The 230,686-nt window shown below is 70.9% G+C and carries 160 protein-coding genes and 10 pseudogenes (2 of these 170 cut by a window edge); 93 read left to right on the plus strand and 77 right to left on the minus strand.

Going from position 1 to position 230,686, the window contains the following annotated elements:
* The 3 genes in view from ACH4KB_RS22580 to ACH4KB_RS22590 are tightly spaced (each overlapping or abutting the next) and all read left to right on the plus strand, a layout consistent with a single transcriptional unit that may run on beyond the window.
* Positions 1-1,296: the 3' portion of a phytoene desaturase gene (locus ACH4KB_RS22580; protein ID WP_398067674.1), read on the plus strand. The gene continues 228 nt to the left of window position 1, outside the view; only the last 1,296 of its 1,524 coding nucleotides appear in the window; its start codon lies beyond the left edge, outside the window; its stop codon occupies positions 1,294-1,296.
* Positions 1,293-2,321, plus strand: a complete 1,029-nt coding sequence (locus ACH4KB_RS22585) for a phytoene/squalene synthase family protein (protein WP_398067675.1) — start codon at positions 1,293-1,295, stop codon at positions 2,319-2,321. Before ACH4KB_RS22580 ends, ACH4KB_RS22585 begins: the two co-directional genes overlap by 4 nt.
* On the plus strand, positions 2,318-3,334 hold the full coding sequence (locus ACH4KB_RS22590; RefSeq protein WP_398067676.1) for a DUF5914 domain-containing protein: 1,017 nt from the start codon (positions 2,318-2,320) through the stop codon (positions 3,332-3,334). The genes ACH4KB_RS22585 and ACH4KB_RS22590 overlap by 4 nt, the downstream gene beginning before the upstream one ends.
* Positions 3,335-3,374: 40 nt before the next feature.
* On the opposite strand, the gene ACH4KB_RS22595 is transcribed toward ACH4KB_RS22590, so the two are convergent.
* The 5 genes from ACH4KB_RS22595 to ACH4KB_RS22615 all read right to left on the minus strand — a co-directional run bounded on the left by ACH4KB_RS22595 (position 3,375) and on the right by ACH4KB_RS22615 (position 11,709).
* Complete coding sequence (locus ACH4KB_RS22595) at positions 3,375-4,868, minus strand: FAD-dependent oxidoreductase (RefSeq protein WP_398067677.1); 1,494 nt, start codon at positions 4,866-4,868, stop codon at positions 3,375-3,377.
* Positions 4,869-4,927: 59 nt separating this feature from the next.
* Positions 4,928-5,656 (minus strand): class I SAM-dependent methyltransferase, encoded by a 729-nt coding sequence (locus ACH4KB_RS22600; RefSeq protein WP_398067678.1) that lies wholly within the window; start codon positions 5,654-5,656, stop codon positions 4,928-4,930.
* The gene (locus ACH4KB_RS22605) at positions 5,653-6,894 is read right to left on the minus strand and encodes a lycopene cyclase family protein (protein ID WP_398067679.1); all 1,242 of its coding nucleotides are present in this window, start codon (positions 6,892-6,894) and stop codon (positions 5,653-5,655) included. The genes ACH4KB_RS22600 and ACH4KB_RS22605 overlap by 4 nt, the downstream gene beginning before the upstream one ends.
* A 264-nt stretch (positions 6,895-7,158) precedes the next feature.
* A complete protein-coding gene (locus ACH4KB_RS22610) occupies positions 7,159-9,309 on the minus strand; it encodes a discoidin domain-containing protein (protein ID WP_398067680.1) in 2,151 nt (716 codons plus the stop codon).
* Between the two features lie 183 nt (positions 9,310-9,492).
* Positions 9,493-11,709, minus strand: coding sequence for a discoidin domain-containing protein (locus ACH4KB_RS22615; protein ID WP_398067681.1), 2,217 nt, complete (start codon positions 11,707-11,709; stop codon positions 9,493-9,495).
* Between the two features lie 244 nt (positions 11,710-11,953).
* Here ACH4KB_RS22615 and ACH4KB_RS22620 point away from each other — a divergent pair, with 244 nt between their 5' ends.
* A complete protein-coding gene (locus tag ACH4KB_RS22620) occupies positions 11,954-12,448 on the plus strand; it encodes an ATP-binding protein (protein WP_398067682.1) in 495 nt (164 codons plus the stop codon).
* Between the two features lie 266 nt (positions 12,449-12,714).
* On the opposite strand, the gene ACH4KB_RS22625 is transcribed toward ACH4KB_RS22620, so the two are convergent.
* Positions 12,715-14,238 carry an alpha/beta fold hydrolase gene (locus ACH4KB_RS22625; protein ID WP_398067683.1) on the minus strand — a complete coding sequence of 508 codons (1,524 nt, stop codon included), beginning with the start codon at positions 14,236-14,238 and terminating at the stop codon, positions 12,715-12,717.
* A gap of 199 nt (positions 14,239-14,437) precedes the next feature.
* Here ACH4KB_RS22625 and paaK point away from each other — a divergent pair, with 199 nt between their 5' ends.
* Positions 14,438-15,733 (plus strand): phenylacetate--CoA ligase PaaK, encoded by a 1,296-nt coding sequence (gene paaK, locus ACH4KB_RS22630; protein ID WP_398067684.1) that lies wholly within the window; start codon positions 14,438-14,440, stop codon positions 15,731-15,733.
* Between the two features lie 111 nt (positions 15,734-15,844).
* Positions 15,845-16,050 (plus strand): annotated as a pseudogene (locus ACH4KB_RS22635) (amino acid ABC transporter substrate-binding protein); the annotation flags it as partial.
* 141 nt (positions 16,051-16,191) lie between these two features.
* On the opposite strand, the pseudogene ACH4KB_RS22640 reads toward ACH4KB_RS22635, so the two are convergent.
* Positions 16,192-16,369: pseudogene (locus tag ACH4KB_RS22640) on the minus strand (DNA-binding response regulator); the annotation flags it as partial.
* 66 nt (positions 16,370-16,435) lie between these two features.
* A pseudogene (locus ACH4KB_RS22645) lies at positions 16,436-16,588 on the minus strand (sensor histidine kinase); the annotation flags it as partial.
* Here ACH4KB_RS22645 and ACH4KB_RS22650 point away from each other — a divergent pair.
* Positions 16,530-16,733 carry a hypothetical protein gene (locus ACH4KB_RS22650; RefSeq protein WP_398067685.1) on the plus strand — a complete coding sequence of 68 codons (204 nt, stop codon included), beginning with the start codon at positions 16,530-16,532 and terminating at the stop codon, positions 16,731-16,733. The pseudogene ACH4KB_RS22645 and the gene ACH4KB_RS22650 overlap by 59 nt on opposite strands.
* On the opposite strand, the gene ACH4KB_RS22655 is transcribed toward ACH4KB_RS22650, so the two are convergent.
* Complete coding sequence (locus ACH4KB_RS22655) at positions 16,702-18,201, minus strand: acyl-CoA synthetase (protein ID WP_398067686.1); 1,500 nt, start codon at positions 18,199-18,201, stop codon at positions 16,702-16,704. The two genes, ACH4KB_RS22650 and ACH4KB_RS22655, sit on opposite strands and share 32 nt — an antisense overlap.
* A gap of 157 nt (positions 18,202-18,358) precedes the next feature.
* Between ACH4KB_RS22655 and ACH4KB_RS22660 the strand changes: the two genes are divergently transcribed.
* Positions 18,359-20,773, plus strand: a complete 2,415-nt coding sequence (locus ACH4KB_RS22660) for an acylase (protein WP_398067687.1) — start codon at positions 18,359-18,361, stop codon at positions 20,771-20,773.
* A gap of 187 nt (positions 20,774-20,960) precedes the next feature.
* On the opposite strand, the gene ACH4KB_RS22665 is transcribed toward ACH4KB_RS22660, so the two are convergent.
* Complete coding sequence (locus ACH4KB_RS22665; RefSeq protein WP_398067688.1) at positions 20,961-22,511, minus strand: acyl-CoA synthetase; 1,551 nt, start codon at positions 22,509-22,511, stop codon at positions 20,961-20,963.
* Positions 22,508-23,617 (minus strand): NAD(P)H-dependent flavin oxidoreductase, encoded by a 1,110-nt coding sequence (locus ACH4KB_RS22670; protein ID WP_398067689.1) that lies wholly within the window; start codon positions 23,615-23,617, stop codon positions 22,508-22,510. The genes ACH4KB_RS22665 and ACH4KB_RS22670 overlap by 4 nt, the downstream gene beginning before the upstream one ends.
* A gap of 2,635 nt (positions 23,618-26,252) precedes the next feature.
* Between ACH4KB_RS22670 and ACH4KB_RS22675 the strand changes: the two genes are divergently transcribed.
* The 15 genes from ACH4KB_RS22675 to ACH4KB_RS22745 all read left to right on the plus strand — a co-directional run bounded on the left by ACH4KB_RS22675 (position 26,253) and on the right by ACH4KB_RS22745 (position 64,439).
* Positions 26,253-27,098 carry a 3-hydroxyacyl-CoA dehydrogenase family protein gene (locus ACH4KB_RS22675; RefSeq protein ID WP_398067690.1) on the plus strand — a complete coding sequence of 282 codons (846 nt, stop codon included), beginning with the start codon at positions 26,253-26,255 and terminating at the stop codon, positions 27,096-27,098.
* Positions 27,099-27,167: 69 nt separating this feature from the next.
* Positions 27,168-28,232: an HAD-IIIC family phosphatase gene (locus ACH4KB_RS22680; RefSeq protein WP_398067691.1), complete on the plus strand. Its 1,065-nt coding sequence runs from the start codon at positions 27,168-27,170 to the stop codon at positions 28,230-28,232.
* Positions 28,233-28,245: 13 nt separating this feature from the next.
* Complete coding sequence (locus tag ACH4KB_RS22685; protein ID WP_398067692.1) at positions 28,246-28,518, plus strand: acyl carrier protein; 273 nt, start codon at positions 28,246-28,248, stop codon at positions 28,516-28,518.
* The gene (locus tag ACH4KB_RS22690) at positions 28,511-29,662 is read left to right on the plus strand and encodes an acyl-CoA dehydrogenase family protein (protein WP_398067693.1); all 1,152 of its coding nucleotides are present in this window, start codon (positions 28,511-28,513) and stop codon (positions 29,660-29,662) included. The genes ACH4KB_RS22685 and ACH4KB_RS22690 overlap by 8 nt, the downstream gene beginning before the upstream one ends.
* The gene (locus ACH4KB_RS22695; protein WP_398067694.1) at positions 29,659-39,783 is read left to right on the plus strand and encodes an amino acid adenylation domain-containing protein; all 10,125 of its coding nucleotides are present in this window, start codon (positions 29,659-29,661) and stop codon (positions 39,781-39,783) included. Before ACH4KB_RS22690 ends, ACH4KB_RS22695 begins: the two co-directional genes overlap by 4 nt.
* The gene (locus tag ACH4KB_RS22700; protein ID WP_398067695.1) at positions 39,780-41,024 is read left to right on the plus strand and encodes an ACP S-malonyltransferase; all 1,245 of its coding nucleotides are present in this window, start codon (positions 39,780-39,782) and stop codon (positions 41,022-41,024) included. The genes ACH4KB_RS22695 and ACH4KB_RS22700 overlap by 4 nt, the downstream gene beginning before the upstream one ends.
* Positions 41,021-45,598 carry a beta-ketoacyl synthase N-terminal-like domain-containing protein gene (locus ACH4KB_RS22705; protein WP_398067696.1) on the plus strand — a complete coding sequence of 1,526 codons (4,578 nt, stop codon included), beginning with the start codon at positions 41,021-41,023 and terminating at the stop codon, positions 45,596-45,598. The genes ACH4KB_RS22700 and ACH4KB_RS22705 overlap by 4 nt, the downstream gene beginning before the upstream one ends.
* Before the next feature lie 14 nt (positions 45,599-45,612).
* The gene (locus ACH4KB_RS22710) at positions 45,613-50,298 is read left to right on the plus strand and encodes an SDR family NAD(P)-dependent oxidoreductase (protein ID WP_398067697.1); all 4,686 of its coding nucleotides are present in this window, start codon (positions 45,613-45,615) and stop codon (positions 50,296-50,298) included.
* Positions 50,295-57,119 carry an amino acid adenylation domain-containing protein gene (locus tag ACH4KB_RS22715; protein WP_398067698.1) on the plus strand — a complete coding sequence of 2,275 codons (6,825 nt, stop codon included), beginning with the start codon at positions 50,295-50,297 and terminating at the stop codon, positions 57,117-57,119. The genes ACH4KB_RS22710 and ACH4KB_RS22715 overlap by 4 nt, the downstream gene beginning before the upstream one ends.
* A gap of 44 nt (positions 57,120-57,163) precedes the next feature.
* Positions 57,164-60,370: an amino acid adenylation domain-containing protein gene (locus ACH4KB_RS22720; protein ID WP_398067699.1), complete on the plus strand. Its 3,207-nt coding sequence runs from the start codon at positions 57,164-57,166 to the stop codon at positions 60,368-60,370.
* A gap of 1 nt (position 60,371) precedes the next feature.
* Complete coding sequence (locus ACH4KB_RS22725; protein WP_398067700.1) at positions 60,372-61,124, plus strand: thioesterase II family protein; 753 nt, start codon at positions 60,372-60,374, stop codon at positions 61,122-61,124.
* 3 nt (positions 61,125-61,127) lie between these two features.
* Positions 61,128-61,802, plus strand: a complete 675-nt coding sequence (locus tag ACH4KB_RS22730) for a 4'-phosphopantetheinyl transferase family protein (protein WP_398067701.1) — start codon at positions 61,128-61,130, stop codon at positions 61,800-61,802.
* A 63-nt stretch (positions 61,803-61,865) separates the two neighbouring features.
* Complete coding sequence (locus ACH4KB_RS22735) at positions 61,866-62,858, plus strand: ABC transporter ATP-binding protein (RefSeq protein ID WP_398067702.1); 993 nt, start codon at positions 61,866-61,868, stop codon at positions 62,856-62,858.
* Positions 62,851-63,648, plus strand: a complete 798-nt coding sequence (locus ACH4KB_RS22740; RefSeq protein ID WP_398067703.1) for an ABC transporter permease — start codon at positions 62,851-62,853, stop codon at positions 63,646-63,648. The genes ACH4KB_RS22735 and ACH4KB_RS22740 overlap by 8 nt, the downstream gene beginning before the upstream one ends.
* Positions 63,649-63,698: 50 nt before the next feature.
* Positions 63,699-64,439, plus strand: a complete 741-nt coding sequence (locus ACH4KB_RS22745; protein ID WP_398067704.1) for a methyltransferase — start codon at positions 63,699-63,701, stop codon at positions 64,437-64,439.
* 342 nt (positions 64,440-64,781) lie between these two features.
* Here the strand turns inward: ACH4KB_RS22745 and ACH4KB_RS22750 are convergent, their stop codons facing one another.
* Both ACH4KB_RS22750 and ACH4KB_RS22755 read right to left on the minus strand, forming a co-directional pair.
* Complete coding sequence (locus ACH4KB_RS22750) at positions 64,782-65,438, minus strand: response regulator (protein ID WP_398067705.1); 657 nt, start codon at positions 65,436-65,438, stop codon at positions 64,782-64,784.
* Positions 65,435-66,625 carry a sensor histidine kinase gene (locus ACH4KB_RS22755; RefSeq protein WP_398067706.1) on the minus strand — a complete coding sequence of 397 codons (1,191 nt, stop codon included), beginning with the start codon at positions 66,623-66,625 and terminating at the stop codon, positions 65,435-65,437. The genes ACH4KB_RS22750 and ACH4KB_RS22755 overlap by 4 nt, the downstream gene beginning before the upstream one ends.
* Positions 66,626-66,687: 62 nt before the next feature.
* Between ACH4KB_RS22755 and ACH4KB_RS22760 the strand changes: the two genes are divergently transcribed.
* The 5 genes and pseudogenes from ACH4KB_RS22760 (at position 66,688) to ACH4KB_RS22780 (ending at position 71,783) form a co-directional block, all read left to right on the plus strand.
* Positions 66,688-67,485 (plus strand): ABC transporter ATP-binding protein, encoded by a 798-nt coding sequence (locus tag ACH4KB_RS22760; protein ID WP_398067707.1) that lies wholly within the window; start codon positions 66,688-66,690, stop codon positions 67,483-67,485.
* Positions 67,486-67,553: 68 nt separating this feature from the next.
* Positions 67,554-68,276, plus strand: a complete 723-nt coding sequence (locus ACH4KB_RS22765) for an ABC transporter permease (RefSeq protein WP_398067708.1) — start codon at positions 67,554-67,556, stop codon at positions 68,274-68,276.
* 98 nt (positions 68,277-68,374) lie between these two features.
* Positions 68,375-68,719, plus strand: a pseudogene (locus ACH4KB_RS22770) (transposase); the annotation flags it as partial.
* 604 nt (positions 68,720-69,323) lie between these two features.
* Positions 69,324-71,225, plus strand: coding sequence for a serine hydrolase (locus tag ACH4KB_RS22775; protein WP_398067709.1), 1,902 nt, complete (start codon positions 69,324-69,326; stop codon positions 71,223-71,225).
* A gap of 213 nt (positions 71,226-71,438) precedes the next feature.
* Positions 71,439-71,783: an acetylxylan esterase gene (locus ACH4KB_RS22780; protein ID WP_398067710.1), complete on the plus strand. Its 345-nt coding sequence runs from the start codon at positions 71,439-71,441 to the stop codon at positions 71,781-71,783.
* 16 nt (positions 71,784-71,799) lie between these two features.
* Here the strand turns inward: ACH4KB_RS22780 and ACH4KB_RS22785 are convergent, their stop codons facing one another.
* Positions 71,800-74,040, minus strand: a complete 2,241-nt coding sequence (locus ACH4KB_RS22785; RefSeq protein WP_398067711.1) for a tetratricopeptide repeat protein — start codon at positions 74,038-74,040, stop codon at positions 71,800-71,802.
* A 31-nt stretch (positions 74,041-74,071) separates the two neighbouring features.
* A complete protein-coding gene (locus ACH4KB_RS22790; protein WP_398067712.1) occupies positions 74,072-74,974 on the minus strand; it encodes an oxygenase MpaB family protein in 903 nt (300 codons plus the stop codon).
* A 271-nt stretch (positions 74,975-75,245) separates the two neighbouring features.
* Between ACH4KB_RS22790 and ACH4KB_RS22795 the strand changes: the two genes are divergently transcribed.
* The 4 genes from ACH4KB_RS22795 (at position 75,246) to ACH4KB_RS22810 (ending at position 79,678) form a co-directional block, all read left to right on the plus strand.
* Positions 75,246-76,070: a hypothetical protein gene (locus ACH4KB_RS22795; protein WP_398067713.1), complete on the plus strand. Its 825-nt coding sequence runs from the start codon at positions 75,246-75,248 to the stop codon at positions 76,068-76,070.
* A 117-nt stretch (positions 76,071-76,187) separates the two neighbouring features.
* A complete protein-coding gene (locus ACH4KB_RS22800) occupies positions 76,188-76,718 on the plus strand; it encodes a carboxymuconolactone decarboxylase family protein (protein WP_398067714.1) in 531 nt (176 codons plus the stop codon).
* An 81-nt stretch (positions 76,719-76,799) separates the two neighbouring features.
* Entirely contained in the window at positions 76,800-78,074 is a 1,275-nt protein-coding gene (locus tag ACH4KB_RS22805) for an MFS transporter (RefSeq protein WP_398067715.1), read from the plus strand.
* Positions 78,075-78,244: 170 nt separating this feature from the next.
* A complete protein-coding gene (locus ACH4KB_RS22810) occupies positions 78,245-79,678 on the plus strand; it encodes an MFS transporter (RefSeq protein ID WP_398067716.1) in 1,434 nt (477 codons plus the stop codon).
* Positions 79,679-79,745: 67 nt separating this feature from the next.
* Here the strand turns inward: ACH4KB_RS22810 and ACH4KB_RS22815 are convergent, their stop codons facing one another.
* From ACH4KB_RS22815 to ACH4KB_RS22830, 4 genes are all read right to left on the minus strand, one after another.
* Entirely contained in the window at positions 79,746-80,030 is a 285-nt protein-coding gene (locus ACH4KB_RS22815; RefSeq protein ID WP_398067717.1) for an alpha/beta fold hydrolase, read from the minus strand.
* A 204-nt stretch (positions 80,031-80,234) separates the two neighbouring features.
* Complete coding sequence (locus ACH4KB_RS22820; protein ID WP_398067718.1) at positions 80,235-81,413, minus strand: acyl-CoA dehydrogenase family protein; 1,179 nt, start codon at positions 81,411-81,413, stop codon at positions 80,235-80,237.
* 114 nt (positions 81,414-81,527) lie between these two features.
* Positions 81,528-82,682 (minus strand): methyltransferase, encoded by a 1,155-nt coding sequence (locus ACH4KB_RS22825; protein ID WP_398067719.1) that lies wholly within the window; start codon positions 82,680-82,682, stop codon positions 81,528-81,530.
* 127 nt (positions 82,683-82,809) lie between these two features.
* The gene (locus ACH4KB_RS22830) at positions 82,810-83,022 is read right to left on the minus strand and encodes a hypothetical protein (RefSeq protein WP_398067720.1); all 213 of its coding nucleotides are present in this window, start codon (positions 83,020-83,022) and stop codon (positions 82,810-82,812) included.
* A gap of 158 nt (positions 83,023-83,180) precedes the next feature.
* Between ACH4KB_RS22830 and ACH4KB_RS22835 the strand changes: the two genes are divergently transcribed.
* Entirely contained in the window at positions 83,181-83,735 is a 555-nt protein-coding gene (locus ACH4KB_RS22835) for a GH25 family lysozyme (protein WP_398067721.1), read from the plus strand.
* 252 nt (positions 83,736-83,987) lie between these two features.
* Positions 83,988-84,812: an endonuclease I family protein gene (locus ACH4KB_RS22840; RefSeq protein ID WP_398067722.1), complete on the plus strand. Its 825-nt coding sequence runs from the start codon at positions 83,988-83,990 to the stop codon at positions 84,810-84,812.
* Between the two features lie 23 nt (positions 84,813-84,835).
* On the opposite strand, the gene glsA is transcribed toward ACH4KB_RS22840, so the two are convergent.
* Genes glsA through ACH4KB_RS22855 form a run of 3 tightly spaced genes read right to left on the minus strand, consistent with a single transcriptional unit; the run spans position 84,836 to position 87,300 of the window.
* On the minus strand, positions 84,836-86,185 hold the full coding sequence (gene glsA, locus ACH4KB_RS22845) for a glutaminase A (protein ID WP_398067723.1): 1,350 nt from the start codon (positions 86,183-86,185) through the stop codon (positions 84,836-84,838).
* 13 nt (positions 86,186-86,198) lie between these two features.
* On the minus strand, positions 86,199-86,747 hold the full coding sequence (locus ACH4KB_RS22850) for a hypothetical protein (protein WP_398067724.1): 549 nt from the start codon (positions 86,745-86,747) through the stop codon (positions 86,199-86,201).
* A 58-nt stretch (positions 86,748-86,805) separates the two neighbouring features.
* Positions 86,806-87,300, minus strand: coding sequence for a DUF1269 domain-containing protein (locus tag ACH4KB_RS22855; RefSeq protein WP_398067725.1), 495 nt, complete (start codon positions 87,298-87,300; stop codon positions 86,806-86,808).
* 119 nt (positions 87,301-87,419) lie between these two features.
* Here ACH4KB_RS22855 and ACH4KB_RS22860 point away from each other — a divergent pair, with 119 nt between their 5' ends.
* On the plus strand, positions 87,420-88,535 hold the full coding sequence (locus tag ACH4KB_RS22860) for a chemotaxis protein (protein WP_398067726.1): 1,116 nt from the start codon (positions 87,420-87,422) through the stop codon (positions 88,533-88,535).
* A gap of 28 nt (positions 88,536-88,563) precedes the next feature.
* Here the strand turns inward: ACH4KB_RS22860 and ACH4KB_RS22865 are convergent.
* From ACH4KB_RS22865 to ACH4KB_RS22905, 9 genes and pseudogenes are all read right to left on the minus strand, one after another.
* Positions 88,564-89,388, minus strand: a pseudogene (locus ACH4KB_RS22865) (D-2-hydroxyacid dehydrogenase family protein); the annotation flags it as partial.
* 165 nt (positions 89,389-89,553) lie between these two features.
* Positions 89,554-89,688: pseudogene (locus tag ACH4KB_RS22870) on the minus strand (D-2-hydroxyacid dehydrogenase family protein); the annotation flags it as partial.
* 102 nt (positions 89,689-89,790) lie between these two features.
* A complete protein-coding gene (locus ACH4KB_RS22875; RefSeq protein ID WP_398067727.1) occupies positions 89,791-92,178 on the minus strand; it encodes a phosphoketolase in 2,388 nt (795 codons plus the stop codon).
* 42 nt (positions 92,179-92,220) lie between these two features.
* The gene (locus ACH4KB_RS22880; protein WP_398067728.1) at positions 92,221-93,633 is read right to left on the minus strand and encodes an NADP-dependent succinic semialdehyde dehydrogenase; all 1,413 of its coding nucleotides are present in this window, start codon (positions 93,631-93,633) and stop codon (positions 92,221-92,223) included.
* A 162-nt stretch (positions 93,634-93,795) separates the two neighbouring features.
* Positions 93,796-94,254: an ATP-binding protein gene (locus ACH4KB_RS22885; protein ID WP_398067729.1), complete on the minus strand. Its 459-nt coding sequence runs from the start codon at positions 94,252-94,254 to the stop codon at positions 93,796-93,798.
* A gap of 211 nt (positions 94,255-94,465) precedes the next feature.
* Positions 94,466-96,565, minus strand: coding sequence for a xanthine dehydrogenase family protein molybdopterin-binding subunit (locus tag ACH4KB_RS22890; protein ID WP_398067730.1), 2,100 nt, complete (start codon positions 96,563-96,565; stop codon positions 94,466-94,468).
* Positions 96,566-96,637: 72 nt separating this feature from the next.
* Positions 96,638-97,639 (minus strand): FAD binding domain-containing protein, encoded by a 1,002-nt coding sequence (locus ACH4KB_RS22895; protein ID WP_398067731.1) that lies wholly within the window; start codon positions 97,637-97,639, stop codon positions 96,638-96,640.
* Positions 97,636-98,205, minus strand: a complete 570-nt coding sequence (locus ACH4KB_RS22900) for a 2Fe-2S iron-sulfur cluster-binding protein (protein WP_398067732.1) — start codon at positions 98,203-98,205, stop codon at positions 97,636-97,638. The genes ACH4KB_RS22895 and ACH4KB_RS22900 overlap by 4 nt, the downstream gene beginning before the upstream one ends.
* Positions 98,206-98,266: 61 nt before the next feature.
* Complete coding sequence (locus ACH4KB_RS22905; RefSeq protein WP_398067733.1) at positions 98,267-98,656, minus strand: hypothetical protein; 390 nt, start codon at positions 98,654-98,656, stop codon at positions 98,267-98,269.
* A 231-nt stretch (positions 98,657-98,887) separates the two neighbouring features.
* Here ACH4KB_RS22905 and ACH4KB_RS22910 point away from each other — a divergent pair, with 231 nt between their 5' ends.
* Entirely contained in the window at positions 98,888-99,229 is a 342-nt protein-coding gene (locus ACH4KB_RS22910; RefSeq protein WP_398067734.1) for a DUF6479 family protein, read from the plus strand.
* 275 nt (positions 99,230-99,504) lie between these two features.
* On the plus strand, positions 99,505-100,314 hold the full coding sequence (locus ACH4KB_RS22915) for a VOC family protein (RefSeq protein WP_398067735.1): 810 nt from the start codon (positions 99,505-99,507) through the stop codon (positions 100,312-100,314).
* A gap of 6 nt (positions 100,315-100,320) precedes the next feature.
* On the opposite strand, the gene ACH4KB_RS22920 is transcribed toward ACH4KB_RS22915, so the two are convergent.
* On the minus strand, positions 100,321-100,869 hold the full coding sequence (locus ACH4KB_RS22920) for a DUF6328 family protein (protein ID WP_398067736.1): 549 nt from the start codon (positions 100,867-100,869) through the stop codon (positions 100,321-100,323).
* 203 nt (positions 100,870-101,072) lie between these two features.
* On the opposite strand from ACH4KB_RS22920, the gene ACH4KB_RS22925 reads away from it, so the two are divergent.
* Entirely contained in the window at positions 101,073-101,453 is a 381-nt protein-coding gene (locus ACH4KB_RS22925) for a VOC family protein (protein ID WP_398067737.1), read from the plus strand.
* A 79-nt stretch (positions 101,454-101,532) separates the two neighbouring features.
* Here ACH4KB_RS22925 and ACH4KB_RS22930 read toward each other — a convergent pair whose 3' ends face one another.
* Together ACH4KB_RS22930 and ACH4KB_RS22935 are read right to left on the minus strand one after the other, a co-directional pair.
* Positions 101,533-102,036 carry a GNAT family N-acetyltransferase gene (locus ACH4KB_RS22930; RefSeq protein WP_398067738.1) on the minus strand — a complete coding sequence of 168 codons (504 nt, stop codon included), beginning with the start codon at positions 102,034-102,036 and terminating at the stop codon, positions 101,533-101,535.
* Between the two features lie 31 nt (positions 102,037-102,067).
* On the minus strand, positions 102,068-102,472 hold the full coding sequence (locus tag ACH4KB_RS22935; RefSeq protein ID WP_398067739.1) for a DUF1992 domain-containing protein: 405 nt from the start codon (positions 102,470-102,472) through the stop codon (positions 102,068-102,070).
* Between the two features lie 221 nt (positions 102,473-102,693).
* Here ACH4KB_RS22935 and ACH4KB_RS22940 point away from each other — a divergent pair, with 221 nt between their 5' ends.
* Both ACH4KB_RS22940 and ACH4KB_RS22945 read left to right on the plus strand, forming a co-directional pair.
* Positions 102,694-103,272, plus strand: a complete 579-nt coding sequence (locus ACH4KB_RS22940; protein WP_398067740.1) for a hypothetical protein — start codon at positions 102,694-102,696, stop codon at positions 103,270-103,272.
* Positions 103,269-103,799, plus strand: a complete 531-nt coding sequence (locus ACH4KB_RS22945) for a hypothetical protein (RefSeq protein ID WP_398067741.1) — start codon at positions 103,269-103,271, stop codon at positions 103,797-103,799. The genes ACH4KB_RS22940 and ACH4KB_RS22945 overlap by 4 nt, the downstream gene beginning before the upstream one ends.
* Positions 103,800-103,929: 130 nt before the next feature.
* Here the strand turns inward: ACH4KB_RS22945 and ACH4KB_RS22950 are convergent, their stop codons facing one another.
* On the minus strand, positions 103,930-104,727 hold the full coding sequence (locus tag ACH4KB_RS22950) for a tyrosine-protein phosphatase (RefSeq protein WP_398067742.1): 798 nt from the start codon (positions 104,725-104,727) through the stop codon (positions 103,930-103,932).
* A gap of 121 nt (positions 104,728-104,848) precedes the next feature.
* A complete protein-coding gene (locus tag ACH4KB_RS22955) occupies positions 104,849-105,376 on the minus strand; it encodes a DUF6325 family protein (protein WP_398067743.1) in 528 nt (175 codons plus the stop codon).
* A gap of 260 nt (positions 105,377-105,636) precedes the next feature.
* On the opposite strand from ACH4KB_RS22955, the gene ACH4KB_RS22960 reads away from it, so the two are divergent.
* From ACH4KB_RS22960 to ACH4KB_RS22980, 5 genes are all read left to right on the plus strand, one after another.
* A complete protein-coding gene (locus ACH4KB_RS22960) occupies positions 105,637-107,511 on the plus strand; it encodes a methylmalonyl-CoA mutase family protein (RefSeq protein WP_398067744.1) in 1,875 nt (624 codons plus the stop codon).
* A complete protein-coding gene (scpA, locus tag ACH4KB_RS22965; RefSeq protein ID WP_398067745.1) occupies positions 107,511-109,736 on the plus strand; it encodes a methylmalonyl-CoA mutase in 2,226 nt (741 codons plus the stop codon). Before ACH4KB_RS22960 ends, scpA begins: the two co-directional genes overlap by 1 nt.
* A gap of 12 nt (positions 109,737-109,748) precedes the next feature.
* Positions 109,749-110,786, plus strand: coding sequence for a methylmalonyl Co-A mutase-associated GTPase MeaB (gene meaB, locus ACH4KB_RS22970; protein ID WP_398067746.1), 1,038 nt, complete (start codon positions 109,749-109,751; stop codon positions 110,784-110,786).
* Positions 110,787-110,788: 2 nt separating this feature from the next.
* Positions 110,789-111,142 carry a MarR family winged helix-turn-helix transcriptional regulator gene (locus ACH4KB_RS22975; protein WP_398067747.1) on the plus strand — a complete coding sequence of 118 codons (354 nt, stop codon included), beginning with the start codon at positions 110,789-110,791 and terminating at the stop codon, positions 111,140-111,142.
* A gap of 85 nt (positions 111,143-111,227) precedes the next feature.
* The gene (locus tag ACH4KB_RS22980; RefSeq protein ID WP_398067748.1) at positions 111,228-112,262 is read left to right on the plus strand and encodes an MFS transporter; all 1,035 of its coding nucleotides are present in this window, start codon (positions 111,228-111,230) and stop codon (positions 112,260-112,262) included.
* Positions 112,263-112,268: 6 nt separating this feature from the next.
* On the opposite strand, the gene ACH4KB_RS22985 is transcribed toward ACH4KB_RS22980, so the two are convergent.
* Positions 112,269-113,060 carry an ABC transporter ATP-binding protein gene (locus ACH4KB_RS22985; protein ID WP_398067749.1) on the minus strand — a complete coding sequence of 264 codons (792 nt, stop codon included), beginning with the start codon at positions 113,058-113,060 and terminating at the stop codon, positions 112,269-112,271.
* Positions 113,061-113,209: 149 nt separating this feature from the next.
* Between ACH4KB_RS22985 and ACH4KB_RS22990 the strand changes: the two genes are divergently transcribed.
* On the plus strand, positions 113,210-114,217 hold the full coding sequence (locus ACH4KB_RS22990; RefSeq protein ID WP_398067750.1) for an ABC transporter substrate-binding protein: 1,008 nt from the start codon (positions 113,210-113,212) through the stop codon (positions 114,215-114,217).
* Between the two features lie 85 nt (positions 114,218-114,302).
* On the opposite strand, the gene ACH4KB_RS22995 is transcribed toward ACH4KB_RS22990, so the two are convergent.
* Positions 114,303-115,526 (minus strand): amidohydrolase, encoded by a 1,224-nt coding sequence (locus tag ACH4KB_RS22995; protein ID WP_398067751.1) that lies wholly within the window; start codon positions 115,524-115,526, stop codon positions 114,303-114,305.
* Positions 115,527-115,661: 135 nt separating this feature from the next.
* Between ACH4KB_RS22995 and ACH4KB_RS23000 the strand changes: the two genes are divergently transcribed.
* The 3 genes from ACH4KB_RS23000 to ACH4KB_RS23010 are packed head-to-tail and all read left to right on the plus strand — an operon-like array spanning position 115,662 to position 124,743.
* Positions 115,662-123,074, plus strand: coding sequence for an amino acid adenylation domain-containing protein (locus tag ACH4KB_RS23000; RefSeq protein WP_398067752.1), 7,413 nt, complete (start codon positions 115,662-115,664; stop codon positions 123,072-123,074).
* Between the two features lie 5 nt (positions 123,075-123,079).
* Positions 123,080-123,283 (plus strand): MbtH family protein, encoded by a 204-nt coding sequence (locus ACH4KB_RS23005; protein ID WP_398067753.1) that lies wholly within the window; start codon positions 123,080-123,082, stop codon positions 123,281-123,283.
* The gene (locus tag ACH4KB_RS23010; RefSeq protein WP_398067754.1) at positions 123,280-124,743 is read left to right on the plus strand and encodes a DHA2 family efflux MFS transporter permease subunit; all 1,464 of its coding nucleotides are present in this window, start codon (positions 123,280-123,282) and stop codon (positions 124,741-124,743) included. Before ACH4KB_RS23005 ends, ACH4KB_RS23010 begins: the two co-directional genes overlap by 4 nt.
* A gap of 31 nt (positions 124,744-124,774) precedes the next feature.
* Here ACH4KB_RS23010 and ACH4KB_RS23015 read toward each other — a convergent pair whose 3' ends face one another.
* Entirely contained in the window at positions 124,775-125,551 is a 777-nt protein-coding gene (locus tag ACH4KB_RS23015) for a MerR family transcriptional regulator (protein WP_398067755.1), read from the minus strand.
* Between the two features lie 286 nt (positions 125,552-125,837).
* On the opposite strand from ACH4KB_RS23015, the gene ACH4KB_RS23020 reads away from it, so the two are divergent.
* On the plus strand, positions 125,838-127,064 hold the full coding sequence (locus ACH4KB_RS23020) for a serine hydrolase domain-containing protein (RefSeq protein ID WP_398067756.1): 1,227 nt from the start codon (positions 125,838-125,840) through the stop codon (positions 127,062-127,064).
* 69 nt (positions 127,065-127,133) lie between these two features.
* On the opposite strand, the gene fes is transcribed toward ACH4KB_RS23020, so the two are convergent.
* Positions 127,134-128,462: an enterochelin esterase gene (gene fes / locus ACH4KB_RS23025; protein WP_398067757.1), complete on the minus strand. Its 1,329-nt coding sequence runs from the start codon at positions 128,460-128,462 to the stop codon at positions 127,134-127,136.
* 14 nt (positions 128,463-128,476) lie between these two features.
* A complete protein-coding gene (fhuB, locus tag ACH4KB_RS23030) occupies positions 128,477-130,837 on the minus strand; it encodes a Fe(3+)-hydroxamate ABC transporter permease FhuB (protein WP_398067758.1) in 2,361 nt (786 codons plus the stop codon).
* 99 nt (positions 130,838-130,936) lie between these two features.
* On the opposite strand from fhuB, the gene ACH4KB_RS23035 reads away from it, so the two are divergent.
* From ACH4KB_RS23035 to ACH4KB_RS23055, 5 genes are all read left to right on the plus strand, one after another.
* Complete coding sequence (locus tag ACH4KB_RS23035) at positions 130,937-131,767, plus strand: 2,3-dihydro-2,3-dihydroxybenzoate dehydrogenase (protein ID WP_398067759.1); 831 nt, start codon at positions 130,937-130,939, stop codon at positions 131,765-131,767.
* Positions 131,768-131,852: 85 nt separating this feature from the next.
* Positions 131,853-133,058: an isochorismate synthase DhbC gene (gene dhbC, locus ACH4KB_RS23040; RefSeq protein ID WP_398067760.1), complete on the plus strand. Its 1,206-nt coding sequence runs from the start codon at positions 131,853-131,855 to the stop codon at positions 133,056-133,058.
* The gene (locus tag ACH4KB_RS23045) at positions 133,055-134,692 is read left to right on the plus strand and encodes a (2,3-dihydroxybenzoyl)adenylate synthase (RefSeq protein ID WP_398067761.1); all 1,638 of its coding nucleotides are present in this window, start codon (positions 133,055-133,057) and stop codon (positions 134,690-134,692) included. The genes dhbC and ACH4KB_RS23045 overlap by 4 nt, the downstream gene beginning before the upstream one ends.
* A gap of 48 nt (positions 134,693-134,740) precedes the next feature.
* The gene (locus tag ACH4KB_RS23050; protein ID WP_398067762.1) at positions 134,741-135,373 is read left to right on the plus strand and encodes an isochorismatase family protein; all 633 of its coding nucleotides are present in this window, start codon (positions 134,741-134,743) and stop codon (positions 135,371-135,373) included.
* A gap of 5 nt (positions 135,374-135,378) precedes the next feature.
* Complete coding sequence (locus ACH4KB_RS23055) at positions 135,379-135,609, plus strand: phosphopantetheine-binding protein (RefSeq protein ID WP_398067763.1); 231 nt, start codon at positions 135,379-135,381, stop codon at positions 135,607-135,609.
* A 289-nt stretch (positions 135,610-135,898) separates the two neighbouring features.
* Here ACH4KB_RS23055 and pgm read toward each other — a convergent pair whose 3' ends face one another.
* The 3 genes from pgm to ACH4KB_RS23070 form a co-directional block, all read right to left on the minus strand.
* A complete protein-coding gene (pgm, locus tag ACH4KB_RS23060) occupies positions 135,899-137,542 on the minus strand; it encodes a phosphoglucomutase (alpha-D-glucose-1,6-bisphosphate-dependent) (protein ID WP_398067764.1) in 1,644 nt (547 codons plus the stop codon).
* A gap of 215 nt (positions 137,543-137,757) precedes the next feature.
* Positions 137,758-138,825 (minus strand): chitinase, encoded by a 1,068-nt coding sequence (locus tag ACH4KB_RS23065; RefSeq protein WP_398067765.1) that lies wholly within the window; start codon positions 138,823-138,825, stop codon positions 137,758-137,760.
* A gap of 158 nt (positions 138,826-138,983) precedes the next feature.
* Positions 138,984-139,427, minus strand: coding sequence for a hypothetical protein (locus ACH4KB_RS23070; protein WP_398067766.1), 444 nt, complete (start codon positions 139,425-139,427; stop codon positions 138,984-138,986).
* A gap of 339 nt (positions 139,428-139,766) precedes the next feature.
* Here ACH4KB_RS23070 and ACH4KB_RS23075 point away from each other — a divergent pair, with 339 nt between their 5' ends.
* Positions 139,767-140,723 (plus strand): DUF3048 domain-containing protein, encoded by a 957-nt coding sequence (locus ACH4KB_RS23075; RefSeq protein WP_398067767.1) that lies wholly within the window; start codon positions 139,767-139,769, stop codon positions 140,721-140,723.
* Between the two features lie 78 nt (positions 140,724-140,801).
* On the opposite strand, the gene eno is transcribed toward ACH4KB_RS23075, so the two are convergent.
* Positions 140,802-142,106, minus strand: coding sequence for a phosphopyruvate hydratase (gene eno / locus ACH4KB_RS23080; RefSeq protein ID WP_398067768.1), 1,305 nt, complete (start codon positions 142,104-142,106; stop codon positions 140,802-140,804).
* Between the two features lie 212 nt (positions 142,107-142,318).
* Between eno and ACH4KB_RS23085 the strand changes: the two genes are divergently transcribed.
* The 3 genes from ACH4KB_RS23085 (at position 142,319) to ACH4KB_RS23095 (ending at position 144,582) form a co-directional block, all read left to right on the plus strand.
* Entirely contained in the window at positions 142,319-142,741 is a 423-nt protein-coding gene (locus ACH4KB_RS23085; protein ID WP_398067769.1) for a MarR family winged helix-turn-helix transcriptional regulator, read from the plus strand.
* Positions 142,742-142,831: 90 nt separating this feature from the next.
* Complete coding sequence (locus ACH4KB_RS23090; protein ID WP_398067770.1) at positions 142,832-143,359, plus strand: DinB family protein; 528 nt, start codon at positions 142,832-142,834, stop codon at positions 143,357-143,359.
* A gap of 113 nt (positions 143,360-143,472) precedes the next feature.
* Positions 143,473-144,582 (plus strand): alpha/beta hydrolase-fold protein, encoded by a 1,110-nt coding sequence (locus tag ACH4KB_RS23095; RefSeq protein WP_398067771.1) that lies wholly within the window; start codon positions 143,473-143,475, stop codon positions 144,580-144,582.
* A 48-nt stretch (positions 144,583-144,630) separates the two neighbouring features.
* Here the strand turns inward: ACH4KB_RS23095 and ACH4KB_RS23100 are convergent, their stop codons facing one another.
* From ACH4KB_RS23100 to ACH4KB_RS23135, 8 genes are all read right to left on the minus strand, one after another.
* The gene (locus ACH4KB_RS23100) at positions 144,631-146,331 is read right to left on the minus strand and encodes an ABC transporter transmembrane domain-containing protein (protein ID WP_398067772.1); all 1,701 of its coding nucleotides are present in this window, start codon (positions 146,329-146,331) and stop codon (positions 144,631-144,633) included.
* Positions 146,332-146,335: 4 nt separating this feature from the next.
* Positions 146,336-157,240 (minus strand): amino acid adenylation domain-containing protein, encoded by a 10,905-nt coding sequence (locus ACH4KB_RS23105; RefSeq protein ID WP_398067773.1) that lies wholly within the window; start codon positions 157,238-157,240, stop codon positions 146,336-146,338.
* A 59-nt stretch (positions 157,241-157,299) separates the two neighbouring features.
* Entirely contained in the window at positions 157,300-159,087 is a 1,788-nt protein-coding gene (locus tag ACH4KB_RS23110; RefSeq protein WP_398067774.1) for an ABC transporter ATP-binding protein, read from the minus strand.
* Between the two features lie 55 nt (positions 159,088-159,142).
* Entirely contained in the window at positions 159,143-160,195 is a 1,053-nt protein-coding gene (locus tag ACH4KB_RS23115) for an iron-siderophore ABC transporter substrate-binding protein (protein ID WP_398067775.1), read from the minus strand.
* A gap of 135 nt (positions 160,196-160,330) precedes the next feature.
* Positions 160,331-161,200, minus strand: a complete 870-nt coding sequence (locus ACH4KB_RS23120; protein ID WP_398067776.1) for an ABC transporter ATP-binding protein — start codon at positions 161,198-161,200, stop codon at positions 160,331-160,333.
* A gap of 37 nt (positions 161,201-161,237) precedes the next feature.
* Positions 161,238-162,320 carry a FecCD family ABC transporter permease gene (locus tag ACH4KB_RS23125; RefSeq protein WP_398067867.1) on the minus strand — a complete coding sequence of 361 codons (1,083 nt, stop codon included), beginning with the start codon at positions 162,318-162,320 and terminating at the stop codon, positions 161,238-161,240.
* 17 nt (positions 162,321-162,337) lie between these two features.
* Entirely contained in the window at positions 162,338-163,396 is a 1,059-nt protein-coding gene (locus ACH4KB_RS23130; RefSeq protein ID WP_398067777.1) for a FecCD family ABC transporter permease, read from the minus strand.
* 311 nt (positions 163,397-163,707) lie between these two features.
* Positions 163,708-165,066 carry a lysine N(6)-hydroxylase/L-ornithine N(5)-oxygenase family protein gene (locus tag ACH4KB_RS23135; RefSeq protein WP_398067778.1) on the minus strand — a complete coding sequence of 453 codons (1,359 nt, stop codon included), beginning with the start codon at positions 165,064-165,066 and terminating at the stop codon, positions 163,708-163,710.
* Positions 165,067-165,314: 248 nt separating this feature from the next.
* Between ACH4KB_RS23135 and ACH4KB_RS23140 the strand changes: the two genes are divergently transcribed.
* Positions 165,315-166,262: a methionyl-tRNA formyltransferase gene (locus tag ACH4KB_RS23140; protein WP_398067779.1), complete on the plus strand. Its 948-nt coding sequence runs from the start codon at positions 165,315-165,317 to the stop codon at positions 166,260-166,262.
* Here ACH4KB_RS23140 and ACH4KB_RS23145 read toward each other — a convergent pair.
* On the minus strand, positions 166,246-166,896 hold the full coding sequence (locus ACH4KB_RS23145; protein WP_398067780.1) for a hypothetical protein: 651 nt from the start codon (positions 166,894-166,896) through the stop codon (positions 166,246-166,248). The genes ACH4KB_RS23140 and ACH4KB_RS23145 overlap by 17 nt on opposite strands.
* A 128-nt stretch (positions 166,897-167,024) precedes the next feature.
* Complete coding sequence (locus tag ACH4KB_RS23150; protein WP_398067781.1) at positions 167,025-167,555, minus strand: MarR family winged helix-turn-helix transcriptional regulator; 531 nt, start codon at positions 167,553-167,555, stop codon at positions 167,025-167,027.
* A gap of 154 nt (positions 167,556-167,709) precedes the next feature.
* Here ACH4KB_RS23150 and ACH4KB_RS23155 point away from each other — a divergent pair, with 154 nt between their 5' ends.
* Complete coding sequence (locus ACH4KB_RS23155; protein WP_398067782.1) at positions 167,710-168,222, plus strand: nitroreductase family deazaflavin-dependent oxidoreductase; 513 nt, start codon at positions 167,710-167,712, stop codon at positions 168,220-168,222.
* Between the two features lie 87 nt (positions 168,223-168,309).
* Positions 168,310-169,407 carry an NAD-dependent epimerase/dehydratase family protein gene (locus ACH4KB_RS23160; protein WP_398067783.1) on the plus strand — a complete coding sequence of 366 codons (1,098 nt, stop codon included), beginning with the start codon at positions 168,310-168,312 and terminating at the stop codon, positions 169,405-169,407.
* 109 nt (positions 169,408-169,516) lie between these two features.
* Here ACH4KB_RS23160 and ACH4KB_RS23165 read toward each other — a convergent pair.
* Together ACH4KB_RS23165 and ACH4KB_RS23170 are read right to left on the minus strand one after the other, a co-directional pair.
* Positions 169,517-169,884 (minus strand): annotated as a pseudogene (locus ACH4KB_RS23165) (two-component sensor histidine kinase); the annotation flags it as partial.
* A gap of 19 nt (positions 169,885-169,903) precedes the next feature.
* Positions 169,904-170,677: a response regulator transcription factor gene (locus ACH4KB_RS23170; RefSeq protein WP_398067784.1), complete on the minus strand. Its 774-nt coding sequence runs from the start codon at positions 170,675-170,677 to the stop codon at positions 169,904-169,906.
* A gap of 119 nt (positions 170,678-170,796) precedes the next feature.
* Here ACH4KB_RS23170 and ACH4KB_RS23175 point away from each other — a divergent pair, with 119 nt between their 5' ends.
* Genes ACH4KB_RS23175 through ACH4KB_RS23185 form a run of 3 tightly spaced genes read left to right on the plus strand, consistent with a single transcriptional unit; the run spans position 170,797 to position 173,074 of the window.
* Positions 170,797-171,564, plus strand: coding sequence for a glycosyltransferase family 2 protein (locus ACH4KB_RS23175; protein ID WP_398067785.1), 768 nt, complete (start codon positions 170,797-170,799; stop codon positions 171,562-171,564).
* Complete coding sequence (locus ACH4KB_RS23180) at positions 171,561-172,208, plus strand: DUF2064 domain-containing protein (protein WP_398067786.1); 648 nt, start codon at positions 171,561-171,563, stop codon at positions 172,206-172,208. The genes ACH4KB_RS23175 and ACH4KB_RS23180 overlap by 4 nt, the downstream gene beginning before the upstream one ends.
* Entirely contained in the window at positions 172,205-173,074 is an 870-nt protein-coding gene (locus ACH4KB_RS23185) for a class I SAM-dependent methyltransferase (RefSeq protein WP_398067787.1), read from the plus strand. The genes ACH4KB_RS23180 and ACH4KB_RS23185 overlap by 4 nt, the downstream gene beginning before the upstream one ends.
* 394 nt (positions 173,075-173,468) lie before the next feature.
* Here ACH4KB_RS23185 and ACH4KB_RS23190 read toward each other — a convergent pair whose 3' ends face one another.
* Positions 173,469-174,740 carry a molybdopterin-dependent oxidoreductase gene (locus tag ACH4KB_RS23190; protein WP_398067788.1) on the minus strand — a complete coding sequence of 424 codons (1,272 nt, stop codon included), beginning with the start codon at positions 174,738-174,740 and terminating at the stop codon, positions 173,469-173,471.
* Positions 174,741-174,934: 194 nt separating this feature from the next.
* On the opposite strand from ACH4KB_RS23190, the gene ACH4KB_RS23195 reads away from it, so the two are divergent.
* Entirely contained in the window at positions 174,935-176,374 is a 1,440-nt protein-coding gene (locus ACH4KB_RS23195) for a hypothetical protein (RefSeq protein ID WP_398067789.1), read from the plus strand.
* Positions 176,375-176,402: 28 nt separating this feature from the next.
* Here the strand turns inward: ACH4KB_RS23195 and ACH4KB_RS23200 are convergent, their stop codons facing one another.
* Entirely contained in the window at positions 176,403-178,064 is a 1,662-nt protein-coding gene (locus ACH4KB_RS23200) for an ABC transporter permease (protein WP_398067790.1), read from the minus strand.
* Positions 178,061-179,056, minus strand: a complete 996-nt coding sequence (locus ACH4KB_RS23205; protein WP_398067791.1) for an ATP-binding cassette domain-containing protein — start codon at positions 179,054-179,056, stop codon at positions 178,061-178,063. Before ACH4KB_RS23205 ends, ACH4KB_RS23200 begins: the two co-directional genes overlap by 4 nt.
* A gap of 123 nt (positions 179,057-179,179) precedes the next feature.
* On the opposite strand from ACH4KB_RS23205, the gene ACH4KB_RS23210 reads away from it, so the two are divergent.
* Positions 179,180-179,689 carry a GbsR/MarR family transcriptional regulator gene (locus ACH4KB_RS23210; protein ID WP_398067792.1) on the plus strand — a complete coding sequence of 170 codons (510 nt, stop codon included), beginning with the start codon at positions 179,180-179,182 and terminating at the stop codon, positions 179,687-179,689.
* Positions 179,690-179,894: 205 nt separating this feature from the next.
* Here ACH4KB_RS23210 and ACH4KB_RS23215 read toward each other — a convergent pair whose 3' ends face one another.
* The 6 genes from ACH4KB_RS23215 to ACH4KB_RS23240 form a co-directional block, all read right to left on the minus strand.
* Positions 179,895-181,103 (minus strand): esterase/lipase family protein, encoded by a 1,209-nt coding sequence (locus ACH4KB_RS23215; protein ID WP_398067793.1) that lies wholly within the window; start codon positions 181,101-181,103, stop codon positions 179,895-179,897.
* A gap of 167 nt (positions 181,104-181,270) precedes the next feature.
* Positions 181,271-182,278, minus strand: coding sequence for a hypothetical protein (locus ACH4KB_RS23220; protein WP_398067794.1), 1,008 nt, complete (start codon positions 182,276-182,278; stop codon positions 181,271-181,273).
* On the minus strand, positions 182,275-185,742 hold the full coding sequence (locus ACH4KB_RS23225; protein WP_398067795.1) for a DNA polymerase III subunit alpha: 3,468 nt from the start codon (positions 185,740-185,742) through the stop codon (positions 182,275-182,277). The genes ACH4KB_RS23220 and ACH4KB_RS23225 overlap by 4 nt, the downstream gene beginning before the upstream one ends.
* A 513-nt stretch (positions 185,743-186,255) precedes the next feature.
* Complete coding sequence (locus ACH4KB_RS23230) at positions 186,256-186,966, minus strand: B3/4 domain-containing protein (protein WP_398067796.1); 711 nt, start codon at positions 186,964-186,966, stop codon at positions 186,256-186,258.
* Positions 186,967-187,009: 43 nt separating this feature from the next.
* The gene (locus tag ACH4KB_RS23235) at positions 187,010-187,657 is read right to left on the minus strand and encodes an FMN-binding negative transcriptional regulator (RefSeq protein WP_398067797.1); all 648 of its coding nucleotides are present in this window, start codon (positions 187,655-187,657) and stop codon (positions 187,010-187,012) included.
* Between the two features lie 30 nt (positions 187,658-187,687).
* Positions 187,688-188,524 carry an EamA family transporter gene (locus tag ACH4KB_RS23240; protein WP_398067798.1) on the minus strand — a complete coding sequence of 279 codons (837 nt, stop codon included), beginning with the start codon at positions 188,522-188,524 and terminating at the stop codon, positions 187,688-187,690.
* Between the two features lie 122 nt (positions 188,525-188,646).
* Here ACH4KB_RS23240 and ACH4KB_RS23245 point away from each other — a divergent pair, with 122 nt between their 5' ends.
* The 14 genes and pseudogenes from ACH4KB_RS23245 (at position 188,647) to ACH4KB_RS23310 (ending at position 208,119) form a co-directional block, all read left to right on the plus strand.
* Complete coding sequence (locus tag ACH4KB_RS23245) at positions 188,647-189,237, plus strand: helix-turn-helix domain-containing protein (protein WP_398067799.1); 591 nt, start codon at positions 188,647-188,649, stop codon at positions 189,235-189,237.
* A 142-nt stretch (positions 189,238-189,379) separates the two neighbouring features.
* Positions 189,380-190,096: a TnsA-like heteromeric transposase endonuclease subunit gene (locus ACH4KB_RS23250; protein WP_398067868.1), complete on the plus strand. Its 717-nt coding sequence runs from the start codon at positions 189,380-189,382 to the stop codon at positions 190,094-190,096.
* Positions 190,096-192,153, plus strand: a complete 2,058-nt coding sequence (locus ACH4KB_RS23255) for a Mu transposase C-terminal domain-containing protein (RefSeq protein ID WP_398067800.1) — start codon at positions 190,096-190,098, stop codon at positions 192,151-192,153. Before ACH4KB_RS23250 ends, ACH4KB_RS23255 begins: the two co-directional genes overlap by 1 nt.
* Positions 192,141-193,195, plus strand: a pseudogene (locus tag ACH4KB_RS23260) (TniB family NTP-binding protein). The gene ACH4KB_RS23255 and the pseudogene ACH4KB_RS23260 overlap by 13 nt, the downstream one beginning before the upstream one ends.
* 126 nt (positions 193,196-193,321) lie before the next feature.
* Positions 193,322-195,799 (plus strand): AMP-binding protein, encoded by a 2,478-nt coding sequence (locus tag ACH4KB_RS23265; protein ID WP_398067801.1) that lies wholly within the window; start codon positions 193,322-193,324, stop codon positions 195,797-195,799.
* Positions 195,762-197,393 carry an SDR family oxidoreductase gene (locus ACH4KB_RS23270; RefSeq protein WP_398067802.1) on the plus strand — a complete coding sequence of 544 codons (1,632 nt, stop codon included), beginning with the start codon at positions 195,762-195,764 and terminating at the stop codon, positions 197,391-197,393. Before ACH4KB_RS23265 ends, ACH4KB_RS23270 begins: the two co-directional genes overlap by 38 nt.
* Before the next feature lie 64 nt (positions 197,394-197,457).
* Positions 197,458-198,726 (plus strand): aspartate aminotransferase family protein, encoded by a 1,269-nt coding sequence (locus ACH4KB_RS23275; protein ID WP_398067803.1) that lies wholly within the window; start codon positions 197,458-197,460, stop codon positions 198,724-198,726.
* Between the two features lie 84 nt (positions 198,727-198,810).
* On the plus strand, positions 198,811-199,695 hold the full coding sequence (locus ACH4KB_RS23280) for a TauD/TfdA family dioxygenase (RefSeq protein WP_398067804.1): 885 nt from the start codon (positions 198,811-198,813) through the stop codon (positions 199,693-199,695).
* Positions 199,692-200,450, plus strand: coding sequence for an SDR family oxidoreductase (locus ACH4KB_RS23285; RefSeq protein ID WP_398067805.1), 759 nt, complete (start codon positions 199,692-199,694; stop codon positions 200,448-200,450). Before ACH4KB_RS23280 ends, ACH4KB_RS23285 begins: the two co-directional genes overlap by 4 nt.
* Before the next feature lie 105 nt (positions 200,451-200,555).
* Entirely contained in the window at positions 200,556-201,326 is a 771-nt protein-coding gene (locus tag ACH4KB_RS23290) for a class I SAM-dependent methyltransferase (protein ID WP_398067806.1), read from the plus strand.
* A 1,121-nt stretch (positions 201,327-202,447) separates the two neighbouring features.
* Complete coding sequence (locus tag ACH4KB_RS23295; RefSeq protein ID WP_398067807.1) at positions 202,448-203,602, plus strand: ParA family protein; 1,155 nt, start codon at positions 202,448-202,450, stop codon at positions 203,600-203,602.
* Positions 203,599-204,624 carry a ParB/RepB/Spo0J family partition protein gene (locus tag ACH4KB_RS23300; protein ID WP_398067808.1) on the plus strand — a complete coding sequence of 342 codons (1,026 nt, stop codon included), beginning with the start codon at positions 203,599-203,601 and terminating at the stop codon, positions 204,622-204,624. Before ACH4KB_RS23295 ends, ACH4KB_RS23300 begins: the two co-directional genes overlap by 4 nt.
* 112 nt (positions 204,625-204,736) lie before the next feature.
* On the plus strand, positions 204,737-206,413 hold the full coding sequence (locus ACH4KB_RS23305) for a DUF2637 domain-containing protein (protein WP_398067809.1): 1,677 nt from the start codon (positions 204,737-204,739) through the stop codon (positions 206,411-206,413).
* 590 nt (positions 206,414-207,003) lie between these two features.
* Positions 207,004-208,119: an RNA polymerase sigma factor gene (locus ACH4KB_RS23310; RefSeq protein WP_398067810.1), complete on the plus strand. Its 1,116-nt coding sequence runs from the start codon at positions 207,004-207,006 to the stop codon at positions 208,117-208,119.
* Between the two features lie 68 nt (positions 208,120-208,187).
* Here ACH4KB_RS23310 and ACH4KB_RS23315 read toward each other — a convergent pair.
* The 4 genes and pseudogenes from ACH4KB_RS23315 to ACH4KB_RS23330 all read right to left on the minus strand — a co-directional run.
* A pseudogene (locus ACH4KB_RS23315) lies at positions 208,188-208,568 on the minus strand (transposase); the annotation flags it as partial.
* Between the two features lie 1,683 nt (positions 208,569-210,251).
* Positions 210,252-210,428 (minus strand): hypothetical protein, encoded by a 177-nt coding sequence (locus ACH4KB_RS23320; RefSeq protein ID WP_398067811.1) that lies wholly within the window; start codon positions 210,426-210,428, stop codon positions 210,252-210,254.
* Between the two features lie 80 nt (positions 210,429-210,508).
* Positions 210,509-211,219 (minus strand): hypothetical protein, encoded by a 711-nt coding sequence (locus ACH4KB_RS23325; RefSeq protein ID WP_398067812.1) that lies wholly within the window; start codon positions 211,217-211,219, stop codon positions 210,509-210,511.
* Complete coding sequence (locus ACH4KB_RS23330) at positions 211,216-211,740, minus strand: RNA polymerase sigma factor (RefSeq protein ID WP_398067813.1); 525 nt, start codon at positions 211,738-211,740, stop codon at positions 211,216-211,218. The genes ACH4KB_RS23325 and ACH4KB_RS23330 overlap by 4 nt, the downstream gene beginning before the upstream one ends.
* A gap of 484 nt (positions 211,741-212,224) precedes the next feature.
* Between ACH4KB_RS23330 and ACH4KB_RS23335 the strand changes: the two genes are divergently transcribed.
* The 3 genes from ACH4KB_RS23335 to ACH4KB_RS23345 all read left to right on the plus strand — a co-directional run bounded on the left by ACH4KB_RS23335 (position 212,225) and on the right by ACH4KB_RS23345 (position 214,703).
* Entirely contained in the window at positions 212,225-213,355 is a 1,131-nt protein-coding gene (locus ACH4KB_RS23335) for a hypothetical protein (protein WP_398067814.1), read from the plus strand.
* Positions 213,356-213,543: 188 nt separating this feature from the next.
* Positions 213,544-214,290 carry a hypothetical protein gene (locus ACH4KB_RS23340; RefSeq protein WP_398067815.1) on the plus strand — a complete coding sequence of 249 codons (747 nt, stop codon included), beginning with the start codon at positions 213,544-213,546 and terminating at the stop codon, positions 214,288-214,290.
* A 98-nt stretch (positions 214,291-214,388) separates the two neighbouring features.
* Positions 214,389-214,703 carry a hypothetical protein gene (locus tag ACH4KB_RS23345; protein ID WP_398067816.1) on the plus strand — a complete coding sequence of 105 codons (315 nt, stop codon included), beginning with the start codon at positions 214,389-214,391 and terminating at the stop codon, positions 214,701-214,703.
* A 684-nt stretch (positions 214,704-215,387) separates the two neighbouring features.
* On the opposite strand, the gene ACH4KB_RS23350 is transcribed toward ACH4KB_RS23345, so the two are convergent.
* A complete protein-coding gene (locus tag ACH4KB_RS23350; protein ID WP_398067817.1) occupies positions 215,388-215,753 on the minus strand; it encodes a DUF6233 domain-containing protein in 366 nt (121 codons plus the stop codon).
* Positions 215,754-216,154: 401 nt separating this feature from the next.
* On the opposite strand from ACH4KB_RS23350, the gene ACH4KB_RS23355 reads away from it, so the two are divergent.
* From ACH4KB_RS23355 to ACH4KB_RS23365, 3 genes are all read left to right on the plus strand, one after another.
* Entirely contained in the window at positions 216,155-216,898 is a 744-nt protein-coding gene (locus ACH4KB_RS23355) for a TIGR02391 family protein (protein ID WP_398067818.1), read from the plus strand.
* Between the two features lie 147 nt (positions 216,899-217,045).
* A complete protein-coding gene (locus ACH4KB_RS23360) occupies positions 217,046-217,489 on the plus strand; it encodes a hypothetical protein (protein WP_398067819.1) in 444 nt (147 codons plus the stop codon).
* Positions 217,490-217,661: 172 nt separating this feature from the next.
* Positions 217,662-218,975, plus strand: coding sequence for a HEAT repeat domain-containing protein (locus ACH4KB_RS23365; protein WP_398067820.1), 1,314 nt, complete (start codon positions 217,662-217,664; stop codon positions 218,973-218,975).
* A 54-nt stretch (positions 218,976-219,029) separates the two neighbouring features.
* Here ACH4KB_RS23365 and ACH4KB_RS23370 read toward each other — a convergent pair whose 3' ends face one another.
* The 4 genes from ACH4KB_RS23370 to ACH4KB_RS23385 form a co-directional block, all read right to left on the minus strand.
* Complete coding sequence (locus tag ACH4KB_RS23370) at positions 219,030-219,266, minus strand: hypothetical protein (RefSeq protein ID WP_398067821.1); 237 nt, start codon at positions 219,264-219,266, stop codon at positions 219,030-219,032.
* 42 nt (positions 219,267-219,308) lie between these two features.
* Positions 219,309-219,551 (minus strand): hypothetical protein, encoded by a 243-nt coding sequence (locus tag ACH4KB_RS23375; protein WP_398067822.1) that lies wholly within the window; start codon positions 219,549-219,551, stop codon positions 219,309-219,311.
* On the minus strand, positions 219,548-221,809 hold the full coding sequence (locus tag ACH4KB_RS23380) for a hypothetical protein (RefSeq protein WP_398067823.1): 2,262 nt from the start codon (positions 221,807-221,809) through the stop codon (positions 219,548-219,550). The genes ACH4KB_RS23375 and ACH4KB_RS23380 overlap by 4 nt, the downstream gene beginning before the upstream one ends.
* Positions 221,810-222,042: 233 nt before the next feature.
* Positions 222,043-223,227, minus strand: a complete 1,185-nt coding sequence (locus tag ACH4KB_RS23385) for a tyrosine-type recombinase/integrase (RefSeq protein WP_398067824.1) — start codon at positions 223,225-223,227, stop codon at positions 222,043-222,045.
* Between the two features lie 346 nt (positions 223,228-223,573).
* Between ACH4KB_RS23385 and ACH4KB_RS23390 the strand changes: the two genes are divergently transcribed.
* Together ACH4KB_RS23390 and ACH4KB_RS23395 are read left to right on the plus strand one after the other, a co-directional pair.
* Positions 223,574-223,837 (plus strand): hypothetical protein, encoded by a 264-nt coding sequence (locus ACH4KB_RS23390; RefSeq protein WP_398067825.1) that lies wholly within the window; start codon positions 223,574-223,576, stop codon positions 223,835-223,837.
* Between the two features lie 374 nt (positions 223,838-224,211).
* On the plus strand, positions 224,212-225,981 hold the full coding sequence (locus ACH4KB_RS23395; RefSeq protein WP_398067826.1) for a hypothetical protein: 1,770 nt from the start codon (positions 224,212-224,214) through the stop codon (positions 225,979-225,981).
* A gap of 326 nt (positions 225,982-226,307) precedes the next feature.
* Here the strand turns inward: ACH4KB_RS23395 and ACH4KB_RS23400 are convergent, their stop codons facing one another.
* On the minus strand, positions 226,308-226,832 hold the full coding sequence (locus ACH4KB_RS23400; RefSeq protein ID WP_398067827.1) for a hypothetical protein: 525 nt from the start codon (positions 226,830-226,832) through the stop codon (positions 226,308-226,310).
* Between the two features lie 144 nt (positions 226,833-226,976).
* On the opposite strand from ACH4KB_RS23400, the gene ACH4KB_RS23405 reads away from it, so the two are divergent.
* From ACH4KB_RS23405 to ACH4KB_RS23420, 4 genes are all read left to right on the plus strand, one after another.
* Positions 226,977-227,252, plus strand: a complete 276-nt coding sequence (locus ACH4KB_RS23405) for a hypothetical protein (RefSeq protein ID WP_398067828.1) — start codon at positions 226,977-226,979, stop codon at positions 227,250-227,252.
* Positions 227,249-228,001, plus strand: coding sequence for a hypothetical protein (locus tag ACH4KB_RS23410; RefSeq protein ID WP_398067829.1), 753 nt, complete (start codon positions 227,249-227,251; stop codon positions 227,999-228,001). Before ACH4KB_RS23405 ends, ACH4KB_RS23410 begins: the two co-directional genes overlap by 4 nt.
* 263 nt (positions 228,002-228,264) lie before the next feature.
* Entirely contained in the window at positions 228,265-229,641 is a 1,377-nt protein-coding gene (locus ACH4KB_RS23415; protein ID WP_398067830.1) for an IS1380 family transposase, read from the plus strand.
* Between the two features lie 262 nt (positions 229,642-229,903).
* Positions 229,904-230,488: a DinB family protein gene (locus ACH4KB_RS23420; RefSeq protein ID WP_398067831.1), complete on the plus strand. Its 585-nt coding sequence runs from the start codon at positions 229,904-229,906 to the stop codon at positions 230,486-230,488.
* A 54-nt stretch (positions 230,489-230,542) separates the two neighbouring features.
* Here the strand turns inward: ACH4KB_RS23420 and ACH4KB_RS23425 are convergent.
* A pseudogene (locus ACH4KB_RS23425) lies at positions 230,543-230,686 on the minus strand (transposase) (its annotated part continues 477 nt past the right edge of the window); the annotation flags it as partial.

Here is a 230,686-nt window from a genome sequence, read left to right on the forward strand (position 1 = left end):
GTCGGGGAGCGGATGGCCGACCGGCTGGAGCTGATCAGGCTGGTCCCCGCCTACCGGGCGCGGTTCGCCGACGGGTCCCAGCTCGACGTGCACACCGACGGCGCCGCGATGGAGGCCGCCGTCGAGGAGTTCGCGGGGGCCCGGCAGGCGGTCGGCTACCGGCGGCTGCGGATCTGGCTGGAGCGCCTCTACCGGGTGCAGATGCGCCGTTTCATCGACACCAACTTCGACTCACCGCTCCAGCTCGCCCATCCTGACCTGGCCCGCCTCGCGGCGCTCGGCGGTTTCGGCCGGCTCGACGCGCGGATCGGGCACTTCGTGTCGGACGAACGGCTGCGCAGGGTCTTCTCCTTCCAGGCGCTGTACGCGGGCGTGCCGCCGGCACGGGCGCTGGCCGCGTACGCGGTGATCGCCTACATGGACACGGTGGCCGGTGTGTACTTCCCCCGGGGCGGCATGCACGCGTTGCCCCGGGCGATGGCGGACACGGCCGCCGAGGCCGGAGCCTCCCTCCGCTACGGTCAGAGGGTGACCCGGCTGGAGCGCTCGGGCGACCGGGTCACCGCTGTCGTCACCGACCAGGAGCGCATTCCGTGCGACGCGGTCGTCCTGACCCCTGATCTCCCGATCAGCTACCGACTGCTCGGCCGCAGCCCGCACCGCCCCCTGCCCCTGCGGCACTCGCCGTCCGCGGTGATCCTGCACGCGGGCACGGACCGCACCTGGCCGGACCTGGCGCACCACACCATCTCCTTCGGCGCGGCCTGGAAGAACACCTTCCACGAACTCACCCGCACCGGGAAGCTGATGTCGGACCCCTCGCTCCTCATCACCCGGCCCACCGCGACCGACCCCTCTCTCGCACCGCCGGGCAAGCACCTCCACTACGTGCTGGCTCCCTGCCCGAACACCGAGGTCGGGCCCGGCGTACGGGAATGGCAGGAGCTGGGACCCCGCTACCGGGACGAGCTGGTGGCCGAGCTGGAGCGCCGTGAGATGCCCGGTCTGGGCGCGGCGATCGAGGAGGAGGGGCTGGTCACGCCGGTGGACTGGACCGCGCAGGGGCATGCTGCGGGCACCCCCTTCTCGGTGGCCCACACCTTCCCCCAGACCGGCCCCTTCCGGCCGCGCAACCTGGTGCGGGGCACGGTCAACGCCGTCCTCGCCGGCTGCGGCACCACGCCCGGCGTCGGCGTGCCGACCGTCCTGATCTCCGGGAAGCTGGCGGCGGAGAGGATTACCGGCCCCCGTATCGCCCGGACCCCGCGCCCTGTCCCGAGAGGTGCCAGCGCATGACCGACCACGAACTCGACGCGGCAGGCATCCATGACCCCGCGCTCCGGGCCGCGTACACCCGCTGCCGCGGCCTCAACGCACGTCACGGCAAGACCTACTTCCTCGCGACGCGGCTCCTTCCCGTCGGCCGGAGGCCGGCCGTCCACGCCCTGTACGGCTTCGCCCGCCGGGCCGACGACATCGTCGATGATCTCGACACCACAGCCACGCCCGGGGAGCGCGCCCGTGCCCTGCTCGCCCTGGAAGCCCAGCTGGAGGCAGGGTTGCGAGGGTCCGGGGACGGCGAGCCGGTGATCCGTGCCCTCGCCGACACAGCGGGCCGGTACGGCATCGACCATCGGCACTTCACCGACTTCCTGTCGTCCATGCGCAGCGACCTGACGGTCGGCGGGTACGCCTCGTACGAGGAACTCGGCCGGTACATGCACGGTTCGGCCGCGGTGATCGGCCTTCAGATGCTGCCGGTGCTCGGGACGGTGGTGGCGCGCGAGGAAGCGGCACCGCACGCGGCCGCGCTCGGCGTCGCCTTCCAGCTGACCAACTTCCTGCGGGACGTGGGCGAGGACCTGGACCGGGGACGGCTCTATCTGCCGGCCGAGCTGCTGGCCGCGCACGGGGTGGACCGGGACCGCTTCGAGTGGAGCCGGATCACCGGGCTGCCCGACAGCCGGATCACCGACGTACTGCGAGCTGCCGCAGCCCACAACCGGGCCGTCTACCGGGCCGCCCTGCCCGGCCTCGCGATGCTCGCCCCGGTGTCGCGGCCCTGCATCCGTACGGCGTTCGTGCTGTACAGCGGCATCCTCGACGCGATCGAGGCGGAGGGCTACGCGGTTCTGCACCGCCGGGCGGTCGTCCCGCGCCGACGACGGGCCGCCGTGGCGCTGGACGGCCTGGTGCGGGCGGTCGCCGTACGCACGGTGCGCCGGCGCCGAGCGGACGTGGTCGCGGCGGTCAGGTCCGACGGGCTGTCCCGGCCGCCGGCGGCCGGCGCCCCGGCCCCGGTGCGGGAGGACGCGGTATGAGCCCGGCGGCAGGACGCCCACGGTCCGGGCGCATTCCTTTGCGGGTGCGGCGTGCGCCCGTCCCGTGGGAGCGTCAGGCGCCCACGTGGCGCGAGGCGAAACCCGGAATCATCGCGGAGGCCCTGAAGCGCGCGCGGAGCAGGCCTTCCGGCAATTGGTACGTCATCGGCGCCTCGCGCGCCCTTCCTCCCGGGAAGGCCCTCGGGGTCACGGTCGGCTCCACCGAAGTGGTGGCATGGCGCGACGGCGGGGGAAAGCTGCGCACCGGTCCGGGTGCGTGCCCGCATCTGGGGGCTCCGCTGCGCGACAGCCCCGTCCGCTGCGGCACGCTGGTCTGCCACTGGCACGGACTCGTACTGGACGGCCGGCCGTTCGCCGGATGGGAGCCCTATCCCGCCTTCGACGACGGGGTCCTCCTCTGGGTGCGGCTCGACCGCGTGGGGGGCGAGCCCCCTTCGGAACGTCCGTACCTGCCCGCCCGGCCAGGGGCGCGGGACGCCGTGGAGGCGGTCTACTCCGGCGTAGGTCGCTGCGAGCCGGAAGACGTGGTGGCCAACCGCCTCGATCCGTGGCACGGCGCGTGGTTCCACCCGTACTCCTTCGTGGACCTGACGGTGACGGGAACCCCCGCCGACAGCCCGGCGGACGACGACGGGTTCACCGTCGACGTGTCCTTCAAGGTGGCCGGGCGACTGGTGGTGCCGGTCCGGGCCCGGTTCACGGCGCCCGAGCCCCGTACGGTCGTCATGCACATCGTCGAGGGCGAGGGCGCGGGGTCCGTCGTGGAGACCCACGCCACTCCCCTCGCTCGGGACGAGCGGGGCAAGCCCCGCACCGCCGTGACGGAGGCGTTGGTCGCGGCGTCGGACCGTCGTGGCTTCGCCGTGGCCCGGGCGGCCGCTCCGCTGCTGCGCCCCCTGATGCGCGCCTCGGCCGGCCGGTTGTGGCGGGACGACCTGGCGTACGCGGAGAGGCGCTGGGAACTCCGCGACAGCGGGACGTTCCCGGGCTGACGAGCGGCCCGCTTCCGTGAAGCTCCGCGCGCCTCCCGCGTCAGCCGGCCAGCGCGGCGAGCCGGCGCAGAACGGCCGACCGTCCCGCGCGCGGGACGGTCCAGAGCTTCTGCCCCCGTACGCCCCAGCGTTCCAGCAGGGCGTTCGCGGCGAGGAACCCGCTGGTGGCCGCGCGTTCCATCAGGGCCACGGGCAGCTCGGTGCGGACCATGTCCCCGGCCACGGTGACCGTGGGGTCGGGGCTGCGCACGCCGGGCCGGTCCCGGTAGCCGCCCACGGGGAACATGGGGCAGTCCGCCCGCCATTCGTGGCGCGCGTCCAGAAGGCGGGCGCTCCGGGTCTCCGGGTAGACGCGGTGCAGTTGTCCCAGCGCCTCGTCCTGTACGGCGCAACGGTCGGCGTCCGGCGCTACGGCGTACGCGTGCAGCTCGACGACCGAGCCCCTCGTGCGCCGGGCCCATCGGGCGGCCTCGCCCTCCCAGCGGTCGAGGACGCTCACGTTGTCCAGCGGACCGTAGCCGCTGGTTCCCAGGAACCCGGGCCGGTCGTGCGCCACGGGCCGGTCGAGCCAGAGCCGTGAGACCAGGAACGGCGGGGCGGTGCGCAACCGTGCGATCCGTGCGCGCCAGTCGTTGTCGCCCAGCTCGGGGGAGGCGGCGACGAGGCGGCGCAGGCCACCGCTGTCCAGGGCGAGGACGAGGGCGTCGTACCGGGTGGTGCGGTCGTCCGTCGTGAGGTCCAGCCCGCCGCCGCGCAGGGGGCGGACCCGCCGGAGCGGTGTCTGTGTCCGTACGTCGACGCCGTGGAGCTCCAGGTAGCGGTGCAGCGGTTCCCACAGGGCTGTGGGGAACGGTTCGCCCGGCACGTCGAAGAGCAGGCCCTCGCTGGAGCCGAGGAAGTAGATGTGGAACATCAGAGCCAGTTCGGCGGCCGACAGTTCACGCGGGTCGGCGAAGAAGCTGCGGGAGAAGATCTCGAACGCCAGGTGGTGGGCGGCTTCCGGGAAGCGGATGCGGTCGAGGAAGTCGGTGGCGCTGATCCCGTCGAGCCGTTCGTAGACCTCGGGCACCCGCACGTCCAGCAGCCCGACCGCCGCCCTCGGGTTCATCCGGATCAGGTCCCGCGGACCGAAGGTGGGGCTGAGAGCGACGAACCCCATCGCACTGAACGGAGGGGTGCGCGGCACCTGGGCGAAGCTGTCCCGCAGGCCGGAGCTGTGCCACAGCGGATAGTCGGGCAGCCGGGTCAGGGACCCGAGCTCCGGGTCGACCCGACGCAGAAGTCCGCGCAGGTTGTAGTACTGCCGGAAGAACGCGTGGAAACCCCGGCTCATCGTCACCGTGGTGCCGTCGGCGAGCTCGGTGGGCCACCCCGACAACCTGCCGCCCAGGCCCGGTTCGCGCTCGTAGAGGGTGACGCGTACGCCGCGTTCCGCCAGGAGGGTGGCCGCCGCGATCCCAGCGATGCCGCCGCCGGCGACCGCGACCGCGGGAGCGTGCCCCGTGAACCGGGCGCGGCCGGCCGGTGCCGGCACGACCGCCGCCTGCCGGTCCCGGCCGTGCCGGTGCCCCCTGCCGCTGTCCCGCGGGAACCTCACGCCCCTGCCCCCGGGACGACCGCGGTGCGAGCGACGAAGGTGTGGGTGATGCCGGTCTGCCAGCCGGGCAGCGGGAGGACGCGTACGTCGGCGAAGCCGGCCCGGCGCAACCGGTGGGCGAACGCGGGAGCCGTGTCGAATTGGGTGACACTGTCCCGGAGGTGCCGGTAGAGGCCCGCGTCCCCGGCGAGCCGGCCGGCGGGCTGGATGATCAGTGAGCAGACCACGCTCCACACCGCACGGTGGACGGGGGATCCGCCGAGCGTGTATTCGTGGACGGCGAGGCGGCCGCCCGGTACGAGCAGACCGCGCACCATGTCGAGGGCCTCGTCGGGGCTCGTGAGGTTGCGGAAGAGGTAGCCGGCGAACACCGCGTCGAAGGAACCGGCTTCCAGCCGTCCGGCCAGCTCCTCGACCGGGAGATGCGCGAAGTCGACGCCCCGCGGCCAGCTCTTGGCCGCCGCGCGGTCCAGCATGCCCGCGGACGCGTCGACTCCGGTGATCCGGGCGCGCGGGGCGGCAGCGAGGAGCGCGGCCGTGGAAGCGCCCGTTCCGCACCCCAGGTCGAGCACGCGCAGCCCGCTTCCCCCCTCCGGCAGGCCCAGACGGCGTGCGGAGCGGCGCAGGTGCGCGTGGTAGCCGGGGCTGGCCGAGACGAGGCGGTCGTAGGCGGTGGAACCGTGGTCGAAGGCCTCGGACAGCGCGTCACCGCGCAACAGGGTCATGGGGTGCTCCGTTCGTGGGCGGTCGGTGCGGGAGGTGACGGAGCCGCTGGGCGTTCACGCCGAGGTCTGAAGGGGAGTTCGAAGACGGTCCGCAGCATGGGGGCCATCGGTGTCCGCAGGCCGATGAGCAGGTCCTCGTGCAGCTGCGAACGGCCGTCCATGAAGGTGAGCAGCCGCTCGCCGGGAACGTGGCGGAAGAGGCGGCTGAAGAAGTCCGCGCCGTCCACCCTGCCGCTGTCCAGGGCCCTCAGCAGCACGGCGTCCATCAGCCGCGCCCGCCGCCCGTACGGGGCGGGCATCCGCAGCGGGCGTCCGGAGCGCAACTGATCGGCGACGGCCCGGCTCTGTCGCTGCACGGCCGCGAAGGTGTAGCCGGTCGACGGGCGGGTCGCGCCTCCGGCGGTGCCGATGCGATACACCGAACGCCCCGGCTTGCGCGGGAAGCGGCCGTCCGTCATGGGGATGACACCGTGCTCCTCCGCCGTGACCTGGAGCGGCCCGAGCCTCAGCACGTCGTGGGTGTAGTGGCGCAGGGCCCGCCGGTAGCCGTCGGTGTCCAGCGGGGCAGGTGAGAACTCGGTGTACTCGACCAGCGCGGTGTGCGGGTCCAGCGGCAGGACATAGCCGAACGAGAGCCCGCGCGCGGGCTGCGGCGTACGGAAGTCCATCAGCTCCGCGGTCCCCGGATCGAACGCGGGACGCTCGGTGCGGACGAACCAGCCGGTGAAGTGCTGGAGCAGCGTCGTGCGGGCGGGGGGCCGGCGGTGGGACGGCCGGGAGTCGAAGACGAGACGGCCACGCACGAGGACCCGTTCACCGCACGCGGCCCGGGTCAGAACCTCGCCGCCGACGCCGGACGGGGCGTCGCGTACGGCACTCGCGGTCGCCTCCATCCGGCACAGGTCCGGTGCGCGGGACAACCGTTGCTCGACCAGTGCCTCGAAGGCGTCCGAGCACAGCATCTTGTAGCGCAGCCGCGGGAGCTGGGCCACGGTGGAGGTCCCGTCGGCCGCCCGGACCCGCAGCCGGGCCCAGGAAGCGGCCAGGGCCGGGTCGTAGGGCCCGCCCGGCGGCTCCCAGAAGCACCAGGTCCGCGGGGGCGCGCGCAGAGGCCCCGGCGGGGCGTCGACGAGGGCGACCGACAGAGGTACGTCACCGCCCGGTGCGCAGAGGTGGTACGCCAGGCTCATCCCGGCCGCACCCGCGCCCACGATCACGACGTCGAAGTCAGCGGGCACGGCATTCCTCTCGGTCGGACAGGTACGCCTCCTGGTGGGGCGAGCGCAGCCGACGTCCTTCACCTCGAAACGCCGGGCGGGCCGGGTGCCAGGCGACCGTATCCCGCTGTGCCCTCCCCTACCCGGCATGCCAGGCCGCTCCCACCTGAGTGGCGGAAAGGCATGGCCGGGCGGACGGCAGGCTTCGTTCACCCGCCTCGGCCTTCCACGGGCGACGGGAGTGGGGGCCGCTCCACGCCGGAACGGCCCCCTGAACGGCCCCGATCAGCTGTAGACGCCGAACTCGTGCAGTGAGTAGCCCCAGCCCGTGCCGCGGGCGGTGAGCTGGAGCCGCACGTGGCGGGCCGTTTCGGTCAGGGCGATGGTGTCGATGTCGCCGTTGCCGGTCGTCGTGGTGTGGACCGTGCGCCAGGCATTGCCGTCGTCCGAGACCTGGACCTCGTAGGACTTGGCGTAGGCCGGGTCCCACACCAGTTGCAGGTTACGGACCGGCATCCGCGCACCGAGGTCGACCGCTATCCACTGCGGGTCGCTCCAGTCGCTGGCCCAGCGGGTGTCGGTCTTGCCGTCCGTGGCGCGCTCCGGCGGGCAGGGGCAGTCGCCGTACGAGGCCTGGGAGCTGGAGGCCGTGGTGGGCTTGCCGAGAGCGACATTGGTGCCGGTCATCGGCGGCGCGACGACCTTGACCGACTTGGTCTCGATGCCCGCGTTGCCCTTCCCGTCCTCGGACTGGATGTAGACCTTCCACACGCCGAGCTTCTCGGGCGCGGTGACCGCGAACGTGCCGTCGCCCGTGGACCGGAACTGCGCCGGTACGAGCCGCTTGTCGCCGTTGGCGTAGTTGCCGCTGAGGAAGATCTTGTTGGTGAGCTGGTCGCCCTCGGGGTCGCGGATGTCCGCGTGGACGGTGAACTCCTTGCCCGCCGGGGCGGAACCGGCCGGCGTCACCGCCATGCCGGTAATGACCGGCGGCAGGTTGTCACCGGCGTTGGAGCCCGTGTACGCCTTCTTCACCGAGTAGTACGACAGCCGCTTCAGGCCGTCGGGGATCAGGTTGAACCACACCCCGCCGAAGTCGTGCTCCAGGCCGTAGTGGAAGAGGGTCGCACCCAGGGCCACGCCCCGGTGGCCGGTGACGCAGTCCCAGGACTTGGTGTAGCCGTCGCGCTTCTGCACGTCGGTCGGCTCGTCGGGGACGCCGTTGGCGTCGTCGGGCACCTCCCACTCGCCTGCGGGGCCGCTCTCGGTGATGATGTAGGGCTTGGTGTAGCCGCCCTCCTCCCAGTCCTGCTGGACCCCGCAGGTGTCGCCGTAGGCGTTCATCGAGTACAGGTCGAGGTCGGGGGCGTTGCGCTTGTAGTACGGCCAGGCGCCGGTCCACGCGTCGGTGGAGGTCACCGGGTGGTCGGCGTCGATGGAGTGGATCTTCTTGGCCACGTCGTTGACGAACGTCGTGTAGGCGTTGCGCTGGGCTTCGAGCTCCGCGCCGCTGTAGCAGTTCTGGAGGCCGAGGACGGACTCGTTGCCGACGTTCCACATGAGGGTCGCGGGGTGGTTCCTGTAGGTCTCGACCCACTTGGCGATCTCGGTGAGCATGGTCGACTTGTACGCGGTGTCGGTGACGTAGTTCGCGCAGCCGCCGCTGCCGGGGCCGCCGCCGGGCTGGAGCCAGAAGCCGTTCATGACCCGCAGGCCGTTCGCGGCGGCCGCGTCGAGAAGCGGCTTGGTGCCGGCGTCCGTGCCCCAGGTGCGGACGGTGTTGACGCCCATCGACTTCAGGTCGGGCATGTACTTCGGAGCGTCCGCCATGGACGGGCCCCAGGTGAGGCCCTTGACGGTGTACGGCTGTCCGCCGACGGTGAGCTGCCACGCGCCCTGGGAGCCGGTGACCTTGACGGCGCCGCCGGGCGGGGGGTCGGTGGTGCCCTGGGAGCCGTAGACCTGGAACTCCCAGAGGGAGTAGCCGTATCCACCGGGGCGCGCGGTGCCGAGCATCCGGACGTAGCGGCCGGAGCCGGCGAGGGCGAGGTCGTCGGTGCCGCCGTCGCCGTCGGTGACCTTCTTCAGGGTGGTCCAGTCGGTGCCGTTGTCGCTGGCCTGGATCTCGTACGCCTTGCCGTAGGCGCCCTCCCAGGTCAGTACGGCCCGGCTCAGGTCGGACCTCTTGCCGAGGTCGATCCGGATCCACTGGGGGTCGGACCACTGGCTGGACCAGCGGGTGCCGGTGAGGTCGCCGTCGACGGCCTGTGCGGCGGAGAGGCCGGCGCCCTCGTTCGAGGAGGCGGTGGCGGTCTTGCCCTGGGAGATCAGGGGGTCGGCGGCGCGCGCCTCGGTCGGCGCGGCGATGAGCGTGAGGGAGGAGGCGAACAGCGCGCCGAGGGTCAGGGTGAGAGCGGGTCTGCGCAGGGACAGCATGGCGGCTCCTGAGGAGGATGGGGGGAACACACGGACGGCCGCCGTCGGGGAGGACGGCGGCCGTCCGTGGGAGAGAGGGTCGGCGGGTGAGCCCTCACCGCGGGGAGGTCCCCCCGGGCCGACTGTCAGGATCGGCCCGGGGGGGGGTCGTCCACCGCGGGGGGTTTCACCGCGGGGGACGGATCAGGGGAAGGAGACCAGGGTGGACGGCACGGTCGTGGTGCCGGCCGGGACCGTGGAGGCTCCGGTGTTGTTGATGACGTGGTTGTAGTGGCCCATTCCGCCGAGCGACACCACCAGCAGGCTGTGGAACTTCACGCCCGGCTTCACCGGTGCCTTGAAGCCGTGGTCCTGGCGGATGGTCGAATCGACGTTGTAGTTGCAGTAGCTGCCCATCCCCCAGCCCTCGTGCACGTCGACGGAGTCGTCGACCCGGTAGGCGGCGTAGCCCTTCGTGTCGCCGTTCTGGATGGCTGCCTGGTTGGGTGCGTCGTACGCCTTCTCGTTCTGGTAGAAGATCGTCCGGCCGCGCTCGCCGTACCACTCGACGTCGTACTTGTTGAAGTGTTCGACGAACAGGCCGGTGGCGAGCACGTCGTCGCCGTACACCCGGACCCCGTAGTCGGCGCGGTTGGTCTCCCAGCCGACGCCCTCGCCGTGGTCGGCGCGCCACACCCAGGTGTGGTCGATGATCACGTCGTCGCTGTGGACGGCGATGGAGGTGGTGGCCTTGCCGGCGCCCGCGCCGCCGATGCGGACGTAGACGTCCTGGACGGAGGTGGGGTTGGCGGCGTGGTCGGCGGAGGAGTTCTGTGTGCCGACCTCCAGCAGGGTCGGGGAGTTGACCGTGCCGGCGTCGATCAGGAAGCCGGCGAGCTTCACGCCGTCGACGTCGGCGACCTTCATCGCGGTGACGCCGCCGTCGGGGATGATCGTCGCGAGACCGAGGCCGAGGACGACCGTGTCCGCGCGGTTGACGTTGATGGGCTGGTCGACGTGGTAGATGCCGGGGGTGAAGAGGAGGTTGAGGCCCTGGGACAGCGCCTGGTTGATGGTGGCCGCGGTCGCGCCTTCCTTGACCACGTAGAACTTGTCCAGGCCGATCGAGGTGCCCTGCGGGGTGCCGTTCCAGGAGACGCCGCGGGCGTTGGTGCGCTTCTCGGGGACGAAGACCTTGTACGTGTTGCCGTCCAGGTACAGGAACGGCTTCTCGCGCGAGATCGGAGTGGTCTGGAGCGTGGTGTAGCGGGGCTCGGGGAACGAGTTGGCGGGTGCGCCCTCGACGCCCGAGAAGGTCTGGTTCCAGACGGAGTTGGACCAGCCACCGATCGAGCTGTCGCGGGTGTACCACTGCTGCTGCGAGTAGTTGCCGACCTGGCCGTCCACCTTGGAGTCGGCGATGTAGCCGCCGCTGGCCCAGCCGTAACCGTTCGGGGCCAGGTTGAGCCCGCCCTTGACGTGCATGCGGCGGAAGGAGGCGGCCTGCGAGACGGCCCAGCGGTTGGTGCCGCTGACCGGGTTGATGGCCAGGTTCTCGGCCGAACGCCAGAAGTTCTGCGTCGCGTTGCCGTTGAACCAGCCCGCGTCGACGGTCACGTCACCGTTGATGGTGGTGTCGTCGGGCTTGAGGCCGAGGCCGGAGATCGAGGTGTAGAAGCCGATCTCGGCGTTCAGGTTGTTGTAGGTGCCGGGCTTGAAGAGGAACTGGTGCCGGCCGTTGCCGAAGTGCGCCGCCTCCTGCTCGTCGAAGACCTGGTCCAGTTTGGCCTGGATGTTGGGCGTGGAGGGGTCGAAGACGTGCACGTTCGGGCCGAGGTCGCCGCCGCCGGGCAGCTGCGGGCCGTCGGTGCCGCCGGACTCGCCGTAGACCTTGAACTCCCAGAGGGAGAAACCGTACTGGGTGCCGCGTTCGGTACCGTTCACTCGGACGTAGCGGGCTTCACCACTGATGGTCAGGGTGTCGGTGCCGCCGTCGCCGTCGGTGGTCTGGTACGCGGTCGACCAGTCGGAGCCGTTGGCCGACAGCTCGACGCGGTAGCCCTTGCCGTAGGCCGCCTCCCAGTCCAGGACGACCTGGCTCAGCTTCGTGGTCGCGCCGAGGTCGACGCGGATCCACTGCGGGTCGGAGGCGGCGCTGGACCAACGGGTGGTGGCGTTGCCGTCGACGGCCGCGGTGGCCGGGGTGCCGTAGTTCTCCTCACTGGAGGCGGTGACCGGCTTGCCCTGGGACAGCAGGACGGGTGCGGCCTCGGCCCTCGCGGCGGGGACGAAGGCAAGAAGAGTGGCGGCCAGGACGGTGACCATCGCGGCGACGACGCCGCGGGAGGCCGGCCTTGGGGTACTGCGGCGGCCGGGGCCGTATGGCACCGGGGCCGCTGGGGATATGTCAACTACGGGCATGCGGGGGCTCCTAGAGATCAACCGAAGGCGAGAGAGCGCTCTCCGGGAGAATGCCCGTCGCGTAGGTCGCGGTCAAGAATCCTGACGGGACTTTCCTTTCGACTTGTATTAAGTCGTCGCCGGGGAAGCCGTGAGGTCCGATCAGGCCGCGCACCGGGTCGTGTCTGAAATGAGCGGCGGCGGGTAGGCGGAAAGGAGTCCCACTCGCGGTGAACGCGGGTGGATGTGGACGGGGGCCCGCTTCATGGACCAGTTGATGATGTACGGCAGGAACGAGCAGGAGCGTCGAGAGGCGGCCGGCACGAGCACCGTGCAAGACAGCGCCGCATACGAGATGGCCTCGGGTGAGGTCGCTCGCACCCGTGGCTTCGTGCGGGACTTCCTCTGCCGCGCTCAAGACCTGCACGGGAAGTCCGTGTCCGCGCGGGCGGTGGACGTGGCGCAGCTGGTGGTGAGCGAGCTTGCCACGAACGTGTGCAAGTACGCGCCGGGTCCGTGCCTGCTGGACCTCGAGACCGACGGCAGCATGCTGGGCATCACCATGTGGGACTCCGGCTCCGTACTTCCCGTGGCTTCACCCGCCGATCCGACCCGGGTGGGCCGGCACGGGCTGGAGCTGGTGCTCATGGTCTGCCAGAGCTTCGAGATCCGCCGGGAGCCGGTCGGCAAACGCGTCCGCGTCCAGCTCTCGCTCCACGACAGCCCCAGCGGAAACCCGGCCGGCCAGACCACTTGGTGAAGCCCCCTCGCAGGGCCGCCGGAGCCCGATGCGGTCGCGCCGCAAAGCGCCTGGGCACCCCGATGCGCGGCATGGCGACGGGCCGTGCCGGGCCCGGTCCAGGGCTGGGTGACCGTAGGGCTGTCGGGGCTCGGAAGCGGCAACGGCAGCGGCAGCGGTGACCGAGGGATGCCCACGCCACCGCCAGATCGGCTCGTCGTCGCCACTGACGCCGCTGTGTCCGAACGGGTCGAGGAACGAGAGGTCGTGCGCTTCGGCCGACCCGGTCAGGCGAGGCCGAACGACCGGATCGCCGCGAGGAACTCCTCGGGCCGTTCCGTGTGGATCAGGTGCCCGGCGTCGATGGTGACCAGCTCGGCATCCGGTACATCCCGGACCAACTGTGCGAGATGCCCCTGGTCGATGTGGCTGGTGGGGCCGCCCCCGATGACGAGGGTGGGCGCGGTGATCTCCGGGAACCGCCTCCGGACGGCCGGGTCGGGGTCGTTCAGCTGGGCGTCGGTGTCGGGGACGACGGGCCAGTCGAAGTCGAGCGCGCCCTCCGGGCGGACGGAGGGCGGCCGGGGCGGGTCGAGCGGGTGGAGGGGCGGCGCGTCCTCGATGACCAGCCGTCCGATCAGGCCCGGTTCCCGCTGGGCCAGGAGGTAGGCGGCCACCCCGCCCATGGAGTGGCCGACGACGGTCGCGCCGGCCAGGTTGCGGGCCTCCAGGAAGGCGTGCAGGTCGTCGCGGAACATCTCGAAGGTGTAGCGGCCGGGCCAGTCGCTCAGCCCGTGGCCCCGGAAGTCGGGGGCGTACACGCGGTGGTCGGCGGCCAGGTCCTCCGCGATCCGGGTCCAGGTCACGCTGGAGCCCGCCCGGCCGTGCAGGAGGACGACGGGCGGGGACGGTTCCGCGCCCCACACCCGGTACGCCAGCCGGACCCCGCCCGCCCGCACCGTGCGGATGTCGGGGTCGAGGAAGGCCTCCACCGTACGGGCGAAGGCTCCCGGGTCGTCCAGCCACGGGAAGTGCCCGGCGCCCCGCTGGACGACGAACTCGGCGCCCGGGAAGAGCGCGGCGAGCTCCGTGGCCCGGTCCGGGCTCGGGTGGCCGTCGTACTCCCCGGCGAGGACGAGGACCGGCACGGCCAGTTCGCGCAGGGCGGCGGCGGTGGAGGCGGGGTCGTGAACCTCTTCTCCGCTGTAGTGGCCGCGCGCCTCCGCGTTGGTCTGTCCGGCGGAGGCTTCGGCGTGGGCGCGGGCAGCCGCGTCCCAGCGGCCGTAGGTGAGGGGCTGGACGGCGGGCCACAGCTCGGCGAACGGTCCGCCGGCGAACAGCGCCTCCTGGGCGGCCCTGGCCACGGCGTACCAGGGCTCGTCGCGCCGCAGCTCGGAGGCCTCGCGCAGGTCCTGGTCGCTGATCCTGATGCCCACGGCCCGGGTGCTGGGCGTGACGAGGGCCAGTCGGCGCAGCCGGTCCGGGTGGCGGGCCGCGTACAGCAGGGCCAGGTCGGCCCCGGCGGAATGCGCCAGTACGTCGATCCGGTCGAGGCCCAGGTGTTCGCGCAGCGCCTCCACGTCGTCGACGAGGCGGTCGCAGCGGTACGTCGAGGGGTCCTCGGGCACACCGGAGTCGCCGGTGCCGCGGAGGTCCAGCAACACGAGCTGCCGCCGGGCGGCGAGCCCGCCGAGGTCACCGAGATACGCGCTCGCCCGCATCGGCCCGCCGGGCAGGCAGATCAGCGGTTCCCCCTCCCCCACCAGGTGATAGGCGAGCGGGGTCGTGTCGTGCGCGGAGAAGATCGGCATGCTCCCATCCGAACAGGAAGCCCGGAGCGGGCGCGCCGGACTTCGCCGCGGGCTGATCCGCCGCGAACCCCGCGTACCTCTTGCCAGCACCCCCGGCCGCCTGAATTACTGCTCCCAGGAAGATCGACCGAATGATCGGTCGCCCCCTTGCGGCCTGTTTGTCACGTACTGGCCGCCCGTTTCGGAGGGAAGGGCCCTGATGACGGCCATGCTGGACGCGGCGGAACGGCTCGGTCGCGGCGAACTCGAGGCCCTGCAACTGGAGCGGCTCCGGTCCACGCTGCGCCACGCGTACGACAACGTCCCCTTCTACCGGAACGCCTTCGACAGCGCGGGACTTCGGCCCGACGACTGCCGGGCGCTCGCCGATCTGGCCCGGTTCCCGTTCACCGTGAAGGCGGATCTGCGGGACAACTACCCGTTCGGGATGTTCGCGGTGCCGGAGCACGAGGTGCGCAGGATCCACGCCTCCAGCGGCACGACCGGGCGTCCGACGGTCGTCGGGTACACCGAACGGGACCTGGACATCTGGGCGGACGTGGTGGCCCGTTCGATCCGGGCGGCGGGCGGGCGGCCCGGCCACAAGGTTCATGTGGCGTACGGATACGGGCTGTTCACCGGCGGGCTCGGGGCGCACTACGGGGCGGAGCGGCTCGGCTGCACGGTGATCCCTGCGTCCGGGGGCATGACCGCGCGCCAGGTCCGGTTGATCCAGGACTTCCGGCCCGAGATCATCATGATCACGCCGTCGTACATGCTGACGCTGCTGGACGAGTTCGAGCGGCAGGGCGTCGATCCGCGTTCGACGTCCCTGCGGGTCGGGATCTTCGGCGCGGAGCCGTGGACCGAGGGGATGCGCCGGGAGATCGAGGAGCGGTTCGCCATCGACGCGGTCGACATATACGGGCTCTCCGAGGTGATGGGCCCGGGGGTCGCGCAGGAGTGTGTGGAGACGAAGGACGGGCTGCACATCTGGGAGGACCACTTCTATCCGGAGGTCGTGGACCCGTTCACCGGTGAGCTGTTGCCGGACGGCGAGGAGGGGGAGCTGGTCTTCACCTCGCTGACCAAGGAGGCGATGCCGGTGATCCGCTATCGCACCCGGGATCTGACGCGGCTGCTGCCGGGGACGGCGCGGGCGTGCCGCCGGATGGAGAAGGTCACCGGCCGCAGCGACGACATGGTGATCCTGCGCGGGGTGAACCTCTTCCCCACCCAGATCGAGGAGATCGTGCTGCGTACGCCGGCCGTCGCCCCGCACTTCCAGCTGCGGCTGACCCGGCACGGGCGGCTGGACGCGCTGACGGTCCTCGCGGAGGCGCGGGCGGACGCGACGGCCGGCGAACGGGAGAAGGCGGCGCGGGCCATCGCGGCGGCGGTGAAGGACGGTGTCGGGGTGTCGGTCAGCGTCGAGATCGTGGATCCGGAGTCGCTGGAACGCTCGGTGGGCAAGATCCGGCGGATCGTGGATCTGCGGGATTCCGGCACGGGCTGAGACAGCGCCGGTGACCGGCGTGTTCGCACCACCGCAGCACCCGTTCCCACCATGCGGACAGCTGCCGGGAAGTCTTGGGCAGGGAGGGCCGGGCACGGCGCGTCTCCCGCTGTGCATCTCGCCCACCGGTCCCTGGTCACCGCCCCTCTGCTCCGCCGTCGCACTCTCCGCCACCTCTCACGGGCTGTGCCCCGCAAGCGGACGAGAAGGCCCCGGACCGGGCCGCCGGTGCGACGGCGTCCTGCGCTCCGGGCAAGCTCGCCACCCAGGTGTCCGGCAAGCTGACCGTGGGCACCGACAAGCCCGTGTACGCCCCCTAATTCTCCGACGACGAACCGTCCAACGGAGAGGGCTTCGAGTCGCCGGATCGCCCGCGAGCGGGACCGGCGGGCCCGAGCCCGGCGGGCCACCGCGCTCGCCGCGCAGGCGGCGTGGCGGCTGCAGGGGCGGGGCGGCGGCACCAGGCAGCGGGTGATGGCGGGTGCGAGGAGGGCGTCGCCGGTGCGGACCGTGCGGACGGCGGCGGTCAGGCTGCTCGGGCGTGACGTCCTTGAGGAGGAAGCCGCTGACCCCGGCGGACAGCGCCGCGTAGACGTACCGGTCGAGGTCGAAGGTGGTCAGGACGATGACTCGGGGGCATTCGGGGTGAGGGCTCCCTCCTGCTCCGGCGGCGTCGGGGGCCCCGGGCGGGGCGAGGATACGGCCGGCCTTCAGGGTTCCGTCGTAGACGGCGAGTCGCTCCCGGAGCCCGATGAGGCCCCGGCCGTTCCCGGTGGCCGCACCGGATCGTCCACCGGTGTCGGTGACCTCCACCCGGAGCCGGTCCGGGCCGTACTCGACGGTCACGGCGGCGGTCCCTCTGGCGCTGGGCGGCCTGCTCATCGCCGTCGCCGGTGCGCTGCTGCCCGCCGGCCGGGGCGCCCGGGCCCGGACCGCCACGGCGCTGCGCACCGAGGAGGAGACCGGGCTCAGGCCAGCTCGTCCCGCAGTTGCCTCTTGAGGATCTTTCCGCTGGCGTTGCGCGGGAGCGACTCCACGAACACGACCCGCTTGGGCGCCTTGAAGGCGGTGAGCTTCTCGCGGGCGTGGGCGATGAGTTCGCTCTCGCCCGCCTCGCCGCGCAGGACGACGACGGCGGTGACGGCCTCGATCCAGCGGTCGTCGGGGAGGCCGATGACCGCGGTCTCGGCGACGGCGGGGTGGGTGTAGAGGGCGTCCTCGACCTGGCGGGAGGCGACCAGGACGCCGCCGGAGTTGATGACGTCCTTGACCCGGTCGACGACGGTGAGGAAGCCCTCGGCGTCGCGGACGGCGAGGTCACCGGAGTGGAACCAGCCGTCGCGGAAGGCGTCCGCCGTCTCCTCGGGCTTGTCCCAGTAGCCGGAGCACAGTTGGGGCGAGCGGTAGACGACCTCGCCGGCGGTGCCGTCGGGGACGTCCTCGCCCTTCTCGTCGACGACCCGGGCCTCCACGAAGAGGACCGGCCGGCCGCAGGACTCCATCCGGCCCTCGTGCTCGTCGGGGCCCAGCACGGTGGCCAGGGGGCCGATCTCGCTCTGGCCGAAGCAGTTGAAGAAGGCCAGGTGCGGGAGGCGTCTGCGCAGTCGCTCGAGGACGGGCACGGGCATGATCGAGGCCCCGTAGAACGCCTTGCGCAGACCGGCGAGGTCGCGGGCGGCGAACTCCGGGTGGTTGGCGAGCCCGATCCAGACCGTGGGCGGGGCGAACAGGCTGTCGGCCTCCCCCGCTTCCACGAGGTCGAAGATCGTGGCGGCGTCCGGCGCGTCCAGGATGGTGTTCTCCGCGCCGACCGCCAGATACGGCAGCAGGAACACGTGCATCTGGGCCGAGTGGTAGAGCGGCAGGGAGTGCACGGGCCGGTCCGCGGCGTCGAGGCCGAGCGCGGTGATCGCGCTGACGTACTCGTGGACCAGGGCTCCGTGTGTCATCATCGCGCCTTTGGGCAGGGCGGTGGTCCCGGAGGTGTACAGCAGCTGCACCAGGTCGTCAGAGGCGGGCGGGCGCTGCGGGGTGAAGATTCGTTCCGTCTCCAGGGCGTCGAGCAGCGAGCCGGGGGCGTCGCGCAGCGCGCGGACCGGGAGTCCGGCGGGGAGCCGCGCTGCGAGGTCCGGGTCGGTCAGGACGAGGGAGGAGCCGGACTGGCCGAGGAGGTAGGTCAGGTCGTCGCCGGTGAGGTTCTGGTTGACCGGTACGTGGACGAGACCGGCCCGTGCGCAGGCGAGGAAGCCGATCAGATAGGCGTCGGAGTTGTGCGCGTAGGCGGCCACCCGGTCGCCGGGGGCGAGAGCGTGCTCCTCGGTGAGGACGGCGGCGGCCGTGGAGACGGCGGCGTCCAGGGAGCGGTAGGTCCAGGCCCGGCCGGCGTACCGCACGGCGGTCCGGTCGGGGGTGCGCCGGGCGCTGCGGGTGAGGACGCCGTCGACTGTGCTGCTGCGTACACCTGTCATGGCGTGATCCTGTGTGTCCGGGCCCCCGGGGGTCAAGAGGCCGGATACCGACCAGACGGTTGACAGCCTCCGGGGCTCACTGGCTGAGTGACGCTTGGCCGTCCGGGCGTTCCGGACCGGCCGCGCCGTGCCACCCGCACCGCTGGGAGGAATCACCTTGACGTTACGCAACCGTCTGAGACTGCTCGGGGTCGCCGGTCTCGCCCTGTTCACCGTGTCGGCGTCGCTGCCGCCGGCCGCCGCGTCCGGGACCCACGAGACGCGGCACCCGTCCGGGGGAGGTCTCTCCGCCGTCATCCGGTACACGGAGTACGGCATTCCGCACATCGTGGCGAAGGACTACGCGCGGCTGGGGTTCGGCACCGGCTGGGCGCAGGCCGCCGACCAGGTGTGCACGCTGGCGGACGGCTTCCTCACGGTGCGCGGGGAGCGGTCGAGGTTCTTCGGCCCGGACGCCGCCACGGACTACTCCCTCTCCTCGGCGGCGACGAACCTCTCCAGCGACCTGTACTTCCGGGGCGTCCGGGACAGCGGCACGGTGGAGAAGCTGCTCGATGAGCCCGCTCCCGCCGGTCCGAGCCGGGACGTCAAGGAGACGATGCGCGGGTTCGCCGCCGGGTACAACGCGTGGATCGCGCAGAACCGGATCACCGACCCGGCCTGCCGGGGCGCTTCCTGGGTACGCCCGGTGACGGCGCTGGACGTGGCGGCGCGCGGCTACGCGCTGGCGGTGCTCGGCGGCCAGGGGCGCGGCATCGACGGCATCACGGCCGCGCGGCCGCCGACCGCCGCTCCCCCGGCGGCGGGGGTCACGCCCGAGGAGGCGGCGACGGCGGCGGAGCGGCTGCTCTCGACGCAGAACGCGGACATGGGGTCCAACGCGGTGGCCTTCGACGGCTCCACCACGGTGAACGGGCGCGGGCTGCTGCTCGGCAACCCGCACTACCCGTGGCAGGGCGGACGCCGCTTCTGGCAGGTGCAGCAGACGATCCCCGGCGAGCTGAACGTGTCGGGCGCGTCCCTGCTGGGCTCGACGACGATCTCGATCGGGCACAACGCCGATGTGGCGTGGAGCCATACGGTCGCCACGGGCGTCACGCTGAACCTGCATCAGCTCAGCCTCGATCCGGCCGACCCGACCGCCTATCTGGTGGACGGCAAGCGGGAGCGGATGACGAAGCGGACGGTGAGCGTCCCGGTGAAGGGCGGGGCCGACGTGACCCGCACTCAGTGGTGGACCCGCTACGGGCCGGTGGTCACCTCGATGGGCGCGGCGCTGCCGCTGCCGTGGACGGCGAGCACGGCGTACGCGCTGAACGACCCGAACGCGACGAATCTGCGGATGGCGGACACCGGTCTGGGCTTCGGCAAGGCTCGTTCCACAGGTGACGTCGAGCGGGCGCTGCACCGGTCGCAGGGCATGCCGTGGGTGAACACGATCGCGGCGGACCGGGCGGGTCACTCGTTCTTCGCGCAGTCGCAGGTGCTGCCGAGAATCACCGACGAGTTGGCGGAGCGCTGCTCGACCCCGCTGGGCCGGGCCACCTACCCCGCTTCCGGCCTGGCGGTGCTGGACGGTTCGAGGGCGGACTGCGCGCTGGGCAGCGACCCGGACGCGGTGCGGCCGGGGATCTTCGGCCCGGGCCGGATGCCGGTGCTGAAGAACCAGCCGTACGTGGAGAACTCCAACGACAGCGCGTGGCTGACCAACGCGGACCGGCCGCTGACCGGGTACGAGCGGGTCTTCGGCACGATCGCGACGCCCCGATCGATGCGGACGCGCGGCGCGGTCGAGGACGTCGCGTCGATGGCGGACCGGGGCCGGCTCCGGGTCGGGGACCTCCAGCGGCAGCAGTTCGCCAACCGTGCGCCTGCCGGGGATCTGGCCGCCTCCGAAACGGCCGAGTGGTGTGCGGCGCTGCCGGGCGGCACGGCCGTGGGCACGGACGGGACGCCGGTCGACGTGTCGGCGGCCTGCCGGGTGCTGCGCCGCTGGGACCGGACCGTGGACAGCGACAGCCGGGGCGCGCTGCTCTTCGACCGGTTCTGGCGGAAGGCGTCGTCCGTGCGCGCCGCCGAGTTGTGGAGGACGCCGTTCGATCCGGCCGATCCGGTGCGCACCCCGCGCGGTCTGAACACAGCCGTGCCCGGCGTGGGCAGGGCCCTGGCGGACGCCGTGGCGGAGCTGCGGGCGGCGGGCATCGCGCTGGACGCGCCGCTGGGCGAGCACCAGTTCGTCGTGCGGAACGGCGAGCGGCTCCCGATCGGCGGCGGGACGGAGTCGCTGGGCATCTGGAACAAGACCGAGCCTCGGTGGAACGCGGCGGGAGGCGGCTATACGGAGGTGTCGTCGGGCTCCAGCTACATCCAGGCGGTCGGCTGGGACGACAGCCGTTGCCCGGTGGCCCGGACGCTGCTGACGTACTCCCAGTCGGAGAACCCGAAGTCACCGCAGTACAGCGACCAGACCCGCCTGTACGCGGGGGAGCGCTGGGTGACGTCCCGGTTCTGCGAGAAGGACATCGCCCGCTCGCCGGCCCTGCGGGTGGTGCGGGTGCACGAGCGGCGGTAGCGCGGTGGGCGGCTGGGTGCGCCCATCCGCCGTGCGAAGGGCGTCCGCCTCGGCCGCGGGCGCCCTTCTCGCCGACGTGGCGTGAACGTCCGCGCGGACCGGCACGCTCCGCCGAGCCGTCTGCGGCGAAGGCGGCGGGCGGCCGTCACGTCATGCCGAAGAACCGTGTCCGCTCGGCCCCATTGCTCTACAGGGGACGCAGGCGCCCCTCCCAGTACGGTTCGCGCAGCCGCCGTTTGTAGAGCTTGCCGTTGGGGTCGCGGGGCATCGCGGTGACGAAGTCGAGGCTCCGGGGCCGTTTGTACCCGGCGAGCCGCTCCTCGCAGTGGGCGAGGATCGCGGCGGCGAGCGCCGGTGACGGCTCGTGGCCCTCGGCCGGTTCGACGACGGCCTTGACCTCCTCGCCCCGGTCGGCGTGCGGGATGCCGAAGGCGGCGGCGTCCGCGACGGCGGGGTGGGTGAGCAGGACCGACTCGATCTCGGCGGGGTAGATGTTGACCCCGCCGGCGATGATCATGTCGATCTTGCGGTCGCGGAGGAAGAGGTAGCCGTCCGCGTCGAGCACGCCGAGGTCACCGACCGTGAAGAAGTCGCCGATACGGTTCGTGCGGGTCTTCGACTCGTCCTTGTGGTAGCTGAAGCCGCCGGTGCTCATCTTCATGTAGACGGTGCCGAGTTCGCCCGCCGGGAGCCGGTTGCCGTCGTCGTCGAAGACGGCCAGCTCGCTGATCGGCCAGGCCTTGCCGACGGTGCCCGGCTTCTTCAGCCAGTCCTCGGCGGTGGCGAACGCTCCCCCGCCCTCGCTCGCCGCGTAGTACTCCTCGACGCAGCTCCCCCACCAGTCGATCATGGCGCGTTTGACGTGGTCGGGGCAGGGGGCCGCCCCGTGGATGGCGTGCCGCATGGAGGAGACGTCGTAGCGGGCCTTCACCTCGTCGGGCAGCGCGAGCAGCCGGTGGAACTGGGTGGGGACCATGTGGGTGTGGGTGCAGCGGTGGGCGTCGACGAGGCGCAGCATCTCCTCGGGCGACCAGCCGTCCATCAGGACCAGCGGGTGGCCGATGTGGAGTGCCGCGCCCGCGAACTGGAGCACGGCGGTGTGGTAGAGCGGTGAGCAGACCAGGTGGACGTTGTCGTCGAACGGGCGGATGCCGAAGATGCCGAGAAACCCGCCGAGATAGGTCTCCTCGGGGCGTTTGCCGGGCAGGGGGCGTCTGATGCCGCGCGGGCGGCCCGTGGTGCCCGAGGTGTAGTTCATGACCCAGCCGAGGGTGCGGTTCCCGGGCGGGGTGGCGGGGTGGCCTTCGAGGAGTTCGGCCCAGGGGCGGCAGCCGGGGACCGTGCCGACGCCGTAGCGGTGGGTCGCGGGCAGTTCCGCCTCGTCGGCGGCGGCCGTCGCGGTGGCCGCGAAGCGTTCGTGGGCGATCAGGACACGGGCCCCCGAGTCGGCGACGATCCAGGCGATCTCGGGGCCGACGAGGTGGTGGTTGACCGGGACGAGGTAGAAGCCGGCCTGCGAGGCGGCGAGGTGGGCGGTGAGGAGTTCGACGCCGTTGGGCAGGACGACGGCGAAGGCATCGCCCTCGCGCAGTCCGGCCGCGCGCAGTCCATGAACCATGCGGTTGACGTCGGCGTGGAGCCGGCCCGCGCTCCACTCCTCGCCGTCGGGGGCGATCAGGACCGTGCGGTCGGGGTCGGTGGCGGCCTGGGCCCAGAAGCCGTTGGGCGGCTGGTTCACGTGGTACTCCTTCCGGCGATGCGGTTCATGCGGGTGACGGCCCGTTCGAAGCCGCGGGTCAGGTCGTCGACGACGGCCCGGACGCTGCGTTCGCTGGTCATCCGGCCGACGATCTGCCCGACGGGTGTGCCCAGCAACGCGCCGACCTCGTACTTCTGGATCCGGGAGACGGCCTCGGCGACCAGCAGCCCCTGGAGCGGCATGGGCAGGGTGCCGGGTCCTGCCGCGTCGTCCCAGGCGTCGGTCCACGCGGTACGGAGCTGGCGCGCGGGTTTCCCCGTGAGGGCGCGGGAGCGGATGGTGTCGCCGGAGCCGGCGGCCAGGAGCTTGGCGGTCAGGGCCGGGGAGTGCAGGTCGGCCTCCTCGGTGGTGAGCCAGAGGGAGCCGAGCCAGACGCCCTGCGCGCCGAGGGCGATCCCGGCGGCGGCCTGTTCGCCGCTGCCGATGCCTCCGGCGGCGAGCACGGGCAGGGGGGCGACGGCCTCGACGACTTCGGGGACCAGCACCATGGAGCCGATCTCGCCGGTGTGGCCGCCCGCTTCGTACCCCTGGGCGACGACGACGTCGATGCCCGCCTCCGCGTGCCGCCGGGCGTGCCGGGCACTGCCGGCCAGGGCGGCGACGAGGACCCCGTGGTCGTGGGCCCGTTCGATGACGTCGGCGGGCGGTGAGCCGAGGGCGTTGGCGAGGAGTTTGACCGGGTAGTCGAAGGCCACGTCGAGCTGGTTCCGGGCGACCTCCTCCATCCAGCCGGTGATGCGCCAGCGGGACGCCTCCCCCTCGGCCAGTTCGGGCACGTCGTGGCGGGCCAGGAGCTCGCGCACGAATCCGCGGTGCTCGGCCGGGATCATCGCCTCGACGTCCGCCTCGGTGACGCCCTCGACCTTCTTGGCGGGCATGACGACGTCGAGGCCGTAGGGCTTGCCGTCGGCGAGGTCGTGCAGGCGGTCCAGGTCGCGCGCGAGATCCTGGGGAGCTGTGTAGCGCACCGCTCCGAGCACGCCGAAGCCCCCGGCTCTGGTGATGGCCGCGGCGACCTCGGGGAACGGCGTGAAGCCGAAGATGGCGTGCTCGATTCCCAGTTGCTTGCTCAGCTCCGTCTCCATGGGCGGCAGGATGCCGCAGCGGGGCGGCCGAGGGAAGACCTTTTCTGATGCAGCGTCAGGTTCTTTGGGGCCGGGACGCACCCGGGAGGGCCTGGGTGACAGCAATCTCTGCGGCGGCAGGAACTTTCGGATGTGGCCGCCGGGCCGCCTCGGGTCACCCTCCAGATCGAGCGGGGGCTGGGTCCTCGATGCAGGGCTCGCCCCTCTCGTCGAGGGCCAGGCAGTCGATGACCGGCTCATCCGGGTGTGCGTCCAGTTCGGCCAGGGTCGCCCTCCACAGGGCTGCCCGCGCGGACTCGTCGTCGTACCGGTCCCGGGAGGGTGCGCCGAGTCCGGAGCCCGCTCGGGCAACGTGCTGACCTGCGGGTGTCCGGGGTGCGGGCGTCTGGGCGCGGGCATGCGCCTTCGTAACACGCCGCCGTCCGCCCCGGCCCGAGGCGGCAGGACGGACGTGCCGGGGGCGGGCACCCGGCCGTGGGAGGAACACCTTGACGCTTACGCAACCATCTGAGACTGCTGGGGGGGGTACGGGGCCCGCTCCCCCAGCCCTTCGGCCGCTTACGGGGCACGTGGAACGGTGGCCACACAGCGGAAGCCGGCGTCGTCGTCCTTCATGGTGGCGTTGCGGTATCGCGGAGGAGAGGAAGGGAGCGGCGCGGTGGAAGGGGGAAGTGCAGACCGACCCTTTGGGTTCGAAGCGCCCGGATCAGCGACTACCTGCGGGGTGCCTACACCTACGAACCGGGCACCGGGCACCGGGCACCGGGCACCGGGCACCGGGGAAATCTTGGTGGAGGGCCGTGCCGTCGAGCCGCCACCGTCGCGCCCACGGAGCCGCTGTCCAACGCCACCGCCTACTCCGAGGGCACCACCCGTTCCCCGGCTGCCCTGCGCCCGAGCACGAGGTGCGCTGCACGAAGGAGACGAAGCAACTGCCCCAGTCGGTGAAGGACCGGGCGTGGCAACGGATCGGGCCCGTGGTGTCCGTACACGACGCCTCACACGACCGGCACCGCTCCCGGGTGCAGGCTGACCGGCCAGGGCGGGGTCCGCTGAAGGTCTCACCGTCGGCGCAGTTGTTCACCCGCGAGACCAGTGCCTACGCCGTGTGGCGGGCCGTACACGCGTAGGCCGGCCTGCTATGTGCCCTGCTCCACGAAGCCGGCGAACCCGATCGCGGCGACCAAGGGGAAGCCGAAGAAGCCCGTAGAGCCGCGGCCGACAGCATGGAATGCACCTGGGCCGCCCCGGCGGCCGGCTCACCAGAGGTGAGCAGCAGCCGGTCCGCGACTCCGCGGCCGGCCGCGCCGCACCGGACCGGTACCCCCTGGCTGCATGCACGGCCTGAATCAGTCGAGAAGCTGACTGGGGTCGGGAGACCACCGGTGCCGAGCGGCACGCGCTGCGCTGTCTGACCGCGCTGGACGCGATCAGTCGGAACCCCTTGATCCCGACCGCCGGGCTCAACGGACCACCCGTGACCGTTCGTGCTGGATGGAAGCGTCAGAACTCCCATCGTCGCACGTCAGCGGGTATCTCTGCCGCCTCCCGGCCCACAGGACGGCCGCCGCACGGTGGATCCGGGCCGAACAGCTCCAGCTGGTCTCATTTGGTGAGTCGGTGGCGGCAGAAGAAGGCGGCGGCGAGACCGATGAAGGCGAGGAAGCGTTCGGGCTTGCGTTCGTCGCGTCGGTGCAGGTGGCGGGATTCGGTCGGCCTGGTGACGCGGTCACAGTCAGGTCTGCGTGGGACCGGACCAGCCGCCAGAGGTGTCGCCCGCGCCGCGAGCGGATCGGCGGAATGCCCTGCCTCTGCGGCTTGAGTGTCGGGGCGTCGTGGGAGGTTGGCGCCGGTGATGCCCAGCGACACGGGTGGACCGGTGCGTTCGGCGGCGGGTGGGTCGCCGAGTCGATCGCGCACCGCGACGCGACCGGTCCGGCTCGCCGGGGGCGCCGAGATCGTCCCGGACAGGTCGTTGCAGCTTGGCCCAGACCCCCCTGAACCACTCGCAGAAATCGGTGGTCGGCGGTCGGTCCGGACGCCCCGAACACCGACGTCACCGCCCGCTGGAAACGCTCCCGTAACTCGTCCGGCACCACCCGCTCCATCACTTCCATGCCGCATCGCGAAGCGACGAGGACGCCAAATGAGATCTGCCCGGACTAAACGGAATCCAGTCCTACCCTTGCCCCAACCTTTACGTTGTGATTCTGTTCGTCTTGGCTGTCGCGGACAATGAGAGTGAGAGGGGCCTCGTTGTCGTGCGGTTGCGGCAACTACGCGACCGGACGCGGCTCAGCAGCTAAGGGGGAACTATGGGGATATATGACACGACGCCAAGTGCGCCGAATGCAGGCGCACGCGTCCTTCATAACCGCGAAGTCGGCGAGGAACCATTACTGGTGCCGTCGGCAACGGCGTTGCTGTGCCACGCGAACTCGATGGCCACATTAAATAGCCCGGTGCAGCGCTGGTAGTCGCAGTCTCCAGCCGGCCGGAGAAACGGGTGAAGTGCCCCGATGTCGGGCCCACACCTCCGTTCCCTTGTGCGGAACAACAAACTCCTCTTGAGATATCCAGTGCGGCGCCTTAGAGACATGCGCGCCGCCGAGTGGCCCGTGGAGTGATGAGGAAAATGTCGACAGTTGCAGTGATCGGCGCAGGTGTGATGGGCAAGGATGTAGCCATTACCTGCGCTGCCCACGGATACGATGTCGTCTTGGTGGATCGGGACGACGGTGTTGTTGCCGCGGCGCCTCAGCAGATGCGGAAGTCGTTGCGCCGGTATCGGATGATGTCGCCGGCGGTGGCCGGCTGGGACTCGTCGGAGATCCTCGGCCGCATCCGCGTGACTACCGACGACGCCGCTCTCGACGAGGTGGACTGGGTCGTCGAGAACATCGTGGAGAACGTCGCCGCCAAGGAGCAGGTGTACAGCCGTCTCCGTGAGGTGTGCCGGGAGGACGTGCAGGTCGCAGTCAACACCAGCTGCATCTCGATCACCAGGATCGCTGCGCTCATGCCGCGGCCGGACCTCGTCGTCGGCATGCACTTCATGAACCCGGTGCCGCTGATCGGGGGCGTCGAGGTGATTCGCGGTGTGCACACCTCCGACCAGACGATAAAGGCGGCTGAATCATTCGCCGCCACGATGGGCAAGCAGGCGATTGTCGTCAACGACTCACCTGGATTCGTGTCCAATCGCTTGTCCCACCTGTTCATGAATGAGGCAGCCTTTCTCGTCCAGGACTCGGTGGCTGGGCCCGAACAGATCGATGCTGTTTTCACCCTCGGCTATGGGCATGCGATGGGCCCGCTGGCCACTGCCGATCTCATCGGACTGGACACCGTCGTCGACTCACTGGCCGTGCTCTACGACGAATTCCAGGACTCGAAGTTCAGGTGCTGCCCGCTGCTCAAGAAGATGGTCGCCGCAGGGCAGCTCGGACGTAAGAGCGGACAGGGATTCTATACCTACTGATCCTTTTGCCGTATCGATGAACCGAACATTGCAGGTGGTTATGTGAATACGACAAGTCCGGGGTGTGCAATGACACAGTCAATCGCCGACCAGTCGGTCAAGGCGGTGACGGCAGCCAAGTGCATCGTATGGGATCTCGACGATACGCTTTGGCATGGGACATTGGCTGACGGCGACGACGTGGTACTGAAAGACGGGATGGCCGAACTCGTCCGGACCCTCGATGCGCGCGGGATCCTGCAATCGATCGCGAGCAAGAACAACCATGACGATGCGGTGCGAAAGCTGAACGAGTTCGGCATCGCCGAGTATTTCCTGCGCCCGCAGATCAACTGGAACAGCAAATCCAGTTCGATCGCCGCGATCCGGGAGCAATTGAACATCGGTATCGACACCATCATGTTCGTCGACGACCAGGCCTTCGAGCGTGACGAGGTGGCGTTCGTCCATCCCCAGGTGGAGACCGTCGACGCGGCGGAGTACCGCAGCCTGGCATCGGCCCCCAGGCTGACGCCGGCCGTGGTGACCGACGACGCGCGGCGACGGCGGCTGATGTACCTGGAGGACGAGGCGCGTGCCGATTCGGAGGTGGCGTACCAGGGGCCGCGGGAGGATTTCCTGCGCAGCCTCGACATGGTGTTCTCGATTTCCCGGGCTACCGAGGAGGACCTCGCGCGGCTGGAGGAACTGACCCGGCGGACCAACCAGCTGAACTCGACCGGCGTCCACTATTCGTACGACGACCTCGAGCGACTGCTCGACGATCCCGGACACGACCTGTGGGTGTGCGAGCTGGTCGACCGCTACGGTTCCTACGGCAAGATCGGCATGGCGCTGGTCGCGAAGGACGACCACCGCTGGACGATCAAGATGTTGCTGATGTCCTGCCGGACCGTGTCCAAGGGCGTCGGGACCGTACTGCTGTCCGCGCTCATCCAGCGCGCCTCCAAGCAGGGCGTCCGCCTGTTCGCCGACTTCCGTCGCACCGACCGGAACCGCCAGATGCTGCTGACCTACCAGCTGGCGAACTTCCAGGTCGTGTCCTCCGACGGCGCGAACTACCTGTACGAGAACGACCTCAGTGTCCACCAGGAATACCCCGACTACATCGTGGTCAACATCGATGCCGAGTGAGGCGGTCAACGATATGACGAGCGAAACGGAGACGGACGCGGCAGCCGCGATCCGGGCCTACGTGCGACAGCACATGTCCACACTGAGCGAGGCCGACCTGCACGACGACGACAACATCTTCGAGAAGGGTTTCGTCACCTCGGTCTTCGCCATGCAGTTGCTGGACCATCTCGAGACCACCTTCGGAGTGGAGATTCCCGATGACTGCATCACCCTGCAGAACTTCAGTTCGGTGAACCGGATGGCCGCGATGGTCGGCACGCTGGCAGATGGCATCGATGGCTGAGGCCACCGGGACCGACGCGCTCGCCCGCGCGGCGTCGTTCTCCGCCGCGCTGGCGCCGCGTGCCCAGGAGTTCGATCGCACCGAACGCCTCGCACCCGACGTGATCGAGGAGATGGCCGCGGCCGGTTTCCTCGGCGCCGCCATTCCCGTCCGGTGGGGTGGGCTCGGCCTGGACCCGTTGGCGTACGGGGAATTGACCGAGACGATCGGCAAGGCCTGCTGCTCGACGCGGGCACTCCTGACCGTCCACACCTCCCTGATCGGGGAGACGCTCGCCGAGCGCGGCTCGGCCCGGCTCAAGGAGAAGTACCTCCCGGACCTGGCCGCCGGGCGGCGCATCGGCTGCTTCGCGCTGTCCGAGCCCGGCGCCGGCTCCGACGCGGCCTCGGTGTCGACCACGTACGTGGGCAAGGGCGATGTCTTCGTCATCAACGGCGAGAAGAAGTGGATCTCCTTCGCCGGCCTGGCCGACGTGTTCCTCGTCTTCGCCACCGACAGCGGCGTCGTCAGTGCCTTCATGGTCGACCGGGACGCCGACGGGGTCGAGGTCCACCCGATGTCGGGTCTGCTCGGCAACCGGGCGACCCACATGGCGCGGGTCTCGTTCACCGACGTGGCGGTGCCGAAGGAGAATCTCGTCGCCGGCATCGGCGCGGGGTTCGGGTTCGTCGCCAACACCGCGTTGTTCTTCGGCCGGTACAGCATCGCTTGGGCCGGGGTGGCGATCGCGCAGGCGGCGTTGGAGCAGATGTGCGCGTACGCGACGAGCCGGGTGCAGTTCGGCGTGAAGATCGGCGCCCATCAGCTGGTGCAGAAGATGGTGGCCGATGCTGTGTCCAACGTCGCCGCCGCCCGTGAGCTGTGCCGCCGGGCCGGCCGGTCACGGATCGAACGCAGCCACGATGCCGTCATGGACACCAACGTGGCCAAGTACTTCTCGTCGACGATCGCCCAGCAGGTCACCTCGGACGCGGTGCAGGTGCTCGGCGGCAACGGGTGCTGGTCGGAGTATCCGGCGGAGCGCCTTTTCCGGGAGGCGAAGATCCTCGAAATCATCGAGGGAAGCTCGCAGTTGCAGCAGATTCTGATCGCCGATCACGGCTACAAGTCGTTCGCGGGGAGATACGGGGGCAACCTGTCATGACGCACACCGACGGCGTGGGGGGCGGACGCCCGCAGGGCGACATGTCCGCACTCCCCTGGATCCTCGGCGCCGAAACCGACGACGCGCTGCGATCCTCGGCGCGGCGGCTGCGCCGGTACGTCGAGCAGGCCGGCCCCGACCCGTGGGCCGTGGGCCGCGCGCTCGCTGCGACGAACCCGCCGCACGGGCATCGGGCGGTCGTGTGGGCTCACGGAGGTGACGTCGCAGCCGCACTGACGGCGGTGGAGCACGGCCGGCCACACGCGCATGTCCTCCGGGACACGGCCGCGGAGGAGACCGGCCCGGTGTTCGTGTTCCCCGGTCAGGGTGCGGTGTTCCCCGGTATGGGCGCCGCCCTGCTCGAATCCTCGCCGGTCTTCGCCCGTCGGCTCGGCGAGTGCGCCGAGGCGCTGGAACAGCACGTCGACTGGTCGCTGCTCGACGTACTGCGCGGGGAGGGTGCCACCGGGCAGGAACCCGGCCCCGACGTGGTCGAGCCCGCCTTGTTCGCCGTCATGGTCTCGCTGGCCGAGCTCTGGCAGTCCCACGGCGTCCGTCCGCGCGCCGTGGTCGGATTCAGCCTCGGCGAGATCGCGGCCGCCTGCGTCTCCGGTGCCCTGTCGCTGGAGGAGGCCACACGGGTCGCGGTGCTCTGGAGCCGGGCGCACGTTCCCCTGGTGGGTCAGGGGTCGATGGCCATCGTAGGGCTCACCGCCGACGAGGTCACCGAGCGGTTCGGCCCCTCCGGGGCAGGCCTGGACATCGCGGGACGGCTCGCACCGCGCTCCGTGGTCGTGGCCGGCACCACGCCGGCCATCGAGGAGACCATCGAGGTCCTGCGCGAAGAAGGCTCCTACGCCCAGAAACTCTCGGTCGACTTCCCGGCGCACTCGCCGCGGGTGGAGGGGCAACGCGAGCACCTGCTCGCCTCTCTCGGGGTGGTGGCCCCGCGCACCACCGAGCTCCCGTTCTACTCCGGCGTGACCGGCGGGCGGATCGATACCGCCGGCCTGGACGCGGAGTACTGGTACCGCAATCTGCGACAGCCCGTACTGTTCGAACAGGCGGCCCGGGCGGCCCTGGCCGACGGGCACCCGGCGCTGGTGGAACTCAGCGCGCACCCGGTGCTGCTCACCGCGATGAACGAGATCGTGGGAGGCGGCGCGACGCCGGTGATCGGCACGCTGCGCCGGGACCAGCAGGGGATGGACCGCTTCCGGGCGTCGCTGGCCGAGGCGTACGTACGTGGCGTCACCGTCGACTGGCGCCCGGTATTCGAGGGACGCGGGGCAGAGATCGACCTCCCCGACCTGGTTGCTCCAGCCATCGACGAAGCCCTCGTGGTCGAGGCCGGACCCGAACCCGGCCCGGCGGGAGCGAGTGACCCGGTGGACGCGGTGTTCGCGCACATCCTCGGTGAACTGGGCTTCGGCGCCGCCACGGAGCTGCCATCGCCGGCACCGGGTGCCGCCGCTGTGGCGACCGACGCCGACGAACCGAGCCTGTTCGACCTGGGATTCGACTCGATCCAGCTGGTCCGGCTGCAGACACAGCTCCAGCGCCACCTCGACGTGACACTGGAGAGCACCTGCATCATCGACCATCCCAGGATCGGGGCCCTGGTCGGGGAGATCCGGCGGAGGCTGGACGGCCCGAGCACGGGCCGGGCCCGTACCAACGCGTCGACGCCGGCCGCCGCACCGGCGCCGACGAAGGCCCGGGCGTCGAGGGCGCCGTCGACCGAGCCCGTAGCCGTGGTCGGGATGTCCTTCCGGCTGCCCGGCGGGATCCGGACCCGGGAACGGCTCTGGGACGTGCTGAGCCGCCAGGAGGACGTGGTCACCGACGTCCCGGCCGACCGGTGGCCGCAGAGTCCTCTGGATCTGGGCGAGGTGACCACTACCCAGGGCGGGTACCTGCCCGACGTCGACCAGTTCGACCCGCTGTTCTTCAACATCTCGCCGCATGAGGCCGAACAGATGGACCCGCAGCAGCGGCTGCTCCTCGAGCTGACGTGGGAGGCCTTCGAGGACGCCGGGATCGATCCGTACGCGGCGGGCGAGAACGGCCGGGTCGGCACGTTCGTAGGCGTCTACAACAACGACTACCGGCAGGTCGGCAAGGATCTGGGCTACTCCCACGAGGCGTACGCCTACACCGGCAACATGGCGAACGCCGCCGCCGGGCGGCTCTCCTACGTGTACGGCTTCCGCGGTCCGAGCATGGCGATCGACACCGCCTGCTCCTCGTCGCTGTACGCCCTGCATCTGGGTGCCCGGGAGCTGAAACAGGGCGGCTGCGACCTGGTCGTGGCGGCCGGGGTGAACCTGATCCTGAGCCCGGAGGGCCACCTGTCGTGGTCCCGGCTGCGAGCCCTGTCGCCGTCCGGGCGGTGCCGGAGCTTCGACGCCGGTGCCGACGGCTACATCCGCAGCGAGGGCGGCGCGGTCGTCGTGCTCAAGCGGCTCTCCGATGCCGAACGGGACGGCGACGACATCCTGGCCGTGCTCAGTGGTTCGGCGGTGAACCACAACGGCCACAACGGCGGGTTCACCGTGCCGAACGGGACGGCCCAGGCGGGGGTGATCGAGGAGGCCCTCGCCGAGGCGGAACTCGGAATCGACGACGTCTCCTATGTCGAGGCACACGGCTCGGGGACGCCGATCGGCGACCCGCAGGAGATCAACGCCCTGGCGCGGGTCTTCGCCGGTCGCTCGGCTCCGCTGCGGGTCGGCAGCGTCAAGTCCAACCTCGGTCACCTGGAGTCCGCCGCCGGGATGGCGGCGCTGTGCAAGATCGTGGTCTCGCTCGAGCACGGCCGCCTGCCGGGAACGCTGCACTTCCGTACCGGAAACCCGATGGTGGACTGGGCGTCGATCCCGATCGAGGTCGTCGGCAAGGAGACGGCGTGGGAGCCCAGCGGTGGACGCCGGCGTGCCGGCATCAGCTCCTTCGGCATCAGCGGAACCAACGCCCACCTGATCGTCGAGGAGTACGACCGGCCCCAACCGGCCGTCGCCCCGCTCGACGCGCCGTCGCCCGACGTGCCGCGGTTGCTGCCGGTGTCCGCGGGCTCCGACCAGGCGCTGCGGACCGCCCTGGAGAACCTCGCCGAGTGGAGTTCCCGGACACCGGCCGAGGCGGCTGACATCGCCCGGACCCTGGGCGCCCGGCGAAGTCTCCGGCACCGCGCCGCACTGGTGTGCGCGGACGTCTCCGACATCCCGGCCGCCGTCGGGGCCGCAAAGGAATCCCGGTCTCCGGCGCCTTCCGGACGCGGCGGTGCGGAGGAGGTGTTCGTCTTCTCCGGCCAGGGCACGCAGTACCCGGGGATGGCCCGGGAGCTGTACGACCACGCCGAGGCTTTCCGGCACGAACTGGACGTGCTCGACGACGAGTTCCGCCGGGCGGGCGGCATCGGGCTGCTGGACGTCATGTTCGGCGACGACGCGGACGCGTTCCGGTCACCGCTGTACTCCCAGCCGATGATCTTCGCGGTGGAACTGGCACTGGCCCGGTACTGGACGACGCTGGGGGTGACCCCGGTCGCCGTCATCGGGCACAGCATCGGCGAGTACGCGGCCGCCTGCTTCGCCGGCGTCATGGGGCGTGAGGACGCGGTCGACCTGGTGATGCACCGGGCCCGCGTCATGGAGGACACGCCGCGCAACGGCTCGATGGCGACCCTGCTGTGCTCGTTGGACCGCGCCGAGGAACTGCTCCGGCCGTTCCCCGACGTGAGCGTGGCCGCCGTGAACGCACGGGAGAACGTCACCGTGTCCGGGCTGACCGACAGCGTCAACGCCGCCCTGAAGGCCGCACGCAAGCAGCGGATCTTCTCCGAGCGTCTGGAGGTGTCGCATCCCTTCCACTCCGCCCAGATGGCCCAAGGTGCCGAGCACCTGCACAAGCTGATCCGCGATCACCAGTTCGACGCTCCCACGATCCCGTGGTTCTCCGCCCAGACCGGGGCGCCGGTGGGACGCGACAGCACGATCGACGCCGCGTACTGGAGTCGCCACCTGGTCGAGCCCGTCATGTTCCGGGCGGCCGTCGGGTCGGCGTACGACGCCGGCCTGCGCACCTTCGTCGAGATCGGTGCCATGGCGACCCTCGGGGGCCTGATCGCCCAGGAGTTCCCCGACGAGGTGCTGGTCCTGCCGAGCCTGCGCAAGGGACGTTCGGACGTCCGCCAGGTGCTCGAAAGCGCCGGCCGGCTGTGGGAGCACGGCCGCGATCTCGCCTTCGACCGGCTGCCGGGAACGCCCGGGCGACGGGTGCGGGATCTGCCGCACACTCCGTGGGACCGGCAACGCATCTGGTATCCCGACCGCACTGGAAAGGGCGGTGACGTCGTGGAAGCCGGCGCTCACGAGGCAGCGACCACCGCACCGGACCCCGCGGCCGGTCGGGCCCCGGTCCTCGAGTTCGTCAAGCAGGCGCTGAACCAGGTCACCGGAGTCGCCGTCGAGGACATGGAGGAGTCCCTGGAGCTGTTCTCGCTCGGGGTCGACTCCCTCATGCTCGTCCAGTTGGGCAAACGCGTCGAAAAGGAATACGACGTCGACATCCCGATCAGGAAGTTCTTCGAGTCGCTGCACACCCTCGGCGCGGTGACGGACTTCGTCCTCCAGCACCGGCCCGCCGAGGTGGCGGCGAGCGCGGCTCCTGAGCCGATCGCCGCGCCGGCGGCCGCCAGTGCGGCTCCCGCCTCGGCGAGCGGTGCGGTGGCCGCCGCGGCGGCCACCCTGAACGGCGGCGGTGCAGGCGGTGGAGCAGGCACCTCCGCACCGGGCGTGGAGGGGGTCATCCGTTCCCAGCTGGCCCTGATGGAGCAGCAGTTGCAGGTGCTGGCGGGGACCGTCGGCGCCCCGGCACTCGCCGCCCCGGCATCCGGTGCTCCGCCGGTACCGGTGCGGGCGAAGCGGCAGCCGGCCAAGAAGGTGGGAACGTACTCGAACAACATCGAGCTCGTCGCCGACCGGCTCACCGACGAGCAAAGCCGGTTCGTCCGTGACTTCGTCGTGAAATACACCGCCAAAACCCGCCGGTCCAAGGTCTTCGCGAACGAGCACCGGGAGACCCTGGCCGACTGGATCTCGTCGCTCAACTTCAATCCGAGCCTGAAGGAAACCGTCTACCCGGTGGTCTCGGCCCGGTCCCAGGGCGCCTTCTTCTGGGACCTGGACGGCAACGAGTACCTGGACACCGCCATGGGCTACGGGGTGCACTTCTTCGGACACCAGCCCGATTTCATCGTCGACGCGGTGCGTGACCAGCTGGAGCGCGGATACGAGTTGGGGCCGCAGAACCGGCTGGCCGGCGAGGTGGCCGAGCTCATCCACGAGATGGCGGGCGCCGAGCGGGTGGCGTTCTGCAACACCGGGACCGAGGCCGTCATGGTGTCGGTACGACTGGCGCGCGCCGTCAGCGGCCGCGACCGGATCGCCCGGTTCACCACTTCGTTCCACGGCGCGTACGACGCGGTGCTCGCCGAGGCCGACGGTTCGGACAGCATGCCGATGTCGATCGGCATCCCGCAGTCGATGGTCGACGACACGATGGTGCTCACCTACGGGAGTCCGGAGGCCCTGGAGCGGATCCGGGAGCACGGTCATGACCTGGCCGCCGTCCTGGTTGAACCGGTGCAGTCGCGCAACCCCGGTCTGCAGCCGCGGGAGTTCCTGCGGGAACTGCGGGAGATATGCACGGAGCACGGGATCGCCCTGATCTTCGACGAGATGATCGTCGGGTTCCGGGTCGAGCTGGGCGGCGCCCAGTCCTACTTCGGCGTCGAGTCCGACATGTCGCTCTACGGCAAGCTCGTCGGCGGCGGCATGCCGATCGGCATCATCGCCGGGAAGAGCCGGTACCTGGACGCCGTCGACGGCGGTGCCTGGTCCGATGTCGACGACTCCAAGCCGGCCGTCCCGACGACCTTCTTCGCGGGCACGTTCTGCAAGCACCCGTTGACGATGGCCGCGTGCAAGGCGGTCCTGACCCGCTTGCGGGAATCCGGCGCCGAGGGACTGCCCCGGCTGAACCGGTTCACCGAGGAGTTCGCCCAGCGCGCGAATGACTACTTCGAGGCGGCCGACGTGCCCCTGAGAGTGGGCCACTTCTCCTCGCTGTACCGCTACGAGCCCATGGCCGCCGCGGACATGGCCGGTCTGGCCATGACGCTGAACCTGTTCTTCAAGCTGATGGCCTACCACGGCGTCTATGTATGGGAACGACGCACGGCGTTCTTCTCGTTCGCGCACACCCGGGAACACCAGGACCGGATCCTCGAGGCGATCGGCGCGAGCGTGGAGGCGCTGCGCGCCGGTGGCTTCGACTTCCGCCGGACGGCGTCGTCGTCGGCCGGGACGACTCCGGCCGGGACGACTCCCGCCGAGGCGACTCCCGCCGAGGCGACTCCCGCCGAGGCGACGTCGTTGCAGGAGACGGGGGTCTACGTACTGTCCCGCATGCGCGGCGGCAACGAGGCCTACCAGATCCTCGCGGGACTGCGCTTCGACGGCCCGCTCGATCCCGCCGCTGTGGACCGGGCGTTCGCGGCCATCGCCGACAAACACCCGAAGCTGCGGAGCCGGTACGAGATCGACGCGACCGAGATCCGCGCCCGTGTCGAGCCGCACGTCACGGTCGAGTCCCACCTGTTCGACCAGCTCCGGACCCCGGACCTGAGCACCGAGGACATCAGGGCGGCGATGAACGCTCCGTTCGACCTCGACACGGCACCGCTGTGGCGGTACGGCATCGTGATCGACACCGAGGGTGTGTACCACCTGGTGCTCTCGTTCCACCACATCATTGCCGACGGTGCCTCGCTGGAGATCATCCTGGATGACCTTGCCGCCCACCTCACGCACGGCAGACCGGTCGAGGAGGCGCCCACCGCCGGGTACGAAGCGCTCGTACAACTTCAGTCCGAGGTTGCCGACCGGCCCGAGTACGAGCGGCACCGGCAGTGGTGGCTGCGACAGTTCGAGACACCGCCGGAACTGCTGGACGTCCCATCCGACGCGCCGTATCCCGTGGTGAGCGACTTCGCCGGCCATCATCACTACTTCATGATCGACGGCGATCTGCATGAGGCGGCCACGGCCGTGATCCGGCGGCACAAGACGACACCGTTCGTCTTCTACCTGTCGTTGTGGTCGGTGCTGCTGTCCAGGGTCGGCAAGAGCGCGGACCTGTGCATCGGCGTGCCGATGGACCAGCGGATTCTCGGCTCGTTCGAGCGGACGGTCGGCATGTTCGCCCAGTCGCTGCCGCTACGGATCAGCCCGACGCCGGACACGCGGGTCAGCGAGCTGCTCGTACAGGTCCAGGACACCAGCCTCGCCGCCATCGACCACTCGCTGTACGCGTACGAGACGCTGGTCCAGGAACTGGATCTCACGCGTGACTTCGGCCGCAATCCCCTGTTCGACGTGAACTTCACGTTCACCAACGCCCGGACGCGCGCACACCGGTTCGGCGAGGTCACCGGCACGACCGAGGACTTCGGCGGTGACCGCTCCATGGTGGCACTGAACCTCGAACTCACCGAGCGCGATGGCGGGCTGTACGGCGACTTGGGCTTCGGCGCCTTCTACGGCCGGGAGCGTGCCGCCGAGCTGATGGAGCAGTACCAGACCCTCATAGCGCAGGTGGTCGCCGATCCGGACCGGACCATCGGGGAACTGCCACTGCTTGACGACACCGCGCGGGACACCCTGCTGACCTGGGGGGCCGGACCGGTTCGCAGCGAAGTGCCGGGGCTGGCCGAGCTGTTCGAAGAGGCGTTCAAGAAGTACGCCGAGGAACCGGCGATCCGTTTCCGCGGCGAGGATCTGACCTACGAACACCTGGCGCAGCGGGTCGACCGCTACGCAGGGCTCCTGCAGGAGCAGGGTGTGGCTACCGGGGACGTCGTCGGGCTGCTGTTGCCGCCCTCACCGGACCTGGTCGTCGCGATGCTCGCGATCAACCGGGTCGGGGGTGCCTGGCTCCCGATGGACGTGACGAACCCGCCGGCCCGGCTCAGGTCGATGATCGACATCGCCGCACCGGTGAAGGTCGTGTGCTCGACGGAGCTTGCCGTCGCTCTGGAGCTGGGAGAGCGGGCCTTCACGGTCACCAAGGAGTACCTGGCGGCGGCGCAGCCACCGACGGTGGCCCCGGCCAAGGCCGACGACCTCGCTTACACCATCTTCACGTCCGGCTCCACAGGCGCCCCCAAGGGCGTCATGGTCACCCATCGGTCCCTGGCCAACTTCCTGTGCGGCATGCCCGACGCGCTCGGATGGGCGGAGGGCAGGACGGTGGCGTGTCTGACGACGCCGTCGTTCGACATCCACCTGCTGGAGACCCTGCTGACCCTGACCCAGGGCGGCACCGTGGTCGTCGCCGAGGAGACCGATACGCGCACGCCGGCGGGCCTCGCGGCATTCCTGACCGCCAACGAGGTCGACTACCTGCAGGTGACGCCCACGCGACTGCGCCTGCTGTGCAGCGATCCGCGAGCGGCCACCGCCCTGGGGTCCCTGGAGAAGATCTTCGTCGGCGGGGAGGCGTTCCCGGAGAACCTGCTGGCAGGCCTGAGGTCGTACGAGTCGTTGCAGATATTCAACGTCTTCGGGCCTACGGAGACCTGCATCTGGTCCAGCGTCAAGGACCTCACCTCCGACACGCCCGTAAGCATCGGGACGCCGATCGCCAACACGACCTTCTACGTGCTCGACGACAACCTTCAGTTGGTCCCGGAGGGCACCGCCGGGAACCTGTGGATCGGCGGGCTCGGCGTCTCGCCCGGGTACCTCGACCGACCGGATCTGACCGAGGACCTGTTCCGGGACGACCCGTTCTCCGGCGGCCGGATGTACCGGTGCGGTGACCAGGCGTACTGGAAGGACGGCGAGGTCCACTGCCTCGGGCGCATCGACAACCAGGTGAAGGTCCGCGGCTACCGGATCGAGCTCGAGGAGATCGAGCTGGCGATGGCCGGGCACGACCTGGTCGCCGGAGCGGCGGCGGTCGTCCGGGAGATATCGCCCGGCAACCACGTCATCGGCGGCTTCTACCAGGTGCGCGACGGAGCCCCCCTCCGTCCTGAGGACCTCAAGGAGTTCCTCGCCCGAAGCCTGGCCGACTACATGCTTCCCGCCACGCTGACGGAGGTGCCGCACATCCCGACGACGACGAGCGGCAAGGTGGACCGGCCGGCGCTGGCACGCGTCGATGTGGCCGACGCCGCCGACGAGCCCGACGCCGGCAACGACGGCACCCGGTCGCGCGTCGACGAGCAGGTGGTGGCCGCGTGGAAGAAGGTGCTCGGCAACATCCCGATGAGCTACGACGACAGCTTCTTCGACCTCGGCGGGAACTCGTTCAGCCTCGTACTCCTGCTGGAAGAACTGAACACCGCCTTCCCGGACATGCTCGACGTGAGTGACCTGTTCGCCAACCCCACGATCGGGCGTCTGCGCAGCCACCTGGCGACCGAGCTCGCGCGGCGCGCCGGCAACGACGGCCTCGCCGAGGCCGCGATCCCGGTCCCTGCCACCTGGCAGGCCGGCCAGGGGGCGATCGCCGGACGGGTCGAAGCGACGCTGCCGGACCGGATCCGCGACTCGCTGAACCGACTGCGGGAGGCCACCGGCGATTCGGACGCCCCCTTGCACGCGGCATTCGCCGTCACCCTGGGCAAGCTGCTGGACCGCGACGAGGTCACCCTCGGCGTCGTCCGGCCCGCCGGCGATGTGGTGCTGGCTCGGCTGGCACTGGCCGGCAAGACCGATCTGGGCGAGATCGTCGAGGAGTACCGGAGCCACGTCCACTCCGATGGACAGAAGGTGGATCTGCGGCACGCGTCGCCCACCCCGCCCCACGCCGGGGCTGTCACCGTCGGCTGCCGTACCAGCGGCACGCAGGCCGACACGGCCGAGCTGCTCCGGCACTTCGACATCGTGCTCACGGTGGACTCCCGCACCGAACGGGCCACCGCCGGCATCTCCCATACCCGGACCGTCGACGCCGCACAGATGGAACAGCTCCTGAGCAGCTACATCAAGGTGCTCGGAGTCGTGGACGCCGCCGACTCGAACGCATCGAAGAAAGAGGACCGAGCATGAACAACCTGGTGATCGTGTTCCCCGGTCAGGGCTCCCAGTACACCGGAATGGGCCGGACCTGGTTCGACACCCACGAAAGTGTCCGTGCCCGTTTCACCCAGGCTTCGGAGATCGTGGGCTACTCGCTGGAGGAGCTCTGCTTCTCAGCGGCGCCGACAGAACTGACGAAGACCCGGCACGCCCAGGTCGCTCTGCTGGTGCTCGGCTACTCGATGCACGAGGTCCTGTCCGCGCAGCGCAAACTCCCGGTCGCGGCCATGGCCGGGCACAGCCTGGGTGAGATCACGGCGCTGGCGTCGGCAGGAGCGCTGAGCTTCGAAGACGCGGTCCGGCTGGTCAGGGTGCGCGGCGAGGCGATGGAGGTCTGTGCCACCGAGAACCGCACAGGCATGATCGCGGTCCGGATGCCGGTCGCCGAGGTCGAGAAGCATGCCGACGAGTTCAACGGCGAGAGCCGCGATGTCCAGATCGCCAACTACAACGCCGAGGAGCAGACGGTGCTCTCGGGCACCCTGGACGACCTGCAAGCGATGACCTCCTACCTGGAGGACCGGGGCCACCGGGTCATCCGGCTCAACGTGGCCGGCGCGTTCCACAGCACGTACATGGCCGGTGCCGTGCCCGCCTACGTCAAGGCGATCGGCGAGATCGATTTCAGCGCGCCGCGGGTGCCGGTGTACTCCACCATCACCGGCGCCGTGTACGGCAGCGCCCAGGAGATCCCCGACGCGCTCGCCCTCCAGCTGACCAGTCCGGTCCGGTGGAGTTCGGTCGTCTCGTCGCTGGCCACCCAGGACGTGAGCCTGTGGCTGGAGTCCGGACCGAAGAAGGTACTGGCGAAGCTGATCGGCGGCGTGGTCGGCTCGGACGCCGTATACAGCCTCGACGAGGACACCGACGAGGCGTACGCGGCAGTCGACCGCCTGATCGAGGCGAAGAAGGCCGAACCCGGGCTGGCGGGGCTGTGCATGGGGGCGGCCGCGGCGACGCGGAACCGGAACTTCGACGACACCGAGTACACCGCGGGCGTGCTGACGCCCTATCGCGGACTCCAGGAACTGAACCGGATGGACAAGGACGAGCTCACCGAGGAGCAGAAGCGTTCCGCGGTGGAGATGCTCCTGACGATCATGCGGACCAAGAGGGTTCCCGAGGCCGAGCAGAGCGACCGGATCGCGTCGATCCTGCGCCGGACCGGTGACGCCGCCCTCGAGCCGACAGCCGGAGGGTCCACCGCATGACGTCCCTGCTCGGTCTGGATGATCTGGACCTGTCCCGCACCGACTCGGACGACGAGGTGCGCATCACCCGCTCCGGCGCGGAGCGGACGACAGCCCCGGTGGCGATCGTCGGGATGAGCGGCCGTGCCGGCGAGGCGGCGAACCTCGACGAGTTCTGGTCGATGATCCTGCACGGCGGGGAGGGGTACCGCGCCCTGTCCAAAGAGCGCTGTGCCGACATCGACGCGTTCCTGACCGCCCGCGGTGCGCCGCTGCCGGAGACCGATGAGCGCTACATCGGCGGCACGCGGATGCCGTCAGTGGCCGAGTTCGACCACAGGTTCTTCTCGTTGTCTCCGCTCGAGGCCAAGACCATCGACCCCCACCAGCGGATCTTCCTCGAGACCTCGTGGGCCGCGCTGGAGGACTCCGGCTACCTGAGCAAGGAGATCCGGGGCGAGAAGGTCGGCGTCTACGTGGGCATGTCGGCCGACTTCGGGATGGCCTACCGCGCGATCGTCCAGGGGATCGCGCCCGACGCCCCGGAGATCGCCGTCGCCGGCAACATCGCGTCGATCATCGGCAGCCGGCTGGCGTACCTGCTCGATCTGCGGGGCCCCTCGATGCTCGTGGACACGGCTTGCTCGTCCGGGCTGACGGCGGTGTACACGGCCTGCCGCGCGATTCAGGCCGGCGAGTGCACGATGGCGCTGGCCGGCGCCGTGAACTGTGACCTGTTGCCGCTCGTGGCTGACGAGTCCGGCATCGGCATCAAGTACATCCGCGACAACGCCGCCGCCGACGGTCGCACCCGGACGTTCGACCGACGCAGCGACGGCACCAGCGCCGCCGAGGGGTGCTTCGCCTTCGTCCTCAAGGATCTCGACCTCGCCCGTCGCGACGGAGACACCATCCACGCGGTCATCATGGGCGGCGCGGTCAACCAGGACGGGGCTTCCAACGGCATCACCGCTCCGAACGTGGCGGCACAGGCCGACTTGATCGAGGCAGCCCAGACCGACGCCGGTGTCACAGCCGACCAGATCAGCTTCATCGAGGCGCACGGCACGGCCACCAAGCTCGGCGATCCGGCCGAGATCGGCGGCATCGAGCGTGCGTTCGCCCGCCAGACCTCGCGGCGGCAGTTCTGCGGTATCGGTACGGTCAAGACGAACATCGGCCACATGGACAATGCCTCGGGCCTGGCCGGTCTTGCCAAGCTCGTGCTGTCCCTACGCCACCGGACTCTTCCGGCAAGCCTCCATTTCGCCGAGCCGAACCCGAACATCAACTTTCCGCAATCGCCGGTGTACGTCAACGACCGAACGGTCCCGTGGCCCGGCGACGAACAGGAAACGCTCTACGCGGGGATCAGCAGCTTCGGGCTGAGCGGCACGAACTGCCACCTCATCGTCCGCAGCGCCGACCCGGCCCCGGCCCGGGAAGCGTTCCGGCAGGCGAGCGAGTGCTTCTTGCTGCCCTTGAGCGCTCCGGACCCCCGGGGCCTGGGCAGGCTCGCGCGGCTTTACCGTGACTTCGTTCTCAGCGCCGACGTGGAGCCGTCCGATGTGGCCTTCACCGCCTCGATCGGCCGTCTGCACCATCGCTGCCGGGCTGCGTTCGTCTTCGAGAACCTTCAGGAACTCGCCGGTCATCTCAGCGAGTTCGTGGACGCCGCCGGCGCTCCCGGCGTCGGCGACGACGTGAGCCGGGGCGATTTCCGGGTGGTGCTGGATCAGAGTGAGAAGCGTGACGCGCATGACGTCACCGAGAGTGAACGCGTGAAGCTGGACCGGGAGGCGGCGGCCCTGGTGGCCGGGGCGGACACCGGTCGCGGCCTGGTCCGCCGACTCGCCTCGCTCTATACCCGGGGTGCGGAGATCGACTGGCGTGCGGCGGCGTCCGAGGGGGCACGCCGGGTGCCACTGCCGACGTATCCCTTCGAGCGGACCCGGTGCTGGATCGAGGCCGACCGTACGAGCGCCCGGAGTGGCGGGCTGCCGGCAGCGGCCGACGTCGTGCACATGTGGGACCGGGACGTCGTCATCCATCGGCTGCGCCCCGATGACCACTGGGAACTGGCTGAGCACCGGGTCCACGGGGTCAGCGTGCTGCCCGGGACGGGACTGGTGGAGATGATCGTCGCGGCCGCGCAGCGGCGGGGTCGCAGTTCCGCCGGGCTGACCCTGCGGAACGTGGTGTTCGAGACGCCGCTGGCCGTTCCGGACGGCGACGAGGCCGAGGTGCACGTCATCATCACTGGTGATGACGGTGTCGCCGACGCCGTCATCACCAGCCGGACCGCCCATGGCACGTGGGTCAGGAACGCGCGGGCCGAACTCGCCCTTGCGGACCCCGGTCCCGGTGGGCTCCTGCCGGTGGATGACGTACGGCGCCGGCTGAACCGCCCGATCCGGGAGCCTGAGGGACCGGACCGCACGAAGGGCCTGGAGGCCGGCGAACACTGGAACGTGAGCCTGCACGACGCCCTGACCGACGACGAGTCGGCCGAGATCCTGTACGACCTGGAGCTTCCGGAGCGCTACCAGGACGAGATCGGCGACTACGTCCTGCACCCGGCGCTGTTCGACGCACTCATCAACGCGCCGAGCAACCATGACGACGACGAGCGGCTGTACCTGCCGTTCTCCTACGGCTCGCTGACCGTCCACGGCCCGCTCCCGGCCCGCGTCGTCGCGCACTTCCGGAAGCGGCCGGAGTCGATCCCCGGCCGGTTGTACGCGTTCGACGTCCGGGTCGCCGACGCCGACGGCCACGTCGCGCTGACCGTCGACAACTACTGCCTCATGTCCGCGGCCGACCTCGACCTGGGTGACTCCTCGGCGTACGGCTATGTGCAGGAGTACCGGCGGACGACGCGGCGCCCGGCCGCGTCGCCCTCCGGGGGCGGCACCGACGCCGTGCTGCTGTGCGGCGACTTCGGGGACGCGTCGGACGGCCTGGTGAGTGCGGTCGAGGCGGCTGGCTACACCCCCGTCCGGGTGGCGGAGTCCGCAGTCGGCGACCCGGACGAACCGCTGGGCGGGGTGTCGGAGTTCGCCTTCGCGCTGCTGTCGTCGGTCCCGGCGGCGGACACCTCGCTGGCCGAGCAGGTGGCCGGGCCGGTCGACCGGGCGGTGGCCATGCTGGGCCGGATCGCGCAGGCCAAACCGGTCGTGCACGGCCACCTGGTGGTCGTGACCCGGGACGCGCTCGCGGTCACCGGCGACGAGGCGGACCTCGATCCGGGCCAGGCCGGCGTGCTGGGCGCCATGCGGGTCGCCGCGCTGGAGTACACGTCGCTACGGATACGCTGCGTCGACAGCGACGGGCACACCGCGCCGGAGACCCTGGTAGCCGAGGCCGCCGCGACCGATCGGCCGCCGTTCGTGCTCTACCGCGGCGGGCAACCGTACGAACCGACCATGAGCAGGCACGTCCTCGCCGCCGAGTCCCCGTCGTCGCCCGTCGCCGCCGCTGACGGGGTGGTCGTCGTCTCCGGCGGCACGGGGGATCTCGGCACCGCGGTGACCGAGTACCTGGTCGGCCGCGGAGCACGCCGGGTCGTCCTGCTGGGTTCGCCGGGCACCGACACCGAGCGGGCGGAGTGGGAACGGTGGTCCGGCGAGCTGGACGCCTTCGAGGTGCTCCGGGTCGACCTCGGCGAACGGTCGGCGGTGCTGAACGCCGTCGACGGCGTCAGGCGGCGGCACGGCCGGATCTCGGGCGTCCTGCACCTGGCCGGCCGGCCCGGCAGCGGGTTCCTCTACACCAAGAGCGCCGAACAGTTCGCCGGTGTCTACCGGCCCAAGGCGCTGGGCGGCGTGTACCTGCACGAGGCTACGCGCGCCGACGACCTGGACTTCTTCGTCACGTTCTCGAGTATCTCCGGTCTGGATCTGGCTCCCGGGCAGACTGACTACACTGCCGCCAATCTCGTCCTGGACAGCCTGGCACAGTACCGGCGCCTGCACGGGTTGCCGGCGGTGAGCGTCCAGTGGCCCGCTTGGCGGGAGACCGGGATGGCCTGGCGGCTGGGCGCGGTGGAGGAGGAAGGCCGCTTCCTGCCCCTGGACACCGGCGAGGCGCTCGACGTGTTCGGTGCACTGCTGGCTCGGGCCGACCACCCGGCGGTACTCATGCCCGGCCGGATGCGTGCCGCAGGGCCGGCGTCGCGGCCCGCGACGCAGCGCGGGCCGTCAGCGACGAGCACACGCACGGTGACGTTGCACGGCCTGGACACCGTCGGCGACGTCGAACGCTCGGTGGCCGAGATATGGGGCGCCACGCTGGACATCACCGAGTTCGACGCCTTCGAGAACTTCGGCGAATTGGGCGGTAACTCGCTGCTGACTTCGCAAATGTTTAAGCACTACGACGAGCGATATCCAGGAATTATGGATATAACCGACCTGTTTAGATACACTACGATCGCCGACCAGGCAGCGTATATCAGATCGCGACGCGACGTCGGGGATGCCGGGGCCGGGGAGTCGCAGCCGGAGATCCGCAGCGATAGCGACAGCATTGACCAACTGCTGGACATGTTGACCGAGGGAACCCTCTCTGTCGAAGAGTCCAAAGATCTCCTTTAGGGGTTGGGATCCAGATGGACAACGTGAAGTCTTTTATCCTTCAGCAGCTCGTGAAGGAGCAGATCAGCAAAGCAGAGGCCAAGGCGCTGCTGGTCGAGTTGACCAAGGGAAAGCTGCACCAGGACGTCGCCGTGATCGGTTTGGCCGGACGTTTTGCGGAAGCTGATGGGGTCGATGAATTCTGGGAGCTGCTCAAGGTCGGGAAATCTTCGATCCGCGACTATCCGCAATTGCGGAAGAATGATCTGAACCAGGTCCTGCGAGACCCCCACTATTCCGAGCTGCTGCTCGGCAGGGTGGTCGATGAGGCCGATCTGGATAAGATATACGCGCGCACCGGATACTTGGAACGGATCGACCAGTTCGACGCCAGATTCTTCGGTATCCCGCCGCTCGAGGCGGATTACATGGACCCCCACCAGCGGGTCGCCCTCGAAGTTGCCTACGAAGCGCTCGAGAACGCCGGATACGGTGGGACGAGTGTCAAGGGGAGCAATACGGGGGTGTTCCTCGGTCGTGACTACACGAACCACTCGTATTACCGCATGGTCTCCGAGGAGAACCCGATGCAGCTGTCCGGCTCATGGGAGGGCCTGGTGGCCAGCCGGATCTCCTACCTGCTGGACCTCAAAGGACCGTGTCTCATGCTGGACACCGCGTGCTCGGCGGGCAGCGTCAGCATCCATCAGGCCATCCAGTCGTTGGTACTGGGCGAATGCGACATGGCGTTGGCCGGCGGTCTCAACCTTACGACGCTCGGCGAGACGACTGCCGAGTACGGCGCAGGGCTGAGCCTGGACAGTGTGATGTCCGATGACGCTGTGCGCACTTTCGACGCCCGTGCGACCGGGACGCAGTGGGCCGAAGGCGCCGGCATCGTCCTGCTCAAGCCGCTCAATCGTGCACTGGCCGACCGCGATCACATTCGGGCGGTCATCAAGACCTCGGCCATCAACAACGACGGCGCCTCCAGCAGCATCACCGCGCCCAACGCGCTGACGCAGGAGAGGGTGATCCTCGACGCGTGGGCGAAGGCGGGCATCGACCCGGAAACAATCAGCTACGTGGAGGCGCACGGCACCGGAACGGTGCTCGGCGACCCTATCGAGATCAAGGGCCTGACCAATGCCTTCCGTCGGCACACCGCTCGCCGGCAGTTCTGTGGGGTCGGTTCACTGAAGACGACGATGGGCCACATGGTGGCCGCATCGGGGGTGGCATCCCTTGCCAAGGTCGTGAAGTCGCTGGAGACGCGAACCTTGGCGCCCTCCGGCAACTTCGAGGAGCCCAACCCGTACATCAACTTCCCCGACAGTCCGCTGTACGTCAATGACCGGCTGGGGCCGTGGGAGGCCGGGGACGGTCCGCGCCGCGCCGCCATCAACTCGTTCGGATTCATCCGCACGAACAGTCACGTCGTGCTGGAGGAAGCCCCCGAGTACCGCAGCGAGGAACAGCGACAGGAACACTACTTCTTCACCGTCAGCGCCAAGACCGACGCAGGGCTGCGTTCACTGCTGGACCAGTACGGCACCATGCTGGCTGACTCCCCCTGGTCGCTGGCCGACATCTGCTATACCTCCAACATCGGACGTGGCCATTACGAGCACCGGGTACTCGTGGTCGCCGCGACGAAGGAGCAGCTCGCCGAATCCGTGGACCGGCTGCGACGGCACGGGCTCGGAAGCTCCCCGGATCAGGGAATCTTCTACGGTGTGCACGCCATGGTGAGCGACAAGAAGGATGCCCCGGAGCCGGGCGACATCACCGCCAGGGACGCCCGGCGGCTCGCGAAATCGGCGAATGCCCAGATCGCCGAAATCCAGTCCACCGGGGCCGGCGTCGCCGGCCTCGGCGATGCGTACATCCGTGGCGCCTCCATCGACTTCGGACAGTACTACGACGGCGAGGCCCGGCGACGTGTGCCGCTGCCCACCTATCCGTACGAGAAGGTCCGCCACTGGGCCAAGCCTGTGAAGACGCACGTCGACGGGATCACGGCCGCCAAGCGGACCCACCCGCTGCTCGGCACGGAGGTCAGCCGGTCGGATTCGCGCGTCGTATTCGAGAACACGCTGGCGGTGGATCGGCACTGGGTGCTGTCGGACCACCGGATCGGTCACACCTCGGTCATCCCGGGAACGACGTATCTCGAAATGGCCCGCGCGGCATACGCTGCGGTGGAGAGCACGCAGCGCATGCAGTTCGACAACGTCTTCTTCCTCGTTCCACTGGCCGTACAGGACGGGGCCGGTGCCGTCGTGCAGACCCGCCTCGTGCGCGCGGCCAGCGGCTACACGTTCCAGATCGCCAGTCAGCGGAACGGTGAATGGATCGCGCACGCCGAGGGCCGGGTAGGCCCGGTCGGCGACCACCCCCAGCACAGGTCTCTCGACATCGAAGCGTCCAAGAAGGCGGCCGTCGCGATCGAGGACCCGTACCCCTTCGCGGGAGACACCGGGGTATTCCAGTTCGGTCCGCGCTGGGACTCCGTCCGGACGGTGTGGAACCACGAGGCCGGCGCACTCGCCCTGCTCCGGCTCCAGGACGTCGATGCCGAGACCGAGGTCTTCGGATTGCATCCGGCCAAACTGGACAACGCGGTGAATCTCATCTCGCAGGACAGCGGGCACACCTACCTGCCCTACATGTACAAGCGCTTCGTGCTCCACGGACGCATGCCGGAGACGTTCTACACGTCGATCCGTGTCGCGCGGGACAACGGCGAGACGATCACCTACGACGTCGACCTCGTCGACGAGGACGGTCGCCCGTTCGCCGAGATCACCGACTACACGGTCAAGAAGGTCGACTGGGAAAGCTTCAGCCTTCAGGGCCCGAGCCGGTTCCTCAAGGTGGGCTGGAAGCCGACGTCGAACAGCGCCCCCGCGCCGAGCGCCTCCGGGAACGAGAGCGAGGTGTGGGCCGTGGTGGTGCTGGACACCACGGCGGGCCGGCAGGTGGTCGACGCGGTGAGGGCCGACGGACACCACGTCGTACCGTGCTACCTCGGTGAGGAGTCCGATCCCGACCGCGACCTGTACGCGCCGGACCCCGACGGCGTACGACTGCTGTGCGAGCGGCTGCTGCGGGAGAGGGTGAAGGGCATCGTGTTCGGTACGGACTTCGCCGCGGGCGCCGGACTGTCGCACGAGGAGCGCCGATCCTGCGGCGTCGACGCGCTGTTCGAGCTTTACCAGGGCCTCGGGACGCATCGCGTGAAGCTGCCCCGCGGGCTGAAGGTGCTCGGCAAGGACGCCTGGTCGGTCGTGGCCGACGACGCGATGACCGACCCCTACTCCGCCGCCACGGCTTCCCTGGCGCTCGTCATCGGGCAGGAACACCTGCCGGTCGACGTGGTCGACGCGTCCGCCGATGGGGACGTGCCGCACCTCGTGCGCGAACTCCTGAGGGGCGAGGGGCCGTCACTGCGGGCAGTCCGCGGCTCGGAGACGTACGCGCGGCATCTGACCTACGCCGAGGCTGAGAAGGCCGACGAGCTCTTCGAGGGCGGGACGTACCTGATCACCGGAGGTGCGGGGGGCCTCGGCCTCACCATCGCCTCGGAAATGGCCCGCCAGGGCGCCGAACGCGTCCTCCTGGTCGGCCGGTCGGAGCTGAACGAGCAGAAGAGGAAGAACGTCGAGGCCATCGGCGTGGCCGAGTACCTGCCGTGTGACGTGTCGCGGCCCGCCGCGGTCCGCGACCTGGCCGACCGCCTCCGCGCCGACGGGGTACGGCTGCGGGGCATCGTGCACGCGGCCGGTGTCGCCGGTGACGGCTTCCTCGCGACCAAGAAGCGGGCGGTCTTCGACTCCGTTCTCGCGCCCAAGGTGGACGGCAGCGTGGCCCTGGTGGACCTGGCCCGAGAGCACCCCGGGGCGTTCCTGGTCTTCTTCTCGTCGATCACCGCGATCATGGGCGGCCCCGGTCAGAGCGACTACTGCGCCGCCAACGCCTTCATGGACTCGCTCGCCGTCCGGGCCCGCGCCGAGGGCCTTCCCGCGCTCTCGGTCAACTGGCCCACGTGGACCGGTGCCGGGATGGCGGCCGACTACGGGATCGGCGCCCACGACGCGCCCTTCACAGCCGTGTCGGCAGCGGAAGGCGTAGCGTGGCTGGCCTACTTCCTCCAGAACCCCGCCGTCGGCGTCATCCCGGCCGAGTTCAACCTGCCGGTGCTGAAGGAGCAGTTGCGCGGCCTGCCCTTCGAGATCCCGTCGGACGTGGCCGAGGCCGCTGAGCACTTCGGTACGACCGCGGCGGAAGCGGATGAGGCACCGGTGGACGTGCGCCTCACCGGCCTCTCCGACCCGTCCCCGGTCGAGTCCCGGGTGGGCGCGATCTACGGGGCCGTCCTCGGCCTCGCCGAGGTGGACGCCCATGCCGGCTTCCAGGAAATGGGCGGAAACTCCCTCATGTCGGCACAGCTGCTGTCGAGGATCGAGGAGGCCTTCCCGGGCAAGGTCGATATCGCGGACCTGTTCTCGTACGCCACCGTCGCCGATCTCGCCGGCCACATCAGCGGGCAACTCGGCGAGGAGCCGGATGACATAGCAGGTCAGGGGCCCTCCGACGGCGGCCGGGAAGCCACAGCGGACGGCGGCACCGACCTGGCACTCCAAGAGGTCCTGGAGGAGATCGGCGACTCGGAGCTGTTCTCGGTCTTCGGCGACATCGAAGGCGAGGAGCGGCCGTGACTGGTGCGACCCGGCAGGCCCGGAAGAAGGAACTCCTGAAGTACCTGCTCCTCCAGGTGAAGCAGAAGGAACTCGATGCGGATCTGGCGAAGGAGTTCATCCGGGCCATCGGGCCGGCCCAGGAGGAAACGGACGACCCGATCGCGGTCGTGGGCATCGCCTGCCGGCTGCCGGGTGCGCCGGACAAGGAGACATTCTGGAGCAACCTCGTCGACGGTCGCGAGTCGATCGGCGACTTCCCGGAGCTGCGGGTGGAGGATCTCCGGCGCATCGACGGCGGAGCCGCGTATGTGAAGAGGGGCGGCTACCTCGACCGGGTCGACCTCTTCGACCCGGAGTACTTCGGTATCCCCCCGAAGGCCGCCGAGGAACTCGACCCGTACCACCGGAACATGATGGAAGTCCTCGTCGAGACGATGGAGGACGCCGGCTATTCCAGGAGTGACCTGCACGGGTCGAAGACCGGAATCTTCGTCGGCAACGATCACACGCACCGGATGATGAAGTCCTATCTGCCGTTCCTGCCGGAGATGGACTTCGCCGCGGTCTCAGGGTCGTGGTCCGGCATTCTGGCCAGCCGGCTGTCGTACCACCTGAACTTCCGAGGTCCGGCCGCCGTCCTCGACACCGGGTGTTCGTCCGGCCTGATCGCACTGGACGCGGCGGCGAAAGCCATCCGGCAGGGTGACTGCGACACCGCATTCGTCGGTGCGATCAACCTCCTTCTCCAGCCGCTTGGCCTCGGGAACGAGACCGAGTCCGACTTCGCCCGGGTGCGGGCGTTCGACGCCGCGGCGAACGGCACGGTGTGGAGCGAGGGCGTGGCCGGTCTCCTCGTCAAGCCGTTGTCACGCGCGCTCGCCGACCGGGACCACGTCTACGGCATCGTGATCGGCAACGCGGTCAACAGCGACGGCCGCAGCAACGGCATCACCGCCCCGAACGCCCGGTCGCAGCAGGAGCTGCTCATCAGCGCCTGGAAACGGGCGGGCATCGCACCGGAGTCGTTGTCCTACATCGAGGCGCACGGTACGGGGACCTCCCTGGGCGACCCGATCGAGATCAAGGGACTCAAGGGCGCCTTCGGCGCGTTCACGAACCGCAAGCAGTTCTGCGCCATCGGCTCGGTGAAGACGAACGTCGGTCACACCGTCGGGGCCGCGGGTCTGGTGTCGCTGATCAAGACCCTCCTGTCGTTGGAGCACGGCGTCATTCCGCCGTCACTGCACTTCGACGTACCGAACGCCTACGGTGATCTCGCTGACTCGCCGGTGTACGTGAACGACCGCCTCGGCGTATGGGAGGAGGGCGAGACCCCGCGTCGGGCCGGCGTGAGCAGCTTCAGCCTGACCGGGACGAACAGTCACGTGGTGCTGGAGGAGGCGCCTGCCGCGGCGCGGCGGTCGGGCACCGGCCACGGTCCGAACCTCTACCCGGTCTCGGCGCGGAACGAGGACCTTCTCGTCAAGACGGCGGCCGTGCAGCTGTCGTCGCTCGAGAACCACCCCGAGTACCGCCTCGACGACGTGTGCTTCACGATGCAGGTGGGTCGGGAGCACCAGCCCGTCCGCGCCGTCATCATGTGCGACGACCGCGCGGGACTCGTCGAAGGATTGCGGCGCTTGCTGCGTCCGCATGACGAGCGGGCGTCCCGCGACGACGTCGTCGTGTGGCGTGCCGACCCTGACTTCCCCACGGCCGACACCGGTCCGCGGGATCCGGGCGCTACCGCGCCCCACACTGCCGGAACCGGTCGGCGGACCGATCTCCCCGACCGTTTCCGGCACCTTTCGGACGCCGCCCGGCAGTACCTCGAGGGCCGCGACCGGCCGTTCGCGGCGCTGGAGCGGGACGCCGATGTCCGCCGGGTGCCGCTCCCGCCTCAGCTGTTCGACCACGCGCGGTACTGGGACGAGAGCGTGCGCGCGGCACCGGGCGCGGCCCCCGTGGCAGAACCGGAGTCCGGCGCGGACGACTGGGTCCGTGAGATCCTGGAGCAGCCGTCGCCGCTGGCGGGGGAACCGGACCCGGAACCTCACCGTTGCGTGATCGCGTGGGTCTGGTCCGATGTGCTCGGCTACCCGACCGTCCGCGGTGGTGACGACTTCTTCGCCCTGGGCGGGGACTCGGTGTCATCGATCAAGATCACCAACATTCTGAACGCGCAACTCGACCTCGACATCCCCGTCGGGGCGTTGCTGGCCGAACGGTACTTCGACGACTTCGCCCAGGTGCTCAACCAGAGTTGCGGGCTGACCGATGAGTACCTGCTCCAGCGCTCGAACAGCCGGCCCCGGGACGTACCGCGGCGCGAGACCGTCGTCGAGACATACGAGTTGCCCCTCACCGCGTCGCAACGCGGCATTTTCTGGTCCAGCCGGCTCGACGAGGAGTCCATCGCCTACAACGAGACCGCGCTGACCATGCGGCAAGGCACCATCGACATGGGGCAGATGCAAGCCGGCATCCGTGCGCTGGTGCGCCGGCACGACAGCCTCCGGTCGACCTTCCATCTCGTTGACGGTGAGCCGTTGCAGCGTGTCCACGCTGAGGTTCCCGTGACGATCGACCATCGGCGGCTGGCCCGCCCCGCCGGTGGGGAGACGCACGAGGACAAGGCGCGGGAACAGATGAAGGAGTTCGTGCGACCCTTCCAGCTGGACGAGGGGCCTCTGTTCCGGGTCGGATACTTCGAGTTCGACGACGACGTGAGCTGCGTGGCGGTCGACTTCCACCACACGGTCATCGACGGCATGTCGATGGGGATCCTGCTCCGCGACTTCTCGATGATCTTTGACGCCGTGGAGCCGCCGCCGCTGGCACGGAGCTACCGGTCAGCGATCCTCGAACTCCGCGAGCGGCAGAGCGGCACCCAGGTGGCCGCGCACCGGGACTACTGGGTGAGCAGGTTCGCCGACGGAGTGCCGACGCTCCAGCTGACCACCGACTGGCAACGGGCCGGCGTCATCACGGGTTCCGGGGCGACCCACTTCGTGGAGCTGGACGCGCGGACGCTCGAGGAGGCCAAGCGCTACGCGAGCGGGCACAACCTCACCCTCTACACCGTGCTCCTGGGCGTGTTCCAGCAGCTGCTGTCCCGGATGAGCGGGCACGACGACATCGTGGTCGGGGCTCCCGTCATGGGCCGGCCGGACCTGACGTACCAGGACCTCGTGGGGATGTTCGTCAACACACTGCCCCTGCGCATCACCGCTGATCCGGAGTCAAGCGTCGATGACTTCTTCACGGACCTGAGGTCCACGGTGCTGGGCGCCTTCGAGCACCAGATCTATCCGCTGGAATCGATCATCGAGGAGATCGCTCCGCCACGGGAACCCGGACGCCGTCCGATGTTCGACGTGTGCTTCGTGCACCAGAACGTGGACATGGGTCTGGACCGCGAGGACGGCCAGGTCATTCTCTTCGACGACGGCAGCACGAAGTACGACATCACCCTCAGTACCCGGGTGGTCGACGACCGGCTCCTGATGAAGTGGGAGTACGCGACCGGTCTGTTCACGGAGGAGACGATCGCGCTGTACGCGGATCGGTATGTGACGCTGCTGCGTTCCTTCCTCTCCGCCCGGGACGATGCCGCGCTGGACACCCTCGATCTGATGCCCTCGCGGGAGGTCGAGCGCATCCAGCAGCTCGCGACAACACCGACACCGGCACGCGACACGGTGGGCGTGGTCGGCCTGTTCGAACGACAAGTGGCGGCCGACCCGGACAAGACGGCACTGATCATGGGCGATGAGCGGATGTCGTACCGCGAGCTCAACATCCGTGCCAACCGTGTCGCGCACGGCCTGACTCGACAGGGCTCGGCGAACGGCCGGCCGGTCGCACTCCTGATGGACCGCTCCTTCGACATGGTCGTCGCGATACTCGGGGTTCTCAAGGCGGGCGGGCACTACCTGCCGTTGAGCCTCGACTTCCCGGCCGAACGCCTCGCGATCATGGTGAACGACTCGGGCGCGGACACCCTCGTAGCCTCGGCCGGCCGGATGGCCCAGGCCACTGAGGTCGCCTCCGCAGGAGTACGGGTCACGAATCTCGACTCCTGCATGGGGCTGACCGGCGAAACCGGTGACCCGGGCCTGCCGAGCAGAAGCGACGACCCGATCTACATCATGTACACATCCGGGACCACCGGGGTCCCGAAGGGATCGGTCGTCCGGCAGCGAGGTGCGCTTCGCGTCGCCCGTCCGTCGACCTTCGCCCAGCCTGACAGCAGCGACGTATTCCTCATGCTGTCGGACTACTCGTTCGACGGTTCGGTCTACGACATCTTCGGCGCACTCACCAACGGCGCCTCCCTCGTGATCATGGACAAGGCTGATGTGCTGGATCTCGACCGGCTCGGCACGGCGATCGAGCAGCACGAGGTCACCAGCTTCTTCATCACCACCGCCATGTTCAACGCGTTGATCGACCACGCGCCGGAACGCCTGGGCAGCATCCGCAAGATGATCTTCGGCGGCGAGGTGGCCTCCCCATCACACGTCAAGCGAGCGTTCGACCTACTCGGGACCGGACGGATCGCCCACGCATACGGCCCGACCGAGTCGACGGTCTTCGCGACGGTGCACCGGTTCGACAGCTTCGACGAGCGGGACGCGATACCCATCGGCCGGCCCATCAACGACACCTCGCTGTGGGTCCTCGACGAGAAACTGCGGCTCCAGCCGATCGGCGCGCAAGGTGAGCTGTACATCGGCGGCGACGGGCTGGTTGACGGCTACCTCCATCAGCCCGAGTTGACCGAGGAACGATTCGTCACCTCGCCGGCGGTTCCGGGCCGGCGACTGTACAAGACCGGTGACCTCGTCACCCTCAAGAACAACGGGCTGATCTACTACGCAGGGCGCATCGACGATCAGATCAAACTGCGCGGATACCGCATCGAGCTCGCCGAGATCATCCATGTCGCATTGGAGCAGCCGTACGTCCAACTGGCCTACGCCGGAACGTACGAAAGCGGTGAGGGCGGCCGCAGCCTCTGTCTGTGGGTGCGGTACGCGGAAGGGTTCGAACCCGACGACGCGCGACTGCGGTCAGCGCTGGAGCGGCGTCTCCCGCCCTACATGGTGCCGGCGTTCACCATCCCCACCGACGAAATCCCGTTGAACAAGAACGGCAAGGTGGACGTGGCGGCGCTGCCGCGACCGGAGGTCTCGTCCAAGGCGGAGGCGAGCGGCCCGACCACCGATATGCAGCGGCGTATCGCGGCCGCCTGGTCCCGCGTGCTCGGCAGTACCGTGGAAGACGTCGACGCCAACTTCTTCGCGCTCGGCGGCGACTCGATCAAGGCCATTCAGATCGTCTCGGCGCTCAAGCAGGCCGACATCCCAGTCCAGGTCGGCGATCTCCTCGAACACCTGACGGTCCGCACCTTGGCGGAGAAGGCCGCCGGCGGTCCGGAGGGTCAGCCTGAGATCCAGGTCTACGATCAGGCGCCGGTAACCGGCCGCATCGTCCCGAGCCCCATCCAGCAGCAGTTTCTCAGCGACGTCGACAACCACGTCAGAGTGTTCACCCAGTCGATGCTGATCACCTTCGCGGAGCCGGTACCCGAAGACCGGTTGGTGCATGCCGTGTCGCGTCTGGCGCGATATCACGACCTGCTCCGTGTCCAGATCGATGACCACGGTGGCCTCCTGATCCGGGACCCGGACGCGGAGTCGTTGGTCCATGCCGAAGCCGCGCCCGAGGGACTGGCCGAGGACTGCCGATCGGAGTACCTGCGGTCGTTGCAGGCGCATGTGGATGTCCGTGGCGGGCCGGCCGTTGCGGTGGCGACCGGGCTGGGTGAGCAGGGCGAGCAGTGCGCCTTGGCCGTCCATCACCTCGCGGTGGACGTGGTCTCCTGGGGAGTCCTGGTGGAGGACCTCCTGGCGTGCCTGGCGGACCCGGACGTCGAGTTCGCGCCCAAGTCCATGCCGTTCCCGGACTGGGTCGCCGAACTCGAGAGGTATACGCGGGACGGCGGCTTCGGCTCGCAGGTGCCCTACTGGACCGATCTGGCGCAAGCGGCAAGTGGTACCGCCGACCTGTTCCCCGAACGGGACGTCGCGCGCGAGGACACTGTCGCCGAGGTGATCCGCTTCGACGAGGCTGACGTGGGTGGTCTCTTCGACAAGGCACGGGACGTCGATCAGCTCGATGCCGGCCAGGTCATCATGGCCGTCATCGCCCGTGCGCTGGGCACCTGGAAGGGACGGGACCGGATCCTGTTCACCCTGGAAGGTCATGGCCGCGAACCGTTTGGCGGTGACCATGACCTCAGCCGAACAGTGGGGTGGTTCACCAGTGCCTTCCCCCACCTGGTCAAGGTCGAGGACGGTGTGGACCGCACCCTCGATTCGATCCGGCGCTCGTTCGAGAATCTCCCCGACAAGGGGTTCGCGTTCGGCGCCCTGCGGTGGTTCGACTCGAACCGCGGCGAGGAAAGGGACCTGCTGGCCCACGTCCGCCCGCAGGTCAGCTTCAATTACCTGGGCGACCAGAGCAGGCACGCCGGCGATATCGAGGTCCTGCACCTCCCGGCGGACGTAACAGTGGCCCGGGACCACCGATCGCCGTTTGTGCTGGACTTCAACGCGTTCCGCAACGACGGGGACATTCTGGTCGAGGTCAGGTACCCGGTGACCTGGCGTGAACGCGGCGACGACCGTGACCTGTTCGCGGCCGTGCGAGCGGCTTTCCGCGAGATCCGCGACACCGTCACGGCCGCTGATCGAATGGCCATGCGCACCTCGACGTCGGTTGACAAGGACGTACTCGACAGCGTCCTCCTCGACGTGCTCGGCGAGAACTGAGGTCCGACGACGATGCGACACGGTGCACACAGGGAGTTTGGTTCATGATGGAAAAAGAGAACATTCAGTCCGTTTCAGGCCTGGCGGCCATGCAGAAGAGCATGTTCTTCAGCTACGCCGTGGACACGAACACGGATGCCTACGTGGAGCAGTTCGACTTCGCCGGCAGTGGCGCACTGGACGCCGAGTGTCTGAGCACCGCGCTGGGTGCACTGTCCCAGCACTACAGCGTGCTGCGAACGATCTTCTCCTTCCGGAACACCGACGAGCCGTACCAGATCGTTCTCAAGGAGTGGGCGCCCACCCTCGAGGTCATCGACTACAGCGAGCTGCCCGAGAGCGGACCCTCGATCGCGGCGTTCAAGAAGGCCGACCGCACCCGCGGATTCGATCTGACCAGGGATGTTCTGCTCCGGGCGACGTTGATCAGGACCAGCGAGGAAAGCTGGCACCTGATCTTCACCTTCCATCACATCATCTTGGACGGCTGGTCGCTGGGTCCGCTTTTCGGCACTCTGTTCCGCTATTACGCCGAACTCGTTCGGTCGGGCGAGTTTGAGCAGCAGTACGAATCACGTCCGTACAGCGACTACATCACGTGGTATGAACGGCAGCGCGACGATGACGCGCAGCAATACTGGACGGACGTGCTCGAAGGCTACGAACGGGCGGCGTCGCTGGTCCCGGACCAGCCGCACCCCGGTCAGCAGCCCGACGGCTACCGGGGGGTCAACCATCGGTTCACCCTGCCCGATGAACTCCACGACGGCCTGAAGCGGTTCGCCCAGCAGGCCCACCTGACGCAGAGCGCCGTGTTCCAGGCGGCCTGGGGCGTCGTACTACAGAAGTTCACGTACTCCGACGACGTGGTGTTCGGCACCGTCGTGTCAGGCCGCAGCATCGACCTCGAAGGTGTCGAGGACATGCTCGGCCTGTTCGTGAACACCCAGCCGTTGCGGGTGACGACTCAGGCGGATCAAGACTTCATCGGCTTGTGCCGAACCGTGTACGACTCCTACCGGCGAGCCAACCCTTACGAATACTTTCCGCTCTACGAAACACAGCGGCTGAGCCGGCTGAAGAGTGATCTGCTGGATCACTTCATCGCGTTCGAGAATTACCCGCTGTCGGACCAGATGCAGACGTTCGGCGGAGACGGGGCGGGTGGCCTGCGGTTCGAGGGCGTTGATGTCATGGAACGGACCAGCTACGACCTCGCGATCACGGTCAACCCTGGTCACGATTTCGCGGTCACCTTCACTTACAACGCCGACCGGTACTCGTCCACGTTCATGGAGACGCTGGAGCGCAGTCTTGTGCGCGTGCTGTCGTCGGGCATCGCCAATCCGATCGTTCCCGTGCGGGAGATCGCGATTGAGGATCATGCCGGTCAATCCGGTCCGGCTTACCCAGCACCTTTCCTGACGTCGATGCCACTCGACTCATCGCTGGTCAGCATGTTCAAGCACGTCGTCGAGAGACGCGGGGACGAGACCGCCCTGGTGTGGCACGACAAGGAGTACACATACCGCACGCTCGATCGCTGGTCCGATGCCGTGGCATGGCAACTCAGCGAACTCGGAATGGGCGCCGGGCAGGGTATCGGTCTCCTTTCGGACCGCCGGCCGCACATGATTGCGGCGATGCTCGGAATTCTGAAGATCGGCGGCCACTACGTGCCGATCGACACGAAGGACGCCATGTCTCGCGTCGAGTACATCCTGTCCGACGCAGGCGTTCCCCTGGTATGCACGGTGCCGGACTTCAGTGAACAGGTCCCGGGGTCTGTGAAATCGGTCCTGGTTGACGAACCCGCCGACGAAGTTCCCCCTTTCCAGTGGTGTCACGAGGCAGACGCCGCTTACCTGATGTACACGTCCGGATCCACTGGCGATCCGAAAGGCTGCGTGATCACCCACCGCAACATCGTGCGCCTGGTCTCCGACCAGAAGTTCTTCGACTTCGACCACAAGCAGGTCATGCTGCAGAGCAGCTCGCCCGCATTCGACGTCTGTACGTTCGAGGTGTGGGGAACGCTGCTGGCCGGCGCGAAGCTGGTTCTCCCTGACGAGCTTGACATTCTCGACGGCGACCGGCTGCGCGAGCTGCTCGGGAGGCACCAGGTACGCAGCATGTGGCTCACATCGCCGCTGTTCAACCAGCTGTGTGACCACGACCCTACGACCTTCGCATCGCTGGATCACTTGCTGGTGGGCGGGAGCGCGCTGTCTGTTCCGCACGTTGCGAAGGCTCGCCGGGCGTGTCCGGATCTGCGGATCACCAACGGGTACGGGCCCACCGAGAACACTGCCTTCTCCACGACACACGCGATCGTCCCGGGTGACCTGCTGGGGAGCCGTATCCCCATTGGACGCGCTTTGGCTCACTCGACAGCGTACGTCCTCGACTCCGGCCTCAACCTGCTTCCTCCCGGTGCGATCGGTGAGTTGTGCGTGGGGGGAGAAGGAGTGTCCGCCGGATATCACAACCGTCCCGACTTGACCAATGCCCGGTTCGTCACCTCGCCGGCACTGCCAGGCGAGCGGATCTACCGCACCGGCGACCTCGCCCGGATGTTGCCGAACGGGGCATTCGACTATCTCGGCCGTGTGGATGACCAGGTCAAGATCGATGGGTTCCGGGTCGAGCTGGGTGAGATCGAGAGCGTTCTGCGGTCCCTCGACACGATCGAGGACGGCGTGGTGATCGCAGTGGAGAACGGCGGCGAGAAGCGGCTCCACGGGTACTACGTCGCCGCCAGGACCGTATCCCCCGAGAGGATTCGGCAGGAGCTGGCACACGTACTGGCCGGCTACATGGTTCCCGCCGTCCTGGTCCCGCTTGACCGCCTACCGCTCAACAAGAGCGGAAAGGTGGACCGTCACCGCTTGAAGACTCTCCGCCCCGAGCCCGGCACCGGGCAGGACGCGCCCGGATCCCGTGATGCGTCGTGGGCCGAGCAGCAGCTGCAGGACATCGTGGCCGACGTCCTTTCGAGCTCAAAGGTCGACGTCCACCAGAACTTCTTCGAGCTCGGAATCACTTCCCTGAATCTCCTGGCCATCAACAACCGGCTGCGCAAAGCGTTGGGGCACAACCTTCCGCTACGGCTCTACTTCGAGCACAACTCGATCTCCTCGCTGGCCGCCCACATCGAATTTCTGACAACGGAGAAACGCTCTGCCCCGGACTGGGACGCAGCGGATAGAGAGGATGTGAAGGATCGTGGACAGAGGAATGGCGGTAAGTAAGATGGAAAAGATTCCGATGCTGTGCTTCCCGCACGCCGGCGCCGGCAAGCTCTACTACAGCAAGTGGCGCACCGAGTTCACCGACGCCATCGATTGGAACGTTGTCCAGTATCCGCTCCGGGAGCAGCGCATGCGCACCCCCATGCCTCCCACGGTTGCGGAACTGGCCGAAAACATATTTGCAGAATTCGCAGATATATTCCGTCGGACGTATGTGATCTGGGGGCACAGCATGGGCAGTGTCATCGGTTACGAGGTCGCTCGGCTGTGTCAGGACCGACTGGACAATCCACCGTTGGTGTTCTTCAGCTCCGGCGCCTCAGCGCCTTCGAGGGCACGTTTTGCGCACGTGGCGGACCTCGATACGAGCGAAGGTTTCCGCGATGTTCTCCACCGTTACGGCGGGGTATCCAAGGAACACCTGCGGGACCCGGACTTCATGACGTACTTCGCACCGATCATCGAAGCCGATCTGCGGTTGCTGGGAGGGTACCAGGACATGACGTTCGACAAGCTGCGCTGTCCTGTAGCGCTCATGATGGGCCGCAGCGATACAGCGACCACCGATATGTGGCAGCGCTACACGGATCACCCGCTGGAAGTCACGGAGTTCGATGGTGGGCACTTCTTCCTTGATGAACACCGGAGTGCGATGGCGTCACTGATGGAATCCCAGGTCGAGTCTCTGTCGCCGGGCAGCAAGGGGACGGCGGAGCGCGTGCGTGAAACCGCGGTCCTGCGAGAGATCCGGTGACGGGTGCCTGACGTCCTTGCGTTTGATATCGGCGGTCTGCGGGACCGGGACCTCGAATGGTTCGAGAAGGCGGTGTCGGCAGAGCGACGCGTTCGCGCGGCGAAGTACTCGTTCCTCGATGATCGCAAGCGATGCCTGGCCGCCGGCGTGTTGCTGCGGTATGCGGTGAGCAAGCGGCACGGGGTGCCGGTGCGCGAACTCGACGAAGCGAAGGGTGCGTACGGGAAGCCGTTCCTCCCCGACCACTTGGGCGTTCATTTCAACCTGTCACATGCGTACAGATGGGTGGTGTGCGCAACAAGCACGAATCCCGTCGGGGTCGATATCGAGCGTGTGGATGATCGTCCGATGGGAATCGCCCGCAGGTTCACTCCCTCCGAGTACGCCTACGTCTGGAATGGGCCAGAGGAGGAGCGTCCACGCCGCTTCACTCGGATCTGGACGCTGAAAGAGGCTTGCGTAAAGTACGTCAGCTTGGGTCTGCATATGCGCTTGGACTCGTTCAATGTGTCCGTGGATGACATGCATCCGCAGGGTCTCGATCGTTCCGGGAAAGAGCCTCCGTTCCTGACGCAGGCGGTTCACGGCGACGACTACTACGTCGCGAAATGTTGTGAAAATGACACCGCATTGGCGATTCAGACGGTACCGCTCGAAGAGCTTCATTCGGTCTGCTGACGGCGTTCAAAGGCTCCCACTCGATGTGGAAGTGTCATCGAGCTACACGCGCAAAATGAGAACGTGAGGATCACGATGAGTGATGTAGTACTCGAAGTCGGGGGCGTCACGAAACGGTTCGGCGATGTCGTCGCGAACGACAACGTGGGGCTTCGCGTCCGGGCCGGCGAAGTGGTCGGATTGCTCGGACACAACGGAGCCGGGAAGTCCACCCTGGTCTCGCAGATCGTCGGCCTGCTCAAACCCGACAGCGGATCGATCCGGGTGGCGGGAGTGGATGCCGTCGCCAACCCGAGGACGGCACGCCGCGCAGTGGCACTCCAGCCCCAGAGTCAGGCACCGCTCGACGGTATAACTCCCGCTACGGCGATCGAACTTGTCGCCCGGCTACGCGGCCTTTCTCGCGCCGAAGCCAAATCAGCAACGCTGGCGCTGGCCACCGAGCTGGATATCAATGAATGGCTTGGCCGGCGGGCCATGCCCAACGGCGGGGGTATATCCAGTGGCATCCGGCGGTTGACGGCATTCGCCATGGCAGCTGTCGGACCGGTTCCGCTGTACGTCCTCGATGAGCCGACCAACGATGTTGACGCCGGTCGACGGCGACGCTTGTGGGACACGGTTCGCCGACTCGCGGACCAAGGGGCCGGAGTGCTGCTGGTCACCCACAATGTGGTCGAAGCAGAACGCGTGGTGGACGAACTCGTCGTGCTGAACCACGGGAAGGTCGCCGCTGCCGGCTCACCGAGTCAGCTGCGCGGGGCGAGCGACAAATTCCTGCGGCTGGAGCTGTCGTTGCCCCCGGACGGCTCAGACCCTTCCGAGTCCGGGGAAGGCGTTCCGATTCCCATCACTCGTCGAGTACGCGCCGGTCGGCGAGTACTGCTCACCCACGATGCTGCCGACGCCGAAGCCGCGGTTGCTTGGGCTACCACACTTCGCGCGCATCGGCGCATTGAGGGATATGCCTTGTCCCCCGTCACTCTCGAGGACGCGTATCTGGCCATCACAAGCGAACCCGAAGCCGTCACGGAGGAGGAGCCCGCCCATGTCTGAGCAGACGGCCGCCGCGTCCGGTGAGCGCGTAGCTGTTGAGATCCCGGCGCCCATCGGCTTCGGAGCGATCAACGGGACCATCCTGCGTTGGACGTTGAGCGGGACCGGGGCGATGCTTCCTCTGTTCGTCGTTGCGCAGGCAGTCCTCGCCGCCGCGGTCATCATCGGCTTGGGTCTCCTGATCCCGGACATCGACTCCGCCGCCGCACAGTACCTGTCCTCGGGTGCGCCAACGGTACTGATCATGGCTATCGGGTTGGTCATGGTTCCACAGGGGACATCGCAGTCGCGCATGAATGGGGCTTTCATGTACCAGCGCGCGCTTCCGGTGCCTCGCAGCATACTCATGTTGAACGACCTGATCGTATGGCTGGTCATGGCGCTGCCTGGCGTTGCTGTCGCCGTGATCGTGTCGCTGATGCGGTATGACTTCACCTTTTCATTCAACTGGCCCCTGCTGGTGGGGGGATCGGTTCTGGCTGCGTTGATGGCGATTTCCATCGGCTACGCGATGGGCGTGCTGCTGCGCCCGATGCCGGCCCAACTTCTCTCCCAGGTGCTGGTGTTCTTCGTGCTGCTGTTCTCGCCGGTCATATCTCCGGAGAGCCGGTTCCCCTCGTGGCTCCAGTCGGTCCATGAGGTGCTGCCGATCCAGTCGGCCGGCGACATGATCCGCGCGGGTCTGCTGTCGGACACCTTCAGTACGGGGTGGCAGGACGCGCTCATCGTGGCCGCGTGGTGTGCGCTGGGGCTTCTGATCAGCATTCGTGCCCTCGTCCGAAGGGGCTGACGTCCGGTTGTCAACGCTGGACCGGCGACGGAATACAGAAGGAGATTTCAGTGGAGAAGACACTCGCCGAGGAGATCGGCGCTTGGTTGCTGTCGGAGATGGACTCGCGGCCGAAGAAGCGGTCCACCACGTACCTGCTCGGAAAGCACTGGGAGGTACTGCCCGACGTGTGGCCGCCGGATCCCGTGACCCGGCTGTTCACCACGTGGTTGCCGTTCACCGCGGGCAGTCGATTCCTTGAGGTGGGCTGTGGTGCGGGCATGACCTGCGTCGTTGCCGCACAACACGGCTGTGCGTCGGTGGTGGGCCTGGACATCAACCCTCAAGCGGCGGAGAACACCCTGCTCAACGCTCAAAGGCACGGCGTGTCCGACCTCGTGACGGCGTACACCAGTGACGTGTTCGACGCTCTCGACAGCAGTGCGAAGTTCGACATGATCTTCTCGAACCCACCGCAGATCAAAATGGCGGTCGGGCGGGAGCACAGCATGGGGGCCGAAGCCGCGGCGCTGGACCCGGGATTTATGATGCACCGCCGGTTCTTCCGGCACGTGGGAGAGTTCCTGGCCCAGGACGGCAGGATCTACATGGGTGCGAACGAGGCAGTGGGCGACGCACCCGAGCTGGAGCGCATCGCCGCCGAGGCTGGATTCGTGGGCCGGAAACTGCGTACCGAGCCGGTCCAGATCCCGGCTGCTCTCATCGGCTTGACTCCCGCGGTCAAGGCGGCCGCCGATGAGCACGGAATCCTGAGCCTGGACGTCAGCATGTTCGAGTTCAGACGCCCCTGACCGCGCTTGACGTCTTGAAGGTCATCAGTGGACGTAGGGAGCGGCTGTCCGATTCCGCAGGGCGCCGCGACGCAGAACACCCCTGATGAAACAGTGTTCACCCTTGTCGGGCCGGCATCACCGGCCCGACAAGCCCAGTCGGGTGTTCTCCCAGCCGCTTCCGGCTGGAGAAGTTCTCGATGAAGGCGAAAATCTCGAGGGCGGCCCGGTCCGGCGAGGTCGCCAGGCAGAGCCGACCTTCGCTACCTGACCCCACTGGAGATCAGACAGCGACAGCAACAATCCCTTACCGTCACCCTGTTGAGCGATGACAAGACAGGCATAACGCCACAAGCCGCACTGCTAGCCGAGTATTCCTTCGCGAATGGCTCGTAGTACGGCGTTGGTTCGGTCACGGGCTCCGAGCTTCAGCAGGATGGAGGAGATGTAGTTCTTCACCGTGCCCTCGGCCAAGCGCACCAGTTCGGCGATCTGGCTGTTGGAGTAGCCTTCGGCCACCAACCGCAGCACCTCGAGCTCACGGTCGGTGAGGTCTTCGACCACGACCCCGGCGGCGCCGCTGGGCTGTGCTCCGGACCGGATGAACCGCACTAGCCGATCGGTAATGGAGGGGCCGATGAACGTACCGCCGGAGGCCAGCAACTCAACGGCGTGGGAAAGCTGGACGACTGTGACGTCCTTGAGGAGATAGCCCTTGGCTCCGGCGCGCATGGCGTCGAGAACCAGGGCGTCGTCGTCGAAGGTGGTCAGCACCAGAACAGGAATCTCGATCCCCTGCTCGTACTGCTTCTTGAGAAACCAGAGCCCGTCATAGACCGGCATCTGGAGGTCGAGCAGGACGACATCGGGGCTGTGGGCAGCGCACGCCCGAAGTGCCTCGGCACCGTCGGATGCCTCACCGATCACTTCGATGCCGGCAAGCTCGAGCAGGGTGCGGATACCCTGGCGGACCAGGGTCTGGTCATCGACCACCAGTACGCGCGGAGCGGTGTCTGTCACTTCTGCAGTCGCCGATCATGTGTCGTGGGCAGCCGGGCCTCCACGGTGAACTGTGGTGTGGTGCGGATGGTCAGGTGTCCGCCGAGCGGCTTCAAGCGCTCCTTCAGGCCGGTGAGGCCGTTTCCCATGGTGATATTACGTGGCGTAGTGCCGTCATTGATGCCGCTCAGGGTCAGCGTGCCGTCCTTCAATTTCACCGTGAGTGCCAGTTCAGCGGCCCCGGCGTGCTTGATGGTGTTGGTGATGATCTCTTGGGCCACTCGTATCAGAACTGCTGTTCTCTCTTCGTCGGCATCCACCTCGGCGTCGACCTCTACGTGTATCTCCAGGCTGGGCACGGCGCGGGCCAGCCGTTCCAAGTGCTGCTGCAGGTCAGCCTGACTGGGCACCCGCAGCTCCCCGACTGTGCTGCGCACATCGGCGAGCACGTCCTTGGCCATACTCCCGGCACGCCGGAGATGTTCCAGCACGGCGGGGCCTTCGCCGTGCTGGGCGGCCTCCTTCTCCAGGCGGTGCTGGGCAGCCGCCAGCTCCAGGCTGAGCACCGTGAGCTGATGGCCGAGTGAATCGTGGAGATCCCGGGAGATGCGCAGCCGTTCGGAGGCGGCGGCGGAGTCTTCCAGCAGCACTCCTGCCGCTTCCAGTTCCAGATTCTTCTGCTCCATTTCGGCCCGGAGCAGGGCTTCTCGCGACATCGCGTAGGCGGTGGAGACCACGGCCAGATGAACGATGAGATAGAAGACCGCAGACGCGATTGTTTTGATGAGATCCGCGCCGGCGGACCAAGCGTACGCGGAGGTCGCCAGGCAGTTCAGCAGCACCACACAGAGCACCCACCCCATCGGCACCAGGTAGGTGCCCATGGCGGCAATCACGATCAGCAGCGTCACGACCATACTGCCGCTGGACGACACGGTCATCAGCAGCACCCAGGAGGTGAGCACGGCACACCCGTAGAACAGCAGCCGGCCGGTGCGGCCGGGCAGCGGGCTGACCGACAGGTTCGTGGCGGCGAACCACACCGCCAGAATGGCGGACCATGCCCAGGCCGGCATCGCGAGTTCGTCCATGGCCAGGGTGAGCACGCCAATGACCAGACTGAGCCCCACAATCACATGCCGAGCGAAGTCGTCGGCGCGGCGTCCGTCCTTGTGGCCGACGGCCACGGTGACCGGGGTGTGGATCATAGCGATCGAGCCTACCTGAGCCCGGGGACGGCCCGCAGGTGCCGAAAGTCATGGTCGAGGTCATGACCGTCGGCACCTGCCTGCGGCAGCTCAGGCGCAGAAGACTGATCCGTATGAGCGGCGAAACCAGGCCTCTGGCCATCGATGCCCAGCATCTGGTCAAGCGGTACAAGAACAAGACAGCAGTCGACGACATCAGTCTGCAGGTGCCCATAGGGGAGACCTTCGGTGTGCTGGGAACCAACGGGGCCGGAAAGACCACGACCGTCGAGATGATTGCCGGACTGCGCCGGCCCACGAAGGGCAGCGTGCGGATCCTGGGCATGGATCCCTTCAGCAACGCGGCCGAAGTACGTCAGGTGCTCGGCGTCCAGCTACAGGAGGCCAACCTGCATGATGCTCTGACCGCTCGTGAGCTGGTGGATCTCTACCGCAGCTTTTACCCCGACCCCCTGGACGCCGACCAGGCCCTCGCCATGGTGGAGCTGCAGGACAAGGCCAAGACCAGGTTCAGCAGGCTCTCCGGGGGACAGAAGCAGCGGCTCTCCATCGCCCTGGCGCTGATCGGTCAGCCTCAAGTAGTCATCCTCGACGAGCTCACCACCGGGCTGGACCCCAAGGCACGACGCCGGGTGTGGGCGACCATCGAGTCGTTGAAGGATCAGACGGTGATCCTGATCAGCCACGCCATGGACGAGGTGGAACGGCTCTGTGACCGGGTGTTGATCATCGATGCCGGACGCATCATCGCTCGGGGCACCCCGGCGGAACTCAAAGCACAGGCTTCGGCTGCCACCTTGGAAGATGCCTTCGTGCAGCTGACCGGCAAAGCGCTTCTGGACGAGGAGGAAGACTACTGATGACCGCTACCACCACGACGACACCTCCTGTCCGCGCTCGTCGGCCAGGGCTCCGAGCGGGACTGCGGATGGTCCAGGCCGAGGCGAGGATGGTCACCCGGGACCCCGCGAACGTCATCATTCCGCTGGCTGTTCCTGTGCTGCTCCTGGTGATGAACGGCCTCTCGCTGGAAAACCCCGATGAAGAGCTCCGGTCCGGTGTCACCGTTATGGACTATCACGCGGTGCCGGTGGTCCTGGCCCTGGTGGTGACCATGATCGCGGTGATGAACTTCCCCGGCTACCTGGCCACCTACCGCAAGACCAAGGTGCTCCGCCGACTGGCGGTCACGCCGGCATCTCCTGCGATGGTGCTGGTGGCTCAGATCGTGGTCAGTTTCCTCCAGATGCTCTTCGGTATCGCCATCGCCCTCGGGATCGCGCTCCAGTTCTTCGATACCGCCCTGCCCGACGATGTGCTGGTGGCTGTGTTGGTCCTGCTCGCCCTGTGTCTGACGATGTACTCCGTCGGCATGATCGTGGCATCAGTGGCTCCGACACCCAACGCGGCAGTCGCCATGGGCTTGATCGGCTTTTTCGGTATGGCCGCACTCGGCGGCATGTTCGGCCCCATGGAGAACCTGCCCGAGCGGCTGGCCGAAGTCGGCTCCTGGCTCCCCTTCGGTGCGGCCGTCGAAGCCTTCCAGTCCACATGGGTGGGCGAGACCGTGGCCTGGGAGAACTGGGCCAGCCTCGGAGTCACCACGGTGCTCGGCGTCGCTGTGGCTTCCGCACTCTTCCGCTGGGAATGATCACGGAGACTTCGCTGATCGAACGCCACCGACCACGGGCCCGGCCTGCTGCTCGAGCTGGTCTCGTCTGGTGTGATCGTCGCTTTGCTGTGGGAGGCATGGAAGTGGTGAATCGGCTGGTGCCCGACGAGTTGTGGGAATTATTCATACGGGTGGTGCCGTCGGCGCCGACGCGGCCGCAAGGCGGAGGCCGGCGGCGGTACGGCGACCGGGAGGTACTCGCCGCAATCATCTTCGTGGCCACCACCGGGTGCGCCTGGCGGCAGCTCCCACCGGTGTTCGGGCCTTCCGGACCGACCGCGCACCGCCGTTTCACCGAGTGGTCCAGGGCCCGGGTGTGGTCCAAGCTGCACCGCCTGATCCGGGACGACCTCGGTGCCCACCGCGAGCTGGACTGGTCGCGGTGCGCGATCGAATCGGTGAACATGCGGGCGCTGAAAGGCGGGAGCTGACAGACCCGAAATCCCCACTTCCCAGCCCCGACCCTTCCTGATGGCTCGTCAGTCCTACTGGCGGGCCGTTTCGGGTTGCTGGTGCGCACAGAACGACAGAGAGCCACACACAGCGCGAACGTACGTGGACCGCGCCGGAATTCCCCGCCGCTACTGCCCCACGACTTCCCGCCCCACCAAACCGTCTACGGCCACTTCGCCCGAGGTGGGCACGCGGTGCACGTCGACCGATCCGGTCAGTGCCCGGCAGGCCCGCATGGCGACGGCCCGCTGGTTCCGGGTCAGGGCCACCCCGCCATCGGGAGACCTTGCCCCTCACCCAGCGAGTGACGCGCCGACAACCTCCGCACCCCGCCTGCGAAGAGCCGCATTGCCCGACCGGAAATGCCGCCGCGCGACGGCCGGGGCAAAAGCCTCCTGACGCAATGTCAGATTCTTTGCGGCCCTGACCCCGTCCGGAAACCCGGAGCTGACAGTAATCTCTCCGTCGGCAGGAACTTTCACTGCTCGGACAGATTTCGGAAGTTACTTTCGCGCAGCTCCGGACGTACGGGCGCGGCCCGATGACCGGACGCCGGGCGGGAAGGAGTTGCGGATGACCGGGGACACGCGGGACCACGGGCGGACGGCGGACGGCCGGGGCGCGCACGGCGAGGGCTCCTCCGCCGGGAGCGGCATCCCCCGGCGGAGACTCGGCGGCGGGATACTGGCGGTGGGCGGCGCACTCGCGCTGTCGCCGCTCCCGCCGGCGGGAGCGGCCCCGCGCGGCGGGCCGGGCGCGGGAGCGGCGCGGGGAGCGGCCGGCACGGGAGCGGGCATGGGATCAGGGGCACACCGGCCCACACTGCGGTACGGGAGCGCGGCGCGCGCCGGATTGCTGCAGGGACCGCTGGACCAGCTCGTCAGGGATGCCGAGGCGTACCTCTCCGACTCCCCCGCCCACCCCTGGTACGCGGGCGCGGTCCTGCTCGCCGGGCGGGGCGGGACGGTGGCGCTGCACCGGCCGATCGGAAAGGCGGTGCGCTATGCCGCGTACGACGAGAAGACCGACACCGGGGTGGAGTTCCCGGCGGACCAGCAGATCGCGATGGCCGAGGACACCGTCTTCGACCTGGCCTCGATCTCCAAGCTGTTCACCTCGCTCCTGGCGGTCCAGCAGATCGAGCGCGGGAGGCTGGAGCTGGAGGCGACGGTCGCCTCGTACCTCCCGGAGTTCGCGGGCGGCGGCAAGCAGGACATCACCGTCCGCCAACTGCTCACCCACACCTCGGGGTTCCGGTCCTGGATCCCGCTGTACGAGGAGCCGACCCGGGAGGGAAAACTCCGGAGGCTGTGGGAGGAGGTCCCGGCGAACACCCCCGGCAGCACGTATCTCTACTCCGACCTCAACCTGATCTCGCTGCAACTGATCCTGGAGAAGATCACCGGCCGCCCGCTGGACGCCCTGCTCCGCGACGAGATCACCGCCCCGCTCGGGATGCACCGCACCCGCTACAACCCGCCCGCCTCCTGGAAGCCGAAGATCGCGGCGACGGAGGACGCCCGGCCGCCCTGGTCCGGTCTCGATCGCGGGCTGGTCTGGGGCGAGGTGCACGACGAGAACGCCTACAGCCTGGACGGGGTGGCGGGCCACGCCGGGGTGTTCTCCTGCGCCTGGGACCTCGCGATCCTCGCCCGGACCCTCCTCAACGGCGGGGTGTACGGCCGCGCCCGCGTCCTGTCCGAGGAGTCGGTCGACCTGCTGTTCACCGACTTCAACACCGCGTTCCCGGGCGACGAGCACGGCCTCGGTTTCGAGCTCTACCAGCACTGGTACATGGGGGCCATGGCGACCCCGCGCAGTGCGGGGCACACCGGGTTCACCGGGACGAGCCTGGTGCTCGACCCGTCGACCGACACCTTCCTCATCGTGCTGGGCAACTCCGTCCACCCGGTACGGAGTTGGCGCTCGGGCAGTGCGCCCCGGGTGGCAGCCGCCAACCAGCTGGCGCGGGCCGTTCCGGTCCGGCCCGAACGGGGGCGCACCGCCTGGTTCTCCGGGATGGCGAGCGCGTCCACCGCCACCCTCACCCTGCCCGCCCTGCGCCCGGCCTCCACACGGGCCCGGCTCGAGTGCGCGCTGTGGTGGGACACCGAACCGGCCGCCGACCATCTCTTCCTGGAAGCGTCGGCGGGTGGCCAGGACTGGCAGCCGGTGCCGTTCGCCACCGTACGTCCGGGACCGGGCCGCCGCCCGGACCCGCAGCCCCACCCGGCCGGCTCGGTCACCGGCTGGTCGGGGCGCGTCTGGCACCGTCTTGAGGCGGACCTGACGCCCTGGCGCGGCCGGGACGTACGCCTGCGCTGGCGTTACACCACCGACCAGCGGTATGTGGGACGCGGCGCGTACGTGGACGGGCTGCGGGTCCGCGACGGCCTCCGCACGGTCTTCGACGCGGAACGGCCCCGGGACGCCGGCCGGATCGAGGCGATCGGCTGGGTGCCATCGGCGGACTGAGCCCACGCCCGAACGAGGAGGGGCGTCGGCAGCCGGCGCCCCGCGCACCGCCGGGGCGGCCGTGCCCTCAAGTCCCCGCGTCCGCCCGAGCGTCCGTCTGCGCGGGCGACGGGGGCGCGGCTGGGAGTGGGAGGGCAGTACCCACTACCACGGCTTCGTGCTGCGGGCGGCGCTGCCGGCGCTGCGCTCCACCGACCCGTCCGCGCTGCCGACGTGCCGTTCCTCCGCCACTACCGGCGCGCCTCGCAGATCACGGACGCGGGAGCGTACGCGGAGACAGCCCGCTGGCTGTCGGGGCACCGCTTCCGGATCGAGGAGGCGATGGAGACCCTGTCCTACTTCGACGGGGTCGACTCCGCCGCACGCGCGAGCGCCCCCGCCTGGTTCTCGGTGGGGCTGATGGACCGGATCTGCCCGTCCTCCACGGTGTTCGCGGCCTACCACCACTCTGCGGGACCGGCCGGGATCGAGGTGTTCCCGTACAACGGGCACGAGGGCGGCGCCGAGTACGACCTGCCGCGCAAGCTGGGTGCGCTGCGGGGGGTGTTCGGCGCCTGAGGGGCGGGCGTGCGGGTCAGGTGCGGTGCGGTCCGGCGGCCTTGGCCGACCGTCCGAGCCGCTCCAGGCAGTGCGCCTCGTCGTCGCGGGCCGCCAGCGTCTGGGGGTGGTCGGGGCCCAGCGCCCGGGCGCGCGCCTCGGCGACCTCCCGGTACGCCGTCAGCGCCTCGCTCCACCGGCCGAGCCAGCCGAGCCCCGAGGCGACCTCCCGGCGGCTGATCACGGTGTCCGGGTGATCGGGTCCGAGGGTACGTTCCCGGAGCGCGCAGACCTCGCGCGCCTCGGCGAGCGCCTCCTCCCAGCGGCCCGTCCGCCCCAGGTTGACCCCGAGGCCGTGGCGGGCGCGCAGCGTCTCGGGGTCGGCGGCGCCCGCGGTCCGGGTGCGGTCGGCGACCAGGGAGCGGTACAGCTCCAGGGCCTCCGCGTCGCGGCCGAGCCTTCCGAGGCTGATCCCGGCCTCGTAGCGGGCGGCGAAAGTGTCGGGGTGATCGGGGCCGAGGGTGCTCGCGCGGGCCCTGGCGACGTCCTGGAAGGTGTCCAGCGCCTCGGCCCAGCGACCCAGCCTGCCCAGCGTGTACGCCACTTCGTAGCGGGTGGTGAGGGTGTCGGGGTGCGTCGGGCCGAGCAGCCGGGCACGGGCGTCGGCGACCTCCCGGGCCAGCTGCCAGGACTCCTCGGGCCGCCCCAGCCTGCTGAGGTTGAAGGCCATGTTGTGGCGGCAGCGCAGGGTGTCGGGGTGGTCGGGTCCCATGACCCGTTCGCGGACGGCGAGGACCGCCCCGTACACCTGGTGGGCCTCGGCGTGCCGGCCGAGCCGGCCCAGGGCGTGGGCGGTCGCCTGGCGGGCTGCGAGCGTCTGCGGGTGGTCGGCGCCCAGGGCGCGTTCGCGGCCCTCGGCGACCCGGGCGAACTCGCGCAGCCCTTCCTCGGCCCGGCCCGTGCGGCTGAGGGTGAGGCCGAGTTCGTAACGGCTCGCGAGAGTGTCGGGGTGGTCGGGGCCGAGGACGCGGCCACGCTGGGCGGCGACCTCCCGGTGCACCTCGCCTGCCTCCTCCCACCGGCCCAGGCGGCCGAGGTCGATACCCGCGCTGTGGCGGCCGTCGAGCGTGGCGAGGAGCTCGGGAACGGGGGGCCCGGCCGGCCCGGGTACGGCAGGCCCGGGTACGGCGGGGCCGGAGTGCGGGGCGGTGGCGGAATACGGGGCGGTGGCGGAGTGCGGGGCGCCGGTGGTCCACTGGCCCGTCAGCCCGGCGGCCGGGTCGGGCTGTTGGACGGCGGGGCCCGTCGCGCCGGTCGCCCGGTGTCCGGCGGTCATGGAGCGCGTCCAGGCGGGCAGGGCCCGCGGGGCCGGCGGCCGCTCGGCGCCGGACAGGGCGAGGGGCCCCGGGCCGATCGCGGGCTGTTCCCCGGTCCGGCCGAGGACGATGCGGCGGCGCAGGTCGCCCGCGTCGACGGGCCGCTCCTCGGGGGCCTTGGCGAGGAGGTCGAGGACGACACGGTCGAGGAAGCCGGGCAGGTCGGCACGGTGGGTGCGCAGCGGTTCCGGCGGGGTGTCGCGGTGTCCGACGAGCACGGCCCAGGCGTCGTCCTGGTCGAACGGCGGTACGCCGGTGGCGATTTCGTACAGGACGCAGCCCAGCGAGTAGAGGTCGCTGCGGTGGTCGACCTCCTTGCCGCTGATCTGCTCGGGCGACATGTAGTGCGGGGTGCCCATGGCGACGCCGGTGGTGGTGAGGCGGGACGTCATGTTGATGTCGTGGCCGAGGCGCGCTATCCCGAAGTCGCAGATCTTCACCGTGCCGTCGGTCAGCCGCATGATGTTGGCGGGCTTGAGGTCGCGGTGGACGATGCCCTGCCGGTGGGTGTAGCCGAGGGCGTCGGCGACCTGTTCCGCGATGTCGACGACATGGTCGACGGGCAGCGGGTGCTGCTGGTTCTCCTCCATCAGCTGGCTCAGGTTGTGCCCGTCGAGCAGCTCCATGACGAGGTAGAGCAGGCCCTCGTGCTCGCCGAAGTCGTGCACGACGGTGACGCCCCGGTGCTGGAGGGAGGCGGCCACCCGGGCCTCGCGCCGGAAGCGTTCGCGCAGGATGCGGGTGAACGCCCGGTCGTGCTGGGGGCCCATGGGTTTGAGGCATTTGACGGCGACCTGACGGCCCAGCGACTCGTCGCGGGCGCGCCACACCTCGCCCATGCCGCCGCGCCCGATCAGTTCGAGCAGTCGGTACCGGCTCTGGATCAGCCTGGTGTCCGCCATCTGCCGCTTCCCGCCCCCGTTGTTCCCGCTGCTAGCGCTGTGCCCTCCCCGGCCCGTCCAGTATGGCGGCCGGTCCGGGGAGTCTGTACGCGGCGGGGCGGCTGTCGGGCCCCAGCCGTGCCATCGCCCCGAGAATATGACCGGGCGGCAGCTGCCAGCGCACCCGGTCCGGGATCGCCCGCAGGACGGCGCCGGTGGCGCGCAGCCGCCGGTCGACGGTGGCCGGCGGCGGGACGGGCCGGCCGTACAACTCGTGGGCGTACGGGGGCAGGGACTGGTAGGCCAGCGCCGCCACCCGCCGCCACACCAGGGCGCGCGCCGGAACGAGCCAGCGGCGCACGGGCGGGCTGCGGAGGAAGTCGTCGACGTCGGCGGCCTCGGCTCCGGCGGCGAGTTCGGGGCGTACGCGGTCGAAGTAGGCGGCGAGTGCGGCGGTGGTGGCGGGCACCCGGTCCGGGTCGAGGCCGACGAGGCGGGCGCCGGTGCGGTGTTCGTCGATGTACCGGTCGGCCTGGGCGTCGGTGAGGGGGTAGCCGGAGCGGCGCTGGACCTGGAGGTAGGAGTCGGCCTCGGCGCAGTGCACCCAGAGCAGCAGTTCCGGTTCGTCGACGCCGTACGTCTCCCCGGTGTCCGGGTCGGTGGCCTGGATCATGCGGTGGATCCGGCGGACCCGGGCGCCCGCCTGTTCGGCGGCGTCGGTGGTGCCGTAGGTGATGGTGCCGACGAAGGACGCCGTACGCATGAGCCGGCCCCAGGCGTCCCGGCGGAAGTCGGAGTTCTGGGTGACTCCGCGCACGGCGCGCGGGTGGAGTGCCTGGAGGTAGAGGGCGCGGATGCCCGCGATCCACATCATCGGGTCGCCGTGCAGCTGCCAGGTGACCGACCGGGGCCCGAAGAGGCCGGGGTCGGGTCGCGGCGGGGAGACGTCGTTCATCCGCGGGTACCTCCGGCTCGGCGGTGCACGGGGGCGGCGCCGGTACACGCACGGACCGGGGCCGGGATCGATGGTACGTCGGGGAGGGGCGTCTCCGGCAGGGCGGGTCGGACGGTGACTCGGCCCCGCGCACGGTGGCCGAGCGGTTCACGGCCCGTGCGAGGCCGCGTTCGGCACACCCTTGGAATACCCCCAGGGGGTATGTTGTTATGGCGGTTGTCCCCAGGACGGAAAAGAAGATCCGAAGGCACATCAGACACGTGGAGTCACGATGAACAACCATTCCGGCCACGACATGACCGCCCACGGCGGCGCCCGTCCGGGCGGGCTGTCGGTCTCCGAGAACGGGTACACCCTCGAACTCGACTCGACGGTCTTTCCGGCCGGGGTACGGACGGTCACCTTCCGGGTGACCGGTCCCGACGGACGACCGGTGACCGAGTTCACGCCCGAGCACGAGAAGAAGCTGCATCTCATCGCCGTCCGGCGCGACACGACCGGCTTCCAGCACGTGCACCCGGTGATGGACGGGAAGGGCACCTGGAGCGTCGACCTGACGCTGGAGCCGGGAGACTGGAGGTTCTTCGCCGACATCCACCCGGTCGGCCACGGCGGAACCCTGACACTGGGCGTCGACGCCTCGGTCGCCGGGCCTTACGACCCACAGCCGATTCCCGGGGACTCGCACAGCGCCCATGCCGGCGAGTACACCGTCACCCTCGACGGCGAGCTCCTGCCCGGCACGGCGAGCGACCTGACGCTCACCGTCAGCCGCAACGGGCGGCCCGTCACCGATCTGCAGCCCTACCTGGGCGCGTACGGGCATCTGGTGGCGTTGCGGGTCGGCGACCTGGGCTATCTCCACGTCCACCCGGACGGCGAGCCCGGTGACGGCGTCACCGGGCCGGGGCCCGGGATCACCTTCATGGCCGCGGCGCCGTCGGGCGGCGTCTACCGCCTCTACCTGGACTTCCAGCACGAGGACATCGTCCGGACAGCCGAGTTCACGGTACGGACCACCGCTCCCGGCCCGGACGCGGCGCCCCGGGCGGCGTCCGAGCACTCGGGCCACCACGGCGGCCACGCACACCACTGACCGGCCGCGGGAACGTCACCGGCCGGCCGGGCCGCGCACGGCCCCACCGAGGGGGGCGCTCGATCCGTCGAGCACCCCGCCACCCTCCAGCACAGCCTCCCCGTCGGAAGGACCACCATGCCCCGCCTGACCCGACTCACCCCCGATACAGCGGTCGGCGCCTCGCGCGACCTCCTCGCCGAGCTGGTCTCCCGGCACGGCGAGGTCGGGGACATGGTCTCCACGATGGCGCACTCGCCCGCCGTCCTGGGCGGCTATCTGCAGCTCAGCCGGGCCATGGGGCGAGCCAAGCTCGACCGCGGGACCAGCGAACGGATCTCGATCGCAGTCCAGACCCGGCAGGGGTGCCGGCTCTGTCCGGACGCCCATGTCGGCGCCGCTCGCAGGATGGGAGTGGCCGAGGGCGAGATCGAGTGTGCCCGGGCGGGCACCTCGGACGACCCCGGGATCGCGGCGATCATCGCCCTCGCCCTCCAGGTGCACCGCGAGCCGACGTCGATCACCGACGCCCAGGTCAGCGCGGTCCGCGAGCACGGCTACAGCGACCGCGCGATAGCCGACGTGGTCGGCGTCGTCGCACTCAACGTCCTCACCGGCGCCTTCAACCCGCTGGCCGGACTCACTCCGGAGAGCGGCGCCGATGCGTAGGGACATCCCCGCCTCCCCCCGCGGGGCGCGGCCTCCGGCGCGAGGCCGCGCCCCGCCGCACGGACCCGGAAGGAACACGCCATGCGCCTGTTCGCCAACCGCGACTACCGCCGCCTGTTCAGCGCGCAGATCATCGCCCTCTTCGGCACGGGGCTGGCCACCGTGGCCCTCGGGCTGCTCGCCTACGACCTCGCCGGCCCGAGCGCCGGGGCGGTCCTGGGCACCGCCCTGACCATCAAGATGGTCATGTACGTGGTCATCGCCCCGGTCGCCGCCGCGTACGTCGACCGTCTCCCCAGAAGAACCCTCCTGACCCTCCTCGACGTGGTGCGCGGCGTGGTGGTCCTGGCGCTGCCGTTCGTCACGGAGATCTGGCACATCCACCTCCTGGTCGGCCTGCTCCAGGCCGCTTCCGCGGCGTTCACCCCGACTTTCCAGGCCGTCATCCCCGACATCGTCACCGAGGAGTCCGACTACGTACGCGCCCTGTCCGCCTCGCAGGTCGCCTCCACGATGGAGAGCCTCCTCTCCCCCGTCCTGGCAGCGGTCGCCCTGGCGTTCCTGAGCTTCGACCGGCTGTTCCTCGGCACCTCCGCCGGATTCCTCCTCTCCGGCCTGCTCGTGCTGTCGACGCGCGTCCCCGAGGCACGCCCCAGCTCCCGCACCCGGGCATGGGACAGGGCGACGGCGGGGATCAGGACCTTCCTCGGGACACCGCGGCTGCGCGGCATCATGGCGCTCAATCTCGCGGTCGCGGCGGCGGGCTCGATCGTCGTCGTCAACACCGTCAACTACGTCCGTGACGAGCTCGGGGGCTCGCAGCCGGCCGTCGCGTGGATGCTCGCCGCCTCCGGCGGCGGGACCCTGCTGGCCGCCCTCGTCCTGCCGCGGGTACTCGACCGGGTCGCCGCCCGGACGGTCATGGTGACCGGCGCGGGAGTTCTCGTCGGCGGCACGGCCGCCACGGTGACACTCGCCGCGGCCGGACTGACCACCTGGGCCGGTACGGCGATCATCTGGGCCCTGATCGGCATCGGCATGGCGCTGGTCATCACCCCTACCGGCAAGGTCCTGCGCGCCTCGGTCGAACCGAACGCGATCCCCGGGGTCTTCGCCGCCCAGTTCTCCCTCTCGCACCTCGCCTGGCTGATCACCTACCCCATCGCCGGATGGCTCGGCACGAACGCCGGCTTCGCCGCCGCCTGGTCCGCCCTCGCGGGACTCGCCGCCGCGGGCGCGATCGGCGCCCTCCTCCTGTGGCCGCGCCACGACGGGCGACAAGCCGTGCCCGGGACCCTGACCCGCGTCCCGGCCGAACTCCCGTCGGACCGGTCCGCCCTCTCCAAGGCCGCGTAGAACGCGCTGTCGGTCGCCGGCCTCGCGCGGGCCCGGCCCGGACAGAGCCCGGTTACGGGGCCCATCCCCGACAGCCGTGTCCGATCGGCCCCCACAGCAGCCCGTCATACCCCTAGGGGGTATATTGCTCACGCGAAGCGAGATACCCCCCTCCCGTATTGGAGAAAGCTATGTCCACCTCGTCCGCCCCTCCCAGCCCACGCCGCTGGACGGCACTCGTCCTCATAGCCCTGGCCCAGTTCACGGTCATCATGGACACGTCCATCATTGGCGTGGCCCTCCCCAAGATGCAGGTGGACCTGGGCTTCTCCCCCGAGGGCCTCTCCTGGGTGTTCAACGCCTACGTCGTCGCCTTCGGCGGGCTCCTCCTGCTCGGCGGGCGGCTCTCCGACCTGTTCGGCGCCAAGCGGAATTTCGTCGCCGGGTGGATCGTGATGGCCGGGGGCTCCCTGGTCGCCGGCCTCGCCTCCGAGATCTGGATCGAACTGACCGGGCGCGCCCTGCAAGGCGTCGGCGCCGCGCTGATCGCGCCGTCCGCCCTGACCCTGCTGATGATGCTCTTCGGCTCCCGTCCCAAGGAGCTGACCAAGGCGCTGGCGCTGTACGGCGCGGCGGCCCCGGCGGGCGGCACCGCCGGGGTCTTCCTCGGCGGTGTGATCACCGAGTACGCCAGCTGGCCCTGGGTGTTCTACATCAACGTCCCGATCGCCCTGATCGTGCTGGCCCTCACCCCCGGGGCCATGCCCTCCTCCCCCGTCCGCCGCGGATCCGTCGACTTCGGCGGAGCGGCCACCGTCACCGCGGGACTGGCCACCGCCGTCTACGCCATCGTCCGCGCCCCGGAAACCGGCTGGGGCTCGGCCGAGACCTGGCTCGTCCTGCTGGCCGGCCTGGCGCTGATCGCCGCGTTCGTCGCCATCCAGTCGAAGCGCCGCGAGCCGCTGATGCGGCTGGGCATCTGGAAGGCCCCCAACCTCGCCGGTGCGAACATCGCGCAGCTGCTGATGGCCGCCGCGTGGATCCCCATGTGGTTCTTCCTCAACCTGTACCTCCAGCAGGTCCTGGGGCTGGGAGCGTTCGCCTCGGGCGCGGCCCTGCTGCCCATGACGGTCGCCATCATGATCATGATGATCGTCCTGGCACCCCGTCTGATGGCCCGTTTCGGAAGCAAGCCGCTGATCGTCACCGGGCTGTCGGCCCTCGCGGCAGGCATGCTGTGGCTGTCGTTCGCCCGGGCGGACGGCACCTTCTGGGTCGACGTCCTGCCCGCGTCCCTGCTGGCCGCGGCCGGCATGTCGCTGGCCTTCATCCCCTCCCTCGGCACCGCACTGTCCAGTGCGCGCCCCGAGGAGGGCGGCCTGGCCTCCGGCATCGTCAACACCAGCTACCAGGTCGGCTCCGCACTCGGACTGGCCGCGATGACGGCCGTGTCCGCGGCGTACGGCGCCCGTGAACTCGGCAACCCCGGAGCACTCACCAACGGGTTCTCCGCCGCCTTCATCGGAGCGGCGGCCCTCGCAGCCGTCGGCGCGGTCGCGTCACTGCTCACCCTGCGCGGGGCCCCCGCGCAGGACTCCGCCCCCGGCGAGAAGCAGCCCGTCTAGGGGCTGTCCCGCAGGGGCCGACCCGGTGGGCCGGCCCCTGCGGGGCGGCCGGGTCCGGGCGGCCGGCTCAGGCGCGCAGGAACGTCTCGACGCTGGTCGCCAGGGCCGGCGGAGTCTCGTACATCGGGTAATGGCCGCGGTCCGGGATCTCCTCCAGTTCGGCGTTCGGACAGTGGCGGAGCCACGTGGCGCGCATGGCGTCGGCCGTCAGGGCGAGATCGTGCTCGCCGACGACGACCTTGACCGGAACGGGGTTGCCGGTGATCCGCTCCGTGAGGTCGGCGGTGACCCAGTCCTTCACGTAGCCGCCGAACGCCTCGCGGGTCGAGCACTCCAGCGAGCGGTCGACCATCAGGTCGAGCCATACCCGGGGGGCGCCCGGCGGGGACGGCGAACCGGATCCCCGGGGAGAGCCGCCGTCCGTGTGCGGGCGCAGGACACGTTTACGTTTGGGTGTCGGTCATGTCGTCGACCAGCTTCGCGGTCATCAGCGATTCCCGAGGCTCCGACGAGCGGCTTCAGCGGGTCCCTCTCCGCCGCGAAGGCCGCCCGCTCCTCACCGCCGCACGCGCGGCATCCCCAGCCCGATCCACGAGATGATCTCCCGCTGGATCTCGTTGTTGCCGCCGCCGAAGGTGAAGATCACGGCCGACCGGTAGCCGCGTTCCAGTTCGCCGTGGAGCACCCCGCCGGCCGAGCCCTCCTTCAGTGCGCCCGCGGAGCCGACGATCTCCATCAGCCAGGCGTAGGCGTCCCGGCGGGCCTCGGAGCCGTAGACCTTGACCGCCGAGGCGTCCTGCGGGGTGAGGGTGCCGTCCTGGAGGGCCGCGACCATCTGCCAGTTGAGCAGTTTCATCGCGTCGAGGCGGGTGTGGGTACGGGCGAGCAGGGCGCGCACCCAGCCGAGGTCGATGACCCGGCGGCCGTCGGCGAGCTCGGTGCCGGCGGCCCAGCGCTGGACGTCGTGCAGGGCGCGGACCGCCATCGTGCCGTGGGCGGCGAGGGTGACGCGTTCGTGGTTGAGCTGGTTGGTGATGAGCCGCCAGCCCTCGTTCTCCTCGCCTACTCGGCGGGTCACCGGGACCCTGATGTTCTCGTAGTAGCTCGCGGTCGTGTCGTGCGAGGCGAGGGTGTTGATCAGGGTGCAGGAGTAGCCCGGGTCGCTCGTGGGGACGAGGAGCATGGTGATGCCCTTGTGGGGCGGGGCGTCGGCGTCGGTGCGCGCGGCGAGCCAGACCCAGTCGGCGGTGTCGCCGTTGGTGGTCCAGATCTTCTGTCCGTCGACGACGTACTCGTCCCCGTCGCGGACGGCGCGGGTCTTGAGAGCGGCGAGGTCGGTGCCGGCGTCCGGTTCGCTGTAACCGATCGCGAAGTCGATCTCCCCGGCCAGGATGCCGGGCAGGAAGTGGGCCTTCTGCTCGTCGGTGCCGAACCGCATGATCGTGGGGCCGACGGTGTTCAGGGCCATCAGCGGCAGAGGTACGCCGGCCTGGGCGGCCTCGTCGAAGAAGATGAACTGTTCCATCGGGCCGAGTCCCCGGCCGCCGTACTCCTTCGGCCAGCCGACCCCCAGCCAGCCGTCGGCGCCGAGTCTGCGGACGGTGTCGCGGTAGAAGCGCTTCCGGGCGGCCGGCTCCGCGTAGCGGGCGTAGGCGTTGTCGGGCACCAGGGTCGTGAAGTAGGTGCGCAGTTCGGTACGCAGCCGCTGCTGCTCAGGCGTGTATTCGAGGTGCACGGCCCCTCCAGAGTCTCGCTTCGGCGTCGTCCGTGTGCGGCGGCGCACACAGTAGAACGTGTTGCAAGAATCCGGAAGGGCCGGCGGGTGTCCGGCGGACGAGAGGCCCGGCGGTCAGCGCTTGACGGCGCGCAGCACCACGAACTTCGGGTCGCCCGCGACCGTGGTGCAGTTCCCGAAGATCCGGCGCAGATGGGTGTGGTACGAGAGGTGCCGGTTGCCCACGACCCAGAGCTCGCCGCCCTGGCGCAGGGCGGTCCGGGCCCCGGCGAACATCGTGCGGGCCGTCGCGTCGGTGGTCGCCGTGTGCGAGTGGAAGGGCGGGTTGTTCAGCACCAGGTCGACGCTGCCCGGGTCGAGGTCGCCGAGACCGTCGCCGACCAGGAAGTCGGCCTTCGCACCGTCGGGCGCCCCGGCCCGGAAGGTCTCCTCGGCGGAGGCGACCGCCCCGTAGGACTCGTCGACGAAGGTGACGTGCGCGTCGGGGTTGGCGATGGCGGCGGAGAGTCCGAGGACCCCGTTGCCGCAGCCCAGGTCGACGACCCGGACCGCCCCGGAACGGGTGGGCAGGTGCTTCAGGAAGAAGCGGGTGCCGATGTCGAGGCGCTCCGCGCAGAAGATCCCCGCGTGGTTGACCGCGGTCAGGCCCGCGACGGGGCCCACGTCGGCGGGCAGCTCGTAGCGGTACGGCCACGGGCTCGGCGTACGCGGCAGAGCTGGGTCCGGGGTACAGAAGATGAGCCGCGCCTTGCGCACCGCGAGGGACGTGCGGGTCGGGCCGATGATCCGCTCGAAGAGCTTGAGCGTGGAGGTGTGGATCTCCTTGACCATGCCGGTGCCGATGATCACGGTGCCGGAGTGGACGGCGGGGGCGATCCGGTGGAGCTGGTCCTCCAGGAACGCCAGGGACTTGGGCACCCGGACGATCAGGACGTCGATCCGGTCCGGCGGGGTGTCGCGCGAGGACAGCAGCCGGACCGCGTCCTGGTCGACGCCGTTCCTGGCGAGGTTGGCGAGGGTCGCGCGCCGGGCCAGGTAGGAGTCGCTGATCTGGACCGGCCGGTGTGCGGCCAGCGCGGTGGCGAGCGCCCCCCACCGGTCCCCCACGACCGCGACCGTCCCCGAGAGGTCGACCGAGCCCGTCTCGGGGTCCGTCAGCTGCCGGAGCAGGTATTCGTCGGCGGCGTCCCACGCGCGGAAGGGGTCGCGCGGGTGCTCGGGGAAACGGGCGAGCTCGAAAGCGCCCTGTGAAGTCGTCAAACGGTTCATATGTCACTCAGGCTAGCCGAGGGAGCCGGGGCACGCCCCACACGCTCCCCGGCTCCCCGGCCGCCCTCACCTCGGCGTACGGGTCCGCGCACCGCCCACCGGGTGTCCCCACGGGCCCGCCGGGCCCTCAGGGCAGTTGTTTGTCGATGGCCGACCGCCCCTCGGCGGCCAGCTTGCGCCGCGCCCATTCCAGGGTCTCCGGCGTCAGGTCGCGCCCGGAGGAGAGCACCAGGTCCTCCGCGCTCGGCCGGTCGCTCGCGCCCGTGTGCAGGAGCCGGTCGGGCGTGATGCCCTCCGGCCCGGACACGGCCGCGGATACGGGTTCGGACTCTTCGCTCATGCCGCCTCCTCGTCCTTGCGGCAATTCTCGCGCCGCACGGGCCCGGCCGCATCCGATGAGCCCGCGCACGCCTGCCCGGGGGGGTGAATCAGCCCTTGGCACGCCCGGGGAGTGGGCAGGAGAGGGAGGTCGTTGCCCCATTCTCCGAGGCGGTGCCCATGCTCCACGGTGTCGACGTCAGCGCTTATCAGCCCTCCTACGACACGGACGGACTCGACTTCGTCATCATCAAGTCCACCGAAGGCCGCACCTATGTCAATCCGCGTCTGGACGCGCAGGTGAAGCGGGCCAGGGACGCCGAATGCGTCGTCGGCTTCTACCACTTCCTCTGGCCGGGGGACGTGGCGGACCAGGTGGCGTACTTCCTGAGCAAGACCCCGGAGAAGGCGGGCGATCTGCTGGCGGTCGACTGGGAACAGACCGGCGGTGGGACGCGGGCGAGCAATGCGGACAAGGACCGGTTCATCCGAGCGGTGAAGCGGGAACGGCCCGACCACCGGGTCCTGTTGTACTGCAACCGCTCCTTCTGGCTCAACCACGACACCACCGGCTACGCGGGCGACGGGCTGTGGATCGCCGACTACGGCACCGCGGGCAAGCCCCGCATCGAGGCGGACTGGCGCATTCACCAGTACACCGACGACCCCCTCGACCGCAACGTGGCCGACTTCGACTCGGTCCGCGCCCTGCGCGACTGGGCGGCCGGCCGGTAGACCCCGCACGCCCCGCGCACCCCGTACGCCTCCGACGGCCCTGGGCCACCGGAGGCGTACGGCACTCCGGCGGCTTCCGGCGGCTTCCGGCGGGCCAATTCTTGACCTGCACATGATAGATACACACTGTTCACACGTGGGGCACGGTGCGTGTGCGAGGCTCCCGCCTGACCACCTACCGCACGGCCGTCGCACGGACACCCCACCCAGGGTCCCGGTCGCGACGCCCGCGTTCCGGAGAGGACACCCCACATGTCCCGTCGTCACTCGTTCTACGCGCGTCCACTGCTCGCCGCGGTGTCGGCCGTCACCGTGCTCGCCGGCACCGCCGCGGCGGCCCCGTCGGACGCCTCGTCCGGCCGTTCCACCGCCACCGCCACCGCCTCGGCCCTCGACGACACCTACTACCAGGACGCGCTCGGCAAGACCGGAGCCGAGCTGAAGTCCGCCCTGCACACGATCATCAGCGACCAGACCAAGCTCTCCTACAGCCAGGTGTGGGACGCCCTCAAAGCCACCGACGAGGATCCCGCCGACTCCTCCAACGTCGTCCTGCTGTACACCGGGCGCTCCCAGTCCAAGAACGACAACGGCGGCAACGTGGGCCAGTGGAACCGGGAGCACGTCTGGGCCAAGTCGCACGGCGACTTCGGCACCGCGACGGGTCCGGGCACCGACGTCCACCACCTGCGGCCCACCGACGTCAAGGTCAACTCCACGCGCGGGAACAAGGACTTCGACAACGGCGGGAGCGAACTGGGTGCCGCGCCGGGCAACTTCACCGACAGCGACTCCTTCGAACCGCGCGACGAGGTCAAGGGCGACGTCGCCCGCATGATCCTCTACATGGCGGTGCGCTACGAGGGCAACGACTCCTTCGCCGACCTCGAACCCAACGACCAGGTGAACAACGGGTCCGCGCCGAAGATGGGCAAGCTGTCCGTCCTGAAGCAGTGGAGCCAGGAAGACCCGCCGGACACCTTCGAGAAGCGCCGCAACGACGTCATATTCGACCGGTTCCAGCACAACCGGAACCCGTTCATAGACCACCCTGAGTGGGTCGGCGCCATCTGGTAGTCCGGCCCGCCCGGCGGTACGGCTCAGTCCTCCCCGGACAGGGCCTGCGCGCAGCCTTCGACGGCGCCCTCACGGGTGGCGTAGCGCGGCAGGTCCTGGCCGGTCCGTTCCCGCACGAGGTCGGGCGGGCCCAGCAGATCGTTCGGGTCGACCACCGCCGCGCGCCGTCCGTCGCCGGCGAGCCGGGCGAGCCCCGTGTGCAGCATCGCCAGGGCCACGGAGTCGACGGACGTGACGTCGTGCAGGTCGAGGACGACCGAACCCCCGTCCGGCCCGGACTCGTCCAGGGCGTACAGCACGCGCTCCGCGGCCGTGAAGTCGATGGACCCCTGGGCGACGACGACGCCGACCTGTTCGTGGAGGATGCGTTCGTGCCCGGCCGAGGGCGCCGACGGCAGGTCGTCCGCGGTGGTGACGAGGGTGACGGTGGAGCCGGGGAGCGCGGGGTTGAGCATGAGGTGGAGCCCGTAGCGGTCCGACATCGCCTCCAGTGCCGCGTGACCGCGCACCGATCCGCCGGTGGCGTCCAGCGGCGGGCTGTAGGTCGCCACGCCGAAGCGGGCGGGCCCCACCGCGATGAGGCCGCCGGACACCCCGCTCTTGGCGGGAAGGCCGACGCGCAGCAGCCATTCGCCCGAGCCGTCGTACATGCCGCAGGTCGCCATGACGGCGAGGACCCGGGCTGCGACCTCGGCGGAAACGACGCGCTCGCGGGTCACCGGGTTCACGCCCCCGTAGGCGAGGGTCGCGGCCATCGTGGCCAGGTCGACGGCGGTGACCCGGATCGCGCACTGACGGAAGTAGCGGTCGACCGCCAGGACCGGGTCGACGGGCATGGTGCCGGTGGAACGGATCAGGTACGCCAGCGCCCGGTTGCGGTCCCCGGTCACCGACTCGGAGCTGAACACCTCTTCGTCGACGTCCAGTTCGCGCCCGGCGAAGCAGCCGAGGCAGTGCAGGATCCGGTCGAAGGCGGGTTCGTCCTGGGTGTCGGGGATCAGCGCGGTGGTGACGATCGCACCGGCGTTGACCATGGCGTTGGCAGGCCTGCCCGTACCGGGTTCGAGGCTGATGGCGTTGAACGCCTCGCCGCTCGGCTCGGCGCCGACCCAGCGGCTCACCTCGTCGAGGCCGAGCAGGGAGAGCGCGAGAGCGTAGACGAACGGTTTGGAGACCGACTGGAGGGTGAAGGGGACCTCGGCCTCGCCCGCGACGTAGCGGTGTCCGTCCATGCTCACCAGCGAGAGACCGAAGGCGTCCGGGTCGGCGAGGGCCAGCTGGGGAATGTAGTCGGCCGGCTTCCCCTCCCGTACGCCGGCGAACCGGTCGCGCAGGTTCTGGAGGGAGTCGGTCACCGCGTCGGCGGCGCTCATGGCCCGCGCGTCCTCAGCCGCGCTCGGCCTGGGCGACCCGGGGGAAGGTCTTCACCCCGGCGGCCTTGCGGCTGTTGGCCCGGGCGGTGACCGTACGGTCCGGCGGCGCGTCCTCGATGCCGACGACGACCGTGTCGAGCACCTTGTCCCCGGCGTCGACGAACTCCACCTTCACAGCGAAGAACGTGGCCTTGTCCGTGGGGTTGGTGACCCGGACGAGCGCGCTGCGGACCTCCTCGGACGCGGTGAGCGGCAGTCCGTTGACCGAGACGTCGCCGACGGCGTTGCCCCGGCCCTCGGCCTCCTCCAGCCGCTTCGCCGCCTCCTGCCGTACGCGTTCGGACTCGGCGGAGACCGAGGCGGCGAAGCTCTCCTGGGTGCGGGGGCTCGGCGCCTCGGAGGGTGATTCCTCCGGTTCGGGCGTGAGGGTGTGGACGCCCTGGTCGGTGCCTTCACTGCTGGTGTCGGAGTCGCAGGCCGCCGTGGAGGCGAACAGCAGGGCCGCGACGGCGACGGGGGCCAGGGCGCGTACGGCTCGGCGCGCGGGGAGTTTCGGCTTCACGGACGGTCCGTCCAATCCAGGAGAGGGGGTGCGAGAGGAGGGAAGGGCTGTGCGCGGGTCACACCGTCTCGTCGCCGAAGATGTCGCGGAGCTTCGCCTCGCGCTCGGTGTCGAGGTTGCTGTGGAGGAGTTCGGCGCCGTCGCCGGGCAGTTGTGCGCCGATCCGCTCGGGCACCTCGTTCATGGTCAGCAGGAACAGCGCCGAGGTTCCGGGCGTCACCTTCTCCTTGACCTCGGCGATGAAGTCGTCGTCGATGCCGACGTCCGCGAGCCTCCCGCCGAGCGCCCCGGCAGCCGCCCCGATGGCCGCGCCCAGCAGCGGCATGAGGAAGATCAGGCCGAAGAGCATGCCCCAGAAGGTCCCGCTGAGGGCGCCGGCGCCGACGAGGTTGAGCAGCTGTCTCGTACGCGGCTTGGCCCGGTCGGCGGGCCAGCTGACCACCGCCGCGTCGAGGATCTTGATCAGCCCTTCCTTCTGAAGGGACTTCAGCGCCTCCTCGACGCTCTCCGCGCCTTCGGCCGTCCGGAACTTCCACACGGTGAGCGTGGACATCGCGCAACCTCCTGCACTTCCAGGGCAACAACTCGCTCATATTAGGATCAAAAGGTATGAATTGACTCGTCGAAGCATCCGCTTCATTCGGGAGCGGGTTCGAGCCCTGGGAGGGAACGATGGATACGGACGCCCTGACCGCCGACCTGTTGCGGGAGCTGCGGGCGACCCGGCCCTATCCGGCCCTGTCCCTGACCATGCCGACCCACCGCAAGGCCCCGGACAACGCCCAGGACCCGGTCCGCCTGCGAAACCTGGTGGCGGACGCCGGACACCGCCTCGAAGCCGATCCGCAGGTCAGCCGCGAGGTGCGGGCCGCCCTCGTGCGCCAGCTGGAGCGGGCGGCGGGCGAGGTGGACCCGCGAGCGGCGATGGACTCCCTGGTGCTCCTCGCCACCACCGACGAGTACTGGATCTGGCAGCTGCCGCGCACCGCACCCGAACGGGTGGTGCTCAGCGATACCTACCTCACCCGCAACCTCGTCGCGGCCAAGGCCCAGACCCGGCCCTTCCGGGCGCTGACGGTCGCCGCCGACCACGCGACGCTGTGGATCGGCACGGGCGACGGCATCCGCCCGGAGGAGACGAACGGCTTCCCGTTGACCGCGCCGAAGGAGCCGCCGAACCCGCAGCGCGAGGAGCGGATCGGGGACACACCGAGCCTCTTCACCGACGAGGAGACGCGGAACTTCTTCCGCGATGTGGACGAGAAGCTGCGCACGGTGCTCGCCGACGACCCGCGCCCGCTGTATCTGGTGGGTCTCGCCCCCGCCCTCGCCCTGCTGGACGAGGTCGGCGAGAGCTCCGGGTCCGCCGTCGGCCGGGTCACCAAGGGCGCACCGGCCGACCTGTCGCCCGCCGAGGTCCTCGATGAGCTGCGGCCCGCCCTCGACGAGGGCGCTCGCCGGGCGGCCGAGGAGGTGGAGACCCGCCTCGACAACGCCCGCAGCGCCCACTCCTTCGCCGGCGGGCTCGACGAGGTGTGGGCCGCCGTCCGTGAGGGCCGGGCGGGGCTGGTCGCGGTGGAGGAGCACTTCCAGGCGGCCGTTCAGGTGACCGCCGGGCACCTGGAGCCGGTGCCCGGGGGAACCACGCAGAGCGCGGACGGCACGATCCGCGAGGACATCGTCGACGAACTGGTCGAAGCCGCGCTCGACGGCGGCGCCGATGTGGTCTTCGTCGAGGACGGTTCGCTGGCGGACCACGGCCGGATCGCGGCGGCGCTCCGCTACTGACCGAAGCCCCTGGGCGGGCCCTTGGCCGTCAGCCCAGGCGGCGGAGTGGCTGCCCGTCGAGGAAGGCCCTGATGTTCTCCACGGCCTGGCCGTAGTAGGTCTCGTAGTTGGCGCGCGACACATAGCCCAGGTGCGGGGTGGCCAGCAGTCGCGGGGCCGTGCGGAGCGGGTGACCGGCCGGGAGCGGCTCGGTGTCGAACACATCGGTCGCGGCCCCGGCGATGGTGCCGGCGTGCAGGGCGGCGAGCAGGGCGTCCGTGTCGACGACGGCCGCCCTGGAGGTGTTGATCAGATACGCGGTCGGGCGCATCAGGGCGAGTTCGGCCGCGCCGATCAGGCCCCGGGTCCGGTCGCCGAGCGCCAGGTGGACGGAGACGAAGTCGCTGGAGGCCAGCAGTTCCTCCTTGGAGGCCGCCGGCTCCGCCCCGACCTCGTCGGTCCGTTCCTTCGTGAGGTTCTGACTCCACGCCACGACGTCCATGCCGAAGGCCAGGCCCACGCGCGCCACCCGGCCGCCGATCCTTCCGAGTCCCAGCAGCCCGAGCCTCCGCCCGTGCAGATCGGCGCCGAGGGTGGACTGCCAGGGGCCGCCCGAGCGCAGCGACTCGGCCTCGGGGACGATCCCGCGCGCCAGGCCGAGGAGCAGCGCCCAGGTCAGCTCGACGGGCGGGGTGGAGGAGCTGGCGGTGCCGCAGACGGTGACGCCGTGCCGCCTCGCCGCGTCGAGGTCGATGACGGAGTTGCGCATGCCGGAGGCGACGAGCAGGCGTAGCCGGGGCAGCCGGGCGAACAGCTCCGCCGGGAAGGGCACCCGTTCGCGCAGGGTGACCACGAGGTCGAAGTCGGCTAGGGCGTGTCCGGCGGATCAGGGCCGGATAGGCCGCGGCGTCTGGTGCGGTGCATCGCAAGGCGCTGGAACGTCCTCATCGCGGAGCGATTCGGGCGTTTCGGCAACGCCGCGAGGTGCCGTGCCAGGCGCCGCGGACCCGGTCAAGATCCGCCGGACACGCCCTAGGGCCGCGGCCGCTTCGTCCTCGGTGGCGAGGTGCTCGGTGAAGGTCACGACCTCGACGTCGGCGGTCACGGGCGACCAGTCGACGACGGTGGTGGCGACGGACTGGAAGTCCTCGATCACGGCACAGCGCAGCTTCATGGCGGCCTCTCCGGGGTGGGTCTCGGGTCGCCGCCCATGATCGCTCATCGCCCCGTCGGCGAGAACGCCGGCCGGTGGGAACAGATCCGGTGACCGGCGCCGTCAGCCGCCCCACGTCCAGTCGACGACCTCCGGCAGGTCCGTGCCGTGCTCGCGGATCCAGGCGTGGTGGCGGGTGCGGGCGTCCGCCATCTCCTGGCGTACGGCGACGGCCCGGACGCCGAGCCCGGGTACCCGGTCGATGACGTCCATGACCAGCCGGTAGCGGTCGAGGTCGTTGCGGACGACCATGTCGAACGGCGTGGTCGTGGTGCCTTCCTCCTTGTAGCCGCGCACATGGAGGTGGGCGTGGCCGTTGCGGCGGTAGGCAAGCCGGTGGATCAGCCACGGGTAGCCGTGGTAGGCGAAGATCACCGGCCTGTCGCGGGTGAACAGGGCGTCGTACTCGGAGTCCGGCATGCCGTGCGGGTGCTCCGCGTCGGGCATCATGCGGGCGATGTCGACGACGTTGACCACGCGCACGGCCAGCTCCGGCAGATGGCGGCGGATCAGGCCGGCGGCGGCCAGCGTCTCCTGAGTGGGTACGTCCCCGGCGCAGGCGAGGACCACGTCCGGTTCCCGGCTCCCGTCCTCGGTCCCGGCCCACTCCCAGGCTCCGGCCCCGCGCGCGCAGTGGGCACGGGCCTCGTCCGGGGTGAGCCAGTCGAAGGTCGGCTGCTTCCCGGCGACGATCACGTTGACGTAGTCCCGGCTGCGCAGCGCGTGGTCGGTGACGGAGAGCAGGGTGTTGGCGTCCGGTGGGAGGTAGACGCGCACGACCTCGGGGCTCTTGTTGAGGATGTGGTCGACGAAGCCGGGGTCCTGGTGCGAGAAGCCGTTGTGGTCCTGGCGCCAGACGTGTGAGGTGAGCAGGTAGTTGAGGGAGGCGATGGGCCGCCGCCAGGGCAGCCGGCGCGAGGTGCGCAGCCATTTGATGTGCTGGTTGACCATGGAGTCGACGATGTGGGCGAAGGCCTCGTAGCTGGAGAAGAGCCCGTGCCGTCCGGTGAGGAGGTAGCCCTCCAGCCAGCCCTGGCAGAGGTGTTCGGAGAGCACCTCCATCACGCGGCCGTCGTGCGCGAGGTGTTCGTCGGTGGGCAGGGTGCCGGCCTGCCAGGCCTTGCCGGTGGCCCGGTAGAGCGCGTCCAGCCGGTTGGAGGCGGTCTCGTCGGGGCCGACGACGCGGAAGTCCCTGCGGTCCGCGGTGGCGGCCATCAGGCTCTCCAGGAAGCCGCCGAGCACCTTGGTCGGCTCGTGGAGGGCGGTGCCGGGCTTGTCGACCCGTACGGCGTGGTCCGCCGGGTCGGGCAGCGGGAGGTCGCGCAGGAGCAGCCCGCCGTTGGCGTACGGGGTGGAGCCGAGCCGGGCCGCTCCCTCGGGCACACAGGCGAGGACCTGTTCGGTGGGGCGGCCGTCGGCGTCGAAGAGTTCGGCCGGCCGGTAGGAGCGCAGCCAGGCTTCCAGCTGCCGCAGGTGTTCCGGGTGGTCGCGGACGCCGGAGAGCGGGACCTGGTGGGAGCGCCAGGTGTTCTCCACGGGCAGTCCGTCGACCTCTTCGGGGCCGGTCCAGCCCTTGGGGGTGCGCAGCACGATCATGGGCCAGCGGGGGCGCTCGGTGGCGCCGTCCTCGCGGGCGGCCCGCTGGTACGCGCCGATGCGGTCCAGGGCGGTGTCCATGGCGGCGGCCAGTGCCCGGTGGACGGCGGCCGGGTCGTCGCCGCTGACGAACAGGGGGTCGTGCCCGTAACCGCGGAGCAGTTGGCCGAGCTCCTCCTCGGGGATGCGGGCGAGGACCGTCGGGTTGGCGATCTTGTAGCCATTGAGGTGGAGGACGGGCAGGACGGCTCCGTCGTGGACCGGGTCGAGGAATTTGTCCCCGTGCCAGGAGGCGGCGAGCGGACCCGTCTCGGCCTCGCCGTCGCCGACCACGCACGCCACCACCAGGTCCGGGTGGTCGAAGGCGGCTCCGTAGGCGTGGGCGAGGGCGTAGCCGAGTTCGCCGCCCTCGTGGATGGAGCCGGGCGTCTCGGGGGCGACGTGGCTGGGCACGCCGCCGGGGAACGAGAACTGCTTGAAGAGCCGCCCCATGCCCTCGGCGTCCCGGCCGACGTCCGGGTAGGTCTCGGAGTAACTGCCTTCCAGCCAGCAGTTGGCGAGGACGGCCGGTCCCCCGTGGCCGGGCCCCCACACGCACAGGGCGCTCAGGTCCCGGGACTTGATCACCCGGTTGAGGTGGGTGTGGACGAGGTTGAGCCCCGGCGAGGTGCCCCAGTGGCCGAGCAGCCGCGGCTTGATGTCCTCGGGGACGAGCGGCCGGGTCAGCAGCGGGTTGGCCATCAGGTAGATCTGGCCGACGGCGAGGTAGTTGGCCGCGCGCCAGTGCGCGTCGAGCGCGGCGAGTTCGTCGTCGGAGAGGGCGGAGGGCGTGGAGGGCGTACGGGGGTCGCTCACGGAGCAGGTCTCCTCATCGGGTGACGGCACACGGGCGGGGCCTCAGGACGCCTCGGGTCCGTACCAGAGTGTGGTGGCGTTGCAGAACTCGCGGATGCCGTGTCCGGCCAGCTCACGGCCGTAACCGGAGCGCTTGACGCCGCCGAAGGGCAGGGCCGGGTGCGAGGCGGTCATCCCGTTGAAGAAGACCCCGCCGGCCTCCAGGTCGCGGGCGCAGCGCTCCTGCTCCCCGGGGTCGCGGGTCCAGACGTTGGAGCTGAGGCCGAAAGGCGTGTCGTTGGCCAGGTGGATCGCCTCGTCGAGGTCGGCGACCCGGTAGAGGGTGGCGACCGGGCCGAAGGTCTCCTCGCGGTGGACGCGCATGGCGGTGGTGATGGAGGCGAGCACGGTGGGCTCGTAGAACCAGCCGTTCTCCAGGCCGCCGCCGAGCTTGTCGGGACGCCGTCCGCCGCACAGCGCCTCGGCTCCCCGCTGGACGGCGTCGTCGACGAGTTCCTCCAGGTCGGAGCGGCCCTGTTCGGTGGAGAGCGGTCCGATGTCGGTGCCCTCCTCCAGCGGGTCGCCGACGGTCAGGGCGCGCATGCCCGCGGTGAACCGCTCGGCGAACGCGTCGTAGACGTCGGCGTGCACGATGAAGCGCTTGGCGGCGATGCAGGACTGGCCGTTGTTCTGGACGCGGGCGGTGACGGCGGTGGCGGCGGCCTTCTCCACGTCCGCCGAGGGCAGGACGAGATACGGATCGCTGCCGCCGAGTTCCAGCACGGTCTTCTTGACCTCGTCACCGGCGGTGGCGGCGACGGAGCGTCCCGCCGGTTCGCTGCCGGTGAGGGTGGCGGCGGCGACGCGCGGGTCGCGCAGGACTTCCTCGACGGCGCCCGAGCCGATCAGGAGCGTCCGGAAACAGCCGGCGGGGAAGCCCGCACGGTGGAAGAGATCCTCCAGGTAGAGGGCGGTCTGGGGCACGTTCGACGCGTGCTTGAGAAGTCCGACGTTGCCCGCCATCAGCGCGGGGGCGGCGAAGCGCACCACCTGCCAGAGCGGGAAGTTCCACGGCATCACGGCGAGGACCACGCCGAGGGGGCGGTAGCGGACCAGCGCGCCGGTGGCGCCGGAGTCCTTCACGTCGTCGGGGTCCGGGTGTTCGTCGGCGAGCAGCGCCTCGGCGTGGGCGGCGTACCAGCGCATCGCCTTCGCGCACTTGGCCGCCTCCGCGCGGGCCGCCGTGACGGGCTTGCCCATCTCGACGGTCATCGTCCGGGCGATGGTGTCGCGGTCCTCGTCGAGGAGGTCGGCGGCCCGGTTCAGCCAGCCGGCCCGCTGCTCGAAGGGGGTGACGCGGTACTGGCGGAAGGTCTCCGCGGCGGCGGCGATCCTGCGTTCGGTCTCCTCCTCGCCGAGGGCGTCGAATGACCTGATCAGTTCGCCGTTCGCGGGGTTGACCGTCGCGATGGGCATGGCAGTGGCCTCCTTTGCATCGGTACTCCGACCGTGCCGCGCCGCACCGGTCCGCGCAACGCGGCCCTCCCCTCCCCCGCACGTACCCGGCCGACGCGGATCATGCGTGCCGGGGCAGCGCGTTCCGCGTCGGCCGGTTGAGGGGGCCGCTCCTCCCGGCGGTTACACGAGCGCCGCCAGGGGAACGTGGCGGGCGGTGCGGACGCCGGGCAGCGGGGCGTACGGGAGCAGACCCGCGGGCTGCGGCGCCTCGGCGTAGCGGGTGAACCAGACCACTTTGCCGTCCGTGGTCCGGCAGGTGCCCCAGCTGTCGCTCAGGGCCATGACCCGGCTCAGCCCGCCGCCGGCCGGCAGCAGCCGGGGCATCCGGGCACTGTCGTCCGCGACGGACACGGTCACGTGCCGCCCGGTCCAGCGGAGTTCGAGGACGCAGGTGGTGCCGTCGCCGACATGCCGGTGGACGTTGGTCAGGAGCTCGTCCAGAGCCCGGCACACCGGCCGGACGTGCAGGTCGAGACTCCAGTGACGAAGGTGTGCGGCGACGATCCGCCGCACCTGGGAAACGCGCTCTGCCGACACCTGCGTTTCGACCGAGTAGTGCCGGTCGAGTGGAACGGTCATCGTCGAGGCTCCTCACCACGAGGCCCACGTCCTTCACCCCGTCGTACTTCACCCCGTCGTACGAACGTTCCCCGAACACGAAGCGTGAGCGCAGATCACTTCTGGGTCACTCATCAGGGTGCGTCGCGTAGGCCGGACGCGCAACAGGTGGGCCGTCCGTGCTGGTGGGGGGGGTGCCCGTCGCAGGACGGTCACAGCCGATAGGGCAGCGTCACAGCAGATAGGGCAGCAGGGTGTCCGGGGCGAGGGGCAGTTCGCGCAGCCGGGCGCCGGTGGCGTGGCGGACCGCGTTCCCGATGGCGGCGGCGGTGCCGACGATCCCGATCTCGCCGATGCCCTTGGAGCCCATCGGGTTGAGGTGGCGGTCGTCCTCGTCGATCCAGTGCGCCTGGATGTCGGCCGTGTCGGCGCAGACGGGCACGTGGTAGGCGGCGAGGTCCTTGGCGGTGAAGTCACCGAACTCCGGGTCGATGCCGCAGCCCTCGGTGAGGGCCATGCCGATGCCCATCACCATGGCGCCGGTGAACTGGGAGCGTGCGGTGCGCGCGTTGAGGATCCGCCCGGCGGCGAACACGCCGAGGAGGCGGCGTACGCGGACCTCGCCGGTCACGGCGTCGACGGCCGTCTCGGCGAAGTGCGCGCCGAAGGCGTGCCGGGCGTACGGGGACTCCTCGCCGGTCTCCTGTTCGGTGTCGGCGGTGGTGGCGATTCCCTCGGCGGGCAGGGGGCCGGTGTGCTCCGCGAGGCGGGCGGCGAGGCCGGTCGCCGCCTTGTGCACGGCCCAGCCCCAGGAGGCGGTGCCGGAGGAGCCGCCGGCCAGCGGGGCGGCGGGCAGGTCGGTGGAGCCGATGTCCACGCGTACGGCCTCCGGGGCGACGCCGAGTACGTCGGCGGCGATCTGGGCCAGGACGGTACGGGACCCGGTGCCGATGTCGGTGGCGTTGACCTCGACGCGCAGGGAGCCGTCCCGAGCGGCGTGGGCGGTCGCGGTGGACCGGGAGACGAGGACGGGGTACGTCGCCGAGGCCACGCCCGTACCGATGAGCCAGCGGCCTTCCTGGCGGGCGGCGGGCCGGGGGTCGCGGTCGTGCCAGCCGAACCGGGCCGCACCGTCGCGCAGACAGGCGGCGAGGCCGCGGCTGCTGAAGGGGCGGCCACTGTCCGGTTCGGTCTCCGGCTCGTTGCGCAGCCGCAGCTCCACGGGGTCAAGGCCGAGCGCGCAGGCCAGCTCGTCCATGGCGGACTCCAGGGCGTACATCCCCGAGGCCTCCCCCGGGGCGCGCATCCAGGAGGGGCTGGGGACATCGAGGGCGGTCACCCGGTGCGCGGTCCGGCTGTGCGGCGAGGCGTACATGACGCGGGCGGGCACGGCGGCCTGTTCGACGAACTCCTTGACGGTGGAGGTCTGGGTGACGACCTCGTGGCTGACGGCGGTGAGCACCCCGTCCAGCTCCGCGCCGAGCCGGACCCGCTGGATCGTGGGGGCCCGGTGGCCGACGACTTCCGCGAGCTGGGCCCGGGGGAAGGCGAGTTTGACCGGACGGCCGGTGTGCCGGGCGGCCATCGCGGCCAGGATGCCCTGCGGGCGGGTGGTGCCCTTCGAGCCGAAGCCGCCGCCGACGTGCTCGGAGACCACGGTGATCCGGTCCGGGTCCAGGCCGAACACCTGGGCCAGGCTCTCGCGGACCTTGGTGGAGCCCTGGCTGGAGTCGTGGACGGTGAGGTGGCCCTCCTCCCACACGGCGGTGGCTGCGTGCGGCTCCATGGGGTGGTTGTGCAGCGCGACCATCCGGTACGTGGCGTCGACCTGGACGGGCGAGGCGGCCAGGGCCCGTTCCACGTCGCCGCGCACCCGGACGGCGGGTTCGCCGCCGTTGGCCTCGTCGGGCGTGTAGAGGCCGGAGTGGTCCTCGGTGAGGGTGACGTCGTGCGGATCGCGTTCGTACTCGACGAGGAGTTCCCCGGCACCTGTCCGGGCGGCCTCCAGCGACTCCGCGATCACAAGCGCGATCGGCCAGCCGTGGTGCGGGACCCGGTCGTTCTGGAGCACGGCGAGGATCGGGTCGTCGGGCTCCTGGAGCTCGGGCGCGTTGTCGTGGGTGAGAACGGAGTGGACGCCGGGTACGGCGAGGGCGTCGACGGCCCGTACGGCGGTGACGCGTCCGGCCGCGACGGTGGCCGGGACGGTCCAGGCGTACAGGCAGCCGGCGGGCGTGCGGTCGAGCGCGTAGCGGGCGGTTCCGGTGACCTTGTCCCGGGCCTCTCTGCGGACGACGGGCGCACCGGGGAACTGCGGGGCTTGCGTGGTCATGGCGGTGGGTCCTCGGGGGTCGGTGGTGCGGGCGGGCGGGCGGTGGGCGCGCGGGCAGAGGCGCCGTGCGGTTCAGCCGGTCCGCGCGGGCTGCCGGGCGGTGAGCTCGCCGAGCACGTCGAGGGCGAGCCTGCGGGCCAGGTCCACCTTGAACGCGTTGTCGCGCAGCGGCCGCGCCTCGGCCAGTTCGGCGATCAGGGCGTGCTGGAACACGGCGGGCGTGGCCGGAGCACCGCGCAGCTCTGCTTCGGCCCGGTGGGCCCGCCACGGCCGGTGGGCGACGCCGCCGAACGCGAGCGTGGCGTGTTCCACGCGGCCGGCGTCCACCCGGAGCGTGGCGGCCACGGAGACGAGCGCGAAGGCGAAGCTGGCGCGGTCGCGGGCCTTGCGGTAGCGGGTGGCCGCCCCGGGCGCCGGTGGCGGGAGCACCACCTCGGTGATCAGCTCGCCGGGCCTGATCACCGTGTCCTGGTCGGGGTTGTCCCCGGGCAGGCGGTGGAACTCGGTGAGGGGGACGGCCCGTTCGCCCTCGGGGCCCAGGAGGACCACGGCCGCGTCGAGCGCGGCGAGGGCCACGGCCATGTCGGACGGGTTGGTGGCCACGCACTCCGGCGAGTGCCCGAGGATCGCGAGGTCGCGGTGGGTGCCCTCGCGTGCGGGGCAGCCGGAGCCGGGGAGCCGTTTGTTGCAGGGCTTGGCGACGTCCTGGAAGTAGCGGCAGCGGGTGCGCTGGAGGAGGTTGCCGCCGGTGGTGGCGGAGTTGCGGAGCTGGCCGGAGGCCCCGGCCAGCAGCGCCTGGGACAGCACGGGGTAGCTCCCCGTCACGTCGGGGTGGGCGGCGAGGTCGCTGTTGCGCACGGTGGCGCCGATGCTCAGGCCGCCGTCGGCCGTCCGGGTCACCCGGTCCAGTGGCAGCCCGGCGACGTCGATGAGGACCCGGGGCGTCTCCACACCGAGTTTCATCAGGTCCACCAGATTGGTGCCGCCGCCGAGGAAGCGGGCGCCGGTGCCTTCCGCGCAGAGCCGGACGGCCTCGTCGGTGGAGGCGGGGCGCACATAGCCGAACGGTTTCACTCGATCACGTCCTCGATGGCTTCGACGATCCGGGGGTAGGCCCCGCACCGGCACAGATTGCCGCTCATCCGTTCCCGGATCTCGTCGGCGTCGAGTGCGACGGGTCCGGCCGGTCCGGTGGCGGTGTCCGGTTCGGTGACGTGCGAGGGGTGGCCGTCCGCGGCCTCGCGGAGCATGCCCACGGCCGAGCAGAGCTGGCCCGGGGTGCAGAAGCCGCACTGGAGGGCGTCCCGTTCGACGAACGCCCGCTGCACCGGGTGCAGGCTCTCGCCGTCGGCGAGCCCTTCCACGGTGGTGATCGTGGCGCCGTCCTGGGCGACGGCGAGCAGCAGGCAGCTGTTGACCCGCCGCCCGTCGACGAGGACCGTGCAGGCCCCGCACTGGCCGTGGTCGCAGCCCTTCTTGGCCCCGGTGAGCCCGAAGCTCTCCCGCAGCGTCTCCAGGACCGTGGTGCGGTGGTCGACGGTCAGGGTCGTCGGGTCACCGTTGACGTGCAGAGTCACGGTGGAGTGTTCGTCGACGACCGGTTCCGGTTCGAGGTCGGCCCCCAGAGCGAGGGAATCCATGCGCGCGCCTTTCGCTTCGCCGCGGGGCTGGGTCACCCCGGTCGGGTTCTCGTCCGGGCCGTCAGCGGCTCTCCAGCCGCAGCCTGACCTCCTGCTCCTGGTCGCCGGCGGCCGTGCCGACGACGCTCACCGCGAAGGCGCCGGTGAGGTGGGTACGCAGCCGGTCGACGGCCCAGTAGCCGCCCTGGGCGTCCACCGTGACCGGCTCGGTGAGGCGGGCGGGGGTGGCCGCCGCCCTCGGTTCGGACACGTCCACGGTGGTGACCCAGACGGTCGGGCGGGGGCCCGACGCCGGTGTGGGGGTCTCTCCCATCGGGTGGTCGGACGCGAAGGCGGCGGCGAGCACGTCGAACACGGTCCGCGCGTCCTGTGTGTCACAGCGGCTGAGCGAGACCACCACCTCCCGGGCCTCCGGGTGATGTTCGCCGCTCTGCTCCGGGGTGCTGTTCACCGTGATTCCTTCCGCTGGGGTGCCGGCCGTCGGGACCACTCCAGGCTGACCCCGCATCCGGCCGACGGCGACACGGGGAAGCGTCCGGAAGAGGGGCTTGAGCTTCCGGAGAGCGGGCAGGAGGGCGGTCCTGGCCCACGGTCTTGAAACGCGTTTCCCCTGAGATACCCATAAAACATGAATTGCTGTGAATAGCTGACTGATGCCCTTCTCCCGGGGTATGCGCATTGCATGGATGTTCTGAATGCAGTCAATGCGGTCGAGGCGTCGGCCGAGGTCCCGCTCGCGGCGAGCACGGGGGCGCTCGGGGTCGTCCTGCCCATCGTGGGGCTGGCCGTCGTCGCCCTGCTGATCGGCGGTTTCATCCTCACCAAGCGCAAGCACGACGCCGAGCCGCCGCCGCCCCAGCCCCATGAGCAGCCGGAGAAGCCGGATCAGCGCACCCACATCGAGGAGCACGACCCGCACTCCTCCGACCGTTTCCCCGAGGACGGCCACGCCCTGTCCCCGTACGAGCTGAAGGACCACGGCAACGGTCCGCTGCCGCCCGACGAGGAGCGGCCGCGCGGCTGACGGGCCGTCCCGGGGCGCATCAGGCCGGCCCCCTCCGCGCAGGAGGGGGCCGGCTCGGCGGTTCTCGGCGCGACCCTGGCGATGGCGGGCATGGTCCCGCACCTGACCACCGGGAGTGTGGTCCGGGAGCGGCGGCTTCGCTGGGCATCGGGCTGCTGCTGCTCCACGTGGCTGACCCGGGCCCCCGCGTTGCGGGACCGGGCGGGCCGGTCGAGGCTGGTTGCTGGACCGCAGCGGCAGGGCAGGACGCCGCTCCCCGACGAAGGCAGTGGACCATGACCGGAAGCGATCCCCGTACGGCCTCGGCAGCACCGCTCACGGGGCCGGCCGCACCGTGCTGGGTCACTCTCATGACCCGGAACCTGGAGACCGCCGAGCGGTTCTACGCGCAGGTCCTGGGCTGGTCGTTCCGCCCCGGGCGGCTCGGGGCGGACTACGCCGTGGCCTACCGCGGCGAGGTGCCGGTGGCCGGCGTCCTCGCCGTCTCCTCGGTGTACCAGGTCGCGGTGGCCTGGACGCCGTACTTCGCGGTGGAGGACGCGGACGTGGCCGCCGCCCGGGTCCGCGAGCGCAGCGGGACCGTGGCGGTGGGACCGCTGACGCTCGGCAAGGGGCGCGGGGTGCTGGCGTCGGACCGGGACGGAGCCTCCTTCGGCCTCTGGGAGCGCACCGAGGACTCGGCCTCGCCGCCGGCCCCGGCCGACCACGCGCACGCATGGCTGCGGCTGCGGACCCGTAACGCCTTCGACGCGGCGATCTTCTACGGCGAGGTGCTCGACTGGGCGAGCGGGCGGCCCGGGTGCTGCGATGTCGCCTACGAGGGCGACGAGGTCATCGTGCGGTGCGAGGGACATCCGCTGGCCCGGATCAGCTCCGGGGCCGTGGAGGCGGCCGTCGACCCGGCGGTGCGCCCGCACTGGCTGGTCCAGTTCCCGGTGACGGACCTTGCGGCGACGGTCTCCGCGGCCGGGCGGCACGGCGGCGCCCTCGTCGAGGAGCGCACCGGCTTCGGGGGCACCGAGGTCACCCTGCGGGATCCGGACGGCGCGCTGTTCGCGGTGACCGATGTGCGCAGCCCGGCCTGATCCGCTTCAGGTGGCGTCGCTCCCCCGGTCGGTCGGCTCGGCCCCGCCCCCGCCCCTTTCCTCGTCGTCGGTCTCCGGTCGGCCGGAGCGCCCCCGGGCCAGGGCCCATACCGGGAAGACGAACCAGCAGGCGACGAACCAGAGGGCCATCGCTCCCACGAGCCACAGGGCCAGCTGGTTGTGCAGGGCGACGCGCAGGATCAGCAGGAGCACCGAGCACATCGTGCAGAACAGCAGCACCAGGCCGAGCACCGTCATCCGGGAGGCCCAGATGACCGTCTCGGGCTTCATCCGGCGACCGGTGAGGAGCCGGTGGTACGACACCGGGCCGATGAGCGCCGCCGCGGTCGCCGAGCCGAGCATCACCGTGACGACGTAGATGTTCCGGTCGGTGTCGCCCAGCTCCGCGAACCGCGACTGGAAGACCACCGCGAGCAGGAAACCGAAGAGGATCTGCACCCCGGTCTGGGCGACACGCAGTTCCTGGAGCAGTTCGGACCACTGCCGGTCCGCCCGCTCCTCCTGGGTCTCCTGACGGCCTCTGCTGGATGTCACGTGGCCTCCCTTTCTCCTTGAGGGGCCCGGCCGGGGGCGGCGTGCCGATGGCCGGATCTCACAGGTTCCCCACGGGCACGGGCGTAACCCCATGGACCGGTGTGCGCGGCCCGCCTATGATCACGGCAGGGCATCGCGCGTCGGTCACCGGCCGGGTGAGGCGTGGAGGTAGCCCGTGAGATGCCCGTTGGAGGCATTCCACCGTGTCAGTCGAGTTGAACCACACCATCGTCCATTGCCGGGACAACCGCGAGTCCGCCGAATTCCTGGCGGAGCTGCTGGACCTGACGGTCGGAGAAGAGTGGGGTCCGTTCGTTCCGGTCGTTCTCGCGAACAGCGTCACGCTGGATTTCGCGACGGTTCCCGCCGCTTCGATCACCCCGCAGCACTACGCCTTCCTCATTTCGGAGGCGGAGTTCGACAGCGCGTTCGCGAAGATCCAAGCTCTGGGGATCGATTTTTTCGCCGATCCCCATCAGAGGATTCCCGGCGAGATCAACCACAACGACGGCGGACGGGGCGTGTACTTCCCCGACCCGAGCGGTCATGGCATGGAGTTGATCACCCGCCCGTACGGCGGCTGACCGGCTTCTGAAGCACCCCGTCCCGGAGCCCGGCCCGCACACTGCGGCCGGGCTCCGGTCGTTCCCGGCGGGGCGCGCCTCAGCCTCGGCCGATGCGGAGCAGGAGTTCGGGGCGGTCCCACATGACCGCCGGCGGGTCGGCCCGCACGGTGCCGACGGGCTCGGCTCCGATGTGCCGGTAGAAGCCCTCGGCGGGCGGGTGGGAGACGATCCGGACGCCCGTGAGTCCGGCGCTCCGCGCCTCCTCGCGCAGATGGGCGGCGAGCTGCCGGCCGACACCGAGCCCCTGGGCGGAGTCGGCGACGAACATGAGGTCCAGTTCCGGCGGGTCGAGAAGCAGCGCGTAGAAGCCGAGGATCCGGCCCGTACCGCCGTCCGCGGCGACGAAGACCCGGTGCGCCTCGATGTAGTCGGGCCCGACCCGGTAGCCCTCGACCATCGGGGCGTACGGGCCCTCGTAGGCGCCCGAGGTGCGGACGAGCCGGGTCAGCCGGCCGGCGTCGCCCGCCGAGGCCCGGCGGACCGTCACGTCGGCACGCCGCGGTGCGCGTCCGCGCCGCCGCCCTGCCCTGTCCGATTCCATACGGCGAGTATGCGGCACCGTGGTGGCGGCTTCAGGCCGGGTCGCGTTCCTCGCGCCAGCGGCGGACGGTTTCGTCCACGTCGAAGGGGACCAGCCGCAGCGGCGGGCCCTCGGGAGGCCTGCGGATCGCCCGCTCGATCTTCTCGTTCACCTCGGTCAGGATGCGCCGCACCTCGGCCTCGGTGCGGGCCGCGGCCACCGCGCGGGGTACGTCCTCCGCCTCTTTGCGCAGGGCCAGCGCGGGCGGCAGCATCGACACGCCCTCCCGCTGCATCTTCTGCTTGATCCACCAGGCCTCGTCGTACGGGCGTTCCAGGCCGGCGATCGGCTTCCCGAAACCCGGGAGCGCGGAGAAGTCGCCGCGTTGCTCCGCCTCGTGGATCTGCCGGTCGACCCAGGACTCGAAACTGACTCCCGGTGGTTTGCGCTCCGTCATCGCGTGCCCCTCCGACCCTCCGCCGATCCGACGTTCTCACCCTACACAGAGCGGTGCGCGGAGCCCTCCCGGCGGAGAGCCGCTGCCTCGAACGGGGATCCGGGGGTACACGAACCCCTGCACCTCGCCCGGCGGCTGCCGCCGGGCTCGGATCGAAAGGGGTTGACCACTGTGCGACAGCAGAGCTACGTACCGGCCGATGAACGCCGGAGGCGGTAGCCATGACGACAGCGATCATCATCATCGCCGTGGTCGCCGTGGCGGCCATCGCCGCCTTCTTCCTTCTCCGTGGACGTCCGGTCGGCGGCCGGGGGCTGCGCGGCCGCTTCGGGCCGGAGTACGACCGTGTGGTCGCGCGGCACGGCGGGGACACCGCGGCGGCCGAGCGGGAGCTCGGCGACCGGGTGAGGCGGCACGGGCACCTGGACGAGCGCCCGCTGACCGAGGAGGCGCGCGCACGGTACGCCGCCCGCTGGGCGAGCGCCCAGGAGCTGTTCGTGGAATCGCCGGAGCGCTCGCTCACCGAGGCCGACGCGCTGCTGGCCGATCTGTCGCGCGAGCGCGGCTTCCCGGACGGCGAGGACTTCGAGGACCGTACGGACGCGCTCTCCGTCCACCACGCCGCGCACGTCGACGGCTACCGCCGGGTGCACGCCGCCCGTCGCGGGGATGTGAGCACCGAGGAGATGCGTGAGGCCCTGATGGAGGCCCGCGGGCTCTTCGACGGCCTCCTCGCGGACGGTCCGTCGGGACGTGAGCACGGCAACAGGCATCTGGTGAAGGGACGCGGTACATCATGACGCGGACACCGAACGGAAAGACGGGTCTGCCCGAGGGCGCCGGCCCCATCGACACGGGTACGCCCGTGAGGGGCCCGGTCGCTCCCGTGACGGCTCCGAGGACGGTCACGGGCGAGGAGCCGGCCGGCCCTATCGGGGCGGACCCCCGTACCGCCCCCGGGCCCACGGTCTCCGAGACCCCGGGCCACACGGTCCCCCAAGCCGGGCCGGACGCCGGCCGGGGGACGGCCGAGGGCGGCCCCCACCCCGGCAGGCCGTTGTTCGCCCCCGAGGAGCGGGAGGCGTTCGCCGCCCGGATCCAGCAGGCGGTGACCGGCTTCGTGGAGGACCCGCACCGGGCGGTGCGGGAGGCCGACGCCGCCTTCGACGAGGTCGTCGCGAGCCTCGGGGCCGCCCTGGAGGAGCGCGGGCGCCGCCTGCGCGCGGGGAAGGACGGGAGCGACCCCGCCACCGGGGCGGAGACCGAGGATCTGCGGATCGCCCTCCAGCACTACCGCGACCTGACGGAACGCCTCGTACGCCTGTAGCCGGGGCCGCGACAGCAGGTCGCGAGGTGGCCGGTCCGGCCGGGAGACGCCCGGCCGGACCGGCCACCCTTCCGTGCCCCCGCCCTTCCGTGCCCCGCCCTTGCCTCGGCGGCACGGAAGGGCGGCCGGTTCAGCCCCGGATCACCAGGCCGTCGCGCAGCCGATCCAGTGCGGCGTCGGGTACGCGCAGCCCGTCGCGCACGTAACCGTCGAGGCCGCCCCAGCGTTCGTCCATGGCATCGAGCGCCACATCCAGGTAGCGGGGGCGGACCTCGATGATCGCCGCGGCGACGGCGGGGTCGCCGCCACCGTCCAGGAACTTCGCCACGTACGGGGCGAAGGCAGCGCGTACGGCGGGATTGACCGCGAGGAAATCCGACCGCACCGTCGCACGGGCCGCCCCCAGGAGCATCAGCAGAACGGCTGCCGCCCAGCCGGTACGGTCCTTGCCCGCCGTGCAGTGGAAGAGCACCGGGCGCGCACCGGGGTCGGCGGCCGTCTCCAGAAAGGCCCGGTAGGCGGCCGCGGCACCCGGCGAGAGGACCATCTTCCGGTAGGTCTCGGCGAACAGTTCCTCTGCCCTGCCGCCCCCCAGCGTCCGTTCCGCCTCCACCGGGTCGGCGAGCAGGGACCGCAGCCGGGCGGGCGCCACACCCGGGTGGTCGCCCAGCACATCGGCGACGAAGAGCCTGGCCCGGTCCGGCAGCCGGTCCGGGGCCCACTGGCGTTCGTCGGCGGTGCGCAGGTCCACGACGGTGCGGATGCCGAGCGCGGACACCGCCCGGTCGCTCGCCGGGTCGAGCTCGCTCAGCTGACCCGAGCGGAACAGGACGCCCTGCCGCACCCGGCGGTCACGGCCCAGGGCGATACCGCCCAGGTCGCGCAGATTGACAACGGTGGCGGCCGGAACGGTCCGGGCGGTCTGCACGATGAACTGCCTCTTTCCCCGATGAATTCCAGGAATTCCACATATCAGGATCAACGTCGAATGCAGCAAGGAAAGCGCCACCGGAGAGCTCCGGGCGGCACCCCGGGGCGTCGGCCGGGCATCAGTCCGACAGGAGCTTCGTCTTCTGCTCCACGAACTCGTCGTCGGTGAGGACGTCCCGCCTCCACAGTTCGGCGAGCCGCTCCAGCCGGGTGATGATGTCGTCCCCCGCGACCTCCTGGTCACTGACATCACCGGAATCACCGGCCCCGAGACGCTCGTGCGCGACGAACGCGCCCCCGGCCTCGCGGGCCGCGCGGGCGAGCCGCGTGGTCCACAGGTCCTCCCGGACGACGATCGCCACGACATCGCCCGCGGGCAACCCCCGGCCGAGCCTTTCGACGTCCTCCGCGCCCAGGACCGGCGCCGCCCCGCCCTCGGCCGTATCGCCGGGAACCACTCCCTCGGGGTCCAGCTCCCGCAGTTCCACCGGGGCCGGCGTGCCGCCGTCGACCCTGCGCACGAAGGCCAGGTCGCCCGCCCGTACGGCTCCGGACGACACGGCGTCGGCGAGCACGGGGGCGACCACCCCGGTGAAACGACTGCCGGGAAAGGCGATGACGAGGTACTCCACAGGTCCGACGGCCACGGTCGCGTCCTCTCCGTGTCCCGGCGGCCACGGGGGGCGCCGGGGTGGATACGGCATTCCAGGGATGGCATAAAAAATCAGGAAACTTCGCACATAATATGCATCTCCGCCCCGATTCATCCCGATGTCGAGGACCGCCGTGTTGCCGCCGCCCGGCCGACTACGCGACCGTATGTAAAGGATCAAGTACATCTCCGCGAGGGCAAGGTCACAGCCTGTGCCCCTGCTGCTGGTTCGGCGCACTGGCCTAGCATCTGAGCATGACGGTCCAGCCTGCTGACGGGCTCTCTCCGGCCGCCGCGTTCCCCGACCCTTCCCATGACCAGTGGCAGACCCTCGTAGAGGGCGTACTGCGCAAGTCGGGCAAGGAAGTCCCGGGCCCGGCCGCCGAGGAAGCGCTGTCCACCACACTGGAGGACGGGATCACCACCCGCCCCCTCTACACCGCACGAGACGAGTCGCCGGACACCGGCTTTCCCGGCTTCGCCCCGTTCACCCGGGGCAGCAGGGCCGAGGGGAACGCGGCAGGCGGCTGGGACGTGCGCCAACGCCACACGCTGTCCGACCCCGCCCGGCTCAACGAGGCGGTGCTCGGCGATCTGGAGAACGGCGTCACCTCCCTCTGGCTCACCGTGGGCGGCCCGGTGGGCGTCCCCGTCGACGGGCTCGCCCGGGCGCTCGAAGGCGTGTACCTCGACCTCGCGCCCATCGCCCTCGACGCCCCGGCCGACCTGGACGCCGCGGCGACGGAGCTGCTGCGGCTGTACGGGGAACGCGGCGTCGCGAAGAGTGCGGCGCGCGGCACGCTGGGGGCCGACCCGCTCGGCCACGAGGCCCGGACGGGCGTCGAGGCGGATTTCACCGCCGCCGTGCGCTGGGCGCGGATGTGCGACGCGGAGTACCCGGGAATCCGGGCCATCACCGTGGACGCACTCCCCTACCACGAGGCCGGCGGTTCGGCCGGCGAGGAGCTGGGGCTCTCCCTGGCCTCCGGCGTCGCGTATCTGCGGGCCCTCACCGGTGCCGGGATGAGTGTGGCAGCGGCCTGCGGGCAGCTGGAGTTCCGCTACGCGGCCACCGCCGACCAGTTCCTGACCATCGCCAAGCTGCGCGCGGCACGCCGGCTGTGGGCGCGGGTCGCCGAGGCCTCCGGGGCCCCTGGCGCCGGATCCCAGCGGCAGCACGCCGTCAGCTCGCCGGTGATGATGACCCGCCGCGATCCGTGGGTGAACATGCTGCGCACCACGCTGGCCACGCTGGGCGCGGGGGTGGGCGGCGCGGACTCCGTGACCGTGCTGCCGTTCGATCACGCACTGGGCCTGCCCGACGCGTTCGCGCGGCGGATCGCCCGTAATACCTCGACGATCCTCATGGAGGAGTCGCACCTGGCGCGTGTCATCGACCCGGCGGGCGGCTCCTGGTACGTGGAGCGGCTGACCGACGAACTCGCCTCGGCCGCCTGGGCGTTCTTCCAGGAGACCGAGCGGGCGGGCGGTCTGCCCGCCGCCCTGCGCTCCGGGACGGTCGCGGAGCGGCTCGCCGCCACCTGGGCGGCGCGCAGCGCGAAGCTGGCCCGCCGCAAGGAGCCGATCACCGGGGTGAGCGAGTTCCCGCAGCCGGGCGAGCGCCCGGTGGAGCGCGAGCCCGCCCCCGACGCGTACGCGGGTACTCCGGGCGGGCTGCCCCGGGTCCGGCGCGACGAGGCGTTCGAGGCGCTGCGCGCCCGCTCCGACGCGCACCTCGCGGCGACCGGGAGCCGCCCGAAGGTGTTCGTCGCCGCGCTCGGTCCTGCCGCCGCGCACACCGCGCGGGTCTCCTTCGCCGTCAACCTCTTCGGCGCGGGCGGGATCGAGGCGGTCCACGAGCCGGTGTCGGAGGCCATCGAGGAGGGGGCCGCCGCCGCCGCCGGCGCGCTGACCGCCTCCGGGGCGAGGGTCGCCGTTCTGTGCTCGTCGGACACGCTGTACGCCGAGCAGGCGGAGCAGGTGGCCGGTGCGCTGAAGTCGGCAGGAGCGGTACGGGTGTTCCTCGCGGGACGCCCCGGCGAGTATGCCGATGTCGACGCCTATGTCTTCGCCGGCTGCGACGCGGTCGCCGTTCTCACCTCCGTACTCGACCGCATGGGAGTGGCGTGATGCCGACATCGCCCACGGACCGGAAATCCTCCGTTCCCGACTTCTCCGACGTGCCGCTCACGGCCGACGCGCCGCCCGCCGGTTCCGCCGAGGAGTGGCGTGCGGCCGTGACGAAGGCCGCCGACGGTTCCGAGGCCCCGCTCTGGGAGACGCCCGAGGGCATCACGGTCAAGCCGCTCTACACCGGTGAGGACCTGGAGGGCCTGGACGCGCTGCACTCGTATCCGGGGATCGCCCCGTATCTGCGCGGGCCCTACCCGACGATGTACGTCAACCAGCCCTGGACGATCCGTCAGTACGCCGGTTTCTCCACGGCCGAGGAGTCCAACGCCTTCTACCGGCGCAACCTCGCGGCCGGCCAGAAGGGTCTGTCGGTCGCCTTCGACCTGCCCACCCACCGGGGCTACGACAGCGACCACCCACGGGTCACCGGCGACGTCGGCATGGCCGGGGTGGCGATCGACTCGATTCTCGACATGCGCCAGTTGTTCGACGGCATTCCGCTGGACCGGATGTCGGTGTCGATGACGATGAACGGCGCGGTGCTCCCCGTACTGGCGCTGTACATCGTGGCCGCCGAGGAACAGGGCGTGCCGCCCGAGAAGCTGGCCGGGACCATTCAGAACGACATTCTGAAGGAGTTCATGGTCCGCAACACCTACATCTATCCGCCGTCGCCCTCGATGCGGATCATCTCCGACATCTTCGCGTTCACCTCAAGGAAGATGCCGCGCTACAACTCCATCTCGATCTCCGGCTATCACATCCAGGAGGCCGGGGCGACGGCCGATCTGGAGCTGGCGTACACGCTGGCCGACGGGGTGGAGTATCTGCGGGCCGGGCAGGAAGCCGGGCTGGATGTCGACGCGTTCGCGCCGCGACTGTCGTTCTTCTGGGCGATCGGCATGAACTTCTTCATGGAGGTCGCGAAGTTGCGGGCGGCCCGGCTCCTGTGGGCGCGGCTGGTCAAGCAGTTCGACCCGAAGAACCCCAAGTCGCTGTCCCTGCGTACCCATTCGCAGACGTCCGGCTGGTCGCTGACCGCGCAGGACGTGTTCAACAATGTGACGCGTACGTGCGTGGAGGCGATGGCCGCGACGCAGGGACACACCCAGTCGCTGCACACCAACGCGCTGGACGAGGCGTTGGCGCTGCCCACCGATTTCTCCGCCCGCATCGCCCGTAACACGCAGCTCCTCCTCCAGCAGGAGTCCGGCACCTGCCGGGTCATCGACCCGTGGGGCGGCAGCGCCTACGTGGAGAAGCTGACGCGGGACCTGGCGGACCGGGCCTGGCAGCACATCGAGGAGGTCGAGGCGGCCGGCGGCATGGCGAAGGCCATCGACGCGGGCATCCCCAAGCTCCGGGTGGAGGAGGCCGCCGCGCGCACGCAGGCGCGGATCGACTCCGGGCGGCAGCCGGTGATCGGGGTGAACAAGTACCGGGTGGAGACCGACGAGAAGATCGACGTCCTCAAGGTCGACAACTCCTCGGTGCGCACCCAGCAGATCGAGAAGCTGCGCCGGCTGCGCGAGGAGCGCGACGAGGTGGCGTGCCAGGAAGCGCTGCGCGCGCTGACGGCCGCCGCCGAGCGAGACCCGGGCCCGGGCCTGGAGGGCAATCTGCTGGCGCTGGCGGTCGACGCGGCGCGGGCGATGGCCACGGTCGGGGAGATCTCGGACGCGCTGGAGAAGGTGTACGGACGGCACGCCGGGCAGATCCGTACGATCTCCGGTGTGTACCGCAAAGAGGCAGGAGAGTCCCCTTCGGTGGACCGCACCCGCGCACTGGTCGAGGCCTTCGAGGAGGCCGAGGGCCGCCGTCCGCGCATCCTCGTCGCCAAGATGGGGCAGGACGGGCACGACCGGGGCCAGAAGGTGATCGCCACGGCCTTCGCCGACCTTGGCTTCGACGTGGACGTCGGCCCGCTGTTCCAGACGCCCGGCGAGGTGGCGCGGCAGGCCGTCGAGGCCGACGTGCACATCGTGGGCGTCTCCTCGCTGGCGGCCGGACACCTCACGCTCGTGCCCGCGCTGCGCGAGGAGCTGGCCGCCGAGGGGCGCGAGGACATCATGATCGTGGTGGGCGGGGTGATTCCGCCGCAGGACATCGAGGCGCTGCACGAGGCGGGCGCCGCCTCCGTCTTCCCACCGGGGACGGTGATCCCGGACGCGGCCCACGACCTGGTCACGCGGCTCGGCGCCGCGCTCGGCCACGAGCTGTGAGCCGCTGACCTGATGGCTGCGAAGATCGACATCGACGGCTATGTGCGGGGAGTCCTCGACGGGAAGCGGGCGTTCGTGGCGCGCGCGATCACGCTCGTCGAGTCGACGCGGGCCGAACACCGGGTGCTGGCGCAGGAGTTGCTGAGCCGGCTGTTGCCGCACGCGGGGGCGGCCCGGCGGATCGGGATCAGCGGGGTGCCCGGCGTGGGCAAGTCCACGTTCATCGACGCGCTCGGCACGATGCTCACAGGGCTCGGGCACCGGGTGGCAGTCCTGGCGGTCGACCCGTCCTCCAGCCGTACGGGCGGCTCCATCCTGGGCGACAAGACCCGGATGGAACGCCTCGCGGTGGACCCGGCCGCCTTCGTCCGCCCCTCCCCCACGGCGGGCACGCTGGGCGGGGTGGCCAAGGCGACCCGGGAGTCCATCGTGGTGATGGAGGCGGCGGGTTACGACGTGGTGCTGGTGGAGACGGTGGGCGTCGGACAGTCGGAGACGGCCGTCTCCAACATGGTCGACACCTTCCTGCTGCTGACGCTGGCCCGTACCGGCGACCAGTTGCAGGGCATCAAGAAGGGCGTCCTGGAGCTGGCGGACGCCATCGCGGTCAACAAGGCCGACGGCCCGCACGAGCGTGACGCCCGCTCGGCCGCGCGCGAACTGGCTGGCGCGCTGAGGCTGATGCATCCGGCGGACGCGGCCTGGACGCCCCCGGTGCTCACGTGCAGCGCGCGTGAGTCGAGTGGTCTCGACACCCTGTGGGAACGGCTGGAGCAGCACCGGACGCTCCTGGAGTCGAGCGGCCGGCTGGCGGCCAAGCGCCGCGACCAGCAGGTGGACTGGACGTGGACGATGGTCCGCGACGCGTTGCTGGACGGTCTGCACAGCCACCCGGCGGTGCGGAAGCTCGCGCCGGAGCTGGAACAGCGGGTCCGGGAGGGCACGTTGACGGCGACGCTGGCCGCCGAGGAGATCCTCGCGGTGTTCCGCGGGGGCGAGTTCCGTGAGGCCGGAGCGCGCCGCGAGGGCGGTGCGGGAGAGCCCGGCTGAGCGTGTCGCCGTCGCCCGCCGGGGCGAGTGCGCCGAGGGAGCAGGTCTACATCGAGCGGGGCATCGCGGGCGTACGGCCTCGATTCGTCTATCCGTTGATCCGGCTCGCGCACACCGGGCCGTTGACCATCCGCGAGCTCGCGAAGTCCCTGGGGCGCTCGCACTCCGCGACCAGCCAGACCGTCGCCGCCATGCGCGACGCGGGGCTCGTCACCTCCGAGCCCGGGCCCGACGCCCGCACCCGGCGGATCGACCTCACCGACCGCGGCCGGTCGCTGGTGCCGTTCCTGGAGGCGGAGTGGCGCGCCACCCACAGCACGGTCGCCGAGCTGGACGGCGAGGTCCCGACGCGATGACCGCCGTCGTCGAGGACGTGCGGCGGGCGCTGGAGCGCAGGTCGATGCGGCAGCGGGTCCTCCACCACCTGACCGAGCCGCCCCGGTGAAACGGCGTGTCGGCGGCCCGTTCCTCGACACCCGCCCGCTCCGGGGCAATCAGCCGTTCCGCGACCTGTGGATCGGCACCTCCGCATCCCAACTCGGCGGCCAGACAGCCATCGTGGCGGTGCTGGCCCAGGTCTGGGAGTTGACGGGCAGCCCGGTGGGCACGGGTGCCATCGGGCTCGCCACCGGTCTGCCGATGGTGCTGTTCGGCCTGGTCGGCGGGTCCCTGGCCGACGCGCATGACCGCCGTACGGTGGTACGGGCCGCCACCGCGGGGCAGGTGGTGGCCGCCGCGGGGCTCTGCGCCCAGGCCCTGGCGGACAACCGCAGCGTGCTGCTGCTCGCCCTGGTTGCCGTGGGAACGAGTTGCGGCGCTCTCGGAGCACCCGCCCGGCGCACCTTCCCGGTCCGGCTCCTGCCGAGCGACCAGGTGGCGGCCGGGCTCGCGTTGACCAACGTCTCCTTCCAGACGGCGATGCCGGCCGGCCCCGCGCCGGCGGGGCTGATCATCGCCGGCTGGGGCTTCTCCGCCGCCTACGCGGCTCAGGCCGTGGCCGTGACGGTCGCGTTGCTCGCGGTGGTCCGCCTCCCCGCCATGCGCCCCGAAGGCGCCGCCGCGTCAGGCGGCGGGCCCCGGACCGAGCCTGGCGGCCGGCTGATCGTGCTGCGCCGCCCGACGCTGTGGGGCTCGATGGCCACCGACCTGTCCGCGACGCTGCTGGCCATGCCCATCGCGCTCTTCCCCCTGGTCAACGAGATCCGCTTCGGCGGAGACCCGCGGACCCTCGGCCTGTTCCTCTCCGCCGTCTCGGTCGGCGGGATCACGGCGGGCCTGCTCTCCGGCATGGTGACGCGCCTGCGCCGCGCCGGTCTCGTACAGCTGTACGCGGCAGGGATCTGGGGGCTGGCGCTGGCCTGTTTCGGCCTGGCGGGGTCTCTGTGGCCGGTGCTCGGTTGTCTGGCGGTGGCGGGCGCCCCCGAGAAGCCATCCGCCCCCACGGCCCTCGCCCCGGCGGAAGCGACAAGTGATTAGGCCGGCTCAGACGCCGACCGCCGGCACGCGGACGGTCGGTACGACGACGGGCGCCCCGTCGGAGGTCGCGGTGAGGATCTCCGCCTCGATGCCGTAGAGCTCCTGGACCAGCGCGGTGTCCACGGTCTCGCGGGGCGGCCCCGTGGCGACGATCCGCCCGTCGCGCATGGCGACCAGGAGGTCGGCGTACCGTGCGGCGGCGGCGAGGTCGTGGAGCACCATGACGATGGTGCGGCCCTGCGCGGCGACTTCGCGGACCAGGTCCAGGACCTCCACGGCGTGGCCGATGTCGAGGGCGCTGGTGGGCTCGTCGAGCAGGACGACGGGGGTCTCCTGGGCGAGGGACATGGCGAGCCAGCAGCGCTGACGCTGGCCGCCGGAGAGCTGGTCGAGCCGGCGCCCGGCCAGGGCGGCGGTACCGGTGGCCTCCAGGGCGCGGGTGACGGCGTTCTCGTCCTCCTGCGACCACTGGCGGAACAGCCCCTGGTGCGGATGGCGTCCGTACCGCACGAGTCCGACGACGGTGACCGCCTCGGGCGCCTGCGGGGCCTGGGGCAGCAGGGCGATGCGGTGGGCCGCGTCGCGCTGGCGCAGCTGCCAGACGTCGGCGTCGCCGACGAACACCCGGCCGGAGCGCGGCTGGTGGAGTCGGGCCATCGAGCGCAGAAAAGTCGACTTGCCGCAGCCGTTGGGGCCGACGATCGCCACGACCTGCCCGGAGGGGACGGTCAGGTCGACCTGATCCACGGCGGTATGACCGGCGTATCCAGCGGTGAGCTGTTCGACTCGGATTTCCACGGAGACAGGCCTTTCCGAAGGACTTGGGCACCACTTTGCCCGATGTCGCTAAAGTAAGGCTAACCTTAGCTCGCTCACGAGCCGCCGGACGCACCCGTGTGACCGTACGGCCGTCGACGCCTCATGTCCCGTTGAACCCGGAGCCCTTGATGATCCTGCACCACCGCCCCACCCGTGCCGCCGCCCGAAGAGCGGCGCGCGCCGTCGCCGCGCTGGGCGCCGCCGCCCTGCTCCTGACGGCCTGCGGAACGGACTCCGACTCGGGCAAGTCCTCCGGGGACAAGGCCGGCAAGGCGGACAGCGCCTCCTCCGCGACCCGTACGGTCAAGGACGCCACCGGAAAGGCGGTCGAGATACCGGCGGAGCCGAAGCGCGTCGTCACCCTGACCCAGGAAGACCTGGACGCGGTACTGGCGTTGGACATCAAGCCGGTCGGCATCACCAACGGCCAGGGCCTCGACAAGCCGCCGGCCTACCTCGCCGACAGGGTCGAGGGCATCGACGTCGTGGGCAACCTGCTCCAGCCGGTCATGGACAAGGTCGTCGCCGCGAGGCCCGACCTGATCCTCGCCGGGGACATGCAGGACGAACAGGTGCTCAAGCAGTTGCGGGAGATCACCCCGGCCACGCTGGTGACGATGGCGCCGACCGACGACTGGAAGCTGTTCTTCCGCGGTGTCGGCAACGCCGTCAACAAGCTGGACGACGCCAACAAGTTCATCTCCGGCCATGAGGCCGCCGCCAAGGCCGCCGGGGAGAAGCTGGGCGCGAACAAGGGCGCCGAGGTCTCCATCGTCCGCTGGAACCCGGACGGGCCGAGCTGGATGGAGAACAAGCAGTTCGCCAGTGGCGTCGCCCTGGAGATGGGGCTGAAGCGGCCCGCGTCCCAGAACAAGGACGGCAACGCGCACACGCCGTCGCTGAGCCTGGAGAAGATCGACGAGATCGACGGCGACTGGCTGTTCCTGTCGACGCTCACCTCGGACGGCGCGAAGGCGCTGAAGGACGTCCAGTCCAAGCCGGCCTACAAGGAGCTGGGCGCCGTCAGGGACGGCCACACGGTGACCGTCGACGGCTCGGTGTGGTCCACCCGGGGCGGTCCGCTCGCGGCGGACGTCGTCCTCGACGACTACGTCAAGGCGCTCTCGGCCAAGTGACCTCCGGGTGACTTCCACGCCGTGCGGCCCGGACCGGGAACTGCCGGTCCGGGCCGCACGCCCGCCCGGGCCCCGGCCCGCCTCGTCAGAGGGACGGCCGGCCCGCCACCCTGGAGGCCGCGAAGTCGGCGGCGGTCCATGCCATGCCCACCGCTCCGTCGAGCAGGGCCTGTTCGGCCGCCGGGGAGACCGCCGCCTCGGCGAACGCCGCCTCGTGCGGACCGCAGGCTCCCCCGCTGATGTCGAGCACCGGGTGGATGGACGGCACCACGTGCGAGACGTTGCCCATGTCGGTGCACGCGAACGGCGGGCGCTCGACCGGTTCGGCGCGGCCCAGCTCGCGGGCGTTGGCGGTCCAGAGCCGGATCAGCTCCGGATCGCCCCGGAAGTCGAGATAGTCGGGCTCGGGCCGCTCCAGGGTCACTTCGCAGCCGGTGGCGAGCGCCCCGGCACGGAAGCAGTCCTCGACCCGCTGCCGCAGTTCGCGCAGGTCCTCGGCGGCCAGTGCACGTATCTCGTACGTGGCGGTGGCCCGGTCGGGGATCGCGTTGGGCGCGGTCCCGGCGGCGGTGGTGATGCCGTGCACCCGCCACTGCGGGGGCAGTTGCTGGCGCAGGAGGCCGAGGGCAACCTGGGCGACGGTCAGCGCGTCGGCGGCGTTGCGGCCCTCGTGAGGATTGAGGCTGGGGTGCGCGGCGCGGCCGGTGTAGACGACGTCGAGGGTGCCGAGCGCGAAGGAGCGGAAGTCGGCCATCTCGAAGGGACAGGGGTGCACCATCATCGCGGCGTCGGCCCCGTCGAACGCGCCGGCCTCCAGCAGCAGCGCCTTGCCCGCGCCCCGCTCCTCGGCGGGAGTGCCGATGACCCGGACGGTCAGGCCGAGTTCGTCCGCGTACGGAGCGAGGCCGAGGGCCGCGCCCACTCCGGCCGCGGCGATGAGATTGTGCCCGCAGGCATGTCCCAGTCCCGGCAGGGCGTCGTACTCGCAGGCGATGGCCACGGTGACGGGGCCGGAGCCGATCGTGGCGCGGAACGCCGTGTCCAGACCATGGGCGGGCGCGGTGACCTCGAAGCCGTGTGAGGCGAGGAGTTCATGGCAGAGGGCGGCGGCCTTGTGTTCCTCGAACGCGGTCTCGGGTTCCGCGTGCAGACGCCGGCTCAGGTCGAGCAGGGCCGGGGCGCTGGAGCCGACCGTCTCCCGCACGGCGGCCCTGAGGGCACGCATCCGCTCGTCGGCCGGCTCGTCGGCCCGTGTCCCGGGAGGCGTCTCGGGGCGCGTCTCGGGGCGTGGGGCTACGGGGACGGTCATGGGCTCTCCTTGCGTTCCGGACCGCCCCGGGGCGGTCGCCTGCACAGTCGGAAATAGGTTAACTTAGCCTTACCTAAGTGTGCGCCGAGCCTGTTGGCCCGGTGTCCGTTGTCCTTCAGGGGAGTCGTCACACACATGCATGAGCGTCCGAACCGCCCGTCCAGCTCTTCGGCAGCGCACTCCGGCGGCGCGCCCTCCCCCGGACTCCCCCTCCTGACCGCCCAGTCGGGCATCTACTACGCGCACCAGCTGGCCCCTCTCGGCACCGAGCTGAACACGGCGGACTGTGTGGAGATCGACGGGCCGCTGGACGAGGACCTGTTCGTGGAGGCGCTGAGACGGACGGTCGGTGAGGCGGAGACCCTTGCCCTACGGGTGTCCGAGGCCGACGGCGTACCGGTGCAGCGGATCGCACCCGCCGCCCGACCCGTGGTGCGGCGACTGGAGTTGACGGAGGACCAGGCCGAGGCATGGATGCGGGAGGACCTGGCCCGGCCGGTGGATCTCGCCGCCGACGGCGCGCTGATGACCCAGGCCCTCATCCGGATCGGCGAGGGGCGGCACCGGTGGTACCAGCGCATGCACCACATAGCCGTCGACGCCTACGCACTGTCCCTCATCGGGCAGCGCGTCGCCGAGCTCTACCGGGCTCTGGTGGCCGGACAGCCGCTGCCCGAGCGCCGGTTCGCGCCGCTGAGCGAGCTGACCGAGCAGGAGGCCGCCTATCTGGCCGGGGAGGAGTACGCGGCGGACCGGGCCTTCTGGTCCGCGCGCACGGCGGGCTCCTCCGTCACCGCGCTCCCTCGCTCCCCCGCCCCCTCGGACACCCCGGGTGACGGCCCGCTCCATCGGACCGCGGACCTCCCCGCCGAGACCCTTCAGCGACTGTCCGGGGCGGCGCGCGCGGCGAAGGCGACGTGGGCCGAGCTGGTGGTGGCCGCGACCGCCGGTCATCTGCACCGGCTCACCGGCGCCCAGGACATCGTGCTGGGCCTGCCGTTGACCAACCGGCGGGGGCCCTCGGCCCTGCGGACCCCGGCCATGACCGTGAACGTGCTGCCGCTGCGGATCGGCGTGCGCCCGGGCGACACCGGAGCCGAACTGCTGCGCCGTGTGGTGCTGGAGATCCGCGAGGTCCGCCGCCACCAGCGCTATCCGCAGGCCGACCTGCGCCGCGACCTGGCCCTGGAGTCGGCCGACACCCCGCTGACCGGCCCGATGGTCAACGTCAGGCCGTTCGACGGCGAGCTGGACTTCGCGGGGGCCACGGGCACCGTACGCAATCTCGCCGCCGGGCCGGTGGAAGGCCTCGCGGTCGGCGCGGCCCCCGGCCCGGGCGGCGGCCTGCGGCTCACGCTGGACGCCGACCCCGCGGCGTACGGGCCGGAGGACCTCGCCGCCCACGAGGAGACCTGGCTGCACTATCTGGACGGCCTGACGGAACTGCTGCTGACCGACCCGGAACGCCCGATCGGCACCCTGGACCTGCTCACCGGTGATCAGGTGCGCGAGGCCGTGACGTACGGCCGCTCGGAGCCCGCCGCCCCGCTCACCCTTCCCCGGTCGTTCACCGCTCAAGCGGCCCGGACACCTGACGTCGTCGCCGTGCGCTCCACGGTGGCGGGCACCTTCCGGGGGGCCATATCCGCTACGGACACATCTGCGGGAACGGATGCGGGCACGGATGCGGCCGCCGAGCCCGGGGCCCGGCTCACCTTCGCCGAGCTGGACGCCGCCTCCGACCGACTGGCCCGCCTGCTGGCCGGCATCGGCGCCGGCGGCGCGGGCGAAGGGAGGCACGGCACGGTGGCGCTGGCGCTGCCCCGGACCGCCGACATGGTCGTCGCGCTGCTGGCCGTGCTCAAGGCGGGCCTGGTCTGCCAGCCATTGGACCTCGGCCATCCCGCCGCCCGGACCCTGGCCGTCCTGGAGGACGCGCGGCCGCTGTGCGTGATCGGCACCGCCGCGACGCTCGCCTCGCTGCCCGACCACGGGCTGCCGGCCGTCGCGCTCGACGCTCCCGCCACGGCCGACGCCCTGGCCGCCTGCCCCGACGGGCCGCTGCCCACCGGGCCGGCCCTGGCGGACCCCGCCTACCTCATCCACACCTCCGGATCCACGGGCCGTCCCAAGGGCGTCCTCGTCGGCCACGCCTCGCTCGCCAACCTCAGCGCCGGGCACGGCACGGACCACATCGCCCCGGCCGTCGCCCGGACCGGCCGGGAACGCCTCCGGGTCGCGCACAGCGCCTCGTTCGCCTTCGACGCGTCCTGGGACCCGCTGCTGTGGATGGCCCACGGGCACGAGCTGCACCTGCTGGACGACGCCGCCTACCGGGATCCCGCGGCGCTCACCGCGTACGTCGGAACGCATCTGGTCGACTATCTCGACGTCACCCCCTCCTACGCCGAAGCGCTCATCGCCGAAGGCCTACTGGACGCGGGCCGCCACCACCCGGCCCATCTGGTGGTCGGCGGGGAGACCGTCCCCCCGCCGTTGTGGGAGCGGCTGACCGCGGCCGGGTCCGTGCACCCGGTCAACCTCTACGGGCCGACCGAGACGACGGTCGACGCCTACTACTGGGTGCCCGGGACCTCGGCCGCCCGGCCCGACGGCCGCCCCGTGCGCGGCTCACGCGTCTACGTCCTGGACTCCTCCCTCCGTCCCGTGCCCGCCGGCGTGACGGGTGAGCTGTACGTCGCGGGGGCCTGTCTGGCCCTCGGCTATCTGGGCCGCCCCGACCTGACGGCCGAGCGGTTCGTCGCCGACCCGTTCGGCGCGCCGAACGGCGCTCCCGGGGACCGGATGTACCGCACCGGGGACCTGGTGCGCCGCCGCGAGGACCACACGCTGGAGTTCCTCGGGCGCAGCGACGACCAGGTGAAGATCCGCGGCTTCCGAATCGAACTCGGTGAGATCCAGGCCCGGCTGGCCGCTCACCCGCGGGTCGCGGCGGCAGCGGTCATCGCCCGCGACACCGGCCACGGCAAGCGGCTGCTGGCCTACGCGGTCCCGGTGAAGGAGAGGAACGCCCTCCCGGCGCGGCCCGAGGGCACGCCGACCGCCGACAGCGCGCCGCCCACCCCCGCCGAGCTCCGCGACCACCTGGCCGGGGCCCTGCCCGAGCACATGGTCCCCGCGACCGTGACGCTCCTGGACGCGCTGCCCCGTACCGCGAACGACAAGCTCGACCACCGCGCGCTGCCCGATCCCGAACCGCTCCCGCCCGTGGCGGGCGGCCCGGACGGCGCCGGCGGTGGGCCGCACGCCGAGATCGTGCGCGGGCTCTTCGCCGACGTGCTCGGTATCGCCGAACCCCCGGCCGCCCACGCGGGCTTCCTCGACCTCGGCGGGCATTCGCTGCTCGCCGCCCGGCTGGCCGCCCGCGTGCGGGAGCACTTCGGCGTGCCGATGGGCATCGCCGACGTCTTCCGCCACACCACGCCCGCCGCCCTGGCGGCACTGGTCCGCACGCGCGGCGGCGCGGCCACCGCGTCCGTCCCGCTCTCCCCCGTACCTCGCACCGGTCCCCTCCCCCTGTCCCCGGCCCAGCAGCGGCTGTGGTTCCTCCACCGCCTCGAAGGCCCCAGCCCCACCTACAACATCCCGCTCGTCCTGAACGTCAACGGTCCGGTCGACCGCGCCGCGCTCCAGCTCGCCCTGTACGATCTGGCGGAGCGTCACGAGACACTACGGACGGTATACCCGCCCACTGACAACGCCCCCGTCGGCACGGTTGACGGCGAGGGCGCTGGCTCCTCGGACGACATCCCCCACCAGCGGATCCTCGCCCCCGACGACCCGGCCGCCCGCCCGGTGCTGCACCTGGCGGAGCCGGGCAGCGATCTCACCGAGGCCGTGCGCCACCGCTTCGACCTCGCCACCGAACCGCCGCTGCGCACGGTCCTGTTCAGCGAGTCGCCCGACCACCACACCCTGCTTCTCCTGCTGCACCACATCGCGGGCGACGGTGCCTCCACGACTCCCCTGACCCAGGACCTGGCCGCCGCCTACACCGCCCGCGCCGAGGGCCGCGCACCGGAGTTCACCCCGCTGAGCGGCCAGTACGTGGACCACGCGGCCCGGCTCCAGCGGCTCCTGGGCACCCCCGCCGAGCCGACCCCGCTCGCCGAGGCCCAGCTCGCGCACTGGCGCGACGCGCTCGCCGGGCTGCCGGACCAGCTGGAGCTGCCCACCGACCGGCCCCGGCCGCCCGTGGCCACCTCGGCGGGCGACACCGTGCCCTTCGCCCTGGACGCCACCGCGCACGAGGCGCTGCGCCGGCTCGCACGGGCGCACGGGGCGACCGTGTTCATGACCGTGCAGGCCGGACTCGCGGCCCTGCTGACCCGGCACGGCTGCGGCACCGACATCCCCATCGGCACCCCCGTCGCGGGCCGCGACGACGATGCCACCGCCGGGCTCGTCGGCTTCTTCACCAACACCGTGGTCCTGCGCACCGACACCTCCGGCGACCCCTCCTTCGGCGATCTGCTGGACCGGGTACGGACGGCCACGCTCGCCTCGTACGAGCACGACGCGCTGCCCTTCGACCACCTCGTCGAGGCGTTGAACCCGCCGCGTTCGCTAGCCCGGCATCCGCTGTTCCAGACCATGCTGGCCTGGCAGTCGCTCGCGGACGGACCCGTCTCCCTCGGCCCGGACACCACCGCCCGGCTGACCGCCGTGCCGTCCGGCACCGCGAAGTTCGACCTGACCCTGAACGCGGGCGAACTGCCCGGCGGCGGGATCGGGGGCTTTCTGGAGTTCCGCACCGACCTCTTCGACCGGTCGACCGCCGAGGCCATCGCGGACCGGCTGGCCCGGCTGCTCACCGCGGCGGCCCAGCGGCCCGGGACCCCGGTCGGCCTGCTGCCGGTCCTCGACGGGGCCGAGATCCACCGTGCCGTGGTCGAGGCCAACGGCGTCGGCCACGACCGGCCGGTGCCGCTCACCCTCGCCGAGGTCTACGGGGTTGCGGCGCGCCGCCACCCGGACCGGACGGCGGTGAGCTGCGGGGACTCGTCGCTGACGTACGCCGGGTTGTCTTCCCGGGCCCAGTCCCTGGCCCGGCTGCTGGCAGGCCGGGGGGTCGGTCCCGGTTCGATCGTGGCGCTCGCGCTGCCGCGCTCCACGGACCTGGTGGCCGGGCTGCTGGCGGTGTCGCTGGCGGGGGCCGCCTATCTGCCGATGGACCCGGACTACCCGGCGGACCGGCTCGCGTACATGCTGGACGACGCCCGTCCGGCGGCGCTGATCACCGACGCCGCGACGGCCGGGCTGCTGCCCGCGCACGACCTGCCGCTGATCACGGTCGACGAGGCCGCCGGCTTCCCGGACGGCCCCCTCGGCCAGGCGGACCGCACCCGGCCGCTGAGCCCGGGTGACCCGGCGTACGTCATCTACACCTCGGGGTCCACCGGCCGCCCGAAGGGAGTCGTGGTCACCCAGCACAACGTGACGCGGCTGCTGACGGCGACCGAGCACTGGTTCTCGTTCGGGCCGGACGACGTGTGGACGCTGTTCCACTCCTACGCGTTCGACTTCTCGGTGTGGGAGCTGTGGGGTGCGCTGCTGTACGGCGGGCGCGTCGTCGTCGTCCCGTACGCGACCAGCCGGGACCCGCACGCGTTCCTGCGGCTGCTGGCGGACGAGGGGGTGACCGTGCTCAACCAGACGCCGTCAGCCTTCTACCAGCTGGCCGCCGCCGACCGGGAGGCTCCGGGACACGAACTGGCTCTGCGGTACGTGGTGTTCGGCGGCGAGGCGCTGGAGCTGGGGCGGCTCGCGGACTGGTACACCCGCCACCAGGAGAACGCGCCGACGCTCGTCAACATGTACGGCATCACCGAGACGACCGTCCATGTCTCCCATCTGGCGCTGGACCGGGCGACCGCCGCCTCCGCGGTCTCCAGCGCCATCGGCGTGAACATTCCCGACCTGCGCGTCTACGTGCTGGACGACCGGCTGCAACCGGTGCCGCCCGGGGTGACCGGCGAGATGTACGTCGCCGGTGAGGGGGTGGCGCTCGGCTATCTGGGCCGCCCGGACCTGACGGCCGGGCGCTTCGTCGCCGACCCGTTCGCGCAGCTCTTCGGGGAGAGCGGCAGGCGGATGTACCGCTCGGGCGACCTTGCCCGGCGGCGCGTGGACGGCACGCTGGAGTATTTCGGCCGGAGCGACCAACAGGTCAAGATCCGCGGCTTCCGGATCGAACTCGGCGAGATCGAAGCGGTGTTGGCCGCGCATCCGGAGGTCGCGGATGTGGCGGTCGTGGTCCGCGAGGACATGCCCGGCGACAAGCGGCTGGTCGGCTACGCCGTCCCCGCGCCCGGCTCCGACCCGGCGCCGGCGGCCCTGCGCGAGCACGCCGCCGCCACGCTGCCGGTGCACATGACGCCCTCGGCGGTGGTGGTCCTGGAGCGGCTGCCGCTGACCGGCAACGGCAAGCTGGACCGCAAGGCGCTGCCCGCGCCGGGTGTTCCGGTGAGCGCCGGGGGGCGCGCGCCGCGCACGGTCCGCGAGGAGCAGCTCTGCGCGGTCTTCGCGGAGGTGCTGGGGCTGCCGTCCGCCGGGGTGGAGGACAACTTCTTCGACCTGGGCGGCCATTCGCTGCTCGCGGTGCGTCTCGCCGGCCGGATCAGGTCGGCGTTCGGCATCGAGGTGTCGATCGGCACGGTGTTCCAGGCCCCGACGCCCGCCGCGCTGGACGCGGCGCTGGACGTCTCGCGCGAGGAGGACCCGCTCGATGTGCTGCTGCCGCTGCGGCCCGCCCGTCCCGGCGACCGCGCCCCGGTCCACTGTGTGCACCCGGCGGGCGGTCTCAGCTGGTGCTACGCGGGCCTGATCCGCCACCTGCCGGCCGATGTGCCGATCTACGGGCTCCAGGCCCAGGGTGTCGGCGGGGCGACGGCGGACGAGCCGCTGCCGACCACGCTGGAGGAACTGGCCGCGCACTACGCCTCCCGGATCCGCGAGGTCCAGCCGGAGGGGCCGTACCGGCTGCTCGGCTGGTCGACCGGCGGCATCATCGCGCACGCGATCGCGGCGGTCCTCCAAGACGCGTTCCAGGAGGTGGAGTTGCTGGCGATCCTGGACGCCTACCCCGCCGAGGGCTTCCGCGGCCTGCCGGTGCCCGACCGGGCCGAGGCCCTCGAATCGCTGCTCACCATGGGCGGTTACGGCCCCGAAAGCCTCGGCGACAAGGAGCTGAACACCGCGAACGTCGTGGAGGTGCTGCGCCGGGAGGGCTCCCCGCTGGCCACGCTCCCGGCCGCGAGGATCGAGGCGCTCGGCGAGGTGTACCTCAACACCAACGACCTCGTACGGGCTTACGACCACCGGGTGTTCCGGGGCGATGTGCTGTTCTTCCGGGCCACGGTGGACACCATCGACGACACCCTGACGCCGGACACCTGGGCCCCGTACGTGAGCGGGCGCGTCGACAACACGAACATCGCCTGCTCCCACAAGGACATGACCCTGCCCGAGCCGATCGCGCACATCGCGCGCGTAATCGCCGACCGACTGACCGAGCTGGAGAAGTGACACCGATGAGCGACGCATCCGCCAACCCCTTCGACGCGGACGGGGAGTTCCTCGTCCTGACCAACGCGGAGGGGCAGCACTCCCTGTGGCCGCTGTTCGCCGCGGTGCCGGAGGGCTGGACGACGGCGCACGGCCCGTGCGCACGCCAGGACGCGCTGGACTGGATCACCGCGCACTGGGCCGGTCCCGTCCCCGTCCCCGCCCGGTGAGCGGGCTGCTGATCCGGCCCCGGATACGCCCCCGGGTCGCGGTCGTCCTCGTCTACACGGCCGCGATGTGCATGAACGGCCTGGACTCGACGATCGTGAACCCGGCGCTCTACACGATCGCGGGTGACTTCGGGCGTCCGCTGTCGGCGGCGAACACCGTGGAGACGGCCTTCCTGGTCGCGCTCGCGGTGGGGCTGCCGGTGGCGGGGTGGCTGGGTGACCGGTTCGGGACGAAGCGGGTTTTCCTCGGCGCGCTGTCCGCGTTCACGATCGCCTCCGCGGTCTGCGGTCTGGCCCCGGACCTCACCACCCTCGTGGTCGCCCGTGCCGTACAGGGCCTGGCGGGCGGGTTGTTGACGCCGGTGGGGATGACGCTGCTGTTCCGGGCGTTCCCGCCGCACGAGCGGATGAGGCTGGCCAAGGTGCTGATCGTGCCGACGGCGCTGATGCCGGCGCTCGGTCCGCCGCTGGGCGGCCTGCTCACCGAACACCTCTCCTGGCACTGGCTGTTCTTCGTGAACGTGCCGATCGGGGCGGCCGCCGTACTGCTGGGCCTCTTCGGTCTGCGCGAGCAGGTCGAGGGCCCGGAGGGGAGGTTCGACACGGTCGGCTTCTGGCTGGCCACTCCGGCGCTGGGGTTGCTGACGTACGCGCTCGGCTTCGGCCCCTCGCAGGGCTGGACCCGGCCGGCCGTCGCCGCGAGCGCGGCCCTGGGGTCCGTCCTGTTGGTGGCCGCCGTCCTGCACCAGGTGCGTGCGGGGACGCCGTTGCTGAGACTGCGGCTGCTCGCCGACCGGGTGTACGGGCCGGCCTCCGCGCTGGCGGGGGTGACGGCGGCCGGGCTGATGGGCGTGCTGTTCGTCTTCCCGCTGCTCTACCAGGCGAGCCTGGGGGCGTCGGCGCTGGATGCCGGGCTGAGTGTGTTCCCGGAGGCGGTCGGGCTGATGCTCGCCTCGCAGGTGGTGGACCGGCTGCTGCCGCGGCTCGGCCCCCGGCTGCTGACCGTGCCGGCGCTGCTGGTGGCCGCCGCGGTCTTCGCGACGCTCGCCGTGCCCGGGGTCGCGGAGAACGCGTGGACCGTGCGCGGGCTGATGTTCCTGATCGGCCTGGTGCTCGGCACGGCGGTGCTGACCGTGCAGATCTCCGGGTTCGAGTCGATCGCGCCGTCCGACCTGGGTCAGGCGATGGGCCTGTTCCAGATCGTCCGCACGCTGGGCGGCGCGGTGGGCATCGCCGCCTGTGCGGCGGTGATCGGCGGCGGCCATGTGACGGAGGCCGCCGATCCGGGCCCGTACCGTACGGCGGTCTGGGTGACGGCGGCGCTCGTCGCGGCCGGGGCGCTGATCGCGCTGCGGCTGCCGCGCGAGGCCCCGCAGCCGCCGCCGTTCGACGAGGAGGAGGGGCGGCCCGGCCCCGGCGAGGGCCTGGCGGCGGCCGGGGCTCCGGCCGTCAAGGGCTGACGGCGCGGAGGAGGACCGGTCCGGGCGGCCGTCACTGATGCGGCACGGCGATGCCGGCCGCGCGCAGGTTCGCCTCGATCAGCCTGTTCAGCCGGGCGATGGACGGTGTCCGGTCCTCCCGGTGGTGGTTGACCATTCCGTACCGGGAGGCGGCGTCGGACTGGCCGCGGAACCCGCTCGGCATCGCCAGCAGCGCGCGGTCGGCCAGCAGCTTGTCGGTCAGTGCGGAAGCCAGCTCCTCGATCCGCGGGTCGTCCGGATCCCAGGCCCTGGCCTCCCAACCGCGCTTGGTCAGCTCGACGGACTCAGGATCGTCGAGCGAATGTTCGAGTCGAGTGAGGAAGGTGTCGAAGATTTCCGGGACCACCGCTCGGGCCAGCACCAGAGCCTCCCGCTGCCCGTCGACGTAGTCGGGATCGAAGCCGGCTCCGGCGAGTCGCTCCAGGACCGTGCAGGCCCGGTCCGGCAGCAGGGCCCGGTCGCCATGGTCGAGACGGTGCAGCCTGTCGCGGCGCGCGAGCAGGTCGTCGATCCGTTCGGTGAGCTGGTGATGGACATCGTCCAGGGTGGCGGCGAACGTCTGGGGATCGGCGTCGAGCAGGTCACCGATCTCGGCCAGCGGCACGCCTGCCGCGGCCAGGGTCCGGACCTGCACCAGGCGGAACAGCTCGCCCGATCGGTAACGGCGGTAGCCGGAACCGTCGCGATCCGGCTCGGCGACCAGACCGAGCCGGTGGTAGTGCCGCACGGTCTTGATCGTGACACCGGTGAACGCCGCCGCCTGACTGATCGTGAGCCCGTCTGCCATCGCTCGGCGCACCTCCGGATCGTGGACGGCCGCGGTCTCGCGAACCGCGTCGGCCGGGAAGCCCGGACGATCACAGGGGCGAGGATAGCGCGCCCGTTTCCGGCCCGTCCCCTCTGCGCCGGAAGGGACCGGGACGCCTGCGGCCGTTGCCGTTCACCTCTTCGGCGCGACGAAGGGTTGACCCTGCCCCTGGGACAGGGTTGCAGGCTCTTCACATGGCCGCTCGAAGGGCCAGGCAGCCACCGGGGCCGCCGAGGGAACCACCACTGTGAACAGGAGATTCATCATGGGCGCAAGCAACAGCGGCTTCTCCGAGGCGGGGCTGCGCCGACTGCGCGAGGTGCTGACACGGCACGTCGAGTCCAAGAAGATTCCCGGCCTGGTCGCCCTGGTCAGCCGCAACGGCCGGACGCACGTCGAAGCGATCGGGACGATGCGTCATGACGGCGGCCCGCCGATGCGCCGGGACACGATCTTCCGGATGGCGTCCACGTCCAAGCCGGTCACGATGGCGGCGGCGATGATCCTGCTCGACGAGTGCCGGCTGCGGCTGGACGACCCGGTGGATCAGTGGCTGCCCGAACTCGCCGACCGGCAGGTGCTGAAGCGGCCCGACGGACCGCTGGACGAGACCGTGCCGGCCCAACGGCCGATCACCGTACGCGACCTGCTGACCTCCACGTTCGGGCTGGGGGTGGACTTCGAGTCGATGGCTTCCCCGATCAGGGCCGCGACCTTCGAGCGTCTCGACTACAGCGTGGCGTCCGGGCCGGCGCCCGAGCCGGACGAGTGGATGCGCCGCCTGGGCGAGTTGCCGTTGCAGTACCAGCCCGGGGTGCGGTGGCAGTACGACCTCAGCAACGAGGTGGTCGGTGTGCTGGTCTCCAGGGTCACGGGACAGTCGTTGGAGAGTTTCCTGCGGGCACGCGTCCTCGATCCTCTGGGGATGAAGGACACCGCCTTCCACGTGCCCGCCGACAGGATCGACCGGCTCCCGCCCCTGTACGGACCCGACCCGCTGACCGGCGAGTTCGCCGTGTGGGACGAGGCGGACGGGGGGAGGTCGAGCAGGCCGCCCGCGTTCCAGGGCGCCGGCGGCGGGCTGGTCTCCACCGCCGACGACTACCACGCCTACTTCCAGATGCTGCTGAACCACGGGATGCACGGGAGCGAGCGGATCCTGTCGCGGGCCGCCGTCGAGCTGATGACCACCAACCGTCTCTCGCCCGGACAACTGGCCGCCCGCGAGGTCATGTTCGGCAACATCGCCCACCTGTCGTCCGGCCAGGGGACGGGCGGCGGCTGGGGCTTCGGGATGGCGGTGCGCACCTGTCGCGGGGACTACGCGCCCATCGGCCAGTTCGGCTGGTTCGGCGGCACCGGCACCACCGCCTACGCGGACAGGACCAACCAGCTCACCGGAGTCCTGCTCACCCAGGTCGGACTGTCCACCCCGGATTCGCCGCGTGCCATGAACGACTTCTGGACCACGCTCTACCAGGCCGTCGACTGACAACGAGTTCCACCGCTGCTTCGCGGCCGAGGGCAAGGAGACCCGGCCTCGGGCCGCGTCCTGGGCCCCTCAGCGGCCGCCGAGCAGCTCCGCCAGGCCGTCCGCGAGGCCGCCGCGCCAGCAGGCGTAGTCGTGGCCACCGTTGAACTCCCGGTAGCGGACGTCGTATCCGCGGGCGCGCAGCACATTGCGGAGTCTGCGGTTCTCCGCGAGGAGCATCCATTCCTGGAGGCCGACCTCCAGGTGGAGCGTCACCGGCCTGCGTTCCGCCCGGGCGTACTGCCCGGTGAGCCATTCGCTGCCGCGTTGGTCGTCGGGCCACCAGAAGGAGCCGGACTGGGAGAGGGCGAGGCCGAAGCGGTCGGGTCGTCGGAAGGCGGCGAAAGCGGCGGTGAGGCCGCCCGCGCTCTGTCCGGCGACGACGGTCCGTGCGGCGTCGGCCCCGGCCCCGTACTCCCGTCCGGCCCAGGGCAGCAGGGTGTCGGCCAGCCAGTCGACGAACGGCGCGCTGCAGGCCAGGTCCTCCATGCGCCGGCCCATGGTGTCGACCAGGACCGCCACGGTGGGGGGCAGGTCCCCGTCGGCGTGCAGGTTGTCGAGGATGTCGCCGACGCCGAGGACCGGGCCCCACATCTCGCCGTCGAGGAGGACGGCGAGGGCGTAAGGGCCGCCGTCCGGGCGGTGGCCGGGCGGCAGGTGGACGGTGATCCGGCGGTCGTCCACCTCGGCGTCGCGGGTCTGCCCCCGGTCCACGCCGTCGCGCCGCCGGGTACATGACTGGGCCGGGGCTTCGGGGAGTTCGAGTACGGAGGCGGGGTTGCGGCCGTCCCGGGAGGGCAGCGGGGCGCGGTCGTTGAGCGGGTCGGGTTCGGCGTGGTCGAGGACCTGGAGCCAGGCGGCCCGGTCCGCGCGCAGCGCGTCCTCGCGGGTTCCCTCGGTGGCGTGGAACTGGTACGAGGCACGGTGGTCGGCCCGCAGCCGGTGGCTGATCGCCCAGACGCCGGTGCCTTGGACGCGTTCCATCAGATGCGGGGCGAGGTCGCCCGCGTGCCGGTCCTTGTCGGTGACGGTGTGGACGAGGGCCAGGACATGGGTGGCGGGGCGCTCGGGGTCCTCACGGCGGACGAAGGTGACGAGCCGGTGGGCGGGGTCGCCCTGGGGGTCGGGCTCGACGAGCGGGGTGCCGGTGGTGCTCACGTGGCTCCAGAACGCCTCCTCGGCGTCGGGGCTGCCCGTGGTCACGTCGTCGAGGAGTCTGCGCAGGAGGGGGCTTCGCACGGTGTGCGCCTCGGTTCCGGTCGGTCCCGCGGGTGCGGGAGGGGCGGGTGCGGCAAGGGCGGGCGGGTTAGGCGCGGGTGCGGCAAGGGCGGGCGGGTTGCGGTGCTGTGGGCTGGTCATGTGCGGGCCGCCTCTCAGACGCGGGTGGCGGCGGAGCGGCCGAGCAGCACCCACAGCAGGAACGGGCCGCCGAGGACGGTGGTGACGATGCCGACGGGGAGTTCGACGCCGTCGAAGGCGATGCGGCCGAGGGTGTCGGCGGCGACCACGAGGACGGCTCCGGTGAGCATCGAGCCGACGAGCGGTACGCGCAGGGGGCCGGCGAGCCGGGAGGCGATGACCGGGGAGGCCAGCGCCACGAAGCCGACGGGGCCGCAGATGCCGACCGCGAGGCCCGCGAGGGCGACGGCCAGGAGCAGGGACAGGGCCCGGACCCGGCCGGGGGCGGAGCCGAGCGAGGAGGCGGTCGCGTCGTCGAAGCGCAGGACGCCCAGGTGGCGGGCGACGACGAGGGCGACCGGGACCAGGAGCGCGAGGCCGATGAGGACGGGGACGGCGACGGAGTAGCTGCGTCCGTTGAGGCTGCCGGAGGTCCATACGTAGAGCGAACTCGCGGAGGAGAGGGATCGTCGGGACAGGACGACCTGGGTGATCGCGGAGGCCAGCGCGGACATGGCGAGGCCGACGACGAGGACGCGGTAGCCGCGTTGGCCGAGGCCGCCGGAGACGGTGGTGACGACGATGACGGCGGCGAGCGCGCCGAGCGGTCCGGCCCACCAGGCGCCGAAGGAGCCGGTGGCGCTGAGGGTCACGGAGAGCAGGACGGCGGCGGTCGCCCCGTCGTTGACGCCGAGGAGTTCGGGGGTGGCCAGGCGGTTGCGGGCCAGGGTCTGGGTGAGGCAGCCCGCGAGGCCGAGGGCGGCGCCCGCGGTGAGTCCGGCGACGATCCGGCCGAGGCGGAACTCCCTTACGAGCAGGACGTCGAAGCGGTCGCCCTGGCCGAGCACCGCGCGGAAGGTGCGGCCGACGCCCATGTCGCTCTGGCCCGCGTACGCGGAGAGGACGACGGCCAGCAGGAGGACCCCGGTGAGAGCGAGGGCTGCGAGCGCGGCGCGCCGGGTGACGAGCAGGGACAGCCGGCCGCACCGCAGGACGAGGGTGTCGGCCGGGCGGACCCGGAGCGTCCTGGTCTTCGGCGTGCGGAGGGCGGGGCGGGGCAGGGCGGTCCGGAAACGGCCGGGGCGGTCGGGGGCGCGCTCCTCGGTGGCCGGTTCCGTCATGCCCATCGAGGCCAGTTGCCTGGAGCGGACGATGGCGATGAGGGCGGGGGCTCCGATGAGGGCGACGATGACGGAGACGGGCGCCTCGAAGGGCCGGGAGACCACGCGGGCCGCGATGTCGGAGACCGTGAGGACGCAGGCGCCGATGAGCCCGGCGAGCAGCAGGCGGGCCGCGAGCCGGGTGCCGGCCAGGGCGCGGGCGAGGAATCCGGCGAGCAGGCCGAGGAAGGAGATGGGGCCCGCGAGCGCCACGGCGGCGGCGGTCAGGAGGGTGACGCCGACGGCGACGACCGTACGGATCACGGGTGGCCGGTGGCCGAGGCTGCGGGCCAGGTCGTCGCCGAGGGCGAGGGCGGAGAGCGGGCGGGCGACCAGGAGGGCGACGAGGAAGCCGAGGGCGAGCACCGGCGCGAGGCGGCCGAGTTCGCCGAAGCCCTCGACCCCGGCGAGGGAGCCGAGGACCCAGAAGCGGAATCTGTCGTAGGTCTCCGCGGAGTTGACGACGATGACGCTGGTGAGCCCGCCGAAGGTCGCGCCGAGCGCCGCCCCGGCGAGGACCAGGCGCATGGGAGAGCCGCCGCCGCGCCTTCCGGAGATGAGGAGGACAAGGCCGCTGGCGACCACCGCGCCGACGAACGCGCAGACGAGGTAGGCGTAACCGGAATCGAAGCCGAGGAGTGCGATGCCGGCGACGACGCCGAGTGAGGCGCCCGCGTTGACGCCGAGCAGTCCGGTCTCGGCCAGCGGGTTGCGGGTGACCGCCTGGAGGAGGCACCCGGCGACGCCCAGGGCTGCTCCGACGAGCAGCGCGGTGAAGGTGCGCGGGAGGCGCAGGTCGCCGACGACGAGGGAGAGCCGGGCGTTGTCGCGCGCGCCGTCCCGTCCCAGCAGGTAGTCAAGGACCCCGCCGGGGCCGACTTCGCCCGCGCCGATCGAGAGGGAGAGCGCCGTCAACAGCAGGACGGCGAGGGCCAGTCCGCCGATGGCCGCCGCCACGGTCCGTCCTCGCGGGTCGGCTGTGGAGCGGGGTTCCCCGGTCACGGCGGTGGGCTGTCCGGTGTCCGCGGTTGTTCCGTTCCCGGTTCCCTGGGATGCCTCCTCGCGTCCGTCGGGCACGGTCTCCGCCGTCCGGCCGGTTTCGCCTCCATCCAACTGAACGGTCGAGGAGTCATGTTCGGGAGCCGAGGCCGTGGTCCCCGTGTGCGGCGTATGCATAAGGTGAGGCTAGCCTAAGTAGATAGCGACGGCTCGACACCCACGGAGCGGTCGATTCAATTTAGGTTACCCTTACCTAACATTCAGAGGAGGTTGCTCATGCCTGAGCACATACCGGGCAGAAGTGGCGAGTTCATCGGCCGCACCGCTCTGGTCACCGGTGCCGCACAAGGCATCGGCGCGGCAGTCGCCGGCCTGCTCGCCACCCTCGGCGCCCGCGTGGCCGCCACCGATCGCGCCCGGCCGGGCATCGAGGCGCTGGCCGCCGAGTGGGCCCTGACGCAGGAGAAACCGCCCGGCGGCGAACGCTCGGGAGGCAGTCTGACCCCGTACGTGATGGACGTCACCGACCGCGGTTCGGTGGAGAGCACCGTGGCCCGGGTCGAGCGCCAACTCGGCGCGGTCGACGTCCTGGTGAACGTGGCGGGCATCCTGCGTACCGGCCCGGCGGCGGTGCTCTCGGCGCAGGACTGGGCGGAGACCTTCGCGGTGAACGCCACCGGCGTCTTCCACGTCTCCCAGGCCGTCGCCCCGCTCATGGCGGCCCGCGGATCCGGCGCGGTCGTCACCGTCGGCTCCAACGCCGCCGGCATCCCCCGCACCGGCATGGCCGCCTATGCCGCTTCCAAGGCGGCCGCCGCCATGTTCACCAAGTGCCTGGGGCTCGAACTCGCCCGCAGCGGCGTTCGCTGCAACGTCGTCGCACCCGGCTCCACCGATACGCCGATGCAGCGCGCGCTGTGGGCCGGTCCGGGCGCCGAACAGCGCGTCATCGACGGGGACCCCTCGGCCTACCGCACCGGCATCCCGCTCGGCCGGATCGCCGACCCGGGGGACATCGCGGAGACGGTGGCGTTTCTCGCCTCGGACCGTGCCCGCCACATCACCATGCAGGAGCTGTACGTCGACGGCGGCGCGACCCTGCGCTGACCGGCCCGACCGCCCCTCCCCCTTTCCCTCACCTCCCATCCAGCCCCCCGCACCCGCTGACGGGATCATCGAGAATGGAGTCCCCGTGCCGACGGCATCCCAGGTCGCCACGCACACCGCCCCGGCCGACCAGGCCCATCCGGCCGTAGGAGCGGCCACCTCGCTGCTGGACGCCTACACACCGGGCGCCCACTTTCTCGCCACTCCCGGACGCACCCTGCTCGCACGGGGCTCTGGACGCCAAGTCCCCCACGACGGGAGACCGTTGACCGCGCGGGTGGGCGCCACGCTCGCCGCGGCGGTCGCCGCCGGTCAGGAATCGCCTGTGGTCATGGGCGCCATCCCGTTCGACCACGCCGCCCCGGCCGCCCTGAGCGTTCCGGAGTCGGTGCGAAGCGCGCCGCCGCTCACCTCCGACCCGCTCATCGCCCTGCCCGCGAGCGCGCCCGCCGCGGGCGACTGGCGGATACGCCAGGTGCCCGAACCGGAGATCTACGGCAAGGGCGTCGCAGCGGCCGTGGAGCGCATGTGGCGCGGCGAGTTCAGCAAGGTCGTGCTGGCCCGCACCCTCGAACTCACCTCCGAGGCCCCGCTCGACCTGCCGGCGATGCTCCAGCGCCTCGCCCGCCGCGACCCCTCCGGCTACACCTTCGCGCTGCCGACCGGCCCCGGGCGCACCCTCATCGGCGCCAGCCCCGAACTGCTCGTCTCCCGCCACGGGAAGCAGGTCGTCGCCAATCCGCTCGCCGGGTCGACCCCCCGCAGCGCCGACCTCGCCGAGGACGTGCGCCGGGCGGCCACCCTGCTGGAATCCGTCAAGGACCTCCACGAGCACGCCGTCGTCGTCGACGCCGTCCACCAGGCGCTCGCCCCGCACTGCACGGACCTGACCGTCCCGGCCCGGCCGACGCTCATCCGCACCGCCACCATGTGGCACCTGTCCACCACGGTCACCGGCACCCTCGCCTCCTCCGGCGCCTCGGCACTGGAGCTGGCCTGCGCGCTGCACCCGACGCCCGCCGTCTGCGGCACGCCGACGCCGACCGCCCGTCAGGTCATCGCGGAGACCGAACCGTTCGACCGCGGGTTCTTCACCGGCATGGTCGGCTGGGGCAACGCCGAGGGCGACGGCGAATGGGTCGTCACGATCCGCTGCGCCGACGCCGAGGAGCGCACGTTGCGGCTGTACGCGGGAGCGGGCATCGTCGCCGCCTCCGAGCCCGAGGCGGAGGCCGCCGAGACCGCGGCCAAGTTCCGCACCTTCCTGAGCGCCGTGGGAGCCGAGCTGTGAGTACGGACGTGGCGCCCACCTGGCCCGACGAGTTCGCGGAGAGGTACCGGGCGGCCGGATGGTGGCGCGGGGAGACCTTCGGGGAGATGCTGCGGCAGCGCGCCGAGGACCACCCGGACCGGGTCGCCGTCGTCGATCCGGCGGCGGGAAGCCGGTGGACGTACGCCGATCTCGACCGGCGCGCCGACCGGCTGGCGGCGGGGTTCCTCGCCCGCGACATCGCCAAGGGCGACAAGGTGGTGGTGCAACTCCCCAACATCGCCGAGTTCTTCGAGGTGATCTTCGCGCTGTTCCGGATCGGCGCGCTGCCCGTCTTCGCGCTGCCCGCGCACCGCGAGAGCGAGATCACCTACTTCTGCGAGTTCACCGAGGCGGTGGCGTACGTCATCGCGGCCGAGCACGGCGGCTACGACTACCGTGAGCTGGCGTCGAAGACCCGCGCCAACGTGGACACCCTGCGCCATGTCTTCGTCGCCCAGGGGGATCCCGGCGAGTTCGAGGCGCTGTCCGAGGTCGCCGAGGAGCCGGTCGGCTACGGCGGCCCGCGCCCGGACGACCTGGCCTTCCTCCAGCTCTCCGGCGGCAGCACCGGCGTACCGAAGCTGATCCCGCGCACTCACGACGACTACATCTACTCGCTGCGGGGATCCAACGAGATCTGTGCCGTCGACGAGAGGAGCGTCTACCTGTGCGTCCTGGCGGCGGCCCACAACTTCCCGCTGTCATCGCCCGGTTCGCTCGGCACGCTGTACGCCGGCGGCCGTGTGGTGCTGTGCCCGGGGCCCTCGCCCGAGGTGGCGTTCCCGCTGATCGAGCGTGAGGGCGTCACCATCACCGGGCTCGTGCCACCGCTGGCCCTGCTGTGGACGGAGGCAGCGCCGGGCACCGCGCACGACCTCGGCAGCCTGGACGTCCTGCTCGTCGGGGGCGCCAAGTTCAGCGAGGAGGCGGCCCGCCGGGTCCGCCCCGCTCTCGGGTGCACGCTCCAGCAGGTCTTCGGCATGGCCGAGGGGCTGGTCAACTACACGCGGCTGGACGACCCCGTCGAGACCGTCGTCACCACCCAGGGGCGGCCCATCTCGCCCGACGACGAGATCCTCGTCGTCGACGACGACGATCACGAGGTGGCCCCGGGCGGGACCGGTCATCTGCTGACCCGGGGGCCGTACACCATCCGCGGCTACTGGAACGCTCCCGAGCACAACGCCCGTTCCTTCACCGAGGACGGTTTCTACCGCACCGGCGACATCGTGCGGGTCACCGGCACCGGGCACATCGTCGTCGAGGGGCGGGCCAAGGACCAGATCAACCGGGGCGGCGAGAAGATCGCCGCCGAGGAGGTCGAGAACCACATCCTCGCCCACCCGGCCGTGCACGACGCCAACGTGGTGGCCGAGCCCGACCCGTATCTGGGCGAACGCGTCTGCGCCTACGTGATCCTGCGCTCGGGCGCGGGTCCGCTCAAGGCGGTGGCCGTCAAGCGGTTCGTACGCGAACGGGGCCTGGCCTCCTACAAGGTGCCGGACCGGGTCGAGTTCGTCGACGCCTTCCCGCAGACCGGCGTGGGCAAGGTCTCCAAGAAGGACCTGCGCAACGCCGCGGCCCGCACCGCTTCTCCCTCCCCGTCCCGCTGAACGACTCCCGTCCCGCTGAACGACTCCCCGAACGGATCCCCCTCCACCATGGCTCTGCCCGCCATCGCTCCCTACCCCATGCCGGTCGCCGACGAGCTGCCCGCCAACCGGGTCGGCTGGACCGTCGATCCCGCGCGTGCGGTGCTCCTCGTCCACGACCTGCAGAACCATTTCCTGTCGGCGTACGACCGCCGGGCCGAACCCGTACCCGAACTCCTCGCCCACGTGGCCGAGTTGAAGAAGAGCGCCACGCGGCTCGGCGTGCCGGTCCTCTACACCGCACAGCCCGGCGGCCAGAGCCCCGAGGAGCGCGGTCTCCAGCAGGACTTCTGGGGCCCCGGACTCCCGGCCGACGAGCACCTGGCGGCCATCGCGGACGAGGTCGCACCCGACACGGGCGACACCGTGCTCACCAAGTGGAAGTACAGCGGGTTCGTCCGCACCGATCTGCTGGAGCGCCTGCGCGAGCAGGGTCGCGACCAGATCGTCATCACCGGCGTCTACGCCCACATCGGTGTGCTCATGACGGCGTGCGACGCCTGGATGCGGGACATCCAGGCGTTCGTGGTGGCCGACGCGGTCGCGGACTTCTCGGCCGAGGACCACGCGATGGCTCTGCGCTGGGCCGCGGGCAGGTGCGCCGTCGTCACGACGGCCCGGACCGTCTTCGAAGGGAAGTGACCGCGGTGGCGCTCACGCTCGAACAGCTCCGTGCCGATGTCGCCGACGTCCTGGGCGAGGACCCGGAGGAGATCCCCCTCGACGAGAACCTCGTCGACTACGGCCTCGACTCCGTCCGCCTCATGTCACTGGCCGCCGCCTGGCACCGCGACCACGGCATCGAGGTGGCCTTCGCCGACCTCGCCGAGCAGCCCGCGCTGGAGTCCTGGGCCCCGCTGCTGGGTGTGACCGGCTGACGCCGCGGCCGTCCAGGGGCCCGGCCTCTCCCCGCAGCGGCACCGCCACTGGCACGTCGCCGGGACACGGGATCAGCGGGTGGCACGATCCCAGGGACGGGAGGACCGGGAATGTGCCCCTGCTGCGGGTGCCGCGAGACCCCCTGATCAGGGAGTTCAGCCGTCCCTCACCGAGTTGACCGGCGATCGGCGGGACCGGTCCAGGGAGGCCTCGCGCGCGGCCCAACCGAGCTGAGCCCGTGCCGTCCGGGGACGGGCCGCCCCGCCCCCGGACGGCATCCCGGTCGGCTCAGGCGTCGCCGAGTGCCTCGGAGACCAGCGCCCTGGCCTCCTCCTGGACCCGGGCGAGGTGGCCGGGGCCCTGGAAGCTCTCCGCGTACACCTTGTAGACGTCCTCGGTGCCCGAGGGGCGGGCGGCGAACCAGGCGCTGTCGGTGCAGACCTTGAGGCCGCCGATCGCCGCTCCGTTGCCGGGGGCCTCGGTGAGCACGGCGGTGACGGGTTCTCCGGCCAGGGTGTCGGCCTTGACCTGCTGCGGGGAGAGCCGGGCCAGGACGGCCTTCTCCTCGCGGGTGGCGGGTGCGTCGACGCGGGCGTACGCCGGGTCGCCGAAGCGGCTGGTGAGCCGCGTGTAGTGCTGGGAGGGGGTGGAACCGGTGACGGCGGTGATCTCGGAGGCGAGGAGGGCCAGCAGGATGCCGTCCTTGTCCGTGGTCCAGACCCGGCCGTCGCGGCGCAGGAAGGAAGCCCCGGCGGACTCCTCGCCGCCGAAGCCGAGGCTGCCGTCGTAGAGGCCGTCGACGAACCACTTGAAGCCGACCGGGACCTCCACCAGGGTGCGGCCGAGGTCGTGGGCGACCCGGTCGATCATGGACGAGGAGACGAGCGTCTTGCCGATGCCGGTCCCTGCTGCCCAGCCGTCGCGGTGGGTGTAGAGGTATTCGATGGCGACGGCCAGGTAGTGGTTGGGGTTCATCAGGCCGCCGTCGGGGGTGACGATGCCGTGCCGGTCGGCGTCGGCGTCGTTCCCGGTGGCGATGGCGTACGCGTCGCGCTGGGCGATCAGCGAGGCCATGGCGTGCGGGGACGAGCAGTCCATGCGGATCTTGCCGTCCCAGTCCAGCGTCATGAACCGCCAGGTGGGATCGGCGAGCGGGTTGACGACGGTGAGGTCGATCCGGTGGCGTTCCGCGATCCGCCCCCAGTAGGCGACGGACGCGCCGCCGAGCGGGTCGGCTCCGATGCGGATGCCCGCGTCCCGTACGGCGTCGAGGTCGAGGACGGAGGGCAGGTCGTCGACGTACGCGGTCAGGAAGTCGTACCGGTGGGTGGTGTCGGCGGCCAGGGCCTGGGCGTACGGCATCCGGCGGACCACTCCGAGTCCGGCCTCGATCAGGGCGTTGGCCCGGTCCTGGATCCAGGAGGTGGCGTCGGAGGCGGCAGGCCCCCCGTTCGGCGGGTTGTACTTGAAGCCGCCGTCGGCGGGCGGGTTGTGCGAGGGGGTGACCACGATGCCGTCGGCCAGGTGCTCGGTGCGGTCCCGGTTGTACGTGAGGATGGCGTGCGAGACGGCGGGGGTCGGGGTGTAGCCGTCCTCGCTGTCGATGAGGACGGTGGCCCCGTTGGCGGCGAGCACCTCCAGGGCGGTGACCCGGGCGGGTTCGGACAGTGCGTGGGTGTCCGCGCCGAGGAACAGGGGGCCGTCGGTGCCCTGGCGGGCGCGGTAGTCGCAGATCGCCTGGGTGGTGGCGGCGATGTGGTCCTCGTTGAACGCGGCGGCGAACGCGGAGCCGCGGTGGCCGGAGGTCCCGAAGGCCACCCGCTGGGCGGGCTCGGCGGGATCGGGGTGGAGGGCGTAATAGGCCGTCACCAGCCGTGCTACGTCGACCAGGTCTGCGGACTGCGCCGGGTGACCGGCCCGTTCGTGCACCATCGGGGCTCCTCGTACGTCTTCGTCGTCGGCCGGCCCGTGGGGAGACGGGCCCGGCGCACCGGGGAAACGATCACCCGGTCCGTACCCGATTCTGCTCTCCCGGCCGCTCCGGTGCGCGACCGGTTCACGCCTTCCTCGTGTCGCTCCCCGGCCGGAGCAGCGCCGCGCCCCCTTGTCCGGAGCGGACCGGGGGCGCGGCGGCGTACGGGCGGGGGTCAACGGCCCTGGAGGGACCTCACGTTGTCGCCGAAGGTCCAGCCCCTGGAACCGTCCCAGTTCAGGGACCAGGTCATCAGCCCCTTGAGGGAGCCGTTGTAGTGGTTCCAGGCCTGCGAGACGAGCCCGGTGGACATGTGGCCGCCGCCGGCGCCGGGCTGGGCGGGGAGGCCGGGGACCTGCTTGTCGTAGGGCACCTTGATGGTGGTGCCCTGGATGACCAGCCCCTTGTTCAGGCAGTCGGTCTGGGCGGTGAAGCCCGCGACGGTGCCGGCGGAGTAGGAATCGCCGGAGCAGCCGTACATGCTGCCGTTGTAGTACTGCATGTTCAGCCACCACAGGCGGCCGTTGTCGGCGTACTTCTTGATGATGGGCAGGTACGAGCCCCAGATCGAGCCGTAGACGACGCTGCCGCCGGTGACGTACGCCGTCTCGGGGGCCATGGTGAGACCGAAGTTCGGCGGCATCGCGGCGAGGACGCCGTCGATGATGCGGATGAGGTTGGACTGCGACGCGGACAGCTGGTTGATGTTGCCGCTGCCGACGAGGCCGGTCTCGATGTCGATGTCGATGCCGTCGAAGTTGTACTTCTTCAGGATCGGGACGATCGTCTGGACGAACCGGTCGGCCACCTTGCTGGAGCTGAGATCGATCCCTGCCGCGGCTCCGCCGATCGACATGAGGGTGGTGAGGCCGGAGGCCTTGGCCTGACACATCTCGGCGGGGGTGGCGACCTTGACGGTCCTGTCCATGCCGTCCTCCCAGAGGACGGTGCCGTCGGAGCGGATGACGGGGAAGGCCGCGTTGATGACGTTGTAGCCGTGCTGGGTGATGCGGGAGTCGGTGATCGGGATCCAGCCGAGCGGCGGGTGCACGCCGTTGGCCGCCCCGTCCCAGTTCTCCCAGTACCCCTGGAGCACCTTGCCCGTGGGCTTCGACTTGACCGCGCAGGTCTCGGCGGCCGCGATCTTCGTCTCCGCGGACTTCGGCGGCGCGGCTCCGACCAGCATCGGTACGACGAGTGCCGCGGCCAGGCCGAGGCCCAGCAGTCGTGATGTACGCCCCATGATCCGTATGTCCTTCCGGCCCGGGTCCGCCGCCGACGGACGAAAGGTTCGCCCCGCCCCGCCCTATGTCGTGACCCTGCCAAACCGTAGAATGGTCCAGACCTTCGGTCAAGAGTGCCCGCCGACGGAGCTCACCACGGCAGCGTGACCCGGTGCCGTCACCTGGCGCCCGGTTCCTGGCGGGGCACGGTGCGCACGCCGTCGTGGATCGAATGGGCCATGATCACGGGTCCGCTGTAGGTGCCGTCGTTGATGGTGTTGTGGTTGATCGACACGGTGGTACCGGCGGGCTGCCGGGGCGTCAGGTCGTCGAGCAGGCCGCGCAGTTCCTCTGCGGCCTCGGGGTTGTCGCGCAGGGCCCGGCGGAGCCTGATCCGCCACTCGGCGGCGACGTCCGCGGCACCGTCCTCGTCGCCGTTCCGGCGTGCCGCGATCAGTTCCTCCCGGGACTCCTCCAGCTCCGCGTCGATCACCTCGACGTCCTCGCCCCGCGCCAGGAACCGGGCCACCCGTCCGCGCGCCTGCGTCCAGGCCTCCGTCACCATCAGCCCCACGAAGGCCGTCGCCCCCGATGCCGCCAGTGCCGTCAACTCGGCTTCCACCGGACCCCCTCTGCCTCGCCGTCGTGCCGTTCCGGGCGTGCTGCCCGTCGCTGGTGCAACCGTAGAGAGCCAACCGCCCCCGCGGAAGCGGAATCAGGGGCGCGGCACGGGGCATTTCCGGCCAGGGCGGCCGATCCGTGCGGAGGCGTGTATGCGCTGCGCCGTCGTTCGGAGCCGTTCGGCCGTTCGGGCCGTTCGGGGCCGTTCGGGGCCGTTTCCGCTCGGGACCGACGGTCGCGCAACCATGCCGACGCCGGATGCGTGATGATGGACGAGGGGCCGCGACACAACGGCGTTGCGCCGACACCGCCGGCCGACGCCCCGGAAGGGGCGGTCACCATGTCCGCAGCCGGAGTCAGGGCCTCGGCCGCAGTACTGTTCACCACGCTCGTGCTGGCCGTGACGGCCGCGTGCACCGGCGGGGGCGGTCCCTCACCCTCGCCCCGCAGCAGCTCCCCCTCCGGGGCGGGCCGGGCCGCCGTACTCGCCGTGAAGATCGACAATGTGGGGCCCGCACGCCCCCACACCGGTCTGGAGCGGGCCGACATCGTCTACGTCGAGCAGGTGGAGGCCGGCCTGAGCCGGATCCTCGCCGTGTACTCCTCCGCCCTGCCGCCGGTCATCGGCCCGGTGCGCAGCGCGCGGGAGACCGATCTTGAGCTGCTGCGGCAGTTCGACCGGCCTGCGCTGGCCTTCTCGGGGGCGCAGAGCAGGCTGCTGCCGTTCATCGACCGAGCACCGCTGGACCCCGTGCCGCCCTCGGAGGCGCCCGGGGCGTACTTCCGGGGTCCGGACCGGCCCGCGCCGCACAATCTCTATCTGCGGCCGCAGCGGATCCCGTTCGAGGCCTCCGGGGTGAACGCGGTCGGGGAGCTGGGGCTGGAGGTCGGCGCGCCGCCCCCCGGCGGGGAGCGGGTGGACAGCCGTACGGTTCGCTATCCTTCCGCGTCCGTGACGTTCACCTGGTCCGCCGACCGCGAGCGGTGGCTCGTCTCCCTGGACGGCTCCCCCGCCCGCACCACCGAGGGCGACCGGCTCGGAGCCGGGACGGTCGTCGTCCAGGACGTGACGGTGCGGCCATCGGCCTTTCGCGACCGGTCCGGGAGCACCAGCCCGTTCACCGAGACCGTGGGCTCGGGAGACGCGGTCGTCCTGCGGGACGGCCGGGCGTACGAAGCCCGATGGTCGCGGAGCGCGGCCGACGCGGACACCGTGTACACCACCCCCGACGGACAGCGCGTCGACCTCGCCGAAGGGCCGCTGTGGATCCTGTACGCGCCGCGCGGGGGCGCCTGAGCGACGGCCCCGCGAAGCGCCCGCAGGGGCACCCCGGGCGGCGGGGTCGGCCCCACGGCCCGGGGATCTCCCGCCCGGCTATCGGGAGCGGGACAGCAGCGCCCCGCCCGCGTACTGTGCCGACTGGCCCAACTCCTCCTCGATCCGGATGAGTTGGTTGTACTTGGCCGTGCGGTCGGAGCGGGACAGCGAGCCCGTCTTGATCTGGCCACAGCCGGTCGCGACCGCGAGGTCCGCGATCGTGGTGTCCTCCGTCTCGCCGGAGCGGTGGGACATCACGGCGCTCCAGCCCGCACGGCGGGCCGTGGCGACCGTGGCGAGGGCTTCGGTCAGGGTGCCGATCTGGTTGACCTTCACCAGGACCGAGTTGCCGACGCCGGTCCGGATCCCCTCGCGCACCTGCGCCTCGTCGGTGCAGAACACGTCGTCGCCGGTGAGCTGGCAGCGGTCGCCGACGCGGGTCGTCAGCTCGCGCCAGCCGTCCATGTCGTCCTCGGCCATCGGGTCCTCGATGGAGACGACCGGGTACACGTCGATCAGCTTGACCAGGTAGTCGACCTGTTCGGAGGGGGTGCGGCGCACGCCCTCGCCCGCGTACACGTACGCGCCGTCGCGGAAGAACTCCGACGAGGCCGGGTCCATGATCAGGCCGATGTCCGCGCCGGGGCGGTACCCGGTGCGCTCGACGGCGCTCATCACGAAGTCGAGCGCCTCCTCCGCGGTGCGCAGCGCGGGCGCGAAGCCGCCCTCGTCGCCGACACCGGTGGCGTGTCCGGCGGCGAGCAGGTCGCGTCGCAGGGTGTGGAAGATCTCGGAGCCCATGCGGACGGCTTCCGCGAAGGTCTGCGCCCCCACCGGCGCGATCATGAACTCCTGGAAGTCCAGCGGATTGTCCGCGTGCGCGCCGCCGTTGATGATGTTCATCATCGGCAGCGGGAGAAGACGGGCGTCGGCGCCGCCGAGGTAGCGGTAGAGCGGCTGGCGATGCGCCGCCGCGGCGGCCTTCGCTGCGGCGAGGGAGACCCCGAGGATCGCGTTCGCTCCGAGCCGGGCCTTGTCGGGTGTGCCGTCGAGTGCGACGAGCGCGGCGTCCAGACCGGCCTGGTCGTCCGCGTCGCGGCCGACGACCGCGGCGGCGATCTCCTCCCTGACGTGGGCGACCGCACGGTCGACGCCCTTGCCGTGCCACTGCCCGGCGTCGCCGTCGCGCAGTTCCACGGCCTCCCGCGCACCGGTGGACGCGCCGGACGGGACCGCGGCGCGGCCGAGGGACCCGTCGGCGAGGCGGACGTCGGCCTCGACGGTGGGGTTGCCCCGGCTGTCGATGATCCTGCGGGCGGTGACGGACTGGATGACGGTGGGCTCAACTGCCTTGGGGGCCATGCGAGGTCCTTCCGAAGTCACACGCCGCGGCACTCTTGCGACAACGCCGGCGCGAGCCGCGACGACGCAACTCTACAGCAAGACTGTTCAGATTTGCTGTTCAGCTGGACTGCTCAGGTTTGCTGCTCAGTCTTGCTGTCCAGTCCTGCTGACCGGTTCCGCTCCGCCGCCCGCCCGCGGGACCCGCTGCCGATCACGGGTTAAAGTGCCCTATGCCCACCCCGGAACCCGCCACCGTCGCCGCCGATCTGCGCATCGCCATGGGCAGACTCGCGCGGCGCGTGAAGCAGGAGGACCGGATCCCGCACGGTCAGGTCGCCGTTCTGGGCGTCCTCGACCGGAACGGAGCCATGACCACCAGCGACCTCGCGGCGGACCAGCGCGTGCGCCCCCAGTCGATGGCCCGCGCGGTCGGACTCCTCATGGACCAGGGCCTCGTCGTCCGCCGGGCGCACCCGACGGACGGCCGCAAGTCCCTCGTCGACCTCTCCGACGTGGGGCGGGCGGCGCTGGAGGCGGAGCGCGACCGCCGTGCCGACTGGCTCGCCCGGGCCATCGACCTCGAACTCGACGAGGACGAGCAGGAGACGCTCGCGCGCGGCGCCGCCCTGATGGAACGGCTCGCCGCGTACTAGACGCCCGGCACGACGGCGGGCCGGGGCGCCGGGCCCGGACGGCGGGGAAAGCGCGTTGCCGGGGGCGTACGGGTGTGTCAGGGTCGCCCGGTGAACGCCTCGCGATGTGACCTTCTGCGCCGCCAGTTCGATCTGACCTGGTCGCTGTTCGAGTACCACCTGGAGCGGCTCGACAACGAGGACTTCCTCTGGGAGCCGACGCCGTTGTGCTGGACGGTGCGCCTGCGGGCCGACGGCCGGTGGATGCCGGACTGGGCGGAGACGGAGCCCGACCCCGTGCCGGTGCCGACGATCGGCTGGCTCAGCTGGCACATCGGCTGGTGGTGGAGCACGACGATCGAGCACTCCCTGGGCCGCGAGCCCCGGGACCGTGAGGACGTCGCATGGCCGGGCGACGCCGAGGGGGCGATCGGCTGGCTGCGTGAGCTTCGGGAGGCATGGCTGGGGGTGCTGGACGGCCTTGACGACGCGGCTCTCGACGCCGCCGCTCCGTCTCCCTGGGAGCAGGGGCCGGACCACACCACGGCGCACATGGCCGCGTGGGTGAACGCCGAGCTGATGAAGAACGTCGCGGAGATCGGGCAGCTCCGGATGGTGCGCGCGGCCTCTTCCGGCTGACCGACGGCCTTCCGGGACCGGATCGCCAACACCCCTTCCGAGACGCTGGGTTAGGCTCACCTCATCCAGGGGAAGTCCTGCCTCGCCTCTTCCGCTCTCGCAAGGAGACGCACATGCGTCCGGTGATCGACGAGAATCCGTTCGCCGTCTTCGGTCTGCCGGGCAGCCCGGGCAGCGACGCGTTCTGGGCGGCGGCTCGTACGCCCGCGTCGATCCCCGTCGACGGAGGGTGGCGGACCCTCTTCCTGTGGCGTGGTTCCGGGACGGTGCGCGGCGACGGGGCCGTGCTGGACTTCGAGAGCTGGTCGCCGCCCGTCCCGTTGCGTCGCTGGGGCGGTACGGATTGCTGGTACGCCGAAGTTCGGATGCCCGCGCGGCTACGGGTGACCTACCGCTTCATCGCCGGGGACGCGGCCCACGCCGACCCGTTCAACCCGGTCGGCGCCGGGGCGGACCGTTCCGTCGCCGCGACTCCGGACGCCCCCGCCCAGCCGTACTGGCCCGCTCTCGGCGCGGACGACGTGCTCCCCCTCCCCCGTACCCGGATCCGCTGGAGCAGCGACCGGCTCGGCGGACGACGGACCGTGCGCGTCCACCCGGCGGGCGGAGGCGGTCCGGTGGTGCTGCTGCTCGACGGGGACGACTGGCTGTATCTGCATCCGGCCGTGACCGCCTTCGACGCGGCCGTCGCCGCGGGTGACATGCCTCCGGTGACCCTCGTGTTCCTGCCGGCCAAGGACCGCGAGGCCGAGTTCGCCTGCCGCCCCGAGCTGTGGGAGGCGGTCCGGGACGAACTGCTGCCGCTGGTCGCCGAGTCCGACGTGCCGGCCCGCCTCGACCGGCTGGTGGTCGCCGGGCAGAGCCTGGGCGGTCTGAGCGCGCTGTACGCGGCTCTGGAGTTCCCGGAGCTGGTCTCGCGGGTCGCCTGTCAGTCGGGGTCCTTCTGGTGGGCCCCCGGCGCGGAGTCGTTGCCGGATCCGCTGGGCGGGGTCCTCGGTGGAGCCGTCGCCGAGCGACTGCGCCGGGGCGCCGACCTGTCGGGGCTGCGGTGCGCGTTCGACGTGGGCGAGCACGAGCACCCGATGCTGCCGCACTGCGAGCTGACCGAGAAGCTGACCGAGCGGGCCGGCGCCACGGTCCGGGTGTCGCGTTCGGCGTCCGGGCACGACCGGGCGGGCTGGCGGCACGCCCTGCTCAGGGACGTCGCCTGGGCCCTCGGCTGAGCGGTTCCCGGAGCGTGCGCGGGCGCACCCCGGGAACCGCCCGGTGGTTCACCTGGCCACGGCCCGGCAGTAGGCCTCGTCGCCGGCGAGGAGATCGCGGTGGGTGTCGTCGGCGGTGATGACGCCCTCGTCGAGGACGAGCACCCGGTCCGCGGCGTCCAGGAGCGCCGGACTGCTGGTGAGCACGAGCGTGGTCCGGCCCCTGCGCAGCTTCGCGACGTTGCGCGCGATGAGCTGTTCCGTCACCGCGTCGACGGCCGTCGTCGGATCGTGCAGGACCAGTACGTCGGTATCGGCGGCCAACGCGCGGGCCAGGGCCAGTCGTTGCCGCTGGCCTCCGGAGAGGTTCGCGCCCCGGTCGCGGATCGCGTAGTCGAGCCCCTCGCGGTGGAGGGCGACGACATCGGTGAGCATGGAGGCTTCGACGGCCGCCTCGATGCTCCGGCCGGTGCCCGACGGGTCGATGTTCGTCCGGAGCGTGCCGGCGAAGATCTCTCCGTCGTAGGGATTCACCAGCAGGTACTCGCGGACCGCCTCGACCGACAGGTCCGCGATCTCCCGGCCGCCGACCCGCACCACTCCCCCGTACGCGTGGGGGGCGACGTTCACCGAGAGGACGGCGGCCAGGTCGGCAGCCGCGCGCGGCTGGTACGCCGCGATCGCCACGAACTCTCCTGCCGAGACGGTGAAATCGACCCCCCGGAGGGTTCCGTGGCGCAGGCCGTCGACCTCCAGGTCTCCGCCGGGCTCCGGACGCCCGGGACCCGGTGTCGTCACGGGTGGCGCGGTCAGCACCAGAGCCATGCGCTCGGCCGAGGCACGGGCGATCATCACGTACTTGGGCATCTCGGAGAACATCTTCAGCGGTTCCATGATGAACTGCGCGAGGCCCACGGCCATGACGAGTTCTCCGATGGTGATCCGGCCCTCGAAGGCCAGCCAGCCCGCCGTCAGCGAGACGGCCGCGGCGAGGACCGCGTTGAGGGCGAGCGCGGTGCCGGCGTAGACGCCGTTGACCCGGGCGACGGTGATCGCCTGGCGTTTCGCGTCCGTGCTGACCTTGCGGTAGGAGCCGAATGCGGCGTGGTTGCCGCCGAAGCCGTGGAGCGGGCGCAGCCCGATGATGAGGTCGGCGACCTTGGCGCCCGCCCGGGCCACCCGGGCCTGCTGTTCCTGCGTACTGGCTCCGATCCGCCTGGACATCACGGCGAGGACCGACAGGATCGTGACGGTTCCCACGATCACCAGCAGCCCCAGCCGGAGGTCCGCCAGGCTCAGGGCGACCGCGGCGACCGCGACGGCGACCAGGGAGCTGATCAGCAGGGGCACCACCTCGATGATGTCGGCGGTCTGGTCGGCGTCCTCGGTGGCGATGGTCAGGATCTCGCCGGACTTGAGGTCCACGTCCCTGGCCACCGGCTGGAGTCCGCAGGCGGCCACCCGTACTCGCCAGCGGTGTGCCTCGGTGGTGTTGGCCTTCTGCAGCACGCGCATGCCGAACCGCCACGACAGGGACACCGTCGTGATGATCACGGCCAGCGAGCCGATCGAGACGCCGAGCGAGCCGAGGCTGCGGTCCTGCATCGTGTGCTCGACGATCAGTCCGAGAGCGATGGGGAACGCGGTCTCGGCGGCCTGGTACAGGCCCATGAGGACGGTGCCCGCGACCATGGCGCCGATGTTGCGGCGCAGCGCGGTCCGCAGGATGGCGGCGCCCGGGCGGGGGTGCTCGGTGTCGGGGGTTTTCACAGGTTCAGGAGTTCTCATCGAGGTGGCGGGCGATCGCTTCCGGGGTTCGCAGGGTCAACAGGTCGCGGATGGTGATGACAGGACCGTACTCGCGGCGGAGGAGCCCGATCAGCCGGACCGCCAGCATGGAGTGCCCGCCCAGGGAGACGAAGTCGCTGACCGCGCTGACCTCGTCGTCGTCGAGGTCGAGCGCCTCGGCGAAGAATTCGCAGACGGTGGCCTCCGTCCCGGTCTCCGGGCCGCGCTCCACCGCCGTGGTCAGCGCGCCCAGCGGCCTGGCCTCCGGCAGCGCCTTGGTGTCGGCCTTGCCGTTCACCGTCAGCGGGATGCTGTCCACCTGGGCGAAGTGCGTCGGGCGCAGGAAGTCGGGCAGCCCGGCGCCCACCTCGTCGGCGACCTGCGCCAGGTCCGCGGAGTCGGCGAGGACCAGATAGGCGGCCAGTCGGTGGGCGCCGTCCACCCGCGGGTCGGGCTGGGCGAGGGCCGCGACGAAGCGGACCGCCGGGTGGGCGGCGAACACGGCCTCGACCTCGCCGAGTTCGACCCGGTGGCCGCGGATCTTGACCTGCTGGTCGGTGCGGCCCAGGTAGGAGATGTTCCCGTCGGGCCGGCGGATCACCAGGTCCCCGGTGCGGTACATGCGCTCCCCGGGGCGGCCGAAGGGGCAGGCGACGAAGCGGTGTGCGGTCTGGGCGCTCTGCCCCAGGTAGCCGCGGGCGATGCCGATGCCCGCCACGTACAGTTCGCCGGGCACCCCGTCGGGCAGCGGGCGCAGCCATGGGTCGAGGACGTAGACGTCGGTGTTGTCGATGGCCACGCCGACCACCGGGTCCTGGCATTCGAAGGTGCCGACGCCCAGGGTGTTGATGGTGTATTCGGTGGGCCCGTACAGGTTGTAGCCGACCGTGCCCTCGGTCTCGGCGAGCCGTTGCCACAGCGTCGGGGTGACGGCCTCGCCGCCCAGCAGCACCAGTGCGGGCCGCCTCTCCGGGTCCTCCAGCAGCCCCTCGGCGATCAGCTGCTGGGCGTAGGTGGGGGTCACGTTGACGACGTCGATGCCGTGCTCGGCGCAGTACGCGACCAGTCGGGGGGCATCGCGACGCAACTCCTCGTCGCAGATGTGGACTTCGTGGCCGTCGGCGAGCCACAGCAGCTCCTCCCACGACATGTCGAACGCGAAGGACACGGTGTGTGCGATCTTGAAGACCCGGTGATCGTGTTCGGCGAGGACGGGCTCGAAGATCCGGCGCTGATGGTTGATCAGCATGTTGGTGAGGCCCGCGTATTCGGTCACGACGCCCTTGGGCTTCCCGGTCGAGCCGGAGGTGTAGATGGTGTACGCGGGGTGGCGCAGGCGGTCCGGGTCGTCCGGCGCGAACGTCGTGTACGGCTCGGCGTCCGGCAACGGGCGGTCCAGTTCGATCAGTTCGCCGTCGAGTCGGGGTGACACCGCGCTCACGGTGAGGATCACCTCGGGGCGGGCGTCCGCGACGATGGCCGCGATCCGCTCGTCCGGGTGGTCCAGCTCCAGCGGCACGTACGCGGCCCCGACGCGCAGCACCGCGAACAGTGCCGCGATCCAGTCGGGGGAGCGCGGGATCGCCAGGCCCACGGTCGTCTCGGGTCCGATGCCGCGCCGGGCGAGGACACCGGCCACGGCCCGGCTGCGCTCACGGAGTTCGGCGAAGGTCATCGTGGCGCCGTCGGCGACGAGCGCGATGCGCCCCGGATCGCGCTCGGCCGCCTGGTCGAAGCGGTCGACGACGGTGTCCGTGCCGACCTCGGTGCGCTCGGCCGGTTCGGGGTCGGGGCCCAGGCCGGGAAGCGCGCCCACCGGTCCGGTGGCCCGCGCCACGTCCGCCAGGACGCGCACGTAGTCCTCCAGGAGACGGCGGGCGCTGCCGGGATCTCCGTGGCGGTGCTCCAGTTTGACCGTGAGCCGGTCGCCGGGCGTGACGACCCAGGTGTACGGGTAGTGCGTGGAGTCGTCCGCCCGGACGGAGGTGATGCCGTGGCGGGTGTTCATCTCCGCGAAGGCGTCCAGGTCCAGGAAGTTCTGGAGCACGAACAGGTTGTCGAACAGGGTGTCGTGCCCGCCGGCCCGCTGGATCTCGCCGAGCCCCAGGTGCTCGTGGTCCATCGCCGCCACGCGCGCCGCCTGCACGGACGAGAGGTACGCGTCGACCGTCTCGTCGGGCCGGGCCCGGGTCCACAGGGGGACGGTGTTGAGCAGGACGCCGACGGTGTCGCCGTGGCCCTCGCCCTCGCGGCCCGAGACGGCCACGCCGAAGACCGCGTCGCCGCGGCCCGTACGGGCTCCGAGCAGGAGGCCGAAGGCGCCGGTCAGCACCGAGTTCAGTGTGACGCCCCGGCTCCGCGCCGATTCGCGCAGCAGCTCCGACAGCTCGGCGGACAGGGTGTGCGCGAGCGGTCGCGGCAGCTCCTCGATGAGGTCCGGGGCCGGTCCGGCGAGCAGCGTCGGTCCCGGCAGGCCCGCCAGGTGCTCGGCCCAGAAGCGCTCGGAGACGGCCGGGTCCTTACCGGCGAGCATCCGGGCGTACTCCTCGAAGCCCGGCACGGCCGGCGTCGTGTCCCACGGCCGGCCCGCCACCACGGCCTCGTACGCGTCGAACAGGTCGCGCAGCAGGATCTCGCGGGACCAGCCGTCCCAGAGCAGCAGGTGGTAGCTGAGCAGCAGGCCGTCGCGGCCGTCGGGCATCCTTACGACGGTCAGCCGGACGAGCGGCGGCTCGCCCGGGTCGAAGCCCTGTTCGCGGTCCCGGGTGCGCAGGGCCTCGACCTCGGCCTCCGTCGTCAGCGCGAGGGTGCGGACGGCGACCCGCCGGCCGGCCTTGAGGACCTGGACCGGACTTCCGTCGTCGTCGGTGGTGAAACCGGCGCCGACGACGGGGTGGCGCGCGATCACGTACGCCATCGCCTCGGCCAGCGCGTCCGCGTCCAGACGCCGGTCGAAGGCGAAGTAGCTCTGGGCGACGTAGTGCCCCGCCGGGCCCGCCAGCTGGGCCTGGAAGAACAGGCCCCGCTGGAGCGGGGTGACCGGCGCGGTGCGCTCGGCCTCCTCGGAAGCGCTCCCGATCTGTTCCAGGGCGGCGAGCCAGTGTTCGGTGATCGCGTCGGGTATGCCCTCGGCGAGGGTGAAGGCCGCGTGGAGGCAGCCGGTGGCCTCGTCGGTCCAGGCGTTGACCTCGACGGCGTACGGGCTGTTCCGGTCGCTTGTGGTGATCGGCAGGGCGTCCGACTCGGCGCCCCGGCCGAGGTAGTTGAACAGGACCTGCGGTTGCGCGGTGAGCAGGGGGGCCGTCTGCGGATTGAGGTACCTGAGGCGGCCGTAGGCGACGTGCCCGTCCTCGTCCGGCTGGCGGTCGGCGATCTCGCGCGCCGAGGCGACGGGGTCGGTGTGGGCGGTGAGGCGTACGGGGGCGATGGAGGTGAACCAGCCGACCGTACGGGAGTAGTCGTGGTGCTCCGCGGCCGGGACCCGGCCGTGTCGCTCCAGCTCGACGGCGAGGTCGGAGGGCGCGGTCTGGATCCGGGTCAGCGCGGTGCGCAGGGCTCCGCCCAGCAGCTCGGTGAGTCCGAGCCCGAGCACGCCGGGGGCACGGCGGGTCACCCGGTCGCTCGCCCCGGGCGGGAGGACGGCCGTCCTGTCGCGGTGGCCCCGGACGGTGCGCAGCAGGGCCGGGGCCCGGAGGGTGGTGATCCAGTGGCCGAGGTCGTCGGTCTGCTCGGCGGTCCGCACGGCGAGCGCTTCGGCGTAGGCGGCGTAGGAGGTGGTCGGCTCCGGCAGGGCCGCCCCGCTGAGGGCGGTGGCCAGGTCGTCGAGGAGGATCAGCCAGGACACCGTGTCCACGGCGATGTGGTGGACGGTGACGACCAGGGTGCGGTGCGCCGCGAGCCAGGAGAACGCGACGACGTCCCCGGTCTCCGGGTCGAGCCGGCCGGCGGCCTCGTTCGCCGCGGTCGTGGCGTCGGGAGCGTCCGGGGTGCCGACGCCGGTCTCGCGGGCGGGTTCGGTGCGCAGGGCCCACACGCCGTGCTCGACGCGCAGGCGCAGACGCAGGGCCGGGTGTGCGGCGACGAGGGCGTTGGCCGCGCGCCGGATGTCGTCGAGGCGGGTGCCTTCGGGGAGGGTCACCGACCGGGCCTGGGCGAAGCCGCGGAGCGGCGCGGCCAGCTCCCGTCGGCGCAGGATGATCGGCGTGAGCGGAAGCGGTCCGTCCGCGCGGCGGGACGTGGGCGCCGGCAGGGCCTGCGGGGTGAGCTCGGCCAGGTGGCCGGCGAGGGCGCGGGGCGTCCTGAAGAGGAAGACGTCCCGGGGTGCGATCGGCAGACCGAGCGCCCGGGCCCTGTTGATCACGGTGATGGCGACGATGCTGTCGCCCCCGGCGCCGAAGAAGTCGGTGTCGGCGTCCACGGTGGCACCGGGGAACGTCTCGGCGAAGATGCCCGTCAGGGTCGTGAGCGCGGAGTCGCCGGTGGGCCGCGGGACCTCGCGCGGCGGGTCGGTGTGCTGTGCGGCCCGCCGGGTCAGCGCCTTGCGGTCCAGCTTGCCGTTGACGGTCAGCGGCAGGGCGTCCACCGGCAGCACCCGGCCCGGCACCAGGTGCGCGGGCAGTCTGGCGGCGAGCAGGCCGGTGAGGCCGGCGGGCGGCTCGCCGACGACGTGGGCGACCAGGTGGTCGCCGTCGTCCGCCACGGTGACGGCCACGTCGACGACGCCGTCGCATTCCCGGATCGCGCTCTCCACCTCGCCCGGCTCGATCCGGAATCCCTTCAGCTGCACCTGGTCGTCGGCGCGTCCGGCGAACTCCAGCTCGCCGTCGAGCGTCCGGCGGGCCAGGTCGCCCGTGTGGTACATGCGGGAGCCGTCGGAGGCGAACGGGTTCGCCACGAACCGCGCGGCGGTGAGCCCCGGGCGTCCCAGGTAGCCGAGGGACACCTGGTCGCCCGCGACGTAGACGGCGCCCACCCGGCCCGGCGGCACCGGTCGCAGCCGGTCGTCGAGGAGATGGGTGGTCAGTCCGGGGATCGGCGCGCCGATGGGGCTCACGTCGCCGCCCCGGGCGAAGTCCTCGTCCGTCAGCACCCGGTGGGTGACGTGGACCGTGGTCTCGGTGATGCCGTACATGTTGACCAGTTCGGGGGAGCCCGTACCGTGCCGCTCCACCCATCCGCGCAGCCGCCCGAGGTCGAGCGCCTCGCCGCCGAAGACGACGCGGCGCAGCGCCGTGACCGGCTCCTCCGCGTGCAGGTCCGCCTCGATGAACCGGTGGAAGGCGGACGGGGTCTGGTTGAGCACGGTCACACCGCGTTCCCGGACCAGCCGGTGGAAGTCGACCGGCGAGCGGGTCAGCGCGTAATCCGGGACCAGCAGTTCGCCGCCGTGCACGAGGGTCCCCCACAGCTCCCAGACGGCGAAGTCGAAGGAGAAGGAGTGGAACTGGACCCCTACGTCGTCCGGCCCGAGGCCCACGCCTTCGCGCGTGTTGGCGAGGAGCGTCGTCACCGCGGAGTGCGGGACGACGACGCCCTTGGGCCGCCCGGTCGAGCCGGAGGTGTAGATGACATAGGCGGGGTCCCGGGGAGCGACGGCCGGGAGGTCGGTGTCCAGCGGGTGTTCGTCGCCCTGGACGAGCACCCGGGCCCGCACGCCCGCCCGGTCCAGCAGCCCGGTGAAGCGGCCCTGCTGCTCCCGGTCCACGAGGACGACCTGCGGGGCGGCGTCGGCGAGGATGTACGCCAGCCGCTCGTCCGGATAGGCCAGGTCCAGCGGTACGTAGGCGCCTCCGGCGGTGACGACGGCGACCAGGGCGACGACCTGCTCCAGCGATCGCGGGACGGCGACGGCGACCCGGTGCCCGGGCCCGACTCCGGCCGCGCGCAGGGCGGCGGCCAACTCGTGTTTTGCGTGCGCGAGTTCACCGTAGGCGAGGGAGCGGGTCGTGCCGTCCAGCGCGCACTGGGTGACGGCGGTGGCCGCCGGGTCTCCGAGCGCGGCGGCGTCGAACATCTCGACCAGGGTCGTCGACTCCTCGCGTGCCGGGGTGCTGCCGGGCGTGACGGCCGGCAGGTCGACCGGGCCGTCCGGGCGGCCGAGCAGTCCGGTGAGGTTCCGGGTGAAGGTGTCGAGGATCGCCCCGGCGCCTTCGGGGCGCAGGAGGTCGCCGTCATAGATCAGGTTGAAGCGCGAGCGGCCGTCCTGTGCGCGTTCCACGACGAGCGTCAACGGGTAGTGCGGTGCACCCTCGTTGGCGATGGCGGCGATGGTGAGGGTGTCGTCCGGTCGGCGCAGGCCGGCCACGTCGGTCGCGATGTCGAAGACGACCAGGGTGTCGAAGAGCGAGCCTGTGCCGTGCAGCCGGCCGATCCGCGCGAGCGAGACGTGCTGGTGTGCCAGCACCGCGCCCTGGTGCCGTTTCACGGCGTCGAGCAGGTCGTACGCCGTGTCGTTCGCGGTCCAACGGGCCCGCACGGGGATGGTGTTGATGAAGAGGCCGACCATGTCCCGGATGCCGGGGAGCTCGGCGTCACGTCCGGAGACGGTGGAGCCGAAGACCACGTCCCTGCTGTGCAGGATGGACCCGAGGGTCGCCGCCCAGGCGCTGTGCACGGCCACGCTGAGGGACACTCCGGCCGCGCGTGCGGCCGCGTCGACGTCGTCGACGGGTTCGACCGAGAGGTCGGCGAACCGCTGGGAGGGGGTGTGCCCCTCGGCGACGAGGGAGGGGCCCGGCAGTCCTGCGAGCTCCTCGCGCCACACCCGGTCGCTCTCGCCCTGGTCGCGTCCGGAGAGCCAGTCCACGTAGTCGCGGTAGCCGCCGACCGGGTATACCGATCCGGGGGCGTGGTACTCGGCCAGCAGGGTGCGGAGCATCGGCGGCACCGACCAGCCGTCGGCGATGATGTGGTGCACGGTCTGCACCAGGACGGGGCGGCGGGCGCCGGCGCGGATGAGCGTGTACCGCATCAGCGGCCCGGCGGCGAGGTCGAACCCGGCCCTGCGGTCCTGCTCGGCGAGGTCGCGGATCTCCTCGTCGGTGAGGGCGGGGCGGTCCAGGGTGACGAAGGGCGCGGTCCTGCCCCGCTCGACGACGGAGACGACCCTGCCGTCGGCGAGGGCCGTGAAGCGGGCCGCCAGGTTGGGATAGAGGGTGAGCAGCCGGGTGGCGGCCGCGGCGAGGCGGTCGGCGTCCACGTCGCCGTCCAGGGTCAGCACCTGCTGCTCCACGTAGGCGCCCGTGGTGTCGTCGTAGACGGTGTGGAAGTAGAAGCCCTCCTGCAACGGGGTCAGCGGCAGGATGTCGTGGAGTGCCGGGCCCTCCAGTGCGTCGACGTCGGCCTGGGTCAGCGGTACCAGCGGGAAGTCGCTGGGCGTGTGGCCGCCGTCGTCGAGCGCGGCGAGTGACGTGAGGGCGGAGCGGAAGTAGTCGCCGAGAGCGGTGATGTCCTCCTCGGTGAAGACGCCGTCCGGCCAGGAGATGGTGGTGACCAGTTCGTACGCGCCGCTCGCGTCGGGTTCCGCGATCGCGTTGAACTCCAGGGCGCGCGGCAGCCGCATCGCCGGGTCGCGCTTCTCGCCCAACTGACCTGTCGTGATGCTGCGTTGCCAGTCGCCGGAGGTGCCGGCGTCGAAGCGGCCCAGGTAGTTGAAGAGGACCTGCGGCGCGGGGCCGGCCGGCCCGTCGCCGGCCAGGTGGCGCAGGGCGCCGTAGGAGATTCCGTTGCTCGGTACGCGGGCGAGGTCCTCCTTGACCGCCTTGAGGGCGGCGGTGAGGTAGGCGGGCGCGGTGGGATCGGGCGCCGTTCCGGGATCCACGACCACCGGGAACAGGGTGGTGAACCAGCCGACGGTACGCGAGAGATCGGGGTCGAACCCGGCTTCGGCCGCGACGTAGCGTCCCTCGCGGCCGTGCCCTTCCAGCTCGATGTGGGCGAACGTCTGGTCCTGGCCCCGGTCGCGGCGCAGGCGGGCGAGGGCGACGGCGAGGGCGGTCAGCAGGACGTCGTTGACGCCGGCGTGGAACTTCGCGGGGATCTCGCCGAGCAGTGCGGCCGTGGTCCCGGGCCCGACGGAGACGGTTCGGGTCCGCTCCCGTTCCACGGTGTCGGCCGCGGTGAGCGCACGCCTGCCGAGGGGCGCGTCGGCGGCGGGCAGCTGCGTGGCGTAGTGCCCGCGGTCGGTGTCGAACGAGGCGCGGCCCAGCAGCTGGGTCCAGCGGCGGAACGACGTGCCGACCGGGGGCAGGTCGACGTGGGCGCCGGTGGAGTGCTGACGCCACGCCGTGGCCAGGTCGTCCATCAGGATGTGCCAGGAGACTCCGTCGATCACCACGTGGTGGGCGACCAGCACGAGTTGGCGTGCCTCGCGGCGCCAGACGGCGCGGAGCATGACGCCGTTGTCCGGGTCGAGCGCGTCGGTGGCGAGGGCGACGCACTCCGCCTGCGGGGCGTCGCTCTCCTCCCAGCAGGGTGCGGTCCTTCCGGCCGGCGGGATGTCGAAGCCCCAGCGCTCGCCGCGTACGAGCTTGGCACGGAGCATGTCGTGGCGGGTGAGCACGGCGGCGAGCATGGCGTCGAGGGCGTCGGCGGTCAGCTCCGCCGGGGTGTTGAGGGCGACCGACTGCACGAAGCCGTCGATCGCGTCCGTGGTCTCGCCCAGCCACTGCACGATGGGCGAACCGACGACGGTGCCGGTCGCGACGTCACCGTGGTCGACGGCGGCGACGGACTCGGCGCTCGCCACCGCCGCCAGCGCCCCGACGACGGTGTTGGTGAAGATCTGCCGGGCGCTCACGTGGAGGCCGGCCTCGCGCAGGGTGCTGAGGAGGGAGATCGCCAGGATGCTGTCGCCGCCGAGCTGGAAGAAGTCGTCGTCCGCGCCGACGCTGTCCAGCCGCAGCACATGGGCGACCGCCTCACAGACCAGGCGCTCGTTCTCGGTGGCGGGCGCCACGGGGGCTCCGGCGCCCACGACGGGTTCCGGCAGCGCCTTCCGGTCGAGCTTGCCGTTCGCGGTGAGCGGGAACTCGGTCAGTACGACGAGATGCGCGGGCACCATGTACTCGACCATGTTGGCCGTGGCCCACTCCTTGACGTCGTCCGCGCTGAGGTCCTCGTGGCCGCCGGACGGGATGACGTAGCCGATCAGGTAGGTGCCGCCCACCGTGTTCTGCCTCGCGACGACGCAAGTGTGCCGTACGCCGGGGTGCTCGGCGAGGGAGGCCTCGACGTCCTCGATCTCCAGCCGCATGCCGCGGATCTTGACCTGGTTGTCGGCGCGGCCCAGGAAGTCCAGCGAACCGTCGGGGGCGTACCGCGCCAGGTCGCCCGTCCGGTAGAGCCGGGAACCGTCCGAGGCGAAGGGGTTGGCCACGAAACGGGAGGCGGTGAGGCCCGGGGCGCCCACATAGCCGCGGCCCAGGAGGAGTCCTCCGACGTACAGCTCGCCGCCGACGCCGACCGGCACGGGCCGCAGCTCGTCGTCGAGGACGTAGAGCTGGGTGTTGGGGTTGGCCCTGCCGATGGAGGTCGACAGTCGTGTCGCGGCTCCCCGGTAGATGACGTGGGAGACGCCGATGGTCGTCTCGGCGGGGCCGTAGCCGTGGTAGAGGGGGATGTCGAGGCGGTCGCGGAACCGCTCGTACAGCTCCGGGGTGAGGACCTCGCCGCCGCACCAGACGTGCCGCAGGCAGTCGAGGCGGCCGGAGTCGCCCGCGATCTCCAGGAGGACGTCCAGCATGGACGAGACCAGGTAGGTGAAGGTGACGCGCTGCTCGGCGATGACGGCGAGCAGGTGGTGCGGGTCGCGTTCGCCGCCGGGCCGCAGGATCACGAGACGGCCGCCGGTGACCAGCGGCAGGAAGATCTCGTTGACGGAGATGTCGAAGGAGAGGGGGGCCTTGAAGAGCGACGCGTCGTCATGGCCGAAGTGAAGGATCTCGGCGGACTGCCACAACAGGCGTTCGCTGATCGCCTCGTGCCGGATCATGGCGCCCTTGGGCCGGCCGGTGGAGCCGGACGTGAAGATCACATAGGCCAGGGAGGCGCCGGGGACGCTCACGTCGGGCGCGTCCCCGGGGTGGGCCCCGTACTTCCAGTCGCCGAGGTCGACGGAGACGGCGTCCGGTTCCCCGGTGTCGGCCTTGCCCGTGGAGTTGAGTTGCAGCACGACCGTGGCGTCCTCGACGACGACGTTCCTGCGGGTGGCGGGCCACTGGGGGTCGAGGGGGACGAACGCGCCTCCGGCCCGGAGCACGGCCAGGAGGCCGACGACCATCTCGGCGGAGCGGCCGAGCGAGATTCCGACGACCTGTTCGGCGCCGAGGCCCCGTTCGATCAGGTGGTGCGCCAACTGGGCGGACAGCCGCGCCGCTTCGCGGTAGGTCAGCGATCGGTGCTCGTCGACGATCGCGACGGCGTCCGGCCTCAGGCGCGCCTGCTCGCGGAACATCTCCATGAGGGTCGGGCGGGCCCGGTCCGCCCGGGTGTCGTTCCACCGGGCCAGTTCCTCGGCCCGGGCACGGGGACCGGACGGGCCCATGGTGCCGAGGGGCCGGTCGGGGAAGTCGGCCAGGTCGTCGAGGACCTGCTGGGCGTCGGCCGGGGCGGCCCCGGCCGGCACGGCGACGGCGCGACACTCGGCATCGGCCGGTCGACCGCCGGTTCCGCCGGTTCCGCCGGTTCCATCGTGAATCCGGGCGAGGACGTCGGGAAAGGGCGTGGCGGGTGTCAGCTCCATGCCGTCCGGGGCGGTGCCGGTCGCCCAGTACGCGAGGGCGACGGTGCACGCTTCGACGATGGTCCGGTCGCTGTAGTCGCCGAGCCGTCGGCGTACGGCGGCCAGCCGAGTGGGGGAAAGTTCCAGGCGAGAACGGTTCGGTTCGGACATCGAGGTCTCAGCACCCTTCCGGCGTATGCGAATTGACCCGGCTCTCGGCCGGAACGCGCTCAACTGCCCTCTCGCCAAGCACGCCACAACCGGGCGTACTGGCCGCCCAGCTCGACGAGTTCGCCGTGCGTTCCCTCCTCCACCACGCGCCCCGCGTCCAGCACGGCGATCCGGTCCGCCGCCATCGCCTGGGTCAGCCGGTGGGCCACGAACAGCGTGGTCCGGCCGGAACAGGCGGCCAGCACGGCACGTTCCAGCTCGGCCGCGCCCTCACTGCCCGCCTCCGCGGTCGACTCGTCGAGTACGACCACGGGTGACCGGCTGAGCACCAGCCGGGCCAGGGCGATCTGGGCGACCTTGGTGACGTCCAGGCGTTCGCCGCCCTCGCCGACCGTGGTGTCCAGACCGTCGGGGAGCAGGTCGAGCCATCCCCCGGCGCCGACCGTGCGCAGCGCGTCCCTCAGCTCGTCGTCGCTCGCGTCGGGTGCGGCGAGCCGCAGGTCGTCGGCGAGCGGGCCGGAGAACACATGGGTCTCCTGGGTCAGGATGCTCACCAGGGCACGGGCGCCGGCCTCGTCCGTCCCCGCGAGGTCGTGCGTCCCGATGCGCACCGACCCGGTCTGTGCTCTCCCGATGCCGGCGACCAGCGCGGCCAGGGTCGACTTGCCGGCGCCCGTCGCCCCGACCAGGGCGAGGGAGCCCCCGGCCGGGATGGACAGGGAGACGCCCCGCAGGACCGGCTCCTCGGCCCCGGGATAGGTGAACGTCAGGTCCCGTACGGTGACGGGGTGGGGCGCGTTGTCGGCCGCGGCCACGGAGCCGTCGCCCACCAGCCGTTCCTCGGAGGGCTCCGAGAACACGCCGACCAGCCGGGTGAGGCTCGCGCCGGACTTCTGCGCCTCGTCGAAGGTGAACATGATGGCGCCGAGCGGGGTGAACAGGCGGTGGAACATCAGCGGGGCGGCCGACACCTCGCCCAGGGTGGCGGCGTCCGCCTCCAGCAGGGCGTACCCGACGACCAGGATCAGGACGAGGCCGATGAACTCGGCCCGGTTCTCCCGGCCGACGAACCGTCCGAAGAAGCGGAACACCTCGACGCCGAGGTTCCGCACCCGCCAGGACTCGCTGGTGACCTTCTCCCGTACGGAGTCCTCCATACGGTAGGCGCGGACCGTGTCGATGCCGTTCAGTCCGCTGATCAGGGCCTGGGCGCGATCGGCCTGGGCCACCCGCTGCTCGCGGTAGAGCGGTGCCGAGCGGGGCAGGTACCAGCGGAGCGCCAGCGCGTAGGCGGGCAGGGCGCCGGCTCCCGCCAGGCCGAGCCGCCAGTCGAGACCGAACATGCCGATCGTCGCGATGGCCACCAGGACTCCGGCCGAGAACACGGTGGGGATGGCCGTGCGGATGCCCTTGGAGAGCACGGCCACGTCGTCGCCGACGCGGGACAGCACGTCCCCCCGCCCCACCTGCTCCACGCGCGCGCTCGGCATCCCCAGAACGGCTCGCACGGCTTCCTCACGGAGCCGTGCGAGCAGTTCGGCGCCCAGTCTCCCGATCAGGTACGTGGACGCCGCGGAGGCCGCCGCGCCGAGGAGCGCCGCACCCACCATCAGCACCCCGACGGTGAGCAGTATCGAGCGTGGGTCGCCGCCGACCACCCCGTCCACGACCCGGCCGAGGAGCAGCACCGGGAGCACCTGCAGCGCGGCCCCGGCGACCGTGGTGACCACCGTGGAGACGGTCAGCCACCGTGCCTGTCGGCAGTGCTCGGCCACCCAGCGGGCGGCCTCGCGTCCGGTGGCCGTGCGCAGGGTCGTCCCGGCGAGGGGCGTTTCGGTGGTAGTCACACGGAGACCGGTTCTCGCCGAGGGAGCCGAGGGAGGGGGCTTTGGATCGTCATCGTTACTTGACCGAGGCGACGAGTTCGTCGATCGCGTACGGCAGGGAGAGCAGGGTGCCCTGGGACAGCGCAGCGCCGATCGCCGGTCCCTCGCTGTCCAGCAGGTAGGAGACCTTGCCGTTCTTGACGGCCGGGAGGTTGTTGAACAGCTCGAACTTCTTCAGCGCTTCCGTGTCGGCCTTGTCGTTGATGACGAAGATCCGGTCGACGTCGACGAGGTCGATGCGCTCGGGCGAGAGCTCGGTGGAGAATCCGCCGTCCGCGATCTTGTCGATCTCGGTCTGGTAGCCGAATCCGGTGCCCGTGATGAGCCGGCCTCGCACGTCCGTGGAGGTGAACGCGGAGATCGAGTCCTTGTACCAGGACAGGGCGACGGCCTTCTGTCCGCCGAACTCGGGGTGCGCCTTCTTGGCCGCGTCCAGCTTGGCCTGGATGCCCTTGACCAGTTCGGCGCCCTCCTTCTCCTTGCCGAGCGCCTTGGCGATGTGCACCGCGTTGTCCTGCCACGGAGCGCTGAAAAGCTCCTTCTCGCCCTTGGTGCGGCCCACGGTCGGGGCGATCTTGGAGAGCTTCTCGTAGGCCGCCTTGTCGACCTCGGAGTAGACCGCGATGATCAGGTCCGGCCGCAGGGAGGCGATCTTCTCGAAGTTGGGGCCCGCGTCACCGTTCTTCATGACGACCTCGGGGCGGGTGTCGCCCCACTGGTCCTTCACCCAGGGCCACTGCGTGTTGATGTCGGGCGTCTGCCCGGCCGGGTTCGGGTACTGGTCGACCATGCCGACCGGCTTGACGCCGAACGCCAGGACGGCCTGGTCGTCGGTGTAGCCGACGGTGACGACCCGCTGGGGAGCCTTGCTGACCTCGGTGGAACCGAACGCGTGCTCCACCGTGACGGGGAACGCGCCCCCGGCGGCGGCAGGGGCGTCGTCGTTCTTCTTCTCGTCCGCCGAATCGGTACCGCATCCCGCGAGGAGACCGACGCCGAGGGTCGCGGCGGACACGGCCGCGGCCAGCCGCTGCCACGGCTTCACAAGCGTCGTTCGATGGAGAGACATCCAAAATCCCTTGCTTTCGCACTGTTCACTGGCCCCGGTACGAGGGCAGCCAGACTGTACCCCGAGCTAGTGAGGTCAGCCTAGCCTAACTGGATAACTTTCCGCCGGTCACGATGAGTTGGGTCCGTCAGATAGTCAGCGGCCCTGCGCGGCGGGCCCGTTCCACGGCTCGCGCCGGACGTGCGTGCGGCCGATCGGCACGATGAGCGGCCGGTCGCCCACCGGATCGTCGATCACCTCGGCCCGCAGCCCGAACGCCTCGTGGAGCAGCTCGGCGGTGATCACGTCCCGGGGGTGTCCCTGCGCCAGGACGGCTCCCGCCCGCATGACGACGAGGTTGTCGCTGTAGCGCGTGGCCAGATTCAGGTCGTGCAGGACCATGACCACGGTGCGGCCCGACTCGTGCAGATCGTCGACCAGGTCGAGTACGTCGATCGCGTGGGCCAGGTCCAGGTAGGTGGTCGGCTCGTCCAGCAACAGCAGGTCGGTGCCCTGAGCCAGGGTCATCGATATCCACACGCGCTGGCGCTGGCCGCCGGAGAGCGAGTCGACGGGCCGGTCGGCCAGGTCCGCCACCCCGGTCATGGCCAGTGCCCGCCGCACGACGTCGGCGTCGTCCGAGGACCACTGCCGCAGCCAGCTCTGGTGCGGGTGGCGTCCACGGGCGACGAGGTCGGCGACGGTCAGCCCTTCCGGCGCCACCGGCGCCTGCGGCAGCAGTCCGAGCTTCTTCGCCACGTCCCTGGTACGGAGCCCGCCGATGTCCTCGCCGTCCAGCACGACGGAACCGCCGGCCGGTTTGAGCAGCCGGCTCAGGGTCCGCAGCAGGGTGGACTTCCCGCACCCGTTGGGGCCGATGATCGTGGTGATCACGCCGGGTGGAACGGATACGTCGAGCTTGTCGATGACCGTACGGTCGCCGTATCCGACGGTGATGCCCCTGGCTGCCAGCCGTGGGACGTCCTCGACGCCGGCTTCGGTCCGGACGGTGAACTGAGCGGCCACAAGCCCCCCTTGTTGAGGTTAGCCTAACTTCTACCATCTACCGGAGGTTCGCCCGTACCAACAGGTAGACGAGGAACGGCCCCCCGATCACCGCGGTGACCACCCCGACCGGCAGACCGATCGGCAGCGCCGCGCGGGCGACCAGGTCCGAGCCGATCAGCAGCAGCGCGCCCACCAGCCCCGAGGCGATCAACGGCGGCGTGGGCCGACGCGCCAGACGCATCGCCACCTGGGGTGCCACCAGGGCGACGAACGGCACCGGGCCCGCCGCGCTCACCCCCACCGCGGCCAGCAGGACGGCACAGAGCAGCAGGACCGCCCGAACCCGCGTGAACCGTACGCCCAGCCCGGCGGCGACATCGTCGCCGAGGTGCATGGGCTTGAACGGGAAGGCCGCCGCGGCCACGACGACGAGCAGGACGAGCGTGCACCAGAACGCCACCCGGACCTCGTCCCAGCTGCGGTTGTCCAGCGAGCCGATCAGCCACACCTGGGCGCGCGCCACGTCCCGGATGTCGGCGGAGGCCAGCAGCCACACCGTGATGGCCTGCATCGCCGCGGTGACGGAGATGCCGATGAGGATGAGCCGGAAGCCGTCGATCCCGCGTCGCCACGCGAGGAAGTACACCAGCAGGCCCGTGCCGAGGCCGCCCAGGAGGGCCGCCGAGGACAGCCCGACCGAACCGGCGATCGCCGAGGCGGTACCGCCCGTCGTCGTCACGAGGAACACCGCGACGGCGCCGGCTCCGGTGGTGATCCCCAGGATGTCCGGGCTGGCGAGCGGATTGCGCGCCACGGACTGGGTGATGGCCCCGGAGAGGCCCAGGGCGATGCCCACGATGAGACCGGCCAGCGCCCGGGGCATCCGGAGGTCCATGACCACGAACGCGTCGACCTGTTCGCCCCGGCCGAAGAGGGTGGCGATGACCCGGGAGAGGCCGATGGGAAAGTCACCGACGGCGATGGAGAGACAGAAGACCAGGAAGGCCGCCGCCGCGAGCACCAGCGTGACCAGGACGAGCCAGGGACGCCAGACGAACGACACCTGGCCGAGCCGCACGCCCGGCGGCATCGACGCTCGCACTTCGGTTCCGCTCTTGGGCTCCTGGACTTCTCTCATGTGCTCGTGAACCCGCCTCATGCGCTCCTGAACTTTCCTCGCCACACCAGGAGCGCGAAGAACGGGGCTCCGAGAAGGGCGACGACGACGCCCGACTCCAGCTCTCCCGGCCGCACGACCAGGCGGCCGGCGATGTCGCAGACCAGCAGCACACCGGCGCCGAGCAGCCCCGCGTACGGCACCAGCCAGCGGTAGTCGGGGCCGGTCAGATAGCGGGCCACATGGGCCACCATGAGCCCGAGGAAGGCGATGGGGCCGCTGGCCGCCGTGGCGGCCCCCGCCAGCAGCGTGACGGCGACGATGCCGATGGTCCGGCTCACCGCGATGTTCACTCCCAGACCGCGCGCCACGTCGTCGCCCAGGTTGAGCAGGTTGAGGGCGGGCAGCGTGATCAGCGCCAGGACCAGCCCGACGGCGATGAACCCCGTCACCGGCCAGATGACGTCGAAACCGACGCCGGCGACAGAACCCGCGTTCCAGAAGCGCAGCGCGTTCAGCGACTTCTGGTCGGACAGAGCCACCGCCGTGGTCATCGCCGCGAGGAACACCGTGACGCCCTGTCCGGCCAGAGCGAGGGTCAGGGGGTTGCCCGCGCCTCTGCCGATGCTGGCCAGGCCGAAGACGACGACGCCGGCGATCCCCGCGCCCAGGAAGGCGAACCAGACGTACTGGAACGGGTCGGTGAACCCGAACAGGGCGATGACCGACACCACGGCGAAGGAGGCTCCGGCGTTCACGCCCAGCAGTCCCGTGTCGGCGATCGGGTTGCGCGTGTACCCCTGGATCAGCGCGCCGCCCACGCCCAGGGCCAGGCCCGCCACGATCGCGAGGACCGTGCGGGGCACGCGCACGGTCTGCACGATGAGCCGGATCTCGGTGAGCTTCTGGTCGGGCTCCGGGTCCGCGAACAGCCCGTGCCAGACCTCGGTGGGACTCAACGCGCGTGCCCCGACGGCCAAGGACACCGCTGCCGCGATCACCAGGGCCACCGTGAGGACGCCCAGCCCGACGACCCGCCGTCGGCGGGTGTCGGTCGTCCCCCCGGGCACGGGGCGCTCCACCTGAGTCGTGAACATGTCGAGGAACGATATCCCTTTGATCGGAGTGGTCCCGCGGGGCCTCCCGGCAGGTCACCGGGCGGGTGGGCCCCCACCCGGCCGGTCACCGGGCGGGCCGGAAGCCGGACACCCGGCGCGTCGACGGCGCTCCGTGCTAGGTCCTGTCGTCGAACTCCCGCCGTCGCCCGAAGGGCGGCCCCGCGGGGTCAGGTGCGTGCTCTCGGTGTGCCGGGCGCAGGTCCGCGTACTGGACGTACTCGGGCGTGTGCCCGGTGCGGCGAGAGTGCGTGCATGGCGCCGCGGGGCAGGCGGGAGTTCGACGACAGGGCCTAGCGCGGCGTGGCGCCGCCGGTCCCCTCCGCCACGGGCCGGGACTCGTCGGAGGTGGACTTGACCCGGCGGTCGAGCAGGGAGTCCAGGATCTCGCCGACCCGTATCGCGGTGTTGGAGAGCAACGAGGTGGTGATGCCGTGCGTGTGCTCCGTACCGCCCTGGAGATAGATGCCGCAGCGCAGGCCGGGGTCGGTCACGATCCGGTAGTCGCGCTCGACCCGTACGCGGCCGGCGTCGTCACGCGCGCAGCGCTCCCCGACCTCGCCGAGGACGCCGAGCGGGTCGGCGGGGCTGTATCCGGTGGCGAACACCACGACGTCGGCGTCCAGTTCCGACTCCTCGTCGGTCACCAGGGATTTCACGGTCGCCCTGACCCCGTGGGCGTTCTCCTCGACTCCGGTGATCCGGGACACGTTGAGGAAGCGCAGCCGTTCGGTTCCCAGCACCTTCTCGCGGTACATCTGGCGGTAGAGGTCGTCGATCAGGTCGATGTCCACCACGGAGTAGTTGGTGTTGCCGTGGTAGGCCATCAGCCGGCTCTTGACCTCCTCGGGGGCGGCGAAGTAGTCGTCGACCGCGTCGGGGTCGAAGATCCGGTTGGCGAAGCTGCTGTCGTCGGCGGGGCTGTAGCCGTAACGGGAGAAGACCGCGCAGACCTCGGCGTCCGGGAAACGGCGGTGCAGGTAGGCGACGTTCTCGGCCCCGCTCTGGCCTGCGCCGACGACGACGAACCGCGAGGGCGAGGCGTTCGCCAGGCCGTCGACCTTCCGGAGCAGGTCGGAGTTGTGCCAGACGCGTTCGCCGCGTTCCACACCCTCGGGCATGAGGGGGCGCAGCCCGGTTCCGATGACGAGGTTGCGGGCCCGGTGGACCGCCAGCCCCTCCGCGGACCGGACGGTCACGTCGAGGTACTCCACGGTCCCCTCGTGCACGAACGGTGTGACGGCCACGACCTCGTGCCCGTAGGAGACCAGGTCGTCGACCTTGGCCGCGGCCCACTCGAAGTAGTCGTGGAACTCCACCCTCAGCGGGAAGAGGTTCTTGTGGTTGATGAAGTCGATCAGCCGGCCCCTGCTCTGCAAGTAGCAGAGAAAGCTGAATTCGCTGGCCGGGTTCCGGAGCGTCACCAGGTCCTTGAGGAAGGACACCTGCATGGTGGCGTCGTCGATGAGCATGCCGCGGTGCCAGCCGAAGCTCGACTGCTGCTCGAAGAAGTGGGCGGTGACCGAATCCTGCCTGTCGACCTTGCTGTTGTGCTCGCTGAGCGCGATCGCCATGGCCACATTCGACGGGCCGAAGCCGATGCCGATGAGGTCGTGGACCAGTGGTGTGTCGCCAGGAAGAACCTGTGACATGTCACTCCCATTCGTCTGGGAAAGTCGCCTGTCAGGCGTGGGGGTTGATGACGAAAGGCGGGCAGGCCGACGGAACCGCCCACCTCGACTTAGGTGAGCCTAAGCTGACCAACGAGCCTTGTCGATAGGGCAACCGGGGTGACAATTTCCTGACGGGCCGTCATTCACGGTCGATGGCATGCCGTGTTGCCTACTGAGGTGAGGCTTGCTTTACTTGCCCGGCCCATCCCTGCCCCGAGGAGGAACCCATGCGGGTCGTCATGTTCGGTTACCAGACCTGGGGGCACCGCACCCTGCAGGCCCTCCTCGAATCCGAGCACACGGTGGTGCTGGTCGTGACGCACCCCAGGAGTGAGCACGCGTACGAGAAGATCTGGAGCGACTCCGTCGCCGATCTCGCCGAGGAGCACGGGGTCCCCGTCCTGATCCGCGAACGCCCGGACGACGAGGAGCTGTTCGAGCGTCTCAAGGAGGCGGACGCGGACATCATCGTGGCCAACAACTGGAGGACCTGGATACCGCCGCGCATCTTCGGCCTCCCCCGCCACGGCACGCTGAACGTCCACGACTCGCTGCTGCCGAAGTACGCCGGATTCTCGCCGCTGATCTGGGCGCTGATCAACGGTGAGAGCGAAGTCGGCGTCACCGCGCACCTGATGGACGAAGAACTCGACGCCGGCGACATCGTCCGCCAGGAGGCGGTAGCGGTCGGCCCGACGGACACCGCCACCGACCTCTTCCACCGCACCGTCGACCTCATCGCCCCGGTCACCATCGGCGCGCTCGCCCTCATCGCCTCCGGACAGACCGAGTTCACCCCGCAGGACCGGTCGAAGGCGACCTTCTTCCACAAGCGGGCCGCCGAGGACATCCGCATCGACTGGAACTGGCCCGCCGAGGATCTCGAACGGCTCGTCCGCGCCCAGTCCGCCCCTTACCCCAGCGCCTTCACCTTCCACCGGGGCCGGCGGCTGGAAGTCCTCTCCGCCGTCGTGTCCCAGAACCGCTACGGCGGCACGCCCGGCCGGGTGTTCTACCGGGAGGGCGAAGGCGTGGTGATCGTCGCCGGGCCCGACGCCCGCACCGGCCGCAACCACGGCCTCGCGATCACGCGCGTACGGACCGAGGACGGCCGCGAGCTGCCCGCGACCGAGTACTTCACCTCGATGGGCGGCTACCTCACCGCCCGCCCCTGATCCGTGGGGGTGCGGGCTGCCGCCCGGCGCCCGCTCGGCGGACCCGGTCGGCGCCCGGGTCCGCCGAGGAGTCGATGCGGACCAGCCGGTACCCCTTGAGCTCCGCCTTCTTCTTCCGGCCCGGCGACATGCTCCGGCGGCGCGCGCTCTGCGCGGCGCCGAAGAGCGCGCCGAGCCGGAGGTTGCCTCGCCTCAGGCGATAGAAGGCATCCCGCTTCGCCCCCACCAGAGCACCCGCCGCGACGAACGGCACGCCGTCCAGGATGGCGTCCAGCGCCATCCTGAGCACTGCCGGGTTGGTGGCGACGTCCGGTACCACGTCATGCACATGCGCCAGGGACCTGGCCGCCGACAGGGCGGCGTCGAAGACCGGGTCCTCGGCCCGCCAGGACGCGAGCAGACGCTCGGAGACTCCCGCGGCGGAAGCACAGCCTTCGGCTCCGAGCCCCATGGCCGCCGCCCGGACCGCCTCGGCCCGCCGTTGCGCCTTCTCCTCCTTCAGGGACATGGCCGGCCGCAGGGCCTCCGCCAGAGCGCGTTCCGCGGCCCTCGCGGCGTCCAGCCCGGCCACCACGGCCTCGGCCCAGGCATCCGGTCGCTCACTCGCCATGTCGCCCACCGGCCGCTCGCTCAAGGGAGCGCTCCTCTCTCACTACCTGAATAGTTAAAGGTGCAACCATATGTGTGATGTCCCTGGCGAGCGCGTCCGGGAGGACCGCCCGCCCGCGGAGCCGGGCGCCGACGGACGTCCCGGCCGGCCGGTCAGCCCGCCGTCGTCGCGTCGCCCCAGCCCAGGGGGTGCGGTCCGGCACCTTCGTCCGGCGCCGGGGCCGGCGGCTCGCCTCCCGCCCGGTTGAAGTCGGTGAGCGCTTCGATGAGCGCCGTCCGCTGGTGCGGAGCCAGGCGCTCGACGATCGACGCGATCTCCTGACGTCGGCGCGCGGTGACGTTCCCGACCGTGCGACGCCCCTCCTCCGTGAGCCGGAGCAGCGTCTCCCGGCGGTTGTCCGGGTTGGTCTGCCGGTCCGCGAGGCCCGCCGCGATCAGCCGGTCGACCATGCGCATCGCTGTCGACGGCGCCACTTGCAGCAGCTCCGCCAGCGCCACGAGCTTGGTGTCCCCCCGCGAGGACAGCACCACCAGCATCCGGAACTGCGGCAGCGTCACCCGGTCCTCGACGTCCGCCAGCGAGCGCGCCGACACCGCGACCAGCAACCGGGATGCCGTCAGCACCGCCCCGGTCACGGCGTCCACATCGTCCATCCGCTCCGCAGGAGCCGGGTTCCTGGCCATGACACCTTTCTACCCTGCTCCCGGCAGGGCGTGCCCCGCCCCCTCGGCCTGCCACGCCGCCAAGCTTTAGCCTGTGCAAAGATTGCACAGACTAAGAGTTGAGCCGGGGCCCGCTGCGGCGTCGACTCCCGCCGCGTCCTGAGGAGGCGTTGTGATGACGCCAAGACAACACACCGGCCCCAGCCGCCCGCCCCTGCCGCGCGGCTGGCGGCGACGCCTCGCCCGCCTGCCCATAGCCTTCTACCGCGTGGGCCTCGGCCCGGTCTTCGGCCGGCGCCTGCTGCTCCTGCACCACATCGGCCGGAACAGCGGCCTGGACCGACGGGTGGCCCTGGAGGTCGTCGCGCACGACCGCGGGGAGGGGACCTGGTTCCTGGCCTCCGGTTTCGGCCCCGAGGCGGCCTGGTACCGCAACCTGCGCGCCTCGCCGAAGACCACGATCCAGGTCGGCAACCGCCACTACGCCGTCACCGCCCATTTCCCGAGCGCGGACGAGGGCGGCGAGATCATGGTCCGCTACGCCCCCGTCCGCCCCCGCACCGCCCGCCGGCTGTGCGCGTTCATGGGGTTGGACGTCGCCGACGGCAGTACGGACGCCTACCGGCGGGCGGGCCGCGCCATCCCCTTCGTGCGCCTCGACGCGGCCCCGGGCCAGCAGGTGCGCTGACCGGGACGTCGGCCAGGTCCTTACGGACCCGTGACGGGTGCGCGCCGCGCCCGGCCCGACGGCTCGCCGGCCCCTAGCGTGGCGGTCATGCGCGTACTGGTCACCGGCGGAGCCGGGTTCATCGGGTCACATGTCGTCGCCGCACTCGCCGCGGCCGGGCACGAGAGCGTGGTGCTGGACGCCCTGCTGCCCTCGGCCCACGCCGGCGGCACGCCTCCGGAGCCGCCGGGCGACCGAGTGATCGTCGGGGACGTCCGGGACCGGGGCGCGGTGGCGGACGCGCTGACCGGGGTGGACGCCGTGTGCCACCAGGCGGCCATGGTCGGCCTCGGCAAGGACTTCGCGGACGCCCCGCTGTATGTGGGGTGCAACGACCTCGGTACGGCGGTGCTGCTGACGGAGATGGCCGCTGCCGGGGTCCGGGACCTGGTGCTGGCCGGGTCGATGGTGGTCTACGGCGAGGGCCGCTACGCGTGCCCCCGGCACGGCACGGTCCGCCCCGGACCGCGGGCGGAGGCCGATCTGCGGGCGGGGAACTTCGAGCCGCGCTGCCCGGACTGCGGGGCGGAGCTGACGCCTGGTCTGGTGGCCGAGGACGCGCCCGCGGACCCGCGCAACGTGTACGCGTCGACGAAGCTGGCCCAGGAGCACCTCGCCGCCGCGTGGGCACGGGCGACGGGCGGCCGGGCGGTGTCGCTGCGCTACCACAACGTGTACGGGCCGGGCATGCCGCGCGACACCCCGTACGCCGGTGTCGCCTCGTTCTTCCGCTCGGCCCTGGCACGCGGCGAGGCCCCCCGGGTCTACGAGGACGGGGGCCAGCGGCGCGACTTCGTCCACGTCCGGGACGTGGCGGCGGCGAACACGGTGGCCCTGGAGGCCGTACGGGAGCGGCGGCCCGCGTCCTTCGCCGCGTACAACACCGGCAGCGGCGAGCCGCACACCATCGGGGAGATGGCCGCCGCGCTGGCCGGGGCGCACGGCGGGCCGGACCCGGTGGTAACCGGGGAGTACCGCCTCGGGGACGTCCGCCATGTCACGGCGGACTCGCGGGCGCTGCGCGAGGAGCTGGGCTGGCGGCCCCGGGTCTCCTTCGCCGAGGGGATGGAGGACTTCGCGGCGGCCCCGCTGCGTGGTTCGGCGGGCAGCCGGCAGGAGAGCGCCGTCACGCTGGCGGGAGCGTGACGGCGAAGCGGCAGCCGCCTGTACGTTGCGCACGTCCTCCAGCGCCTCGGCCATCACCCGCAGCCCGGGGCGCGGGGCGCGGGGCGCGGGGCGCGGGCGCGGAGTGCGGGGCGCGGAGTGCGGAGTGCGGGGCGCGGGGATCGTGCGAGATCCATGCCACGAGTTCGCGCCGCGAGGCCTCGGAGCGCGTTCCCGCTCCGTGAGCTGTCCAGCTCGGCACTGGTGGCGGCCAGTTCGCGGGAGAGTTCGGCCGGCTCGGCGGTGGGCTGCCCGGCGGGCGCCGCGAGGGGTACCGCCGTCACCGCACGACCGCGTGGCCAGGGCCGGTTCACGGCTGCGAGCGGCCACCCCGGCGGCGACGCTCGGCGAGACCACCAGCGAACGGTGCCGCGGGAGAGGCAGGACGCCCGCGCCGAGGAGCCCTGCGGCCGCCGCGCCGAGAAGGGCGAAGACCGCGATGAGCAGGACGTCCTTCACCGCGAACGGCCCCGGTCGGCTACACGGGTGCGGTGGCCACGTCCTCGTCCGTATGGTCCCCTTCGGCGTCCAGGCGGTAGCCCACGCCCCACACGGTGCGGATCAGCCGGGGGCGGGCGGGGTCCGTCTCGACCTTGCCGCGCAGTCTGCGGATGTGGACGGTGACCGTCGACAGGTCGCCGAAGTCCCATCCCCAGACCTCCCGCATCAGCTCCTCCCGCCCGAACGCCTTCCCGGGGTGCCGGAGAAGGAAGGCGAGCAGGTCGAACTCCCGCAGCGTCAGGGCCAGTCCGCGCCCGTCGCGGTAGGCCTGCCGGGCCGCCGGGTCGAGGCTCAGCCCTCCCGCGAACAGCGGACCGGCACGTTCCGCAGGTGCGGCGGCCCGGGCGCGGCGCAGCACGGAGTCGACCCGCAGGACCAGTTCGCGCGGGCTGAACGGCTTGGTGACGTAGTCGTCGGCGCCGGTCTCCAGTCCGAGGATGCGGTCCTCCTCGTCACCGCGGGCGGTGAGCATGATGACGGGGACCGGGCCGTGCTCACGCATCCGGCGGCAGACCTCGAACCCGTCCATGGCGGGGAGCATCAGATCCAGGACGACGAGATCGGGCCGGTGTGCCGCGAACCGCGTCAGCGCGGCGGGACCGTCGCCGGCCTGCTCGACGGTGTAGCCGGCGCGGTGCAGGTAGCCGACGACGACCTCGGCGACGGTGGGGTCGTCGTCCACGACGAGGACCCGGCCGCGCGCCCCCTGCGGGACGGGCGCCGGATGCCGGGCGGGCGGGGTGTTCTCCATGGCCTCCACTGTGGCACCCCGGCCCCGGGACTCCCGGGGCCGGCCGCCACCCATCCGGCCGATGTCCCTGTTTCGTAAGAACCTGATGCCCTGAATGCCGGAGTTGTCTCCGTAGGGTGATGCGGGTGACCGACTCTTCTGCCGCTCTTCCGTTTCCGCCCGCCCCGCACACCGGCCTCCCCAGGGCCGACATCGTGCTGCCCTGCCTCGACGAGGCGGCCGCGCTGCCCTGGGTGCTCGATCGCGTCCCCGACGGCTGGCGCGCGATCGTGGTCGACAACGGCTCGACCGACGGTTCGGCCGAGCTCGCCCGCTCCCTAGGCGCGCACGTCGTCACGGAGGAACGGCGCGGGTTCGGCGCGGCCTGCCACGCCGGGCTGCTCGCCGCCGAGGCCGAGTTCGTCTGCTTCTGCGACTGCGACGGCTCACTGGACCCAGCGCTGCTGACCGGCTTCGTGCGGCGGATCGCGGACGGTGAGTGCGATCTGCTGCTCGGCCGCCGCCGCCCCGAGGGCCGGGGCGCCTGGCCGCCGCACGCGCGCGCCGGCAATCTGGCACTGGCCCGGATGCTGCGCCGCCGCACCGGTCTGCGCCTGCACGACCTCGGCCCGCTGCGGGCGGCCCGCCGCGGCGATCTGCTGGCCCTGGACCTCACCGACCGGCGCAGCGGCTATCCGCTCCAGATGGTGGTCCGGGCCTCGGACGCCGGGCTGCGGGTCGCCGAGAGCGACGTCCCCTACCGGCCGCGCACCGGGAAGTCGAAGGTCACCGGCACCTGGCGCGGGACCTGGCAGGCGGTGCGCGACATGCGGGGCGTGCTGCGGGAGCCACCGGCGGGCCGGGCATCGGACCGGGCCGGGCGCGCGGGGGCGGAGGCCGTTCGATGAGCGCGTACGGGCCCACGGAGCTCCTGGTCATCGCGAAGGAGCCGGTGGCGGGGCGGGTCAAGACCCGGCTCTGCCCGCCCTTCTCCCCCGCCGAGGCCGCCGAGCTCGCCGCCGCGGCCCTCGCGGACACCCTGGACGCCGTGCTCGCCCTGCCCGCCCGGCGGCGTGTCCTGGTCCTCGACGGGCGGCCGGGCCGCTGGGTGCCCCCGGGCTTCGAGGTGGTGCCGCAGGGCGCGGGCGGTCTCGACGAGCGTCTCGCCGCCGCCTTCGGCGGGTGTACGGGGCCGGCCCTGCTGGTCGGCATGGACACCCCGCAGATCACGTCCGATCTGCTCGCCCCCGCTCTCGCCCCGGGCGCCTGGGACGGCGTCGGGGCCTGGTTCGGTCCGGCCGAGGACGGCGGCTTCTGGGCCCTGGGCCTGGCGGTCCCCGATCCTGGCCTGTTGCGCGGGGTGCCGATGTCCGTCCCGGAAACGGGTGCGGTGCAGCGGCGCAGACTGGTGGAGGCGGGGCTCGCCGTGCGCGATCTGCCGGTACTGGTCGACGTGGACACCGCTGCCGACGCCCACCGGGTCGCGTCGGCGGCGCCGGGCGGCCGGTTCGCCGCGGCGTTCGGCCGGCTCACCGGGGCGGGGGTGCGATGAGTACGACCGTGCCCTCGTCCGGGCTCGTCTCGTCGGCTCCGGCCGACCGCGTCGAGACCCCGGACGCCCCCGGAGCGGCCGTCGGATCCACTGACGCACCCGGCGCCGCGTCGGTCCGCACCGCTCCGTGGGGCGCCGACCCGTACGCCAACGCCCTGCGCACCGGCCGCGGTCCGTTGTTCCTGCGCCGCAACGACGGCTGGCTGCTGCCGCTGGACGTGGAGCGCTGGTGTTCCGTCGCGGGCTCCGCCGATCTGTCCGCGCTGCACCGGTGCGAGGGCCCGGTGCTGGACATCGGCTGCGGGCCGGGGCGGCTGGTCGCGGAGCTGGCCTCGCTCGGACACCGGGCGCTGGGCATCGATGTCAGCGAGGCGGCGGTGGCCCGTACACGCGGGCTCGGCGGCGCCGCACTGCTCCGCAGCGTGTTCGAACCGCTGCCCGGGGAGGGCCGTTGGGGCACCCTTCTGCTCCTCGACGGCAATATCGGCATCGGGGGCGACCCGGCCGCCCTGCTGGACCGGGCGGCCGATCTGCTCGGCGTCGGCGGGCTGCTGATCGCCGAGACCGCCCCCGTCGATGTGGACGAACGGGTCCGGGTCCGTCTCGACGACGGCCGGGACGGAACGGACGGAAGGACCGCCCCCGCGCGCGACGCCCAGCCGTTCCCGTGGGCGCGGATCGGCACGCCGGCCCTGCTGCGGCACGCCCGGGCGGGCGGCTGGCTCACGGCCGGTCAGTGGGGCGCGGAGGGGCGGACCTTCGTCTCGCTGCGCCGGCCCGTGCGGGAGCGGACCGCCCGGACCAGCAGCCAGAGCGCGGAGAGCGCGAACAGCGCGCCGGTGATCAGCAGCCAGTTGCCGAAGTAGACGTCCGGGGAGGTGCCGGCGGCGGCCTCGTACCGTCGTTCGGTGCGCCGGGCGATCAGCGGGAACCAGACCAGCAGGAGCAGTCCGGAGAGGAACGCCGGCACCCGGACGAAGTTCACCAGGGCCGGCCGGGGGCCGAGCGCGGCGCGCAGCGCCCGGTCGGCCCCCGCGTACACCGGCAGCAGCACCAGATCGTGCAGGACGGCCGATCCGGCGAACCAGAGCAGCACGCCGACGGTGTCCCCGTCCAGCAGCCGTACGCCCGCGTAGCCGGCCAGGCAGAACATGGCGGCGAGCAGCAGCAGGTGGAGCGGGCCCTCACCGTACGGGCGGCGCGGCGAGAGGCGCGGGCGGCGGGGGCCGGCGGACGCGGGCGGAACGGCTCGGGTGGACATCACAGCTCTCCGAACGTCAGGGTCTCGACCCACTTGGTGTTCAGCACCCCGGGCGCGGCGGGGACGATGATCCTGGCCGGGTAGCCGTGGTCGGGCGACAGCGGTGCGCCGTTCACCTCCAGCGCGAGCAGCGAGCGGCCGTCGCGGACCTGGTTGTCGCGCAGCGCGGCCTTGCGGAACGAGCCGCTGCGCTGGAGCGACTCGACGAACACGCCAGGCGGCCGGTCCGGGTATCCGGCGAGCTCCGCCAGGTCGGAGAGCCGCACCCCGCGCCACCGCTGGTCCGAGGTCGACCAGCCCTCCACGCAGGCGATCGGGAGCGCGGCGCTGTGCTGCTCCATGGCCAGCAGCTCGGCCCGGGTGAAGCGGAACTCCCCGGCCGGCCCCCGTACCGTCAGCCGCCAGCGCTCACCGGTGTCGGCGGGCGTGATCCGTACGGCGGCGGCGGTCTTGTTGATCTGGAAGGCGTTGGGGCCGGGCCCCGGGTCGGTGCCGCCGCGCGGGGTGAGAAGGGCGATGCGGCGCAGCGGCCCGTCGAAGCTGCGGCCGGCCGAGGTGACCAGCAGAAGGAGTGAACCGGCCCCCACGAGGGCCAGCGCGCCGCGCCGGGACAGGGTGGGGGGCAGCGGGTCGGGGGCGGCCAGCGTGTCCGGTTCGCCGCGCGGGATGCCGCCTCGCAACACCCGTACGGCCTGGGGCGTCTTGAGCGCCACATGGGTGACGAACCCGGCGAGGAAGACCCAGGCCCCGTAGAAGTGCAGGGTGTAGAACGACCCGGGGAAGAGGTAGTCCAGCTGGATGTTCAGCAGTCCGGTGAGGAATTCGAACAGCGCCCCGCCCACGAGCAGCAGCAGCGAGATCCGCTCCAGGGCGTGGCCCACGGAGCGGGCGGGCGGCAACGCGAAGAGCCGGGGGACCACGGACCAGAGCTTGGCGAGCAGGACGGGCACGAGCACGATGCCGACGGTGACGTGCAGGCCCTGGGTCAGCCGGTAGAGCCAGTGCGGGCCGGTCGGCCAGGAGAACAGGTAGAAGCCGAGCCACCCCTTGCCCGGGGTCTTGTCGTTGACCCGGTTCAGGTCGGGGTTGTAGGCCGCGTACGAGAGCAGACCCGTGACGAACAGCAGGGTGAGTCCGGCGAGCAGGATGACGCCGAGCACGGCGGTGAAACGCACTCCGCGCACGGGGCTGCGCCAGAATGCCGGGTCGGCAGGGGTGCGCGGGGCGCGGAGGGAGTCGGGGAGGAAGCGGATACGACGGCGTTCGGGCATGGGGCCGACGCTAGGCGGGGATCGGTGTCGACGGGCGGACGCGACTCCTGACGGAATTCTGACGTCGTGGCGGCAGGGCGGGGAGGCGGGCATCGCCGCCACGGTCGTCGCCGCTGGAAGGGCGAATCTGACGGTTCGGTGACGCGGCCCTGCCGTACCGCCCGATCGGGCCCCGGTGTGCATAGCGTGCCAGCGTGAAGACCGAGGACGCCACCCCCACGAACACCGCCGGCGGCACGGGGCACGGCCCGCCCGCACCACCGGACCGCGACCGCGACCGCGCCCGGCGCGCGGTCCGGGCCGACCTGGTCGCCGCAGCCGTGGGCGTGCTGCTGGTCACGGCCGCTGTGGTCGTCGGCCATGTCATCCAGAACCGGGACGGGAGTCTGCGCGCCCAGTGGCCGCCGCTGCTGGCCTCCTGGGACCCTCACCTGGGGCCGGGCACTCCGGCCGCTCTGGTCATGGCGGTCCTGGTGGTCGTTCACGGCCCGGCGCTCGCCGCCCGGCTGCCCTGGCGCGGGCTGCTGGCCGCGGCCTGGACCGGGTCGATGGCCTGGGTCTTCTCGATGGCGCTGATCGACGGCTGGCACCGGGGCGTCGCGAAGCGGCTCACCACGAAGCACGAGTACCTCCGGGTCATCGACCGTTTCGAGGACATTCCCGCCACTCTGCGCGACTTCACGAACCACATCGTGATCGGCGAGCCCGGCAACTGGCCCGCGCATGTCGCCGGGCACCCGCCGGGGGCGACGCTGACCTTCGTGTGGCTGGACCGCATCGGTCTCGGCGGCGGCGCCTGGGCGGCCGTCTTCTGCGTCGTGGTGGGCACCTCGGGGGTCCTGGCCGCCCTGATCACCGTGCGCGTGCTGACCGATGAGCGCCTGGCCAGGCGTGCCGCGCCCTTCCTCGTCCTCGCCCCGGCCGCCGTCTGGGCGGGCGTCTCCGCCGACGGCTACTTCACGGCCGTGGCCGCCTGGTCGGTGGCGCTGCTCGCGCTGGCCGCCACCCGCCGGGTCCGCTTCCCTGCCGTGGCGGCGGTCGGCGGGGGTCTGCTGTTCGGGTGGACCTGCTATCTCAGTTACGGGCTGGGGCTGATGGCGGCCGTCCTGCTGGCGGTGCTGGTGCTCGCACGGACCGCCCGCCCGGTGCCGTGGTTCCTGCTCGGCGCCCTCGTGGTCCCGGTGGCCTTCACGCTCGCCGGGTTCAACTGGTGGACCGCCTACCATCTGTTGGTCGAGCGCTACTACCAGGGCGCGGGCGGCGTCCGCCCGTACGGCTACTGGGTCTGGGCCAACCTGGCCTGCGCGACCCTCGCGGCCGGGCTCGCCGCCGTCGCCGGCCTGCGCCGGAGCGCGGCGGCCGCGCCCGGCGCCGTACGGGCGCTGCGGGGCGGCTCCGCGGCGGCCTCCCCGGAAGCGAGGCTCGCGTTGCTCGTCCTGGCGGCGCTGGCGGCGCTGCTCGCCGCCGACCTCTCCGGCATGAGCAAGGCGGAGACCGAGCGCATCTGGCAGCCGTTCCTGCTGTGGCTGCTGCCGGCGACGGCGCTGCTCCCCCGCCGGGGTGTGCGGTGGTGGCTGGCCGCGTCGGCGATTCCGGCACTGCTGATCAATCACCTGCTGTGGACCGGATGGTGATGCGACATCAGCACAGCACCCGGGTAAGTCACTTGGTCTCCAGGTCCCGGCGGCGGAAGCCCATCAGCCCCAGCAGGATCAGTCCGGCGGCGACGGCGGTCAGGGCGAGCAGCGGGGTCCAGTCCATCCCGGCGGCCGGGAGTCGCGGCACATGGCCGAAGGGCGACAGGTTCTCCATCCGGTCCGGGAGCTGGAGGATCGGCCCCAGGTACCCGACGAGGAACGCGTACACGGGCACGATCCACGCCACCGCTCCCGCACGCGGGAACCAGCCGAAGAGCAGGACGGCCACGCCGACGGTCACCCACAGGGCGGGGGCGTACGCGGCGGCCGCTCCGACCAGGTCGAGGAGCAGGCCCCCGTCCCCCGTCGACGCCGTGCCCGAGAGGCCGAAGCCCAGTCCGGCGAGGAGCAGCAGGGCGGTGCCGCCGGCCAGTGCGACGGCGACGTGGCTTCCGAGCCAGCGGTTCCGGGAGAGGCCGGTGGCCAGGAGCGGTTCGGCGCGGCCGGCGCTCTCCTCGGCGCGCGGTCGCAGCGCGGCCATCACCACGTACACGGCGGCGACCACCGCGACGACCACCATCACCATGGACGCGAACGACTCGGCCACGGTGCTGCCGCCGATCTTCGCCAGTGCCTCCTGGACCTGTTCGATGTCCTTCACCATGTCGGCTGCCTCACCGAGGATCGAGCCGTACATGACGCCCATCAGGCACAGCCCGGCGGCGAAGCCCAGCAGGGTCGCCCGGTGCAGCCGCAGGGCGAAGCCGAAGGGCCGGGTGAGGGCGTCGGAGGCCGTACGCCGGCCGAGCCGCGCGGCGCGCAGGCCCGCGCCGACATCGCGGCGGGTGCTCAGGACGAATCCGTACGCCGCGGTCAGCGCGGCGAGTGCCAGGCAGAGCGCCAACGGCCACCACCGGTCGTCGACGAAGACGTAGGTGCGCTGGACCCAGCCGATCGGGCTCAGCCAGGACAGGGCGTCGTTGCCCACGTCGCCGGAGGCCCGCAGCACGTAGGCGGCGCCGATCGCCGCGAGCGCCATGCCCGAGGCGCCCCGGGTGTGCGCCGTGATCTGTGCGGTGACCGCGGCGACCCCGGCGAAGACGAGCCCGATCGCGGCATGGGTGAGGCCGTACAGCAGCGCCCCGCCGGGACCGATTCCGTCGATGCCCGACGCGGTGAGGCCCAGGGCCAGCAGCAGGGCGAGCGCGAGGTTGGCCACGACGGCGAGCGCCAGGGCGGAGGCGAGGTGGGCGTGGTGCCCGACGACGGTGGAGCGGACCAGTTCGGCGCGGCCGGTCTCCTCCTCGTCGCGGGTGTGGCGGGTGACGATCAGGATGCTCATCAGACCCACCAGGACGGCCATGAAGCCGAGCAGTTGGTGACCGAGCATCGCTCCGGCGGTGTAGTCGGAGAGATAGTGACGAGGGCCGGTCATGGCGAGCGCGGCGGGGCTGTCCATGGAGCCGACGGCGGTGACGCGTTCTTCGGGAGTGGAGTACAGCGCCTTGTACTCGGACGCCGTGGCCAGCGTGCCCAGGGTGAGGGCGAGCAGCCATACGGACATGCGGACGCGGTCACGGCGCAGTCCGAACCGGACCAGGGTCCCGGTGCCGGTGAAGGCGACGGAGGCGGCCCTGGTGGGCGCTGACCTTCCGGAGGCGTCGAGCGGCGCGACGGTGCTGGTCATCGGGGAACGCCCCCCTTCCCGCCGGTGGAGGTGGAGGGGGACCCGTCGGAGTGCGTCGGCGCGTCGGAGGGCGCGGGGTCGCCGTTGCCCGTACGGCCGTTGGAGGCGAGCTCGTCGCCGTAGTGGCGCAGCATCAGCTCTTCGAGCGTCGGCGGGTGGCTGGTCAGGCTCCGGATGCCGAACTCTCCGAGCCTGCGGATCGCGGCGTCCAGGTGTACTCCGTCCACGGCGAAGTTCACTCTCCGGTCCATCACCTTCAGCCCGTGCACACCGGGCATGGCGTCGAGTCCGGTGGCCGGGCGCTCGGTCTCGGCCTCGACGGCCGTGCGCGTGAGGTGGCGCATCTCACCGAGGGTGCCCGACTGTACGGTGCGGCCCCGGCGGACGATGCTGACGCGGTCGCAGAGCTTCTCCACCTGGGCCAGGATGTGGCTGGAGAGCAGCACGGTCTTCCCCGCCGCCTTGGCCTGAAGGATGACGTCCTGGAAGACGACCTCCATCAGGGGGTCGAGGCCCGCCGTGGGCTCGTCGAGGAGGAGCAGTTCGGCGTCGGAGGCGAGCGCGGCGACGATGGCGACCTTCTGCCGGTTGCCCTTGGAGTAGGCGCGGCCCTTCTTGACCGGATCGAGGTCGAACCGTTCGATGAGTTCGTCGCGCCTGCGCCGGTCGAGGCCCCCGCGCAGCTTCGCCAGCAGGTCGATGGCCTCTCCTCCGGTGAGGCCGGGCCACAGCTCCACGTCCCCGGGGACGTAGGCGAGCCGCCGGTGCAGTTCGACCGCGTCCTTCCACGGGTCCTTGCCGAGGAGCTGGGCCCCGCCGGAGTCGGCGCGCAGCAGCCCCAGCAGGATGCGGATCGTCGTGGACTTGCCGGCCCCGTTGGGTCCGAGGAAGCCGTGGACCTCACCCGCTTCGACGTCGAGGTCGAGACCGGTGAGGGCGTGCGTCCGGCCGAACGACTTGTGCAGTCCGGCGACGGTGATTGCCTTCTTCATATTTCGAAAGTACGCTTCTTTCAGAAATGTGTGAAGTTAAGAAACCGTATGAATCACTCGATAGACTGGCCGGAGGCGCGGGCGCGCAGGAGCGCCAGGAACCACAGGGACCGGGGTCGGAGCATGGATGAGCGGCGGAAAGAGAGCCGCGTGGACGGCGGCGTCGATGAAACGGCCGTCTCCCTGTTCGTGGAGCGCTTCGCCGCCCAGCTGGTCCAGGCGGGCATGGCACGCATGCCGGCCAGGGTCTTCGCCTCCCTGCTCTCGTCGGAGCGGGGAGCACTCGCCTCCGCCGAGCTGAGCGAGCGGCTGAAGATCAGCCCGGCGGCCGTCTCGGGAGCCGTCCGCTATCTCGCCCAGGTCAACATGGTCAGCCGCGAGCGGGAGCCCGGATCCCGGCGTGAGCGCTATCGCGTGCAGGGCGACCAGTGGTACGTGGCGTTGCTGAATCGGGACACCATCCTGAAGAACTGGCAGGCCACGATGGAGGAGGGCGTGGACCGGTTCGGCCTCGACACCCCGCAGGGACGCCGGATCAACGACACCCTGGAGTTCTTCCGGTTCCTGGAGAAGGAACTCGGGTCGATGATGGGACGTTGGGCCGCGCATCGGGCCGAACACCTGGGCGGCTGAGAAAGCACCGCCCGGCCTGGCCGCAGCACGTCCTCGGGGACCGTGCCGGGAACGCGTTGCGGCGGAGAAGTCATGGGTCCCGTGATGGCCGCGCGGTACGGGCATGGGCTACGGCGTCCGTGCCACCGGGCCGGGCCGTGGGCGCGGCCGAAGGCTGCCGTCCGGGTGCGATCGGGCGGCAGCCCCGCCGGACGCGAGACGAGGATCAGCTGGGGAGCCGGTCCATGATCCAGGTGCACAGCTCCTCGGTGATGCCCGTGTGCGCGGTGGTCGTGGACGAGCAGAGGAAGTCGTCCAGCTCGCTCTCCTCCGGGGCCAGCTCGTCGACGTTCACGTACAGGTCGTCCTGCTTCCCGATGTCGCGGACGGCGACCGCGCTGACCGTGGGAACGAAAGAGACGTCCTCGTGCCGCAGATCGACCTTGCCGCCGAGCTTCTCCATCGCCCCGGAGAGGATCTTGTACGTGTGCAGGGTTCCGCCCGGCGCGCCGTCCAGTTCCGGGAAGTCGTCGGTCGCGATGGTCTTCTCGGCCTTGGGGAACCTGCGGTTCAGGTACGCGGCCGTCACGTCGTCGCCCTGGGCCTGGGTGTAGAAGGTGGTGCCGGGGTAGATCCGGTCGATCCGCAGTGCGACCTCGCCGGGCTTCACGTCCGGCAGCCCGATGCCGTCGCCACGGCCGTTGGCCACGGCGATCCTCATCGGGATCTGCGGCCAGTTGCCGACGCGCTCCAGCGCGTCCAGGAACTCCGTGCGCTCCGGGGCGACCGTGATCTTCTCGGTGTCCTTGTCGTAGTGCTGCCACAGCATCTGGCGCGCGGCCGGGCTGTTCATCTGCTTCGCGAAGTCGTTCGGGAAGGGGATGAAGTGGGAGAACGCCTGCACACCGACGGGGATGGAAGCGCCGCGGTGCGGGCTGTCGTAGGAGAAGTACAGTGCGGTCCTGTGGTCCACCCGCTGCGTCTCCAGCTTGGCCAGTGCGTAGCGGGTGACGATGCCTCCCATGCTGAAGCCACCGACGACCAGGCGGGCGTCACCCGACTGCTGGGCGGATGTGCGCAGGATGGCGGCCACCACCGTCTCCGCGTTCTCCAGGATCGACGCGCTGCGCTCCTCGAAGCCGACGAGGATCACGTCCCTGCCGCGGCGGCGCAGCTCGCTGATGAACGGGAAGCTGCCGCTCTCCAGCCCGTGGTGGAGCACGTCGAGCTTGCTCCGGCCGAGGTTGAAGCCGTCGGCCATGATCACGGGCCGAACAATGCCGCCCCGGTTGCCCTCGCCGGGGAAGACCCAGGCGAAGCCGTTCGGCAGGGGCCATTCCTCGTGCTCCGGTACCTCGACGGGCCCGGCCGGCTCAGCGGCGAGCGGGCCGCCGAGGGTGAAGGCGCCGACATTGGGTTCGGACGTCTCTGACATCGTCGTACTCCTGGGGAAGTGGGCGGGACGACCTCATCATGGTGGGCGATATGGGCGTATCACTCCTGGGAGTTGGGGTGTTCACCACATCTGATGATCATGAGCGAAAAACGCGTTCCGTGCGTCCGGCAGATGCTCCAGCACCGCCAGGCGGTGGAGGGCAGCGGTCACCACCGCGGCCGGGCGAGGGTGCCCGGGCGGACCGCCTGATCGCCGAAGCGGGCCCGCGCCCGGTCGGCGGCCTTCTCGATGCGGCGCCGTTTGCCGTCCGCCGGGTCCAGGAGCAGCTGCTGGACGGCGTACTGGGCATCGGTGACGTCCGCGCGAACCGTGATCGTGCGGACACGGGCGCGCTGCAGCCCGAAGCGGGAGTACAGGTCGTACGCGGCGACGCCGAGTGCCGGGGTGTGAGCGGTGTACTCCTCCAGCGTGCGCGAGCGCTGCGTCGTGGCGCCGTCGGCGTACGAGATGCTCAGCGCGAGCCGCGCGGCGACCTGGCCGGTGGTGCGCAGCCGCAGCCCGATACGTTCACAGAGGTCGAGCAGGGCACGGCGGTGTGCGGCGGGGTCGAGCTCGTCGTGGCTGAACTCGTGGGAGAAACCGGTGGACCTGGGCGCCGTCTCGGAGGTGACCGGGCGCGGGTCCAGGCCGCGGGCCCGTTGCGACAGCGTCACGGCGGTGGCCTTGCCGAGAATGCGCTGCAACGTCAGCAGCGGTACGCCGAGAAGGTCGCCGATGCGGTGGAGGCCGTACTCCCCCAGCGTACGGGCGGTGGCCGGGCCGACCCCGTAGAGGGCGCCGACAGGCTTGGGACGGAGAAACGCGGCGACTGCCTCGGGGTCCGGGGCGACGACGGTGACCTGGCCGGGGGCGGTCGTGTCGGCCGCCATCGCGGCCAGCATCCGGTTCGGGCCGGCGCCGATCGTCGCGCGTAGCCCGAGGTGTGCGGCCAGGCGGAGTGCGGCCATGGCCGCCAGGCCACCCGTGTCCCGGTCGAAGAACCGCAGGGCACCGGTGACATCGAGGTCGGCGGCGTCCGGCGGGAGGGCCTGCACCAGCGGGGTGAGATCGCGCAGCAGCGCGAGGGCCCGCTCGTACGTCTCCTGGCCGGCCGGGCCGAGGTCGTGGAGCTGGATGCGCAGGATGCTTCGGGCTCGGGTGGTCATGGCGCTCACCCCGCCGATCCGGGAGATCGATGTCCCAGGCGCCGCAGGTCGGCGGAGCCGGACCCGGCGGGCCGCAGATCGCTCCAGGCGTTGAGCTTCGCCCCGGCCGTTCCGTCTTCGAGTGTCCGGCCCGCACCCGGTGTGCTGTCACCGCGGGCGGGTGTGGGGGCGGGTGCGGTGCGGCCGAGCAGGCCAAGCGCGGCTTCGGGGCCCAGGTCGCGGCGGGTGGTGGCGACTTCCTCCAGGTCCCAGGCCGCCTGCCCGACCACGGTGCGCCGGGGGCCGCGTTCCTCGACGACCCCGCGGACCAGGAGCAGGCCGGAGTGGAAGACCGTGTGCGCGCAGGTGTCGTGGGAGTCCTCGAAGAACGCGAGGTCCACGAGGCCGGAGCCGTCCTCCAGGGTCACGAAGATGACCCTCTTGCCCGACGGGATCGGCGGCGTCTGGGTCGATGCCCGCACGCCGGCGACCAGCACCTGCTGTCCGCGGTGCATCGCCTGCACGTGGTGGGCGTCGGTCGCGCCGAGCTCGGCGAGCAGGCGGTGGTGGTGTTCGAGCAGATGACGGCTGACGTCGATGGAGAGCACGTCGATCTCGGCGCTCATCACGTCGCGGCCGGTCATCTCGGGCAGCCCGGCCGGCTCGCCCGCGTGCGTCTCGTCGCCGAGCGGCAGTTGGCCGTCGATCGCGGTCCGGTTGCGTGCGGAGCGGTGCAGCTCGGCGGCCTGCAACAGCAGGTCCCGCCGGGTCAGCCCGCCTTGCAGCGGAGCGAGAGCTCCGATCTTGATGAGGCGCTGGGCGAGAGGCAGGGACGGGCGGGCGCGCAACCACAGATCCTGCAACCCGGCGTACGGCTGCCCGGCTTCGATGCGGGCGCTCTCCGCCTCGGTGATCCCGCGCACCGTGGACAACGCGAGCCGTACGCCCCAGCCGTTCGCGGTCGGCTCGACGCTGTGTGCGCTGCGGGAGGTGTTGACGTCGACCGGCAGGATCGCCACTCCGAACTGCTTCGCGTCCTGGACCAGGACGCGGGGCGCCCACATGCCGGGGTCGTGCTGGAGCAGCCCGGCGAAGAACGCGGCGGGGTAGTGCGTTTTGAGCCACGCCGACTGGACGGCCGGGACCGCGAAGGCCACGGCGTGCGCGCGGCAGAATCCGTACGCCCCGAACTCCTTCACGATGCCCCAGACTTCGCCGATCACGTCCGGGGGGTAGCCGCGCTCGCCGGCGCAGCGGCGAAACCACGCCTCCACCTTCGGCAGCCGTCCGGCGTCGGCGAGGGCGCGGCGTGCGACGTCCGAGGCCGCACGGTCGCAGCCGGTCATCGTGGCCAGGATCATCATGATCTGTTCGTGCCAGATCACCACCCCGTACGTGTCGTCCATGATCGGTACAAGGTCGGGGTGGGGATAACGCGGCTTCTCGGCCCCGTGCCGGGCGGCGATGAATTTCGCGGGCATGCCCCCGGCGACCGGGCCGGGCCTGAAGAGGCTGATGTCGGCGATCACGTCCTGCATGTGCCGTGGCTGGAGTCTCGCGATGAGATCCTGCTGGCCTGGGCTCTCGAGCTGGAAGCAGCCCAGCACCTTGGTACTGCGGATCAGTTCGAAGGTGGACTCGTCGGCGAGGTCGACGTGGTCGGGACTGTCGAGGTCGATGTGCCGGCCTGTGGTGCGACGGATCTCGGCGACCGAGTGCGCCATCGCCGACTGCATGCGCACGCCGAGGACATCGAGCTTCAGCAGGCCGAGGTCTTCGACATCGTGCTTGTCGGCCTGCACCGTCGGATACGCGCCTCCCGGAGCGGGCTGCACCGGGAGGCGGCCGAGCAGGCTCGCGTCGGAAAGGATCACGCCGCACGGGTGCATGGCGAAGCCGCGCGGCAGGGCGTCCAGGCCCTCGGCCAGCTCCCACAGCGGACCGTACTGGTCGGCCTCGGACGCGAGCTGCCGTAGTTCGGGCAGTTCGGACAGGGCGGAGCCGATGTCGCACGCGCGGATGTGCGGAAAGCTCTTGGCGATCCTGTCGACGGTCTGCGGGCGGATGCCGAGCGCGAGCCCCGTATCGCGCAGGGCGTGACGGGCGCGGTAGGTCTCCGGCATCCCGGTGACCGCCACGCGCTCGGAGCCGAACCGTTCGAAGATCCGGTCGTAGACCTCCAGGCGCCGGTCCGACTCGACATCGAGGTCGATGTCCGGCAGGGCGGTGCGGCGCTCGCTGAGAAAGCGTTCGAACAGGAGCCGGTGCGAGAGCGGGTTGGCCGTGGCGATGAACAGGCTGTGGTTGACCATGGACCCGGCACCGGAGCCGCGGGCGGCGACCCGGATCCCCATGGACCGCACATCCGCGACGACCTGGGCCACCGCGAGGAAGTACGCCTCGTATCCGAGGCGTTCGATCACCCCGAGCTCGTAGCCGAGCCGGTCCATCGCCCGTACGTCCCGGTCGAGGCCGCGGGCGGTCATCCCGGCCTCGCTGCGCTGCCGCAGCAACCGCATCCCGTCCCCCGGCCGGGTTCCGGCTCCCACCACGGACGGCTCGGGGAAGTGTGCCCGTCCCAGGCCGAGGTCGCGCACCGGGTCCACCGCGCACTGTTCGGCGGTGGCTGCCGTCTCCTCGATCAGACGCCGCCCTCGGCCGGCCGGGGCGCTCGCGGCCGCGGCCACCCGCTCCGCCACCTCGGCCATCTCGGCCCCGGACTTCAGATACCGCTCGCCCGGGTCGAGCGGTCCCCGCTGCGGGATCGGACGCAGCAGCCGGGCGGCGTCCAGCACGTCGGCCAGGCGGTGCTGCTCGCGCCGCTCGTACCGCACCGCGTTGGTGAGCACCGTCGGGATGCCGAGCCGGTCGCCCAGAGCAAGGGTGTGCGCGGCCAGCCGCACCGATCCCGCGCCCAGTCCGGACAGTCCGTAGGCGACCGCCTCCAGCCGAAGAAGTCCCCGGCCCGCGATCTCCTGCCACGGGACGAGCAGCCTTTCCGCGACGTCCGGCCGCCCGGCGGCCAGCGCGCGTACAGGCTCGGAGGCCGGCCCGAGGATCGTCACCACATCCTCGCCCAAGCCCTCCCGCAGCGCCTCCCACGAGGCGACCGGAAAGCCGTCGACCGGATGCGCGTAGGCCGCGGAGACGAGACGGCAGATACGCGCCCACCCGCTCACGGAACCTGCCAGCAGCGTGATCCTCAGACGCGGCTCCACCACGTGCCCGCCACCGCGGACCGGCGTCCGCGAGCGGCGAGGAGCCGTTGCCGTGTCGAACGCCGGGACGGCGAGATCCACCCCGAAGATCGGGCGTACCCCGACGCTCAGGCACGCCTTCGCGTGCCGCACGGCACCGGTGACACTGTCCCGGTCGGTCAGCGCGAGAGCACCCATGCCGAGCTCCGCCGCCCGGCGCACCAGGTCCTGCGGATGCGAGGCGCCGTAGCGGGCGGAGAACCCCGAAGCGACGTGGAGATGCGTGAAAACAGCCATCGCGCGCACCTCCGAATCTGCTCTGGCACCCCCTGCTCGTCTGGCGTCCTGCTGTCAGAACGCTGCATCCGATCCATTCGCACAATAGTTCGATAGAGCAGTTTCAGCCAACCGATCTTGATGTGGCGAGAAGTCGCCCTCCCGTGAGAGCACACCCCGAACGCACGGAACCGGCGCGGCGGGGACACCGACGCCGACTCCAGCAGCACGGCGAGCACGCGGGGCCGCACGCGACCCCGGATCGCTCACCACCAGGCCGGCAGCCAGATCCAGACCCACCCGCACCGCCGCCGACCCGCCCTCACCTACCGGTCGACCTGCCCACGCTCTTCGATATTCGCTCGAACGTTCGAATAATTCAAGCCAGGCGCCTCTCGGCGGGGCACGCCGGGCTGTCCTGTCGCATGGAAGGTTGAGTGTTCTCACTGAACCTTGGTGACCGGCAGGTTCGTCTCACTGAAGGTTGAGTGGCGAAAGCTGTCGAGGTGACGGACCGGATTCGTGGGCGCGGTCTCAGATGGTGGCTTGTGGCTGCTTCGGGGTGAGGTAGTGGACCGTGGTGGCTCCGGCGTGCGGGGCGAGCAGGCCGTGCAGTTCTTCGGCGGCGGTGGTGGTGAGGAGTTGGCCGTCGCGGGTGGCGTTGAGGGTTTCGAGGACGAAGGCGACGCGGGTGGAGTCTTCGGTGACGCGGGTGCGGTGGGCGTCGCGGTGGTTCCAGTGCCGGGTGAGGACGTCGGTGGTGTCTGTGTAGATGATCTCGCCGGGCTTGGGGTTCTCGACGGTGTCGGGTTCGCCAAGGGGGGTGAAGGTTTCGGTGCCCTTGGCGTAGCGGATTTCGACGTCGCCGGTGACGTGGTCGAGGTCGAAGGCTCCGGCGGGCAGGCCGTGGCGGACGGAGACGGTGTTGTAGGAGTCGACGGCCGGGTTGATCCGGGGCAGGGTGCCCTTCTTGGTCATGCGGCGGCCGAGGGCGTCGACGCTGGGGCGAGTGCGGCGGGGGTTGGTGCCGAAGGAGCGGTAGGCGGTGTGCCACGCCTCGATGCGCGGGTCGCTTTCGTCGGCGGGGGCCCAGGTGCCGTTGGCGAGATCCTGCTCCAGGCCTTCCACGGCGGTGGTGGTGTGGGGCCAGGGCTCGTGGCCGTTGAGGCCGGTGGCGGTGACGACGGCGATCAGGGTGTCGGGGAAGGCGTCGGCGACGGCGGGGCTGATGCGGAAAGCGGTCATGGTGGGAGGCTCCGTTCCGGGAGGGCGGGCAGGGGCGGTGGGGTCACGACTTCCAGGTACCGATACGGTCCAGGCGGCGGAGCTGCTGGGCGGCGGTGGGCGCGTCCAGGGCGGTGCCGCGTTCGGTGAGTTGGCGTGCGGTGTCGGTGCGCTGCTCGACGGGTTTGTGGTCGTCGTACTTGAACTTCGCCCGCACCTCGGCGACGCCGAGGCGCAGGCCGCGGATGCCGGGCAGCATCCGCCCGTAGGGCGGCTGGTCGGGATCGATGGGGGCGTGATCGCCGTCGGGCTGGAAGTGGGTCATCTGCTGGCGCAGCAGCTCGGCCTTGGCCGCCGGGTCGTCGACGATGCTGGCCTGGCAGGTGAACTGGACTGCGGCGTAGTAGCTGGTGGGGACGCCTTCGGTAGGCTCGGTGCCGGGCTTGGCGCGCCAGGATCCGGGGATGAAGGCGTAGTCGCCGGTGACGGTGAAGGTGACGTTCGGGTCAGCCTCGATCGCCTTCCATACCGGGTTGGGGCGGGCGAGATGCACGAGCAGGGCCGTGCCGTCGACGGTGAAGTGGGTCGGCACGACGATCGGTGCGTGTCCGGGCGGGCCGTTGACGCTGAGGATGCCGAAGTCGTGACCGTCGGCGATCCAGGTCTGCCACTCGGCGTCGTCGAGGGCTGCGTCCCAGGGCTGGATGAACATTCCGGACTCCTTCCGGGGAGGGGCGGTGCTTCAGGTGAGGGCGAGGAGGCTGACCGCGACGGCGGCGGTGCCCAGACCGATCAGCTGGCCGCGGTGGATGCGTTCGGCCAGGACACCGCGGGCGAGCAGGACGGTGCCGGCCGGGTACAGGGCGGTGATCATCGCGACGACGGCCAGGTCGCCGCTGCGGGCGGCGAGCAGGAACAGCAGGTTGGCCACCGAGTCCAGGACACCGGCCGCCGCCGAGATCCCGTACGCGGGCTTCTCCGCGCCCAGGCGCCGGAACATCACCGCGGCGGCGGCCAGGGTGACGGCGGAGGACACCGTACGGCCGATGATCAGCGGTCCCACCCCACTGTCGGACGGCGCCTGGTGCAGGAAAACCAGCTGCAGGGCGATCGCGGCCCCGGCACCGAAGGCCAGCAGCAGCGCGGTCCGCGAGGGACGGGCTGCCTTCGCGCCGTGCCCGGCGCTGACCAGCACCACTGCCGCCAGCGCCAACGGCAAGCCGAGCAGCCCGGCCGGCCCCAGATGCTCGCCCTGCACCAGACCGACGCCGACCGGCAGCATCGCCGACACCAGCGCGGTGATCGGGGACAGCACGTTCATCGGGCCGATCGCGAGGGTCTTGTAGAGCAGGGCGAACGCCGCGGCCGATGCGACGCCGGACGCGGCGCCCCAGGCGAGGGTGGCCGGGGCGAAGGAGGCGCCGAGCACGGGCCACAGCAGCAGCTCGACGGTGAGCGAGGCCGGGGCAGCGATCATCACCGTGCGCAGGACATGGGCCTTGCGGGCACCCAGACCGCCGAGGAAATCGGCGCATCCATAGGCCAGAGAACTGCCCAGGGCAAGCAGCAGAGCGAACACAGGTAGTACATCCCTTACTATCAATGGAACGACTACACCGTACAACGCACCGACCGTAGATAGTCAACTGAACGACCGCACGGACCAGCAAAATGAACCATCCGCCTGGAGGGACGACAGCGATGGCCCAGACCGAAGACGCGCTGCGGACGCTCGCGCACAACGTCCGCACCGCCCGAAACCGCGCCGGGCTATCCCTGGACGAATTCGGCCGCCGGGCCAAAGTCAGCAAGGGCGCGCTCGTCGCTCTGGAGAAAGCGCAGGGAAACCCGAACTTCGCCACCCTGGTGCGCCTCGCCGACACCCTCGGCGTCTCGGTGTCCGCACTCATGGAGGGACCGTCCGAGGGCCGGGTCCGGGTCGTGTCCGCCGACACGGTCATGCCTCTGTGGGCCGGGGGAAAGGGCAGCGAGGCGCGGCTCATGCTGACCACCTCGGGACCGGCCCCGGTCGAGGTCTGGCGCTGGAAACTGGAACCCGGGGAGGACTACCCCAGCCACCCCCACCAAGCCGGCGTCGTAGAAACCCTCAGCGTCACCGCCGGACAGATGATCCTCATCGCTGACGGCACCGAGCACCCGGTCGAGGCAGGACAGACCGCCACGTTCGACGGCGACGTCCCCCACACCTACCGCGGCGCGGGCACCGTAACCTGCCGCCTGATCATGACAGTCCACATCCCACCCGGACCCGCTCAAGGACCGTCCACCTGAGGATCAAGGTCCACTGGCATGGCGTCACCGGCAGCACTGAATCTTGGTGACCGGTAGGTTCGTCTCATTGAAGTTTGAGTGGCGCATGCTACTGGGGCGGCGGGGTGTGGTGGGGGAGCTCGCAGGTGTCTGCTCGGATCTAGTGCTGGCCGCCTTTGACCTGGAGTTTTACGAGGGTGAAGCCCTGAGTCGGAGACCGCTGGGCGCTGGCTGGAACGTTCGGTTCGAGCAGGTGCCTCCTGTGCGGAAGTTCCGGTGGCCCAAGGGTGGTGGGAGTTTTGCGGGGTGGTACTACTCGGCGACCACAGGGGCTCACGTGGGTTACGAGTCGTGGCTGGAGCGGGACCGGTTGATCCTGCTCGATGCGGATCCCGAAGTGTTGGGCATCGCGTCGCAGCCGTTCTGGCTCCATTGGCACGACGGGACGCGCAAGCGGCGCCACGCGCCGGACTATTTCGTACGGCTCGCGGACGGCCGGGGCCGGGTTGTCGACGTCCGTGCTGGAGACCGGATCGACGACGCGGCTGCGGCGTCCTTCGACGCGACGGGGCGGGCCTGTGACGCGGTGAGCTGGGAGTTCGCCCGTGTGGGGGTGCCGGATCCGGTGCTGATGGCGAACATGAAATGGCTGTCGCGGTATCGCAGGCGCCGGTGCGGACGACGGCAGGACATTGCCGACCTGTTGGTGAAGGTCTTCGACGAGCCGGTTCCGCTGCGGGCGGGTGCCGCTCAAGCGGGCGATCCGCTGATGGTGCTGCCGGTGCTGTTCCATCTCCTGTGGTCTGGAGTGCTGGTGGCGGACGTGGCCGGGAGGTTGCTGGGCTCGGACAGCCTGGTGCACACCTCGGGGAGGCGATGATGGGCAGACTCGCGCGTCCGGACGGGCTCGCGGTTGGTGAACGGATTCGGTTCGAGGGGCAGGTCCGCCTGGTGCTAGCGGTCACCGGCCGTGCCGTCACGCTCTCCGAGCTGGGTGGTGAGCCCAGGCTGGTGCCGCCGGCGGTCCTGTTCGCCGACGGCGACTTCGAGATCGTGGACCTCTCGGGCCGGATGCCGCTGCCGCCGGTGTCGCTGCTGGAAACGCTTCCGCAGCCAGTGCTGGAGAAGGCTCTGTGGTGGGAGGGCCACATCCTGGAGATCCTGCACGGACAGTCCACTGATGCCCCGCAGGGCACCGAGCCGAGACCGGAGTACGCGCCGACGCGGTCGTTGACCGCACGGGAGCGGGCCAAGGCGGCCGAGCTGACAGCCGCCGGGTACAAGGCGAGCGTGAGCACGGTCGGCAACTACCGGCGCCGCTACCAGAGCGGTGGCGTGCTCGGGGTCGCAGATCACCGCCCAGTACGCAAGACACCTCCCCACAGAGCGGTGGACGATCGGGTGGTCGCCGCGATGCGGCAGGCGATCGGCGAGGCCGTCGACAACTCCACCCGCACGGGCACGTTCCTGTTGTGGCGCACGGGCGAGATCCTCAAGTCCACCGAGGAAGGCCGACTGGTCCAACTTCCTTCCCGAGCTACCCTTTACCGCCTCCTCGCCAAGCTGACAACTGGCACCCACACCACCGGATCGGCAGTGACCCGCCGGTCACGGGCGCACGGCGCGACAGCGCCGTTCGGGGAACTGCCAGCCTTCGCGCCGGGCGAGGTGATGCAGATCGACTCGACCCCGCTGGACGTGCTGGTCCGCCTGGACGACGGGGTGGTCGGCAAGGTCGAGCTCACCGGAATGATCGACGTCGCCACCAGGACGGTGACCGCAGCGGTGCTGCGGCCCACGACCAAGTCGGTGGACGCGAGCGTGTTGCTGGCCCGCACGGTCACTCCGGAAATGATGAGGCCGGGCTGGGTGGACGCGTTGAGGATGTCGCGGTCGGTCCTGCCGCATCGCCGGCTGATGACGCTGGATGAGCGGTTGGAGCACGCCGCCGCGCGGCCGGTGATTGTCCCGGAGATGATCGTCTGCGATCACGGGAAGGCGTTCATCTCTCGGAACTTCCTTGCCTCCTGCCGGTTCCTGGAGATCGATGTCCAGCCCGCGCACAAGGGCTCGCCCTTCGAGAAGGGGCACATCGAGAAAATGCTGGCCTCCGTGGGCACTCTGTTCACGCAGTTCCTCCCCGGCTACACCGGCCGCAATACCGACCGCCGCGGGCGGCACCTGGAGAAGGAGCCGTTGTGGTCCTTGCTGGAACTGCAAGAGCTCCTGGACGAGTGGATCGTTGCGAAGTGGCAGAACCGCGAGCACGACGGGCTCAGAGACCCAGCTGTTCCAGGGCGGGCGTTCACACCCAACGAGAAGTACGCCGCGCTGGTGGAGGCATGCGGATACGTCCCGGTCGCGCTCAGCAGCGAGGACTACGTCGAACTGCTGCCGGCGGCCTGGAGGGTGGTCAACGACTACGGGATCAGGATCAAGCGCCGCACCTATGACAGCCCAGAACTTGCGGGACTGCGGCGCCAGCACTCAGGAATCGTGGCGAAGAAGGGATTGTGGGAGGTCCATCTCGACCCCTACGACGTCTCCCGGATCTGGGTACGCGATCACCGCACCGGCACCGGATGGATCGAAGCCACCTGGAAGCACCTGCACCGTGTCCCGGCCCCCTTCGGGGAACTTGCCTGGGACCATGCTCGTCAGGGACTCCCCGAGGCCACCGAGGCAGAGATCTCTGAAGCGGTCGCCTCGCTGTTAGCTCGGGCCCATTCAGGTCCCGAGCAGTCGGCCAAACCGAAACGGAAGGCCAGGGAGCGCCGCGTCGCTGCCCGCACGCGGGCCAGCAGCCCCAGTGCACCGCCGAAACCTGTCTCACCCACCGAACCCGGTTCGGACGAAGGCCCTTTGCCGGACGAGCCGTTGGCCGACGTCGTTCCGCTGGGCCTGTTCGACCCGCTTGAAGATCCATGGAGACATTGATGAACGACGACGGCCCCATACCAGGAGGCTTCCTCGAAGACGCCGAGGAAGAAGCGGGCCGGTATCTCACTACATTGGACGGATGGCGGCAGTTCCTCCGCGAAGAGCCACCAGTTCCAGCTCTGTTCTCCGGAACGGAGTACGCACAGCTCTCCCCGGCGCAAAGGGAGATCGACGAGGAGAACCGCCTCGATCACCACGCACGGCTGCTGGTCGTCGCAACGTCCACCGTCCGGCACACCGTCACCTGCGGACGCCGCCTTGTTCTGGTCAACCGACATGCCATCAGCGCTCGTCGAGGTTTGATCGACTCCGGCCCGGCCGGAACGGGCAAGACCATCGCTATCACTCAGCTCGGACGTTCACACGAGCTACTCAACCGGGCCCGCCACCCAGGCCGCGCAGAGCGGATCCCAGTCGTCTACATCACCGTCCCGCCCGCCGCGACAGCTCGCATGATCGCTGCGGAGTTCGCCCGCTTTCTCGGCCTGCCAGTTCGCCGGTCCTGGAACATCACCGACATCATCGAATCCGTCGTCGGTGTCTGCACCGACGCCCGCACGGGCCTGTGCTGGTCGACGAACTCCACAACATCTCACTAACCACCCGGCACGGCACCGAGGTCGCCGACACGCTCAAATACTTCTCTGAGCGCATCCCAGCCACGTTCGTCTACGCGGGAATCAACATCGAGCAGACCACCCTGCTCTCCGGGACACGCGGAGCCCAGATCGCCGGACGCTTCACCCTCATCCCCACACATCCCTTCCCCTACAACACCGAGTGGAAGAGCCTGGTCGCCGCCCTGGAGAACACGCTCATGCTCCGAGACCACGCCGCGGGCACTCTCGCCGCCTTGGACCGCTATCTCCACGATCGGACCGGCGGCATGATCGGCGGTCTCTCCCATCAGATCCGTGGTGCTGCCATCGACGCCATCCTCTCCGGCACCGAAAAGATCACCCGAGACAGCCTGGCTGCGGTTCCCCTCGACTTCGCTGCGGAGAGCAGCGTTCCTGCCATCGCGCGAGCTCACCGGTGAGCGATTCACCCCGACGGCAGCTCCGTCCTCTGCCCATGAAAGTCCGCCCACGACCTGCCCAGACCATCGACGCCTATATCAGCGAACTCGCGAGGGCCAACCACATCAGGCCCAGTCTCCGCCGGGGTGCTCACCACCACCGCGCTGTCGGACGAGGAGGTCCGGGCCGTATCGGCCGCCGGGGTCCGGTACGTCGAACGCGCCGACCCCGGCGTCCTCCTCGCCGCACCGTTCGGACCGCCTCCACCGGACCGTCCCGCTCCTCGCGTCGGAAGCGACGATCCCGCCTATCTCTCCTTCACCTCGGGCTCGGGCGGCGAGCCCAAGGCCGTCGTCGTCACCCACGGCAACGCGGTGCACTACGCGCTGGCGCTGCGCGACAGGCTGGAGCTCACCGAGGCGGACGCGCCATGTGTCGCCCACCTCACCACGCTCGCCGCCGACCTGGGACACACCAGCTGGCTGCTGGCCCTCGCCACCGCCGGGCGCACCCATGTCGTCGGCGACGAGCACGCCAGGGATGCCCCCGCCTGCTGGGCGGCGCTGCGCGAAGCGGGGTGTTCGGTCGTGAAGACGACCCCCTCCCACATGGCGGAGCTCTGGAGGGACCGCCCGGGCCCGCGGCGCGGGACGGCTCCCTACCGCCCGGGGACGCTGATCCTCGGCGGTGAGGCCCTCCCCCGGTCCCTGGGCGCCTCGCTGCTGCACGACGAGGGGGTCCACCGGCTCCTCAACCACTACGGCCCGACCGAGACGACGGTCGGGGCGGCCTGTTTCCTCGCCACATCGGCCGGGGAACTGCCGGAGGACGAGGAGACGGTCCCGATCGGCACGCCGCTGGGCGAGGCGACCCTCGACCTGCTCGACAGTGCCGGGTCGCCCGTCGCCGACGGCGAGTCCGGCCACCTCCACATCGGGGGGCGCGGCGTCAGCGCCGGGTATTTCGGCCGTCCCGAGCAGACCGCACGGCGCTTCGTCCCGCGCGGAGGGGCCCGTACGTACCGCACCGGCGACCTCTGCCGACGGCGTCCCGACGGGCAGATCGTCTTCCTCGGCCGGCTGGACCGGCAGACGAAGATCCGGGGCTATCTGGTCGACCCCGCCGAGGTCGAGCACCTCGTCCGGCAGGTCCCCGGCGTCGAGCGCTGCGCCGTCGTCGTACGGGGCACCGCCACCGGCAACCGGCTGCTGGCCGCCGTCCTGCCCGCCGACGGTGCGGTGGAGGAGCACCGGCTGCTCGACGCCGTGCGTGCGCACCTCGGCAGCCGCCTGCCCGCGTACTCCGTGCCCCAGCCGCTCATCGTGCTCAGGAAGTTCCCTCTCGGCCCCAACGGGAAGCTGGACACCGCACGGCTGGCGGCCGCCCTCGACGCCGTGCTGGCCGGACGGGCCGGGAACCCGCCGTCTTCCGGGCCCGAAGTGGCGCCCCTGGCACGGGAGATAGCGGAGCTCTGGGCCGAGGCCCTGGGCCTGCCCGCGGTGGATCCGGACGCCGACGTCCTGGAGCTGGGCGGCGACTCCATACTCGCCATGCGCACGGTCTCCCAGCTCCGCCGCCAGGGACACCACGCCGCCTACGCGGACTTCTACCGCCACCCCACCTCCCGCCGTCTGGCGGCCGCCGTACGCGCGACGGCCCCGCGGGCCGCTGCCGAAGAGCCCGGCACGGACCTGCCCGGCTGGCCCGGCGCGCTCGCCCCCGCCCAGCGGTGGTTCTTCGGCCAGGGCGTCGACAACCCCCGCCACTGGAACCAGTCGGTGCTGCTCCGCTGCGCGAGGAACGTCGACCCGGCCGCTCTCGTCACCGCGGCGGCGGCCGTGGTGGAGCGTCACCCCGCGCTGCGCCGCCCCGTCGGCCCGCAGGGGCCGGGGGCTCCCCGGCCGTTGGACGAGCTGGATCTCGTCGGCTTCTCCCACCTCCAGCACCCCGGGAACGTCGCGGAGGAGATCGCGGCCCTGGGGACCGAACTACAGCGGAGCCTCGACCCCGAGGCCGGCCGCCTCATCCGCTTCCATCTCTTCTCAGGCGATCCGGGCACCGACGACCGGCTGGCGCTGATCGCCCATCACCTCGTCGTCGACGGGCTGTCGTGGCGCGTCATCCTCGACGACCTGGCGCACGCCTACCGCGCCGCGCTGTCGGGCCGGCCACCCGGTCTGCCGCCCGCGGCCGACTTCTACCGGTGGGCCGCGAGCAGGCCCGAGCAGGCGCTGCCGGTGAGCCCCTTCCCGATCGGTGGCCCGGCCACCCGGCCGCCCGGGGACCGGTCCGGCTCCCCTCCCCCGCCGGGGACGGTGAGCTGGGGCCTCGACGAGAAGGCCACCGCCCGTCTCGTCGAACGGTACGGGGGTTCCCGGCGGCTGGAGGCGCTGCTGTTCACCGCGTTCGCGGACGCGGTCGTCACCCGCGACGCGGACCGGGGCGGAGCCGGGGGCCCCGGCCGGCTCCCCGCCGCACGGACGCTCGTCGAAGTGGAGACACACGGCCGGGACACCAGCGGCGAACACCTCGACACCGTCGGCTGGTTCACCGCGATCACCCGGGTGAGCGCCGACCCCCCCGGCCATGGCGGCCGGCACGGAGTCCGGCACCGGAACCGCTGAGCCCGGCACCGGAACCGCTGAGCCCGACACCAGGATCGCGGAGCGGGAGCCCGACGCCGGAATCGCGGCGCGTGTCTCCCGGGCGGAGCTCCGGCTGCGCCGTGCGCGCCTGCTCCCGATGGACATCGGCGGACCGCGTCCCGAGGCCGCCTTCAACTTCCTGGGTACGTTCCGGCTGCCGGCCGAGCCGGCTCTGGGCTGGTACCCCGCCGCGGAGCAGGTGGGCACCGCACGGTGTCCCAGCGGCGATCCGGTGTACCGGCTGCGGCTGACGGCCCGCATCGTCGAGGGCAGGCTGGTGACCGACCTCGTACACGCCCGGCCGGATGTCCCCGACACCCAAGCCGACGGGGTCATGGCCCGGTTCGCCCAGGTGGTCGCGGCCACGGCCGCCGCCACGGCGCCCCGCCCGGTCCGGCTCGCCCGCTCCACCTCCGGTCAGCCCCTCCACACGGGGGCGCCCCTCTCCCCGCCCCCGTCCCCGTCCCCGTCCCCCACGGTCCGCGTGGTGCGCGAACCGGCCCGCGTACTGCTCACCGGGGCGACGGGCTATGTGGGCGGTCACCTCCTCGACGCCCTGCTGGAGCGCGGCGCGCAGGTCACCTGTCTGGTACGCGGAGAGCGCGACGAGGACGCCGCCGGCCGGCTGCGCCGCGTCTCGCCCGGTCTGCGGGTGGTGGCCGGGGACATCGGCCGCGAAGGGCTGGGCCTCTCCGCGGCCGGGCGTGCCCTCGCCCGGGACGCCCAGGTCGTGGTCCACGCCGCCGCCGACGTCCGCCTGGTCGCCCCGCCCGAGGAACTGGAACGCGTCAACCACGACGGGGTGCGGCGGCTGCTGGCCTGGATCGACGCCGAGGCCATGGGCGGGGTCCGGTTCCACCACATCTCGACGCTCGCCGTGGCCGGCGGGATCGACCCGGCGGCCCCCAACCGCCGGTTCAGCGAGGCCGATCTGCGCATCGGCCAGCACTTCCGCACCCCGTACGAGCGGTCCAAGTTCCTCGCCGAGGAGGCGGTCCGCGCCTGGGCCGCCTCCGGCCGCCGCTGCCACATCCACCGGAGCGGTCACGTCGCCGCCCACAGCCGCACCGGCGCGTTCCACGGGGGCATCGCCACCAACCGCGTCTACCAGACCCTGCGCGGTTATCTGCTGGCCGGAGCCGCCCCGCGTCTGGAGGGGGCGACGTTCGCCTTCAGTCACGTGGACACGGTGGCCGCCGGGATCGCGGCTCTGGCCCTGTACGCGGACGCGGCCCCCGGGGCCCACCATGTCGAGACCCCGCACCAGGTCGGCCACGACGAACTGGTGGGCTGGATAAGGCGGTCCGGCCACCGGATCGAGCTGCGCGACGCGAAGGACTTCGCAGCCGCGCTGGACCGGGCGGAAGGCGACCACCCCGACGAGGTCCGGCTGGCCGTGGCCTGGAGTCTGCTGGAGGACCGCAACGTGCGAACCGACTCCTCGCACACCCTTGCCGTACTCGACCGGCTGGGGGTCCGGTTCACCGCCCCGACGCCCCGGTGGTGGGCCTCCGCGCTGGCCTGGGCCACCGAGTCCGGCTTCCTGCCCCGGCCCGGCCTCGCCGGCCACTGAGCGCACGTGCTCCCGTCACGGGCCGCAGGCTCCCGCCGCAGGCCCCCGAACCGTGAGGTGAACCATGCCCCGGCTGTCACCCGTACTGAAGCAGGCCACTCCCGTCACCGCCGTCCGAGGGGAAGGGCTGTACCTCTACGACGCGGAGGGGCGACGCCACCTCGACTTCACCGCGGGCGTCGGCGTGACCAGCACCGGCCACTGCCATCCGCGGGTCGTCGAGGCGGTCCGCGAACAGGCGGGCCGGCTGATCCACGGCCAGTACACGACCGTCCTGCACGAACCGCTGCTCACCCTGACCGAACGCCTGGGCGAGGTCCTGCCCGAGGGCCTGGACACCCTCTTCTACGCCAACTCCGGGAGCGAGGCCGTGGAGGCGGCGCTGCGGCTCGCCCGGCAGGCCACCGGGCGCCCGGGCGCAGTCGTCTTCGACGGAGGTTTCCACGGCCGGACCATGGGCGCCGCTTCCCTCACCACTGCCGGCTCCCGCTTCCGGGCGCGCACCGGCCCGTTGATGCCGGGCGTCGCGGTCGCGCCCTTCCCGCACGCCTTCGACCTCGGCCTGGACGAATCCGCCGCGGTGGAGTACGCCCTACGGGGTCTCGACCGGGTCCTGGCCACCACCAGCGCCCCGGAGGAGACCGCCGCGTTCGTCGTGGAGCCCGTACTGGGCGAAGGCGGTTACGTGCCCGCCCCCGACGGCTTCCTCGCCGGACTGCGCGAACGCGCCGACCGGTACGGCATCGTCCTCGTCCTGGACGAGGTGCAGTGCGGGTTCGGCCGCACCGGCCGGTTCTGGGCGCACGAGTACGAGACCGGGGCCGCGACCCCCGACATCCTCGTGACGGCCAAGGGCCTGGCGAGCGGGTTTCCCCTCTCGGCGATCGCCGCGCGCGCCGATCTCATGAGCCTCGCCCGCCCCGGCTCCCACGGCGGAACGTACGGCGGGAACGCCGTCGCCTGCTCGGCCGCCCTCGCCACCCTCGACGTCATCCGCGACGAGAAGCTGGTCGCCAACGCGGCCGAGCAGGGCATACGGCTCGCCCGCGGCCTGCACACCGTCGCGGCGCGGACCCCGGCCGTAGCCGACGTCCGCGGGCGTGGGCTGATGCTGGGCAGCGAGTTCCGCCGGCCCGACGGGTCGCCCGACCCGGACACCGCGGGCAGGGCCCAGCAGGCCGCCGCCGAGCTCGGCCTGTTGCTGCTGACCTGCGGGGTCTGGGGGAACACCGTCCGGATGATCCCCGCCCTGACCGTCACCGGCGAGCAGATCGACGAGGCGCTCGCCCTCTGGTCGAAGGCCGTGGAGGCCGCCGTCCGGGAACAGGACTGAACAGCACGCGCCGCGGCATCGGTCCGGTCCCCGCCCGGTGCGGGCCGGACCGGCACGACGTACAGGACAGCGGAAGGGACCCCGATGGAGAACGCTTCGCGCGTCAACGCACCCGCCCCCTCCGGGGCTTGGGACACCAGCAGGCTCAAGGCCGGGCACGAGGTGTGGCGCCTGGCACCGACCGAGCAGGACCGCGCCCGGCTGTGGTCGGCCGCCGGCGGCCCGGGAAGGGAGCCCGACCCGGTCTGGGAAGACCTGCGCTCCCGCATCCGCACGGGGCTCGACGCCTTCGGGTTCGCCCTCGTGCGGCACCTCTTCCCCGCCGGCCCTGTCGCGGACGTCCGCCAGGAGGCGGACGTCACCGAGCGGGTCTCCCGGCTCGTCCGGGACTTCGGCGAGATCGTGCCGCAGAACGGTGCGGGCGACCTGACGCAGGTGCTGCGGCGCCGGGAGGGGGACCCGGACGAGATCGCCTTCCACTGCGACACCTGCGACCTCCTCGTCCTGCTCTGTCTGCGGCCGGCCGCCCGGGGCGGCGCGACACGTGTGGCCGGAGCGCCGTACATCCATGACGTCCTCGCCGCCGAACGCCCGGACGTACTGGAACTCCTCGGCCAGGAGTGGTACTTCGACCGCACCGGCCGCGCGGGCAGCCAGCTCGTCCGCACCCCGATCCTCACCACCGGACCGGACTCCGCCGTCACCTGCTACTACCAGTCCCGTACGGTGCGGGCCTCCGCCGGGCGCGACGGGCGTCCCCCGCTCGACGCCGCACGTGCCGAGGCGCTGGACGTCCTGGACGGGGTCCTCAACCGCCCGGAGACCGCCTACCCGGTCACCCTGACCTCCGGAGACCTGTTGATCATCCGCAACAGCCGCGTCATGCACGGTCGTTCCCCGTTCACCGACAGCCCCGAACCGCACCACCGACGGGTTCTGCGCCTGTGGCTGGACGAGGTGGCGGCATGAGGGGCGCCGTAAGTGGTACGGCAGTCGTCACCGGCGCGGGAAGCGGGCTGGGCCGTGCCGCCGCCCTGGCCCTGCTGGGCCGGGGCTGGAACGTGGTGCTGGCCGGCCGGCGCCCCGACGCCCTGGACGGGACCGCGGCCCTCTCCCCGGGAGGGGACGAGCACGCTCTCGCCGTCCCCACCGACATCACCCGCCCCGACGAGGTCGCGGCGCTGTTCCGGGCCGCCCGCGACCGGTACGGGAGGGTCGATCTGCTCTTCAACAACGCCGGGGCCCCGGCGCCCCGCGTCCCCGTGGCCGAGGTGGCCCTCGACGACTGGAACCGGGTGCTGGGCACGATCGTCACCGGCACGTTCCTCTGTTCGCGGGAAGCGTTCCGCGTCATGTGCGAGCAGAACCCCTCCGGCGGGCGGATCATCAACAACGGCGCGCCGTCCGCGTACACACCCCGCCCGCACTCCGCCGCCTACACCGCGGCGAAGCACGCGGTCCTCGGCCTGACCCGCTCGCTCTCCCTCGACGGCCGCGCCCACAACATCGCCTGCGGCCAGCTGGACGTGGGGAACGTGGAGCCCCCGGACGGCGCCCCGCAGCCTCCCGCACGTCAGGCCGACGGCTCCAAGGCGGTGGAGGCGACGTTGCCGGTGTCCCACTTCACCGACGCCCTCCTGCTGATGGCCTCCCTGCCCGTCACCACCAATGTGCAGTCCCTCACCGTCCTCCCCACCACGATGCCCTTCGTCGGCCGTGGCTGAGCACCCTGCGGCAGGCGGGCGGCCCCGGCCACGCCGGGTCCCGCCCCGCCCCCGTCCATCGCGCCGTACGACACACTCCCCGCCCCTCGACCGAAAGAGGCGAACATGCTCGGCGAGACCGCCCGCACCTGGCTGCACCGCTGGGACGAGCAGCAGGAGCGCTACAGCCCGGACCGGGAGGAACGCTTCCAGGTCGTCATCGACATCGTCGGCCGGTCCCTCGACCGGAGCGGGACGGCCGCCCGGCCGCTCCTGGTGGACCTGGGCTGCGGCACCGGCTCGCTGACCACCCGGCTGGCCCGTGCCTTCCCGCGGGCCGACACCGTCGGCGTCGACGCGGACCCGCTCCTCCTCGGCCTCGCGGAGGAGGCCGTCGCGGGCACGGACATCCGCCTCCTGGCGCGCGACCTCACCGCACCCGGCTGGGCCGACGCCGTCGCACCGGCGCCCTGGGACGCGGCCGTCTCGTCCACCGCGCTCCACTGGCTCGACCCCGGCGAACTCGCCGCGCTCTACCGCACCCTGGCCGCTCGGCTGCGCCCCGGAGGCGTCTTCGTCGACGCCGACAACCGCAGGCCGGCAGACGACCCGGAGCTGATCGACATCGCCCGTCACGTCCGGGCCCGCCGCGCCCACCGGACGGGCCGTCAGGGCCGCGAGGCCTGGGCGGGCTGGTGGAAGACCTTCCTCTCCGCCCCGGAACTCGCCCCGCTCACCGAGGCCCGGGCCCGCTCACCGATCGCGCACCGCACCTTCAGGCAGCCCAACGGACTGACGACCGCCGCCCAGACAGCGCTCCTCCGCGAAGCCGGTTTCAGCGGTGCGGCCACCGTCTGGCAGTGCGGCGACGACAGCGTCCTGGTGGCCGTTCGCTGAACCGGTGAACGGCACCGGGCCGGCCCGGGCGGGGGACGGATGCAACCGCACGGGACAGGTCGGCCGTGGTGCGGACGTGGGGGGGGGGGGGGGGGGGGCCCCCCCCCCCCCCCCCCCCCCCCCCCCCCCGCCCTCTCCCCTCTCAGTCGCGGGGTCGATCACGATGGCAGTCCCCCAGCGACCGAGGAATCCAGCGTCTCAGCGACTGGAGATCCCCTGAGTCGCTTTCACAAATCCGCAGCTCAGAGCCGTGCGAGTCTCCCCAGAGCGACCCAAGCGACTCAAGCTCGGACTTTATGAGGACATTCGCGTGCGCGTGTGCGCGTCATAGATAGAAGCCTTCAGTCGCTTCAGTCGCTGTTTGGCTTTCCTGGACCGTCCTGACCTGCACTTCTACTGCAGCGACCCTCGAGCGACCGAAACTTCCTCAGTAGCTGTTCTTTCGGATCCCTCCCCCAGGCCCCCTCCTTTCGGTCACTGGACAGAACGCAGCCCCAGGCGGTTGGAACCGCCGATAGGCTCATGTGCGCGGGGGCCCCCGAGATACCGGTCACACCGGTCACGCCAGCCCCCTCGCGCAGCGCAGAAGGAGACTCCGACAACCCGACGTACGGAACCCAGTGCGCGGAATGTGAGCTGCTGATACCCAAGGGCAGGCGCTCATAGGTCAGTTCGCACTGTCCGGCCGCGCACGCGTACCGGTTCCTCGAAGGTGCAGGCGTTGGGGAAGCTTCAGAGACTGGCCCCTGGTCAGATGAGACAGAACATTCGTGAGCGCTGAAGCCAGTTGGCACCGTTCGTCATGTACTGCTGCCGATAACGGCGTTATCGGCAGTTGGCCGACGGATCGAGGCCTTCGGCCCTGCACAGCACGAGTCTGAGTCTGGGCTGGCGCTGGTCGCGGTCGGCCGGTGATGTGGCATGGGCGCCGGGGGCGTGGTCGGCCGGGTGCTGTGGTGTCAGGTGGCCCGCCTCGCTCAGGTGAACCACGTCGGGCTTGATGACTCAGATCGATCGAGGCTGGCTCACTTTCAGCGAGACGGTTCATCAGGGCCTGGGTGCGCCACGCGTGTTGAGCAGGGGGTTGGTCCCTTTTCGGTATTGGTTAGTAAGCTGACCTCATGGTCACTCCAAGTACTGCCGGAGACAGAGAGAAGGTCGTCTCCAAGCTGCCGTCCTGGCTGCGCCAGGACCTCAAGGTTCGTGCCGCCGAACTCGGCATCGACATCCAGGACGCCGTGTCCGCCGGCATCACCGCCTGGCGCGCATCAGCGCCCGGCGACTGCCCTGCCGTCGACACCTCAGGCTCCAGCTCCTTCTCCACATGGCTGCCCCCGGGGCAGTGGGAGGATCTCAAAAGAACCTGCAACGGACGCGACGGCATGCCGTTCGTCCAAGGCCTCGCCCAGTCAGTACAGACCTGGCTGAGAGCCAACCCCTCCCCAAGACACCGTCCTGTCACCGGCGTCGTTCAGCGCAAGGTCGTCATAAACCAGAAGGGCGGTGTGGGGAAAACGGCGGTTGCCGCAGGCGTGGCGCAGGCGCTGGCCGAGGACGGCATGCGCGTGCTGCTGGTGGACTACGACCCGCAAGGGCACCTCAGCGACCAGCTCGGTGTGGAGCAGCTCCCCCCGGGAACGGACAGCCTGGTGCTGCACATGTGCGGCGAAGGCAAGGGCCAGCTGAAGGACCTTGTCGTCACGATCGAGTCCCCTCGCTTCGAGAAGCGCCTTCATGTGCTGCCGGCCTGCCCGGACGGGTTCCTTCTCGACGCGAAGATCGCGGTCGCGCGGATGAGGAACAAGGAAGCCGCGCTGGAGCGAGCCCTGCAGCCGCTGGAGAAGGACTTCGACGCGATCGTGATCGACTGCCCGCCGAGCCTGGGCATGGCGACCGACGCCGCGATCTACTACGGGCGTCGCCGCCAGGGAGAAGCCGAGGGGATCTCCGGCATGGTCATCCCCGTTCTGGCGGAGGACTCGTCGGCAACGGCCTACGCCATGCTGGCCGACCAGATCGAGTCCCTGCGCGAGGATCTGAACCTGGAGATCGAGTACCTCGGGATCGTGGTCAACCTCTACGACAGCCGACGGGGCGTCGTCGCCACATCCTCCCTCCGGGAATGGCGGAACCTCGGGGACCCGAAGGTGCTCGCCGTGATCGGCGACCTCAAGGAACAGCGAGAAGCCGTACGCAAGCGTATGCCGCTGCTGGAACACGCCCCCCACTGTGACCAGTCGACGGGCATGCGGGAGATCGCGAGGCAGATTTCATGAGTTCCAAGGAAGACCAGCTGGGCGCATCATCGTCGTTCGCCCGGGCCGGGAAGGCCCGCAGCGTCCGGCGCCAGCTGACCGACCAGGCTTTCGGAACCGTCGACCCCAACGAACTGCCGCTCACTGAGATCAGCGCCAACCCCGACAACCCCCGCGAGACCCTGGGCGATGTCTCCGGCATGGCCGCCAGCCTCAGCGAGGTCGGGCAGATCCAGTCGATCACCGTCGCGTCCATCGAGGCATACCTGCGGGACCGTCCAGAGCGTGCCTCGGAGCTTGAGCCCGGAGCGAGCTTCGTCGTCGTGGACGGGCACCGGCGCCTGGCGGGCGCCCGGGCGGCAGGGCTCGCGACGATAAAGGTCACCGTCGACGACGCGCGGGTCACCACGGACGAGGCTCTCCTGGAGTCCGCCTTCGTCGCGAACGCCCAGCGGGAGAACCTCTCCGATCTGGAAGAAGCCGCGGCGCTGAAGACGTTGGTGGCGTTCTACGGCTCCCAGCACAAGGCAGCCAAGAGGCTCGGCGTCACCCAGCCCTACATCTCACAGCGCCTGTCCCTGCTGGAACTGGCTCCCGAGCTCCAGGCAGATCTGGAGGCAGGCCGGCGCAAGGTCGAGCACGTGCGGGGGCTGGCCAAGCACGCGCCGCAGGAACAGCGCGCAGTGGCGGACGCGCGAGCTGAACAGACCGCCGCGAAGAAGAAGAAGCAGAGCTCGCCTGCTTCTCCCCCGCCCGCTGATAACGCCGTTATCGCCCCCGAGCAGCCGCAGGCACAGAGCCGACGGGACTCCCCCGCCGATAACGCCGTTATCAGCAAGCCCACCGAGGTCCCCGAGGCAGGAACGCCAACGGCCGAACAGCCTGAGCCCACGACTGATAACGCCGTAATCAGTCCCGCCACGGACCAGCACTCCCCGACGCACCTCCCGTGGCACAACCCGCACGCGCTGAACAAGCTGGCCCGCCAGCACATGACCGCTGAGGACCGGCGCACCCTCGCCAAACTCCTCACCCAGGAGTGAGGCCACGCGGAAGCGTCCCTGCCGTGCCGACGAAGCACGACAGGGACGCTCACCGCCCATCGGCCCGCACCCCCGAACACCCCCACAACTTGCTCCACAAGGAGGCTCCCGCGTGGCCGCGATGCAGCTGACACGCACGCACCGCATACTCATCGGGATCGTCGTCGCCGGTGCGGTGCTCATCGCCGCGATCGGTTTCGCGGGTTCCTACGCCGCCGTGCGCGAACTCGCGGAGGACAAGGGTTTCGGCGAGTTCGCGCTGGTCTTCCCCATCGGCATCGACGCGGGCATCTGCGTCCTGCTGGCCCTGGACCTCCTGCTGACCTGGATGCGGATCCCGTTCCCGCTGCTGCGCCAGACTGCGTGGCTGCTGACGGCGGCGACGATCGCGTTCAACGGCGCGGCCTCCTGGCCGGATCCGCTGGGCACCGCGATGCACGCGGTGATCCCGGTGCTGTTCGTCGTCTCCGTCGAGGCCGCCCGGCACGCGGTGGGCCGGATCGCGGACATCACGGCCGACAAACACATGGAGGGTGTCCGGCTCACCCGCTGGCTGCTCTCCCCCGTCCCCACCTTCAAGCTGTGGCGGCGGATGAAGCTGTGGGAGCTGCGCAGTTACGAGCAGGTCATCAACCTCGAACAGGACCGGCTGATCTACCAGGCCCGGCTCCAGGCTCGCTTCGGCCGCAACTGGCGGCGCAAGGCCCCGGTCGAGTCGTTGATGCCGCTGCGCCTCGCGAAGTACGGCGTGCCCCTCGCCGAGACCGCCCCGGCCGGGCTCGCCGCCGCCGGCATCGAGGAGCCCACCCTCACCACGGTCGAACGGGTAGGCGCCGAGGGCGAGACACCTGCGCTGTCCATCGGACATCAGCGCACGGGGGAGGCGGGTACCGAGGCTGAGCGGCCCGCCGGGGCCGGGCACGAGGCCTTGGCGAGCGGCCTCGCCACCAGCGTTCCGGACCCCGCGGAGACGAGGCCGGAGCCGGCTCTTCCGGACGTGGATTACCTCGCAGCTGCCGAAGGCTACGTAGCCCAGAGGGGGCACTTCCCCGACGCCGAGCAGTTCGGGCTCTTCCTCGCGCAGTACAACGTCATCGACACCTCGACCCGCGGGCCGCTTACCGGGACGTTGCTGGACCCCCTACTCGACGAGCTCTGGATCGAGCACAACGAGAGGTTCATCCGCCAGAACCAGGCTCCGAGCGGAGACGGCAGCTCCACCGAGCCGGAGCCCGAAGGGTCTAACCCCGGACCGGAGGATCGTGCTGAGGAGCTGCCTGGGCAGCCCGGCGGGAGGACCAGCGCCTGGTTCGACTCCGGCCAGAAGGCACCGGCGGAGGGTATGGCGCAGGACCGGTTGGAGAACTTGGAGTTCTGGAACGGAGCGTCCGGGGACACTGCATTCGACGACGAACGTTCCGATTCCAACGGCGTTCCAGTAGCAGCTGCGGCGCCAGGCGGAACGGCGGCGGACCGGACGGGGGAGGGGCGCCGTGTTGTGCAGGTGCGGATCCCCGACGGTGAGGAGCCCGACCAGGCGTCGCCCTCCAGCGACCGCGATGAGGAGCCCCCCGAGCAGGCTGAGACACCGGACCACGAGCTAACGCCTCTCACAGGGGCGGAGCTGGTGGCGGCCCGATACCGGGAGCTGCGCGCCGAGGAGCGTTCCAGGTCCGCCAACTCCCTCGCCCCGGAGCTCGCCGAGGGCACGCCCTACAAGGTTGGAACGGTGCGCAAGTATCTGGGCGACATCAAGCGCGCCGAGCGGCAGGCAGCCGCAGCCGGTTGAGGATCTCGTCTTCCAACCGTCGCCCGGGAGGATTCCAGGACGTTCGGCCAGCGGCGACAGTGACCTGTCTCTCTTGGTGAGTGGCACCCCGACGAGGTAGCCAGCACCACCTGGTGGTGCCGCCCCGGCCGTATCCGGAGCCCTTGGTGTGAATCGGTGCCGGTAGTCCGTCGCGGAGTTCGGAACCGGGTTGGAACGAGCTGACCTGCGATTTTCCAACTCACAGGCCAGGCGGCCTCGGTCCTCACCCGCAGCGGCGCTGTCCAGGTCCGCTCATTCGCAAAAAAATCATGAAACAGCGTGTAAGAGAATCCCGCCCGCCGCGCTCTAAGGCTCTGTACGGCCAACGCACTGCACCGTGCAGCGCCCAACGGCCGTTCATGAGCAGAGGAGGCGTGAGGTGGAACTCGCGGTGACCTTGGTGACGATGGCGGCGGCGCTGGCACCTGCTATCAAGGAATGGCTCACCAGCAGGGCTGCACGGAATCGAGCAGCGGCTCGCTCTGAGATCATCCGAGCCCGTCGCGAAGCACGGCCGACAGAACGGCGCAGCGACCGAGGAAGGCGTGCGACCGGAGGGGGCGCGGGAAGTGAGCAGTGATGCAGGCAGGAACGCCCTGGCCGAACTGTACGAGCAGTACGCGCCGTGGCTCGCGCAGCGCGCCCGATGGAAGCTCGCCGAACACGGCATACCTGACTCGGTGATCGGTGCCGAGGACTTGGTCCAGACGGCCTTCCTGCGGGTTCGGGACGCGTCAGCCATCAAGTACCCAAAAGCGTACCTGCGCCGCATTGTCGAGAATGAGGTGACGGTGATCGCCGAGCGCCGCGACCGGTGGCACGCTGCTGAGACCCACCGAGCGTTCCTCGCCGAGGAGGCAACCCCGGACATAGCCTGCCTCGTTGCCAACCGGGCCGCCGTGCACCAGCACGTGAGCCAACTACCCCTGGGACAGCGCGAGGCGGTGTGGTCGCACAAGGCGCTCGGCTACACCATCGCCGAAACCGCCGAAATGTTGCAGAAGCCACCAGGCACCGTGGCTGTGCACGTCGCCCGTGCCACACGCTTCCTGCACCGCCATCTTGTCGCCGTGTACGCAGCCCTTCTGGTCGCCGTGGTTGCGATGGTCTGCGGAGGGGTGCGCCGGGTCGATCCTGTCAGCGGAGGACCGCCGCAGCCGCCAGGGTGGGAGGGCACTCGCCTGCACCCTTTCATCGAGAACATGCCGTGGAACGGCTTCACCATCGCCGCAGCAGGCTTCGCCATCGGCGAGGTCATCCGCCGGGGCTGGCTCCTCTGGATGGTGGAGCACATTCATCGGGACTCGTTCAGGCGGCTGGAGAAGATCATCAGTCCTCAGTCGGCCGGCCGGCGCCTGTTGGATTGGGCCAGCCGGACCTGGCGTACGGTGTTCGCTCGGAATGATCCCGCCCACCCGATCTCGCCTCCGAGTCGCTCGAGGCGAGTGAATGTAACGACGCCCAACGGGCCGATGTATTGCATCGCCTGTGATTCCGACGAGCCTCACCGGAGCCTCAGCAGTGCAGAAAAGGAATGGCTCAAGAAGCGCTGTATGCGGAAGAGTGTCGAGGAATTCTTCCTGTGCCTGGCGCCCGGCTGCCGCAGGGTACGCACCGGCTTCAACAAGATTCCGCTAGCCGAGCCTCTGCAGGTCCCTTACCTCGGCAGTGGGACAAACCCGTGATCTTTGTCCGTGCGGTTCATCCGATTGTGCAGGCACGCCCCGGGCGATCGGGGCCCCTATGAGTTTGGTCAAGCTGTTCGGGCGGGTTGTGGTTCGTAGAAGGTGCCGTCGCGGAGCATCGCGAAGGGGACTTCGGCTCGTCGTCTCGCGAGGCAGAGGAGGGCTCGGGTGTGGCGCTTGCCCTGGGCGATCTTCTTGTCGTAGTAGGCGCGGGATGCGGGGTCGCCGAGGGCTGCGAACGCGGAGAGGAAGAAAGCCCGTTTGAGCTGCTTGTTCCCTCGGCGGGAGGGCTGTTCGCCGCGGATCGAGGAGCCCGAGTTGCGGGTCGCCGGGGCGAGTCCGGCGTAGGCGGCGAGGTGGGCGGCGGAGGGGAAGCTGCTGCCGTCGCCGACCTCGATGAGAATCCTGGCTCCTGTCCTGATCCCCACTCCGGGCATCGAGATCAGGACCTGGGGCGAGCGGCTCACCGCCGTCACTCCGTACGACGGTGGTGCCGGGCAGGGCGCTTGTCTCCGCACAGGTCTTGTGAGCGGGGACGCCGCCTTCGTCCAACAGGGTTGTCGCCCGGGCGCAGTACCGGCGCGGCCTGGCTTCGGATGACCAATGACTACTCGACCCCCAGTCCAGCAGACGGCCTTCGGTCCGGTCTCCCGGTCCAGGCTGTCGGGGCACGTTGCTCCCAGCCGGTGCCTGTTCTGCTGGCCGGGGCGCCACCGGCGATGGCGCGGGCTCGGATGGCCACGTTCCGGGGCGACGGCCTGCTGCTCCTTCGCCGACTCGCTGGTTCGGTACCTCGGGACCGGCCAGGGACGGCGGTACGGCGACCGGTGTGACGGCAGCGTCCGAAGCTGCGGAGGCGGGGCGGCAGGTGGGCGCCCGATAACTGGCCCTGACCGGGAGGTCCCGCTCATCTTCCGGGCCCTGTTGGGACGCGTCCGGCTGGCCGCTGTTGTGGTCTTCCAGCCGGTCCCGATCGGCTTCCGTCACCCAGAACCGGTGTGTTCTCGTTCCCGTACAGTGTTCGATCGGGACGATCAGCCCGGCGGCCGTCCGGCGCACCAGGTCGTCGAAGAACACGTCGCGCGGTTTCGGGGTGATGTGCTGCTTGCCGCACCGACTCGAGGTGTCCGGGCAGCGGTAGAGGGCTCGGATGTCGCACCGCCAGAAGTTGAGCACGCGAAAGCCCGAGACGACTCGGAGGTCGCCGGACTTCGCGATCACTGCGGCGGGCAGGTTGTCGCTTCTCGTCCAGTGGGTGTCGGTGCGGCTCGCATAGTCGGAGCGGTCCGTGTGCCACGCCGGGGTGATCCCGTTTTTCGCCGCACGGCTTGCTCGGGCCTTGACGCTCCGAGGGCCTTCCGCTCCAGCCGAGGAGAGCTGGATCTCCCATCCGATCCGGATGCCGTTCTCGCCTTGCACGAGCGTGTCGGTCTGGACCCACGAGCGCGGCCCTACGGCCGTACGGACCTCGCTGTCCGCGGGGTACCCGACGCTGTCGGCTGCCCGCACGATCCGCTCCTGATACGCCTTGTGCTCGTCCGACAGAGAGGCGTGGTGCCTCTGCTCGTCCTCCGACCGCTCGTGTACTGCCTCCCGGCGCCCGTTGCTCTTCACTCGCAGATACATCCAGGCGATCACCCCCGCCTGCCGGCAGACGCCGCCGCACTGCAGACCCCGGCTGGCCACCGGCACATTGCGCAACGCGTCGATCCGGTCGCTCTGGTACAGCAACTCCCAGAGATTCGGGATGCTCTCGTGCCCAAGGTCGTCGCGGGTCAGGTTCAGCTCAATGCCCCACTTCTCGTGCCAGACGATGTTCGCCACTGTGTCCCGCCTCCACTGTCGCCAGTCCTGTCCTGAAGGTAGAACCACCCACTGACAACCCATCAGATAGCAGATCAGCCATACGAATACGGACAGGGGGTTCGAATTGGGCGAAGCCAGCGCCTGGGCCGTCCGCCAACGGGTCAGGCCCGCGAGGAACTACGCCACCGAGACTGTTGTCCGGCGCCGCGTCCGGTCCGGCGACGTGGGTACGTCGAGATGTCCAGGGTCAGCACGGTCACCAACGCTGCAGGTCGGCGATGTACGGGTCGACGGAGCAGGGCGCCGGGACCCGGCGCCCTGCAGGGTTACAGGCTCTGCTGGATCAGCCAGAAGCCCAGTCCGACGATGCCTGCCCCGGTGGCGTAGGCGGCGCCGCGCAGAGCGCTGGAGAGCAGAGCGTGGCGTCGGCGGGCGAGCCAGGTCTGCACGGGCTGTTTCTGCGGGGGCTCGTCGGTGGGTTCGGATCGGCGGTTAGTGTGCATGGTGGTGCTCCGTTCTTCGGGTGCCTGCGGAGTTCGGCGGGGCTGGGCGGCTAGGAACCTTCGGCCCCGCTGGGCTCTGGTCAGGGGCGGCCGACCAGTGTGTGGATGTGGTCGGCGATGCGGGCGTCGGGGCGGCAGACGAGGCCGTCGGTGTAGCGGTCGACCACGCGCTCGACGTCGGCCTCCAGGTGCCCCGTGGTGATGGCCCGGCAGGTGGGGTTGCGGACGAAGTAGCCGGTGAGGGAGTCGAGGGCCTTGAGGAACTCCTCCGGGTCGGGATCGGGGCTCGGACCGGAGGAGAACAGCGTCGTGGTGACCTGCTTCTTCCAGAACCGGGCTTCGCGTTCTTCGCCGAGGCCGAGGTGGTCCAGGTAAAGGCAGTAGGCGGCGCCGTTGTGCCCGGCGCCGGCGGCGAACCTCCACCAGAACCTGGCGCTCTCGGGATGGCGGGCGAGGTAAAGCGTGCACGCGAAGACTTGCACGCCGTCGATGTCGACGCCGCCTGTCCAGCCGTCGAACTCGGTGACGCTGTCCTCGTTCTCGTCGGGTCCGAGGAGCGCGGTCAGCCTCTCCACGTGGGCGGCCGCCCCGGCCTGGGTGACGGCGCACCGGGCCATGGCGCCGAGGCGGCGGCGGGCGCTGGGGCGCGCGGGCGCCGCAGGGGTGGGCGGGACGTAGCCGATGTCGTGGGCGAGGCGCCGGAGTCCGGCACCGACGTCGAAGGGCCGGCGGGGTTCACGGACGCGGGCGTCGGCGTCCGCGAAGAGCTTCTCCCAGGGGTTGGTGGTCACAGGATGTCCCTTCGCTTCATCGGACGCGTGGCGCGGCGGTGGATGGGAGCCAGGCGCTCCAGGGCCTTGCGGCAGTGGTGGCGGACCGTGCTGGGGGTGAGCCCCATGTACCAGGCGATATGCCTGGTGTCGTACTTGCCGATGAACTTGAGCACCACCACGTCGAACTGACGCGAGGGCAGCTTGCAGAGCGCCGGGTACAGGCCGATGCCGCTGTCCATGGCCGTCATGTTCTCGCGCAGCGTGCCGAGGAGTTCGTCGATGACGACCCTGCGCATGATGTTCCAGGCCTGCTCCGGGAGGTCGGGCTCGGTGAGCAGGTCGTCCCAGTGCCGCAGGAGTTCCCGGAAGGCGCGGTGCACGGCCTTCTCCGCGAGGTCGTTCGTCCCGAGGACGAACAGGGCGAACTCGTGGAACGCCTCCTGGTTGGTGAGGTAGTAGGCCTCGAACTCCAGCGGGAGCGGGAGCGGGGCTTCGGCCACGGGGGTGCGGCCGTCCTCCTTGCGTACGTCGTCGGTCATGGATCCTCTTCGTTGAGGCTGAATGGTTCCGGCATCGAGGTGCCGTCACGGATCACTCAACCGGCCGAATCCGCCGAACGCGCATGCGCACCCGAGCGAATATGACGTTCAGGGATCATCTAGCGCCGGAGCGTAATCGTGTGACGTGTGGTGCACGGGACCTGACCTGCGGTGACGGGTAGGTTCGCGTGACATGGCCCCGCCGGAGTGGCAGGCGAGGCGTGAGGAGCGTCACGTTTCCCTTGGCCCCCCTGGCCGACCTCTCCGTCACGAACGAGTGAAAACGGTCAACTCGCTTGCGGTAAACCCCCGCTGATAGGCGGTGCGAGCACCCACGGTGCTCCCTTCGCCGGCCCGGCCGGTACCGATCGGACCGTGTCAGGGCGGATCAAGCCAAGTTCGGGAAGTCGCGTACGCCCGCCTGTCACCCCGTCAGACTACACAGTGCAGTTATCCGACTACACGAACCAAGGGGAGGGCTTCCTTGCCGCGCAGGGACGACATCGTGACGATCGTGATCGACACGAAGAACGAGATGAAGAGGTCGATCGACGGCCTCGGCAGCCGGGTCAACGACCTGGAGCGGGATTTGAGGGCCGCGTTCGTCGCGGAGATCACGGGGCTGCGCGAGAGCGCCCTGACCGATCTGAAGTCGTCTCAGCAGGAGACACGGACCAGCGCCTACAACGCGGGAAAGCGCGCGAGCGAAGCCGTTGCCGCAGTCGCCGACCTGCGCCGTGACGTCGACCGGCTGCACCACGGGCTCGGCAGCCTGCGCGAGGACGTCGGCCAGATCCTCGAAGCTCTGCAGGCCCAGGCCCAGGCCCCGGTACAGGTGACGGCGGCGGCCGGTGCGGCGGAGGACCCCTACCCGACTGCGGTGCCGGACGCTGCGGGCACCGGATACGGGCCGGAGACCGTGGCGCTTCCCGGGCAGAGGCCGGCACTGGTCCAGGAGTCGACACCCCAGGCAAATCCCTCTGTTCCTGGGCCGGTGGACAGTCCGCCCGCGGCAGCGGACCGGGAAGCCTCCACGGCCCCGGACACTCCCGCGTCCGATGAGAGCGCAGCCGAGCTGCTGGCTCCTGAAGTCGACCAGGCGCCGGAGGGCGACGACCGCGGACACCAAGAAGAGGAGAAGGAGCAGGACGTCCCCCGCGCGGCACTGGAAGCCAGCGAGCAGGGCCCCGACGAATCAGTGAACGAGCCGTCCCCGCTCACCTGGAAGGGGAGGATCTGGGCGATCATGAGAGCCGGGAAGGTCGCGTCGGCCACCCTGGTCTGCCACCGGGACACCTGGGAATTCGTGGCAGCGCAGGTCGGCAGCCACCCGCACTTCCGCACCCCCACCCTGGAGGAACGCGAGAACGGCCTCGTGGCGGCGGTCCTCTCCGGCCGATCCCTGGTCGCCATGCTCCTGGCCCTCTACCGCGTGGCCATCGCCTCCACGCGCAGGCCGGACGGCGAAGACCTCGAGGAACTGGTCGCCTACGCCGACTGGGCCATGGCCTCCCAGGTCTACTACGCCACCGCCCGGGTCCTCAGCACGGCCTGGTCCGGTGAAGGCGACTCCGTCATCATCACGATCGACAACCGGGTGCCCGCCCGAGCGTGATGGGCTCGCCGCTCGTCCGCAGCCCCGGATCCGACTCCGGGGCTGTGCCGCCACAGTCGGCTTCGCGACGACGCTGGGCGCGGGCCAGCTTGATCGGGCCGGCCCATCGTCCGAGACTTACGCCGCTCCAGCAAATGAAGAAGGCCCTCACCGATCGGTGAGGGCCTTCAAAGTCTGAACCCTGGGGTGTGGCCTGCCCGCTTTCGCGGACTACCAGGGACGTTTCCAGGGTCTTCGCCGCCCATCATACCTACGATTACCGACTATGCACAGCACGCCGCCCCCCCGGCATCGAGACGCTCGACAGCAAGGCCGTCATCGAGCTGTTCAGCCCCGACCGGCTGAACCCCTACCTGACCGAATGTGCCGGCGACCACGCCGCGGCGCTCGCGCTGTACCGGTGGAACAGCACCGTTGCCGCGGCGTTCTTCGAACCGATCGGGCACCTGGAGATCATGCTGCGCAACGCGCTGGACGCCCAGCTTGTTGCCGGTCAGCAGCGCCGGGGTCGGACCGCCGACTGGTACACCGACCGAAAGGTCCCGCTCGGAGACAAGGCCCGCGCGGATATTGCCCAGGCCCAGCAGCGCGCTGGGCGTCGCGGCGCGGCCATCCCGCGCGGGAAGGTCATTGCGGAGCTGAGCTTCGGCTTCTGGCGCTTCCTCCTGGCCCGCCAGTACAAGACGAAGCTGTGGCCCGACCTCGCCGGGGCCTTTCCGCACGCCCCTGACCGTGCTCTGCCCACAGTGGAGGACCCGGTCGGCCGGCTGCACAAGTTCCGCAACCGCATCGCCCACCACGAGGGGATCTGGCACCTGCCCCTCGAGGCCCGCCGGAACGACATCCAGACTGTGCTCGGCTTCATGGCACCGGCCGCCGCGACCTGGGTCCACAGCGCATCACGCATCGACGACGTCCTCGCCCGCCGTCCCTGATCGCGCGACCGTCGCTTCGTCCCGTTCCGCAGGCCCCTCCGGTGGCCGGAACTGCCGTACTGGGCTGAAGGTGGACCAGACAGGATGAGGTGGCGGCGGTGCGGTGGAACACTCATCGGAAGCTCGCGAAGCGGGTGCAGGCGACGGTCCGGGATCTCCGGATCCCGCCCCTGGACCGTACCGACCCGCTCGGGGACTTGGTCGCCGTGTTTGAAGAGCGCCTGGGCTACTCCATCACCGTGGTGACCATGGAGAACGACAGCATCATTAACGGAGCGCTGGAGAGCCGGCCCGGCGGCGGCACCGCGATCGTTGTCCCGGCCGGCACCAGAACCCCCAACCGGCGCCGTCGCCTCGTGTGCCGGGAGCCCGGCCACCGCACCGGCCGCATCGACTACTCCACCACCGAGTAGGAGATCGAGTACACGGCCCTCTTCCTCGGACGCCACGTCGACAACGCTCACCAGGGACGCCGCCGCGCTCCGAAACTCTCTTCCGGGGCGCGGAGGCGGTCGTTCAGGAGGCGGTGACGCCCCATCCAAGGTCCTGGTCCTGTCGGACGGTGCGCAGGTTCGGTGTGGTGGTCATAGCCGGAGCGTACGCCCGACAGACCGCTGAAGACAGGCCCGAGCGGTCCTTCTCTCACGCCGTACGGTCCCGAGGCTGGGGCGCGGACGTTCGAGTTCGACCTTCCGGGCGCGGTACTGCTCCCACTCGGACGCCTTCGCCCACGCCCTGGCCGTCACGGTCTCGCGCAGCTGCCGGTCGGTCCTCTTCCCGGTCCAGGGAAGAGGTGGCGGCGCTGGCCACCCGCTGACCCAACCGCGCTCACCTGCGCCGTCGCTCCTTGATGCCCGGCAGGTAGGCAACCTGCTGCGCAACCTGTTGAGCAACCGGTCAGGCAACCAGCAGCGCAACCTCGCGTCGGCCCGGGCGGCTGTGCTCGCCCCGTGCTCTGTCGCACGGCATCGACCACCCGGACCAGCAGCCGGCGTACGCCCGGTCGGCCGTGGGAAACAAACCCGACGCCCTGGGCGCTCGGGCGCACCCCTGTTCGCCCTGGCACGACTGGGCCGGCGCTGCGTAAATCGCGACGCCTACCGGTAAGTGAGCCCATTCTCCGGTCGGCAGACCCGGCACGGCTCCACCTCCGGCATCTCCAGCGCGATCAACGCATCGTCCTGGCCGATGTACCCGCCGACCACCGGGTACGCGGCGCAGTCGCCGCGGTGGAGCAGCGCGGGGGCGTCAGGCTGCTCGGGCTGGAGTTTCCACCGGAGCCCGGCGTGCGCCTGCTCGCGGCGCCCGCGCTCCTGCGTCTCCTGGGCTTCGAGCTGCTGGACCCGCTTCTTCGCCTGCCGCAGCTGGTACTCCAGCCACTGGACCACGGCCCGGTTCTTCTCCAGGGGCGTCGGCTCCCGGTCCGGCCGGTCCAGCTCGTACGGGCCGGGCCCCTCAGGCACCGTTCGTCTTCTTCGCGGGGAGCTCCGCCTGGTACTTCGCACACAGGGGGTTCTCTGGGGTAGATGGTGTGGCGCGAGGCAGACGAAAGGCAATCTGTGCCGCTCAGCGCGCGGACCGCCAACACTAGTCGCTGCAACAGGTGTGGTGCCATCGCTGGTTCGAGTGAGTGCAGGACGCGCACGAAGGCGTGTTGCCGCGACCGGAACCGTCGGCTCGATCAGCCGCGAATGGCTGCCGCGGTGTCGAGGGTGAGGGCGGCCGGGCACCCGCGAGCGCCTCGGCCGCCACCACGGCCCGCGGCGCGACATCGTGCTGCTGGAGCGGTGCAGCACCCTGGTGGTGTGGACCGATCCGGAAATTCCGGTTCCCGGTAGGTGGGCTTAGGGTGCAGGATTCGGCCATGGCCATTTCCATTGCAGATGTTGCCTGGGCTCGCGCGGAGCTGGCCAGGTTCCTGGACCTGACCACGCTGTACTACCCGCCGGACCCGCCGGGGGTCACCGTCATCACCTCGCGTATGTCCAACCGGGGGGATCAGAAGGACATCTTGGCCAGCGCTCAGGTGGTCGAGCAGATCCTGGACCGGGCGCTTCCTGGCTGGCGCACGGAGATACCGGACAGCCGCGTCAACCGCTGGTGTCGCCACCGGGAGGCCGCCCAGCGAGCTGAGGCAGTGTTGGAGCGCGACGGCGAGGTTCGTGCACGGCTGGGGGACGATGCCCCGGACCTGAACGCCTCGGCGATGCACTCCTGGGCATGGGAGGGCGCGCGGCCGCTGTGGCAGAGCGGGCACTTCCGCGAGGCCGTCACGGCTGCCGCCCGAAAGGTCAACGCCGAGACGCAGAACAAGATCGGACGCAAGGACGTGAGCGAAACCAGGCTGTTCCAGCAGGCCTTCTCCCAGGACGATCCGAAGCCCGGGCAGCCCCGCCTGCGCCTGATGGGCAACGACGGAAGCGACACCTTCCGCAGTGTCCACCGCGGTGCTGCGGCGTTCGCGGAGGGCTTCTTCGCCGGGATCCGCAACCCCAACAGCCACGATGACGGCCTCCCCGAACTTCCCGAGCATGAGGCGCTGGAGCAGTTGGCCGCGCTCAGCGTTCTGGCTCGCTGGGTCGATACCGCGGCCCTGATCACCGCCTGACGTCCGAAAGCTCTTGGCCGGTTCAGGCAAGCAGTCGGGGATCTGTCGGGCTGCGATCACGTAGCGGCACCCGGACGACGAGAAGGCCCCTGCGGGTTCGGTGGGGCGGCCGAGTAGGGTGCGGTCAGGAGCGGGGGTTGGGAGATCTTGAACTTTGATGTACCTGGCCCGGAAGCCGGCTGGCGGGATGCACAGGTCTCGGCGTGTGCGAATCCGAACCCTACGTGGCAGACCAGCATGTGGTGGTACATCTCGGGTCTCTTCCGTGTGGTGGCTGGCCTTGCACCGTCGCTTGACTCTGTGGCGGGCCGGTTGAAGCTGACGACCGAGCGTGGCTGGGAGGAACTGAGCCCCGTCGACGTCGCGATGATCCAGATCCGTGGCGTGCATTTTGCGCTCCACCGCATGGAGTACAGCCCGATGACGGACACCATCGTGTCCGTCATCAACGAAACGGACGACGACGAAGCAGCCATCGACATCCTGCTCGATGCGTTGGGCATCGGGCGTGAGGCACTGACGTTCAGGGGAGATCTCCGACGCGGCGACGACGAAGTCGAATGGCTGCCGGCAGCACGTCCCCTGGATTGACCTGAAGGGGCACTTCTTGCCCCCACGAAGTGTCTGCTGCTGGCTCCGGACGGGCTGGCGTGGGCTGTGGCTCCCCGAACAGAGCCGTCGGCGGTGATGCGTAAGGGCCCATATAGCCTGTCCTCACGAGCTGTCGGACTGCCCTGTCGGTGCGGTCGGCTAGCGTGCGCTCGTGACCACACTCGAACTGGTTCTCGCTCTCGGGGCCGATGACCTGACAGAACGGGATGCGGCCGCCACTGCCGTAGCTGATCTGGGGGCCGCGGCCCTACCAGTACTGATTGGGCAACTGAAGGATCCCGGCTCGCCCGTGAGCGAGCCCGTCCTGCAGGCCGTCTTGCGCCGCATGGGCACGGAGGCGTTCGAGGCGGTGCTCGGCGCCCTGGAGACCTTGCCGCCGGGAGAGGCGCCTCATCGACTGTTGCGGGCGTTCGCTGGGTTTGGGGCGGCGGAACTGGACGGCTACGTTGGCGCCCTCCTGCTTGAGGATTCAACTCTGCGGCGTGCTGCTGTGGCAGCGATCAGCCGCTGGAGCAGCGATGTGCCCACTGCTGCTCGCCATGTGCTGCCGCTGCTGAGCGACCGGGACGCGAAGGTCAGGCAGGCTGTGGTTCAGGCGTTCTCTGCGTGGGGAACAGCCGTGGTGCCGCTGCTGCAGGCGGTCCGCATCGACGGCCCCGGGGCGGCGCGCGCGGGCGCTCTGGAAGCCTTGGCGAAGATCGGCGGCGAGGCGGTGATCAGCGCCCGTGACATCGCGGCACTGGAGCGGCTGGCCAGGATCGAAATCGCCGGCGACCCACCAGTTCCGCTCTCCTGCTGCTTCCTCTCCTGGATCGCGGTGCAGACCGGGGACCAGGCTGGCGTCATGGAGATGCTCGGGCTGTCTCAGCCGCGTCCGGTCCCGTTTTCCGTCGGCGTGTATGCCGCGGACATCGACAGTCATGGCGGCCTCGACGCCGATCCGCTCGACGTGTACCGCAGGGTGTTCGTTACTCCTGAGCTCGCCGGCTGGACCTTGGTCGTCGGTTCCTGGTGCGATCCCAGCGCCACCGAACGCCAGAACGAGGTCCTCGAGGCGTGCGAACGACTCAGCACCCGCTTCGGGCGCGCGCAAGCTTACTGGTGGAGCGCCTCGCAGGACGGCTCGGCGGTCCTGATCGCCGAGGATGGTGTCGTCGTACGTCGCTTCGGCTACTTCCCTGGCGAGGATGTGCAGCACCTGGAACTGGGAGAACCGCTCGCGTACGAGCAGCAGCGGCGCGCCGCGCTCGGGCTCCCCGCTCTGGCAGCCGACCGCGTGGACACAGAGGAAGACGCCGACGAATGGATGTGGGAGCTCCTCGACCTCGCGCCCAACCTGGCCGGCGCCTTGGGGCTGAACCCTCTGTCCATCGATGCTTCGACACCGACCCGGGGCACAGGGCAACTCGCTCTGACCGAATACGGTCACCGCCTGGGCGCGCCGCCCGGCGCACTCAGACGGTGATCAAAATGACGTGACGTCGCAGGCGAGTGCCCGCGAACGCCGCGGGGAGATGCGTCAGCTCTTCTGGTTGAGGGCGCGGGTCAGGTCGCGGTTGGCTGCTCGGGCGGCTTCAAGTTCGGCTTGACGCTCCTCAAGCGCGCGCGTCAACTCAACGTTGCTTTGTTCGAGCCTGGTGATCCGGCTGCTCAGCTCGGCGACATCGGCGGGTGGCTCGAGGCCGGAGGCCCGCCAGATCTCTTCGCCGAGTGCCTTCGACAGGCGTTCTTCGAGTTGTTGGACGCGGGCGGCCAAGCGGGCACTGCGGGCACCTGCGTTGGCGAGATCGGCCTGAAGCTATGCCGAAGTTGCGGTTGGCCCAGCCCCGGACGGTGTGGCCGGTTCGTGCGCCGCGGTGTGGAGCGCGTTGAGGAGGTCGCGGTGGCGGTAGAGGAAGGTGCGGTCGACACGGGCGGCGCGGGCGATGGCTGAGGCGGTCAGTGGGCTTCCCTCGCACCGTGCGATGGTGATCGCGCTCGTCACGCGTGTACAGCGGCGTTCGGTATCGGCCTGGCGGCCGTCGCTCATGGCGGTGGTCACGACGGGTGGATCCTTGGGGGTCGGACGTCGGGTAGGGGCTGGCCGACGCGGGGCATGCCGAGGTGGACGGTGCGCGAGCGGCGCACGAGGGTGATGGCCTGTTCGATCTGCGCGCGGTCCTCGGCGGTGAGCTGATCGAGGTCGGAGCTGACGCGGTCGATGAGCCGGCGGACCCGGCTGATCTCCTCCTGTGAGGGCATGGCCTGGGTCCGTGCCCATTCGTCGGCTTCGAACGCGGACATCAGCCGCTCGCGGCTTCGCAGCAGGTCGGCGATGTGGGCTTGAAGGTCTGGGAGATAGGAGACGTCGGTGGAGAAGTGCTCGCAGCCCAGACAGCGGAAACGCAGGGGGCACGCGTGGCCGCCTGCGGCGACGTTGGAGGGTTCGCGGCAGACCCCGTACGGGGTGGCAACCTCCCCAATCGCACGCCGGACGTGTTCGGAGTCGAGCAGCCTCTGAGTCGCGCGCCAGACCCGGTTGCCGTGCCGGTCGAACTGGAGGGCCGTGACCCGGTCGACGGCCTCCCGACGGCGCTCCGCACCGACCCGGTAGTAGCCCTGGGTGGTGGAGATGAGCCGGTGGTCCATCAATTCCTTGAGGACGTCGGGATGCACTCCGGCGTCGGCGTGCCGCTGGGCATAACAGTGCCGGTAGGCGTAGAGGAAGACGCGGGTCTTGTCGAAGGGCACCAGGTGGGTGACTGGGGTACCGGCCTCGGTGGTGATGACCGGGACGACGAGGTCGGGCAGCGAAGCCACCCAGGTGCGGTGGGCGAGAGCGATGTCTTTGTAGGTCTTGGTTCCCTCGGGGTTCGTTCGAGTCTGGGGCAGGAGCTTGAGCCGGGCCGGCTCGGTGGTCGGGAAGCGGTCGCGGACGCGTTGCTGCTGGCGGCGGATCACCTCGGCGGTCTCGCCGCTGATGGGGAGGCGGCGGCCGAGCCGGTAGGCCTTGTGGTTGTCGTAGACGAGCACGGGTGATCCGTCGGGGTCGCTCTCCAGGCAGTCCCAGGCCAGGGTGTAGATCTCGTCGGGGCGTCGTCCGGTGTCGATGAGGAGTTCGGTCGCCACCCTCGTCTCGGTGTTGCTCATCTCCTCCAGGCGGTCGAGGTGGGAGCACAGGATGCGCATCACCGCTTCGGGTAGGTCGCGGCCGGCCTCGGCGTCTTCGGGCTCGTCGGGCATGTCCTCGGGCCAGATCGCGAAGTCGACCGGCATGCCCTCCAGTACGCCGTCGGGGCCGGTCAGGCCCAGGGCGCGGAAGCGGAGCAGGACTCGGCGGACGAAGCGGGTGTAGGCCAGGCGGCGTGATGCACTCTGTTTGCCGGTCGCGGTGAGGTGGCCCATGCGGTTGCTGTACGCCACGATGTCGGCCCGCCCCCACAGTGCTGGCACCTCGCCGCGGTCGGGGCGCTGAAGGCGCAGGCTCTCCGAGAGCATGGCGACGGCGGAGATGATGCCGCGGGCGTGGTGGACGGCGTTCTTGTTCCGTCGCCGGGGCAGGTCGTCGTAGACCCAGATCTTCATCGCTTCCCGCAGCGGCTTCTGGGTGATCGCGGTGAACGGGACCACTCCGGTGTGCCCGAAGACGGACATGTCCCAGACGTCCTTGACCCGCTCGGTCTCCGGCGTGGTGTTCAGCCGGGTGAGCGCCAACTGTGCGGCACGGATCATCGTCGCTTGCTCACGGCTGTAACCGGCGGCCTCGGGATCGGAGACCTCCTCCAGCCGGCTCGTCTGCTGGGCGCGCAGCCGGTCGTAGAGCGGGCGCAGGCACTCGGGCCGGAGCTTGTAGCCGTTGTCGACCCGTGACGACAGCGCGTACAGGACTTCGGCGACCAGCAGGTCCGGCAGACCTCGCAGGCTCACCTCCCGGGTGGAGCAGACCGCCTTGTCCGTCCGCCGCCACCGCTGCTCGTCGAAGCCAGGCTCTTCGCGAACTGTGCGCAGACGTTGGGTGTGGGTCTTGCAGTACGGGTACTTGCTGCCCGCACGGTCGAGGTAGCAGGCGGTGACCAAGCAGGGGCCGAGCCCGGCGAGGCCGACGACCTGGGGGTGGGCCAAGAACTCCTCCATTCCCAGGCCGCCCAGGGCTTGGCTGCGCTGGAGGCGGTGGGTCGCGCACAGTCGAGCGGTGGCGGTGTCCTGGGGGCGCTCGCACCGGTCGACGGCGCACGTCTGCTGGCCGATGCCGGCGCTGATGCTCTTGGGAACGAGGAGGAACTCGTCCAGCGGCATGCCGCTCTTCGCCTGGCGCCCCATGCAGCCCCAGCACATCGGCCGGGTAGCGACTGTGATGACCGAAGGACAGTTCGGCACCGGGCAGTCCGGCAGGCCGACCACCGGATGCGCACGGGGAAACGTGATCACCCGCCGCTGCCAGTCCCAATCCCACACCGCGAGGAACCCCGGATTTAGAGCCTGAAGGATCTCCTCCAACCGCCCGTCGCCTGCCGGTACCGCAGTCGGGAGACGGACGGCGGAGACGGCGGCCGTCATTGGTCCTCCTTGCTGGCACCAAGGGCACGCGGGGTCGGGACCCGCTCGACGGCCGCCCGCACCCGGCCCGGATCCGGGAACCGGTACGGACCCGACGAGTCCACGCTCCGCTGTCCCAGCAGCGCCTGAACCTCATCAGGCGACCCACCCGCGTCCGCGACGTTCGAACCGAACGCCCGCCGAGCCATATGAGGACCAACCCTCCGCGCCAGCCCCGCCCGGGCCCCGAGCCTCCCGAACAACTCCCCGATCGCCTCCGGCGACATAGGCACCCCCAGCGGCGCCCGGAACAGATTCACCAGGAGGAAGTCGCTGCCGCCGGCGCCAAGCAGGCGATGCCGCTCCTCGTAGTACAGATCGAAGGCGGACACCGTCAGGAAGTCCAGCGGGGCCACCCACGCGTGCCGCGACTTCGACCAGGCCCCATTCGAGTTCTCCCGCCGCCGCACGTGCAGGTGCGCCCCCGGGTACTTACAGCCCAGCGCCTGTGAGTCCGGCAGCAGATGTACGTCGCTGCGACGCAGCCCAGCCGCCTGCCCGCGCCGAAGACCAGCCCGCCCGAGCAGCAGCACGATCAGCCGGTCCCGCGCGCTACGGCACGCAGTGAACATCGCCACCAGCTCCGCATCGGCCGCGCGGTCCACGTCGGCGACCGGTTCCCTCAGCCGGTGCAAAGGGCGCAGCCGGTAGAACAGGCCCCCGTCCTCGCCCGTAGCCTCCGCTGGCAGGTCCCGGCTGTCAGCGAGCTCGTAGATCTGCCCCAGCACCCCGCGCGGAGCCTCCCCCGCGGACACCGCATACGACAGCAGCCCCCGCACAGCGACGAGCACCCGGTTGATCCGCCGCTCACACCGCACAGTGTCCGCTCCCGGGCCGGGTCGCACCACCACGGCGACCCCATCCCGGGGCGCCGGCGTGTACTTCAGCCAGACCATGAACAGGCCCAGATCCCGGCCCGCATCAGGCCACGACCGGCCCGTTCCCCCGCACCACCGCAGGTACAGCGCGACGCCACCGGCGTACGCCTTCGTTGTCAGCTCGGCCCGGTCACGCCCGAAACGAAGGTTTCGCAGCCAGTGATCAGCCACGGGGACGACTTCTAGATCGTCGTCAAGGACCGTCCAGTACTTCTGCCCGGACGGCATCACCACGGGAAACGCCCGCATCAGCAACTCCTGCATCGAGTCGTGCAACAACCCGCCGCAGAGCCACAACCCCCGAGAACGAGTCCCAGGAGCTCAACGAACCCACCTCACCCCACGTCACACCACAGCTGATTCGCCCTGAGAGAAAGGGGGTTGGCGCCGTGCCCGTACCGGTGGGTGGGCTGCCGGTATCGGGCGCAGGGGCCGGTCTGGGTGCTCATCCTTCCAGCGTACGACCGGTACGAGACGATCCTGCGGAGCCCTGAGCGCAGCAGCGGCGTACGGGCAGGGGCGGGGGCAGCAGCTCTGCTGGTCCCCCGTCCCGGGCCACTTCCTGCGGACCGGCTGCCGGGTGCACGGGTGGCAGACCAGACTGGGCCCCATGACGCAGGCGCCCCGGGTGTACGGCACCGAACACGACCTTCCCGCGAGCGGACCGCAGCCCGGCCGCAGCTACCGGGAGCTGACCGGCGGTCCGCTGGACGGGCAGCTGATCGACGTCACCGGCTGGACGGACGACGAGGTCACCACCGGCGCGTACCTGATCACCCTGCACAGCGCGTACGGGCCGGGTGGGCGAGCCTCGTACGCGCCGACCATCAGCCGGCCCGATGGCCCGTGGGTCTGGGAAGGCGACGTGCCCTGACATCTCACGCCGTACGGTCCAGCCGCTGCGGCACGGCCGCCGGAGTGATGGTGGCCAGCCCGGCCCGTTCGGCGGCAAGCCGCTGCAGGGCGCGCGCACGGGATACCTCGCTCGGCCGGACCAGCTGCTGGACGGCCGCTTTCGCGCGGAGCTTCTCGAGGGCCTAGCGGTGCCGGGCGAAGAGTTCTCCTTCAATCGCGGGCAGAGGATAGGACGCGATCAACGAAGCGGGCGTCTTCTGTGCACTGCCTGATTGTCAGTGCGCCCTCCTAGGATCGGGGAGTTGGGCTACCAGTCCCACTGATCAGCCGTTCGTTCCGGCAGACGGCTTGTGGTCGGGGAGGGTGCTTGGGCGGCTGGCGAAGGGGCTGGCGATGAAATCTGATCCTCGAAAAATTCAGACTGCGGTGTACGGGGGCCCGGAATCGGATGATCCCCTGATCTGTCCCACGGAACCGGATGAGCTGGAGCTGTTCCTTGCGGAGCACCCTGCCAAGTCGTTCTGGTGCGGTGTGCTGCTGGGAGGGTGTGGGTGGAGGCTGACGACCAGAAGCCCCAAGCAGCGGGTATGTCACTTCGCGCATTTTCCCGATCCTGACGGTTTGCGCCCGCCTTGCAGGGACGACATTGACCGCGGAGTCAGCAGCGCGGACCACCTGTACGTGAAGAGCACCACCCAAGGCTGGCTGCGAGGTCAGGGGCACTCCCCCCGCTACCACTTCATCGACCGGGAAGATATGCCTGCCGGGTCGCTCATCGACCTCTATCTGGGCGGCCGTAAGCTGCGTTTCCATCTGAACGCTCAGGTGCCGCCGGACTGGAACGACCCGGAGGTCGGAGAGCTCATTCTCGGTCCCGGTGTGCCTATTCCTCCCGACAGGCTGGAGCAGCTCGGCCACGTCAACCGCGTCAAGTTCGTTACGGATGGCCACCGGCGCGTCCTGGTCCTGGGCACGCAGGTCTTCGGCGAAAGCACAGTCTGGAACATCGATCTCGATGACTGCGAGATCACCGAGGACGGCCGGCTCATGACCCCGGTGGCGAAGCGCGCGTTGAGCACCAGGAGCATCCGGTCCGCGTCGCCGCCCGCGGCGGTCACCGCACCACCGGCACAGGACGTGAGCTCACCGGAGCTTGGTGGGGATGTTCCTGGTGTCCAGATCGGCGGTCTGGCCAGGGACATCACCACCGCGGTGCGCAGCGTCGATATCGCGCGTGTACGGGAGCTGTGCAATCAGGCCGACCTGGAGGTCAGCCGCTGCGAAGGCCCAGCTCTCGCTCACCTGGAGGACACGGCGGTGCGAGCCCGTAACTGGCTCGAGGGGCACGACCTCAAGCACCGGAGTGTATTCACCCGCCTGGAAAGAGCCGTGAGCCGCGGAGATTCTGTTGCCGCACGAACCTTGCTTGACGAGGTGAAGAGGCTTGCGGCGTTCGACGAGCCACTGACCGAGGAGGAAACGGACACGCTGACAGCAGCGGGGAAACTCGCCTTTCGCCCCTGGGAAAGGAGTGTTGTCCCGCAGGCGACGGTTTCCGTATTTCGCCCGGCGGAGGACAGTCGGGCCCGGGAAGAGCGCCGGGAGCGGCGTCTCGCACTGGCGAAGGCGAGAGGCCTGATCGGGCGTCTGCGGGCCAACCGCGTACCAGCCAAGGAACGCGGCGAACTCCTTGCGGAGCTCATCCCACTGACAGAAACCGCTGGCGACTGGCTCTCCGCACAAGAGCGGCGAGACGTGAAGAGCTTGCTGGAGCAGGCCGAGAGGGAGGCCCGCACCCTTCGGGAGGAGGCGGACAAGGCTGCGGCTCCAGTTGCTCTGGCTGTCCGCGGCGCCTTGAGGAAAGCCGCGCGGGAAGGCCGGACGACGACATGGAGGCAGTTGGAGCAACAGCTCGGGCCGGCAGCTCTACCGCGCATGGGCATCGCCGACCAAGTGCGAGTTCTGATCCTCGTGGATGAGGCAACCGCTTCGGACCAGGCGCTGCTGGCCTCGCTGGTCGTCGTGGACGATGCACCGCTCAGGGCGCACTACCAGGAGATCGCCGCCGCCCAGGGCCTGGAAGCTCCCCAGGACAAGGACGAGCTGCGCGACGTGCTCGACGCAGACGTCCAGCAAGTTTTCAGCGAGTGGGCACGCCAGTAGTACCAGGCGTCATCTGGGCCGGCCTCTGCATGCCCACAACGCGCGATCGGCCCCGGGCCGATCGCGCGGAGGCTCGATCGGGCAAGTGGGCTGGACGCGCTATCTCTGCAGGTCCTTCTGGATCGCCCATGCGAGGAGTCCGAGGACACCGACTCTGGTGGCGTCCTACGTAGGTCGAGTGTGTCATTTTTGACACACTAATGTATCAAAAATGACACACTCGAGGGAGATGTGTCGCGTAGCACTGACACATGTGGACTGTCAGGGCGGAGTTGGGCAGTAGCGCTGCAGGCTGCTGCGTGTGCTGTTGGTGCCTTGCCGTGTAATCACGCCGTACGGTCCAGCCGCTCAGGAGCGGCCGCCGGGGTGATGGTGGCCAGCCCCGCGCGTTCGGCGGCGAAGCGTTGCAGGGCCCGTGCCCGGGATGCCTCGCTCGGCCGGACCCGCTGCTGGGCGGCCGCTTTCGCGTGGAGCTCCTCGAGGGCCTGGCGGCCGTCGGTGAAGTGCTCCTCGGGTTCCCGGAGCCTTTCACGAAGCTGCCGTTCGGCCGCCGCCTGAATCCTCGGGTTGGTGTGCTGCTGCCTGATCCAGGTGGTGCGGTGGGCGGCGATGGCTTCGCGGTAGCCCTCCGGCGGATCCGTACGCTGCATCGGCGCTGCGGGTGCGGTCGACGGTGGGGCCGGTTCGGCGGCCGCCGTGGCGGGGCCGGCCTTTACGGGTGCGGGCGCCAGGACGTGCAGGGCGCGGACGTTCGCACCGGGCACCTTCTCGTTGGCCGCCTCGATCAGCTTCGGCGCGCTCCAGCGCAGTTGCGTCCCGGCTGCGGGAAGGTTACCGACCGGCAGCTGCACGAGACCGTGACGGCCAAAGCGTAACCGAAGGCCTCCGAGTGGGAGCAGCACCGCGCCCGGAAGGCCGAAGCGAAGGCGGCCCGCGCCGAAGCAGCCGCCGCGCAGCCGGACGGCGAGGTCCAGGCCGAGGAGGTGGCCCCGGTCGTGCTGCCCACGCCGCGCCCGGCCGCCGCCGCTGCAGTCTTGGAGCCGGAGACCGCCGACGTCGACCAGGAGCTCGTCCTCGAGGACCTGACTCCCGACCAGGTGCGCGACTGGCGGGTGCGGGCGATGAAGGACCACCAGATCGTCTTCGACCACATCGACTCCTACGGCGAGCCGTCAGCGAGGCGCCTGTTCAGCAACCAGCTGGTCGACCAGGCGCAGCACCACGCCCGGCTCGGGCACCTGAACCTCGGCTACTCCTGGGGGCAGTCATGAGCGGCGGCGAGGTGTCCGGTGTCGACCTGGCCCGCCAGGCCCTGCTCGCCGCCCGGGAAGCGGCGAGGAAGAACGGTGCCACCCGGCAGAAGCCGAAGCGGCGCACCACCACCGTCGTACGGCGTGACGGACGGGAGCCGCTCGGGCTGGGCAGCGCGATCGGCGTGATGATGACCGAGCGCGGCATGGCCGCCCCGGCCGCCGGCGGAAACGTCCTCGCCGACTTCGACACCATCCTCACCGCGGTCGCACCCGAGCTCGCCGGGCGCGTGACGGCCGTCGCCTTCGACTCGGACACCGGCCGCCTGGACGTCGCCCCCCGTCACCCGCCGCTCTGCCTCGGAGGCCCTGGGCATCGCGGCGTCCACGGCGGCCGCGACCGAGTGGCGGGTGGCACGGCTTTCGGCCTGCCGGTCCTCGCAGCGCGGGCAGTCCTGGCCGGAGTCGAGCAGCGAGCCCTCATCGCACCGGACTTCCGCACACAGCCGGGTCTGCGGCAGGCCCCGGCCGATCAGCCAGCCCACCGGGTCCGTGGTCGGACCGCCCAGCCGCATCTGGCCTTCCAGGCGCCGGGCGAGCCGGTCGGCGAGGATCTGCGGCGCGTCGGCGGAACCGGCGAACCCGACCAGCCGGGCCAGCTCTGTACGGACAGCCGCCTCCACCAGCCACCGGGCGGCCGGACGCTCGTCAGTGCTGCCGACTTCGACCCCAGTTGGCCGCGTGGGTCGCTGGTCGGCGACACGAGGTGAACGCGGTGGGTGTGGGAAGCTACGCAGGCCCGGGGCAGGCGGCTGGCGTATGGCGCTGGTGACGGAACGTCCACCCCGGGCAACCTTCCCACCAGCCACTGCTGTTCACCACCTACGGACGATTGGCGGTAGAAGGTCTAGCCTCGCGCTTTCATGAAGCGGGCTGTCCGGCAGGCGGTCGGGGAAGCAGAAAGTGCCTCTGACCAGCAAGAATGAGGATTGTCGAGGTCCTTGTTCCTGCCACCGTCGGAGGCACTTCCCAGGTGAAGCACTCTATCGGGTCCTACCCCCGTGTCCGCGTCCAGGACGACGGCCGCCAGGTCGTCTCCCAGGCCGGGTCGGTCCTGCTCGTCGAAACGGCCCGCAAGACCGGACTTGACCAGGCCATATCGGCAGCTCTTGCTCCGTGGCGCAAACCGCGGGCCGTCCACGGTCCCGGCAAGGTCCTCCTGGACGTCGCTCTGGCGGTTGCACTGGGTGGGGACTGCCTCGCGGACGTCGCGATGCTGCGGTCCGAGTCGGCGGTCTTCGGCCCGGTCGCCTCCGACCCGACCGTCTCCCGCCTGATCGACACCCTCGCCGCCTCGGGCGACAAAGCCCTGCAGGCGATCCGGTCCGCACGCTCCGAAGCCCGTGACCGTGTCTGGTCGTTGGCCGGTGAGAGTGCCCCGGACACCGACGGCCAGGTCACCGTCGATCTCGACGGCGTCCTGGTGATCGCACACTCTGACAAACAGGACGCGGCTGCAACCTGGAAGAAGACCTACGGCCACCATCCGCTGACGGCCTTCGTCGACCACGGCCCGGGCGGGACCGGCGAGCCGGTCGCCGCCCTCCTCAGGCCGGGGAACGCGGGCTCGAACACGGCAGCCGACCACATCACCACCACCCAGCTCGCCCTGGCCCAGCTGCCCAAGCGCTACCGGCGAGGGCGGCAGACGCTGATCCGCACGGACTCCGCCGGCGGTACTCACGACTTCGTCGCCTCGCTCGCCAAGCAAGGACGATGGCTGTCCTACTCGGTCGGCATGACAGTCACCGAAGCGATCCACGAACACGTGCTGAAGGTCCCCGCCTCGGTCTGGACGGCGGCCGTCGAGACCAATGGTGAGGTCCGTGACGGGGCCTGGGTCGCCGAACTCACCGGCAAGCTGCTGGACGGGTGGCCCAAGGGCATGCGACTGATCGTCCGAAAGGAACGGCCCCACCCCGGAGCGCAGTTGAGGATCACGGACGCGGACGGCATGCGGATCACGTGCTTCGCCACCAACACCCCCGGCCGGCCGATCTCCGAGCTCGAGCTCCGCCACCGGCTGCGAGCCCGGGCCGAGGACCGGATCCGCGCCGCCCGGGCCACCGGCCTGCGTAATCTGCCCCTCCACACCACAGCCCAGAACAAGATCTGGCTCGAGATCGTCCAGATCGCCCTGGACCTGCTGGCCTGGATGCCCATGCTCGCGCTCACCGGCAAGGCCAGGCTCTGGGAGCCCCGCCGCCTGCGGCTTCGCCTGTTCGCCACAGCCGGACAACTCGTCACCACCGGCCGCCGACGGATCCTCCGCCTCGCCCGGCACTGGCCCTGGACCGGCCACATCACCGCCGCACTCGAACGGCTCGCACTCCTGCCGAACCCAGGCTGACCAGCGGATTCACCCGTCCCTACAAAAGTCCTTCACCACCCGGAGCAGTGGAACCCGGCGCCACCCCGAGACGACACTCGGGCCCTCGGCCTGCACAGACCCAGCCCACGGTACGGAAACGGGCCACCGACTCCGTCGGCGGCCCGTCATGAAACTTCGAGGCTAGAGCGGGTATTAGACGGGACCGGGTCCCGGGGAGGCCCCCAGCCGTTTGCAAAGAATCCTCATCACTCACGGGCCGTGCGTGGCAGACTCCGTTCCCGTGATCGATGAATTCGCCAAGAAATACTTGCATAGCGATCTGCGCGATGTCCGGGAGGCGCTGGTCTGGAAGCTCGACGGGCTATCCGAATACGATGTCCGCCGCCCTCTCACCGGCTCGGGCACGAGCCTCCTCGGACTGGTCAAGCACCTCACAAACATCGAATACCGGTACTTCGGCGACGTCTTCGACCGCCCGTGCCCGGAGCCGCTGGGCCGATGGGACGACGAGCAGCTCTGGGCCGAGGCGATGTGGGCGACCGAGCACGAGACCCGCAAGGAGATCATCAGCCAGTACCGCCGGGTCGCGGAGCACTCCGACGCGACAATCGACGCCCTCACCGTCGAGGCACCAGGCTACGTGCCCTGGTGGCCCCGTCCGAAAGTTAAATTGTTCAACATTCTGGTGCACGTGCTCACCGAGACCAACCGGCACGCCGGGCATGCCGACATCCTGCGCGAGCACCTCGACGGCGCCACCGGGACCGAGGCGAGCCACGTGAGTTCGCAGCCCGACACCGCGTTCCGGCAATCCCGGTTCGCCGAGGTCGAGCGGGCCGCCAGGGCGGCGGTGGGCACGTCCTGACCAGCGTATGAGCTCGTCCAAGCCCGGATGCGGGCTCCGCCGCTAGCTTGATCTTCAACCTGCGCGGTGTGGGCGTGGGGTCGTTGACTTCTTCGCTCGTCGCTTTGCGGGGCTGGGTCTGCCGACGGTGTGCACGTCGTAGCGTGGGGTGGGCTGACTGCTCTGCGGACGGATGGCCGTCCTGGACCGGGCCGCGTC

It is taken from the genome of Streptomyces sp. NPDC017520 (genome assembly GCF_044329855.1).
GTDB lineage: Bacteria > Actinomycetota > Actinomycetes > Streptomycetales > Streptomycetaceae > Streptomyces.

Bases quoted from the DNA above. Each gene is read 5' to 3' on its own strand.
- paaK (WP_398067684.1), top strand. From the start codon at position 14,438: ATGACGGCCATGCTGGACGCGGCGGAACGGCTCGGTCGCGGCGAACTC.
- ACH4KB_RS23015 (WP_398067755.1), bottom strand. From the start codon at position 125,551: ATGGCAGACGGGCTCACGATCAGTCAGGCGGCGGCGTTCACCGGTGTC.
- eno (WP_398067768.1), bottom strand. From the start codon at position 142,106: ATGGCCCCCAAGGCAGTTGAGCCCACCGTCATCCAGTCCGTCACCGCC.
- ACH4KB_RS22725 (WP_398067700.1), top strand. From the start codon at position 60,372: ATGGAAAAGATTCCGATGCTGTGCTTCCCGCACGCCGGCGCCGGCAAG.
- ACH4KB_RS22805 (WP_398067715.1), top strand. From the start codon at position 76,800: ATGCGCCTGTTCGCCAACCGCGACTACCGCCGCCTGTTCAGCGCGCAG.
- fes (WP_398067757.1), bottom strand. From the start codon at position 128,462: ATGACCAGCCCACAGCACCGCAACCCGCCCGCCCTTGCCGCACCCGCG.
- ACH4KB_RS22990 (WP_398067750.1), top strand. From the start codon at position 113,210: ATGATCCTGCACCACCGCCCCACCCGTGCCGCCGCCCGAAGAGCGGCG.
- ACH4KB_RS23285 (WP_398067805.1), top strand. From the start codon at position 199,692: ATGAGGGGCGCCGTAAGTGGTACGGCAGTCGTCACCGGCGCGGGAAGC.
- ACH4KB_RS23000 (WP_398067752.1), top strand. From the start codon at position 115,662: ATGCATGAGCGTCCGAACCGCCCGTCCAGCTCTTCGGCAGCGCACTCC.
- ACH4KB_RS23075 (WP_398067767.1), top strand. From the start codon at position 139,767: ATGTCCGCAGCCGGAGTCAGGGCCTCGGCCGCAGTACTGTTCACCACG.
- ACH4KB_RS22790 (WP_398067712.1), bottom strand. From the start codon at position 74,974: ATGAACGACGTCTCCCCGCCGCGACCCGACCCCGGCCTCTTCGGGCCC.
- ACH4KB_RS23130 (WP_398067777.1), bottom strand. From the start codon at position 163,396: ATGTTCACGACTCAGGTGGAGCGCCCCGTGCCCGGGGGGACGACCGAC.
- ACH4KB_RS23395 (WP_398067826.1), top strand. From the start codon at position 224,212: ATGAAATCTGATCCTCGAAAAATTCAGACTGCGGTGTACGGGGGCCCG.
- ACH4KB_RS23300 (WP_398067808.1), top strand. From the start codon at position 203,599: ATGAGTTCCAAGGAAGACCAGCTGGGCGCATCATCGTCGTTCGCCCGG.
- ACH4KB_RS23085 (WP_398067769.1), top strand. From the start codon at position 142,319: ATGCCCACCCCGGAACCCGCCACCGTCGCCGCCGATCTGCGCATCGCC.
- ACH4KB_RS23245 (WP_398067799.1), top strand. From the start codon at position 188,647: ATGGCCCAGACCGAAGACGCGCTGCGGACGCTCGCGCACAACGTCCGC.
- ACH4KB_RS22840 (WP_398067722.1), top strand. From the start codon at position 83,988: ATGTCCCGTCGTCACTCGTTCTACGCGCGTCCACTGCTCGCCGCGGTG.
- ACH4KB_RS22680 (WP_398067691.1), top strand. From the start codon at position 27,168: ATGACACAGTCAATCGCCGACCAGTCGGTCAAGGCGGTGACGGCAGCC.
- ACH4KB_RS22620 (WP_398067682.1), top strand. From the start codon at position 11,954: ATGGACCAGTTGATGATGTACGGCAGGAACGAGCAGGAGCGTCGAGAG.
- ACH4KB_RS23035 (WP_398067759.1), top strand. From the start codon at position 130,937: ATGCCTGAGCACATACCGGGCAGAAGTGGCGAGTTCATCGGCCGCACC.
- ACH4KB_RS22900 (WP_398067732.1), bottom strand. From the start codon at position 98,205: ATGGATTCCCTCGCTCTGGGGGCCGACCTCGAACCGGAACCGGTCGTC.
- ACH4KB_RS22625 (WP_398067683.1), bottom strand. From the start codon at position 14,238: ATGCCGATCTTCTCCGCGCACGACACGACCCCGCTCGCCTATCACCTG.
- ACH4KB_RS23125 (WP_398067867.1), bottom strand. From the start codon at position 162,320: ATGAGAGAAGTCCAGGAGCCCAAGAGCGGAACCGAAGTGCGAGCGTCG.
- ACH4KB_RS22915 (WP_398067735.1), top strand. From the start codon at position 99,505: ATGACCGGAAGCGATCCCCGTACGGCCTCGGCAGCACCGCTCACGGGG.
- ACH4KB_RS23020 (WP_398067756.1), top strand. From the start codon at position 125,838: ATGGGCGCAAGCAACAGCGGCTTCTCCGAGGCGGGGCTGCGCCGACTG.
- ACH4KB_RS23050 (WP_398067762.1), top strand. From the start codon at position 134,741: ATGGCTCTGCCCGCCATCGCTCCCTACCCCATGCCGGTCGCCGACGAG.
- ACH4KB_RS22585 (WP_398067675.1), top strand. From the start codon at position 1,293: ATGACCGACCACGAACTCGACGCGGCAGGCATCCATGACCCCGCGCTC.
- ACH4KB_RS22795 (WP_398067713.1), top strand. From the start codon at position 75,246: ATGAACAACCATTCCGGCCACGACATGACCGCCCACGGCGGCGCCCGT.
- ACH4KB_RS22690 (WP_398067693.1), top strand. From the start codon at position 28,511: ATGGCTGAGGCCACCGGGACCGACGCGCTCGCCCGCGCGGCGTCGTTC.
- ACH4KB_RS23135 (WP_398067778.1), bottom strand. From the start codon at position 165,066: ATGTCACAGGTTCTTCCTGGCGACACACCACTGGTCCACGACCTCATC.
- ACH4KB_RS22830 (WP_398067720.1), bottom strand. From the start codon at position 83,022: ATGAGCGAAGAGTCCGAACCCGTATCCGCGGCCGTGTCCGGGCCGGAG.
- ACH4KB_RS22930 (WP_398067738.1), bottom strand. From the start codon at position 102,036: ATGGAATCGGACAGGGCAGGGCGGCGGCGCGGACGCGCACCGCGGCGT.
- ACH4KB_RS23205 (WP_398067791.1), bottom strand. From the start codon at position 179,056: ATGAAGAAGGCAATCACCGTCGCCGGACTGCACAAGTCGTTCGGCCGG.
- ACH4KB_RS22885 (WP_398067729.1), bottom strand. From the start codon at position 94,254: ATGACCGTTCCACTCGACCGGCACTACTCGGTCGAAACGCAGGTGTCG.
- ACH4KB_RS23095 (WP_398067771.1), top strand. From the start codon at position 143,473: ATGCGTCCGGTGATCGACGAGAATCCGTTCGCCGTCTTCGGTCTGCCG.
- ACH4KB_RS22670 (WP_398067689.1), bottom strand. From the start codon at position 23,617: ATGGAGACGGAGCTGAGCAAGCAACTGGGAATCGAGCACGCCATCTTC.
- ACH4KB_RS23140 (WP_398067779.1), top strand. From the start codon at position 165,315: ATGCGGGTCGTCATGTTCGGTTACCAGACCTGGGGGCACCGCACCCTG.
- ACH4KB_RS22785 (WP_398067711.1), bottom strand. From the start codon at position 74,040: ATGGCGGACACCAGGCTGATCCAGAGCCGGTACCGACTGCTCGAACTG.
- ACH4KB_RS23160 (WP_398067783.1), top strand. From the start codon at position 168,310: ATGCGCGTACTGGTCACCGGCGGAGCCGGGTTCATCGGGTCACATGTC.
- ACH4KB_RS22910 (WP_398067734.1), top strand. From the start codon at position 98,888: ATGGATGTTCTGAATGCAGTCAATGCGGTCGAGGCGTCGGCCGAGGTC.
- ACH4KB_RS23185 (WP_398067787.1), top strand. From the start codon at position 172,205: ATGAGTACGACCGTGCCCTCGTCCGGGCTCGTCTCGTCGGCTCCGGCC.
- ACH4KB_RS22940 (WP_398067740.1), top strand. From the start codon at position 102,694: ATGACGACAGCGATCATCATCATCGCCGTGGTCGCCGTGGCGGCCATC.
- ACH4KB_RS22765 (WP_398067708.1), top strand. From the start codon at position 67,554: ATGGTCCAGGCCGAGGCGAGGATGGTCACCCGGGACCCCGCGAACGTC.
- ACH4KB_RS23235 (WP_398067797.1), bottom strand. From the start codon at position 187,657: ATGTTCATCCAGCCCTGGGACGCAGCCCTCGACGACGCCGAGTGGCAG.
- ACH4KB_RS23270 (WP_398067802.1), top strand. From the start codon at position 195,762: ATGGCGGCCGGCACGGAGTCCGGCACCGGAACCGCTGAGCCCGGCACC.
- ACH4KB_RS23200 (WP_398067790.1), bottom strand. From the start codon at position 178,064: ATGACCAGCACCGTCGCGCCGCTCGACGCCTCCGGAAGGTCAGCGCCC.
- ACH4KB_RS22815 (WP_398067717.1), bottom strand. From the start codon at position 80,030: ATGGTCGACCGCTCGCTGGAGTGCTCGACCCGCGAGGCGTTCGGCGGC.
- ACH4KB_RS23150 (WP_398067781.1), bottom strand. From the start codon at position 167,555: ATGGCCAGGAACCCGGCTCCTGCGGAGCGGATGGACGATGTGGACGCC.
- ACH4KB_RS22700 (WP_398067695.1), top strand. From the start codon at position 39,780: ATGAACAACCTGGTGATCGTGTTCCCCGGTCAGGGCTCCCAGTACACC.
- ACH4KB_RS23005 (WP_398067753.1), top strand. From the start codon at position 123,080: ATGAGCGACGCATCCGCCAACCCCTTCGACGCGGACGGGGAGTTCCTC.
- ACH4KB_RS23390 (WP_398067825.1), top strand. From the start codon at position 223,574: ATGACGCAGGCGCCCCGGGTGTACGGCACCGAACACGACCTTCCCGCG.
- ACH4KB_RS22720 (WP_398067699.1), top strand. From the start codon at position 57,164: ATGATGGAAAAAGAGAACATTCAGTCCGTTTCAGGCCTGGCGGCCATG.
- ACH4KB_RS22760 (WP_398067707.1), top strand. From the start codon at position 66,688: ATGACCGTCGGCACCTGCCTGCGGCAGCTCAGGCGCAGAAGACTGATC.
- ACH4KB_RS23385 (WP_398067824.1), bottom strand. From the start codon at position 223,227: ATGCAGGAGTTGCTGATGCGGGCGTTTCCCGTGGTGATGCCGTCCGGG.
- ACH4KB_RS23065 (WP_398067765.1), bottom strand. From the start codon at position 138,825: ATGGGGCGTACATCACGACTGCTGGGCCTCGGCCTGGCCGCGGCACTC.
- ACH4KB_RS22935 (WP_398067739.1), bottom strand. From the start codon at position 102,472: ATGACGGAGCGCAAACCACCGGGAGTCAGTTTCGAGTCCTGGGTCGAC.
- ACH4KB_RS23170 (WP_398067784.1), bottom strand. From the start codon at position 170,677: ATGGAGAACACCCCGCCCGCCCGGCATCCGGCGCCCGTCCCGCAGGGG.
- ACH4KB_RS22945 (WP_398067741.1), top strand. From the start codon at position 103,269: ATGACGCGGACACCGAACGGAAAGACGGGTCTGCCCGAGGGCGCCGGC.
- ACH4KB_RS22755 (WP_398067706.1), bottom strand. From the start codon at position 66,625: ATGATCCACACCCCGGTCACCGTGGCCGTCGGCCACAAGGACGGACGC.
- ACH4KB_RS22610 (WP_398067680.1), bottom strand. From the start codon at position 9,309: ATGCTGTCCCTGCGCAGACCCGCTCTCACCCTGACCCTCGGCGCGCTG.
- ACH4KB_RS22600 (WP_398067678.1), bottom strand. From the start codon at position 5,656: ATGACCCTGTTGCGCGGTGACGCGCTGTCCGAGGCCTTCGACCACGGT.
- ACH4KB_RS22590 (WP_398067676.1), top strand. From the start codon at position 2,318: ATGAGCCCGGCGGCAGGACGCCCACGGTCCGGGCGCATTCCTTTGCGG.
- ACH4KB_RS22705 (WP_398067696.1), top strand. From the start codon at position 41,021: ATGACGTCCCTGCTCGGTCTGGATGATCTGGACCTGTCCCGCACCGAC.
- ACH4KB_RS22890 (WP_398067730.1), bottom strand. From the start codon at position 96,565: ATGACCACGCAAGCCCCGCAGTTCCCCGGTGCGCCCGTCGTCCGCAGA.
- ACH4KB_RS22855 (WP_398067725.1), bottom strand. From the start codon at position 87,300: ATGTCCACGCTCACCGTGTGGAAGTTCCGGACGGCCGAAGGCGCGGAG.
- ACH4KB_RS22880 (WP_398067728.1), bottom strand. From the start codon at position 93,633: ATGCCCATCGCGACGGTCAACCCCGCGAACGGCGAACTGATCAGGTCA.
- ACH4KB_RS23215 (WP_398067793.1), bottom strand. From the start codon at position 181,103: ATGTCAGAGACGTCCGAACCCAATGTCGGCGCCTTCACCCTCGGCGGC.
- ACH4KB_RS22655 (WP_398067686.1), bottom strand. From the start codon at position 18,201: ATGACAGGTGTACGCAGCAGCACAGTCGACGGCGTCCTCACCCGCAGC.
- ACH4KB_RS23295 (WP_398067807.1), top strand. From the start codon at position 202,448: ATGGTCACTCCAAGTACTGCCGGAGACAGAGAGAAGGTCGTCTCCAAG.
- ACH4KB_RS22775 (WP_398067709.1), top strand. From the start codon at position 69,324: ATGACCGGGGACACGCGGGACCACGGGCGGACGGCGGACGGCCGGGGC.
- ACH4KB_RS22685 (WP_398067692.1), top strand. From the start codon at position 28,246: ATGACGAGCGAAACGGAGACGGACGCGGCAGCCGCGATCCGGGCCTAC.
- ACH4KB_RS22960 (WP_398067744.1), top strand. From the start codon at position 105,637: ATGACGGTCCAGCCTGCTGACGGGCTCTCTCCGGCCGCCGCGTTCCCC.
- ACH4KB_RS23190 (WP_398067788.1), bottom strand. From the start codon at position 174,740: ATGCCCGAACGCCGTCGTATCCGCTTCCTCCCCGACTCCCTCCGCGCC.
- ACH4KB_RS22740 (WP_398067703.1), top strand. From the start codon at position 62,851: ATGTCTGAGCAGACGGCCGCCGCGTCCGGTGAGCGCGTAGCTGTTGAG.
- ACH4KB_RS23320 (WP_398067811.1), bottom strand. From the start codon at position 210,428: ATGCACACTAACCGCCGATCCGAACCCACCGACGAGCCCCCGCAGAAA.
- meaB (WP_398067746.1), top strand. From the start codon at position 109,749: ATGGCTGCGAAGATCGACATCGACGGCTATGTGCGGGGAGTCCTCGAC.
- ACH4KB_RS22835 (WP_398067721.1), top strand. From the start codon at position 83,181: ATGCTCCACGGTGTCGACGTCAGCGCTTATCAGCCCTCCTACGACACG.
- ACH4KB_RS23210 (WP_398067792.1), top strand. From the start codon at position 179,180: ATGGATGAGCGGCGGAAAGAGAGCCGCGTGGACGGCGGCGTCGATGAA.
- ACH4KB_RS22995 (WP_398067751.1), bottom strand. From the start codon at position 115,526: ATGACCGTCCCCGTAGCCCCACGCCCCGAGACGCGCCCCGAGACGCCT.
- ACH4KB_RS22800 (WP_398067714.1), top strand. From the start codon at position 76,188: ATGCCCCGCCTGACCCGACTCACCCCCGATACAGCGGTCGGCGCCTCG.
- scpA (WP_398067745.1), top strand. From the start codon at position 107,511: ATGCCGACATCGCCCACGGACCGGAAATCCTCCGTTCCCGACTTCTCC.
- ACH4KB_RS23180 (WP_398067786.1), top strand. From the start codon at position 171,561: ATGAGCGCGTACGGGCCCACGGAGCTCCTGGTCATCGCGAAGGAGCCG.
- ACH4KB_RS23105 (WP_398067773.1), bottom strand. From the start codon at position 157,240: ATGTCCGAACCGAACCGTTCTCGCCTGGAACTTTCCCCCACTCGGCTG.
- fhuB (WP_398067758.1), bottom strand. From the start codon at position 130,837: ATGCATACGCCGCACACGGGGACCACGGCCTCGGCTCCCGAACATGAC.
- ACH4KB_RS23155 (WP_398067782.1), top strand. From the start codon at position 167,710: ATGACGCCAAGACAACACACCGGCCCCAGCCGCCCGCCCCTGCCGCGC.
- pgm (WP_398067764.1), bottom strand. From the start codon at position 137,542: ATGGTGCACGAACGGGCCGGTCACCCGGCGCAGTCCGCAGACCTGGTC.
- ACH4KB_RS23380 (WP_398067823.1), bottom strand. From the start codon at position 221,809: ATGGGGCGCCAGGCGAAGAGCGGCATGCCGCTGGACGAGTTCCTCCTC.
- ACH4KB_RS23175 (WP_398067785.1), top strand. From the start codon at position 170,797: ATGCGGGTGACCGACTCTTCTGCCGCTCTTCCGTTTCCGCCCGCCCCG.
- ACH4KB_RS23255 (WP_398067800.1), top strand. From the start codon at position 190,096: ATGGGCAGACTCGCGCGTCCGGACGGGCTCGCGGTTGGTGAACGGATT.
- ACH4KB_RS22695 (WP_398067694.1), top strand. From the start codon at position 29,659: ATGACGCACACCGACGGCGTGGGGGGCGGACGCCCGCAGGGCGACATG.
- glsA (WP_398067723.1), bottom strand. From the start codon at position 86,185: ATGAGCGCCGCCGACGCGGTGACCGACTCCCTCCAGAACCTGCGCGAC.
- ACH4KB_RS23275 (WP_398067803.1), top strand. From the start codon at position 197,458: ATGCCCCGGCTGTCACCCGTACTGAAGCAGGCCACTCCCGTCACCGCC.
- ACH4KB_RS23410 (WP_398067829.1), top strand. From the start codon at position 227,249: ATGAGCGGCGGCGAGGTGTCCGGTGTCGACCTGGCCCGCCAGGCCCTG.
- ACH4KB_RS23280 (WP_398067804.1), top strand. From the start codon at position 198,811: ATGGAGAACGCTTCGCGCGTCAACGCACCCGCCCCCTCCGGGGCTTGG.
- ACH4KB_RS23290 (WP_398067806.1), top strand. From the start codon at position 200,556: ATGCTCGGCGAGACCGCCCGCACCTGGCTGCACCGCTGGGACGAGCAG.
- ACH4KB_RS23230 (WP_398067796.1), bottom strand. From the start codon at position 186,966: ATGACCGCTTTCCGCATCAGCCCCGCCGTCGCCGACGCCTTCCCCGAC.
- ACH4KB_RS22615 (WP_398067681.1), bottom strand. From the start codon at position 11,709: ATGCCCGTAGTTGACATATCCCCAGCGGCCCCGGTGCCATACGGCCCC.
- ACH4KB_RS22860 (WP_398067726.1), top strand. From the start codon at position 87,420: ATGGATACGGACGCCCTGACCGCCGACCTGTTGCGGGAGCTGCGGGCG.
- ACH4KB_RS22810 (WP_398067716.1), top strand. From the start codon at position 78,245: ATGTCCACCTCGTCCGCCCCTCCCAGCCCACGCCGCTGGACGGCACTC.
- ACH4KB_RS23115 (WP_398067775.1), bottom strand. From the start codon at position 160,195: ATGTCTCTCCATCGAACGACGCTTGTGAAGCCGTGGCAGCGGCTGGCC.
- ACH4KB_RS23225 (WP_398067795.1), bottom strand. From the start codon at position 185,742: ATGGCTGTTTTCACGCATCTCCACGTCGCTTCGGGGTTCTCCGCCCGC.
- ACH4KB_RS22710 (WP_398067697.1), top strand. From the start codon at position 45,613: ATGGACAACGTGAAGTCTTTTATCCTTCAGCAGCTCGTGAAGGAGCAG.
- ACH4KB_RS23355 (WP_398067818.1), top strand. From the start codon at position 216,155: ATGGCCATTTCCATTGCAGATGTTGCCTGGGCTCGCGCGGAGCTGGCC.
- ACH4KB_RS23330 (WP_398067813.1), bottom strand. From the start codon at position 211,740: ATGACCGACGACGTACGCAAGGAGGACGGCCGCACCCCCGTGGCCGAA.
- ACH4KB_RS22675 (WP_398067690.1), top strand. From the start codon at position 26,253: ATGTCGACAGTTGCAGTGATCGGCGCAGGTGTGATGGGCAAGGATGTA.
- ACH4KB_RS22825 (WP_398067719.1), bottom strand. From the start codon at position 82,682: ATGAACCGTTTGACGACTTCACAGGGCGCTTTCGAGCTCGCCCGTTTC.